Source organism: Paenibacillus sp. ov031 (assembly GCF_900143165.1).
Classification (GTDB): Bacteria; Bacillota; Bacilli; order Paenibacillales; family Paenibacillaceae; genus Paenibacillus; species Paenibacillus marchantiae.
Genome location: NZ_FRDO01000004.1, coordinates 57,672 through 288,357, shown reverse-complemented (window position 1 = coordinate 288,357; position 230,686 = coordinate 57,672). Strand labels below are relative to the sequence as shown.

The 230,686-nt window shown below is 47.2% G+C and carries 204 protein-coding genes, 1 other RNA gene, 1 pseudogene and 1 other annotated feature (2 of these 207 only partly in view); of the genes and pseudogenes, 174 read left to right on the top strand and 32 right to left on the bottom strand.

Annotated elements, in window-relative coordinates:
• Positions 1-424: the 3' end of an ABC transporter substrate-binding protein gene (locus tag BUA17_RS18820; protein ID WP_072734586.1), read on the top strand. The gene continues 572 nt to the left of window position 1, outside the view; only the last 424 of its 996 coding nucleotides appear in the window; its start codon lies off the left edge, out of view; it ends in the stop codon at positions 422-424.
• A complete protein-coding gene (locus BUA17_RS18815; protein ID WP_072734585.1) occupies positions 421-2,469 on the top strand; it encodes an iron ABC transporter permease in 2,049 nt (682 codons plus the stop codon). Before BUA17_RS18820 ends, BUA17_RS18815 begins: the two co-directional genes overlap by 4 nt.
• A gap of 121 nt (positions 2,470-2,590) precedes the next feature.
• On the opposite strand, the gene BUA17_RS18810 is transcribed toward BUA17_RS18815, so the two are convergent.
• The gene (locus BUA17_RS18810) at positions 2,591-3,775 is read right to left on the bottom strand and encodes an aminotransferase class I/II-fold pyridoxal phosphate-dependent enzyme (RefSeq protein WP_072734584.1); all 1,185 of its coding nucleotides are present in this window, start codon (positions 3,773-3,775) and stop codon (positions 2,591-2,593) included.
• 181 nt (positions 3,776-3,956) lie between these two features.
• Between BUA17_RS18810 and BUA17_RS18805 the strand changes: the two genes are divergently transcribed.
• Positions 3,957-4,982 (top strand): leucine-rich repeat domain-containing protein, encoded by a 1,026-nt coding sequence (locus BUA17_RS18805; protein ID WP_072734583.1) that lies wholly within the window; start codon positions 3,957-3,959, stop codon positions 4,980-4,982.
• Positions 4,983-5,057: 75 nt separating this feature from the next.
• On the opposite strand, the gene BUA17_RS18800 is transcribed toward BUA17_RS18805, so the two are convergent.
• Positions 5,058-7,343, bottom strand: coding sequence for a helix-turn-helix domain-containing protein (locus BUA17_RS18800; protein ID WP_072734582.1), 2,286 nt, complete (start codon positions 7,341-7,343; stop codon positions 5,058-5,060).
• A gap of 264 nt (positions 7,344-7,607) precedes the next feature.
• On the opposite strand from BUA17_RS18800, the gene BUA17_RS18795 reads away from it, so the two are divergent.
• From BUA17_RS18795 to nagZ, 7 genes are read left to right on the top strand one after another with little or no spacing between them, the layout of a single operon-like run.
• A complete protein-coding gene (locus BUA17_RS18795) occupies positions 7,608-8,576 on the top strand; it encodes an ABC transporter permease (protein ID WP_083584768.1) in 969 nt (322 codons plus the stop codon).
• 13 nt (positions 8,577-8,589) lie between these two features.
• The gene (locus BUA17_RS18790) at positions 8,590-9,459 is read left to right on the top strand and encodes a carbohydrate ABC transporter permease (protein WP_072734581.1); all 870 of its coding nucleotides are present in this window, start codon (positions 8,590-8,592) and stop codon (positions 9,457-9,459) included.
• A gap of 47 nt (positions 9,460-9,506) precedes the next feature.
• Positions 9,507-11,060: an extracellular solute-binding protein gene (locus BUA17_RS18785; protein WP_072734580.1), complete on the top strand. Its 1,554-nt coding sequence runs from the start codon at positions 9,507-9,509 to the stop codon at positions 11,058-11,060.
• Between the two features lie 59 nt (positions 11,061-11,119).
• Positions 11,120-13,396, top strand: a complete 2,277-nt coding sequence (locus tag BUA17_RS18780; RefSeq protein ID WP_072734579.1) for an Ig-like domain-containing protein — start codon at positions 11,120-11,122, stop codon at positions 13,394-13,396.
• 39 nt (positions 13,397-13,435) lie between these two features.
• Positions 13,436-14,218 carry a glucosamine-6-phosphate deaminase gene (locus BUA17_RS18775; RefSeq protein ID WP_072734578.1) on the top strand — a complete coding sequence of 261 codons (783 nt, stop codon included), beginning with the start codon at positions 13,436-13,438 and terminating at the stop codon, positions 14,216-14,218.
• Complete coding sequence (locus BUA17_RS18770) at positions 14,215-15,378, top strand: N-acetylglucosamine-6-phosphate deacetylase (protein WP_244552184.1); 1,164 nt, start codon at positions 14,215-14,217, stop codon at positions 15,376-15,378. The genes BUA17_RS18775 and BUA17_RS18770 overlap by 4 nt, the downstream gene beginning before the upstream one ends.
• Positions 15,379-15,388: 10 nt before the next feature.
• Positions 15,389-18,823: a beta-N-acetylhexosaminidase gene (gene nagZ / locus BUA17_RS31735; RefSeq protein ID WP_244552183.1), complete on the top strand. Its 3,435-nt coding sequence runs from the start codon at positions 15,389-15,391 to the stop codon at positions 18,821-18,823.
• Between the two features lie 359 nt (positions 18,824-19,182).
• Here the strand turns inward: nagZ and BUA17_RS18750 are convergent, their stop codons facing one another.
• From BUA17_RS18750 to BUA17_RS18740, 3 genes are all read right to left on the bottom strand, one after another.
• Positions 19,183-20,040, bottom strand: coding sequence for a type II CAAX endopeptidase family protein (locus BUA17_RS18750; protein WP_083584767.1), 858 nt, complete (start codon positions 20,038-20,040; stop codon positions 19,183-19,185).
• 294 nt (positions 20,041-20,334) lie between these two features.
• A complete protein-coding gene (locus BUA17_RS18745; RefSeq protein WP_072734577.1) occupies positions 20,335-21,054 on the bottom strand; it encodes an SDR family NAD(P)-dependent oxidoreductase in 720 nt (239 codons plus the stop codon).
• 44 nt (positions 21,055-21,098) lie between these two features.
• The gene (locus tag BUA17_RS18740) at positions 21,099-21,461 is read right to left on the bottom strand and encodes a winged helix-turn-helix transcriptional regulator (protein WP_063565429.1); all 363 of its coding nucleotides are present in this window, start codon (positions 21,459-21,461) and stop codon (positions 21,099-21,101) included.
• A gap of 199 nt (positions 21,462-21,660) precedes the next feature.
• Here BUA17_RS18740 and BUA17_RS18735 point away from each other — a divergent pair, with 199 nt between their 5' ends.
• Positions 21,661-22,197: an NAD(P)H-dependent oxidoreductase gene (locus tag BUA17_RS18735; RefSeq protein WP_072734576.1), complete on the top strand. Its 537-nt coding sequence runs from the start codon at positions 21,661-21,663 to the stop codon at positions 22,195-22,197.
• An 18-nt stretch (positions 22,198-22,215) separates the two neighbouring features.
• On the opposite strand, the gene BUA17_RS18730 is transcribed toward BUA17_RS18735, so the two are convergent.
• Positions 22,216-22,893 (bottom strand): ankyrin repeat domain-containing protein, encoded by a 678-nt coding sequence (locus BUA17_RS18730; RefSeq protein ID WP_280174365.1) that lies wholly within the window; start codon positions 22,891-22,893, stop codon positions 22,216-22,218.
• A 498-nt stretch (positions 22,894-23,391) separates the two neighbouring features.
• Between BUA17_RS18730 and BUA17_RS31730 the strand changes: the two genes are divergently transcribed.
• The 4 genes from BUA17_RS31730 to BUA17_RS18715 all read left to right on the top strand — a co-directional run bounded on the left by BUA17_RS31730 (position 23,392) and on the right by BUA17_RS18715 (position 27,126).
• A complete protein-coding gene (locus BUA17_RS31730; RefSeq protein ID WP_244552181.1) occupies positions 23,392-24,453 on the top strand; it encodes a helix-turn-helix domain-containing protein in 1,062 nt (353 codons plus the stop codon).
• A gap of 18 nt (positions 24,454-24,471) precedes the next feature.
• On the top strand, positions 24,472-25,179 hold the full coding sequence (locus BUA17_RS31725) for an ABC transporter substrate-binding protein (RefSeq protein WP_348537083.1): 708 nt from the start codon (positions 24,472-24,474) through the stop codon (positions 25,177-25,179).
• Positions 25,180-25,247: 68 nt separating this feature from the next.
• On the top strand, positions 25,248-26,309 hold the full coding sequence (locus BUA17_RS18720; RefSeq protein ID WP_280174363.1) for an NAD(P)/FAD-dependent oxidoreductase: 1,062 nt from the start codon (positions 25,248-25,250) through the stop codon (positions 26,307-26,309).
• 229 nt (positions 26,310-26,538) lie between these two features.
• Positions 26,539-27,126: an imm11 family protein gene (locus BUA17_RS18715; protein WP_072734573.1), complete on the top strand. Its 588-nt coding sequence runs from the start codon at positions 26,539-26,541 to the stop codon at positions 27,124-27,126.
• Between the two features lie 60 nt (positions 27,127-27,186).
• On the opposite strand, the gene BUA17_RS18710 is transcribed toward BUA17_RS18715, so the two are convergent.
• Both BUA17_RS18710 and BUA17_RS18705 read right to left on the bottom strand, forming a co-directional pair.
• Positions 27,187-28,023 carry a sulfurtransferase gene (locus BUA17_RS18710; RefSeq protein WP_072734572.1) on the bottom strand — a complete coding sequence of 279 codons (837 nt, stop codon included), beginning with the start codon at positions 28,021-28,023 and terminating at the stop codon, positions 27,187-27,189.
• A 100-nt stretch (positions 28,024-28,123) separates the two neighbouring features.
• Positions 28,124-29,068 carry a DMT family transporter gene (locus BUA17_RS18705; RefSeq protein ID WP_072734571.1) on the bottom strand — a complete coding sequence of 315 codons (945 nt, stop codon included), beginning with the start codon at positions 29,066-29,068 and terminating at the stop codon, positions 28,124-28,126.
• A gap of 229 nt (positions 29,069-29,297) precedes the next feature.
• Between BUA17_RS18705 and BUA17_RS18700 the strand changes: the two genes are divergently transcribed.
• The 3 genes from BUA17_RS18700 (at position 29,298) to BUA17_RS18690 (ending at position 31,925) form a co-directional block, all read left to right on the top strand.
• Positions 29,298-30,200, top strand: a complete 903-nt coding sequence (locus tag BUA17_RS18700) for a polysaccharide deacetylase family protein (RefSeq protein ID WP_240321431.1) — start codon at positions 29,298-29,300, stop codon at positions 30,198-30,200.
• A 41-nt stretch (positions 30,201-30,241) separates the two neighbouring features.
• On the top strand, positions 30,242-30,895 hold the full coding sequence (locus BUA17_RS18695) for a YkyA family protein (RefSeq protein ID WP_063565438.1): 654 nt from the start codon (positions 30,242-30,244) through the stop codon (positions 30,893-30,895).
• A gap of 142 nt (positions 30,896-31,037) precedes the next feature.
• Complete coding sequence (locus tag BUA17_RS18690; RefSeq protein WP_072734570.1) at positions 31,038-31,925, top strand: hypothetical protein; 888 nt, start codon at positions 31,038-31,040, stop codon at positions 31,923-31,925.
• 138 nt (positions 31,926-32,063) lie between these two features.
• Here BUA17_RS18690 and BUA17_RS18685 read toward each other — a convergent pair whose 3' ends face one another.
• Together BUA17_RS18685 and BUA17_RS18680 are read right to left on the bottom strand one after the other, a co-directional pair.
• On the bottom strand, positions 32,064-33,236 hold the full coding sequence (locus tag BUA17_RS18685; protein WP_072734569.1) for a mannitol-1-phosphate 5-dehydrogenase: 1,173 nt from the start codon (positions 33,234-33,236) through the stop codon (positions 32,064-32,066).
• A 47-nt stretch (positions 33,237-33,283) separates the two neighbouring features.
• Positions 33,284-33,952 (bottom strand): HAD family hydrolase, encoded by a 669-nt coding sequence (locus BUA17_RS18680; protein ID WP_072734568.1) that lies wholly within the window; start codon positions 33,950-33,952, stop codon positions 33,284-33,286.
• A gap of 406 nt (positions 33,953-34,358) precedes the next feature.
• On the opposite strand from BUA17_RS18680, the gene BUA17_RS18670 reads away from it, so the two are divergent.
• From BUA17_RS18670 to sigK, 5 genes are all read left to right on the top strand, one after another.
• The gene (locus BUA17_RS18670) at positions 34,359-35,282 is read left to right on the top strand and encodes an ADP-ribosylglycohydrolase family protein (RefSeq protein ID WP_072734566.1); all 924 of its coding nucleotides are present in this window, start codon (positions 34,359-34,361) and stop codon (positions 35,280-35,282) included.
• A 25-nt stretch (positions 35,283-35,307) separates the two neighbouring features.
• Positions 35,308-36,558, top strand: a complete 1,251-nt coding sequence (locus BUA17_RS18665; RefSeq protein ID WP_072734565.1) for an MFS transporter — start codon at positions 35,308-35,310, stop codon at positions 36,556-36,558.
• Between the two features lie 153 nt (positions 36,559-36,711).
• Positions 36,712-37,785, top strand: a complete 1,074-nt coding sequence (locus BUA17_RS18660) for a DUF3298 and DUF4163 domain-containing protein (protein ID WP_072734564.1) — start codon at positions 36,712-36,714, stop codon at positions 37,783-37,785.
• A gap of 411 nt (positions 37,786-38,196) precedes the next feature.
• Complete coding sequence (locus BUA17_RS18650; RefSeq protein ID WP_063565447.1) at positions 38,197-38,376, top strand: hypothetical protein; 180 nt, start codon at positions 38,197-38,199, stop codon at positions 38,374-38,376.
• Positions 38,377-38,505: 129 nt separating this feature from the next.
• The gene (gene sigK / locus BUA17_RS18645) at positions 38,506-39,207 is read left to right on the top strand and encodes an RNA polymerase sporulation sigma factor SigK (RefSeq protein WP_064636235.1); all 702 of its coding nucleotides are present in this window, start codon (positions 38,506-38,508) and stop codon (positions 39,205-39,207) included.
• Between the two features lie 170 nt (positions 39,208-39,377).
• Here sigK and BUA17_RS18640 read toward each other — a convergent pair whose 3' ends face one another.
• A complete protein-coding gene (locus tag BUA17_RS18640; protein ID WP_072734562.1) occupies positions 39,378-40,211 on the bottom strand; it encodes an alpha/beta hydrolase in 834 nt (277 codons plus the stop codon).
• Between the two features lie 51 nt (positions 40,212-40,262).
• Positions 40,263-40,709, bottom strand: a complete 447-nt coding sequence (locus BUA17_RS18635; protein WP_244552179.1) for a MarR family winged helix-turn-helix transcriptional regulator — start codon at positions 40,707-40,709, stop codon at positions 40,263-40,265.
• A gap of 248 nt (positions 40,710-40,957) precedes the next feature.
• On the opposite strand from BUA17_RS18635, the gene BUA17_RS18630 reads away from it, so the two are divergent.
• Positions 40,958-42,034, top strand: coding sequence for a FecCD family ABC transporter permease (locus BUA17_RS18630; RefSeq protein WP_211754053.1), 1,077 nt, complete (start codon positions 40,958-40,960; stop codon positions 42,032-42,034).
• Positions 42,035-42,036: 2 nt separating this feature from the next.
• Positions 42,037-42,804: an ABC transporter ATP-binding protein gene (locus BUA17_RS18625; protein ID WP_072734560.1), complete on the top strand. Its 768-nt coding sequence runs from the start codon at positions 42,037-42,039 to the stop codon at positions 42,802-42,804.
• Between the two features lie 226 nt (positions 42,805-43,030).
• On the opposite strand, the gene BUA17_RS18620 is transcribed toward BUA17_RS18625, so the two are convergent.
• A complete protein-coding gene (locus BUA17_RS18620) occupies positions 43,031-43,633 on the bottom strand; it encodes a TetR/AcrR family transcriptional regulator (protein ID WP_139295692.1) in 603 nt (200 codons plus the stop codon).
• A 230-nt stretch (positions 43,634-43,863) separates the two neighbouring features.
• Between BUA17_RS18620 and ssuD the strand changes: the two genes are divergently transcribed.
• Positions 43,864-45,024, top strand: a complete 1,161-nt coding sequence (gene ssuD / locus BUA17_RS18615) for an FMNH2-dependent alkanesulfonate monooxygenase (RefSeq protein ID WP_072734559.1) — start codon at positions 43,864-43,866, stop codon at positions 45,022-45,024.
• Between the two features lie 124 nt (positions 45,025-45,148).
• Here the strand turns inward: ssuD and BUA17_RS18610 are convergent, their stop codons facing one another.
• On the bottom strand, positions 45,149-45,715 hold the full coding sequence (locus BUA17_RS18610) for a DUF421 domain-containing protein (RefSeq protein ID WP_072734558.1): 567 nt from the start codon (positions 45,713-45,715) through the stop codon (positions 45,149-45,151).
• Between the two features lie 214 nt (positions 45,716-45,929).
• Here BUA17_RS18610 and BUA17_RS18605 point away from each other — a divergent pair, with 214 nt between their 5' ends.
• The 12 genes from BUA17_RS18605 to BUA17_RS18550 all read left to right on the top strand — a co-directional run bounded on the left by BUA17_RS18605 (position 45,930) and on the right by BUA17_RS18550 (position 58,433).
• On the top strand, positions 45,930-46,433 hold the full coding sequence (locus BUA17_RS18605; RefSeq protein ID WP_072734557.1) for a HEAT repeat domain-containing protein: 504 nt from the start codon (positions 45,930-45,932) through the stop codon (positions 46,431-46,433).
• Positions 46,434-46,514: 81 nt separating this feature from the next.
• Positions 46,515-47,177 carry a ribonuclease H gene (locus BUA17_RS18600; RefSeq protein WP_063567948.1) on the top strand — a complete coding sequence of 221 codons (663 nt, stop codon included), beginning with the start codon at positions 46,515-46,517 and terminating at the stop codon, positions 47,175-47,177.
• Between the two features lie 195 nt (positions 47,178-47,372).
• Positions 47,373-48,242, top strand: a complete 870-nt coding sequence (locus BUA17_RS18595; RefSeq protein WP_063567947.1) for an alpha/beta fold hydrolase — start codon at positions 47,373-47,375, stop codon at positions 48,240-48,242.
• A 155-nt stretch (positions 48,243-48,397) separates the two neighbouring features.
• A complete protein-coding gene (locus tag BUA17_RS18590) occupies positions 48,398-49,387 on the top strand; it encodes a serine/threonine protein kinase (RefSeq protein ID WP_072734556.1) in 990 nt (329 codons plus the stop codon).
• A 252-nt stretch (positions 49,388-49,639) separates the two neighbouring features.
• Complete coding sequence (locus BUA17_RS18585) at positions 49,640-50,953, top strand: ABC transporter substrate-binding protein (RefSeq protein WP_240321577.1); 1,314 nt, start codon at positions 49,640-49,642, stop codon at positions 50,951-50,953.
• Between the two features lie 68 nt (positions 50,954-51,021).
• Positions 51,022-51,903, top strand: coding sequence for a carbohydrate ABC transporter permease (locus tag BUA17_RS18580; protein WP_063567945.1), 882 nt, complete (start codon positions 51,022-51,024; stop codon positions 51,901-51,903).
• A gap of 26 nt (positions 51,904-51,929) precedes the next feature.
• Positions 51,930-52,748 carry a carbohydrate ABC transporter permease gene (locus BUA17_RS18575; protein ID WP_083584785.1) on the top strand — a complete coding sequence of 273 codons (819 nt, stop codon included), beginning with the start codon at positions 51,930-51,932 and terminating at the stop codon, positions 52,746-52,748.
• A 27-nt stretch (positions 52,749-52,775) separates the two neighbouring features.
• Positions 52,776-54,341 carry a DUF4127 family protein gene (locus tag BUA17_RS18570; RefSeq protein WP_072734554.1) on the top strand — a complete coding sequence of 522 codons (1,566 nt, stop codon included), beginning with the start codon at positions 52,776-52,778 and terminating at the stop codon, positions 54,339-54,341.
• Between the two features lie 5 nt (positions 54,342-54,346).
• Positions 54,347-55,054 (top strand): N-acetylmannosamine-6-phosphate 2-epimerase, encoded by a 708-nt coding sequence (locus BUA17_RS18565; protein ID WP_257020610.1) that lies wholly within the window; start codon positions 54,347-54,349, stop codon positions 55,052-55,054.
• Positions 55,041-55,868 carry a MurR/RpiR family transcriptional regulator gene (locus BUA17_RS18560; protein ID WP_072734553.1) on the top strand — a complete coding sequence of 276 codons (828 nt, stop codon included), beginning with the start codon at positions 55,041-55,043 and terminating at the stop codon, positions 55,866-55,868. Before BUA17_RS18565 ends, BUA17_RS18560 begins: the two co-directional genes overlap by 14 nt.
• Positions 55,869-55,896: 28 nt before the next feature.
• Positions 55,897-56,844 (top strand): ROK family protein, encoded by a 948-nt coding sequence (locus BUA17_RS18555; RefSeq protein ID WP_072734552.1) that lies wholly within the window; start codon positions 55,897-55,899, stop codon positions 56,842-56,844.
• A 2-nt stretch (positions 56,845-56,846) separates the two neighbouring features.
• Positions 56,847-58,433 carry an FAD-dependent oxidoreductase gene (locus tag BUA17_RS18550; protein ID WP_072734782.1) on the top strand — a complete coding sequence of 529 codons (1,587 nt, stop codon included), beginning with the start codon at positions 56,847-56,849 and terminating at the stop codon, positions 58,431-58,433.
• Positions 58,434-58,615: 182 nt separating this feature from the next.
• Here BUA17_RS18550 and BUA17_RS18545 read toward each other — a convergent pair whose 3' ends face one another.
• On the bottom strand, positions 58,616-60,682 hold the full coding sequence (locus BUA17_RS18545) for a VWA domain-containing protein (protein ID WP_072734551.1): 2,067 nt from the start codon (positions 60,680-60,682) through the stop codon (positions 58,616-58,618).
• Positions 60,683-61,260: 578 nt separating this feature from the next.
• Between BUA17_RS18545 and BUA17_RS18540 the strand changes: the two genes are divergently transcribed.
• The 26 genes and pseudogenes from BUA17_RS18540 (at position 61,261) to BUA17_RS18420 (ending at position 87,895) form a co-directional block, all read left to right on the top strand.
• Positions 61,261-63,429, top strand: a complete 2,169-nt coding sequence (locus BUA17_RS18540; RefSeq protein WP_064636265.1) for a hypothetical protein — start codon at positions 61,261-61,263, stop codon at positions 63,427-63,429.
• 182 nt (positions 63,430-63,611) lie between these two features.
• Positions 63,612-64,037: a hypothetical protein gene (locus BUA17_RS18535; protein ID WP_053781361.1), complete on the top strand. Its 426-nt coding sequence runs from the start codon at positions 63,612-63,614 to the stop codon at positions 64,035-64,037.
• A gap of 126 nt (positions 64,038-64,163) precedes the next feature.
• On the top strand, positions 64,164-64,625 hold the full coding sequence (locus tag BUA17_RS18530; RefSeq protein ID WP_063567939.1) for a J domain-containing protein: 462 nt from the start codon (positions 64,164-64,166) through the stop codon (positions 64,623-64,625).
• Positions 64,626-64,667: 42 nt separating this feature from the next.
• Positions 64,668-65,219 carry an FHA domain-containing protein gene (locus BUA17_RS18525; RefSeq protein ID WP_072734550.1) on the top strand — a complete coding sequence of 184 codons (552 nt, stop codon included), beginning with the start codon at positions 64,668-64,670 and terminating at the stop codon, positions 65,217-65,219.
• A 42-nt stretch (positions 65,220-65,261) separates the two neighbouring features.
• The gene (locus tag BUA17_RS18520) at positions 65,262-65,795 is read left to right on the top strand and encodes an FHA domain-containing protein (protein ID WP_072734549.1); all 534 of its coding nucleotides are present in this window, start codon (positions 65,262-65,264) and stop codon (positions 65,793-65,795) included.
• Positions 65,780-66,661: a PP2C family protein-serine/threonine phosphatase gene (locus tag BUA17_RS18515; protein ID WP_244552178.1), complete on the top strand. Its 882-nt coding sequence runs from the start codon at positions 65,780-65,782 to the stop codon at positions 66,659-66,661. Before BUA17_RS18520 ends, BUA17_RS18515 begins: the two co-directional genes overlap by 16 nt.
• A gap of 40 nt (positions 66,662-66,701) precedes the next feature.
• Entirely contained in the window at positions 66,702-68,546 is a 1,845-nt protein-coding gene (locus tag BUA17_RS18510; RefSeq protein ID WP_072734548.1) for a SpoIIE family protein phosphatase, read from the top strand.
• Complete coding sequence (locus BUA17_RS18505; protein ID WP_072734547.1) at positions 68,546-69,838, top strand: normocyte-binding protein; 1,293 nt, start codon at positions 68,546-68,548, stop codon at positions 69,836-69,838. The genes BUA17_RS18510 and BUA17_RS18505 overlap by 1 nt, the downstream gene beginning before the upstream one ends.
• Positions 69,839-69,845: 7 nt before the next feature.
• A complete protein-coding gene (locus BUA17_RS18500; RefSeq protein ID WP_063567935.1) occupies positions 69,846-70,535 on the top strand; it encodes a hypothetical protein in 690 nt (229 codons plus the stop codon).
• 32 nt (positions 70,536-70,567) lie between these two features.
• Complete coding sequence (locus tag BUA17_RS18495) at positions 70,568-73,219, top strand: molecular chaperone (RefSeq protein WP_072734546.1); 2,652 nt, start codon at positions 70,568-70,570, stop codon at positions 73,217-73,219.
• Between the two features lie 31 nt (positions 73,220-73,250).
• Positions 73,251-74,024, top strand: a complete 774-nt coding sequence (locus BUA17_RS18490; protein WP_072734545.1) for a DNA and RNA helicase — start codon at positions 73,251-73,253, stop codon at positions 74,022-74,024.
• Between the two features lie 30 nt (positions 74,025-74,054).
• Positions 74,055-74,687 carry a hypothetical protein gene (locus BUA17_RS18485; RefSeq protein WP_072734544.1) on the top strand — a complete coding sequence of 211 codons (633 nt, stop codon included), beginning with the start codon at positions 74,055-74,057 and terminating at the stop codon, positions 74,685-74,687.
• Complete coding sequence (locus BUA17_RS18480) at positions 74,684-76,108, top strand: contractile injection system protein, VgrG/Pvc8 family (RefSeq protein WP_072734543.1); 1,425 nt, start codon at positions 74,684-74,686, stop codon at positions 76,106-76,108. The genes BUA17_RS18485 and BUA17_RS18480 overlap by 4 nt, the downstream gene beginning before the upstream one ends.
• Positions 76,109-76,199: 91 nt before the next feature.
• Positions 76,200-77,471, top strand: a complete 1,272-nt coding sequence (locus BUA17_RS18475; protein ID WP_170867884.1) for a pentapeptide repeat-containing protein — start codon at positions 76,200-76,202, stop codon at positions 77,469-77,471.
• Complete coding sequence (locus BUA17_RS18470; RefSeq protein ID WP_072734541.1) at positions 77,468-78,010, top strand: hypothetical protein; 543 nt, start codon at positions 77,468-77,470, stop codon at positions 78,008-78,010. Before BUA17_RS18475 ends, BUA17_RS18470 begins: the two co-directional genes overlap by 4 nt.
• A 66-nt stretch (positions 78,011-78,076) precedes the next feature.
• On the top strand, positions 78,077-78,553 hold the full coding sequence (locus BUA17_RS18465; protein WP_064636287.1) for a DUF4280 domain-containing protein: 477 nt from the start codon (positions 78,077-78,079) through the stop codon (positions 78,551-78,553).
• A gap of 70 nt (positions 78,554-78,623) precedes the next feature.
• Positions 78,624-81,467: a contractile injection system protein, VgrG/Pvc8 family gene (locus tag BUA17_RS18460; RefSeq protein WP_072734540.1), complete on the top strand. Its 2,844-nt coding sequence runs from the start codon at positions 78,624-78,626 to the stop codon at positions 81,465-81,467.
• Positions 81,468-81,486: 19 nt separating this feature from the next.
• On the top strand, positions 81,487-81,903 hold the full coding sequence (locus BUA17_RS18455; protein WP_072734539.1) for a hypothetical protein: 417 nt from the start codon (positions 81,487-81,489) through the stop codon (positions 81,901-81,903).
• Between the two features lie 11 nt (positions 81,904-81,914).
• Positions 81,915-82,337, top strand: coding sequence for a hypothetical protein (locus BUA17_RS18450; RefSeq protein WP_063567250.1), 423 nt, complete (start codon positions 81,915-81,917; stop codon positions 82,335-82,337).
• A 590-nt stretch (positions 82,338-82,927) separates the two neighbouring features.
• Positions 82,928-83,585: pseudogene (locus tag BUA17_RS18445) on the top strand (hypothetical protein).
• A gap of 170 nt (positions 83,586-83,755) precedes the next feature.
• Complete coding sequence (locus tag BUA17_RS31265; protein ID WP_211754052.1) at positions 83,756-83,923, top strand: hypothetical protein; 168 nt, start codon at positions 83,756-83,758, stop codon at positions 83,921-83,923.
• A 42-nt stretch (positions 83,924-83,965) separates the two neighbouring features.
• Positions 83,966-84,436 carry an SMI1/KNR4 family protein gene (locus BUA17_RS18440; protein ID WP_072734538.1) on the top strand — a complete coding sequence of 157 codons (471 nt, stop codon included), beginning with the start codon at positions 83,966-83,968 and terminating at the stop codon, positions 84,434-84,436.
• A gap of 726 nt (positions 84,437-85,162) precedes the next feature.
• Positions 85,163-85,744, top strand: a complete 582-nt coding sequence (locus BUA17_RS18435) for a hypothetical protein (protein ID WP_072734537.1) — start codon at positions 85,163-85,165, stop codon at positions 85,742-85,744.
• A 42-nt stretch (positions 85,745-85,786) separates the two neighbouring features.
• Positions 85,787-86,689 (top strand): nucleotidyl transferase AbiEii/AbiGii toxin family protein, encoded by a 903-nt coding sequence (locus tag BUA17_RS18430; RefSeq protein WP_244552177.1) that lies wholly within the window; start codon positions 85,787-85,789, stop codon positions 86,687-86,689.
• 141 nt (positions 86,690-86,830) lie between these two features.
• Positions 86,831-87,274, top strand: a complete 444-nt coding sequence (gene imm48, locus BUA17_RS18425) for an Imm48 family immunity protein (RefSeq protein WP_072734535.1) — start codon at positions 86,831-86,833, stop codon at positions 87,272-87,274.
• A gap of 84 nt (positions 87,275-87,358) precedes the next feature.
• Positions 87,359-87,895: an RNA 2'-phosphotransferase gene (locus tag BUA17_RS18420; protein ID WP_072734534.1), complete on the top strand. Its 537-nt coding sequence runs from the start codon at positions 87,359-87,361 to the stop codon at positions 87,893-87,895.
• Positions 87,896-88,093: 198 nt separating this feature from the next.
• Here the strand turns inward: BUA17_RS18420 and BUA17_RS18415 are convergent, their stop codons facing one another.
• The 5 genes from BUA17_RS18415 to BUA17_RS18395 form a co-directional block, all read right to left on the bottom strand.
• Complete coding sequence (locus BUA17_RS18415; RefSeq protein ID WP_072734533.1) at positions 88,094-88,951, bottom strand: SDR family oxidoreductase; 858 nt, start codon at positions 88,949-88,951, stop codon at positions 88,094-88,096.
• 137 nt (positions 88,952-89,088) lie between these two features.
• Positions 89,089-89,514 carry an Rrf2 family transcriptional regulator gene (locus BUA17_RS18410; RefSeq protein WP_063567255.1) on the bottom strand — a complete coding sequence of 142 codons (426 nt, stop codon included), beginning with the start codon at positions 89,512-89,514 and terminating at the stop codon, positions 89,089-89,091.
• 101 nt (positions 89,515-89,615) lie between these two features.
• Positions 89,616-90,440 (bottom strand): carbohydrate ABC transporter permease, encoded by an 825-nt coding sequence (locus BUA17_RS18405; protein ID WP_072734532.1) that lies wholly within the window; start codon positions 90,438-90,440, stop codon positions 89,616-89,618.
• The gene (locus tag BUA17_RS18400; protein WP_072734531.1) at positions 90,441-91,313 is read right to left on the bottom strand and encodes a carbohydrate ABC transporter permease; all 873 of its coding nucleotides are present in this window, start codon (positions 91,311-91,313) and stop codon (positions 90,441-90,443) included. It lies immediately after the preceding gene.
• Between the two features lie 114 nt (positions 91,314-91,427).
• The gene (locus BUA17_RS18395; protein ID WP_072734530.1) at positions 91,428-92,729 is read right to left on the bottom strand and encodes an ABC transporter substrate-binding protein; all 1,302 of its coding nucleotides are present in this window, start codon (positions 92,727-92,729) and stop codon (positions 91,428-91,430) included.
• A gap of 176 nt (positions 92,730-92,905) precedes the next feature.
• Here BUA17_RS18395 and BUA17_RS18390 point away from each other — a divergent pair, with 176 nt between their 5' ends.
• Positions 92,906-94,786: a cache domain-containing sensor histidine kinase gene (locus tag BUA17_RS18390; RefSeq protein ID WP_072734529.1), complete on the top strand. Its 1,881-nt coding sequence runs from the start codon at positions 92,906-92,908 to the stop codon at positions 94,784-94,786.
• A 5-nt stretch (positions 94,787-94,791) separates the two neighbouring features.
• Positions 94,792-95,550 carry a response regulator transcription factor gene (locus BUA17_RS18385; protein WP_072734528.1) on the top strand — a complete coding sequence of 253 codons (759 nt, stop codon included), beginning with the start codon at positions 94,792-94,794 and terminating at the stop codon, positions 95,548-95,550.
• 52 nt (positions 95,551-95,602) lie between these two features.
• Here BUA17_RS18385 and BUA17_RS18380 read toward each other — a convergent pair whose 3' ends face one another.
• On the bottom strand, positions 95,603-96,232 hold the full coding sequence (locus BUA17_RS18380; protein WP_063567261.1) for a YfbR-like 5'-deoxynucleotidase: 630 nt from the start codon (positions 96,230-96,232) through the stop codon (positions 95,603-95,605).
• Positions 96,233-96,483: 251 nt separating this feature from the next.
• Between BUA17_RS18380 and BUA17_RS18375 the strand changes: the two genes are divergently transcribed.
• A complete protein-coding gene (locus BUA17_RS18375; RefSeq protein WP_072734527.1) occupies positions 96,484-97,191 on the top strand; it encodes a metal-dependent hydrolase in 708 nt (235 codons plus the stop codon).
• 151 nt (positions 97,192-97,342) lie between these two features.
• Here the strand turns inward: BUA17_RS18375 and BUA17_RS18370 are convergent, their stop codons facing one another.
• Positions 97,343-98,416 (bottom strand): M42 family metallopeptidase, encoded by a 1,074-nt coding sequence (locus BUA17_RS18370; RefSeq protein WP_063567263.1) that lies wholly within the window; start codon positions 98,414-98,416, stop codon positions 97,343-97,345.
• 616 nt (positions 98,417-99,032) lie between these two features.
• Here BUA17_RS18370 and spoVAC point away from each other — a divergent pair.
• The 17 genes from spoVAC to leuS all read left to right on the top strand — a co-directional run bounded on the left by spoVAC (position 99,033) and on the right by leuS (position 116,120).
• The gene (gene spoVAC, locus BUA17_RS18365; protein WP_063567264.1) at positions 99,033-99,536 is read left to right on the top strand and encodes a stage V sporulation protein AC; all 504 of its coding nucleotides are present in this window, start codon (positions 99,033-99,035) and stop codon (positions 99,534-99,536) included.
• Positions 99,533-100,549 carry a stage V sporulation protein AD gene (gene spoVAD / locus BUA17_RS18360; protein ID WP_063567265.1) on the top strand — a complete coding sequence of 339 codons (1,017 nt, stop codon included), beginning with the start codon at positions 99,533-99,535 and terminating at the stop codon, positions 100,547-100,549. The genes spoVAC and spoVAD overlap by 4 nt, the downstream gene beginning before the upstream one ends.
• A 3-nt stretch (positions 100,550-100,552) precedes the next feature.
• Positions 100,553-100,903, top strand: a complete 351-nt coding sequence (gene spoVAE / locus BUA17_RS18355; RefSeq protein WP_053781314.1) for a stage V sporulation protein AE — start codon at positions 100,553-100,555, stop codon at positions 100,901-100,903.
• Between the two features lie 207 nt (positions 100,904-101,110).
• Entirely contained in the window at positions 101,111-102,067 is a 957-nt protein-coding gene (locus BUA17_RS18350) for an AAA family ATPase (RefSeq protein WP_063567266.1), read from the top strand.
• Between the two features lie 3 nt (positions 102,068-102,070).
• Positions 102,071-103,318 carry a DUF58 domain-containing protein gene (locus BUA17_RS18345; RefSeq protein ID WP_090809897.1) on the top strand — a complete coding sequence of 416 codons (1,248 nt, stop codon included), beginning with the start codon at positions 102,071-102,073 and terminating at the stop codon, positions 103,316-103,318.
• Positions 103,315-105,528 carry a transglutaminase TgpA family protein gene (locus BUA17_RS18340; protein ID WP_072734526.1) on the top strand — a complete coding sequence of 738 codons (2,214 nt, stop codon included), beginning with the start codon at positions 103,315-103,317 and terminating at the stop codon, positions 105,526-105,528. Before BUA17_RS18345 ends, BUA17_RS18340 begins: the two co-directional genes overlap by 4 nt.
• Positions 105,529-105,637: 109 nt before the next feature.
• Positions 105,638-106,165, top strand: a complete 528-nt coding sequence (locus BUA17_RS18335) for a YqeG family HAD IIIA-type phosphatase (RefSeq protein WP_064636329.1) — start codon at positions 105,638-105,640, stop codon at positions 106,163-106,165.
• Complete coding sequence (gene yqeH / locus BUA17_RS18330) at positions 106,162-107,289, top strand: ribosome biogenesis GTPase YqeH (RefSeq protein WP_024628522.1); 1,128 nt, start codon at positions 106,162-106,164, stop codon at positions 107,287-107,289. Before BUA17_RS18335 ends, yqeH begins: the two co-directional genes overlap by 4 nt.
• A 41-nt stretch (positions 107,290-107,330) precedes the next feature.
• The gene (aroE, locus tag BUA17_RS18325; protein WP_072734525.1) at positions 107,331-108,194 is read left to right on the top strand and encodes a shikimate dehydrogenase; all 864 of its coding nucleotides are present in this window, start codon (positions 107,331-107,333) and stop codon (positions 108,192-108,194) included.
• A 278-nt stretch (positions 108,195-108,472) separates the two neighbouring features.
• Positions 108,473-108,766, top strand: a complete 294-nt coding sequence (gene yhbY / locus BUA17_RS18320) for a ribosome assembly RNA-binding protein YhbY (protein ID WP_063567269.1) — start codon at positions 108,473-108,475, stop codon at positions 108,764-108,766.
• A gap of 15 nt (positions 108,767-108,781) precedes the next feature.
• Complete coding sequence (locus BUA17_RS18315) at positions 108,782-109,372, top strand: nicotinate-nucleotide adenylyltransferase (protein WP_072734524.1); 591 nt, start codon at positions 108,782-108,784, stop codon at positions 109,370-109,372.
• Positions 109,356-109,922 carry a bis(5'-nucleosyl)-tetraphosphatase (symmetrical) YqeK gene (yqeK, locus tag BUA17_RS18310; RefSeq protein ID WP_072734523.1) on the top strand — a complete coding sequence of 189 codons (567 nt, stop codon included), beginning with the start codon at positions 109,356-109,358 and terminating at the stop codon, positions 109,920-109,922. Before BUA17_RS18315 ends, yqeK begins: the two co-directional genes overlap by 17 nt.
• Before the next feature lie 22 nt (positions 109,923-109,944).
• Positions 109,945-110,292: a ribosome silencing factor gene (gene rsfS, locus BUA17_RS18305; protein ID WP_072734522.1), complete on the top strand. Its 348-nt coding sequence runs from the start codon at positions 109,945-109,947 to the stop codon at positions 110,290-110,292.
• Positions 110,289-111,194: a CvfB family protein gene (locus tag BUA17_RS18300; RefSeq protein ID WP_072734521.1), complete on the top strand. Its 906-nt coding sequence runs from the start codon at positions 110,289-110,291 to the stop codon at positions 111,192-111,194. Before rsfS ends, BUA17_RS18300 begins: the two co-directional genes overlap by 4 nt.
• Before the next feature lie 139 nt (positions 111,195-111,333).
• On the top strand, positions 111,334-112,104 hold the full coding sequence (locus BUA17_RS18295) for a class I SAM-dependent DNA methyltransferase (protein ID WP_063567273.1): 771 nt from the start codon (positions 111,334-111,336) through the stop codon (positions 112,102-112,104).
• A 178-nt stretch (positions 112,105-112,282) separates the two neighbouring features.
• Positions 112,283-113,239: a phosphotransferase family protein gene (locus BUA17_RS18290; RefSeq protein ID WP_072734520.1), complete on the top strand. Its 957-nt coding sequence runs from the start codon at positions 112,283-112,285 to the stop codon at positions 113,237-113,239.
• A 98-nt stretch (positions 113,240-113,337) separates the two neighbouring features.
• Positions 113,338-113,604 (top strand) — a binding site (T-box leader).
• Between the two features lie 71 nt (positions 113,605-113,675).
• A complete protein-coding gene (gene leuS / locus BUA17_RS18285; RefSeq protein ID WP_063567275.1) occupies positions 113,676-116,120 on the top strand; it encodes a leucine--tRNA ligase in 2,445 nt (814 codons plus the stop codon).
• Here the strand turns inward: leuS and comER are convergent.
• Positions 116,101-116,946 (bottom strand): late competence protein ComER, encoded by an 846-nt coding sequence (gene comER, locus BUA17_RS18280; protein ID WP_063567276.1) that lies wholly within the window; start codon positions 116,944-116,946, stop codon positions 116,101-116,103. The two genes, leuS and comER, sit on opposite strands and share 20 nt — an antisense overlap.
• Before the next feature lie 187 nt (positions 116,947-117,133).
• Here comER and BUA17_RS18275 point away from each other — a divergent pair, with 187 nt between their 5' ends.
• The 3 genes from BUA17_RS18275 to BUA17_RS18265 all read left to right on the top strand — a co-directional run bounded on the left by BUA17_RS18275 (position 117,134) and on the right by BUA17_RS18265 (position 121,304).
• Positions 117,134-117,721: a ComEA family DNA-binding protein gene (locus BUA17_RS18275; protein ID WP_072734519.1), complete on the top strand. Its 588-nt coding sequence runs from the start codon at positions 117,134-117,136 to the stop codon at positions 117,719-117,721.
• 95 nt (positions 117,722-117,816) lie between these two features.
• Positions 117,817-118,338, top strand: a complete 522-nt coding sequence (locus BUA17_RS18270; protein ID WP_063567278.1) for a deoxycytidylate deaminase — start codon at positions 117,817-117,819, stop codon at positions 118,336-118,338.
• A gap of 104 nt (positions 118,339-118,442) precedes the next feature.
• Positions 118,443-121,304, top strand: coding sequence for a ComEC/Rec2 family competence protein (locus tag BUA17_RS18265; RefSeq protein ID WP_072734518.1), 2,862 nt, complete (start codon positions 118,443-118,445; stop codon positions 121,302-121,304).
• Between the two features lie 620 nt (positions 121,305-121,924).
• Here the strand turns inward: BUA17_RS18265 and BUA17_RS18255 are convergent.
• Entirely contained in the window at positions 121,925-122,227 is a 303-nt protein-coding gene (locus BUA17_RS18255; RefSeq protein ID WP_053781298.1) for a hypothetical protein, read from the bottom strand.
• A gap of 349 nt (positions 122,228-122,576) precedes the next feature.
• Here BUA17_RS18255 and BUA17_RS18250 point away from each other — a divergent pair, with 349 nt between their 5' ends.
• From BUA17_RS18250 to holA, 3 genes are all read left to right on the top strand, one after another.
• A complete protein-coding gene (locus BUA17_RS18250; protein ID WP_024628507.1) occupies positions 122,577-123,125 on the top strand; it encodes an RNA polymerase sigma factor in 549 nt (182 codons plus the stop codon).
• Entirely contained in the window at positions 123,122-124,381 is a 1,260-nt protein-coding gene (locus tag BUA17_RS18245) for a zf-HC2 domain-containing protein (protein ID WP_072734516.1), read from the top strand. The genes BUA17_RS18250 and BUA17_RS18245 overlap by 4 nt, the downstream gene beginning before the upstream one ends.
• Positions 124,382-124,638: 257 nt before the next feature.
• A complete protein-coding gene (gene holA, locus BUA17_RS18240; protein WP_072734515.1) occupies positions 124,639-125,655 on the top strand; it encodes a DNA polymerase III subunit delta in 1,017 nt (338 codons plus the stop codon).
• 166 nt (positions 125,656-125,821) lie between these two features.
• Here holA and rpsT read toward each other — a convergent pair whose 3' ends face one another.
• Positions 125,822-126,094: a 30S ribosomal protein S20 gene (gene rpsT / locus BUA17_RS18235; RefSeq protein ID WP_024628504.1), complete on the bottom strand. Its 273-nt coding sequence runs from the start codon at positions 126,092-126,094 to the stop codon at positions 125,822-125,824.
• Positions 126,095-126,269: 175 nt separating this feature from the next.
• Here rpsT and gpr point away from each other — a divergent pair, with 175 nt between their 5' ends.
• The 18 genes from gpr to BUA17_RS18145 all read left to right on the top strand — a co-directional run bounded on the left by gpr (position 126,270) and on the right by BUA17_RS18145 (position 144,309).
• A complete protein-coding gene (gene gpr, locus BUA17_RS18230; protein WP_063567283.1) occupies positions 126,270-127,271 on the top strand; it encodes a GPR endopeptidase in 1,002 nt (333 codons plus the stop codon).
• A 160-nt stretch (positions 127,272-127,431) separates the two neighbouring features.
• On the top strand, positions 127,432-128,727 hold the full coding sequence (locus BUA17_RS18225) for a stage II sporulation protein P (protein WP_063567284.1): 1,296 nt from the start codon (positions 127,432-127,434) through the stop codon (positions 128,725-128,727).
• Positions 128,728-128,781: 54 nt separating this feature from the next.
• On the top strand, positions 128,782-129,141 hold the full coding sequence (locus BUA17_RS18220) for a hypothetical protein (protein ID WP_063567285.1): 360 nt from the start codon (positions 128,782-128,784) through the stop codon (positions 129,139-129,141).
• Between the two features lie 146 nt (positions 129,142-129,287).
• Positions 129,288-131,102 (top strand): translation elongation factor 4, encoded by a 1,815-nt coding sequence (lepA, locus tag BUA17_RS18215; protein WP_063567286.1) that lies wholly within the window; start codon positions 129,288-129,290, stop codon positions 131,100-131,102.
• 319 nt (positions 131,103-131,421) lie between these two features.
• Positions 131,422-132,606: a radical SAM family heme chaperone HemW gene (gene hemW / locus BUA17_RS18210; RefSeq protein ID WP_024628499.1), complete on the top strand. Its 1,185-nt coding sequence runs from the start codon at positions 131,422-131,424 to the stop codon at positions 132,604-132,606.
• A gap of 117 nt (positions 132,607-132,723) precedes the next feature.
• Positions 132,724-133,194: an N-acetyltransferase gene (locus BUA17_RS18205; protein WP_072734514.1), complete on the top strand. Its 471-nt coding sequence runs from the start codon at positions 132,724-132,726 to the stop codon at positions 133,192-133,194.
• A gap of 253 nt (positions 133,195-133,447) precedes the next feature.
• Positions 133,448-134,479: a heat-inducible transcriptional repressor HrcA gene (gene hrcA, locus BUA17_RS18200; RefSeq protein ID WP_062328691.1), complete on the top strand. Its 1,032-nt coding sequence runs from the start codon at positions 133,448-133,450 to the stop codon at positions 134,477-134,479.
• Between the two features lie 39 nt (positions 134,480-134,518).
• The gene (gene grpE / locus BUA17_RS18195) at positions 134,519-135,094 is read left to right on the top strand and encodes a nucleotide exchange factor GrpE (protein WP_063567288.1); all 576 of its coding nucleotides are present in this window, start codon (positions 134,519-134,521) and stop codon (positions 135,092-135,094) included.
• 157 nt (positions 135,095-135,251) lie between these two features.
• Entirely contained in the window at positions 135,252-137,096 is a 1,845-nt protein-coding gene (gene dnaK / locus BUA17_RS18190) for a molecular chaperone DnaK (protein WP_063567289.1), read from the top strand.
• Positions 137,097-137,225: 129 nt separating this feature from the next.
• Entirely contained in the window at positions 137,226-138,347 is a 1,122-nt protein-coding gene (dnaJ, locus tag BUA17_RS18185; protein WP_072734513.1) for a molecular chaperone DnaJ, read from the top strand.
• A gap of 151 nt (positions 138,348-138,498) precedes the next feature.
• Entirely contained in the window at positions 138,499-138,867 is a 369-nt protein-coding gene (locus tag BUA17_RS18180) for a hypothetical protein (protein ID WP_063567301.1), read from the top strand.
• Between the two features lie 270 nt (positions 138,868-139,137).
• Positions 139,138-139,317: a YfhD family protein gene (locus tag BUA17_RS18175; protein WP_024628492.1), complete on the top strand. Its 180-nt coding sequence runs from the start codon at positions 139,138-139,140 to the stop codon at positions 139,315-139,317.
• Positions 139,310-139,702, top strand: a complete 393-nt coding sequence (locus BUA17_RS18170) for a hypothetical protein (RefSeq protein WP_072734512.1) — start codon at positions 139,310-139,312, stop codon at positions 139,700-139,702. The genes BUA17_RS18175 and BUA17_RS18170 overlap by 8 nt, the downstream gene beginning before the upstream one ends.
• A gap of 161 nt (positions 139,703-139,863) precedes the next feature.
• Positions 139,864-140,829: a 50S ribosomal protein L11 methyltransferase gene (gene prmA, locus BUA17_RS18165; RefSeq protein WP_072734511.1), complete on the top strand. Its 966-nt coding sequence runs from the start codon at positions 139,864-139,866 to the stop codon at positions 140,827-140,829.
• 3 nt (positions 140,830-140,832) lie between these two features.
• Positions 140,833-141,510 carry a site-2 protease family protein gene (locus tag BUA17_RS18160; protein ID WP_063567293.1) on the top strand — a complete coding sequence of 226 codons (678 nt, stop codon included), beginning with the start codon at positions 140,833-140,835 and terminating at the stop codon, positions 141,508-141,510.
• Between the two features lie 138 nt (positions 141,511-141,648).
• On the top strand, positions 141,649-142,413 hold the full coding sequence (locus BUA17_RS18155) for a 16S rRNA (uracil(1498)-N(3))-methyltransferase (protein WP_063567294.1): 765 nt from the start codon (positions 141,649-141,651) through the stop codon (positions 142,411-142,413).
• Between the two features lie 2 nt (positions 142,414-142,415).
• The gene (gene mtaB, locus BUA17_RS18150) at positions 142,416-143,762 is read left to right on the top strand and encodes a tRNA (N(6)-L-threonylcarbamoyladenosine(37)-C(2))-methylthiotransferase MtaB (protein ID WP_072734510.1); all 1,347 of its coding nucleotides are present in this window, start codon (positions 142,416-142,418) and stop codon (positions 143,760-143,762) included.
• Positions 143,763-143,874: 112 nt separating this feature from the next.
• Positions 143,875-144,309: an NUDIX hydrolase gene (locus BUA17_RS18145; protein WP_064636374.1), complete on the top strand. Its 435-nt coding sequence runs from the start codon at positions 143,875-143,877 to the stop codon at positions 144,307-144,309.
• Positions 144,310-144,362: 53 nt separating this feature from the next.
• On the opposite strand, the gene BUA17_RS18140 is transcribed toward BUA17_RS18145, so the two are convergent.
• Positions 144,363-145,364, bottom strand: a complete 1,002-nt coding sequence (locus tag BUA17_RS18140; protein ID WP_072734509.1) for a Na/Pi cotransporter family protein — start codon at positions 145,362-145,364, stop codon at positions 144,363-144,365.
• Between the two features lie 361 nt (positions 145,365-145,725).
• On the opposite strand from BUA17_RS18140, the gene BUA17_RS18135 reads away from it, so the two are divergent.
• The 30 genes from BUA17_RS18135 to rnpB all read left to right on the top strand — a co-directional run bounded on the left by BUA17_RS18135 (position 145,726) and on the right by rnpB (position 183,510).
• Complete coding sequence (locus BUA17_RS18135; RefSeq protein ID WP_072734508.1) at positions 145,726-147,102, top strand: class I SAM-dependent rRNA methyltransferase; 1,377 nt, start codon at positions 145,726-145,728, stop codon at positions 147,100-147,102.
• Positions 147,103-147,296: 194 nt separating this feature from the next.
• The gene (gene addB, locus BUA17_RS18130; protein WP_072734507.1) at positions 147,297-150,800 is read left to right on the top strand and encodes a helicase-exonuclease AddAB subunit AddB; all 3,504 of its coding nucleotides are present in this window, start codon (positions 147,297-147,299) and stop codon (positions 150,798-150,800) included.
• Positions 150,797-155,122 carry a helicase-exonuclease AddAB subunit AddA gene (addA, locus tag BUA17_RS18125; RefSeq protein ID WP_072734506.1) on the top strand — a complete coding sequence of 1,442 codons (4,326 nt, stop codon included), beginning with the start codon at positions 150,797-150,799 and terminating at the stop codon, positions 155,120-155,122. The genes addB and addA overlap by 4 nt, the downstream gene beginning before the upstream one ends.
• 71 nt (positions 155,123-155,193) lie before the next feature.
• Positions 155,194-156,378: an exonuclease SbcCD subunit D gene (locus tag BUA17_RS18120; protein ID WP_072734505.1), complete on the top strand. Its 1,185-nt coding sequence runs from the start codon at positions 155,194-155,196 to the stop codon at positions 156,376-156,378.
• Positions 156,375-159,794 (top strand): SbcC/MukB-like Walker B domain-containing protein, encoded by a 3,420-nt coding sequence (locus BUA17_RS18115; RefSeq protein WP_072734504.1) that lies wholly within the window; start codon positions 156,375-156,377, stop codon positions 159,792-159,794. Before BUA17_RS18120 ends, BUA17_RS18115 begins: the two co-directional genes overlap by 4 nt.
• 462 nt (positions 159,795-160,256) lie before the next feature.
• The gene (locus BUA17_RS18110) at positions 160,257-160,556 is read left to right on the top strand and encodes a hypothetical protein (RefSeq protein ID WP_231952728.1); all 300 of its coding nucleotides are present in this window, start codon (positions 160,257-160,259) and stop codon (positions 160,554-160,556) included.
• Between the two features lie 203 nt (positions 160,557-160,759).
• Complete coding sequence (locus BUA17_RS18105; protein ID WP_024628477.1) at positions 160,760-161,119, top strand: histidine triad nucleotide-binding protein; 360 nt, start codon at positions 160,760-160,762, stop codon at positions 161,117-161,119.
• A gap of 189 nt (positions 161,120-161,308) precedes the next feature.
• Positions 161,309-161,482 carry a 30S ribosomal protein S21 gene (rpsU, locus tag BUA17_RS18100; RefSeq protein WP_005547957.1) on the top strand — a complete coding sequence of 58 codons (174 nt, stop codon included), beginning with the start codon at positions 161,309-161,311 and terminating at the stop codon, positions 161,480-161,482.
• A 15-nt stretch (positions 161,483-161,497) separates the two neighbouring features.
• Positions 161,498-161,941, top strand: coding sequence for a GatB/YqeY domain-containing protein (locus BUA17_RS18095; RefSeq protein ID WP_053781272.1), 444 nt, complete (start codon positions 161,498-161,500; stop codon positions 161,939-161,941).
• A 336-nt stretch (positions 161,942-162,277) separates the two neighbouring features.
• Positions 162,278-163,600, top strand: a complete 1,323-nt coding sequence (locus BUA17_RS18090) for an NfeD family protein (protein WP_090810045.1) — start codon at positions 162,278-162,280, stop codon at positions 163,598-163,600.
• A 162-nt stretch (positions 163,601-163,762) separates the two neighbouring features.
• Positions 163,763-164,773, top strand: coding sequence for a flotillin-like protein FloA (gene floA, locus BUA17_RS18085; protein WP_162493573.1), 1,011 nt, complete (start codon positions 163,763-163,765; stop codon positions 164,771-164,773).
• Between the two features lie 13 nt (positions 164,774-164,786).
• Entirely contained in the window at positions 164,787-165,404 is a 618-nt protein-coding gene (locus BUA17_RS18080) for a hypothetical protein (RefSeq protein ID WP_064636387.1), read from the top strand.
• Positions 165,405-165,576: 172 nt separating this feature from the next.
• Positions 165,577-165,870 carry a sporulation protein YqfC gene (yqfC, locus tag BUA17_RS18075; protein WP_024628472.1) on the top strand — a complete coding sequence of 98 codons (294 nt, stop codon included), beginning with the start codon at positions 165,577-165,579 and terminating at the stop codon, positions 165,868-165,870.
• A complete protein-coding gene (gene yqfD / locus BUA17_RS18070; RefSeq protein WP_072734503.1) occupies positions 165,867-167,060 on the top strand; it encodes a sporulation protein YqfD in 1,194 nt (397 codons plus the stop codon). Before yqfC ends, yqfD begins: the two co-directional genes overlap by 4 nt.
• 6 nt (positions 167,061-167,066) lie before the next feature.
• On the top strand, positions 167,067-168,038 hold the full coding sequence (locus tag BUA17_RS18065; RefSeq protein ID WP_063567030.1) for a PhoH family protein: 972 nt from the start codon (positions 167,067-167,069) through the stop codon (positions 168,036-168,038).
• Positions 168,039-168,053: 15 nt separating this feature from the next.
• Positions 168,054-170,303 carry an HD family phosphohydrolase gene (locus tag BUA17_RS18060; protein ID WP_064636393.1) on the top strand — a complete coding sequence of 750 codons (2,250 nt, stop codon included), beginning with the start codon at positions 168,054-168,056 and terminating at the stop codon, positions 170,301-170,303.
• 33 nt (positions 170,304-170,336) lie between these two features.
• The gene (gene ybeY, locus BUA17_RS18055; RefSeq protein ID WP_063567028.1) at positions 170,337-170,834 is read left to right on the top strand and encodes an rRNA maturation RNase YbeY; all 498 of its coding nucleotides are present in this window, start codon (positions 170,337-170,339) and stop codon (positions 170,832-170,834) included.
• Positions 170,834-171,205: a diacylglycerol kinase family protein gene (locus BUA17_RS18050; RefSeq protein WP_063567027.1), complete on the top strand. Its 372-nt coding sequence runs from the start codon at positions 170,834-170,836 to the stop codon at positions 171,203-171,205. Before ybeY ends, BUA17_RS18050 begins: the two co-directional genes overlap by 1 nt.
• Positions 171,206-171,493: 288 nt before the next feature.
• A complete protein-coding gene (locus tag BUA17_RS18045) occupies positions 171,494-171,907 on the top strand; it encodes a cytidine deaminase (RefSeq protein WP_063567026.1) in 414 nt (137 codons plus the stop codon).
• Positions 171,908-171,948: 41 nt separating this feature from the next.
• Positions 171,949-172,848 carry a GTPase Era gene (era, locus tag BUA17_RS18040; protein WP_063567025.1) on the top strand — a complete coding sequence of 300 codons (900 nt, stop codon included), beginning with the start codon at positions 171,949-171,951 and terminating at the stop codon, positions 172,846-172,848.
• A gap of 99 nt (positions 172,849-172,947) precedes the next feature.
• Positions 172,948-173,088, top strand: coding sequence for a YqzL family protein (locus BUA17_RS18035; protein ID WP_072734502.1), 141 nt, complete (start codon positions 172,948-172,950; stop codon positions 173,086-173,088).
• Between the two features lie 33 nt (positions 173,089-173,121).
• On the top strand, positions 173,122-173,874 hold the full coding sequence (gene recO / locus BUA17_RS18030; protein ID WP_063567024.1) for a DNA repair protein RecO: 753 nt from the start codon (positions 173,122-173,124) through the stop codon (positions 173,872-173,874).
• A 408-nt stretch (positions 173,875-174,282) separates the two neighbouring features.
• Complete coding sequence (glyQ, locus tag BUA17_RS18025; protein ID WP_063567023.1) at positions 174,283-175,170, top strand: glycine--tRNA ligase subunit alpha; 888 nt, start codon at positions 174,283-174,285, stop codon at positions 175,168-175,170.
• Positions 175,163-177,238 (top strand): glycine--tRNA ligase subunit beta, encoded by a 2,076-nt coding sequence (gene glyS / locus BUA17_RS18020; protein WP_072734501.1) that lies wholly within the window; start codon positions 175,163-175,165, stop codon positions 177,236-177,238. Before glyQ ends, glyS begins: the two co-directional genes overlap by 8 nt.
• Before the next feature lie 207 nt (positions 177,239-177,445).
• Complete coding sequence (locus BUA17_RS18015; protein ID WP_063567021.1) at positions 177,446-177,934, top strand: YaiI/YqxD family protein; 489 nt, start codon at positions 177,446-177,448, stop codon at positions 177,932-177,934.
• A gap of 47 nt (positions 177,935-177,981) precedes the next feature.
• Positions 177,982-179,802, top strand: a complete 1,821-nt coding sequence (dnaG, locus tag BUA17_RS18010; RefSeq protein WP_063567020.1) for a DNA primase — start codon at positions 177,982-177,984, stop codon at positions 179,800-179,802.
• A gap of 43 nt (positions 179,803-179,845) precedes the next feature.
• Positions 179,846-180,985 (top strand): RNA polymerase sigma factor RpoD, encoded by a 1,140-nt coding sequence (rpoD, locus tag BUA17_RS18005; protein WP_053781258.1) that lies wholly within the window; start codon positions 179,846-179,848, stop codon positions 180,983-180,985.
• Between the two features lie 184 nt (positions 180,986-181,169).
• Positions 181,170-181,928: a tRNA (adenine(22)-N(1))-methyltransferase gene (locus BUA17_RS18000; RefSeq protein ID WP_063567019.1), complete on the top strand. Its 759-nt coding sequence runs from the start codon at positions 181,170-181,172 to the stop codon at positions 181,926-181,928.
• Positions 181,904-183,019 (top strand): Nif3-like dinuclear metal center hexameric protein, encoded by a 1,116-nt coding sequence (locus BUA17_RS17995; protein ID WP_072734500.1) that lies wholly within the window; start codon positions 181,904-181,906, stop codon positions 183,017-183,019. Before BUA17_RS18000 ends, BUA17_RS17995 begins: the two co-directional genes overlap by 25 nt.
• An 81-nt stretch (positions 183,020-183,100) precedes the next feature.
• An RNA gene (gene rnpB / locus BUA17_RS17990) (RNase P RNA component class A) lies at positions 183,101-183,510 on the top strand.
• A 237-nt stretch (positions 183,511-183,747) separates the two neighbouring features.
• Here rnpB and BUA17_RS17985 read toward each other — a convergent pair.
• A complete protein-coding gene (locus BUA17_RS17985; protein WP_072734499.1) occupies positions 183,748-184,977 on the bottom strand; it encodes an aminotransferase-like domain-containing protein in 1,230 nt (409 codons plus the stop codon).
• A gap of 109 nt (positions 184,978-185,086) precedes the next feature.
• Between BUA17_RS17985 and BUA17_RS17980 the strand changes: the two genes are divergently transcribed.
• Positions 185,087-186,607 carry a MocR-like pyridoxine biosynthesis transcription factor PdxR gene (locus BUA17_RS17980; protein ID WP_072734498.1) on the top strand — a complete coding sequence of 507 codons (1,521 nt, stop codon included), beginning with the start codon at positions 185,087-185,089 and terminating at the stop codon, positions 186,605-186,607.
• Positions 186,608-186,691: 84 nt separating this feature from the next.
• Entirely contained in the window at positions 186,692-186,949 is a 258-nt protein-coding gene (locus tag BUA17_RS17975) for a hypothetical protein (protein ID WP_064636406.1), read from the top strand.
• A 96-nt stretch (positions 186,950-187,045) separates the two neighbouring features.
• On the opposite strand, the gene BUA17_RS17970 is transcribed toward BUA17_RS17975, so the two are convergent.
• A complete protein-coding gene (locus tag BUA17_RS17970) occupies positions 187,046-188,923 on the bottom strand; it encodes a S8 family peptidase (RefSeq protein WP_072734497.1) in 1,878 nt (625 codons plus the stop codon).
• 288 nt (positions 188,924-189,211) lie between these two features.
• Here BUA17_RS17970 and BUA17_RS17965 point away from each other — a divergent pair, with 288 nt between their 5' ends.
• The 6 genes from BUA17_RS17965 (at position 189,212) to thiI (ending at position 194,136) form a co-directional block, all read left to right on the top strand.
• A complete protein-coding gene (locus tag BUA17_RS17965) occupies positions 189,212-189,718 on the top strand; it encodes a YpuI family protein (protein WP_063567014.1) in 507 nt (168 codons plus the stop codon).
• 167 nt (positions 189,719-189,885) lie between these two features.
• Positions 189,886-190,104: a DUF1540 domain-containing protein gene (locus tag BUA17_RS17960; RefSeq protein ID WP_064636410.1), complete on the top strand. Its 219-nt coding sequence runs from the start codon at positions 189,886-189,888 to the stop codon at positions 190,102-190,104.
• 64 nt (positions 190,105-190,168) lie between these two features.
• Positions 190,169-190,558 (top strand): hypothetical protein, encoded by a 390-nt coding sequence (locus tag BUA17_RS17955; RefSeq protein ID WP_063567041.1) that lies wholly within the window; start codon positions 190,169-190,171, stop codon positions 190,556-190,558.
• 242 nt (positions 190,559-190,800) lie between these two features.
• Positions 190,801-191,562: a lytic transglycosylase domain-containing protein gene (locus tag BUA17_RS17950; RefSeq protein ID WP_063567013.1), complete on the top strand. Its 762-nt coding sequence runs from the start codon at positions 190,801-190,803 to the stop codon at positions 191,560-191,562.
• Positions 191,563-191,736: 174 nt separating this feature from the next.
• A complete protein-coding gene (locus BUA17_RS17945; RefSeq protein WP_072734496.1) occupies positions 191,737-192,885 on the top strand; it encodes a cysteine desulfurase family protein in 1,149 nt (382 codons plus the stop codon).
• 6 nt (positions 192,886-192,891) lie between these two features.
• Positions 192,892-194,136, top strand: a complete 1,245-nt coding sequence (gene thiI, locus BUA17_RS17940) for a tRNA uracil 4-sulfurtransferase ThiI (protein WP_063567011.1) — start codon at positions 192,892-192,894, stop codon at positions 194,134-194,136.
• Positions 194,137-194,266: 130 nt separating this feature from the next.
• On the opposite strand, the gene BUA17_RS17935 is transcribed toward thiI, so the two are convergent.
• The gene (locus tag BUA17_RS17935) at positions 194,267-194,968 is read right to left on the bottom strand and encodes a TerC family protein (RefSeq protein WP_063567010.1); all 702 of its coding nucleotides are present in this window, start codon (positions 194,966-194,968) and stop codon (positions 194,267-194,269) included.
• 105 nt (positions 194,969-195,073) lie between these two features.
• Here BUA17_RS17935 and BUA17_RS17930 point away from each other — a divergent pair, with 105 nt between their 5' ends.
• From BUA17_RS17930 to BUA17_RS17905, 6 genes are all read left to right on the top strand, one after another.
• Positions 195,074-195,733 carry a TerC family protein gene (locus tag BUA17_RS17930; RefSeq protein ID WP_072734495.1) on the top strand — a complete coding sequence of 220 codons (660 nt, stop codon included), beginning with the start codon at positions 195,074-195,076 and terminating at the stop codon, positions 195,731-195,733.
• A 289-nt stretch (positions 195,734-196,022) separates the two neighbouring features.
• The gene (locus BUA17_RS17925) at positions 196,023-196,517 is read left to right on the top strand and encodes a hypothetical protein (RefSeq protein WP_063567008.1); all 495 of its coding nucleotides are present in this window, start codon (positions 196,023-196,025) and stop codon (positions 196,515-196,517) included.
• Positions 196,518-196,694: 177 nt separating this feature from the next.
• Complete coding sequence (gene typA / locus BUA17_RS17920) at positions 196,695-198,536, top strand: translational GTPase TypA (protein ID WP_063567007.1); 1,842 nt, start codon at positions 196,695-196,697, stop codon at positions 198,534-198,536.
• A gap of 311 nt (positions 198,537-198,847) precedes the next feature.
• Positions 198,848-199,144 carry a YlaH-like family protein gene (locus BUA17_RS17915; RefSeq protein ID WP_053781242.1) on the top strand — a complete coding sequence of 99 codons (297 nt, stop codon included), beginning with the start codon at positions 198,848-198,850 and terminating at the stop codon, positions 199,142-199,144.
• A gap of 90 nt (positions 199,145-199,234) precedes the next feature.
• Positions 199,235-200,296: an LCP family protein gene (locus BUA17_RS17910; RefSeq protein WP_072734494.1), complete on the top strand. Its 1,062-nt coding sequence runs from the start codon at positions 199,235-199,237 to the stop codon at positions 200,294-200,296.
• A 99-nt stretch (positions 200,297-200,395) separates the two neighbouring features.
• The gene (locus tag BUA17_RS17905; RefSeq protein ID WP_063567005.1) at positions 200,396-200,848 is read left to right on the top strand and encodes a pyridoxamine 5'-phosphate oxidase family protein; all 453 of its coding nucleotides are present in this window, start codon (positions 200,396-200,398) and stop codon (positions 200,846-200,848) included.
• Positions 200,849-200,855: 7 nt separating this feature from the next.
• Here the strand turns inward: BUA17_RS17905 and BUA17_RS17900 are convergent, their stop codons facing one another.
• Positions 200,856-201,551 (bottom strand): YhcN/YlaJ family sporulation lipoprotein, encoded by a 696-nt coding sequence (locus BUA17_RS17900; RefSeq protein WP_064636421.1) that lies wholly within the window; start codon positions 201,549-201,551, stop codon positions 200,856-200,858.
• A gap of 153 nt (positions 201,552-201,704) precedes the next feature.
• Between BUA17_RS17900 and BUA17_RS17895 the strand changes: the two genes are divergently transcribed.
• A complete protein-coding gene (locus tag BUA17_RS17895; RefSeq protein WP_024628438.1) occupies positions 201,705-203,039 on the top strand; it encodes a PhoH family protein in 1,335 nt (444 codons plus the stop codon).
• A gap of 222 nt (positions 203,040-203,261) precedes the next feature.
• A complete protein-coding gene (locus tag BUA17_RS17890) occupies positions 203,262-204,542 on the top strand; it encodes an extracellular solute-binding protein (protein ID WP_072734493.1) in 1,281 nt (426 codons plus the stop codon).
• Here BUA17_RS17890 and BUA17_RS17885 read toward each other — a convergent pair.
• Both BUA17_RS17885 and BUA17_RS17880 read right to left on the bottom strand, forming a co-directional pair.
• A complete protein-coding gene (locus BUA17_RS17885; protein WP_072734492.1) occupies positions 204,534-205,613 on the bottom strand; it encodes a coiled-coil domain-containing protein in 1,080 nt (359 codons plus the stop codon). The genes BUA17_RS17890 and BUA17_RS17885 overlap by 9 nt on opposite strands.
• Positions 205,614-205,794: 181 nt before the next feature.
• Positions 205,795-206,031: a DUF2626 domain-containing protein gene (locus BUA17_RS17880; RefSeq protein ID WP_053781237.1), complete on the bottom strand. Its 237-nt coding sequence runs from the start codon at positions 206,029-206,031 to the stop codon at positions 205,795-205,797.
• A gap of 315 nt (positions 206,032-206,346) precedes the next feature.
• Between BUA17_RS17880 and BUA17_RS17875 the strand changes: the two genes are divergently transcribed.
• From BUA17_RS17875 to murG, 20 genes are all read left to right on the top strand, one after another.
• Positions 206,347-206,997, top strand: coding sequence for an RsfA family transcriptional regulator (locus BUA17_RS17875; protein WP_063567002.1), 651 nt, complete (start codon positions 206,347-206,349; stop codon positions 206,995-206,997).
• A 144-nt stretch (positions 206,998-207,141) separates the two neighbouring features.
• On the top strand, positions 207,142-208,104 hold the full coding sequence (locus tag BUA17_RS17870; protein ID WP_072734491.1) for a ketopantoate reductase family protein: 963 nt from the start codon (positions 207,142-207,144) through the stop codon (positions 208,102-208,104).
• Positions 208,104-208,478: a DUF3397 domain-containing protein gene (locus BUA17_RS17865; RefSeq protein WP_072734490.1), complete on the top strand. Its 375-nt coding sequence runs from the start codon at positions 208,104-208,106 to the stop codon at positions 208,476-208,478. Before BUA17_RS17870 ends, BUA17_RS17865 begins: the two co-directional genes overlap by 1 nt.
• 151 nt (positions 208,479-208,629) lie before the next feature.
• Positions 208,630-210,327, top strand: a complete 1,698-nt coding sequence (locus BUA17_RS17860; RefSeq protein ID WP_063566999.1) for a peptide ABC transporter substrate-binding protein — start codon at positions 208,630-208,632, stop codon at positions 210,325-210,327.
• A 189-nt stretch (positions 210,328-210,516) separates the two neighbouring features.
• A complete protein-coding gene (locus tag BUA17_RS17855) occupies positions 210,517-211,449 on the top strand; it encodes an ABC transporter permease (protein WP_063566998.1) in 933 nt (310 codons plus the stop codon).
• Positions 211,450-211,451: 2 nt separating this feature from the next.
• Positions 211,452-212,378 (top strand): ABC transporter permease, encoded by a 927-nt coding sequence (locus tag BUA17_RS17850; RefSeq protein WP_079696194.1) that lies wholly within the window; start codon positions 211,452-211,454, stop codon positions 212,376-212,378.
• 17 nt (positions 212,379-212,395) lie between these two features.
• A complete protein-coding gene (locus tag BUA17_RS17845) occupies positions 212,396-214,159 on the top strand; it encodes an ABC transporter ATP-binding protein (protein ID WP_063566996.1) in 1,764 nt (587 codons plus the stop codon).
• Between the two features lie 155 nt (positions 214,160-214,314).
• Positions 214,315-215,946, top strand: coding sequence for a bacillithiol biosynthesis cysteine-adding enzyme BshC (bshC, locus tag BUA17_RS17840; protein ID WP_072734489.1), 1,632 nt, complete (start codon positions 214,315-214,317; stop codon positions 215,944-215,946).
• Between the two features lie 45 nt (positions 215,947-215,991).
• Complete coding sequence (locus BUA17_RS17835; RefSeq protein WP_072734488.1) at positions 215,992-217,257, top strand: adenosylhomocysteinase; 1,266 nt, start codon at positions 215,992-215,994, stop codon at positions 217,255-217,257.
• A gap of 275 nt (positions 217,258-217,532) precedes the next feature.
• Positions 217,533-217,970 (top strand): division/cell wall cluster transcriptional repressor MraZ, encoded by a 438-nt coding sequence (gene mraZ, locus BUA17_RS17830; protein WP_017687291.1) that lies wholly within the window; start codon positions 217,533-217,535, stop codon positions 217,968-217,970.
• Between the two features lie 18 nt (positions 217,971-217,988).
• Positions 217,989-218,939, top strand: a complete 951-nt coding sequence (rsmH, locus tag BUA17_RS17825; RefSeq protein WP_072734487.1) for a 16S rRNA (cytosine(1402)-N(4))-methyltransferase RsmH — start codon at positions 217,989-217,991, stop codon at positions 218,937-218,939.
• A 27-nt stretch (positions 218,940-218,966) separates the two neighbouring features.
• Positions 218,967-219,395: a hypothetical protein gene (locus tag BUA17_RS17820; protein WP_072734486.1), complete on the top strand. Its 429-nt coding sequence runs from the start codon at positions 218,967-218,969 to the stop codon at positions 219,393-219,395.
• Positions 219,396-219,445: 50 nt separating this feature from the next.
• Positions 219,446-221,776, top strand: a complete 2,331-nt coding sequence (locus BUA17_RS17815; protein WP_072734485.1) for a penicillin-binding transpeptidase domain-containing protein — start codon at positions 219,446-219,448, stop codon at positions 221,774-221,776.
• A gap of 93 nt (positions 221,777-221,869) precedes the next feature.
• A complete protein-coding gene (locus BUA17_RS17810) occupies positions 221,870-223,834 on the top strand; it encodes a stage V sporulation protein D (protein WP_053781224.1) in 1,965 nt (654 codons plus the stop codon).
• A 130-nt stretch (positions 223,835-223,964) separates the two neighbouring features.
• Positions 223,965-225,452, top strand: a complete 1,488-nt coding sequence (locus tag BUA17_RS17805; protein ID WP_072734484.1) for a UDP-N-acetylmuramoyl-L-alanyl-D-glutamate--2,6-diaminopimelate ligase — start codon at positions 223,965-223,967, stop codon at positions 225,450-225,452.
• Positions 225,452-226,864 carry a UDP-N-acetylmuramoyl-tripeptide--D-alanyl-D-alanine ligase gene (gene murF, locus BUA17_RS17800; RefSeq protein WP_072734780.1) on the top strand — a complete coding sequence of 471 codons (1,413 nt, stop codon included), beginning with the start codon at positions 225,452-225,454 and terminating at the stop codon, positions 226,862-226,864. Before BUA17_RS17805 ends, murF begins: the two co-directional genes overlap by 1 nt.
• Before the next feature lie 12 nt (positions 226,865-226,876).
• A complete protein-coding gene (gene mraY, locus BUA17_RS17795; protein WP_064636441.1) occupies positions 226,877-227,845 on the top strand; it encodes a phospho-N-acetylmuramoyl-pentapeptide-transferase in 969 nt (322 codons plus the stop codon).
• A gap of 3 nt (positions 227,846-227,848) precedes the next feature.
• The gene (murD, locus tag BUA17_RS17790) at positions 227,849-229,270 is read left to right on the top strand and encodes a UDP-N-acetylmuramoyl-L-alanine--D-glutamate ligase (RefSeq protein ID WP_072734483.1); all 1,422 of its coding nucleotides are present in this window, start codon (positions 227,849-227,851) and stop codon (positions 229,268-229,270) included.
• Positions 229,271-229,317: 47 nt separating this feature from the next.
• Positions 229,318-230,415 carry a stage V sporulation protein E gene (spoVE, locus tag BUA17_RS17785; RefSeq protein WP_063566986.1) on the top strand — a complete coding sequence of 366 codons (1,098 nt, stop codon included), beginning with the start codon at positions 229,318-229,320 and terminating at the stop codon, positions 230,413-230,415.
• 7 nt (positions 230,416-230,422) lie between these two features.
• A protein-coding gene (murG, locus tag BUA17_RS17780) for an undecaprenyldiphospho-muramoylpentapeptide beta-N-acetylglucosaminyltransferase (RefSeq protein ID WP_063566985.1) crosses the window boundary here: on the top strand, positions 230,423-230,686 show its start. It continues 846 nt past the right edge of the window; only the first 264 of its 1,110 coding nucleotides appear in the window; its start codon is at positions 230,423-230,425; its stop codon lies beyond the right edge, outside the window.

The following is a 230,686-nucleotide window of genomic DNA, read 5'->3' as shown; positions in this document are numbered from 1 at the left end:
TACAGAAGCCAAAGATAAACTTGCTGCTGCCGACAAATCGGAATTCCATTATGTACTGACACAAGCATTTACGTATCAAAATGCAGCAAGTCTTCGCATGTTTACCGATAACGCTGTCGTAATTGGCACGTTGGCGAAGGTTGGACTGGTTAACGACTGGCAGCCGGACAAGATTGAAGGATATGGCTTCTCAACGGTGGGTATTGAATCCTTGCCTGCTGTTCAGGACAGCAACTTCATCTACATCACACAACCGGATGATGACGTTTTTGGCACAGCAATGAAAGACAATTCAGTATGGAAAGGTCTAAATTTTGTCAAAGATAAACGCACTTATCAACTGGATAGCACAACATGGACGTTTGGTGGACCTATCTCGTCCAAAGCTCTGGTTGACGGGGTTGTTGGAGCGATTACCCAATGAGTTCGGTCCAACATTCCCGACCAGTGTTTAACTGGCGTACATTAAGCATTTATGGGGGCGGTCTAACCGCTCTCATCGTGCTTTTTTTTGTAAGCCTGTGTTATGGAGAAGCTTCAATTCCACTCCATACGGTTGTAGATTCACTTATGGGCAGGCAGGACACACTGGAACATAATATGATCTGGGATCTGCGCATGCCGCGAACAGTAATCGGTATACTCGCTGGAGGGGCGCTTGCTGTTGCTGGTTCGTTGTTACAGACCATTACACGCAATCCGCTCGCGGCATCGGACACACTCGGCATCAATGCGGGGGCCTATTTTGTCGTGGTGTTGGGAACGATTTTTTTCCCAGGCTTGATGCAGCAATCGCCTTTCCTTTTCGCCGTACTCGGTGGATTACTGGCAGCTGCCGCAGCCTACTTCATGGGCGGGGGGAGAACGTCAAGTCCGGTGCGACTTGCGCTCTCTGGCATGATTGTATCGATGGTACTTGGTTCTTTTACAAGCGCGCTGCATATTTTCTTCTCTCAGGAGACTCAGGCATTATTTCTATGGGGATCAGGAACGCTTGTTCAGAATGACTGGAGCGGTGTAATTTACGCATGGCCTTGGGTCATTGGAATTACGATCGTTGCCCTGGTTTTATCCCGGCAGTGGGATATGTTGGAACTGGATGAATCAACTGCTTCCTCACTCGGGCAAAAAGTAGGCATGGCCCGTGCCACGGGGTTAATTATTGCTGTGTTGCTGGCTGCGGTCATTGTCAGTGTAATTGGGCCAATTGGCTTTGTGGGTTTGGTGGCACCTCATCTGGTTCGATTGAGTGGAATTCGTTCAAATCGATTGTTATTGCCTGGTGTTTTCTTGTGGGGCGCAGCACTGCTGGTCGGTGCAGACGTACTTGCCAAGATGGTTCATAACTCCAGTCTGGAGTTGCCGACAGGGGCCGTGATGGCAATCATTGGTGCACCATGGCTGATCTGGCTTGTACTTACACGTATGAAGGCAGCAAATGGATCAGGCATGTCTACCTCAATGAGCACAGGAGCACGTTCGCGTCGCTGGGCTTTCGGCCCTATTGCTATTATCTTTACGGTACTAACGTTAGCATTGGTTCTCCTTAGTACGATGTTTGGCGGGATGCGCATTCCAATGGCCGATCTTCTGCCAAGCCTGTTTCAATCGGATGGGCTATACTCGGCCATTGTTCAGCTTCGCATTCCGCGTACTCTTGTCGCCGCAGGTGCAGGTGCTGCACTGGCGGTCAGTGGTGTGCTTATTCAGATGGCCGTTCGCAACCCGCTGGCTGACGCGTCCATCGTGGGCGTTTCGTCAGGCGCAGGCTTGGGTGCGATGATGGTCATCATCCTATGGCCTGGTCTTCCGGTGTTCTTGCTGCCTATAGCGGCGATTGTTGGTGCAGGGATCGCTGCAGCAGTCGTATTCTCCTTGTCCTGGAAAAAAGGTCTCAATCCTTCTGCCGTTGTATTGTTGGGTATCGCCATGTCTGCAATTGCAGGCGCAGGTATTCAGGTTCTGATTGTTCGCGGCGCTGTATATGGCAGTAGCGGTTTTATCTGGCTGACAGGCAGTACTTATGCACGTACGTGGGATCAAGTGAAGATCATTGGGGTGTTCCTGTTGATTTTGATCCCGCTTGCGTGGTGGCTGGCGCGAAGATTCGAACTGTTGGTATTCGACGATAATAGTGCTTCCGGTCTTGGCTTGAGTGTTCGTCGGACGCGTCTGCTGGCTATGACCGTTGGTGTTTTGCTTGCCGCAGGTGCAGTCGCCTGTGTGGGAACGGTTGGATTCATCGGGCTAATCGCTCCACATATGGTCCGTCTATTGACGGGAAACAAATTAAGACGGTCGATGTTTCTGTCGGCTTTGGTCGGTGCAGTGATGCTGGTACTGGCGGATACGATCGGAAGGACTGTTATGGCACCAACCGAGATTCCATCCGGGTTGTTGATTGCAATTATTGGAACGCCATATTTCCTCTATTTAATGTATCGCTCCAACTGGCGCAAATCGGCCTAAACATTCGATCCTAAAAAAAAATCCCCTCTGGTTTTCAGTGTTGAGTTCATGTAGACATGTTCTCTTTTCTCACTGCTTACCTAGAGGGGATATTTGCTTATAATAGCTTTTTTCATTCGTGTTATAAATTAGTTGTTTTTTCTCTTAGCATTCCACTGTTATCTACCGATAGGATCGCTTGCTGCAACGTCTCTTTATCCTGAACCAAAGCGAATCTCACATATCCTTCTCCCGAAGGTCCGAAGGCACTCCCAGGCGTTACGATTACACCCGCTTGTGTAACCAGATCCATGGCAAACTGCTCTGAGGTATCGTAATGGTCTGGAATCCGACTCCAGATGAACATGCTGGCTTCGGGTTTGGCGATAGGCCAACCGAGGTTGCTGAATCCTTCACAAAGAATATTTCTGCGCTCCTCGTAGATATCTCTGACCCGCTCAACTTCACTCTGATCCCCTGTGATTGCAGCAATGGCTGCCTTCTGAATCGGAAGAAACATGCCGTAATCCATGTTGGATTTCAGCTTTTTAAGCACAGATACCACATCCGGGTTCCCCACACAAAAGCCGATCCGTGCCCCAGCCAATCCATAGGTTTTGGATAACGAGTTGAATTCAATGCCGACATCCATCGCCCCGGGATAAGCGAGGAAACTACCGCACGTTTTCCCATCGAACACTAGCTCGCTGTATGCATTGTCATGAAGAACGATAATGTCATATTTCTTGGCAAAATCAATTAGATCCAGATAGAACTGATCGGGTGCCATTGCTGTCGTCGGATTGTTGGGATAGGATACAAGCATGAATTTTGCTTTGCGCGCAACAGCTTCAGGAATGTCCTGAAGCTGAATAACATATCCATGTTCTTCTTTTTGGGGCATATAATACAGCTCGGCTCCTGCAAGTAGAGGTCCATCAGCAAAGACCGGATAACAAGGATCGGGTACAAGAACCAGATCTCCTTCATCAACGATCGCCAAAGAGATGTGGGCGAGACCTTCCTGTGATCCAAGCAAGGAGCAAATTTGGGTTTTCGGATTCAGTTCAACATGGTAACGGCGCTTGTACCATTCACTGACTGCTTGCAGCAATTCGCTCTGATCATTTACAGCATATGTATAGTTTGAAGCATCTGCTGCTGCCTCGCATAAAGCCGTCATGATATGTTGGGCCGGGGGAATATTGGGTGTGCCTACACTTAGATCGATGACAGGTTCTCCATTCTCCAGTCGTTGCCTCTTGATTTCCAGCAAACGTGTGAATATCCCCTCACTGAAATGTTCCATACGTTTAGCAAACTTCATGATGATTATCCTCCATCCTGATCTCCCCTTGGGGAATAACACTTGGAGGTATTATAGCAGAGTTTTCAGGTGATAAGTAACCACGGAATGTGTATTCGACTTCTCAATGTACTCTTCTTGATTTACAATTAAAGGAAAGCTAGACATGGATAAGTATCAGAGAATTGGAGGGTGACCAGTAATGAACGAACCGTGGGCCGCTTCGATGAGTGGAGTTCCCTGGAACGAGGATAAAATGGACAAGGCTATCGTACAACTGCGGAACAGGGCTACGATTAGCTTTGTTGTCGGGCTGGACGAGATGCATGATCTGCGAACACTGGATGAACATGTGTTTGCCAAACGACCCGATTTGATTTTAAATGTGTCCAATACAGATGTGAAGGGGCGGTATTCAGAAGAGTTTCTGGAGGCACTTGCTGGTTTAAAACATGTCACCGCTTTGCAGCTGGATCTCAAGCAAACACAAGATTTGAGTATATTGAGTGCGCTGCAAAAGATGGAGTTTCTGAACATTCGCTCACCCAAAAAGCAAAACCTAAACTTCATCCGGAATTACAAATACTTGAATTACCTCGCACTTAGCGGGAAATTTCCCGATATCTCGCCGATTGAGGACTGCATTCGGTTGAGCACCCTCGTCCTAAACTGTGACATTGATCAGCTTGATTTTGTTGTAGACTTACCATTTATCGAGTATTTGGCTCTCGATCACTGTACATTGGCTGGTTCACTCGAAGTTCTGGCTGAATCGAATATCCGTATGCTGAGATTATCGTCCGTAAAGAATCTAACCGAGATCGATGCAGTAGGAGCATTACATCATCTGGTCTTTCTGCACCTTTCGCTACCCAAAATCGAGCGGTTGTGCGACTTCTCTCATTTGAAGAATCTGCGTCAGCTTGAACTGGATTTCATGAAGTCTCTGCAAGAGATTGAGAACCTGTGGACTGCGGATCAATTGGAGGTGCTGGAACTGAAAGAGATACATAAGGGGATCAAGGCTGAGTCATTTGAACGTTTGACCGAAATGCAAAGTTTGCGACAGGTGGATTTTCGTTTTATTGATCACAGTAAGGGTCGTATTGCTATTATGCGCCAACAAATGATTGAAGCGGGGAAAGGGCACCTGCTCTATGAACAAATTCCTGAAGGACATCGAATTCCTTCGATGGCTCTTGTGCACCTGTCCAAAATTCTAATGTAGACCATACACAAATGCCCGCCTCCGAAGCGGGCATTTGTGTATTTACAACTTCAGTCCTTGCCCGCTCACGTCTAGCTAGCCATGGCTAGAGGAGATGAATGGCTCATCACCCGCATGACGCTTGCGGTATTCTCCGGGGGTCAGCCCGTATCGACGCTTGAACATGCGGATGAACGAATTCACATTTTGATAGCCGACCTGTGTCGCAATGTCCTGAATTCGCAGATCTACATTCACAAGCAGTTCTTTGGCCCGCTCAACCCGCAGATTGTTCAGATATTCGCTGAAGTTGATGTTAGTCTTTTCCTTGAAAATACTGGAGAGGTACCCCGATGTTAAATTCAACTTGTCGGCGACGATATTCAAATTAATGTCTTCCCCATAATGATGATCCAGGTAGTCCAGCACAAAGGTGATAACCGGATCACGCGTTTCCAGCTGGCTGCGTACTGCCGCAAGTACCGGTTGAGCCAACGCCTGAAGCCATTCCCTGTATTGCTGCATGGAATGGAAACCAGCAAATGCCTCTCCCGGAGGAGAAGAGCGAAGCTCGGATTCGATGTTCGTCAAATTCAGCTTCATCACCGTCTTGCTGATCTGTTCGACTGCACCGATGGCAAAGGTGCGGAAGTCTTCTGCGGCCGCATCCTTGTGCTGCAGTTGCTCCAGCTGGCGATCCAGCCAAGCGAATACGGCCTCTTCATTGCCGGATTGCAGCAGGTTGTGCAGTTCCTCCCCATAAGTGACCTTCACATGGAAGGCATTTGACGAAGAAGCACGCGGCTCCACAATAACTTGTGTCTCCCCATTCAGCCTGCGCTCTTTTAACAGCATGGACAGATTGCTGTACGCATCGGTAAACGGAATTTCTCCGGAATACACCGGACTTACCGCAATGGTCAGATAAAGGGTTTCCTCGACAGCCAGCAACTCCTTCAGTGTATCGAGCGCTTGAAGAATACCACTCTGTGGACCTGGATCGAACAGCAGCAAGAGCAGTTGGTCCTGCTCGGGCTGAATGGCCACGCTATTGGTTTTGCTACTGGTAAACAGGCTCTGAATCAGCTTCCATAATAACAGGGTATGTTGCCCGAATTCATCCGGCTGGAATTTGAAGCCTACCTTGAACAGAATGGAGACATAAGGCTGCTCGGATTGCTGGGCATCCTCAAGCTCCGCCAGATAGGAGCTGAGCGGTATATTTTTTACTTTATGGATATAAGCGTACTGGCGTACGAGAGAGTTCTTCTGCGCAAGGTCGCTTTGAATATAACGGTTATTCTCCAGAATAGAGCTCAGGCGGTCGCCGATCATGGCGAATTCTTTTACACTGCTCCATTTGTCTGGTCCGCTGTCCGGATTTCGGTCCAGAGCGGCAATAAGACGTTGGAGTGGCTGGTTTAATCTTATACTGAAAAACAGGGAGGAGAGCACGCTAATTAGTACAGCAGCGCCAAGCAGAAAAGCCAGCAGCAGCTGCATGCCGCGCATTTCCGCGGCGATTACCGCGGCCTGAGTGACCCGGACATAAGTAAACCCGGTTTGTTTACCTTTTTCATAGAAGTAATACTGATCCCCAATACGTTCATGTTTGCTTCCGTCTGCAGGTAGCTGCGGATTCTGCAGTTCCCCCTCCTTCGTAGTAAAAAGCAGGCGTCCCTCGTTGTCCAGAATGTAGAACGGATTATTAGCGGCATCGTCATATGTGTCCTGCATACGTTGTGGATCCAGCATAACAATGCCGTACACATCTTCGTAAGGAATGGCTTTCATCATGACCGGCATCAGTTGACCGAGGGAGCGGGACGAGTGAAGGGTATTTTCCGTAAAAGCTGCGGCAGGCATTACTTTCAGGAACTGGTTGTTCATCGTTTGCGTTTTCCAGTAATCCGGAGGATATTCTTTACTATAATAATATTTACCGAACATATCGCTGGCACTGCTAAGACCTTCCTTCTCCAGTACATAGTCTTCTTGCTTGAAATAGAGAATGAAATTGTCGATATGCAGAAAAGGATTGGCGTACAGCGTGGAGAGGTCCGACTTCACCTCTGCGGGAATATCGTAACGGCGGTTCTCCTTAATATGGCTCAAAATGCCCAGGTTGGCTGTCCAGGTATCCGATTGAGTGAGGGCCAGAATCATGTTCTGGGTCAGTCGGAAATGATTCTCATACCCTTCAACGGTCTGCGCAAGGCCTAGTTCATTTTGTCTGACCATCTCCTGATAGACCTTGTTGCTTAAGTACAGATGGGAGAACAGATTAAATGAAGCCAAAATCAGGATGACACTGAGGAAGCTCAGCATTAGCTTGACAAACAGTCCATTCAGCGCAAATTTGCTTGTAAGCAGTCCCTTCATTATGACATTCCCCCTTGAGTACAGCCCTGGATCGAGTGGCTAATCCTATCATAGCGGCATAAAGCTGACACAAACAATATACACTTTTACTGAATTATACGCGGATATCTGGAAAAAAGGAGTAAAGGCGAAAAGTTATATAACATGTAGATAGCGCTTTCTAAAGGTTTATAGCTATAATTCGAATACGAACCCAGGAATTCCAGGTTAAGTTAGCTAACATACAAGTCGAATTAACTCATCTGAGCAAGAGGGGGCATGCCGATGGCTGATGCTAGCGTAATGCAAAGCAAACCGCAAAAAGAAGCGCACCGGCCGCCTCGGCGGAAGTCGCGTTTGATCAGAACCTGGAACAGGAACAAGGCGCTATGGCTGCTATTCCTGCCATGCCTCCTGTATTATTTGATCTTCCGCTATGCGCCGATGTTTGGTCTGGTCATCACGTTCAAGGATTACAATCTGTTTAAAGGAATTTGGGCCAGTGATTGGGTGGGATTCAAATATTACCGGATGTTTCTGGAGAATCCTGATTTTTGGCCGCTGATGAAGAATACGTTTCTGCTGGGACTGTATAAGCTGGTGTTCGGCTTTCCAGCCCCAATCTTGCTGGCCATTCTGCTGAATGAGGTGCGAAGGGCAGCATTCAAGCGTTTTGTACAGACGGTCAGCTATCTGCCGCATTTCATCTCGAATGTAATCGTGGCGAGTATGGTGATTATGTTCCTTTCCCCAACCGGAGGGCTCATTAACAATTTGCTGGCAGGTATCGGCATTGGACCGATCAATTTCATGAATGAGCCCGGGCTGTTCAGGGGCATCTACGTCCTGTCGGAAATCTGGCAACATATCGGCTGGGAGACCATTATTTATCTGGCCGCGCTAACGGGCATCGATCCGCAGTTGTATGAAGCCGCAGATATGGACGGGGCAAGCCGATTGCGCAAAATCTGGCATGTCACACTACCCGGTATATCTCCCGCGATCGTCATTACACTGATTCTAAATATCGGCAAAGTGCTGGAAATCGGATTCGAGAAAGTCTTCCTGATGCAGAATCCGGCGATCTACGATACAGCGGATATTATCAGCACGTATGTTTACAGGGTGGGCATGGTACAGGGGAATTTCAGCTATGGTGCGTCCATTGATTTGTTCATGGGTGTCATCAGTCTGATTTTCATCTATACGGCCAACTGGCTCAGCCGCCGATTAAGTGAGACCAGTCTATGGTAGAAAGAGGTGTGGCGTGAACTCACTCCGATTTTCCTGGTTTAACGTTGTGGCATCGCTGATCCTGCTGTTCGTTGTGGTGGTTACACTCTATCCGTTCCTTCATATGCTGGCGGTTTCCCTCAGCAGCAACGTAAACGTCATCCAAAACAATATTTCCTTCTGGCCCAAGGGCTTTAATCTGAGCATGTACAAATTGGTGCTGGGCGATCCGCAAATCTGGACGGCTTACCGAAATACGATCATTTACACCGTGCTTGGCACACTGATCTCACTGGTGGTCACCTCCACCGGAGCCTACGCTTTGTCCAGAAAAGACATGGCACTGCGTAATAGTTTCACGGTCTTGATTGTAATTACGATGTTCTTCAGCGGCGGGATGATTCCGACCTTCCTGGTGGTCCGTTCTCTGAATCTGGTGGATACCGTATGGGGCATGGTTCTCCCGGGTGCAGTTAGCACCTGGAACCTCATTCTGATGCGCACGTTCTTCTCAGGCATCCCCAAAGAGCTGGAGGAATCGGGACGGATGGACGGTTTGAACGATATTGGAATCTTCATCCGTATTATTGTACCGCTGTCCAAGGCATCCTTTGCCACGATTGCCCTGTTCTATGCCGTGGGTATGTGGAACAACTTTATCTTTCCGCTGCTCTATCTACGGTCTCCCGATTTGTTTCCGCTCCAAGTGCTGCTGCGTAATCTCGTACTGGCCGGCAGCGCAAGCTCAGGCGACGTAACATCCATTGGGGGAGATAATCTGGTGGTGGAGGAATCGCTCAAGTATGCGACCATTATGGTCTCAACCTTGCCGATTCTGGTCATCTATCCGTTCGTACAGAAGTATTTCGTCAAAGGAGCCATGGTTGGGGCGGTCAAAGGTTAAGTGAGGCAAGAAATGCACCGCGAATTCAGATTAAGGGAGAGAAGCTTATGGGCAAATGGAAATCGGTAATACTTCCCCTGTTGATTGCAGTAACGATGGTGGCAGGGTGCAGCGGAGGCAATGGTGCCGACCCGCAAACAGATACTAAGGGGAACAGCACCGGAAATAACTCCACCGGGGCGGGAAAGACCTTTACGGCCCTGCTGGACAACAATGCCACTTTTCCTTATTCCAAGAGCTGGCCCATTTGGAGCTGGTTGAAGGAAAAGACGGGCGTCACGCTGGAAGTGCAGACACCTTCCGGCAAGCTGGATGAGAGCCTGAACCTGGCGATTGCCTCCAAAACGCTGCCTGATCTGATGTATATGCCCAATCGCAAGGATTCGAACAAGTTTGGTCAGCAGGGCGCACTGGTGGATCTGATGCAGTATATGGACAGTATGCCGAATCTGAAGGCATGGATGAAGCAATATCCCGAGGAAGCGAAGGCTGCCCTGTCCGCCGACGGTAAAATGTATATGTTCCCCAATCAGGGTTTCGGCGAGACGAATCGTATGATCTGGATGTACCGCAAGGATGTTTTTGACAAGGAAGGCATTCAGGCTCCAACAACTTATGAAGAGTTGCATGCAGCGCTGAAGACGTTGAAGGAGAAATACCCGGACAGTTATCCGCTCTCGATCCGCTACGGTCAGATCCCGGATGAGATGAATGCCAATATGACGGTGAACTACGGAACGGGTGAGGGTGCTTATTATGATTTTGACCAGAAGCAATGGCGTTATGGACCGACTGAAGACAACTACAAGGCTATGGTAGGGATGTGGAAAAGCTTTTATGATGAAGGGTTGGTCCCGCCCGATTTCTTATCATTGCAAACCAAACAGTGGCAGGATATGGTCTCGACTGGAAAATCATTTGTGACCATTGATTATATCAGCCGGATTGATTTCTTTAACAATGCCATGCAGCAGGAGAATCCGGAGTTCAACATGCAGTTTCTGGCCCCTCCAGCAGGCATTTCAGGGGGCACACAGCTGAATCCATATTTTCATTATATGGAAGGCGGATTGACGGTGGCCTCGACCTCCAAGAACATTGATGATGTGATGAAGTACATGGACTTTTTCTATTCTGAGGAAGGACGTACGCTGAGCAGCTGGGGTGTAGAGGGAGAGACCTTTATAAAGGAAGGCGATACGATCAAGTTCAAGCCGGAGTATAACGATGTCATTGAAATGCGCAAGCAGACAGGGCTTCAGACCAGCGGGACCTATACCTGGATTGATTTCAACGCGCACTTGTCGCTGTTCTCGGACGATCTGAAGCATGCCTATGAAGAAGCGGTCAAATATGATCCTCCCGCAATGCAGCCAAGACCTGCTTTTACAGAAGTGGAAAATGAGGTCATATCCATTACCGGTCAAGCGATCAAGAAGCACCGTGACGAGAGTTTTGCCAAATTTGTTACGGGTTCCCGGAGTCTGGCGGATTGGGAGAAGTATGTAGAGGAAATCAACAATCTTGGGGTAGATAAGCTGCTGAACACCTATAAGGAAGCGTATGACCGTGTTCAGAATGTTCAGCTGAGCGCGAAATGAGCGAATGTACGGCACAGGAATCCTAGACCATTACAGAATGGCAAAAGGAGGCTTCGCTTATGAAAAAGCAGCATCTGCGTGTGTACTCCGGATTCAAACTGGGATTGTTTCTGTTGATCTGTATGGTGACGATTGGAATAGCTGTCCCTGGCAAGGCAGAAGCGGCGGGTTCAATTTCACTGGACGCGCCTGCGGGCGGATATGTATCGGATGGAGGGCTGGTGGAAATTGGGGGCAGTTATACCGACCTGTATGACATTCGACTGTTTGTGGACGGAACGGCTCAATTCGAAGTGGTATTAAATGATCCGGATGGGGATGACAGCGGCACATGGTCTTATATGCTGGATACCTCAGCCTATAACGGGACTGTGGAACTGGTGGTTCGTGGACTGGATATGTCCACCCGTTACGGGGTATGGGGAGCGCCTGCCATCCTTACCGTTAATAACCCGGCAGGTGCTGTTCCTGTAGTAACCATCACGGGACCATCTGAGGGCGTTTCTCTTAGCGGCCAGGTGGAGATCTCTGTCGAGACCAGCTCTCCACTTCCGATCATGCTGGTAGAGGTTCGGGTGAACCGCGGGCCATGGGAGGAAGCTGTTCAGCAAGGCCCTGCATATGTATACACCTGGGACACGGCGGGTCTTGGCGATCGCACGGTCAGTCTGGAGGCCAGAGCGGCCAGTGCACCGGAGCGTTACGGTTATAGCCCGACGGTGTATGCTCAGGTTGGAACCGGGACGCATGAGTCTGCCGTTCCTCTTCCTGTACAGGAGCGGGCCATGTGGATCTGGGAACCGGAGAGTTATAAGCTGCTGCTGAACCCTGGATCGCGCCAGGTGCTGGAGTCATTCATCACCGATACGCAGACATTTGGCCAAACACCAGTCCAGACGCTTTATCTTGCAGTAGGCGGTTATGCCGGATACGATGCACTGGAAGCCCAGGAAGTGGAGTTGCGCTCTTTCGTGAGTTGGGCGCACAGCAAAAATTTGCAGGTGCATGCGTTAATTGCAGGCGGCACTACACCGGCCTATATGGGCGCTTACGAGAAATATCACCATCATGCTGTGCAGGAAATGGAGCAGGTGATCAATTACAACCTTGCAGCGGGGGATACGGAGAAGTTTGACGGCATCAATGTGGATATTGAGCCTTATATCTCTCCCGACTTTAAAGACCCAAGTCATTTCCTGCAGAAGGAATACCTGGATGGCCTGCAAAAGATGATTGATCGCCGGGATACCGCAGGTATTCGGCTTCCGTTCGGCCCTGCTGTGCCCAAGTGGTATGACACATCGGATCAAGCAGCGAATATTTCATGGAATGGATCCAGCAAATGGCTATCTGAGCATGTTCAAGATATCTCCGACTATATCTCCATTATGGATTACCGGGATACGGCGGATGGCTCCGCTGGCATTATTGCCGGGGCTGCTGGAGAGCTGGCTTACGCGGATCAGATCGGCAAGCCGAATTCCGTGGTGATTGGTGTGGAAACGCTGGATATCGCCAATAGCGGAGACCCGGAGACCATTACCTTCTGGGAGGAGGGGCGTATCCACATGGAAGCCGAGCTAAATAAGGTATATGCAGCTTACGGGCAGAGCAGCGCCTTTGGCGGTATTGCCGTCCATCACTATGATTCCTACCGGGCACTTCCTTCTTACTGGGGGCCGGGCGGTGTAGTTTGGACATCACCGGATGACCAGGAAGCTCCTTCTGCCCTTTCAGGGGTTCCTTCCATTGAGGTCACTGATTATCAGACTATACATCTGAATTATGGAATGGCTTCGGATAACATGGAAGTGGAACGCTATGTGATATACCGAAGTACCGTGCAGGGGTTCACGCCTGTCGCTGCGGATATTGTTGGACTCGCCCGCGCCCTGAATTACCAGGACAAGGGACTGCTGCCGGATACGACATACTACTATCGTATTGCGGCCCGTGATTTGCGTGGCAATATCGGGCCTCTCACCGATGAAGTGTCGGCGACCACTGGTAGCACCCCATTGAAGCCACTGATTGTAACGGACATGAATCTGGTTTATGGGGGATCGGGGGTATCCGTCACCATGAAGGTCAGAGATTATGATACAGGCGCAATAATTTCGGGGGCGAAAGTCGAGGGGAGATTTACTTATTCGGCGGGGCGTTACACCAGCGGGACAACAGGAATGGATGGGAGCGTGACGCTTGTCTCGGAAGCGGTGGGAACCGGCAGACAGGTTGGTTTTGAACCACGGAGAATCCGTTACAACGGCTATTACTACGCAGTAGGTCATGATTCGCCGCATACAACGCTGCTGATGTTGAATGCCATCAATTGAACAAGCAGACGAGAAATGGCTTGATGGAGGAGGAAGCACATGAATGTGAATGACTTGGTGGAACCGCTCAAGACTCATATCGTTGAACATATGTCTGTGCAGGTTTATGCTGATCGGAATCAGATGGGGGCAGCGGCTGCGGCTGCGGTTGGGGCCAGATTAAGACAGCTGCTTCAGGATTCGGAGCGTCAGGTGCGCATGGTGTTCGCTGCTGCTCCTTCGCAAAACGAATTGTATGAAGGTCTGGTACGGGAGCAAGGTATCGATTGGTCAAGGGTCTGTGCCTTTCATATGGATGAATATATGGGGCTGGCGGACACAGCTCCCCAGCGCTTCGGACGATATTTAACGGATCGGCTGTTCAATCGGGTGCAACCTGGGCGGGTGGAGCTGTTGGATGGGCTACAAGATGTGGAGCAGGAGTGTCAGAGATATGGAGACCTGCTGCGTGCGGCTCCTATTGATATCGTCTGCCTCGGGATCGGAGAAAATGGGCATATCGCCTTCAATGATCCGCCTGTTGCCGATTTTAAAGACTCGAGGATCGTCAAAGCGGTAAAACTGGACGAAGCTTGTCGCCGTCAGCAGGTGAATGATGGCTGCTTTGCCCATCTGGATGATGTGCCTGCGGAGGCGTTGACCCTGACTGTGCCAACGTTGATGGCTGGAAGGGAGCTGTTCGCAATTGTACCGGGAGCATCCAAGCGGCGTGCACTTGCGGTAGCTTTACATGATTCGATCAGCACGGCATGTCCTGCCACTATCCTGCGTACACATCCCGGAATCACGATGTTCACAGACCGGGAAGCCTACGGCCTGTGAGCGTGTCAATGATCGGGAAGCACTACAGAACAGGGCTGCCCATTGAGGTGGGGATCAGAGAGGGACGTATCACTGCTATTACTGAACTTGAAGTGTCGCCTCCCGTAGATTGCCTGCCCTGGCTTGCGCCCGGACTGGTGGATTTACAGGTGAACGGCGGATGGGGGCTGGATCTGAACACAGCTCCGCTATGTCCAGATACGGTAGTGCAGCTGACCCGGAAGCTGAAAAGTCAAGGTGTTACAAGCTTTTGCCCGACGTTGATTACGAACAGTTCCGTAAGGTTGGCTGAGGCGGCTTCCATCATTGCAAAAGCCGTTCGGCTGAACCGGGATGCGGCCGAGGGAATTGTGGGCATTCATCTGGAAGGTCCATTCCTCTCGCCGGAGGATGGCCCACGCGGCGCCCACCCAAAGCAGCATATTGTTCCCCCTGATTGGGAGGCGCTCAGCCGTTGGCAGGATGCCGCCGATGGATTAATTCGCATTATTACCCTTTCACCCGAGTGGCCTGGTTCAGCTTCATTTATTGCCCGGTGCTGCGAATCCGGCATTCTTGTCTCGATTGGACATACGGCAGCAACGCCAGAGCAGATCAGGGAAGCGGTCTCCGCAGGAGCGGTGATGTCTACACATCTTGGTAATGGTGCACACCTGATGCTTCCGCGTCATCCGAACTACCTGTGGGAACAGCTGGCGGCCGATGAGCTGTATGGGTGCATGATAGCGGATGGTCATCATCTTCCGCTGTCCGTGCTAGCAGTAATTCTCCGGATGAAACGGAACCGCGCCATACTGGTCAGTGATGCCGTCTCACTGAGCGGTATGCCACCAGGTTCCTACCACCTGCATATTGGTGGTGATGTGGTATTGACGGCGGAAGGTCGGCTGCACCTCGCCGGCCAGCCTGAGCTGTTGGCTGGCTCGGCGATGATGCTGCCTAATCAGGTGGGATATCTTGTGGAAGCGGGGTTGTGCGGGCTTCCCGATGCCTGGGACTGTGCATCGGTGCATCCGGCCCGGCTGCTTGGGCTTGAACAGGCTGCCGGACTTGAGGTCGGAGCACCTGCGGATATCGTTAGCTTCAACATTGATGGTGGAAAGTTAAGTGTCTTGCAGTGCTGGAAGAATGGCCGGATCAGTCCACAGAGCCAAGAATAGGAGGAGAGCGATGCCAAGCTTGATACCACAACCGAAGCAAATTGCATCGAGCGAAGGAGAAGCCTTGCGACTGAATGGCGAGGAAAGATGGGGTCTTTTCATGGAACAGGATGATCCCAGATTGGAAATTCATTGTCGCCGGGCATTTCCGGGGATGGAATATACATGCTCCAGAATAGAAAAGGGTTATTTGTTAATAATCGAAAATCTCTCAGGGCAGGAAACGCAGCAGGTAGTCGATGAGGAACATGGAGCCCCTGCCATTCATGAAGTCCTGGGAACACAACAGAAGAGCCCGACCATCCCTAGTTTCAGTTCGTTTACTCAACAAGACAGAACGGATCTGACTGGGTTGGACGGACGTCCACAAGGGTATAAGCTGGAGGTGTCGGCCGGAAGGGCTGAAGTCTACGCACTGGATGCGGCGGGTCTATTTTATGGATTGCAGACATTGGTACAACTGAATGGACCCGATGGGGTTATCCCGGCGGTGTCCATAACCGACTGGCCGGATACACCTATGCGGGCAATGAACTTTGACCTGCGTCAGACGTTCTCCAAGCCGGAACTGTTGACGAAGTATTTGGCTGAATTCGCCCGTTATAAGACGAACGCGATTTTGATTGAATATGAGGATAAGTTCCCATTTCAGTTGCATCCCGAGTTCGCACATCCAAAACATGCGTTAAGTCGTTCACAGCTGGAAGAACTGAAGCGGAGCGCCCACGATCACTTTATAGAGATTATTCCGCTCCAGCAGAGCTTTGGACATCTGGAATATGTATTACGCCACGAAGGTTGGCGGCATCTTCGCGAGACAGAGCAGTCCACCGGGGAGATCTGCCCATCGCATCCAGAAACCTTTGGGTTGATAACCACTTTACTCGAAGAGATGATCGACGCCCACCCGGATTCGCGTTATATTCACCTCGGGTGTGACGAGGTCTACAGCTTATGCGAGTGCGAACGCTGCAAAATCGAGTTTGGGGGTGTGCGGGAACGAGCTTTTATCGCCTTTGTGAACCGTCTGATTGCATTTACGGCAGAACGGGGAAAACAGCCGATTTTCTGGCATGACATGCTGGATAAATGCCCGCCAGAGGAACTGTCTAAGCTGGATCAGCGAAGTGTCGCCATGATCTGGATCTACAACGGGCGCAATATCGAAGCGGAAGTTACTTCGCATGCCAATAAATTCAGGGCGCTCGGCATTGAAGTTATGGGAGCGCCAGCAGTCCGCAGCTTTGATTGGGCTGAACATCAGAATTATCCGGTACTGCTGAACCGGACAGATAACTTGCTTCAGTGGGCAGAGACGGCCGACAAACTGAATCTTGACTGTGTAGTTGCTACCAACTGGACGGGGCCTTTCAGCCTCGGTGTTCCATATGGTATTTTTGAAACTACCTGGTATCCCATGCTACTGCACGCGGATTTGGCCTGGAACCGCAAAGCGAATACCGCCACCTACATCGACCGGTTTCTGGAACAGTTTCATGGCATTGATCCTGTTACCGGACACAACCTTCTCGGCAATTACAGGGTGGAGGATTATTATGATGTGATCTGGAAGCTGATGGACGAAGTGCGCGAGCACAAGGAAGAAGCGGAACTGATTGCGATCATGCATGATTTTGAGGTGGCGACAGATCGTTCACGGGCAATCCATAAGTATGCTTACCGCTGGGAGCTGTATCCCGGAGACGATGCGGAGTGGCGCTCACTCCATAACAATTATACGAGAAACCGCCGTGGACGTGAGGGGGTCGTCCCTCGGATGAAGGCTGCGCTGGAGCGTTACCAGCCTTATGATATGGCGGAGCACTTTGTGAAATCAAGGTTCTATCTGCATGATTATCTGGAGCGCACGCTCTATCAAGAACTGGGTCTGAACGCAATCCATACACAAACTGATCTGACGGCATTGAGTCTGGAAGACAAAATAGCCCTGATGTGCGTAGTAGGCACACCATCGACTGGGGCCGAGCCGGAGTTTCGCGTCAGAATGGCACAGCACCGATTCGGGGGAATCGGCATCTTTCCCCATAATATTGAGAGCGAGCAGCAGACACATGCGTTGCTAGCAGAAGTGAAGAACATAGCCGAAGGTAACGGCAGCCCTATGCCTTATTATGTTTCGGTAGATGAAGAGGGTGGAACCCTATCCAAGTTTAAGTCCTTTTTTCCCTATATCCCTGGCAACAGGGCAGCCGGGTTAAGTGAAGATCCGGAAGCCGCGCGTTTGCTCGGTAAAATCATCGGCAGTGAGCTGCACTCCCTTGGTATTCCCATGAACTGGGCACCAGTGCTGGATGTGAACACGAATATAGATAATCCGGTTGTGGGTGTTCGCTCCTTCGGAGAGGACCCGCAGATGGTGGCCCAATTCGGCCGCACCTATATTCAAGGGATGCATGAAGCAGGTGTAGCCGTGACGGCAAAGCATTTTCCCGGCCACGGGCAAGTGAGCGGAGACTCGCATATTGTCCTACCCGAGTGTGAGCTGACGATTGAACAGTTGATGGAGGGTCCGTTGCTTCCCTTTGTTGAAGCAATTCGAGCCGGTGTGGATTCAATCATGATGGGTCATCTGGTGTTTCCTAACATTGCCGAATCGGGCGGACTTCCGGCCTCACTCAGTCCTTTTTTTGCCACGGAACTGCTGCGGAAGCAGTTGGGCTTTACGGGGGTGATCTGCACGGATGATATCGAAATGGGGGCAATTCGCAAAAATTTCAGCCCGGAAGAGGTAGGGGTTCTGGCCGTTCAGGCGGGGAACGATATTATTCTGATGTGCCATACGCCGGAGTTTCAGAGCCAGGTCATCGCGGGTATTCTGTCAGCTGTACGGGATGGGAGAATCAATGAGGAGGAAATCGACGAGTCGGTTCTTCGTATTCGGCAGCTGTATGACCAATTCAAGCAGTACCAGGCGGCTGCACAGCCGATTCCTAGAGAGCAGTGGGAAGAGGCGGCACTGAAGCTGGCTCGTATGACCGTGAAAGTTAGCCGGGACCCGCACGGCCTGGTGCCACTCAAGGATTCGCTGAAATATTTGCTTATATTGCCGCTGCAGGAGCAGCTGACCCAGGCCGATAATAGTGGTTCTGCGGAGATCAGGTTAACCTCCCTATTGAGGGATGAAGGCTTGGCTGTGCAAACGTGCTACTGCGCAATGAAGCCGGATACCGAGCAGATAAAGTCCCTGGTTCTACAAGCTGCTGATGTGGATGTCGTTATCCAGGGCACCCTTAATGCCCATCTATTCACAGGCCAGCTGGATCTGGCTGAGGCTTTGGCTGCGGTTAAGCCACTGCTAAATCTGGTACTGCGCAATCCCTATGATGACACCGCACTGCCACAGACAGCCGCATGCATTCTGCTGTGTTCCACCTCCGATTACTCCCTGCGGGCACTGGTGGAGTGCATGACAGCATCAAAGTGACTTTTCAATGATGAGCTGTTCAATAGGGTAATGAAACATATCCAAAAGCACAAAAACTCAAAATGTTAAAAGCACAAAAGCTTGCATGTATTTGCCAGCCTTTATTCTTACAAGCGACCTAGTCTGAAAGCCAGGATCCATGACGGAAAATTGAAAAGCCCGCTACTTTGCGGGCTTTTGTCAATTTTAAGACTTTGATGTTCTTCCCTAGACAACACGTTCACTTAGCTCCGAATTCCGTCACTCGCTTCTTGTGCAAAGACGTTATTAGGATAATGGGCCATAACCCGTTGGCTAACTAGACTACAACAACGTCGTCTTCTCAAAAAGTTTTATATATCCTCACCTATAGCAATAGTTTATAGCTGCCTTATGACAAGAGGCTTTCTCGACATCAACCATGCTGCAATCAGCAAGGCGAGAGCCACTAATATTCCGGATTCTCCAGTCCATAGCAGAACGTTCTTGCCACTGGAAGATATATCAAAGGCATCCTGAATCACGGCATTCCAACATGCATGGAGGAGAATCGCAGGCCATATGCTGCCCGTTGTTAAGCGCAAGCGGCTGATCAGATAACTGAAAGAGGTCACTGAAATCATAAACAGGATAACCGATAAGGCAGGATATGGACCGGAATAATAATTTGCAAAAAGCATTACGGGAAGGTGCCATACCCCCCAAATAATTCCGCTCGTCAGCACGGGTCTAGGTACACGGGCGTTAATAAGTCGAGTGAGCATATAGCCCCTCCAGCCGAGCTCCTCTCCTGAACTGCTGATTATACCGATTGCTGTACCTGCAAACATTTGAAAAAGTATCGTTCCTGCAAGGACAACACCAGATGGGCCTTCAATGAATGAGTCCGGTGTAACATACTGAACCAGCCCCGTAATCCATGCGATTCCATAAGCAAATAAACCAATGACGACTGGAAAGAGCAAGATGAAGGGCAACGATTTCAGTGTTTGCTTCCCACCAATCCGCAAGGAAATATCCGAGATGCCTTCACGCAGCACTATACGGGCGAAAATGGAGGACAATCCGGGTGTCCACATGAGGAGCAGACCGAAAATCGGTGCTTTCATGATCAGTACATAACTAAGGATGGAGAGAGGAATGAGCATGGCAAAGAAAACGAGTAGTCCTCGCCTGGCTTTTTGGACCTTTTCCTTCTCTGAACTCGTGCTGGGCATGGTGCTGAAATTTGTTCTCATTGTGATAGCTCCTTTTATCAAAATATGTATATCGCTTTGCAGTATAGCAGTGGATATATCCTAATCAGAACAAACTCAAGCCCAGTCTTTATCCAAGACCCTAGCCCAGTAAGGGCAGGACTAAAGTATAGTGAGGTTTTTTAAAATTGAAATGATTTAAGCCATCTGTTAGTCCATTTAATAAAATGTTAACTTCCTTTGCGGCAGCACAAAGAGCACGTTTCCAACGCGCTCTTTATGTTTATTCTTCTCTGGTTGTCATGGAAATTCTTTTTAATCCCGTTGAAATTTTAATTAAGCGTTCAAATCCGTAATTGCCGGAATGTTAATTTCTTTTACACAGGCTGCATTGGACAGGCTGACGATGCATTTTACGATAGAAACCATATCCTGAAGAGGGATGCGTGTACCATTATATTCGGAAAGAGCGCGGTCAATGCCATCTTTATATGGAACTTCGGCTGCGAGTTCCCCCGGGTTGATACACGTAACCGCGATCCGGTCTTTTCTTGTATGTTCTCTCAAGGCTTCTGTAACCCCACGAATGGCAAATTTGGAGGCCACAAAAGATACCTGAGTGCTGTTCGCATTGCTCAGACCCGCAGTCGAGCCAATAAGAATGACTTTGCCTGCTGTTGATTTCCTGAGGTGGGGTAATAAGGCCTGAATGCACACAATAGTGGATGTTACATTCACATGAATCAGATTACTGATGTCGGCGGGGGTGTCCTTATCGAACGTATAGTGGTCCTCGAACCCCTCTTTTTCCCAAATGCCCACATTGTAAATGAGAACATCCAAAGTCTCGTTCTGAAGCGCATCGCAGATCTGTTTGGATGCATGGAGATCAGACAGATCTGCCTGTATCCATATGCGTTCTACGCCATCGTCCAGCTTCAAGTTGTCAGGTTTCGTGCGAGACACGACCCAGACTTTATCGCCTTGCTCGGGCACACCCCTGACAAATGCATCTCCTAATCCTTTGCTAGCACCAAATACAAGATAGTTTTTCAATTCTAGTCACCTTCTTTTCAAAGTGTCGTTCTATGGTTACCAGCTCAAAGAGCAGGCTCTTTATTTTCCAATAGTATAATTTCTTCTCCTTGTTGTTGCCTTAATGCTATATTTTCCCGCCCCCATGTGCACATCACATCCACAATCTTGTTGGCGGTAACTCCATACTCTGTAAGGCTGTATTCGACTTTGGGCGGCATCTGTTGGTAAACATGTCTTCTGACAAGGCCGTCCTTCTCAAGCTCACGTAATTGCTGGATCAGGACCTTTTGCGAGATACCGTCTATACTGCGCTGTAATTCGCCTGTCCTTTTCACGCCAGACATTAATAAACATATGATTAGCGCTTTCCATTTGCCGCCAATAATTTCGAGTGTCGCTTCGATTCCCAGGTTATATTGCTTCATGACATATCACCTCGTTCATGTTACATCTTGTTGATGTGCTATAACTATTTATTTTCTCACAATATGGCTGATGAAGTCCATACACACTTTGAAGTAACCATCTTACTTTCGGGTGTGTATTTTCTTTTTTTCAGGCTTATATGATAATGGCCATATTCGAAAAAGAAGTCTGAAACTGAACCGAGAAAGGAATGTAAATATGAGAACACTCGTCATTCTGGCGCATCCTAATATAGAGGTTTCAAGAGTAAATCAACGCTGGAAAGAGGAACTGATGCAACACTCGAGCGAGATTACAATCCATGAGATTTATAAAGCATATCCTGATTGGAACATCGATGTGTCCAGAGAACAGAAGTTACTCGAAGCATATGATCATATTATTTTGCAGTTTCCGTTATATTGGTACAGCTATCCGCCTTTGCTAAAAAAGTGGCTAGATGATGTTTTTACTTATGGATGGGCGTATGGATCAACAGGTAACAAACTGCATGGGAAAAAGATGGGTTTGGCCATATCCATTGGCGATAAGAAGGAAAATTACACGAGGGAGGGTTCAGTATCTTTTACCTTAGATGAGGTAGTCACGCCTTTCAAAGCCAGCATAAATCATGTTGGCGCCGTAGCTTTACCGTATTTTGCAGTCTTCGGTGCCTCATTCCAAGCAACCGATGAAGAAATTAACCAAAGTGCACAAGATTATATCCGATATATCTATGAGCAAGGTAGACCTTAACTGCTGTAACCCCAAATATCAATCCAGTTCGCTTGCAGATTTAGCGCCTTGACGGTCAAGCCACTGAATTAGTTCATGAGAAAAACTACGTTTTGCTGTGTCCAGTGGTGTTAACCCATCCCAGGTGGATATCCAGTTCAGTTCGGCACCTTGTTCAAGGAGATATTGTGCTGATTGTCGTTGTCCTCCGTGGCAAGCGCACCAGAAGGCGATGGTAACCTTGTCGGGAGGAAAAGAGCTGCTTGCTCCCCAAGGATAGCGCTCAGGAAGCTTGTCCCCTTTAAAATGGGCCTTTATTGCGTCGATCTGTCCAAGCGCAGCCGCATGCCAAAGTGCAATAATCGCTCCCCGTTCAACCAATCGACGTGCTGCACGCCACTGAGCGAATGCTACTGCGTCGTCTAGTGGCGTGCCACCGGCGATCACTGCACCGGACGCTTCGATATCGGCGCCAACATCAAGAAGCGCGTCAAGCACGTTAATGTCATCTGAGCTCGCAGCCCAATGAAGTGGTGTCTCGTTGTTCGAACCCATGAAGCGACTGTTCACTTCTGCACCGAACTCAACTAATAACTTTACGGTATCCGATCCATGTGGGAAGTGACCTGGCCAGTCTGTCACCACATGCAACAGCGTTCGAGATATGCTAGAACTGTCACCTTCGTTGCTAGGATCTCTTTCAATAATTCTTGTCATGGCCAACCCTGAATTTTCTGCGAGTAGTCTCCTTAGCGATGGAATATCCCCAGTGTGAATCGCTTGGACAACGCTCACTGCAAGTCGCTCATCTTCGTAAATAAATTCCATACTCAACTCCCCTTCCGAATAAATACTCAGATTAAACCAAAACGATTCATTTTAGCTATTTGTAAATTTCCGCTGTACTTTACATATTCGTGGAATGATTATAATGTCCTGGGGAGAGGTGTACCTACCCAACTACATCAAGGTTTATTTTTCGACCTCATACTACGATCGTTGAGAGTTATAGTTATAATAATAATAATAATATACTTACTGCATTTGAGGAGCTGAAAAGCCATCTTACATTTAAATGAACATCTTTTACTATGGAACAAGGCATCTATTAAAATAATGGATATTCGCCATATCACGATGCAAATGAAGGAGGACCTTCACGCCTACCGGTTCCCTGCTAGCTGCTTCTTATACACGGTGCGTGGCAATGCAGTTATGCAGCTGGATGGAAATGATCATCAAGTCACACGATTCCATATTTTGCATGGTGGAAAGGGCTGTTGCCTGAATATTTTGCCTGTTGAAGAAGTCCTTGATTATTATATGATTTATTACAAAGCCAGCATCCCACTTCCTGAACGTCAAGACATTCTGGACATGATGGAACACCGTAATCCCTTCCGGCTTCAATATGGCTTTGCACCAGATCATCCTGTTTCCTTGTCGGACAAAGTACAATACATGATGACAGCATGGGAAGAGCAAGGACCATTGGAACAGTTCCATGTAAAGTCATTATTTTATCAATTTGTATACGAGTTGCTATGGCAAATCCACAATCGACGCGTACCTACAATAAAGCCAGACCTGATTGCACAAATGAAATACTATATGCAGGAACACTATGCTGAACCCATTACAATGGACCTGTTAGCAGAGCTCATGGACACCAGTCCAAGACATTTATCAAGACTATTCAAACGCCAGACAGGTCATAGTCCAATTGATTTTGTCATTCAAATCCGTATGAACAAAGCGAAGGAACTGCTGCTTGCTACAAATGCTACTTTACAAGAAATTGCCAAGGCTGTTGGTTATCCGGATGGATATTATCTAGCTAAAATGTTCAAAAAATATATGGGTATTGCACCCATTCGTTATCGAAAGCAGCATGCAAGTCCTAATGTACCATCCACAGTGGCACGATTAGGTATTGTAGAGGATGAGACTTCCTTATATATTGATAATGATTATCATAATCAGCATATATTTGAGGAGGAATTATTGATGTACAGAAGTAGAAAGACACCCTTAGCTATCACATTATTACTTTGTTTAACCCTATTGCTCAGCGCGTGTTCAACTGGTGGGACAGGGAGTCCTTCAGCAAATGAAGGCACCGGAAAGTCAACGAACCAGGTAGAGGCCAACAGCTCCAATCCTACAGCTACAACATCTCAAACGAAGACCGTAACCACCATAAAAGGGGATATTGAAGTGCCGGTTAATCCACAACGAGTAGTTGTCCTGTATTTAATGGGTGATTTACTTGCATAAGGTGTAAATCCTGTTGGGATCTCTTCTGTAGAAGAAGGAGCAGCTTTTGCGAGCGAACTGGATGGTGTTACCTCCTTGGGTGCATTCAAACCAGACCCGGAAGCAGTAACTGCGCTTAATCCCGATCTCATTATCGTTACCAATGAAGAAATATATGAGGGGCTCAAAAAAATTGCCCCTACAGTATACATTCCTTATGATCTGGCAGTAGAAGAACGTATGAAATTGCTTGGTGAATTTCTAGGTAAAGAGGGACAAGCTCAGGAAATGCTGGATAACTTTCGCAAAAAGGTTGAGCAAAGTAAGGAAAAACTTAAACAAGCAGGTATTTTGGATAAAACCGCGACTATTATGGAAAGCAACAAAGGTTCTATGGCTGTAATGACAGGCTTGGGTTATGGACGGGGTTCGCAGATTATTTATCAATATTTAGGGATGAAAGCACCTGAAGTCTTGCAACGCGAAATTGAAAACGCAAGGAACGATGCGACTAGCAAGGACGTTTCTTATGAAGTATTACATGAATTTGTAGGTGATTATATATTCCGTTCTAGCTTTGAAGGAATGATAGATCTTTCGAACAATACCATTTGGAACAACCTCCCAGCAGTCAAAGAAGGACGTCTGATTGATATGAGCTTTGGTTTATTTTTCTACAATGATATATATTCGCTAGACAAACAGCTTGACTTTATTGTGGATAGCTTGCTTAAAACCGTGGATTAATTGGAGAATCATCTTTCTGTTGGATAAGGTGAATAGAGCCTGAACTCATTAACGCCTGTTACAATAGGGTGAAAAAGGAGGAGTCATTATTGAATAAACAAAAAATTGTGATTATTGGCGCAGGGATTGTGGGGGCATCCATGGCCTATCATCTGGCCAAACGAAATCAAGATGTAACCGTTATTGAACGACATCCTGCAGCGGCGCGTGAAGTCACGGAAAAATCGTTTGCCTGGATACATACTACTCATAGGGTGGCTCCCGATTACTGGCATTTGTACGATGCATCTTTGGAAGAATATCATACGCTTCAGCAAGAGTTACCCGAACTGAAAATTCATTGGCATGGAGCGCTAACTTGGGACACTCCACCCCTAAGGGAGCAACCCCACTTTCAAAAATTAAACCGGGAGCAGCTTGAGGCATTGGAGCCGAATCTGCTGGAATATCCGGACGAAGCGATGTATGTCAGCGAAGAAGGTGCGGTAGACCCCATAGAGATAACGGAGCTGTTGTTGAACAAAGCGAGGGAGTACGGAGCAAAGGTTCAGTTCGATACCAACGTTACACAGCTTCAGCAAGAAGGTTCCCGCTTGGTCGGCGTGCATACGTCCAACGGTTTTCTGGAGTCGGATGTCGTAGTATTGGCCGCAGGTGCAGGCGTTCCCGAACTTTGCAACCCGTTAGGTTGTCCTGTGCCGGTTACGTCGTCGCCTTCCATTCTGATTCGGATGAAATCGACGAATAAATTGATACATACATTAATCTCAAATGCTCAATTTGAAGCGCGTCAACTGACAGAATATACGCTGCTGGCTGCGGAAGATTATATCGACGAGTCGGAGGAAAACGGACCAGAGGCGGTTGGTAAGCGAGCGTTCGACACGTTGCGTCGTAGTCTGAAAGATGGGAATCAACTGGAACTGGAAAGCATAAAGGTCGGGTTGAGACCTATGCCTGAAGACGGCTATCCGATTGTGGGTTTCCAGGATCACGTAAAGGGACTTTATCTAACCGTGATGCATTCTGCAATTACGTTGGCACCGTTGATTGCACGTCTGGCTGCAAGTGAAATCATCGATCGGGAATCAAGAAGTGAATTAGACCCTTGTCGACTCTCCCGATTTTAGGACTATACGAAAAATAAAAGAGTACATCGCCACATGACAGATGTACTCTATATTACATACTATATATTTGCTTAATTCTGCTATTCCTCCTCCGTCGCCACAGGATCCCCCTCATAACTAATCCGTTCGCTCCAGCTCTCGGAATACAACTCCATGTTCGTAAACCCTGCCATTTAACCTCTTTGTAGTTGATTGAAAAGCACTTCATTCGGAAAGGAGATATCATTCTATGAACTATTATTTTCTGGAATCTCAATATCCACGTCGAGGGTTTTTTAGTGGCGGAACGACCTTCACTCCCGAATTAGATATGAACTATTTGGCGATAGAGAATCCGCTGCCAGAGGGGACAACGGCAGATGTTGAGTTACTGTCTACGGTGCGCAACCTGAATGTAGATTATTTTGAGACGATCACAGGAACGAGACACGTATCAGATCGTTTTAAAACGCTGTTGGAGGAAACTAAAACAAATACACAGTTTATTCCGACAACGGTGTGTTACCACGACGGTCGTTCGGTTGAAAAAACCTATTGGACTGCACATCAGCTTGAGCGTTTGGATGTTTTCGATTATGAACGTTCGGAATATGGACGCAAAACGGTCATTGCTGCATCTGTACAACAGCCTCCACGTAAGATCGTCAAAGTTGTATCTCGAATCTGCCTTCATGAAGAGCGAATTGGCGAGCATGAATTTTTTATGCTGGATTATATAAATATCTTCAAACCCATTATTTCAAAAGATTTTTACGAGGTATGCCGAAAACATAAACTGAATCTGAACGTTACAGAAGTCGAAAATGTAAGCATCTAAAATTCTACATGGATATAATGAAGCACAAAAGAGCCCACGTTTGACGTGGGCTCTTAGTCCTTATTCTTCCCCAGTCGCCACCGGATTCCCTTCATAACTAATCCAGTCACTCCAGCTTCCAGAATACAACTTCACATTTGAGTATCCCGCTTCTTCCAGCGCAATCACATTCGGGCAAGCAGAGACACCGGAACCACAATACACGATAATTGCACCATCCTTGTCCAGCTTGCTGAAACGCTCCTCTAACACCCCAGTATCTGTCCAACGTCCATCCCAATCCAACACATCTTTCCAGAAATAATTCACCGCACCCGGAATATGTCCGGCCTTGGCATCAATGGGTTCCTCTAGACCCGCATAGCGGCGAGCATCACGGGAGTCGATTAGTACAGCTGAGCCATCAGCAGAGGCTTGTTGTACATCATCTACACTTGCCAACAGTCCTGGCTGCACATTCACCTTAAACGAAGCCGGGATCTGAACCGGCACATCCGTAGTCACTGGAAACTTGGCATTCTGCCAGGCAGAGAAGCCTTCGTCCATGATATACACCTGTTCATGTCCCAGATAACGAAGTAACCACCACAGCCGCGATGCGTTCATGCCGCCTTGGTCATCGTAGGCAATAATGCGTGCATTCGAGCCGATGCCAGCTTTGGAGAGACGACTTGCCAGTTCAGTCGGATCTGGAAGCGGGTGACGCCCTCCGTGCGTAGATACAGGAGCGGACAGATCCTTTTCCAAATCGAGATAAACGGCACCTGGAATATGTCCAGCCTCGTAAGCTTGTCTTCCGGCATCCGGTTGACCGAGCAGGAATCGGCAATCAGCAATGACGACATCTGGTTCATACATTCTGGCGAGCAGCCAGCGCATGGATACAATATTTTTCATGAAAACACACCGCCTTATATGTAGTGGGATGGATTCAACCGGAATCTGCGTGATGCAGGTCCCAGTTGTTTATTTAAAAATATCTGAATACAAATGCAAGTTACACCGCTGTAGGTTCGATTGGTCCTTTTCCAGATACAGGAGCATCTGAGGGGATGTGCTGTGGTTTGGTTTTGCCATATCGAATGAAGATCCATACCCCGAAAATAATGACAACCCCGGCAGACAACTGAAGCCCGTTGAGGGATTCACCGAGTAGCATCCAGGCCAGTAGAGAGGAAAATACAGGTTCCCCCAGTACCCCCATCGATACCGTCGTAGCATTCATATATTGAAGCAGCCAGTTGAAGAGATAATGTCCAAAGATCGTTGGCACGATTGCGAGCAACAGGAAAATTCCCCACTCAGAAGCTGCATAACCACCAAACGGGTGACCATTAACCAGATTATATACCGCAAGCGTACAGGCAGCTACGAAAAATACCCAGAAGTTATAGGAGAATGCACTCAGTCCGGCACGTAAAAACTGTCCTAGCAGCATGTGTACCGCCACAGCGATCGTTCCGAGTAAAGAAAGAATATCCCCTCGCAGCGCTGTGCCTGCCAACTGGAAATCTCCAGCTCCAATAGCGATCGATCCAAGCAGGGCAACGCCCATACCGATGATCATCATACGGTTGATTTTGGCTTTGAACAGCCAGACGGAACCCGCAAGAATTAATATAGGCTCCAAAGCGAGAATGACCGTTGAACTAGCTACACTCGTGAGCCTAAGCGATCCCATCCAGAGCAGGAAGTGTAGCGCCAGCATCACGCCGGATGCGAGAAGTAAAGCCCACTGTCTGAAGTTTAAACGCATCATCTCATGCCGGTATTTCCAGACAAAAGGCAGCATTAGCAGATTGGTTAGGAACAATCGGTACATCGCAATGACGGCGACGTCCGCTGTGGACCAGCGTACAAAGATGGAAGAAAACGAAATGGCAATAATGCCGACAAAGAATAGCAGATAGATCGACCTGCCGGCACGGTTCAAGCTAGTCATGGATGTAGCTCCTTCTTGAAGTCAAATGGCGTAAATCAATTTATTATACAGGAGAATGCATCTGCAGGAAAAGTATAAGAGAAGAAATAGATAAGTAGATTGTAACCGGGCTTGTAACTATTCTGTCATTCTCCAGGGCCATTTTTCTATTAATCTTCTATATAGAGACATGAAACGATATAATGTACCAATAATCGGGAAAAAATGAAAGTAAGGAAGTGGCCTGGAAGTGAGAGTTCAACAACAGAGAGCGGGAGAAAGTGGCGGCATTCCGCATAGAACAAGCCGAACCAAGACGCATGGAAGAAGAAAAATCCGGTATGGGAGACTGAGTGCTGCGCTGGCGCTTCTGGCACTGCTCATTATCGGTTTAACATATGCATTCATTGGCATGACGCACTGGATCAAGGATTATGTAGCACCTCCGCCAGTAGCTGCGATTGAACAGCCAACCAAGCTTGGCATGATTGACATGACACCGGAGTCCAAAGAGGAGCCTGCGCGGTTCCAGGGTCAGGTGCGCAAGCTGGCATACATAACGTTTGATGATGGACCAAGTGTATATACCGACCAACTGCTGGATATTTTGAAGCAGCATGAGGCAAAGGCAACCTTTTTCATGATTGGACGTCAGTTGAATCAACACAAGGAAGCAGTGGAGCGGCTTGTCAAAGAGGGCAGTTATCCTGGGCTTCACAGCATGACACATAACTATAACAAATTGTATAAGAGCGGAAGCTCCTCTAACTTTGTGAAGGAGTTCAAGAAGGAGCAGAAGATGGTCAAGGATCTGATCGGTTTTACGCCGCATCTGATTCGTGCTCCGTATGGCAGTAGCCCACAGATCGGAGAAGACTTCAGGGGCGACATTGCTGCGGCCGGATTCAAACTGTGGGATTGGACCACCGACTCCCTCGACTGGAATCTTCCAGGTCAGCCGGACAAAATCGTGGAGCGGGTTAGCAGCAGTGTGCATCGGGATAAGGAAGTGATTCTGATGCATGAGCGCGAGCAAACGGTACAGGCACTGCCACGCATTTTGAAGCTGCTTGAAGATCGGGGTTATGAGTTTGAGGTCTACGATCCGAATGCTCATTGGGTATCCAATTTTAGCGCAGACACCCGCTTGTAAGAATAACAACATAGCAGTTGCAAGAGAGGAGGCACCCCGAGGTGCTTAGAAGAAAAAAGATAGCTCTGGCCGGGGTCAGCATATTGCTGGCTCTGCTTGTCAGTGCTTGCGGAAAGCCGCAGGAACCTGCGGCAAATCAAGTTAATCAACTAATTCTTACCGATCAGGAGATGAACCAGAGCCTGAAGGAACTTGTTCATCATGAACGGGAAGACATGGAATTATACGGATCGATACTGAGTAAAGGAAAGAACAAAAACAGTAATCTGGAGGCCTTGCTCGATCAGGCAGACGGACATATTGCCGAGCGAAGAACACTGCTGGAACAAGCTGAAGCGGTGATGAGCCGGACTAAAGAACAGATGGAAGAGCTGCGAACTTCGTTGGATCAATTATCCTTTGAAAAGGAAGAGAACCTGGCTCAAGCCCACACGGTATTGGATCAGTATGAGCAAAGAGCTGCGTCATTTGAAGCGTTTGTTGCCTCCTACAGGCAGAGCCTTGATGCGGACGAGCAGTTATATGGATTGATGAGAGGCAGTGTGGAGCCCAATCTGGTCAAAATCAAACGTGCGATTCGGGAACGGAACAGCCAATATGCCAAAGTTGCCGAGTTAAGACAGCAGTTTAACAAGCAGACAAAAGCTTTTAACGGAGCCAACGCGAAACTTGTGCAAATGGAGCAAGCTGGCTGACTATTCATGGTGTCAAAGGAGCATTGAACACTTTCGATGATTGAGCGACGGGTCAGCCGTGTAAGTAATACTAAGCTGTCAAGTTAACAAGTCAGGCAACATGGACAAACATCATTGCGTATAAGCTAACGGAGGTGTTCATATGCGAAATACTATGAATATTAGTGCATCATTACTTGTTTTGGTTATGGGATTCTCGCTTGTGGCCTGCGGCAATAGTAGCCCTACTGCTCAGCCACCCGCGAATAATACAGAAGAACAGACACCGGCACCAGGGAAGCAGCCTGAGGAAAGTGCTGTGATTGAAGCGGAAGGCATTTTGACCGGATGGGCAGATCCGCACACGGTTGAAATTCGTGTGAAAGAGGAACCGATGTCTTTCCAGGTGGGTGAAGATCTGCAGAAATCTTTGGATGACATTGACGATGAAGATTCCGTTCAATTCAAATATGTAGAGAAAGCCATTCAAGGCGATACAACGATTAAACAGCTGGTGCTTACGGAAATCGCCAAGGTCGAGTCCAATGATGGTAACGGTACGAATGCAGGTGGTAATGTTACATCTAATCGTGCCAAAACATCCGAGCTGGAAGTGACCGTGGAAGGCATGACCGAAAAGCGCCCGGTTACACTGGCTCAAGGCAAAGGGTATTCATTATATGTGTTTGAACCAATGGTTTACGATGCGGATGATCATGAATTGACCATGAAGATTGATCCGGATTACGAGGTAGAGATTGACAAGCTGCCTTCGGATTATAACCTGAAGGAACTGAAAGTGGATGCGAAGAAAGAGCTGTCAGAAACCGGAGCGGTCAAGCAATTAAGTGAGGAAAAGCTTAGCAACGGCCCGATGAAAGAGGCAAAATTGTTCATGATGTCTCAAAACAATAAGAAAACAGAGTATTTCATCGTAAAAGAGCTGGATGGCAATGGCTTCGCTTTCCATATCCATGCACCGGTTGGCGAACCTTCAGAGGGCTTCCTGCCTATGGTTTATGCCTCCATCAATTCCATCATGAACGAGTAAGCGTGCTTCGATATTAAATAGGTATGTCGTGAATTTGAAAAAGCCGGAAGGAACGATGCGATAAGCATAGGTTCCTCCCGGCTTTTTGTTCGTATGTCTATTCAGTTTGCGGGATCAAACCCATTGACCTATTGTTAATCAGGTTAAGATGGTTGATTCCTGTCGCCCTTTGAGCTCTTCATAACGGGCAACGGCATGCTGATGAACGGGATGTTCGTCGGGAATTCCCATGCGCTCACGAATGAAGGCAGAGACGCCATCTTCGCGAATCAGGTGTTGGAGCTTTATGGCTTCCTCGTCATGTTCATGATTGAACAGCATCGCGGCTGCCATAGCGGAAGTTAAATGAGGAATTTCAATTCCGAATTCGCTGGCCTGCATCGCTGGGCGAACAAGCCGGTCGTAAGGCGATAACTTGCGAAGGGGCGAACGTCCGACCCGTGTTACCTGATCCGTCAGGTTCGGATTGGCAAAACGTTCGAGAATCGTATCGATATATTTGCTGTGTTTCTGTGGATTAAAACCGTGCTTGGCGATGAGCATGGCTCCGGTTTCTTCCATCACTTTGCGTACCTTGGCACGAAGAGGTGCATGACTCATAGCTTGCCGGATCGTCTTAAATCCTTCAAGATATCCGAAGTATGCGGCAACGCAGTGACCGGTATTTACCGTAAACATTTTGCGCTCAATATAAGGTTCAAGAGAGTCCACGTAGTGCACACCTTCAATTTCCTTAAATCCTTCCAGCAGTGCAGGGCGATGAACCACCCATTCATAGAAAGGCTCAACGGTAACTTGCAGCGGGTCTTTATGATCCTGAGCGGGGACGATGCGGTCAACCGCTGCATTGGGGAATGAGACATAACGTTCTGCTTTTTCACGGGTTTCTACATCCAGAAACGGATATACCCGTTTTTTCAGCCGAGTGCTGCCTCCGATGGCATTTTCGCAAGCGATAATGTGAAGTGGTGCAGAATTATTATTTTTCATACGCAGATAGATGCCTTTGGCGATCGGTTCAGCGATATCTTCCAGCGCCGATACACCGACGGCTGTTGTGATCAGATCTGCTGAAGCAATCACTTCAGCAACGCGATCCTGTTCGCCGACACTAATGGCGGTTACGTTATTCACAATCGTTGTATCCTGATCCGCATTTGCGAGGGTAATGGGATATTCCTGCCTCTTTTGAAGCATGGCGATTTTCTTCGGGTTACGTGCGACAAAGCAGACTTCATAATCGGAAGCGGACAACATATGACCGATAAATCCGCGGCCAATATTGCCCGCACCAAAATGTACAGCTTTCATGTGTGAACTCCCCCTTTAAAGTTTGAAATGCGAAATTCGTTCAGTCTTTAGACCGTAGTGACGAGTGGTTTCGAAATCAAATCGTTAAATTCGAGGTCGGTCAGGCATGACAGCCGTTGGTGAGGCATATCGAAATCAAGTGTCCCGGTAATGGTATTCGAGATGACAACGCAGTGAATACCAGCCGCAGCAGCTGCACGCGCGCCGTTAGGTGAATCCTCAATCGCTACGGCTTCGTCTGCAGTTACTCCAAGGGCTTCAAGTGCTTGATTGTACAATGCAGGATCAGGCTTCACATGGGCAACATCATCTGCGGTGCGAATGACTTCAAAGTAATCCTTCAGCTTGAGCTGCTCCAGATGCTGTTCAACCCACTCTCGTTTGGAGCTTGAAGCGACAGCAAGTTTCAATCCAGCTTTGCGTGCAGCATCAAGGTAGTTCTGGATACCGGGTCTTACCTGTTCTTTGTTCATTAATGCTGCATGATGCAGCTGAACAGATTCCCTGAACGCTTCCCGATCGATCGGAAGATTCAAATCTGTGATGAGGTACTCATAAGGATTAAATGTTTTCAGACTGGTACCGATGCATTGCGAGTACATCTCCAGGGTTAAGTTTACGCCGTGTTCCTTGTAGGCATCACGAAAAGCAACATACCATGCTGTCTCCGTATCAATAATCGTTCCATCGAAATCAAAAATCAGTGCCTTAATCATAAATTTGTTCCTCCTGTTTCAGAATTAGTTTTGGGATAAAGCTAAATGAATTTCTCTGCAAATACACACCGTAATCTTTTAACTTGCGGTACATTAGTTGACGTGAAAGCAAAGTTATAAATATTAATTTGGGAAAAAACAGGTGTATAAGCTAATAAAACCGTAACATAGGACAAACGGAAGGGTCAAGCGCGTTATGATTGTTTACATGGAAAATTTGCACATGGATGAGATGTTTTCAGAAAATGATAAAAGTGGAAAAGCGTTATACCCTTTGCGTGTAAGCGGTGTACTGAAAAACCTGTATTTTCAGTGTGAACCTATTAAAATTCTTTACGCCATATCAAGCCATGTGGGAGAATGGAAGAAGTTATTTGAGAGTTAAATCGCGGAGGAGGGATCAACGATGCTGCATAAGGATCGTTTCCAAGGTTGTTTCATTGGGCTTGCCGCGGGAGATGCACTGGGAACCACAGTGGAATTCAGCAGTCCCGGCACATTTGAGCCTGTTACCGATATTGTGGGCGGCGGGGTATTCGATCTGGCGCCTGGACAGTGGACGGATGATACGTCGATGGCCCTGTGTCTGGCAGAAAGCTTGGTGAGAAAAGAGAACTTTGATCCCGGGGACCAGATGCGCAGATATACGAATTGGTATCAGGTGGGTTATATGAGCAGTACGGGAACCTGCTTTGATATTGGCGGGGCTACTCGGGGTGCCCTTGAACGGTTTGCAGCAACCGGTGAAGCGTATAGTGGTTCAACCAACCCGATGACTGCGGGGAATGGTTCAATCATGCGGCTCGCACCTGTAGCCATGGCATATGCCAACCAGCCGGATCAAGCAGTGAGGTATGCTGGGTTGAGTTCCAGAACGACACATGCCGCCCTTGAAAGTGTGGAAGCATGTGAAGTACTGGCGGCAATATTGGTTGCAGGACTGCGCGGAGCGGACAAGGATGTCATGTTACGGCCTGATACCTGCCGTCAGTGGAGGGAAGAGAAATCTTTTTCACCAGCGATTGAAGAAATTGTCCAAGGATCATACCGGGATAAAGCACCGCCTGATATTCAGGGAAGCGGCTATGTTGTTCGTTCACTTGAAGCAGCGTTATGGGCATTCCATCGATCATCGACCTTCGAAGAGGGTGCGCTGCTCGCAGTGAATTTGGGTGATGATGCGGACACCACGGGAGCGGTATATGGGCAAATCGCCGGAGCGTATTATGGATTAAGCGGCATTCCGGCACACTGGCGAGAGAAGCTGGCCATGCAGGATACGCTGGGCGAATTGTCAGAGGCATTGTGGTCAAAGGCGGAAGCTAGATAGAAGAGACAGGAGAAGAGAACATCATATGCGTAAGACAGATTCATCTCAAACGGAATCGCAAGTTACGAAATCTGTTAAACGAGGGGCGTTTCCTTTATCCCTTTTATGTCTGACGGTAGGGGCTTTTGCCATTGGCATGACAGAGTTTATTATTATGGGCCTTCTGCCCAATGTAGCGACGGATTTGAATGTGAGTATCCCCCAAGCAGGGCAGTTAATTACGGGCTACGCGCTTGGTGTGGCGGTGGGTGCGCCTATACTAACCGTGTTCACGCACAAGATTCCCCAGAAAAAACTGCTCGTACTGCTGATGTGTATTTTTATCATCGGTAATGCATTGTCTGTTATTGCACCAACTTACGGGTTGCTCATCTCGGCACGTATTCTAACGGCATTTGCCCACGGTACGTTTCTGGGTGTAGGCTCGCTGATGGCAACACGATTGGTTGCACCGGAGAGAAGGGCAGGGGCAGTATCCGTAGTCCTGGCTGGATTAACGATTGCCAACATTATCGGTGTGCCGTTTGGTACCTTCATTGGGCAGCAGCTAGGATGGCGGTCATCGTTTGGAGCTATTACCATTCTGGGCATCATCTCATTGATTGGTATCATTCGTTTCATTCCGGTGATTCAGCAGGGACCGCCAGCAAACCTTGGCCAGCAATTCCGGAATCTGGTTCGCCCCCAAGTGTTATTAATATTGCTGATTGGTGCGCTGGGCTGTGGAAGTCTGTTCGCTGTATTCACCTATATAACACCAATGCTTGTCGATATTAGTGGTTTTGCTGAGCAGAGCGTGACCTGGATTCTGGTGCTGTTCGGTGTCGGCGTTACATTGGGTAATATGCTTGGTGGTCGTCTGGCAGACTGGAAGCTGATGCCTTCCTTGATGGTTAACTTCGGTATATTGGCAGTTCTGTTGGCGGCCTTAACGTTGACGCTGGATAATCCGTATCTCGCGGTAATCACCATCTTCTGCTGGGGCATTGCGGCTTTTGGAATTATGCCAGGCCTACAAATTCGAATTATGAATATGACTCGCGAAGCACCGCTGCTGGCGACAACGTCGAGTCACTCAGCCTTTAATCTGGGCAACGCAGGTGGTGCCTATTTGGGCGGGTTTGCAATTACGCATACGGGGCTCATCTCGGTACCGTTATATGCAGCAGTTATTGCAGCACTTGGACTTGTGGGATTATTCGTTAGCGTGACAATGGAACGCAAAACGAGGTTACCGGAAATCGCCGATGCTGTAGAGCCGGCACCAGTGAATTAAATATAGACAGGTAGATGTAGCCTTCACTCCGCATTAACGTGTGGGATGGAGGCTTTTCTATGGAAGGATTACAGTTTCAACTAGAAAAAGACAAACCAGCCAAGTTACAGTATTATTGGTATATCATAATAATTAGAAAGGAAGGATTTCAATTTGAACAAAACATTTGCTATGTTAATAAGCTTCTTATTAGTGTTTCTATTTATAATCCCAATAAGTGATGCGAATGCAGCCGGGTCGAGCACAGTAACGACAAAAATTTACTCGTATAAAGGGCAAAAGTATGTTCAAGTTATTGGCGGCGAACAAAAGGTTAGGGATAAAATAAATAAAACACTCAAAATCCATGCCGTAAATGCCGCTATACAGAATACATATCTAAAAAAACAGCAAGATTACTTTTACTGGAATACCACTGCACAGACTAAATACAATCAAAACAACCTACTATCTATTGTATATACAGATTATAATTTCAGAGGCGGCGCGCACGGGTATGAAGAAGTAACGACTTATAATTATGATCTAACAACAGGAAAACGCCTCTACTTGAACCAGGTGGTTCAAACCAATAAACAAGCTGTTAATCTAGCTGAGGGTATTGAATCAGACCTAAAGAGTAATGAGAATGTTTTCCCGGAAAGTTTTTATAACTTTCCCTTGTCGAATACATCTAGCTTTTACTACCAAAACACAGGAATTGTCTTGGTATTTAATCCATACGAAGTTGGCCCTTATGCGGCCGGATTTATAGAGGTAAAAGTTCCTTTCTCCAAAATTCAGTCTGAACTGAGCAGACCATTTTTTGATTTGAATAAAAACTCCATTCAAGAGTTGAAGAGTGGGAGAATACCGGGGTTTGAAAATATAAGTTTTGGACAAACGAAAGCAGAAGTATCGAAAGCGCTGAAAAGTTCAGATCGTGAACCCTATTATGAACCGGAAATGGGAGGACTTTTCTGGATATTTGAAGGGGTAGAGTATGCTTCCTTTAATTTTGGGGAGGGAGACACAGACCGTCTTGACCATATTTATTTGAGTTGGAAAACTCTCCCTATGAAAACCTTCAGTGACATTGAGAAGATATTGGGAAAAGGTCAAAAGGGTGTGAACCCTGATATTCAAGAAGAATATTTACTCTCCTATCGTTTTGGAGACACCCGGGTCCATTTCGCCTCCAATTCAACCGAGGGAATCATTCATGGCATAACAATCTCACATTACTAGAAAAAGATGCTGATTTTGTACTCTCCAAGTGTCGGGGCGGAAACATTGTACCATAGAAAGTCGCTAATCTAGCGGCTTTTTTACTTTCGTTGTAAGAGCTGCTATTTATTATTTCCAGTTTCCACTCGAACCTGAAAGGATCGTTACTGTGAGAAAAATAATTAATTATATTCTGATCTTGCTGATCATTTGGGTAGCGCTATTGTATCCTATTCGTTCTGCGTGGTTTGAAGGTGTAAATCAGATTTCTGAAGATCTTCATGGTATTTATTTACTGTTCTTGTTCTTTGGCTATCTTATTTGTTCATCTGGGGTGGGGCTTATGCTTTACAAGATGTGTTTTAAACGAAAGGAATAGTAATTACAGTAGGTAGGTTAGATCATTTAATTCTCCAAGAAGAAGGTGACAACATGTACTACTACAAAGGTGCGTTCAGAGAAACGGACAATTTTATCTATTTCAAAAGCGATGTTCAATTAGCCGAGAATGATGTCGTGATATTTGGTGAGAAGAAGTATTTTATCGATAGTGTCGAGAAAGAATTCCTCATCCTTCAAAAGGTGGGCTCGATTGTTTCAGTGAGTGTATAAATCTTCGCGAATAACCTCCCTTTTTCAAGTGTACGTGCACTTCTGGGCCCCTGCCTACATACAATAAATCGACCCTGTTCCCACATGTGCTCAGGCCAGATCGTTGTAAAACTGCAGGAGGTGTCATCTGTGCCCGGATTGTTTACCGCAATTGCCCTGTTCATCAAAGAGTTAACGTTACTCGTCTCGTATGTCAAAAATAATGCATTTCCCCAGCCACTGGCTGAGGATGATGAAGCCAAACATTTACGCCTTATGGCTGAAGGCAACGCACATTCGCGTAATTTGCTTATCGAACACAATCTGCGCCTAGTCGCGCATATCGTCAAGAAATTTGACAATACTGGCGAAGACCAGGAAGACCTGATTTCGATTGGAACGATTGGTTTGATTAAGGCGATCGAAAGTTTTCAACAAGGCAAAGGGACCAAACTCGCTACGTTTGCTGCCCGTTGTATCGAAAACGAAATACTTATGCATCTTCGCTCTCTGAAGAAAACACGCAAAGACGTATCTCTACATGATCCAATCGGAACGGACAAAGAGGGCAATGAAATTACATTAATCGATATTCTCGGAACAGAAGCCGACGACGTTGTAGATAAGGTGCAACTCAAGATTGAAAAAAGTAAGATTTACCGCAATCTCGACATCTTGGATGATCGGGAGAAGGAAGTTGTTATCGGCCGATTCGGCTTGGAGGCAGGCGGGGAAGAGCGCACCCAACGCGAGATTGCCAAGGAACTTGGCATCTCACGCTCCTATGTATCACGGATTGAGAAGAGGGCGCTAATGAAACTGTATCACGAGTTTTATAAGGCGAAGCAGTGAGATTACAAGCTACAAGGTAATACTGATAACAAAAGCGTTTAGAGGAAGCGACTTGTCTGCGGATGAGTTGCTTTTTTGTTTTAGTTGCTGCGGAAATCAAAGAGTACGAGTACTGCTTACCACTGGAGACGTGGCAGGGATTCTACACGTAATATTCAGTTGCATTGAGTTTAATTCTTCCGATTTAACCATTTCAGGATGATCTCCACAACTTCCAAATATCGCTGGCCGACGAGCAATCCGGTATGGGTTGTATCCCACAGCCCTGCATATTCAGCGCCAAGCTGTTCTGCAGTCAATTGACCTCTTCGCTCCTCATCATCGGATTCTACGGCTTTGATGACCAGACTCGGACATGTAATTAAATTGCCGTTGATGGATACACCGCCGCTTGACCCAAATGCCGCCGAGAACGTGAGAAATGCCTTCGATGACTCCATCTGCAGATATTTACGCTGAAATGCAATGTCCTCCGCAGTTTCATCGATACTGCTATGTTCTTCACGGGCCGGGGGAGGGAGGACAATGTCAGGTGTAATTCGATCATTCTCAGGATAGGGAATCAATTGATGAACTTCTTGGCTTAGACTGGAATCAATCACGACCAATCCAGCTAACGCAATCGTCTCGGCAATCTTCTGACTGAGTATTCCGCCCATGCTGAAGCCGATGAGAACAGGAGGTGCTGTGCACTCTGCCAGAACTTCGCGGATATCCTCCAAATAATCCTCAAACGTAATTTTCGTCATGTCCATTACCCGGCTTTTGTAATGACTTCTGAGGTTCATAACGTAGCAGTTCCAGCCTTGTTCAACGAAGTGGGGGATATATTTGCTCCACATCCAGCTGCCTGTATATGCGCCATGAACAAACAAGAGAGGTGGCTTTGTTACTGAATTTACAGAGTGGGGAGCCGTATCACCTTCATATATTTCAAGGTACAAATCATGTTTTCCTATCGTTTTGACTTCATGTTTAGGTAGCAATTGAGTTAAATCGATCATTAGGACAACCTCCAAAATTAGTTTTATATCAAACTATCACTCCAAAAAAAATTAGAAGTTGCCGTGAATTTTCATCAAAATTCGAAGCAGTTCCTTTTTCTCCGCTTCAGTAACATCCGCATAAAACGCGTCCAGCATGCGACGTGAAATATGTTCAAAGGCTGGTTTAAGTTGTTCTCCTTTTGCAGTCAATGTCACATGGACAATCCGTGAATCTGTTACATCACGTTCTTTGGCGACATAACCGTTGCGCACCAATTTGTCTACAAGCGCTGTTACCGTGGACTTATCCTTGCCGATTTTTTTGGCGATTTCAGCCATGGTCATTCGGGAGTTGTTGTACAGGGCATAAATGATATCCCCATGGGACGTGGCCAGATCCTGAATTCCCTGCTCAGCCATCTCGGATAAAATGAAGCGGTTGACCTTCTCTTTAATTTTGGATATGAGTGATATAGCGTCTGTCGTTTTCATATTTGTAATATAGTTTGTTATCAAACTAATGTCAACCTCGGATTTCAATATTGGTGTAAAGAAGATAAAAAAAGAGCAGCTAGAATAATCACCTGCTCTTTTGGTTGTATTCGAATGTCCCTTTTTTTGTATATTTATAATTGACAAAGATAATCATTCTCAATTATAATCCGAGAAAATGCTTTGTAAACAGCTAAATTTTTATTATTCAAATTCAAGTGGAATTGATGGGGGAAGAGATGGCACAGACGGCTCAAATTCAGAAGCAGCGTATGGGAAAAAGGGAGTCACTGATTTACAGCAAATCCGGTTTTGCAGTATTGATTGCCGCTTTAATCATCGTAATGGTTATTTCCGTTGGAATTGCAGTATCCATTGGACAGGTGAGCATTCCGCTCGCCGAGTCTTATCGTATTCTGTTGTACAAATTAACCGGATTTCAATTCGGCTCTACGCCGATTGAGGCGGGGTCTTTTACGGATATCATCTGGCAGATTCGCTTTCCGCGTGTACTGATGGCCATGTTTATCGGTGCCGGGTTAGCCTTGTGTGGTGCAGTTATGCAGGCTGCCGTGCAGAATCCACTTGCAGACCCGTATATACTGGGCATCTCCTCAGGAGCTTCACTCGGGGCTACGTTTGCCATTCTGATCGGATTCGGCGCGATTGGCTGGCTTGGTCAGACCGGGGTGGCCTTCTGGGCATTTGCCGGAGCGATGGGTGCGTCCTTGCTGGTCCTCGCTCTCGCAGGTATTCGGGGGAAAATGACATCGGTCAAGCTGGTGCTTGCCGGGATGGTCATTAATGCACTGTGCAGTGCCTTTTCGAACTTTATCATTTATTTTGCCAACAATGCCGAAGGCATCAAGACCGTAACATTCTGGACCATGGGCAGTCTTGCCTCATCAGGATGGAACAAGCTTCCGCTGATTAGCATCGTTGTGCTCGTAGCCATTCTGTTCTTCCTGTTGCAATCCCGGGTCCTTAATACGATGCTGCTGGGTGATGAAGCCGCGGTTACGCTCGGGATTAATCTCAGTGTATATCGCAGGTTGTATATGTTATTAACGGCTCTCGTCACTGGCGTAATGGTGGCAAGCTGCGGCATGATCGGTTTTGTCGGATTGATTATTCCGCATATTGTGAGAGGGCTGGTTGGATCTGACCATCGTAAAGTCATGCCAGTATCCGTACTATTCGGTGCCATCTTCCTGATCTGCACGGATGTTATTGCACGATCACTGATTTCCAGCGTTGAATTGCCGATCGGGATCATTACAGCGATGATTGGTGCGCCGATGTTTATGTATATGTTAGTCAAAAAAGGCTACGGTTTTGGAGGAAAATAAACATGAAACTGAATGTAGAAAATGTATCCATATCGGTGCTGAACACGGATATTATCCGGGACATTTCTTTACAGGTAAATGGCAAGCAATTCGTAGGCCTGATTGGCCCGAACGGTTGTGGCAAATCAACGCTGCTCAAGAGCATCTATAAAGTGATCAAACCACAGCAAGGCAAAGTATTTCTCGATGATACGGACATTTTGAAATCCAGTCCCAAGGTCGTGTCCCGGCATATGGGCGTTGTGGGTCAGTTTAACGAATTGAGCTTTGATTTTACTGTGCGTGAAATGGTCATGATGGGTCGCACTCCTCACAAGAAGCTGCTGGAGACGGATAATGAACGGGATTATGAAATCGTGGAACAGGCGCTGGAAAAGGTACATCTGACCGGACATGCGGACCGCAATTACGTGTCCCTGTCCGGCGGGGAGAAGCAGCGTGTGGTCCTCGCCCGAGTGCTGGCGCAGCAGCCCGAATTTCTGATATTGGACGAGCCTACCAATCATCTGGATATCAAATATCAGCTTCAGATCCTCAACATTGTGCGGAGTTTGGATATCGGCATATTGGCTGCACTTCATGATCTCGAACTCGCCGCGGAGTATTGCGATTACCTCTATGTCGTGAAGCAGGGACAGATTGTGGTTCATGGCAAACCCGCCGATATCCTGACTCGTGAAATGATTGGTGAAGTATTCGACGTGGAATGTGAAATATACGAAAATCCAGTGACAGGTGGCCTGGGCATTGCCTACTTGAGTACGCGATGAGACAAGGAACCGTCTTAGCTGAATCTCACATAAGCTCTCTCTTTATCTCTTCCGCTACAACTTGGGTTGCACAGTCAATTACGGAATAAGTAGTAAAAGAAGAACTGTCTTTAAGCGGAATATATGCTTAAATGACAGTTCTTTTTGTTCTAGAGTCAAGTGTCACATGTCACGTTTATTCAGATGCTATGTATCACTTTTTTTTGGAGAGGATGGGCCACTCACTCTAAACCGATGCTCCCATCGCTTTATATGTTCCTAACAGGGCAATGCGGGTTAATTGAAGAGCCATATGATGAGGTGAGTTTACCTTACTGTCAGCAAGCCATTTGTGAATAATTCCAATGGTGGAAAAGCTGATATGATCCAGCAAAATATCGAGAGGCACTTCTTTTTGCTCCATACCTAATTGGGATATCCGATCCAAAAACATCTCTCTAATCACTTCATTCAACCGGTTGTTGAAATTCCCGGCAGGATTAATGAGTACCATCACCCGATAGAATTCATCATGCTCCAATATATGCTCGAACAATGCTGCAAAAATGGGATCTGGCTCGTTAAATGAAGGTAGACTCCCAAGGTGGGAATTCCGTTCCGCCAGTAACTGTTCAAGCAGTTGAAATTTCTCATTCACCATGCTATCCAATAAATCATCCTTGTCTAGAAAGTGGGCGTAAAAGGTAGAGCGATTGATATTCGCTTGTTCCGCGATGTCTACGACACTAATTTCGGTAAAGGCTTTCTGTGGCAAAATTTTCAGGAGAGCTTTGGAAATCATCACACGGGTCCGTAAAATTCTTCGATCCACTCCACGGGATTCATTCACTTCTCATCACCTCGAAAACAACGGATTGATCAACTTTGTTGAGCCTTCAAATGGTTTGGGAATGTAGAATAACAAGACATTTCGCAACACATCGGTCAAATGCGTTGTTTAACCGTCAGATTCTGCCTAATTGATCGTTGATATCCAACGGATAATAGCTATCATAATAAATAAAACATACCAAATCAATCGGAAAAATAAAATATAAAGATAGGAATGAGGTCATACCTATGGAACTGTTTTGGTTTATTCCCACACACGGGGATGGCAGGTATCTTGGAACAAAAGAAGGAGCCCGGGCGGTCAGTTATCATTACTGCAAGCAGGTGGCACAAGCCGCGGATGAACTTGGATATGCCGGTGTTTTGTTACCTACGGGGAAGTCGTGTGAAGATGCGTGGATTGTGGCTTCATCGCTGATTTCTTCCACGGAAAGGCTTAAGTTTCTTGTCGCTGCGCGTCCAGGTCTGATGATGCCAACCACAGCTGCACGCATGGCCGCAACCCTGGATCGTTTCTCCAAAGGAAGGCTGCTGATCAATGTGGTGGCTGGTGGAGATCCAATTGAGCTTGAAGGAGAAGGGCTGTTCCTGGACCACGATGAGCGCTATGCGTTAGCCGATGAATTTCTGACCATTTGGCGCAAGGAATTGGAGGGAGAGGCGGTTGACTATGAAGGCAAATATCTGAAGGTTAAGGGTGGCTCCGTCCTGTATCCGACCATCCAAAAGCCACATCCCCCACTCTATTTTGGAGGTTCCTCGGATGCCGCAATGGAAGTGGCAGCGGACCATGTCGATGTGTATTTAACGTGGGGTGAGCCTCCGGGTCAGGTACAAGCCAAAATTCATCAAATGCGGGAGCTGGCTGCGAAAAAAGGAAGAAGCATTCGTTTTGGCATACGCATGCATGTTATTGTGCGTCCGACCGCAGATGAAGCATGGAAGGCCGCAAATGAACTGATCTCCCACCTGGATGAGGAGACGATAGCCGCTGCCCAGAAGATCTATGCTCGCATGGATTCCGTAGGACAACAGAGAATGGCCAAGCTGCATAATGGTGATCGTTCCAACCTAGAGATTAGCCCAAATCTGTGGGCGGGCATCGGCTTGGTTAGAGGTGGTGCCGGAACCGCACTTGTCGGTGATCCCGATCAGGTCGCAGCCAGAATCAGAGAGTATGAAGAACTGGGGATCGAGACCTTCATTTTATCCGGTTATCCGCATCTGGAAGAATGTTATCGTACCGCGGAGCTGTTATTTCCAAAGCTTCAGTACTCGCAACATGGAGAAAGTGGCGATCATTCCTTTATTGGACCATTTGGAGAAATCATTGCCAATAACAACATTCCGGACCACATGGTCAAAACGGAAGTTACCTCCAAATCCTAATTTCATAACGGATTGCAGATTAAGGCAAAAAAAGACACCTGAAGGCATTCGGGTGTCTTTTTTACATGCTGTAGAAAGGGGCCACCTGCGGCCAGCCATCTCTATATCTGTTCAACTATTTCATTTACTGTATCTTGGAGTCAATTGGACGCGAGTGTCCATCCTGGATGACCTCTTGGAAAAGTTCTTTGGATTCCGTGGGCCACGTACCTTGCTTCAGGAGTGCTTCCAAATCGCCTATGGTTACTGGACGTGCGTGCCGTTTGAGCACGTAACCGAGTTGACCGTTTGGTTCCATCGTGGCCGTTTCCAGATCGGCAATACTTGTAATCCCTTTTTCCCGCAACTGCATCTCCAATTGATCCACGGAGAAGCGCATGCGTTTCAAATTCGGCAGATTCAACTTCCCATCTTCCACAACAACCTTCGATTTTCCGCTCATCAGTTTTTCAAACCAATTATACTTCAATTGTAATTGTTCAACGATCAGAAGCATTAGGATAAATACCGTCGCTGACCCGATCGCTTTGCCTAACTCATGGTTCGCAATGGGCTGCACGATCGTTGTACCAATCGAGATAATAATGACCGTTGTGGCTACACTCATCTGCGAGATGGATTTACGTCCAGCAATCCGCAGCAGAATCATGCCAATCAGTACAAGCAAGATGGATTTCCATATCCAGTCCATTGGTTGTATTCCTTTCTGTACCAAATCATGTGTCGTATTTCTTAGCCTGTTCCTGATCTGGTTGAAATATACAATTGTTTAGGACAAGAGATGTAGATAAGGAAAATAGTCCCGGCATGATAAGGACCATTATACTACATCCTAAAATAAGGAAATGACCGATATTATTATGGAGAGCTTTCTTCTAACTAAATGAGGAGTGATACAACGTACAATGTATACAAACATGATACAAAAGCATCTTTCCCAAGGAGATATGGAAGGCGTTGTTAAACAAATATCATATATTGGTGAAAAAAAGGATATAACTCAATTCGCTTTCTTGATTGAACTCCTGAAATCTACGGACAACGCCATACTACGCAACACAATTGCTATCGCTTTATCTGACATTGGAGATGATCGAGCAGTCGAACCGTTAATTGAAGTCATCACAGACTCCAAGACATCAGGAAGCAGAGGCACATTGCTATACGCTCTTGAAAACCTGAATTACATAGTACATATTGAGAACATTATTCCATTTATCGGTGATTCCAGTCTGGAAGTGAGCGCGCAGTCATTCATGTTGCTGGAGCAAATGATGGATAAGTTATCGGATTTACAAAACCTTAGGTGTCAAACAATTATTGAAATGCAAATCTCACATAACCAAAGCAAGCTTCTGGAAGTAGCATTAGAGATGTTGAAGAAATGGAGGTATCATGTGCAGGAATAAGATAAACACGCTTCTTTCAATCTCACCTCCCTATCGTTTACAATAAGGAATTGAATGCAGCAAACGAAGGAGCGGGTCATATTGGCAAAGCAGAAATACTATGTCGTCTGGGCAGGAAAGCAGCCTGGCGTATACAGCACATGGGCGGAATGCAAAGCACAAACGGATCATTTTACCGGAGCAAAATATAAATCGTATGAATCGAAAGCTGCTGCCGAAGAGGCATATCGTGCAGGATGGAAAGGAAACTGGGGTACGGGTGCCAGTGGTTCAGGCGCTTCTTCGAAGACGAAGTCTGGCAGTAGCGGAAGAAGTGCGGGCATGGAGACCTCTGCAGAAATTGACTATGACAGCATCTCGGTTGATGTTGGTACGCGTGGGAATCCAGGGCCGGTGGAATATAAAGGCGTAGATACCCGCACGGGTGAGATTATTTTCTCCGTTGGGCCAATCTCCAAAGGTACAAACAACCTTGGGGAATTTCTGGCCATCGTACATGCCTTGGCGTATCTCAAAAAAGAGGGCAGTAGTAAGACGGTTTATACGGACTCCGTCAATGCGATGAAATGGTTGAAGCAAAAAGCGGTGTCCACCACGCTCGCAAGGGATGCTTCCACCGAAGAGATCTGGCTGATGATTGACCGTGCTGAGCAGTGGCTCCGAACGAATACGTATAGCAATAAAGTGCTAAAATGGCAGACCAAGCAGTGGGGCGAAATCAAGGCAGATTACGGCCGAAAATAGCCCTAATTCTCTACAATTTCTGTATTATTAATTTTCTATGAGAAACGATGTTTACAATTTCCAGTTTCCATTCTATAATCAGTTCATTATGATAAGTTACACATATGAAGGAGCCTGTCATCAGCGGGCTCTTTTATATTTATGGACCTTAAAATCCATAAAATCTTGAAAGAGTATACTTTGCAGGAGGCAGACATGAGTTCCATTTATAGAAGTGAAGAAGGCAAGAGCAGCATACTTGAGGAATACGAAGCGTATGTTGAGCAATTGGGCGAAGGTTTTACACGAGAGTACGTCGAGACACGTTTTGGACAAACGCATGTTTTATTAACAGGTCCAGAAGACGGTAAGCCGCTATTTATTCTCCAGGGCGGAAATTGTGTGAATCCGATGACGTTGTCATGGTTCTCTTCTCTTTTCAAAGATTACCGGATTATCGCGCCGGATACGATCGGTCATCCAGGCTACAGTGAAGAAACACGAATTTCGGCAAGGTTTGATAGTTTGGCTTTGTGGATTTCTGATTTGCTGGATCACTACAAGATCGAAAAAAGTGCGTTTATCGGTCCTTCCTTTGGAGGCGGAATTATCCTAAGACTGGCAACTTACATTCCGGACCGAATTGCATGTTCTGTTCTGGTAGCACCCGCTGGACTGGCCGTGGGATCCAAAATTAAGATGGCTCAGGATATCGTGTTGCCACTTGTAACGTACAAAATGACTTCTTCTCCAACTTCTTTGCAAAAGATCGCGGATATCATGTCATGCAGTTGTATGAAAGAAATAGATAAAAATATAATCGGGAAAATCTTCAAATACGTCAGTCTGGAGCAGGATATGCCCAAGCTTACGGAGCAGGAGGAATTGGTGAATTATGCATCGCCAACACTTCTATTGGTGGGAGAGAAGGATGTCTTTTTCCCAGCAGATAAGGTCATTGAAAGAGCTCAGAAGATTATTCCGAATGTCAAAGCAATCAAATACGACACAGGTCATTTCCCGTCTCAAGACGTGTTGATCCAGATGAACCAAGAAATTCAGCAATTTTTACAGAAGAATTATTAAATTTAGAAATTTTTAAATATTTCCGCATGGTTGTGATTCAAATTGCATCATTTGGTTTATATACATGGTTGGCGATGAAACGCCTGTCTGGTTGGACCAAATGATGCAACATGCGGCAAGTCTTCCGATCGACAAGGTTGAAAAGAGGGTCTGTTATGAAAAAGGACAATTGTAAAATGGCATTGCAACGCAATGTAATTTTAAATGATACATATCAGGTAAGACATCTCATGGCTAGCAGTGAGCTGGCTATTGTATATGCAGGAAGAGATCGGAATACAGGTGCAAAGGTAGCGATCAAGGAGTTTTTCCCCCAGAGGCTGGCAGCACGTCAGGCTGACAAACGGGGAGTGTTCTGTTCTTCACGGGGGTTCAGTGGTCAGTATCAGGAACTTCTTGCTGCATTTTTGGTAGAAGGAGAGCTGTTATCCACGCTGAATCATCCTCATATTGTGTCGTATGTGGATCATTTCGAAGAAAATGACACAGGGTATCTTGTTATGGAATATTGCACAGGGATAACCTTAACCGAATATCTGATTGAGCGAAATCATGCGCTGGACGCGGTATTTATTACGGAGACATTACTTCCGCTGGTAGATACACTGGACTATATTCATAAGCAGGGAATTCTTCATCGTGATGTGAAGCCATCCAATATTATGGTGATGGAAGACGGCACGCCCAAACTACTGGACTTCGGTTCGGCGGCTCGCTGGCCTGTACAATCCGGGGAAAAACAGGCGATCTTTACATCGGCCGGGTATTCGCCGCTTGAGTTCTACTCCGAGAAATCCAGTCAGGGACCGATGTCAGACATATATAGCCTGGCAGCGTTGCTTCATTATTGGACATGCGGGCAGCCCCCTATGGATGTGAAACAGCGATTGTTCCGCGATGAATTGCCATCTGTGCGTTCTCATAATGAGTATGTGAACCGGTGGCTCGCACGCGTTATTCACTGGGGATTATCGGTTCGTTCCGAGCAACGTTGTGCGTCCCTCGCTTGGGTTAAGAGATCACTTCAAGTACAGGCTTGGATGTGGAAAATACGCAAACCTGGCACGGTAGAATGGGTTTTGGCTGAAAATGAACATACCCAAGTCTACGAAGCAGAGCCGAAGAAACAGCATGAGACGGCTTGATTGCAGCCTTGTCTTATACATATAGTCGTAACAAACAAGCCAGTTTGGTCCTTTCACGGATCGAACTGGCTTGTTTTTGTGTTTTTTTAGCCTAAAAGAAAAATTATTTCTTTTTTTAATTTATTTCTGGAAGAATACTTCATTCTAACTCCAGGGTCTGCATATACTCCATTGGAAAGATGGAGTAATTAGCCAGGAAATCTGACGTAAGCGCCGGCTCCCGTCTTACACCAAACTGAGGGGGAATGTTGTGTGACCACCAACAGAAAGGGCTTCACAGTTTCTTTGCTGCTAGTCGTTATGATGTCTATGCTGCTTGCCGCCTGCGGAGGAAATGACAATACGGCTGGTACGCCGAGTCCGGGAAGCACTGGGGAGACGGGTACGGAAGCTGGAAAGCCGGTGACACTGGAGTTTTGGACGATTGCTTTACAGCCAACGTTCAACGATTACTTCAATGAATTGATTGCCAAGTATGAGAGCAGTCATCCTGGCGTGAAGGTCGAGTGGAAGGACTATCCTTATGATGCCATTTCGCAGCGTTTATTGACCAGCACGGCCAGTGGCAAAAGTCCTGATGTTGTGAATCTCAATACCGAATTCGCCAGTCAATTGGGAAGTAAGGGAGCGCTGCTGAATCTGAGCGAATACCTGACAGATGAGGAAGCGAAGAGTTACTTTGAAGGCATTTATAATTCTACTGTTTTGGATGGCAAAGCTTACGCGCTTCCTTGGTACACAGGTACCGAAGTGCTGTTCATGAATACCAAGCTGGTGAAGGAGGCAGGCCTTGATCCGGCAAATCCGCCGCAGACCCGAGAGGAACTTGTGGAGTGGGCCCGTCAGGTCCATGAAAAGACCGGAGTGGCCGGTTATGCGCAGCAGCTTATTTCCAAGCTATTTCCAATCGACGGCATTCCGATTTTAAATGAGGACAAAACGGCCGCCGCTTTCAATACGCCGGAAGCAGAGGCGATGATCGCTCAAATGCGTGATCTGATGGCCGAAGGCGTGGTGCTGAAGGAGGATGCGGAATTCAGCAAGCAGATCCAGTATTTTTCCGGGGAGCAGGTCGCTTTTCAATTGTCGGGTCCAACCTTTATTAACTTTATCAAGAAATCTGCACCGGATGTTTACAAAAATACGATTGCAGTAACGCTCCCAACGGGCAAAGCGAACCTGCGGCTCTCCAATTCCATGGATCTCGTCGTGCCACAGAAATCCAAAAACCCTGAGCAAGCGGTGGAATTTGCCGCCTTTATTACCAATGCAGAGAACCAGACTGCCTTCTCCAAGGTAGCCAACACGCTGCCGTCGAGCAAAGCCTCCATTGAAGATCCGTTCTTTACGCAATCCGACGGATCGCTGGAAGCCGAAGCCAAGGTAGCCTCCTCTCAAAGTCTAGATAAAGCAACTGATTACATGGTCGGCGTACCGAATGCAGGAGATATCAACTCCGCATTGGCACGGGGCTTGCAGGAAATTTTGATGAACGGAGCAGATATTAAAGAAACCTTGAACGCAGTGGAGAAGGAAGTTAACCAAATTCTTAACCAGGATTCCTGAACTTGTGCGATACAGTCTGATGAGGGGGAGTACTCCCCCTCGATCCTAGAAGAGAGGGAGGCGTAGCCGTGTACAAGGCGATTCGATCCGAATCTTTTGCTGCATGGGCGTTTATGGCACCGGGATTGTTGTTTCTGGCGGTTTTCACCTTTTGGCCGATTATTTACGGGATACCCCTCTCATTAACCGATTATTCTGTCATTACGGAGACACATTTCGTTGGTCTGGATAACTTTACCCGGGCCTTTCAAGATCACAATTTCCTGATTTCGCTGTGGAATTCGTTGGTGTATGTGCTGGTTGTACCGGTGATTCAAATCATCTCGATCCTCATGGCCATTCTGGTTAACAGCCGGATTCCGGGCGTCAAAATGTTCAGGGCTGCCTACTACATACCGGTTGTAACTTCCATGGTCGCAGTGGCGCTGATCTGGAGCTGGCTGTTGGGCAATAACGGGGTGGTCAATTACCTCCTGCTGAAGGTTGGCATTCTTAGTGAGCAGGTCTCCTGGCTTTCCACGAGCAGTACGGCGCTGTATGTGCTGATGTTCATCACCATGTGGAAGGGTCTCGGCTATTACATGATGCTCTATCTGGCTGGGCTTCAAAGTATTCCGGCAGATCTGTACGAAGCCGCCAGAGTGGATGGAGCTGGACCGCTGAGACTGATTATTCATGTGACGCTTCCGTTGCTGCGGCCGCATATTCTCTTTTGCACCGTAATTTCGGTGATGGGTGCCGTTCGTGTATTCGATGAGGTCTATATTCTCACCAAGGGCGGGCCGGGTACGTCCACGCTGACCTCGAGCGTATATATTTTTCAAAAAGGGCTGGAGCAATTCAATTTCGGGTATGCCTCGGCGCTTGGCCTGATCGTCAGTGTGATGGTAGCAGCGCTCAGTGTGTTGGTGTTCCGGCTGAACCGGAGAGGCGGGGTGAATACCTATTGATTCGGCGTACGTTTTCGTCTAAAAAAATGAAAAAAGCCCTTCGTCATTTGATCATTTATGTACTGTTGATTTTGCTTGCCGTGTTTATGATGGGTCCTTTTCTGTGGCTGCTCAGCGTATCGCTGATGCCTGGTCGTAATGTGTTCGCGAATCCACCAGCAATTCTCCCTACCTTCATCGCTTTCGATAACTACGTGCAGGTGTGGGAGTTCATGGATTTTCCACGCTACATCATAAATACGGTGGTGATTACGCTCCTTGGGGTAGTGTTTAACATCTTTTTGTCCTGCCTAACGGCGTATCCACTCGCGACCTTTCGGTTCAGGGGACGTAATCTGGTGTTCACGCTGCTGATTTCGACCATGATTATCCCGTCGGCAACGGCGATGATTGTGCATTATTTAACCATTCAGGCCTTTCACTTAGGCAATACGTTTCTTGGTGTTGTGCTTCCGGCCGCGGTGTCGGTATTTAACATCTTTCTGATGCGACAAACGTTCCTGGGCATACCGACGGATATTCGGGATTCTGGCAAAATGGATGGAGCCTCCGAGTTCCGTATCTTCGTGCAGCTTGTCATGCCATTGGTGAAACCAGGGGTTGCCGTCATTGGCTTGCTTGAAGTTATGGCATTCTGGAACAATTTCCTGTGGCCGATTGTGGTGCTGGATGATCCGCAGAAATATCCACTGGCTGCGGCCCTGACGTATCTGAACGGTCAGTTCTCGTATAACTTCGGCTGGATTGCCGCCGGCACCATGATCTCGGTGCTGCCGATTATCATCGTGTTCCTTTTCACCCAAAAATACTATATGGAAGGCATCGCCGGAGCGATTAAAGGATAAAAAAATACAGAAAGGGTGAACGTAATCATGCCGAAGCAGTATAAGCTAACCTTTGTTCCGTTAGATGAACGGCCTTGCAATTATGAGTTTCCTTATTTGTTGGCACAGGGAACGGAATTCAAAGTTGAGCGTCCGCCACTTGAAATCATGGGCCTGAAAAAGCGTCCGGGCGATGTGGAACAGTTATGGACCTGGTTTGAGGAGAGCTGTGCAGGGGCAGATGGAGCAATCGTTGCCTTAGATACGTTGCTCTATGGCGGGATTATTCCTTCCCGTCTGCATCAGTTGAAGCCGGATGAACTAACGGCCCGTCTGGAGCGCCTTCGGGGGATCAAGCAGCAGTACCCGCAGCTAACCCTGTATGCGTTCCAACTAATTATGCGCTGCCCGCAATATTCCCTGTCCGATGAAGAGCCGGATTATTACGCCGACTGGGGAAGAGAGATTTTTCGCAAAGGTTTCATCAGCCATCGGATGGAGCTGGGGATTGCGACGGATGAGGAGATCCGCGAGCTGGCCGATATCGATAACCGTCTACCAATGGAAGTGCTGGAAGATTACCTGGGACGCAGGGCCGTAAATATTGAAGCTAACAAGCAAGTGCTGGCTCTGGTCCAGGAAGGAATTATCGACTTCATGATTGTGCCGCAGGATGATTCGGCGCCTTATGGACATACAGCCAAGGATCAGGAGAAAGTGCGAGCCCGGATTACCGCCCTTGATCTGGAACTTAAAGTCTACATGTATCCTGGTGCGGACGAAGTTGGTTGCGTACTGCTCTCCAGAATGATGAATAAGGCTCGCGGCCGGATGCCGCTGGTGTACCCACGATTATCATCTGTTCAGGGGGCGTTTGTTACCCCGCTATTCGAGGATCGATTTTTCTATGAGACGCTCAAATATCAGATTTTGGCTGCAGGTGGGTTGATTGCATCCAGTGCGACTGAAGCAGATCTGGTGCTGTTGATTAGCACACCCGGAGAGACGATGGCGGAAGCGGTGTCGCAGCAGCATTCTTTTTACAGCTACGATGTATACCGAAACCTGATGGAACTGGTGGAATATGGACACTTTCTGCTCAGGAGCAAGAACAAGCCGGTGGCTGTAGCGGATGTGGGATATGCCAATGGTGGGGATCAGAAGCTGGTCAAGATGCTGCGGCAAAAAGACATGTTATTTGATCTGGCTGGATATGCCGCCTGGAATACCAGTTCCAACTCACTTGGCACCGTTATTTCGCAGGCGTTGATCTATCTGCTCTATGGTCGTACACCGTCGCATCTTGATTTCCTCGCCCTCCGCTATGCTGAGGATGTCTGCTATTGTTCAGTCGTTCGGGGAGAACTTAGCAATGGCCCGGTGCAGGAGATGGGCTATGGCAAGTACTTGCTGGATGGGTCTCGTGGCCTTGTTGCCGCCCGAGTAGAGGAAAGGTTGCGTCAAGAGCTTGCTGTGCGGATCGATACTGCAGCAGGGAGTATCCAGATTACCGATTGTTATATGCCATGGAACCGGATGTTCGAAGTGGGCCTGTCTGTACGATTCGTACCATCCAACCCGGGTAAGGAAAGCAGAATATTAGAGAGAGGGTGAGAACCCTGACAAAGGTAGTGTTGGAGAAACTGCATTTGGGACTGATTGTTTCCTGCCAGGCGCTGGCTGACGAACCGCTGCATGGCGCAGAGATGATGGCTCGTATGGCGGCGGCTGCGGAGGAAGGAGGGGCCGCGGGTATTCGGGCGAATGGTGCAGCAGATGTACGTGCGATCAAGCAGACCGTATCTTTGCCGGTTATTGGCATCGTAAAGCGCAACTACCCGGATTCTGCTGTATATATCACCCCAACCCTCAGAGAAATTGACGAGTTGCTGGAGGCCGGAGCGGATATCATTGCATTTGATGCGACCCGCCAGAGCAGGCCGGAAAATCATACATTGGAGCAAATCACCGCCTATCTGAACGCAAATGGGGTGGTTTCCATGGCAGACATCTCCATTCTGGAGGAAGCTTTATACGCTGAGTCACTTGGAGTCAGCTGTGTTTCGACTACCCTATCGGGTTATACACCGTATTCCCGGCAGCAGGAAGGGCCAAATTTGGAGCTGCTAGGGATGTGCGCACAGCGGTTGAAGATTCCGGTCATTGCCGAAGGGCGGATTAGTATACCCTCTCAGGTAGAGGAGGCGCTTGATCTGGGGGCATACGCTGTTGTGGTGGGCTCCGCAATAACTCGGCCACAGCTAATTACCCGACAGTTCGCAGCAGTGACCAAAAAAGCGAGGATGAAGAGTAATGGAGATGAATGACCGAATTAATACGTATTATCCTTCCATGACCAGGTCGGAGCAGAAGGTGGCCAGGTGCGTACGGGACAATCCGGATAATATAATCTATTTGTCTGTGACTGAGCTGGCTGATTTTGCTGGTACCGGAGAGACCACGGTGATGAGATTCTGCCGTAAAATCGGGTTTAAAGGCTATCAGGATTTCAAGCTGATGCTGGCCCAAGGGCTGCCGAAACGGCAGAACCAGCCAGACGGCGAGCAGGGAGAGGACGATTACGCCGACCATTTATATACCGCGATGGTGGGTGTGCTGCAATCCAGCTTGGGTATGCTGGATCGCAGCCAGTTGGAGCAGGCAGTAAAGTGTCTGGACAGCGCACGACATGTGCAATTCTTCGGCGTGGGCTCGTCAGGCATTACCGCTATGGATGCCAAGAACCGTTTTCTGCGCATCGGCCGACGTGCGGAAGCGAATTCCGACAGCCATATTCAGTCCATGATGGCGGTAACGATGGGAGAAGGTGACGTGGCTTTTGGCATCAGCGTGTCCGGCAGTACGCTGGATACCAACGATATGCTGATGAAGGCCAAACAAAACGGGGCTAAGGTGATTGCCATGACGAACTATGCCAAATCCCCCATTGCTTCTATTGCGGATATCTTGCTCTTGACCGCGGGGAAGGAGTCTCCCCTTGAAGGCGGTTCTGTAGGAGCTAAAATCTCTCAGCTGTTTATTATCGACTTGCTCTGCCAGGGACTGGAGCGCGAGCATGGCGATGAGACTAAAAAGATGAAGGAATTAACGGCCAGGGCGGTTATCGACCGTATATATTGAAGGGTTTGTGTGAATAGGGGGAAAGCAAATGCCGCAGGTCATTGGCGTGGATGTAGGTGGCACAGGCATTAAAGGGCTTGTAGTCAATGAAGCCGGAGTCGTTCTGGTGGAGGCTACATGTGCAACCGAGGCCCGGTTGGGCCGGAAGGCCATACTTGGCCAGCTGCGCGGGTTAGTAAGTGAACTGTTGTCTAGCTGTGAAGAAGTGAAGGCACTGGGTATTGCCTCGGCAGGAAGGGTGAATGTGGAAACGGGTGCAGTGATCCACGCAACGAATAATTTACCTGGCTGGCAGGGAATGCCACTGACACAGTGGGCAACTGCGGAATTTGGCCTGCCTTCAACTGCCGATAACGACGCCAATGCTGCACTGCTCGGCGAGGCGTGGCTTGGTACCGGCCGCGGTAAGCAGAACCTGGTTATGCTGACACTCGGAACTGGGGTCGGTGGGGCCAATATGGCATTTGGCAGGATGTTACGGGGAGTAGACTGGCGCGGTGGGGACTGGGGGCACTGTGTGCTGGTGCCTGATGGTCGGCCTTGTAATTGTGGCAAACGCGGCTGCGTGGAGCAATACATTTCCGGTAGTGCACTGATGCGGCTGGCGCGGGAACAGAAGGGCAACACGTATACTCACGGCCGAGAGATTATGACCGCTGCAAGCCAGGGAGAAGCAATAGCGTTGTACATTCTAGAGCGATACATATCTGTTTTGGCCGTGGTTATTGCGAATATATCTGCCTCGATAGATCCGGAATTGATTATTCTTGGTGGCGGTGTGACCCATGATCAGGCTATATGGTGGCCGATGCTTACCGCTAAGTTATCCAGTGTCGGGTTGGCAGACAGGGTTGCAGTGGCTGAACTCGGTAACTGGGCAGGCTGTTTCGGGGCGGCGCAGCTGGCCTTGGAACGCCTACGTAAGGACGGCGTTGGCTGGTCTGAAGGCAGTGACAGGGAGGAGACAAAGCATTGAGTATTGAACAGGAGAAACACAGTGATATCGTCATTATTGGCGGTGGCCTTGGCGGGACTGCGGCTGCGCTGGCTGCAGCCAAGGCAGGGCAACGGGTACTTTTGACGGAAGAGACGGACTGGCTTGGCGGTCAATTGACCTCACAGGCAGTACCGCCAGATGAACACCGCTGGATTGAACAATCTGGCAGTACAGCATCGTATCGTGAGTTCCGCAGCCGAGTCAGAGATTACTACAGACGGAACTACCCGCTTACGGATGTCGCCAAGAGCGATCCTGTTCTTAACCCCGGCAATGGCTGGGTGAGCCGCTTGGCGCATGAACCGAAGGTCGCGCTTGCCGTTTTGCACGAGATGCTTGCGCCTTACGTGAACACCGGTCGAATCGAGGTGCTCTATCATACTGTGCCAGTTCAGGTAGATACAGCAGGTGACCGGGTGACTGGCGTGACTGTGCGTGAAGAGCGATATGGGGGATTAATTAAGCTCCAGGGTGCCTATTATCTCGATGCTACAGAATGCGGTGATCTGCTTCCCCTTGCGGGAGTAGAGTATGTAAGTGGAGCGGAATCTCGGCGGGATACGGGTGAGCCACATGCCCTGGATGAAGCGAATCCGCTAGACATGCAGTCGATTACCCATGTGGCGGCAGTGGATTATGTGCCGGGAGGAGACTTCACGATCCCTCGTCCGAGGGATTATGATTACTGGCGTCAGTATGTTCCCTCGTTCTCACTGTATCCTATCCTGAGCTGGTACGCTTCGGATGCCAATGATACCTCCAAGCTGAAAGAGTTCACGATGTTCCCGAATGATCAGGGCATAACCTCCCTGTGGAATTATCGGCGGATCGTTGACCCGGCTATATGGACAGAGTCACTGAATGATGGTGAAGTCACGCTGCTCAACTGGGCACTGAACGATTATTACGCCGGGCCAATCATTGGCGTATCGCCGGAGAAACGAGAGCGGCATCTGGAAGGGGCGAGGCAACTAACTCTTTCCTTAGTATACTGGCTTCAGACAGCAGCTCCCCGCCTGGACGGCGGAAAGGGTTATCCGGGCGTAAGGCTGCGTGGAGATGTGCTCGGTACGGAAGACGGTCTCGCGAAAGTACCGTATATTCGGGAATCACGGCGAATCCGAGGCGTATATACCATTACCGAGCAGGATGTGAGCAAGGAGTTGCGCGGAGCAGAGGGAGCCAAACGTTACGAGGATAGTGTGGGTGTCGGCAGTTATCATCTGGATCTCCATCCGACAACCGTGAGCCAGCGGACTTTTTATATACCGAACCATCCCTATGAGATTCCGCTGGGTGCACTCATCCCGGTGCGAGTCAAGAACTTGCTCCCAGCTTGCAAAAATATCTCCATGACCCAGATTGCGAACGGTTGTTACCGTCTGCATCCCACCGAATGGAATATTGGCGAGGCTGCCGGCACCCTTGCCGCTTATGCCATTGCACAGCAAGTAGAGCCCTCAGAAGTGAGGGCTTCGACGGAGCATCTTCATGCCTATCAGGCACAGCTGATTCGCCAGGGTGTTCAGCTTCATTGGACAGAAGCGGAGCTGGCAGGGGAGTGTTAGATAGACTTTTAAGAGAACGTTGCTATCTTCAGAACACATAAGCACTAGAGATACCAAAGGGATAAAACAATGATTCCTGTTCTGAACAGGAATCATTTTCTATAAGTCGATTAATTCTCTTTGTGCATCTGTTTTTACAATAGTGTCATTGCAGATGATCGTTCTCATCAACACTGCGATGATTATCCCATGGCCTGCTGTGGGTCTTTCTTTTGTCCTACATAGATATTAGTACTTGGTTTGATGGCTTTGTATCGAATTTCAATCTCCGTGACTCCATCTTCAAACGTAATATACAACTTTTCATTATACTCCAAAGCTTCTGTATGTCTGGGTTTCACTGGTGTTCGTCCCCGAACGACTGTGCAGTTCGTATCATGCCGTACCAATAACGTTTCCTTTTTACCAGCCTCCAGCCAGATTCGTCCTGACTCCGGTACCTTAACCCTAATGTCCATACGATCAAATAGTTCACTGAGACTTACTTTTCGTCGCTCCAATGAAGTCAGTGGCCAATTCGTCACGGGAATATCTTCTCCGTTTGCAGTGGCCAAGAAATATCCTTCCAGCCTTCCGCGGAATACAGGTTTTGGTTTCAGCACAAACCAATACAGGGCGAAGATACCCCCGGCTGCGAGGAGACCGAGTCCCGTATATAGAAGTATCTTTTCACGTAAAGAATGAATTTTCAACTGGATGTCTGCGGTTACACTCGCGCCTTCAGAATCCGTGGCGGTCACCGTAATGGATGAACTACCGGTGTGGAGCGAAGACCAACGCAGTATATTACCTTCAATGACAGCGTCTCCGAGTTTGCGCTCACTCCCACCTTCTGCGAGGGCATACGTTAATGGATCATTATTGGCATCCTTAAAATAGTTGCTTAGGTCAACTTCTGTATTGCTATCGTCTTTGGATAACACCATGGACTCCCCGGTTGCTACGGGGGCCTGATTCGTAATATCTACTTCAACCGGAGTGATCTCCCGATAAAAGTCAGGACCATCAATCCGAAGACCCCATGTGTATAGATCCGATTTTGGAAAAGTGTATTTTCCCGTAAATCCGCTGCCTGTATTAGTCAAAGGGATGCGCTCTGTTTTTCCATCAGACGGGGTGACAATGAGTTCTGCTTCAAGTCCCTTGTAAACATTCAAATCCTGAATGGGTTTAGGGTCCACAGCCTGATCGTAGAGAGAGGCTTCAAATGTGATGTTTTTCCCCTTTACTGGCTGTTCCGTTGCCATATGTGCAACCGCAGACACGTTGTAGTTTCCAAGTAGGTTGATCTTCACCAAATCTCCGCTGCGCCCCTTGAATTTCAGCTTGAATTGTCCTTTGACCGGACGAATGATCTTCATTAGAGCATATTTATCAGATCGGATGAAGCTGACATTGCTGGACTGATAATACAGCTGAGCTTCAGAGACAGCATGATCAGAGAGCATGATAATGTTGGCATCCGCCATGCTTGAATTGGGGATGTCCACAGTTACCTCCTGCATTGCCCCTGTTGCTGTTACTGCTGCCACAGATACAAGAACAGATTGAATCTGATCTGCAAAAATCCGGTTGAAAATTTCAGGCAAGTCGTCTGCACTTCCCGTGATAAAGGAAGATCCACCCGTTTCCTGAGCAATTCGCTCCAGTTCAGCGGGGTTAACCGAACCATCCCGGTTTAGTCCGACGGTATAGATTGGATAATTAGCTTTTTGAGCCATCTCAATCACCTTGTCTACATCTTTGGATGAATCAGCTGGTGTTCTGCTCGACGAGCCACGCAAATCCGTTTCCCCATCAGAGAGCAAAATCATAAATGGCTTTCGTTTGTCCGTCTGGGACTGTTCAAGCAAGCTCGCACCTCGGCGCAAGCCAAGTCCAAGATCTGTATACCCTGAGCGTTTTAAGCCATCAACACGACTACGAAGGTTATTTCGTGCCCCAGAGGATGATATATCCATTAGAGGTACGGATGAAGTGATTTGATCATTATAAGCTACGAATCCCAATCGGGTCTTAGGTCCACTACTCATATCCATAAACATATGTATAACTTCTTCGGCGATGCGATCTTTGTCGGTCTCATTCATAGAGTAGCTAACATCCAGGACAAACATGGCATCGAGTCCTTCATACGCGTGGGTCTTGACAGATGATTCTGCGTAGATGCTGCCAATGTTCCCTGCTGGAATTAAAATGCTAATCATCAATAGAGAGAGCAGTATTTTTTTGCATTTAATTAATATCATGTGAGGCTTCGAATCCCCTTTCTGGTTTGAAAAACTTCGGTTCACTTGTTGGGAATATTAAATTTTTTTGAAAAACTTTTGCTTAATCACGATATCACGCCGTTATGCGTAGTTTTCATTAATTGAGAATAATGCAACACCGCATACTTTCAGTATTTTTACTCTTGATTAGGGGGAAAACCCCACTAGTCTTAAATCATTGAACATCATCCAAATTATAGGATATTCTATATCATCGGCATGATCCGTAAGGAAGTGAAGCGAATTCCAAAAATTAGTTCTATAGGTATATCGAAGGTTATAAAATGAGCTTTTAGACCTATGGTGGGGATTATTGACAAAACATATCGCTGATGATTAAGATGAATTCCATAAATCTCCAAAGCAAACGGCATAATCTGGTACATAAGTTCCAGTCGTATGTTGACAGCTCGTTCTATTGGTCTTGTGTTTGCTGGGAATAGTGATTCTCCTGGATCATGACCGAAGGCTGATAGAGACGTGCGGAGTGTCAAAAATTGATGGAGGGGGGGAAGCATTCGCCCGAATGGATCATCATCTTGGCGGATGTTGCCTGAATGGACATTATTAATCAAACGAACCGAACGATGCTTTTTGAAGAAATCAATCCCGAGAAGTTGGACTTGATCACCATTGTTGGTGATGTTAAGGGCATCGACAGTCTGAGTGACGATAAGATCAAGGAGATTAACGAACATTTGCTTGTTCGCAGCTTCGATGAGTTCCTGGACAAGTTCTCACCTAGCGTGTACTCCTTTTTCAATGCGGTAAACCAGAAAGTCATGTATACGCTTAAAAAACCGGAAGGTATCCCGGACGAGGCTATCTCGGAGATCAAGATCGACCATAGTAACGACTTTCTGAGAATGCTGTTCACCCTGATTGATACCAAGCGCAGTCAAGGTATTACGAACGTTGATTTCAAGTTTGAAAATTTGCTCGATATGATTTCACCGAAAAAAGTTATGGATGACATTCGTCAGGTCCGGAAGGAAATCCATTACATGTATGGTCAGCATGAGAAGCTGGATGACGGCGATCCGAAGAAGCTGGATATCGGGGATAAGCTGAACGTCATGTTTGAAGATGCAAGCCGGAACTACAACAATGTCATGGCCATGCTTCCACTCGCCATTGAAGATATTAAGACCCGTTTGTTGCTGGGCCGTGCACAAGAAGAAACTTCATCAGAAGCGATTCAGGTAGGGCAACTTACGATTGGTGAGAGCGGAGAATTGAAAATTATCGAAGCTCCGAAGAGTGATAACAACGAACTGATGCTTCTTGATGAAGCGACAAGCACTGATTTGACGCAAGTATTTGCCGAAGATTACGATTCACTTTCCGAGACACCTTCGCCGTATGTACAGGATCTGGTGGTCCGCACATTCTGCCCGCTTCCTGCGGTACAGTCTGAAGTGGATACTGCTGTTGAAGTGCAGAATTACAATACATACCTGGAGTTTTACAAAAACGCCAAGGATGATTTTGTGAAAACGGTAAAACCGTTGGTCGAGAAAATATTGGGTGTCAAAATGTTCTTTGACCAATATGCGATTAAGAACAAAGGCATGCTTCCTTCCATGCTGATCTCCAATGCCAAACTGGATATGCTCGTCAAGAGCAGTAATATTCCGCGGCTTGAGACATATCTCAACACTGTCAACGCGAAGAATGATTTTACCGATACGATCTGGTTCGGTATCGTTCCTTCCGTAGAACTGGAAAATACAGGCCAAGTCAAAGTCAGCCGTGCCCGTTTCCGTGGTAACGAGAAAGTAGTTAAACAAGACGGAAACAGCATGGAATCTCTGGCAATGCTTCTGCAAGTTGTTAAGGATTACAAGGTGCAGGTGTTCTTCAGCTTTGAATCCGGGGAAGAAACCACCTTCAGCAGCATGGCTACCGCAGGTATTGATAAGTATATCGATAAATGTTCAGTGTTGACCCGGAAGGAATACAGCGAGTTTGCCATTCCGAGTGCTCCAAACTTCACAATTATTCCCAAGGAGAAATCGGGAGTTGTTATCGACAGTCGCATGCTTCAGACGGAGAATGGTGTGGAACTTTCCAAGGAGAAGGAAGACATTCTGAAACTGTGGATTGAAGGCGTGTATGTTGGAGCGTCCTATGTATCTGCAGGGATTGTTGCTGCGTATCAGTGTCCGGAATACCTGAAAGGGGCTTTCAAGAACGTCAACCGTGATTATCCAGGTGTGCGTTTTGACATTGAGGCAGGGGACAACAGCTTGCGTGTTGTAACAACGATGACCAAAGAAATTTCCGGATTTACAAATACCATCAAGGATTTGATTAACCGAAAAAACTTTGGATTTATTTTCTCATCGGAAAATGCCCAAATCCAGGATAGCGACATCAAACGGATTACGGTCTATAAAGCGAGAAGCATGGCGATGTCCGAAGATGGTTTTGATTCCTTGTACAAAACACTTGTGAGTACTTACATTGAGCGCTTGCTCCGTTTCCAAACCGGTGATTTCAAGCATGAAAATATCGTCAAATTCTTCAGCAACAATCCGAGCAGTCAGAAGAGCCGGTGGCTGGGAACTCGAGGGTCGATCAATTCGATCATTCAGGAAGGCGACGATATGAGCTTTATCATCGATGAAAAGAGCAACATGTGCCATATTGACCTGGTATTTAACGGCAACGTGAAGAACCTGGAGGTCATGATTACCAAAGGCACCAGTGCGATGAAAGTGTAAGAATACCATTGGAACAAGTCTGATTATTAAATATGATTCATCAAACAACGTATTATAGACATTTATTTTGGTGTTAGAGGCAGACTTCATCGTCTTGCCTTTATACATATATTCCGGTACCTCTCCCGAGATGGGGAGTATACCGGGCACATTTTTTCCTAATCTTAAGGAGGTTTTTATTAATGGGTTTTGTATTGAAAGTAGAAGGCGCAGAAACAATCGAATTGGGAATGGATAATATCCGTACAGTTGTGTATGACACGGATACACCAGATGATTCCAACGCTAGATCCACAGATGTAGGCGCAACACTTCGCATCAGCGGCAAAATTATCACTGCAACCGACGGTGACAATGCAGATGACACGATGAAACTTGCTTTGTGGTCCCTCGTGCCTGCTGAAAAAGCGGATTGCTACCGCAAAGTAACCCTGGAAGTGGTTGCAGCAGATCAAGTGGTACGCAAAATTTACTTGCCTAACGCATTTGTTGTGGATTACACAGAGCGCTTCGGTGATACCGAAGGCGTAGGTGAATTCAGCCTGTTCATCAAACAGAAAAAAGACAAAACTGAATTCACTAAAATTGAGGGCGGCTTCCCTGTATAAAAGGGAACAACTGTTGTCTTGGGCCAGTTCGTTCTGGTCCGGAACAACGCTGTCATGTTAAGGGGCCCTGGTGCCCCTTAATCTTTATTTACGCCCGAATACGGCAGGGAGGCAGGAAAGAATACCATGAAAGATTATTATGCCGTGCTTGGTGTAGAACGTGAAGCTTCTCCGGAGCAGATCAAGAAGGCTTATCGTCAATTGGCGAAGAAATTTCACCCGGATGTCAATGGGGGAGGTGCACAGGCGGAAGCGCGTTTCAAGCAAGTACATGAGGCATACAGTACACTCGGAAATTCCGAGCTTAGAGCAGCATATGATCAGCAGCTTCGCACTGGACGTAATAGAGGTCAAGCGAAGGGTTCAGCATCCGATACAGCCAGATCCAGTAAAGGCAATGCGAAGTCCGGGAGTGCAAATGCCGAGAAGGTGTGGTCGGATCCATCGCGGATGCAGGAACAGTTCGAACAATTTTTTGGCTATCACCCCAAAGGCAAGGAAAGTCCAAACGGTGGCAAAGCCGGTCCCAATAAAGGAATGGATATGTCCGCCATGTTTGACCGATATTTCGGAATTCGAAAAAAGTAGACCGGTAGCTCGTTATGGATCAAGCCGGTTCAGGCGGAGGTTATGGAAGTGAAACGAGGAAGGTCGGTATTGACGATGGGGCTTGACGCTTGCGTCGCCATGATTTCGTTAGCCGTGCTGTATTACATATTTATCATCAACCGGGATATGAGTGCCCAATGGGTAACTGGAATTATCGTGGTCCTCTCTGGAGGAGCATACCTGTATTTTAAATACATGCCAGCCACCAAGGCGGAAAAGAAGAAATTGTCTTCGCGTGTCGTGAAGCTCGTCCTCCTGGACGACGACGGCACAAGTGTGAAGGAATGGTATATTCAGGGCGAAACGAGTGTTTTGATCGGGAAAAGTTCGAAGAACAGCGAGGCTGACATTGATCTGTCCGATACACCCTATGCGTCTCTCATTAGCTCGCAGCATGCCGTATTGAACAAAGCCTCGGGTCAATGGTTTATCGAGGATATCGACTCGGCCAGTGGGGTAGGTGTACGTAAAGGAAATCAAAGCAGAGCATCCAAATTGGAAATCGAAGAACCCAGCCTGATTGAGGCAGGGGACTTAATTTATATTGCCAATACCCGCATTTTGGTGAAATAACGTTGGCGTACATCATACAAGCTTACGGGGGAATGAAACGAAATGAGTCTGACTAGATGTGGAAACGGACATATGTTCAGCACGAGACGGCACGGCAATACGTGTCCATATTGCAATCTGGCCGTTGAATCGCCAGCTACCAGTAATGGTGAGGCAGCGGGTGCAGTCCCACGCGCACCTCGTACGGCAGAGGATGACAGAACGATGCCATACCTGGGCGAAACGACAGGAATTGAACCGGTAACGGGATGGATGGTGTGCATCGAGGGTCCGCAGATGGGCCAGGATTATCGAATAATGGCTGAAAAGAACTTTATTGGACGTTCGGAAGAGATGCATGTTCGCATCCTCGGGGATAACACGATTTCTCGGCGTAATCATGCGGTGATTGTGTACGATCCCAAAAAGCGGAATTTCTATTTGCTGCCCGGCGATGCTTCTGGCCTCGCATATCACAATAATGAAGCAGTCTATTCTCCGGTGGAACTGGCTGCCTACGATGTTATTCAATTGGGACGCAGCAAATTCATTTTCATTCCATTGTGCGGTGTGCACTTTGAATGGGAGCAACAGTGAACACCTTCATGATTTTGTGGAACGACAAGGAGCTAACGCCCTACTGGGTACTTGCGGGTGGCTGTTTGTTGATTTGGTTGCTGTTATTCGCACGAAGCCGGATTCCGGTAAGGCAGCGTGACGATAGACCGGTTGGAGTTCAAATTGGCAATGGACAGACCATTGGTGCTCGCAATGAACAGGACGATTATTTTGCCTGTGCCGTGCAGCCGCATGGTGTACTTGCTGTACTCGCAGATGGAATCAGTGGATTGTCCGGTGGAAAAGTGGCGAGTACGACAGCCGTGGAAACATTTATCCGGGAGTTTGAAGAGTTGGAGCGGTTTCCTGATCCGGAAGAGTTCTGGGATACTTCTTCCCATGCGGCAAATCAGGCCATCCTTCGGAATTTGCTGGGCGTTCCCGGAGGGACAACATTGGTGTCTGCCATGATCAAGGGCAGGGATTTGTATTGGGGTGCGGTAGGAGACAGCATCTTGGCCGTGTTTCGCAAAGGAGAGCTGCTTGCCATCAATCACAAGCATACACTGGAAAGCCAACTTGAAGAACAGTATATGTCTGGCGAGATCTCGGAGCAGGAGGCACTTGACAATCCGCAGCGCAAAAGGCTGGTCAACTATTTGGGGTACGACCATTTTAAACAAATGGAAATCGCGGACGAGCCGTTTGCACTGCAGCCGGCGGACAAGATTGTGTTATGCAGTGACGGGGTATACAACTCCCTCACGGAGATGGAACTGGAGACCATTCTGGCGCAAGATATTCCGCCATTTGATGCAGCCCAGGCCATCATTGATTTAATTGAAGAAAAACAGCTCGTGCATCAGGATAACGCCACGATTATCATTTTGGAGCAAGGATGGTAACAGATCGGGCAACGCACAGGGACGGGAAATGGGGAGACGGATGAGGAAGGAGAACAGTGAATTCAAGACGGCTTTTGTCTCAGAGGCGGGGTCTTTCCTGAAAAATCGGGATTTCTACGGCTGCGTTGAACTGGAAGACTGGGCTTGTTATGTCATTGCAGATGGTCTGGACACCGATACGGAAGTGAATAGTGCACAGATCACAGTACAGACCATTCTGGAATCCTTTTTGGAAAAGCCAACCATGTCCAAACGCAGACTGACGGAATATATCAAGATCGCACATGAATGGTTGCAGTATGAAAGCCGCCGAGTCAGGCTCAAAGCGGGATTCGTTATTGTTGTAACAGATTATACACGCATGGTGTGGGCATCGGCCGGACATAGCCGCTTGTATCATTTCCGGGGAAATAGGCTTGCACTAAAAAGCAAGGATCATAGTGTAGCTGCCCAACTGGCAGCGGAAGGCCAGATTGCAGAGGATCGTGTGGATCAGCATGATGAACGCGGCAATCTGAATGAATACGCGGGCAAACCTGGCATGATCAAACCGTATGTATCCGATAAGGTCAAGCTTGCCGATGGTGATGTGCTTGTTCTATGCACCCCTGGATTATGGGAAGGTGTGCAGGATGCCGAGATGATTGATGCGGTGGAAGGTGCCAATGACCCGCAGGCGCTGGCCGATACGTTGGAAGAAGTGATGCTCAGCAAGCAACGTTCACGAATCGAGAATTATAGTGCGGCAGCCATCTATGTGAACAAGATTTTTCATGAAGAACCCAAGAACCGTAAGAAGTGGATTAAACGGATTGCCATCATGTTGATTATGCTCCTGATTTTTGGCGGAGCCGGCATATTCTACGCGGTGAAAAGCGCAGCCAAAAAAGCCGAGCTGGTCGTAGATATGCTGCAATACGAACAGAACGCTGACCAGTACGTGAAGGAACAGGAGTACGCCAAGGCCGTCTCAGATTACAGTCTTGCTCGCAACAATTCGATCAAAATAAAGGACCCTGTGCACAAAAAGTTGCTGACTTCGAAGATGGCTGCTGCTCAGACATTGGTTGACGGCGAGGCTCATCTGAAAGAAGGGGATATTCCCAAGGCAACCGCCAGTTACACCAAAGCACTGGAATTGTCTGATTCCTACAATATGTTCAACCGTGAAGTCATTCAGGAACGTTTGGAACAGATGACCACCTTTCAGCAAGTACAAGACTGGATCACCGAGGGGGATCTGAAACTCCAGAACGGAGACTACAGTGGAGCGATCATTTTGTATAAAAGGGCCAGAACAGCGGCTACGGAAACAGCATATAAGGAAGCGCTGAAGGAAGTTGCCACCAAACTGGAGACGGCCGAAACGAAACGAGCGGATATCAAGCGCCAATCCAGACAACTTCAGGCCGATACGCTGGAACAGAAGGGTGACCGCTTCAATGAAGCCGGAGATTATAGTGGCGCCATGGATGCCTATGCTTCGGCACAGGAAATTTATCAGGAGATCGATATGTTGGAACGGGTGCTGGCTATGGAGCGGAAAATAAATAAGCTGGATGAGAAACTGAATCCACCTGTACCGGCGGTTGATCTTACTCAGGATGCGGCAGGGTTAGGAACAACAGATACGTCTGGTTTGAACTCGGATTGGACCGGGAATGCGGGAGGAATGAGTGTAGGCAATTCAGTGGGAAGCACTTCTTCCACGGGTAATTCCTCTTCGGCTGGAAGTGGGGCTGCGGATGCTTCCGGCTCCGGGTCTTCTTCAGGGAAAACGACAAGCAATGCTAGCATTAATTCCGCCTCAAAGGCTAAAGGAAGCACCGACACCACCGAGGCTGAAGCGAATGAACAGGAAGCAACGGAAGGAGGAGATTCGTGATGAAAGATATTATTCGTGACCGTCTAAACAAGATGGAGGATCTGGAACAACGTCGCATACTCAAAGACCTCATGACAGGTATTTTTCTTAATCTGGTGGAGTATCAGGAGACGCTAAACAAACAGATCGAGCAACGTGTGTTTGACGAGGTGGTACCGCTGGAGGAACGCCACGATGTATATGTCACATTATGTCCGCGGGAAGATTTGGACCCCATTCATGAATTTCTGTATCCGATTCTTCCGGAGGATGTTGCACCGCAGACTGTTTATTTGAGCGAGGCTTCAGATGCGCTGGCACGTAAGGAAGAGATGAATTTATTCACGTTCTACATGGAATGTGGGCAACAGGAGCTCCAATCCCTGCTGAAAAGTAATCGGACATTCCGCGGGGAGATTGTAACGAGTGAAGGCAGACATGCCATAACGGTTCGGTTGAAATCAAGTACAGGGTATATCTCCAAAATTGAAGAACTGTACCGGGTCTTTCGTAAAAACAGCCTACCATGGAAATCGATTAATGCACCCTATGTGTTCAAATTCGTTGATTGTGTTCTAGTGGGTTCGGACGATGGAGATGCATGGGACAAACAGCATGTGGTCAAAGAACTTTCAATCCATTTGGAGGAGTTTGAGTCATATAAAAGAACGAACATGATTCCCCTTTGGAATATTCAGCAGCTTGATATGAAAACAGGTGGATTCCCTGTCCCGGCTTCGGACCGCATCAATTATGAACATGTGTTACCGCTCCGCAAAACAGGGACTGAGCACGGGTATCTGGTGGATGGAGATGAATCGCATATTCGATATATCAAAAGATCGGAAGAAGATATCACCATCGTATCTCCACTGGAGAAATCCGATTCATGGACGGTACTGAAAATAGCCGGTCCCGTCGCAACCCGCATTGGGAGGATGGACTTTCCGCTGTTTTCCAACAACAAACGGGAAGGGTTTGCCGGTAAATATGCGCGTCAGGAAGGACGCTCTGTGCGATCCAAAGGGGAGATTGCCCGCATGGTTCATGCTTTCCAGGCAGCGGAGGGATTGGAACTGGAAGATGTGAAAGTGGTGGCACCTGGGCCTACCTTGGGCATCACGTACCCGCTTAATGGATTTGTTAGCGATCATGTCCGTGTTGAGGCAGATAAACATCGAATGATTTTAAGGTTCAGCAAACACGGAATTCAGCCAGGGCAGGCTATTTTTCTGGATGATTTGCTGAGCTTTCTGGTATCCGAGATCCAGTTGGCTTTCCCTGAATATCGCTGCGAAGGGGAATGGATGTGAGCTCAACATGAATTATATATGGGATCTGATTATTCGCGCCAAGCGTAATGGAACTGATCTGAGAGACGTAACTTTTGTTCCTGCACGTGTATATTCGCCATATATGGAATTAAGTCATACGAACCTGAATGCTTCAGACGTGGAACGTACGATTGAAGTCAATCCGTATTATCGTTTTTTTGATATTTTCAGGGATTTGTTCGATATCAATAACGAAGAGCAGGTGGAATTGCGGGAGACGCTCTTTGATTTGGTCATTCATTTTCTGGCGGATATGGATTTGATGCAGGGGATGAATAAAAGGGAGTATTACATTCGCTTCATTTTGAATGATATGCATTCTGGTGTATACGGGAAACGGATACGGCGGCGACTGGAGTTGTTCGGACGAGAGGAACAGGAAGTGATCGCCTGCAATATGCTCCGTCTGTACGATACGGGGGAGGCCGTTCATCTGCTGAGGGATACCCTTGTCCGGATGTTCCCGCGTTCAACCCTTTATGCCAATTGTGAGGAGAAGGATGAATTGCTTTTGTATATTGGTCAGGTAGAACGTACAGAAGCGAAGGAGAAGCTGGAACTGATTCTTGAGCTCTTTCTGCCGGTACGTTTTGACACGGAAATATACTGGGGGCATCATTTTGGTATTCTGGATGTGGACTATACGATGATACAGGACGGGATTGCCCTATATTAAGCAGCACCAGCAGTTGTAAGGAGGAAGTATAGATGAACGGCTATTCATACCGATTGTATCCTGACGCCACGAGCAGGGAACGTTCCAGAGGAACCATGCGTTATACGCGCGAAGAATTGATGGACATGACCACATTCCAATTACGGAATATTTGTTACAAGGAGCGACTGGTTGAGGGATTGGGGCCCCGCACGGAGCGTGAAGAACTGATTCGGATTATTCTGAAATTTTTGGGAGCGGACGATGTATTGTGGATCGATCAGTCTTTGGAAGGCGGATTCGAGCGCATACAAAAGGCCATTTCTCGTCATATGACGGCTCCTATGAGCAGTGATGGAGGTATTAGTGTGCCCGCGCGGCTGATTCTATACGAAGGATTGAAAGTGGACAAGCTGGATCAGTACGTAGTCACGGCACCGGGTGGTTTAACCGAATCCAACGTACTTTTGGTCAATGAGAGTATGGAGCTGTGTGGCATCTTTAATCTGGTTAAGGACGAGTCCATATCCGGAACCTTTTATTTGACTGCAGGAAGTGGATCGACCTGGAAACGATCGGGAAACAGACAGTACAGTCTTCTCTTTTTCCGTAAACGCGATTCGGAATATCTATATCAGACCTATTACTCTAGCAGGCCTCTTCCTCCGGTTCATATTCAATATACTCAAATTCCACTGGCCGATCTGGACATCCGGGAACTCGAACCGACAGACGCTGTACTTGCAATTGACTTTGGCACCTCCAACACGACGGCAGGCGCCTATTTGCATAATGGTTATATTCAGGCACCTAGCAGCCAGGATTTACTGAATGGGCGGGTTCGTATGGATGCCATTAACTATGTGGCTTTTCCCGATCCTACATACAAAGACACGGACTGGATCGAGGTTCTGCCTACGGCCATCGGTGTCGCGGAGTGCTCAGATCCAGCGAACATTCGTTACGAGTTCGGCTATGAAGCGTTGCGAAGCATGCGTCGGGGAGGGTACAGCAGCCGGGCGAGTGTCTTCCGCAGCATGAAGCGCTGGGTGAACAATTACAACAAAATGGAAGAGATCGTCGATGTTCATGGCAATGCGGCCATGGTGTCTCGTATGGATCTGCTGCGTGCGTACATGAATTACATCATCCGAACGGCAGAGCATCAGTTCAAGTGCAAGTTTCGCCATGTGCATTTTACCAGTCCCGTGAAGATGAAAACACAGTTTTTGCAGATGTTCGGAGAGATGCTTCCGGATTATCGGATTGAGCAGACGTATGCGCTGGATGAGGGAATGGCTGTGCTCTATAACACCCTTGCTGACGGGATGGAACGCGGTGCTTTCATGGAAGGGCAGACATATCATGCGCTCGTGATTGATTGTGGCGGTGGAACGACGGATTTATCTTCCTGTGCCTTTACGATCGAGGATGGACACATGGCGTACAAGCTCGATATCCATACGACCTACGAAAATGGGGATACGAACTTCGGAGGTCACAACATTACCTATCGTATTATGCAATTCATGAAAATTGTATTCGCCGAATACTATAGCGGACGCCGTCAGGTGACGGATATTGATAGCCTGATTGAGGCACCTGGTGCGGATGTGTTCCGTCAGGTGGACGAAGAGGGAGTGAAGTCCGTTTATCAGAAGCTGGAGCAACGCTATGAGGAGGCAGAACACATCATCCCGACTGCGTTTGCGCGTCGAGAGAACCGTTCACGGGATGAGTATTTGCGGGTAAGAGGCAACTTCTACTTCCTGTGGGAAATCGCAGAAGAGATGAAGCAACAATTTTTCCGCAAAACCGGCATCTTGCGTAACCGATTCCACTCGGAGATGGAGGGCGACGGGGACAGTGATCTGCAGATCACCACCATGGAGCGTTGGTTCCTCTCGGTAGAACGGAATGGGGAGTTAAAGGATGAATATGAGTTCCCCGATGTGGTGTTCAATATCAAGGAAATTACCCAGCTGATTAAGGCTGATATCTATGAGGTGGTTCGCAAGTTTTTGGATGATTTCTATCGGCAAGGGCGGATGAACCAGTACTCGATTATCAAGTTGACAGGTCAGTCCTGTCGCATTGATGTATTTCGGGAAGCATTGAAAGAGTTCGTTCCAGGCAGAAGCATTGAGTTTCGGCAAAAACCTGCGGAAGGGCGTGTGCCTGATCTTAAACTTGCCTGCCTTCGAGGGGCGATTCGTTATCTGAGTGCCCGCAAAACGGGAAGCGTTCAAGCCGACATCACGCATGATGCCGCTGTAATTCCGTATACCGTAAGTGCCTACACGCATAATGGACGTGAAAAAATGCTGATCAGCAGTCTGGATCGGAGTGATGGCATTCCGGGCAGCATTTCCCGTCCATTCGAGACGGCAGAAGTGGAGTTATACCTTAGCGGAAGTGATGGCCAGCTGAGACAGAAGTTCGTATATGCCAACCGTCCGGATTTCTATAAAGAGGTGCTTTATGAAGATATTCGGGATCGATACGGAGATAAAATTCCGCAGGATGATACGGATTCCATCGTGAATGGAGAGACGAAGTTTTTTGTCTTTCCGGATGATCGTCATTGGGGCTTCCATGTGTTGCCTGTAGCTCGCAGAAATGAACGGCTGTATCTGGGATCGCAGAAGCTGCTTCCGTTTGAAACAGACTTGTCTGAACTGGACTTCTTTGACGGAATGAAGTGAGGACCACGAGCAGAAAGGGGGAACAACGCTCATGTTCACATATTCGTATCCGCATTTTAACAAGGGAAGAATTCTGAAAACATCCATGTTGGAGGGACTACGCGATTTCCCCAGAGACTACATCGAACTGTACTATCGCGGTTATGCAGATGGCATTCTTGCAGGTGTAGAGGTAGAAGTGTTCCCGGACAAGCTGGTTGTTGCTCCTGGGATGGTGCTGCATAAAGGAAGGCTTTATATGCTGACAGAACCTATGGAACTGGCATACCAAGCTACGGGCCGGGTCAATGTGATGAAGCTTCGGTTTACCGCGGAGGAGACCGTGAGTGACATGACGATAAGCCAGTCGGAACTGCTCTTGGATGAAGAGACAGCGTGCACATCGAGAGAGTTGGAGCTGGCTCGATTCAAGCTGAAGGAAGGGGCCCGGCTGCGGCGGGACTACCAGACCTTTGCCGATTTGGCAACGGAGTTCAACACGCTGCATGTCATTCATGTCCCTTATGCAGCCGAGGGTGCAAGCACCTTATCCCCTGTTGTCATGAAGGATTATGCCGAGAGATTGCTTCGAACGGGTACCTCTGATCCCCAGGATCTGGTCTTTGCCATGATGTGTCTTAATGAAGGAACGGTTGCGCGCAGCGTCATTTTGCATCACATTGCCAGTCGATTGGGGCTGGAGTACAGAGAATACGATAATGCGCAAATTCATCGATATCTGGATCGTATACTGGCGAATGCAGGTCGGGGAACGGGACGTTCGGGTATGCCGGTGGGCGGACCACATCGTATGATTGTGGATTGAAATTTTCAAGAGAATGGGAGGATGTAAACGATGAAGCATTGGGATGAAAAAATTGTTGCAATGATGAACGGCATGACAACGGATGCCCCTGATGATGGATATGGACAAATTCCGGAAGAACCAGACCTGGACTTAACGGCTGCTTTTTTACAAATTGGTGGTGAGCCCTATTCATTTCAAGAAACGGAGCTGCTTGAAGGAAAGGCCCGGATGATGCTGCCACGGACCTTCAAGCCTATGTCTGAGCACATGATGAATCTAAAGTATCCTTCACAGCACAGACCCGGTACGATTTACACGAATGCAGAAGGCACGATTAATATCGCCGTGAATCACACGGTTAACCCACTGCCAGGGGAGGATCTGCCCTTGTTTAAACAGAGCATGATTCAGATTTTGCGGCGAACGCAGAAGCTTACCAAGTGGTACGGGGACGGTGATCGCACCGTGGGAGAACGTGCTGCGGCAACTTGCGAATTTTTGACTCCTGTCGTGAATGCGAATCTGTATCATCTCATGCTGTTCACTTCGTTGGATGTACGGGCACTGATCTTTACCTTCAACTGCACAGATCTGGAACTGGACGATTGGAAACGTGTGGCTTCCGCGATGATGAACTCCATCCGTTTTGAGGTCGATGAGGAAAGGGGCGATGTAATGTGAGTATTGAAGCCTTGTCATACAAAAATGTGAGAGTAAGCCCGTTCGAACTGGTCAGTCTGCATGAACTGGTTATTACCAAACAAATGAATGATCACGCATGTGTGAAGTTCACGGGAATTGTGGATGAAGAAAAAAAGGATACATACGTGCGTTTAAGCGGTTCGGATACGCTCGTCGAGATCAGTCAGATCGATGAGGAAGGCAGTACATCTGTACTGTTCAGCGGTTTGATTCTAAATGTTGGGGTGATGGTGACCGGTGGCGTCTATATGCTCGAAGTGGAGGGCATCTCTCATACCCATGAACTGGATATCCGTAAGAAAAGCCGTTCGTTCCAAAATCATGGCATGACGTATCCACAGTTGTTAGACCAAGTTGCGGCTGACTATCCCAACATCGATATCATGGATGCTGCAACAGATGGGGCAGCCATTGGAAAGTTCACCCTTCAATATGAGGAGACGGACTGGCAGTTTCTGAAGCGTATTGCATCCCGTCTTCGAACGGGTTTGATGCCTGCATCCGTATTTGATACTCCCAAATTCTATTTCGGTGTGTTTGATACGTCATCCAAGGGGAAGCTGGAGGATTTCAATTACAGAGTCCGCAAACGGATGGATAAGTTCCGTTACACCTCGCAGAACACCAAGGTTGAGGTTGGCGAAGAGGATTACGTGTATTACGAAGTGGAGACAAATCGCGTACTGGATCTGGGGAATGCCATCGAATTCAAGGGCAAGCTTCTGTATGTATATGAGGCATTCACCGAAATGAAAAATGGTCTGCTCAAGCATCGTTATACACTAAGTACACATCGGGGACTCCGGCAAAATACATTCCATAACGATAAAATTATCGGAGTTTCGCTGCAAGGTGTCGTCATTGGCATCGACAAGGATCGATTGAAAGTGCATCTGCACATTGATCCAGCGCAAAACGAGGGTGAGGCGCATGCTTTTCCCTATCAGTCCGTGTATACGGCGGAAGGAAACAGTGGTTGGTACGTGATGCCCGAAAAAGGGGATCATGTGCGGGTTTATTTTCCCGGCAACAAGGAAGAAGAAGGGGTAGCTACGAGCTCGGTACGCCAGAACTCGGATGAAGGCGAGAGCAACAAGCTGAGTAACCCGGATCATAAATACTTCCGTACCGCCGCTGGTAAGGAATTGAAGATGACACCCGAAGAGGTGATTGTTACGGGCAAAGACGGGGAGATTTTTATTCGGCTGAGTGAAGGCGGAGGTATCGAAATTATTAGCAGTCAGCAGATCACGATTTCCGCCAAGGAAGATATCATGATGAATGCCGAGAAAAGTATTGTGTTGTCTGCGAAAGAAGAAATCAGTCTGACCTGCAAAGAGAGCAACATCAAAATGGACGGTACAACCTCATTGGTAGGTACAGAACTGAAAACCAATTAAAAGCGAGTAAAGTTCTACTGCAAATTAACTTTTAATTAGTTCTTATAACAATGTATTGGTGATCTTTAAAAAGGAGAAAGGAGGAATGCTTGTGACTACTGCGCTTGTGCAATTCAAGCAAGAGATCGTAATCCCACTACGCAACCAAGTGATGCTCCGCTTCGAGCAGATGTATCAGCAGAATCGCGAACGTTTGAAAGAAGAGTTTCTCCGTCATTTTGCCAAGAAATGTCAAATAGTTCTAAATGCGCAGAAGATCGGTGAACATGGAGCGGTGGGACATGTTACATATTCAATGCTTCGAACACGACTAATGGACGGCCAGGCCCTGTATTTGACCGAAATGGCTGACGAAACGTGGTTATTTGATCCCTCTCCCATTGAAGGAGAATATGATGCTTCCTGGGCATTTGGTTATCTGGATGTGATGCTGGCTAGTTGGGAAGAAGAATTGCATCGGCCTGGTTCGCTCTATGCAGGCTCCATTTCACGACCAGATCTGGAACATATACTCTTGAAGGAAGCTGAACACGGACACGCCTATGTGACGAATCTGATTCATCTGGCAATGCCGGAAGCTGTGCAATGTGAATCGTTTATCCATCTGGAGAAGTGCCCGTCCTTTGAAGTTCGGGTAGGTGAATATCTGGATGTGAGCGAATCCGTGTACAAAACGAATAGTGATCCAGGCGATGAATCAGAGATGCGAAAATGGCTTGCTGAAAGAATCGAGGGAGCCTACGGATATGCGGCTTTGGAACATCTGGATCTGGCTGGAGGAGATTATAGCGGGATGGATTTCCGTTACTCAGCTTTTCGCAATGTGGCGTTTGGAGGGAGTCAATTCGAAGCCAGCAATCTGTTGAATACCGTCTGGGAGCAATGTGACTTGACGGATACCCGATGGAATAGAAGTCAGATGTATGGTGCTCGTTTCCGAAAATGCAGGATGGTAGGTGCCATATTTCATGGCATAGAGGCGAGGCAGGGGTTGGCTGATCCTGAGATCTGGGAGATCCCGGGATTTCATCCGATATCCTTTGCAGGGACGGATCTGAGAGAGGCAGACTTTGTACTGGCGGATCTTCAAGGAGCGGATTTTACGGGAGCGTTGCTAGAAGGCACTGTGTTTGGCGTATGCAACTTGGCTGATGCGGATTTCCGTGGAACGGATGTGTCCAGGGTCGATTTTACAGGTTCGCGTTTGGAGGGGGCGCAGATGGATACCGGAGCTTCCTGTCCCATCCAGGGTCGTCCCGCAGCCCGGAAACGAGAGGGCCTGGAGCATATCGATGGGACGATCGAGGACCAGTTAGCCTACTTTATGGAGCGGAACTTACAGCAGAAGGGGCGGATGGCATGAGAAACGATTGGTTCCGGATCATGCAGGATATGCGTGTAACAGGGGCTCTTGAACCGATTGGTGTCAAAGGAATTATTCAGCCCGAGTGGATGAGAGGCGATCACTTGAATGAACTGGAACAAGCAAATTTGCAGTTTACGATTCGCCCTAATCGAAATCCTGTTCCTGTGGATCTGATCGAGCGGCCGTATCCGTTATGGTCTGATGAGCTTAAACGTTTGCTGAGTACATTCGCTCCACGCCTGATGTTCAGGTTGGCTGGGCTGATGGATATGGAGAGACAGCAGTTACACCCTTACTGGTTCATGGTGCCGCCACAGCTGGCAGCACTATCCATGAACAGTACATTTGACAGCAGTGGCAAGTTGAACGTACTTCAGGTCGATGGCGAACGATTGAGCAGCACAAACTGGCCGATTATTCAGTTGACGGACGAACGATTGAAGGAAACCGTGATCTTGGTGAACTTGGCATTGGCTGAAGCAATTTTACGCCGGGACTATACCGGACTGCGCCTGCAACGCGTGGATCAGGTTTAGAGGCAGAACCGTTAACGGAACTATTAAAAATAATCTGGGCGAAAGGCCAAAGAGGAGGAAAAAACAATGGCTGAAGCTATTGGTGCTACAAGACCTGATGTTGTGGATGAAGGTGCCGGGGGCCCAACGTATGTTGTGGCAGGAGCGATATTAAGCTGTTCTTGCGGTACGCAGTTAAATCGATTGAAAATCCCTTACAGCCACGGCGTTCATTTGAAGGAAAAAGCACAACTGAATGTGGCCGATGCAACACCCATGATCCACATCATGCCTTTTGGAAATTGCACAAGTCAGTTGAATCCTGTCGTGCAGACCGGCGAATTCGACATTGAGGGCGTTCAGAAAGCACCCTGTATTCCGTCCGTGTCTACACCGTGGATGGATGGCAAAACCGATGTGCTCATCGAAAATGAACCTGCCTTATTAAGCACCTGTATGAACATGTGCCTCTATGGAGGCTACATCCAGATTGAAGATGATGGTCAAGAGCTTGGCGGATCTTCCATAGGCGGCACAACCGGGTTCGGCGGTAACATCAGGTAACGTACATCTTAGAATATAGCTGAGTCCTTTTTTCCGTGTGCTGACATTGCTAGAGGAAAGAAGTGAGACAATGAGTGTAGTGGAAGCGGCTGTGAGTATGGGGAATATCCGATGTACATCTCCATACACGCTGCAGCATATACAAGATTTGCGTATCGAGCGCAAAGCAGGGGATCATGCCCGCCTGTATCTACAAGGCATCATCCCGGAAGAACATCAAGATCGGGATCTGAACATCCTGGCTCAGGATGAAACGGTGTCCCTGGTGGAGATTGGGGATCAGGGGCAGGAAGTACGCAAACTGTTCCAGGGACTCGTGCAGGATGTCAGCATCCGCCGAGTTCAGGGGATATACATATTGGAACTGGAGGCCGTATCCTATTCCTATTTGCTGGACATTGAATCTCGTATCCGTTCATTTCAGAACAAGGATCAAGACTGCGAAGATGTCATTCGGCAGGTACTGAAAGCTTACCCGAAATCGGATGTCATTGATTATGTGAGTGGGAGTTCGAAGCTTGGGGCCTTGACCCTCCAATATCGGGAGACAGATTGGCAATTTCTACGCCGATTAGCATCCCGGTTCGGTGCAGCGATCATTCCCGAAATCTCGGCTGATTCTCCCAAACTGTATATTGGTGTACCGGAAGGGCGATATACCGAATTGCCAGAACAAGCGTATACGCTAAGACGGGATATGAGAGCTTTAAAAGAAGCCTGGTCCGTGGGAGCCGTTAGCGTAACCGAGAAAGACTTCACGAGTTACGTGCTGGATACCCATCGCTGGCTGGCGCTCGGAGATACCGTTCTCTTCCACGAAGAAGAACTGAAGGTCGCCGCTTGTGATAGTCGAACGGTAGGCGGCATGCTTCGGCATACCGTCACGCTTAGTCCGGAAAGTGGCATTCGGCAAAATGAAATTCGGAACGATGACATTGCAGGGGCCGCGCTGGAAGGGAAGATTATCGGGGTTACCAAAGATACGGTGAAAGTGCATCTGGATGTGGACGCGGATCAATCCGAATCGGAAGCAAGCTGGATGCCGTATTCTGCGGTATATGCCGGAGATGGCGGCGGGTTTTACAGTATGCCGGAAGCGGGCTCCGCGGTTCAGGTGTATTTCTCCAGTGGGCAAGAGAGTGATGCATTTGCGATGGGCTCTGTCCGCCGCGGCAGTCAGCCTTCCCCAAAGACCGCTGATCCAGCTACCAAGAGCTGGGGAACCAACTATGGCAAAGAAATGAAAATGACCGACTCGGAAATGTCCCTGATCGCCACAGAAGGAAGTCTGTTCATTACGCTGGACGGCGGCGGGGTCACGATTCAGAGCAATAGCGGAATTGTAGCATCTGGCGGGCAGGAGATCACACTCGCGAGCGAGAAAAAGATAGGGATCGAGGCCCAAGAGACGATCTTCCTTCAGTGCGGAGACAGCAGTATGATTCTGGACGGCATGACGGATCTGAAGGGCAGCGAAGTGCTACTGGACGGATTGATCAAAATGCCCGTAACCGTGGAGGATCTGGAGCCGGTACCAGAAGCACCGTTTGTGTCCGAGGTGCAGATGGAAGAGGAACCGGAAGAGGAGAAAAAAGGCTTCTGGGGTAAAGTGCTGGATGTGACTCAGACCGTGCTGGACGTCGCCGGTATGATTCCGGTCATTGGTGAAGTCGCCGATTTGGCGAACGCGGGCATCTATGCCGCTCGAGGAGATTATACGAACGCGGCATTATCCGCCGCAGCTGCAATTCCGTTTGTGGGCTGGGCGGCGACTGGAGCCAAGTTCGTGGTGAAGGGCTCGAAGTTGCTGTCCAAAGCAGGCAAAGTTATTGACAATGTGATGGGTGTAGCCAACAAGGTCATGGACAAGGCCGGGCAGGTAGCGAAGGCCATGGGAGACCTGGCAAAGAAAGCCGGGGATACCATCTCTGGTGCGCTAGGCAAGGTCATGACCAAGGCGAAGGGGCTTATGAGCAACTTTAGTCCAGCGGATCTGGCGAATAAGCTAAAGAGCAAGCTGAACGATCTGATGATGAAGTCGCCGAAACTGGCGAACGGACTCAAGACGGCGGGCGGCATGGCGACCGGATTCATGCAGAACCTGCTGATCAGTGAGACGATGAATTATGGCTTAGAACAACTAAGTCAATATGTGGATTCGGATACAATTACCAAGGCTATGATTCTTCTGAGTATGTTGAATAGTAAGTATAAGAAGAATCAGAATCAGGGGATCACATCAAACAATAAAAACTCTGGGGATAAGGACAAGAGCAAGAAAGACAAGGATACGGGCAACAAGGATAAGGATGTACCCAAGGATAAGACGAAAGAAAAAGACAAAACGAAGGATGATCCAAACAAACCTAAGCCGAAAGATCAGGAAGCGGATAAATCCAAAGGGAAAACTGGAGACGATTCAAAGGATTCGTCAACATCAGATACCAAGAAGGAACAGAATGTTCCTGAGGGTTATTATCAAGATACAAGCGGAAGATGGCACCGTCCTGGCGGGGGCTATGCAAGTAACAAAGAAGTTGGTTTACCTGAACCAAGTGGCCTCACAAAACGCTTAGAATATATGGGGGATACACCTGGAAAAAGCTCTAGAACTGGTAAAGAAGTAATAGAGCGAATGAAGAAAGAAGATCCACCAAAAATTCGAACAACACGTGATGGAGATATGGAATTTATGGCTAGTGATGAAAAATGGTATCCTATAGATCAAGCAGATATGGCTCATCTAACTGACGCTGTCTCATGGTGGAACAGTAAGGGGAAATATTATGGTGCAAAGTCCCCGGAAGTTAGGGAATGGATGCTTGACTCCGATAATTATGTGTTAGATCATTATAGTTTGAACCGATCTGCAGGTGCGAAGTTAAATGAAACCTATTTGCCACCAGATAAATAATCATTTGGAGGGACTGAAATTGGAACTAGATGATCAAGTGTATGAGCAAATTTTAAAATTGTGTGAAGAGGGAAACACTCTAACTGAAAAAGGACAAATTATTAAAGCTATCGAGAGCTATACAGCCGCTCTGGAACTAGTTCCGTTACCGAAGAACAACTGGGAAACAAGTACATGGATTTATACAGCGTTAGGCGACACTTATTTTCATACGAATAGCTATGAAATGGCAAAGAATAATTTTTATAATGCATTAAACTGTCCAGATGGGATTTCAAATCCATTTATTTTACTGAGACTTGGAGAGAGTTTGTTCGAGTGTGGGGAAATTAATAAAGCTAAGGACTACCTGTTAAGAACTTACATGTTAGAAGGATATAAAGTTTTTTTTAGTGAAGATGATAAGTATTTTGAATTGATTAAAGATATGATTTGAGGAGGATAAATATGGCTGATTTGCAATCACCTATCAAAGAAAACTTTGAAATTCTTGTGAAAAAAAGTGATGAACTATTTAATAATGGTAATCATGAGGAATCTATTTTGTTGTTAGAAGAGGCTTGGAATTTAATACCCGACCCAAAGGGTATATATTGTGAAGAAAGCTATCATTTGGTGAAAGATATCGTTGCTACTTCTTTAATTTTAAATGATCTTAAAAAAGCAAAGGTGTGGGCGGATAAAATATTTTTAACTGGATTTGATCGCATAGATTCGGGTGATAAGGAATTTATTTCTGGAAAAGTTGCTTTCGAACTAGGTGATTTAGAAACAGCGAAAGAATTTTTCATCATCGCCAATAGGAAATCAGAAGGTAGATGTTTTGGAAGTCCAAAGAATACTAAATATCTCAAATTTTTTAAAAGTTAAAGATTCGATTGCGGTAATAGCTATGGAATTTTGTGTAAATTCATGAAAAACACTATTAACAACTCCGCAACACGGAATATTCACTCGTGTTGTGGTTTCTTTATATCCGCCGATATACGCGGAACAATATAAATATACAGGCGGGGCTTTTGAAAATGCCTCCACCCACTGCCGAGTAAGTCGCCTATTCATTCAAAAACACATATAACCCATGCTATACCTGTATAAAGATTTCTTCATTATGTTTGTACTCACATCAAAATGCTTTAATTTTAATAACCTAAATAACGCTACTTCGTTACATTGGACAAGTTGATTATTTTCTGATACCACCAAAATTTACTAAAAGCCTCTGCCTAATTTCGTCTAGCAGTTCCAATATGGTTTCATATGCGATATCGAGACACAGTTGTTTCGAATGATATGCCTCATAAAATCTATTAGCATATGATTTATATGGATGGATTTGTAATAGATATAAGTTTTAAGTATCCTCCGTCAGAAAACTGTAAAAAGTTATTGGGAGTTTTTAAGACCAAATTAAAAGCATTGAAAATTGAATTTAAACTATCCTAACTGAGGAGTAGATTATGCAATCAGGTGAAGTATTTAATACTGTATGTGAATTGATTTCTCAAAAGTATATAGACAAAGGATAGAAATATTCTAAGTCAAATCATTGCATGACCAAAAAAGATGGAAAACTTACGTATAAAGTATTTTTTTATTCAAATTGGAATAATGTAACTGATAAAAGTGTTGGGCTATATGGTGAAAGTGCAATTTTCTTAAATAAATCAAAAAATAAAATTTTTCACATAAGTACTCGTAAATGCAATGTTCCGAGTGATCAACTTTACTGGAATATTGCAGTTCGAGAAAACTGGAATCAAGCAATGGAGGAGTTTACTACTTGGTTAGATGAGGTTTTTATGCCAATTGTACACGAATGTACAAATAATCTGGATGTCTTTATTAAGAAGGTTGTCTCCGATGGTTTTTATTCTTTAGGTGGCTACATGGTAGATATTCATTTTATTTTATTGTATGGCTCACGCGAATTAGCAGAAAAGGCAACAAAAAGATTGTACGAAAGTTTAGAAGATACTGTTAAGAATGAATACAAAAAAAAACTATGAAAGTATGATAAAGGGAAATGAAGCAGTGAGTGCATATGGTAAAAACATGATGAGAAATTATTCAAATTTTAGAACCATCATAGAAAATAAAATAGTAGTGACCTTATAGTACTGATGGTTTGTCTTATATTATACAGAATTAAAAGGCTTATTCGAACTCGAACGAGGGGGGAGAAAGAGCCTTTTTTGTATGCTTAAAATCAAGGGGAAAACGTCATGACTTTGATTATATGCATTAGCTAAAGTAATAATTGGAATCATCTTTTGGATCTGGAGGACGTGTCCTATTCCTATTTGCTGGACAATGAACCTCGTATCCGTACATTTCAGAACAAGGATGTCATTGATTATGTGAGTGGAAGTTCGAAGCTTGGGGCCTTGACCCTCCAATATCGGGAGACGGATTGGCAATTTCACCGCCGATTAAAGAGTTCAAAAATATTATAATTACTAGAGTACAAAGAAAAAATAGGGATGGAGTTTTGATTTATGAATAATGGAAACGAATATTTGGGAGAAAATAACATAGATTCATTTTTAATGTTTTTAAAGGGAAACTACAGTAGCAATTTTAAGGCTTGTGATGCAATTGATATGATGCAAATAAAACAAATCGCAGAGGGTAGAAAATTACCTGAAGCGTATTTGAAATTTATGGAGTGCGCTGGTAGGGGCTATATTATGTTCAAGGGGTCAGACTATACTATAAAAGACATAGAAATATATAGAGAATTAAAGGAGGGAGCAATAGAAGTATTAGAGGAATGTAACTTTAAAAATAGAATAGGTGACGAACAATTTGTTTTTATGGGACATCAAGGATACATGTACTGGTTTTTTGATCTAAACGATGGTAGTAACCCTCCAGTCTATTTTTTTGAAGAAAGCTATGATGAGTCAGTTACTCAAGGTGAGTTTATAAAATTGAGTGATAGTTTTTCAGAGTTTTTGATAAAATAATATAATGATGAACTTCAATGTTATTAAAGGTCAAGAACTATCTGAGAATGAAAACAAATTTCGAATCTGTTATTAACTTTGTGTAAACAGTCCCCAAAAACATAATGGTGGGGGATACCCAGTGCCTGCAGGATGATGACAGTATTATTTATGGTGAATTAAATTCGGTATTCAAGTCATAAATGTAGATACCCCAGACATGAGACAGTACTATGATTTTCTTGGAATAAGTAATGGTGCGCGTTGTGGTGGGATTGATTTTTGGTCATATGAAGAACTGAACAAGAACCAATATCGTCTAACAAGCTGGATGGATGATGTGGGTGACTGACTTGAAGTTGGACAAGTATTGTATGAGCCGTTAGTGATTAATAGAAACTCCGGTTTGCTATTCGTTCTGAAAGAAGAAGATGGAATACAAGTAGAAGAAAACATGGGGAGTGGAATAATTTTTTATTCAACTATGTATTTGGAAACGGGTACAGAATTTTATATTTTAACAAATTAGTTTTTGTCTCCAAAAATTCTATATTACGGAGTGCCAACACTTGAATAAAGAATATACGAAGTTCTATGTTGTGATGACTTAATATAATTAAGATTTTGAAAATAGCTGAACAATATAAAACAGGAAACCGATGAATAATTTAGAAGGTTATTCAGAGACTTCGATGACAAATAAACGATTACATATCGCAACATAGAGAAACGACAGGGAGTGAGTAAATGGAATTTGAGTTTCATATCACAGTGAATGATTTAACGTTTGAAGAGAAAGAAAGCTTTATTGAACTGTGTCAGGTGGAGCAAGTTAAACCGATTATGATCGTGCTGGATCAGGGTGAATACATCCATCAGCCGATGATTACAGGCTTAATACATAGTACTTATTTTGATGAAGTGAACAGCATCATTAAACAGATGGTCACAAGGTTCCAAGGTAACGACTTTACAGTTGTACGAACAAAGGTAGAGGTTCCAGCGAAGGAAGAGAAGTATTTTCATCAGCGAATAGTTGCGCATTCTACCCCGTATTTTGAATGGCATGGCAAAGTACAGGTGGATGATGTAGAAAGATTAAAGGAGCTATGTGAAGGCGATGGCGGACATATCTCACGGAACTCGCTGAATGCGAATGGGAAAATTAGATTTGTTACGGTCAGAGAATACAATAGTTCTGAAAAATTCTACAGCAGAGTAGAGAAGATACATAATATCTTACAGCAGAACAAAATCGAACTGTTAAAACAGCAATATGAACTGTGCATCTATGACAGTCGGGAAGAACTGGATCGTGGATGGATCTAACCGAATGTTGAGTACGATAAGATGAATAGAGGAGGAGAACAGGTGTCTGGAAAAAATGTAAAATTACATAGCTTGAATGAGGATGAGAGATTCATTGTTGTATTAGAAGCTCTATTGAAGCGTGCCTCTCTGGTGAATAGTCCATTTATATTAAAAGGAAGCTTATTGACAAGACAGTATTTGGAGAATCCCAATGTTCGTTATGTGGACGACATCGACTTTCTGTATACAGGTCGAATTGAGACTGAGGACCAGGCCAATGAAATATTTACAGACTGGATGATCCGGGTAACGGAGATGGACCTGAATGACGGTATCGTATTCCGAAGCTTTAGTGAGAATGCCTTCTGGCGCAGAATTGACTACGCGATGGCGGATGATTTTCCAACGGTGAACACGGAGCTTGCCTTTTATATTGATAGTGAACCAAGGAGCGAAAATGAGTATGAAGATGAGGATGAGCTGCATCTTGATATATCCTTTAACCTCGAATTGAATGAGAAGTCTATCGCTCTATCGTACCAACCTATGGTTGGAGAAGCTTTTGTCGTTCCTCACACCGTGCCACTCTCCATTCAAATCGCTTGGAAGCTGCATCAAACGATAGTGAGGCCCCGCTTCAAAGATCTGTATGATTTGCAGCATCTGTTGTCTAACCCGTCATACGATCAGCAGGCGCTCAAGGAGACAATGCAGACCCTGGTCAATGAGTGCAGTATGGACCCGGCTATTACAAGAGAAGATATGAAAAAGGTGCTAGTTGACGATCTGCATGATGTGTATTCGAGGTTAAACTACGATTACGATCTGCAATATTATGCAGGAAGTCGCAGTCCTGAAGTGTACTTTATGGAGTTTGTTTCGGAGCTCCGCAAAACGATGAATCACGCAGGAATTAATAGTTACGCGTATGATCATTTACCAAGTTGTACTACGCACAAATAGAGCTTCTCATTTACAAGTAAGCTGAATCATTGTTTGTCTAACCGTAGATGAATTTGAAAGGAACACCCTATCTCCGATACAATGTTCTCTTAGAGTCTGAGAGAATGGATTCAATACGGCTCAGAAATGGAGAAATACAATATGACTGATTTTATCAACGCTGACGATATTAACGATGTGATTTTGGCTGCGGCGGCTTCAGAGTTGGAGCAGATGGTGGACAAAATATGTGAACTGATCGGTACGCCTTTGGAACAGACAACAGAGCTGGAGCGTCAGGTGATTGCTGCTTTTGGATTTGGTGCGGTATATGGCATCACTCATCGGGATCAGCTGACGGAGCCACAGGCTCATGCACTGAGCATCCGTATGCTGATTAAACCTTTTAACTATAGTGAGCAGCAGGCTGTAGATTTTGCCGATGATCTGATCCGGGTGGCTTCCGATCGGGAAGTTCATCCGGTGATGAACACGATTATTCATCGTGGTATCGATGGACACCGCCAGTTTAATCAGGAAGATGATGAGGGACTCGCCCGCAACATTCAGGAGATTTTGGCGGCAGTACAACCGGAGAGAACCTGAAGAAGCAGAGCGTTCACCCTTTCATGTAGTGGTACAGACAGTATTTGTCTAATGAATTGTTAACTTAATTGGGAGATGATCGCAATGGATCTGATGAAGTTAAGTAAAGAGCTCTCATACGCCTTGCGTCACGCCCCATGGGAGTATGAGCTGGAGCTGGACGAAGAGGGCTGGGTGGAGATTCCGCAATTGCTGGTGGCTTTACATGAAAGTCCACAGTGGAAAGACGTCACGGAAGCGGATCTGGAGCAGATGATTCAAGCTTCTGAGAAAAAGAGACATGAGATTCATTCTGGCCGCATCCGGGCATTATATGGTCATTCGACTCCGCAAAAGATATCCAAAACACCTGCCGACCCACCGGAGATACTCTATCATGGCACGCCACTGCGGTCGGTTGCTTCCATTATGGAGCAAGGTTTGCAGCCTCGTCAGAGGCAGTATGTTCATCTATCTGCAGATATGGATACCGCCAATCAGGTGGGACGAAGACGTGATGACCAGCCAATAATACTGAAAATTAACGCGGCTCAAGCGGCCAAAGAAGGTATTTTCTTCTATCATGGAAACGAAAATATTTGGCTGGCCGATCACATTCCGGCACGATATATCGAGCAATGATCGATGTAACGGTTATGGAGACTACCGATATCTAAATCGAGAATTCAAGTCGCAATCGGACCGGTTCAATGTACAGTTATCCGATTAACTGCTATATCGTTTTAAAGATTGTTTTATAACACCAAAAGGGACACATCCAACATTCGTTGGTGTGTCCCTTTTTGATTTCCATTCTCTTCTCTTCTCTTCTATTTAAAATTACTTGCCCAAAATCGCTTTAACACCCTCACTCAATGGTTGAGCCGGACGGCCAAGCAATTTTTCCAATGTATCACTCTCTACAGCCAGTGCACCTTCACGGATAGCACTTTGCATATCAACGAGCATGGAGACTACAAAGTCAGGCAGGCCTGCACCTTTCATGATGTCAGCGTAAGCAGCATCGTCTACGTTTTGCACATTGATGTCCTGTCCAAGCACTTCCCCAACAATAGCGGCGAGCTCAGCTTGAGTAAGAAGTTTACCAGACAACTCATATACTGAATTCTCATGTCCCTCACCTGTCAGTACTGCAGCAGCAGCATGCGCATAATCACTGCGAGTAGCCCAGCCCACTTGGCTGGCGTTAGTTGCATGCACCCAAGGTGCGCCCTGTGAAGCTGCTTGAACGCTGCCTGCTTCATTTTCGAGGTACCAGTTGTTGCGCAGGAAGGAATAAGGAATGCCGGATTCGCGGATAGCCTGTTCTGTGGCACGATGTACTTCAGCCAGTGAAAGGGTGTTTTTCTCCGCATTCACAACGCTGGTATAAGCGATGAATCCAACACCTGCCTTTTTGGCGGCGTCTACAGCAGATTGATGTTGGCGAATACGCGTTTCATTGTCCCCGTCTGTGGAGATCAGCAGCAGCCGATCTACGCCTGCAAATGCTTTTTCCAGCGTTTCCGGTTGATCGAAATCACCTTGACGAACGTCCACACCTTGAGCGCGCAATGCTTCCGCTTTCTCCGGGTTGCGTACACTTACAGCCAAATCCCCAGCAGATACCGTTTTTAACAAAGCCTCTACGACCAGTGAACCCAAATGACCTGTTGCGCCAGTAACTAAAATTTTCATTGTATTTTCCTCCTATAAGGTATGTTTTGTGTCGACACAAAAGTGGAATGTCAACGACATGAATAGATGTAATCGTATGTGTTATAACAGGTGTGATTACAACGAAAGGTTTAAAAAAAGCTCGTAATGAGCTTTTTTTATTCAGAGACGTGAACCTGATCCATCATCTGTTGTATCGTTACACGTTTCAAACGCTGTTCCATAGCTAGCTGAGCCTCAATAAGTTCGGCGCGCAAGGTTTGTTCGATCATGCTGCCAACCGGACAATTTGGGTTTGGATGTTTGTGGAAGTTAAACAACTCGCCATCCTCCACAACCTCAAGCGCACGATAGATATCCAAAAGGGTAATATCGGCGGGGTCCTTCAACAAAGAAGCACCGCCGACACCGGGTCTGACCTCAATTAGGCCGGCCTGTTTCAGCTTGGACATAATGCGCCGAATAATGACGGGATTGGTATTCACGCTTTTGGCGATAAAATCTCCCGTACACTCATTGGGCACAACAGCGACCAGGGACAGCGTATGAACCGCAATGGAAAAGCGACTGCTGATTTGTTTCATGCATGATCACCACCGTTGTAACTATAATAGTTACAAATAAACGTGATGTCAATGATGAATTTCAAAGTAGCCGTGTATTGAATTATCATTTTGGATATATCTCAACCTTTAACCGCCCCGGAAGTCAGACCACCCACAATATATTTTTGCCCAATGAGGAACACAATCAACACTGGCAGGGAAGTAAGCACAATATCAGCACTAACCAGATTCCACTGGGCACTGAATTGTCCGAAGAAGTTATAGACAGCGAGCGTCATTGGCCACATCTCGACGGTATTGAGCATGTACAGTGGGGCGGTAAACTCATTCCAGACACTCAGGAAATTAAGAACAAATACCGTAACCAGGACAGAGGTTAACAAAGGCACAATAATTCTGAGAAACAGCTTGATCCCGTTGCATCCGTCCATGATCGCTGCTTCATCCAGTTCTTTCGGAATATTGGATACAAACGCATATGTGATGAATAGCGAGATCGGAATACCCATCGCGGTATAGAGCAGAATCATGCCCACATGCGAATTAATCATGCCCAGCGACTTCATGACCTCCATTAGTGGAATGTAGTTCAATGGCAGCGTAATGCCCAGAATAAGAAAGAAATATAGGAACTTGCTTAACTTCGAATAATTACGCGATAAGGTGAAGGCTGAGAACGCCACAACAAACACCAGCAGAAGGGAAGAAGCCGTTGAATGCAGCAAACTGTTGAAAAAGGAACCACCCAAGTGTCCCTGCTCATAGACGATTTTATAATTTTCAAAGATGAACTTCTCGGGCAGGGTCAGTTTGAGCACTTTGGCTTCGGCATCGGACTTGAATGAATTCAGCACAATGACGACAAAAGGAATCAGGACCACCAGGCTAAGAAGCCAAGCGAGTACATTTAATCCGATGGAAACCAGCCGTTTTTTCACACGCATCTAGTATTCCACCTTTCGGTTCATCAAGCGGATGATAAAGAAGGAGATGATCGCCATAATGACAAACAGAATCGTGGATAATGCACTGCCGAGCCCCCAATAGCCTTTAGCAAAAGAGGAATATACGGCTGTGTTAATTACATCCGTCGCGTTGCCCGGTCCGCCATTGGTCAGTACATATACCGCATCAAATACCCGCAGCCCATACGTAATATTGAGCACCGTAGCGATGGTGATCGTGGGCATCAGCATCGGAATCGTGATTCGAAACAGCTTCTGCCAGAAGCCGGCACCGTCAATCGATGCCGCTTCATAATAATCCCGAGGAATGGCGAGTAGTCCAGCAATGAACAGCACCATAATGTACCCCATGCCTTTCCACGTATCCACCGCCATAATAGATGGCATTGCCCAGGTCAGGGAGCCCAGCCAGTTCTGGGCCAGAACGTCCAGACCCAGCGAACGCAGTGTCACGTTAACGAAGCCGTTGTTGGGATCGAGCAGGCTTTTGAAGACCAGGCCGACAATCAGGAACGAAAGTACTTGGGGTGAAAATATGATCATCCGGTGCAGATTGGCGGCCTTCACACCGCTGACCAGCAATAGAGCTAGGAATAGGCCCAGAACCGTCTTGGCGATCGAAGTAATCAGAGTGAAAAGGACTGTATTCTTAATGAAAAGTAAATACGTTGGATCACCCGCCAGAATGGTTCGGAAATGCTCCAGACCAATAAAGTTTTTCTCCGAACTGTAACTGTTCCAATCGGTGAAGGAATAATAGATGCCCAGCAGGGCGGGAGCGACGATGAACAGCAGATACAGCACAATCGCTCCAGATGAGAAATACCAAGGATATATCTTATTTACATTCATAAACTGTTACACCTGTCCTTCCTGCCAAAATGCATGAGTGCATGGTGCCTCACCTCGCTGCATTATAATGGTGGTTAGCCACATGCCTCATGTGTTTACCCAGAATACGCGCTGTTATTGCCACGCCTCATCCTTCAGCACTTTGGCTTGCTCAGCCCGGCGTTTATCAATATTTTGCAGAATCTGATCAGGGGTCATGGCTCCGGCGAACATGCCGGAGAGATCCTTGCCGATATCCATCCATTGCGGATCAATGTACTTCACAGCGGCCTGCATGACCGTACCTTTCTCATGATTTTTCTCATAATCGATATAGTCCTGTGTCAGCTTCGGTTCAATTTCAGGCCAGCAGATGGTCAGATTGCCTTCACCACCATCGAATACACGCTGCAGATGATCATGCTCCGTAATCCACCGGAAAAACTTCAGTACCTCTTCCGGGTGCTTGCTGTTTTTGTTGCCAAACATCGCAGCCGAACCGCCCGGATTCACACCAATCGTCTGATTATCGCCCCATGGCATCACGAAAAATCCCATATTGTCCTTCATGTCTGGATACGCCTCAGACACTTCCTTTTCGGTGCCCGGAACTCGAAGTAGCATCGCTGCCTTCTCCTGACCAAAGGCTTCAATGCCAGCCTCGACCGTGTTGGACAGAAAATCCTTGCCGAAGTAACCCAGATCCGCAAATTCCTTTAACTGTTCAATGACCGTCTTGAGCTGCGTCAAATCCGCGACCTTCATCTCATTGTTGTTCAGCTTCTCGTACGTTCCCGGCGCAGCTTGCTCATAGTTTGGACCGGTTTCGAACAGAGGCAGCACCTGATACCATCCGCTGGCAGGAGCCTGATAGAACGGAATGATGTCCTTATCCTTGATTTTCTGGCTGATCGCCTTGAACTCGGCGTAGGACGTTGGCGGCTGGATGCCGAGCTCTTCAAAGATGCGTTTGTTATAGTACACATACCATATTTTTGATGGTGCAAAAGAAACCCCGTACACCTTCTCTTTATAGCTAACCGTTGGTAAAATCTCTTCGGACATGCGTCCTGTAAATTCCTCATTGGTCAGATCAATTGCATTTTCCTCAGGTCTTACGTTGGCAGGCATGCTAAGTGGATCCACATCGACATTAAAAATATCAGGAGCTTCGCCGGAGGCGAGCTTCACCTTAATCAGGTCACGCCACTGGGCATCAGGGACCACCTGAAAGTCAATTTTCACACCCGTTTCCTGCTCATATTCTTTAGCCATCGTTTGCATGATACCCGTACGTGGAATGCCGCTCTGACTTGTTCCGAACGTTAGTGTTACCTTCCCTGAACCTTCGGAACTTTCACCGGAGTTGCACCCGGCAAGAAGCAGGCTGGACAGCAACAGCGCACCTACGAGGGATAATAGAAATCGTTTTCTCATCAATGAACCTCCCATGGAATAAAGAATAATAGCTCTTGCCGAAACGCTTCATGTAAGCGTATTCTTATGTGAATAACTTTACGCGGAACGAAGAATGCGCTCAATAGACAAAAGCGTTCTGTTGGGTGGACATTTTCGAGTAAGTTGCAAGACATCATCCGATAACGAGGTGTGAGATGGTTAAGTACCGATTCAGAACGCTTCAGCAAAGCCTGTTTGCCTACTACTCTGCAGTCTTTATTGTATTTTCATTGATTGTGGCCAGTCTCTTGTATGTTTTTCTTGCCAATGACATTCGTAGTCGAAGTGCCGAACAGCAGAAACAGTTGGGGAATTCGATGGTAGGCAATCTGGATCAGGAAATCGTCAAAATGAATAATTTCTCCATGAACATCGTATATTCCAATCTGGTCAAGGAGCACTTCAGTCACTATTTATCTCCAGCGGAGGACAATGAACAGACGCTGACAAGTGACCCGGCGTTTTACAAGGATACAACAACGCTGATTGATGTCATTCTGGCGATCATTAGCAGCTCCAACACAGCGAAACAAGCTAATATCTATGATGTGAACGGTAAAATGCTGGGGGCCGGTGCGTTCAATGGACAGCTGTCCGTAGATCTGACCCAAAGACCATGGTACGAGGAAACGTGGGCGCGCAATGGCTGGCGTGTCATAAGTTTACTGGATGGTGGGGCATTACCGATGCCAACAGGGCAGGGGGAGTCAGGCAAACCATATCTTTCCCTTACCCGGGTGTATAAGGATGGAAATTATGTCTCGCAAGGAGTAGTGGAAATTTTGCAGGATGCAGGAACCGTGTTCCAGCATTTAAACGATGTGCAAGCGGGGAACGAAAATCTGAGCGTCTATGTATTGAATGAACGTAATGAGCTTTTATATCCTTTTTTGTCCAATGAACATCCGTTAAATGCAATCCATTCCGACGTTGTTAACTTGATTCGAAACGATCAATATCCACCAGGAACGATGCAAGAAGTCGTAGATCCCAATGGAAATTCGAAGCAAATGATGACCTACACGACCTCGCTGGAGACCGGATGGACGGTTATTGTGATGCAATCCAAACAATCCCTGTTTGCGAATTTGAATCGCATGGCTCTTCTGTTCATGGGGGCAACTTTAGCTACCTTGATGCTTATTCTGCTCCTCTCATACCTGATCTCCAAACGTGTTACCTTACCGCTCCATCGTTTGCAGCGCATTATTCAGAAAACTGGCGTCCACGATCTGACCACGGGTCAGGACTCTGGTCAGTTGTTCAAGTTGGAAGTTCCAGGTTCCATCCGTGAGATGGATGAGTTGAATGATACCTTTATCCAATTGAATCAACAGCTTGTGCAGTCTTTTCAGGACATGCTGGCAATCAAATCTCAGGAAACGGATGCCAGATTGCTGGCGTTGCAGTCCCAGATGAACCCTCACTTTCTGTATAACAACATTACGAACATCAGCATCATGGCGGAAGAGGGCATGAATGAACAGATCGTTGCGTTCTGTGGTCATATCGCATCCATGCTGCGTTACATCTCGGCTCCGAACAAAAGCGGTGTTCCATTGGAAAAAGAAATCGACTACTGTGAGCGGTATTTGGAATGTATGAAAATTCGGTTCGAAGATGATCTGCTTTATGAATTCCATGTTCCTGACTTGATGAAAAATCTTCAGGTCCCCATGCTGCTAATTCAGCCTTTGCTGGAAAATGTCATGAAATATGGACTGCGTGATACACCACCATGGAAGTTGCATATCATTGGAGAGCTGGACACTTTGCAGGAGACTTGGCTAATGACCGTCGAAGATAACGGACCTGGCATGGAACCTGAGGCGCTCGCGCTCATCCAACAGTACATACAACAATCACAGGAGTGGGAGCGTATGCCTGAACTTGAGATCAACGGGATGGGATTGAAAAACATCTGGATCAGACTCAAATTATGGTATGGCTCCGCGGCACATATGCATATTACGAATAAACCTTCTGGCGGCGTCAGCATTACGATTGGCGGTTCCATTCGAAAGGAGCACAGTTAAAACTCATGGTGATGACATATAGAACTATTATTGTGGAAGATGAGGCGTTGATTCGCCGCAACGTATCCCGGAAATTCAGCGAGCTGGGCACACGGTTTGAGGTTATAGGTGAGGCTAGGAATGGACAGGAAGCATTGGAACTGATTGAACATACGGTGCCTGATCTGGTCGTTACCGATATTCAGATGCCCGTCATGAATGGTCTGGAACTGGCGAAACATCTGTATTTTGCCTATCCGCATGTCAAGATCGTGATCCTGAGCGGCCATCATGAGTTTGAGTTTGCACGTCAGGCGATCAGTTACAAAGTGGAGGATTATTTGCTCAAACCCCTCACAGAAGAACAGCTTCGATCGCTGCTGGATGCGATGGAATTAAAGCTTGGCAGTGCAGAGGATTCGCTGGCACATGTTAGTGCAATGCTGGATGAACAGGTGAAGCCGGAGGATATCGCAGAGGCAGTCAAGTTGTATCTGAAACAGAACTATATGCATGAAATTACGTTGCAGGACATGGCAGGACAGATGCATTTTAGTGTAGATTACCTGGGGAAGTGTTTCAAAAAGGTGACGGGTGAAACCCCGCTCAAATACATGACAGGGCTTCGAATCAACGAAGCAAAACGCATGCTCGCGGCCTTTGAAGATATGGATATCAAGACAGTAGGTAAAGCGGTGGGATATAGTGATTCCCATTATTTTAGCCGTATCTTTAAAAACAAGACAGGACTGTATCCCAGCGAGTATCGCCAAAGGTTACAATAACGAAAAAAAGCCCTGTCCATGGCTCTTGAAGAACCACGATGACTGGAGCTGATTATTGTAACAAAGCATCTTCCGTGATTTGGCGGATATCAAATGGGGAGCGGTTACCTTCCTCAATGATGTCGGGGAGAATATGTTCGAGGAAATAGTGTACACAGTGGAGGTCAATATTTTTGATTTTGATCAGGGCATATCGGTACATCACGATAAATTCCTTTTCTGTATTGCCACGCTGCAGTTCAGCAAACGCTTCGTATACCTGATCCATTTTGTCTGCCACTTCCAGAATAAGTCCTTCGACAGAATTGTCTTTGCCTTCACGCAGCTGTCTGCGGAAAATCGGCTGGAACTCTTCAGGAATATTTTCGTTAATAAAATGCTCAACCATGCCTTCTTCTACTTGCTGCAGCATCGAACGAAGCTCCAGTGAATAATGTTTAACTGGCGTTTTGATATCACCGATGAAGATTTCGCCATAATCATGACTGCTGGTGATCTCGTAAAGCTTCTTCCAATCGATGGCGACCCCATGCTGTTCCTCAATATCGGCGAGTGTTTTGGCATATTGCACGACTTTCCAGGAGTGGGCGGATACGCTGTGTTCCTCGAACTTGAATTTTCCCGGCGTACGAATAATGCGTTCGAGATCGTTGAGTGATCTAAAGTACGTATGAATTCCCATATAAGTAATCATCCTTTGTTGGTTGGGTATGAACCGACTATACACCAGTGATGTTAACACAGGATTAACGCCGTATGAGGTAAATGTAAAATCAGTTCAACTGTTAGTCTGCCCATAGATCCGATGGTAATTACATGGTGTAGAGTGAGTAAATTAAGAAATGCGAACTATTGTTCTTATATTGTTTTCGTTGTAAAATCTGGAGTGGACGGTTTATGTTCCCTATTTCTTCGAAAGGAAGTTTTTGCACCATGATGGGAAGATCCCACCTGATTATCGGGACCACTGTATCCCTCTCTGTTCTGCAATTGGCAGGTATGTCTGTGACTGCACCGGCGGTTACCGTGGCTCTGATTGGTTCGCTGCTGCCAGACATTGATGAGCCCAATTCGCTATTGGTATCCAAGGCATTGCCGAACAGCCTCATCCGGCTATTACAGACAATCCTGCTGCCTGTCGCCGTATTTGTGTACTTCTATGTACAGGCAAAGCCATGGAATCTGCTGCTCGCCATTCTGATTGGGATGGTATCTTTCTTACCGTCCCGTTCACTGCGCAAAGTGCTGATGTTTGCGATCGGACTGGGACTTGTATTTTATGGGCATGCCTTCGCACCATGGAATCTGATCGCGGGCAGTCTGTTAATGCTGTGTACCACCTTAACCCACAGGGGATTGACACACACATTATATGGAACCGCCGTATGGACTGGGTTGCTCTACAGTACAACTCATTTGCAGGGGCCTGAGATCTGGGTAGCTGGAGGCACAGCCTATGTCATGCATCTATTGGCAGATTCGTTGACGAATCGCGGCATTCGTCCATTGCCACCACTCAAGTGGCGTATAAGAATCAATCTCATGAGTACGGGCACGAAACATGGTGCCGTTGTGGAAAATGTGTGCATTGTGCTGGCTCTTATTTTGGCCTGGATTGCATTCTCCCCTTTATTTCTGTAAACCAAATCATGCCAGCTTCTGCTTATGCAGAGGCTGGCATTTTGCAATTCATCACTACATCTTAATTTCCCCTTCATCTTTAGGACGGATTTCGTGTTCTAAACATCAAAAAAAGATGCCCTGAAAATCAGGGCATCTTCTATAGAAAAAGTTACGCGTTTCCGATAATCGTGTTCAGTGTTGTCTGATCCAGACCCTTCACCAGTTTCACGAGCAACTCTTTTGCCGCATCATAGTCATCCGTATGAATGATGGAAGAAGAAGTATGAATGTAACGGGCGCAGATGCCAATTACCGTTGAAGGCACACCGATACCGCTCAAATGAACCGCTCCGGCATCCGTACCGCCAGGAGAGATGAAATATTGCATTTTGATCTGATTTGTTGATGCTGTGTCCTGAACATATTCAACAATACCGCGATGGGTGAACATGCCCGGGTCGAAGATACGTAGTAAAGCGCCTTGTCCAATATGTCCGAATGATTGTTTGTCTCCTGTCATATCATTCGCGGCACTGCAGTCCAGTGCAAAGAAAATATCCGGTTCAATCAGATTGGCAGCCGTGCGTGCACCACGAAGTCCCAATTCTTCTTGGACTGTTGCACCGCAATAAAGGGTGTTTGGCAATTTTTCTTTATGCAATGCTTCAACTAGCTCAAGTGCAAGTCCTACGCCGTAACGGTTATCCCATGCTTTTGCCATAATTTTCTTCGGATTAGCCATCGGAGTGAACTCACAGATCGGCACGATCTGCATGCCCGGGTGAATGCCCCAAGACTCTGCTTCTGCACGGTTATCCGCACCAATATCCAAGTACATATGGTTAAGATCAACCGGTTTATTACGCTGGGATTCATCGAGTAGATGAGTAGGTGTTGAACCAACAACCCCTGTAATCCGGCGATCCGGAGTGATGAGTTCCAGACGTTGAGACAGCACAGCCTGACTCCACCATCCACCGAGTGGGCGGAATTTGATCATGCCTGTTTCCGTAATGCCTGTGGTCATGAAACCAACTTCGTCGAAGTGACCTGCAACCATGACTTTGGGTCCGGACTCCTCTCCCCGCAATACGCCAAAAAGGCTGCCCAAGCGATCCTGGACAAATTCATCCGTATAAGGAGACATTTGTTCTTTCATCCATCCGCGAAGCTCGCGTTCAAATCCGGAAACGGAAGGGAATTCCGTTAACGTGCGAAACATTTCCAACGTTTTTTGATTCATGTGTCGACAACTCCTCTGCTTGTATGTAGATCAGGTCTCAGCAGAACGGCTGCCGGACTGTTGTCCTTCGGAAGAGAAGAACGTTTTATTTAACCACTGGTCACACTACAGTATGAACCTTGCGCAAGTAATTGTCCATGGTTATGTCACGTATCTCAGGCATGAATGGTTACTCGTTTAATGTTTCATCGGGCCATAAAATCCGCACCAAGCACAGTCGCCAAGCAGCTGCATTGAATATGCATATAGTAAGGAACCGTTTTGCTTAACCAGTATTCCATAAGGTATTTAATGACCCACTAATTTCACTTGCCTCACAACAGGAAGGAGCTGGGACAATAGATGACGCCACCCGATGAAGGCAATGAAACCATCCTTTGTATCGTCCTTTTTATTTTGCTCGTGATCATTCTGCTTTATTTATAAATTTCACAGACCTCTGATCCGGCGCTGAGCGACTCATCTCATTCGGCAGCTTAATCGTGCTGGAAACATATGCTGTCTTTCGCCGGATACATAACTTTCCCAACCTTAACAAACAATGAATACAGGATTACACACAGTACATGCAGTCACATCTGTTGACTTATTTTCATTTCAAGGGAGGTTCTGTATCTTGCCAGCTCAAACTAAGGGTAGTAGTAAAAAATCATCATCATCCCTGTCCATCAGTGAACAGGAATATAAAAAAGTCGCCAAAAAACATGAGCCTGCCCGTCCAATCTGGACGAACTGTATTAAGGCATTCTTCGTCGGCGGATTCATCTGCGTCATTGGACAGGCTATCCAGGAAGCGTTTATGGCCGGGTTTGACATGACATCGAAAGAAGCTGCCAGTCCAACCGTTGCGGTCATGATCCTCATTTCAGTCATCCTGACTTGCCTCGGTGTCTACGATAAAATGGCACAATGGGCGGGTGCTGGAACGGCTGTCCCTGTCACCGGGTTTGCCAACTCCATGTGTTCGGCAGCACTGGAGCATCGCGCCGAGGGACTGGTGCTTGGGGTTGGTGCCAACATGTTCAAGCTGGCAGGCTCAGTTATCGTGTTTGGTGTCGTTGCTGCCTTCATCGTGGGGATTGTATATGCCATCCTCGGCTTCGGAGGTGGACATCTATGAAACGCCTGGGCCAACAAACCTGGCAATTTGAGAACCGTCCACGGATTATCGGCAGATCGGCAGTCGTAGGACCGGATGAAGGCAAAGGGCCTCTAACATCAGATTTTGATTATGTATATGACAATTTGGAAATTGGGGAGAAAACCTGGGAAAAGGCAGAACGCAAGCTTCTTGAACAGGCTTCCCAAATGGCATTAATCAATGCGAATATCACAAAAGAAGAGCTTCAGTTCTTTGTTGGTGGAGATCTGATGAATCAGATTATAAGTAGTTCCTTTTCTGCCCGCAAGTTGGGTGTACCCTATCTGGGGGTATTTGGTGCCTGTTCAACGTCGATGGAAACGTTGGCTCTCGCCTCACTCATTGTGGACTCGGGTGCAGGGGATTATGTACTCGCGGGTACGGTGAGTCACAACTGTACGGTGGAAAAGCAATTTCGTTATCCAACGGAATATGGTTCCCAGAAGCCGCCATATGCGCAGTATACGGTCACCGGTTCTGGCTGTGGTGTGGTTTCTCGTACCGGCGAAGGTCCTGTAGTTACCAAAGCGACTATTGGTCGAATTATGGATATGGGCATCAAAGATCCGTTTAACATGGGATCTGCGATGGCGCCTGCGGCAGCGGATACTATCGTTTCCCATTTTCGGGATACAGGGTTGGAACCCGGTTATTATGATCTCATTGTGACAGGCGATCTGGCATCCGTGGGACTTCCCATTACCAAAGAATTGCTGCAAAAAGAGGGTATTCCCATGGAACAGACGGTTTTCAATGACTGCGGACTGATGATTTATGATCGGGAGAAGCAACCTTACGTTGTCGCTGGAGGCAGTGGCTGTGGATGTTCTGCAACAGTGACTTACGGTCACATTTTGAACCGGATGCAAAAGGGTGAACTCAATAAGGTATTAGTGGTCGCTACCGGTGCATTGTTGTCTCCACTTTCATACCAGCAGGGCGAGAGCATTCCTTGTATTGCGCATGCCGTAGCCATAGAAAAGGAGGGATAAAGGATGCAGTTTTTATGGGCATTTATTGTTGGCGGGTTGATATGTGTCGTGGGACAACTTCTGATGGATGGTGTCAAACTGACTCCTGCACATACGATGAGTACACTTGTTGTGGCTGGTGCGGTTGCGGATGCGTTTGGGCTGTATGATCCACTCGTCAAATTTGCAGGGGCAGGCGCTTCCATCCCCATTACCAGTTTTGGTAACTCCCTCGTGCACGGGGCATTGACGGAACTGGAGAAAGAGGGATGGATCGGTGTCATTACGGGGATATTCGATTTGACCGCGGCGGGTATTTCCTCAGCGATTATCTTTTCTTTTCTCGCGGCATTGGTGGTTCGGCCGAAAGGGTAACAGAGCATGGCAGAGCTAGCCATTATATATGGAATCAGCAGAGGCTTCGGATAACTTCTATCCGAGCCTCTTTTTGTCGTAATCATGCGATAACTGCGGTGAATCTGACGGCTGGAAACAAATTATGAGTTCCTTCGAGTGTACTCGCGCCCTTGGATCATGTACAATAAAAGGAAATCTGTATGCTTTTTTAGGAGGTTAGACCACATGCCTGTGCGCAAAGAGTCGATCCAAATCATATCAGCAGTTCGTTCTAATCTGGAATCATGCATAATGGGGAAATCCTTTGAAATTCAACTTTTGCTCACAGCTTTGCTTGCAGGCGGACACGTTCTGATTGAAGACGTACCAGGAACAGGCAAGACGCAGTTGGTTAAAGCGTTATCGAAATCCATGCGCGGAGAGTACCGCCGCATTCAATGTAATCCTGATATTTTACCAAGTGACATCACGGGGGTATCCGTGTTCCATCCACGTGACGAGCGCTTTTACTTCCGTCCGGGTCCGGTCATGACGAACATTTTGCTGGCAGACGAGATTAACCGGGCAACTACGAAAACGCAGTCCGCTTTGCTGGAAGTCATGGAAGAGCGCAGTGTGACGGTAGATGGTGATACGTATGATCTGCCTCATCCATTTATGCTCTGTGCAACCCAGAATCCAATCGATTTTGAAGGAACGTACACATTGCCGGAAGCGCAATTGGACCGGTTTATGTTGAAAATAAGTCTGGGTTATCCCGACAAGGATATCGAGAAAACGTTGCTGAAGCAGCATCAGTCGGGTCAGCCTGTTGATCGGCTTGAATCCGTAACCCATATGGATCAGATATCAGCCATTCAACAGGAAATCAAGGAAGTATTCATCGGTGATCCGGTCATGGATTATCTGCTTGATGTGGTTCGCAAAACTCGCTCCCACCCATCCGTACTTCTGGGCGCCAGCCCGCGGGCAGCCATTTCATTTATGATGGCCGTGAAGGCTTTTGCCTTTTTGCAGGAACGTGACTACGTGCTTCCGGATGACGTGAAAACGATGGCACCTTATGTCATCTCCCATCGGATCGTGCTGCGTCCCGAATCGAGACTGGACAGCATGAGCTCCGAGGCTGTATTAAAATCCGTACTTCAACAGGTTCGAGTGCCCGTCTCCATGGGGCAATAATTGATGAAGCCGCTTTTGAGTACAGTCAGAAGGGGAATACGCCACCCCCGCGTATGGAGCATCGCGGCGGTGTGGATGTGCTGTTTGGCTTATGTTTTGTTCCAGGGCGGGAAGACCTCCCTGATGCTGCTGTCGATGGTGACTCTGATTTGTATTTACCTTGCGATTGCTGGTTTTAGCGGTGTACGTCGTACTCATGGCGTGCGCAAGCTCTCTTCTGGTCAGGATCATGAAGAGCTGCTGCATGCCGGTGACCAGGTACAGGTGCAGTTAAGTCTGAACATCCCGGGATTTCTGCCACTTCCTTATGTGGTTGTGCGCGAAATGCTGCATCGGCATAACGGCGAATCCTGGTCTTTCAAAGAAAGCCTCATTCCGAGCATGCGAGGGTATGGTGAATTGTCTTTTCAAACCCCGCCGCTGGAGCGGGGAAAGTATGTCTTTTCCGAAACGGAATGTGCCAGCGAGGACATCTTTGGTCTGATCGAGCATCGGGGAACGTTCAAAGCCAAAGGGGAATTCCGGGTGTTGCCGCGCACGGTATTTATCCCGTACTGGCAGCTATATGATCGCAAATCACGGTTATCCGGTCCACAGACGGCCTTGACCCGCTCGCGCAGGGAAACGACCCAGATTAACGGCGTGCGTGACTACGTTTATGGCGACCGACTTTCCCGCATTCACTGGAATGCAACGGCAAAGACGGGAACGTGGAAGTCCAAGGAATTTGAACATGAGTCGGTTCCGAAAACGATTCTGGTGCTGGATGCGCTGTCAGGCAGCTATGAACATGGTGAGGCCTTTGAACTGGCTGTGTCCACGGCTGCCTCGCTGCTGGAGTATGGAACAAGAGAACGAATGGGTATGGGGCTGCTGACACTGTCGGAGAAGACATCATTTTTTGCTCCCAGTGAAAGTCCGATGGAGCGGCAGAAGATGATTCATCATCTGGTAGATATCCAATATAACGGCCAAGAGAATCGGCTGCTGCCCGGTGTTGAGAAGATGTCACGTCAGTTTCCTCAAGGCGCGTATTTTGTAGTGATTTCTCCCCAGAAGGATGAAAAAGTTCTCGAACTGCTCCGATGGGCCGACACACGAGGGATGACCCCTTGTCATATTCTGATTGAACCCACTGATTCCCGCCGGAGTTCCGAGTGGAATGCGATGCTGCGTGGAAGAGGTACAAGATCCTTTACCGTTTCCCATTTGCAGGAGCTTCCAACGGTTATGGGGGGAGGTAGTGTATGAGTACTAAAGGCAAAGAGCTGACAGTGGGGAGAAGGTCCTGGTATCATGCGGCTTCGTTACTCTGGATTTTCCTGATTGGCATGCAGTGGATATCATTCACACAGGAATCCTGGTATACCGAGACCACTTCATTGGTGCTGTGGACGCTCGCAGCGGTCAGTATTCTGGAAGTGATTCTGCCTTTCAAAATAATGATACGAACTATAATCAAGGCGGTTGTCCTTGTATATATTTTGCATAAGACATTAATCGATTACACCGTTTATATTCCTTACGGCACGTTAATGGAGCGTACAGAGCAATTTGTGCTGCACCTGGCACCTTACATCTGGTTCTCCCTGTGCGCGTGGGTGATGCTTGAAGCTGCCCTGCGCCTGGTGACTACAACGCGCCGAATTCTCGTTTTTCTGGGCATTAACATTATCTCGATGGGAATTCTCGACTCCTTTACCCAGTTTCCACTCTGGATTGAAATCGCCTGGGTTATGTTTGCAGGAATGGGATGGCTGGTATGTCAGCACTTCCGTAATTTCCAACTGCAATATCCACAAGGGTGGAAGCGAATTATCCGAAATCCCTACAAAATTCTGGCCAACATTGCCATCATATTCTCTTTGATTATCGTAGCCAGTGTGAATATGCCGGAAGTTCCTCCTACCTTGACGGATCCTTATACCGCGTGGCGTAACTACACCGGAAGTTCGGGGAGTCAGACAGGCAACGGCACACTGGACATTCCGACAGCTACCGAGTCAGGGTACAGCAGGGAAGACAACCAGCTTGGCGGAGGGTTTAACTTCGACTATACACCTGTCATGTCTGTCACTACCAATGAGCGCAGTTACTGGCGTGGTGAGACGCGGGCAGAGTATACGGGAACAGGCTGGGATGATCGCGGACGAGGTGCGACAGAGGATGTTGAGGCGGGACAAGCACTGGAGAATGATGAACCCGGAAATGTAACCACCAAGCAAGTCACTCAGAAAGTGACGATGTTGAATGATAACGTGTATCCGATCCTCTTTGGAGCCTATTCCATCTCGAAAGTCACATCTGTCAATGGTGAGGCAAATTCAGACCGGATGTTATGGAATCCAGAGCAGGCAGAACTTCATGTCGTAACAGACCGTCAGCAACCGCAATATCCAAAGACGTATACGATTGTATCGGAAGCGCCAGTTATTGTGGAAGATGAACTTCGTACCAAATCTTTTGATGATCTGTATACGAGCAATCCGGCAGATGATATGTACCTGCAGCTGCCATCCAGATTCCCAGATCGGGTGACGGACCTGGCGACTGAAATTACAGCATCGGCAAATACGCCGTATGAAAAAGTGGCATTACTGCAAAACTATTTACAACAAAATTTTGATTACACAAACAATCCGGATTTATCCCGAAAAGTAAGTAGTGACTTTGTTGAAGGATTTTTATTTGACATTCGTGAAGGGTATTGTGATTATTTCTCGACTGCACTGGTTATGATGGCGCGCTCCGAAGGGATTCCCGCTCGTTGGGTGAAAGGGTACGCACCTGGACAGCTGTCGCTGAATTCAGACATGCAGGCCCCGCGCCAACCTGGAGCTGAGATCGAGACAACTTACACTGTAACGAATGCAGACGCGCATTCTTGGGCTGAAGTTTATTTTGGCGAGTATGGATGGATTCCGGTTGAAGCGACGCCGGGCTTTGACATGCCGTTGCTCACGGAACAACCGGATGTACAGCCGGTAGATGAGCCTGAAGAACAACCTGAAGAGGAACCGGTAAAAGAGGAAGAGCAGACTCCTGCGCCTGAGCAGGCTTCATCCAGCATCCCGACTTTTGTAATCTGGGTTGCGGGAGCCATCATCGTATTGTGGGTGGCTTATATGTTCTGGCGAAATCGCCTCTCGCTTCGATTCTTCGTGCTTCGTCTCCGGACAGGTGGACCGCTAACCCCTGAACAAAAGGTAGTGGCAGAGACCGAACGCTGGATACGTTATGCGAAGCGCAAAGGATTGACCCGAAGCGGGGACGAGACACTTCGTGAATCGGTAACCCGCTGGAGCCAGCTGAAACCAGCTGCAGCAGCGACATTGCATGAACTTCTAGCGAAGTTTGAACAGACTCGTTATAGTCCAGCTTCTGTAACTGCAGACGATTGGAAGGCCGTCTATCAAACTGCTTCGAGGCTGCGTAAGGAACTTAAAGCGGAACGGGCGTAATGTCGCCCGTCCCGTTTTTCCTTTTTTCCTATACCGTGAGGCGCTGTATGCATTTTCAGGAAAGACGGATTTGTGATATAGTGTGTCGTATGAAACTGAGGTGACTTCTTTGTTTGAAATGTTAATGCCCAAGCTGCGTGTAGACACGGTTTTTGACATTAATCTGGAAGAGCTATACGCTCAAGGCTACCGTGGAATTATAACTGATCTGGACAATACACTCGTTGGGGCGAAAGCTCCTGATGCCACGCCCGAACTGATTGAGTGGTTCGCACGTGTCAAAGAGGCTGGTTTCCAGCTCATGATTGTGTCCAATAACAATTTGAATCGTGTATCCCTGTTTGCGACGCCACTGGATATCCAGTTTGTGCATAGTGCACGCAAACCATCGAATGTTCCGTTTCGTAGAGCAATGAAGATGATGGAGTTAACTCCTGAAAAAACGATTGTGGTAGGCGATCAGATGCTTACAGATGTCTATGGAGGGAATCGACTGGGACTCTATACGGTTCTGGTATTGCCGATCTCCATTGGAGATGAAGGCTTCATGACCCGCTTCAATCGGCGCGTGGAACGGATTGCTCTAACGAGTTTGCGCAAGAAAGGCTTATGGCTTGAGGAGGAAAAGAAGAAATGACAGAACCGCATAACGGCAATATTGCCGTAAGGTGCAGCGGATGCGGAGTGCATCTGCAAACGGAAAACCCGGAATTACCAGGATTCATCCCCGAAAAAGCGTTGGATCGTGAACCCGTCATTTGCCAGCGTTGTTTCCGTATTAAAAATTACAATGAGTCATCATCCGTTACAGTGGATCAGGACGAGTTCTTGGCCCTGCTCAGCAAAATCGGGGATAAGGATGCACTTGTCATCCATATCGTTGATCTGTTTGACTTTGATGGCAGTATCATCTCTGGTTTGCAGCGTTTTGTAGGCAACAATCCGGTATTGCTTGCCGTGAACAAAACGGACTTGCTTCCAAAAGTAACCAACTGGAACAAGGTTCGCAACTGGGTGCAAAAACAGGCCAAAGAACAAGGTTTGCGTACGGTAGATGTCGTTCTGTGCAGTGCGAAGCAAAATCAGGGCTTCGACCGACTGCTTGAGCTTGTCGGGACGTATCGCGGAGATCGTGACGTATATGTGGTTGGTGGTACTAATGTGGGCAAATCCACACTGATTAACCGTCTGATTCGTGATTACAGTGATCTCGAGCAGGAACTCACGACATCCCGTTATCCGGGGACGACGCTCGATATGGTTAATATTCCACTGGACGATGGAAAAGCTATTATTGATACACCGGGAATTGTATACCCTTGGCGTTTCAGTGAGATTGTGTCCCGTAAAGATCTGGCTGCCATTATGCCAGAAAAACCGCTTAAACCGGCTGTTTATCAGTTGAATTCTGGTCAGACGCTGTTCTTCGGCGGCATGGCTCGTTTTGACTTTGTAGAGGGAGATCGTCAGTCCTTCACTTGTTTTATCAGCACTGCACTTGATATTCACCGGACGAAGCTGGAACGTGCAGACGACTTGTATCGTGACCATCTGGGTGAGTTACTGTCTCCACCAACGCGTGAAGATGCAGCGGATATGCCTGAATGGACCAGACATGAATTCCGTATCAAACGTGGTAGTCAGTCGGATGTATTCATTTCCGGACTGGGCTGGATTAAGGTTAACGGTGAGAATGGGGCGCTTGTAGCTGTTCATGCTCCAAAAGGTATTCGTGTACTGATCCGCCCATCCTTGATCTAATGTAATTACAGCAGCATTTTCACCAGATCGGAGGCGGAAGTATGTCGGAACAGAAAAAAACAAATCCTTCACTCCCTGTCCTGCTTGGCGTTATGGGTGATCCCATTGCACATTCCAAATCGCCTGCTATGCATAATGCGGCTCTGCAGGCTGCAGGAGTGAATGGAATGTATATGCCGCTGCATGTTCGTCCCGAGCAGCTGGAATCCGCCATTCGAGGCATTGTGGCGCTGGGGTACCGCGGTGTGAATGTAACCATTCCGCACAAAGAACAGGTGATGCAGTATCTTGATGTCATTGATGAAAGTGCACGCCTGATTGGCGCGGTGAACACCATTGTCAATGAAGAAGGCAAGCTGACAGGGTATAATACGGATGGCATCGGTTATGTGCGTTCCTTGAAGGAAGAAGCTGTTCCGGAACTCGCAGGTAAACGTATCGCTGTTCTGGGGGCTGGCGGAGCAGCAAGAGGTGTGATATACGCTCTTGCTTTGGAGAAGCCTGAACGGATTAGTATTCTTAACCGTACAGCCGACAGAGCCGTTGCCCTTGCTTCCGATCTGCGCGCTCATGGACTGGGTGACATCACAGGTAGTGGAATGGAAGAGGCTGCTGCGGTACTGGCTTCGGCTGATATCGTGATTAACACGACAGCAGCAGGTATGCATCCGCATGTAGATGACGTACCTGTTGACCCTGCACTCATTCGAGCAGGTGCAGCAGTAAGCGACCTTATCTACAATCCGCTGGAAACACGCCTGCTTCGCGAGTCAAGGCAGCGTGGATGTACTGTGCATGGTGGTCTTGGTATGTTTATATACCAAGGTGCGGTAGCATTCGAGCACTGGCTCGGCATCCCGGCGCCCGTGGAGACGATGCGGCGCGCAGTGTTAGACAGTTTTTAATATTGTAAAATGAAAACAAGATTACACGATGACTAAGAGTGCAGAACCAATCTGAAGAAACGAAGTTCTCGCCTTTATCACCGGATTTCCCCCTTTATAAATGAAATGAAGAAATCTGGGGATAACAGCGATCGTAAGATGGTACTGCAATCGTAGTCACACTGTGTAAACTTTGTTAGTTCGTTTTATGAATGTAAAAATATAATTGAACGGTCAGGCCTAGGGCAGACATTGTGCTGTTGCTAAGGCTTGCTCACCATAAGGAGTATGGAGTATTCATGTTAAACGGTAAACAAAAGCGGTTTTTGCGTTCACAAGCACATCATCTGACCCCTGTATTTCAAATTGGCAAAGGGGGAACAAATGAGCATCTGTTCCGTCATATCGAAGATGCAATCGAGAAGCGTGAATTGATGAAAGTGCAAGTGCTGAACAACAATGACGAGGACAGAAAAGAGATGGCCGAAGAAGTTGCCCGTGAAACGGGTAGTGAGCTTGTACAAGTCATCGGTAACACAATCATCCTGTACAAAGAATCGCGCGATAACAAACAAATCGAACTACCTAGATAAGGGAGTGTGACGCGGGTGAAGATCGGTATCATGGGTGGTACGTTTGATCCGATCCACATGGGACACCTCCTGGCAGCTGAAGCGGCAAGGGATTCGCATGCACTGGATGAGATCTGGTTCATGCCTTCCCATGTTCCACCTCACAAACGCGGCGCCGGAGCTTCGGGACAGCAACGTCTCGATATGACGGAAGCGGCTGTGAAAGGTGTGCAGCAATATGAGGTGCTGGGTATCGAGATGGAACTTGGCGGTGTGTCCTATACCATTGATACCATGAAGGAGCTTTGGCGCCGCTATCCGCAGCATGAATTTTACTTCATTGTTGGAGCGGATATGGTGAACTATCTTCCCAAATGGGAGCAGATCGAAGAGCTCGCCGAACGTTTAACCTTCATCGGTGTGGGAAGACCGGGATTCCAGTTACATCTGGATGACCTGCCGGACGCGTTGCAGGATCGGGTATTGTTGGCTGAGATGCCCCTAGTGGACATATCATCGACAGCCGTACGCAGACGTCTTGCCAAAGGTCATTCGGTACGTTTCATGATTCCTGATGAGGTGCACCAATACATTGTAAGGAGCGGTTTATATGGAACTAAGCCGTGACGAACTGATCCGCGCAGTTTCCGGTCAAATGCCAGAGAAGCGTTGGAAGCATACGCTGGGTGTCATGGAGTCGGCAGTGTTATTGGCTGAAAAATATGGTGCTGATCCTGTAAAAGCGGATTTGGCAGCAATCTTGCATGATGTGGCCAAGTATTGGCCCGTATCCGAGATGGAAGCGGTCATCCGTGATAATGGTTTGAACGAAGAACTTTTGCAGCATGACAAGCAGCTCTGGCATTCCGAAGTGGGTGCTTTTGTTGCCAAACGTGACTACGGCATTGATGATGAAGAAATTATTAATGCTATTCGCTGGCATACCTCAGGTCGAGTGGGCATGAGCCTGCTGGATAAAGTGGTATGTCTTGCGGATTATATTGAACCGGGAAGAGACTTCCCGGGAGTAAATCATATTCGCGAACAGGCTGAGCTCAGTCTGGAAGAAGGTCTAATTGCCGGTTTTGACTCAACGATCAGCTTGTTGATCTCGCAGCGCCGTGTCATTTACCCTTTGACCATGTTGTCGCGGAATGACTTGATTGCACATTTATAGATTAGATTATGGAGGTTGGTTCATGACAGTATCATCGAAAGAACTTATGAATATGGCGGTTGCGGCCGCTGACGATAAAAAAGCATCCAACATTGTAGCACTGGATCTGATTGGTATCTCGCTGGTAGCGGACTATTTTGTTATCTGTCACGGGAATTCCGATACTCAGGTACAGGCGATTGCAACAGAGATTCGTAAACAGGCGCATGCTGCCGGCGTGAATATCAAAGGCATCGAAGGTATGGATTCGGCACGTTGGGTATTGATGGATATGGGTGATGTGGTTGTTCATATCTTCCACCGTGACGAGCGTGAGTATTACAACATTGAACGACTGTGGTCTGATGCCAAAGTGGTGGAAACGGTATGAGTTTGATCGCAGGAACAGTCGTCAACTTGCCGGTTTCACGTGAAGTGTCTCCGTTTGGCTACTTTTTGACGACAGGATCGGAAGATGTACTGCTTCACTATACGGAGCTTACACGGGACGTTAAAATTGGAGAAACGCTGGAGGTCTTTCTGTTCTTTGATACGGAAGATCGCCTGGCGGCAACCATGAAAAAACCATATCTCACCCTTGGCGAAATGGCACGTCTGGTTGTGGCTGACAACCATCCACGCCTCGGCTGTTTCCTCGAGATGGGGCTTGGGCGGCAATTGCTGCTCCCGATTCGAGAATTGCCTGAGTTGGAAGAATTACGTCCTCATGTAGGCGATGAAGTTTTTGTCCTTATGGAGCATGACAAGCAAGGGCGTTTGCGGGCGAAATTGGCTGGGGAACGTGAGCTTTCACCATTGTCTTTCCATGCGCCAACCTCTTGGGTCAACGAATGGGTTGAAGCAACGGTGTACAAGCCACTTCAGATGGGTACTTTTGTACTTGTTGACGGTGGTGTCCTGGGCTTTGGCGCTATTGGCATGATTCATTCCTCGGAACGAAATCGCATGCTACGTCTAGGTGAGAAGGTGAAATGCCGGGTAACCATGGTACGTGAAGATGGACGTGTCAATCTGGCGATGTCTCCTCTCAAAGAGGTTGGTCGCAATGAAGATGCAGACAAACTGCTTGCTTTCATGAAAGAGCGCCCTACGGGCGGCATGCCGTATTCGGATGCAACCCCGCCGGACATCATCAAGCAGCGTTTTGGTATCAGTAAATCCGCTTTCAAGCGGGCCTTGGGCAAACTGATGAAGGATGGTCTGGTAACTCAAAAGGAAAACTGGACTTATCTGACAGAGTCTGTACCTCAGGATCAGAACGAGGACAAGTAGACAAACGGGTAGAATGGATCAAGCATACGCTTGAATCCACAAGTAAAGGCAGGGCAAGGCTGGGTGAACTCCGGACGCCCCTGCTTTTTCTTTTGTTCAAAAGAGATTCGAAAATGAAATTGAAAGTGCGGTGCCTGACATGTCTTACCGGAAATTTGCCTATGTGTACGATGAATTAATGGAGGATATGCCTTATCCGGACTGGATAAGGTTTGCGAGAACGGCTTGGGAACGGCATGGCATGCCGAAAAGTGTGGCTGAACTGGGCTGTGGAACCGGCTCAATTACGATCCCACTGGTGAACTCCGGCTTTGAAGTTACAGGTATTGACCTGTCAGCGGACATGCTGTCTGTTGCACGCAGTAAAATGGAGGCCACGCCTCAAGGCCACCGCTTATATCGGGAAGGCAGTGTCCGCTGGGTGCAGCAGGATATGCGGGACTGGAGAGTGCCGGAGCCTGTGGACTCGGTGATATCGTTCTGTGATTGCGTGAATTATCTGCTTGAAAAAGAGGATATCGTCCGTACCTTTCAGCGTACTTACGAGATGCTAAAGCCGGAGGGCACATTCCTGTTCGATGTACATCATCCGAATACCCTTATTCGATACGAAGAGGAGCAACCATTTGTGTTGGACGAACGCTCCGTATCGTATATTTGGACCTGTGATATGGATCATGAACGGTGTGAGATTGAGCATCATCTAAGTATCTTTTCGCGTGTGGCTGAGAGCGGCAAGGATATGTACCAACGGTTTGAAGAGGTTCATGTTCAGCGTGCGTATGATCCGGACTGGATGAAGCTGGAGCTCACGAAGGCTGGCTTCAGAGATGTACGTGTATATGCTGATTTTGAGTGGAAAGAGGCGGGAGAAGGCGCACAGCGTCTATTCTATGTAGCCGTGAAATAGGATTAAGATAAAGAACTGTCCTTATGATGTATAAGGGCAGTTCTTTGTTTATAAGAATGTTTTTTTATATGTAATAAAAGTTATTGCCAGTGGGGTTAAAGGAAGCCATAATAGTTGGATGGAAAACGTTTTCTAATTAGTAGAATCCTGAAAAATTAAATTCTGGGTGGGATGCAGAATGGAAAGTACATACAAAACAAGGCTTACTTCCGAACAATTAGACAGAATTGTGCAGCAGCACTTTAACACAGGTGTCCAAGAATACAAAGAGATGATTGACGGGTGGGCAAACCACGCTTACTTTATTACCAAGAAAGACGGACAGAAGGTTGTACTCAAAATAGCTCCTTCTAATGGCATTAAGCTGATGCGCTGCGAACAGCATGTCATGGTTGCTGAGGTTGAAGCACTACGACTCGCGGCAGAACTTCAGGATGTACCCGTTCCTCGGGTATTGGCCTATGATCCATCGCTCACCCTGGTTCCGGCAGAATATTTTATTATGGAGTACATGCCAGGAACGCCGTATAACAAAGTCAAAGATCAGTACAGTGCAGAAGAGCAGGAATCCATAGAGCAGCAGCTGGGTGCATACAATCGTCGGATCAATGAAATTAAAGGAGAGAAGTTTGGTTACTTTTCTTCAAAGAAATCGCATTATACAACGTGGAAAGAAGCTTTCATGAGCCTAATGGATGATATGCTTGCAGATAGCAAAGCAGCGGGTGTGGAATTTTCGATTCGTTATGAGGAACTGGAGCGTTTGATTCAAGAGAAATCGGATGTGCTGGATGATGTCAAAGAGCCTGTGCTTGTACATTGGGATTTGTGGGATGGGAATGTATTTGTAGAGGCGGGGAAAATCACCGCCATTATCGATTTCGAACGTTCCCTTTGGGCAGATCCTTTAATGGAGCACTATTTCAGTCATTTTAATAATACACCGGGATTCCTCAAAGGATATGGTAGAGCAGTTACAACAGACAGTGAACGAAAAAGAAGAAGTTTATATGATCTGTATTTTGATCTGGCGCTGAGAATCGAGTGTCCGTATCGTCAATACGAGAACAAGGAACACATTCAGTGGTCGATTGATAATCTAGAAGAAGGAATCAAGCGATTTCAGTCGTCTTAATGTGTATACTGATGCATAGCATTGCTTATACTCAACAGACAGTGTAATATTGACTTTAATGCTTCTTTTTTATATAATGTTTCCGATCATATCGTATACATATTTCGATGATAAGGATCAGTAGTGAATCCTGTACATGACAGAGAGCCGGCGCTTGGTGCAAGTCGGTTGACAGTATTTCACGAACTCGCCTTGGAGAAATGCGGTGATTACACCATCTTGCAACCGACTGATTAACACTCGGGTTCAGGAATGGAAATCCGCATCGGTTAACCGCCGTTACAGGTCCAAAGGGAGTGGATGACGAAGCACGATCGTCCGCTAACTAGGGTGGTACCACGGGAATTCAACCTCTCGTCCCTAGCGCTGCAAACGCTACGGGATGCTGAGGTTTTTTTGTTGCAATAAAAGCGAATAACCAGAGGAGGAACAATAGATGAGTGAGAATCAACAGCCGAAACACGGCTATAAGCCACAAGACATGGAGAAAAGTTGGCAGCAATACTGGGATGACAATAAAACGTTTAAAACGGGTGAAGATCCCGCTAAACCGAAGTTTTATGCCTTAGATATGTTTCCGTATCCATCCGGCTCAGGCCTGCACGTAGGTCACCCGGAAGGATATACGGCAACGGATATCGTATCCCGTTTCAAACGTATGCGCGGTTTCAATGTATTGCATCCAATGGGTTGGGACGCTTTCGGCCTGCCTGCTGAGCAGCATGCATTGGATACTGGTGAGCATCCACGGGATATTACATTCCGCAATATTGACAATTTCCGTCGTCAGATCAAATCACTGGGTTTCTCATATGACTGGGATCGGGAGATCAGCACAACAGACCCTGACTATTACAAATGGACGCAATGGATCTTCATCCAGTTGTACAATAAAGGCCTGGCTTATGTAGATGAAGTGCCTGTGAACTGGTGCGAAGCTTTGGGAACGGTACTGGCGAACGAAGAAGTTATCGACGGTAAGAGTGAGCGTGGTGGACATCCGGTCGTTCGTAAACCGATGCGCCAATGGGTATTGAGAATTACGGAATATGCAGAGCGTTTGCTGGAAGACTTGGAAGAGCTGGACTGGTCGGAAAGTATCAAGGATATGCAGCGCAACTGGATCGGCAAATCGACCGGGGCGGAAGTTACTTTTGCCATTGAGGGTCATGAAGAAGTTATTAAAGTGTTTACGACACGTGCAGATACTTTGTTTGGTGCAAGCTATGCTGTATTGGCACCAGAGCATGAGCTGGTTGAAGTCATTACAACGGCTGAACAGCGTGAAGCAATCAAGGCATATCAGGAACAGGCTGCTCGCAAGAGTGATCTGGAACGTACTGATTTGGCTAAAGACAAAACGGGTGTGTTCACAGGAACTTATGCAATCAATCCGGTAAACGGAGCGAAGGTGCCAATCTGGATCGCCGATTATGTTCTGGCTGGATACGGCACAGGGGCGATCATGGCCGTTCCGGGACATGACGCTCGTGACTGGGAGTTTGCAAAACAGTTTGGTCTGGACATCATCGAGGTTGTACAGGGTGGCGACGTGACACAAGAAGCGTATTCCGGAGACGGACCGCATGTGAACTCCGATTTCCTGAACGGATTGAACAACGAAGAAGCGATTGCGAAGATGATTGCCTGGTTGGAAGAGAATGGTAAGGGGCAAGGCAAGGTAACCTATCGTCTGCGCGATTGGCTGTTCAGCCGTCAGCGTTACTGGGGTGAACCAATCCCGATTCTGCATCTGGAAGACGGAACGATGAAGACGGTGCCGGAAGATCAACTGCCTTTGCTGCTGCCGGATATTGACCAGATCAAACCCTCGGGCACTGGAGAGTCACCACTGGCGAATGTTACGGAATGGGTTAACACCGTAGATCCGGAAACGGGAATGAAAGCACGTCGCGAGACGAACACAATGCCACAATGGGCCGGTAGCTGCTGGTATTACCTGCGCTTTATTGATCCACACAATGACAAGGAACTGATCTCTCAGGAGAAACAGCAGCAATGGCTGCCAGTTGATCTGTATATCGGGGGAGCAGAGCACGCGGTGCTTCACTTGCTGTACGCTCGTTTCTGGCATAAAGTGCTGTATGATCTGGGTGTGGTGCATACCAAAGAGCCGTTCCACAAACTGGTCAACCAAGGTATGATCCTGGGAACCAACAATGAGAAGATGAGTAAATCCCGTGGTAATGTTATTAACCCGGATGAGATCGTCAATGAATTCGGTGCAGATACATTGCGTCTGTATGAAATGTTCATGGGGCCTCTGGAGGCGACAAAACCATGGAACGCTAACGGGGTTGAGGGCATGCACCGCTTCCTGTCACGTGTATGGCGTCTGTTCATCAATGAAGATACAGGTGCAATTAATGACAAGATCACAGCAGATGGTGGAACCGATGAGTTCAAGCGGACTGCACACAAGACAATCAAAAAGGTTACAGAGGATATGGAACATCTGCGTTTCAACACAGCGATCAGCCAGTTGATGATCTTCATCAACGATGCGTACAAAGCAGATACGCTGCCGCGTGAAGCAATGGAGAACTTTGTACAGCTGTTGTCACCGCTGGCACCGCATATGGCAGAGGAGCTGTGGAGCCGTCTCGGTCATGAAGGTGGAATCTCTTACGTAGCTTGGCCTGAGTATGATGAGTCCATGACGGTGGACGCCGAAGTGGAGATTGTTGTTCAAGTGAATGGCAAAATTGTAACCCGTGCTACGATCGCGAAGGATCTGGACGCACAGGGCATGCAGGACTTTACAATGGAACTGGCACCTGTGAAACAGGCACTGGAAGGCAAGACCATTCGCAAGGTCATTGCCGTTCCAGGCAAACTCGTTAATATTGTTGCCGGTTAATCTCACCGGCTTTGAATAGTTCATCCAGCTTCAACAAATCTTCATCATATTTGTCATGAGTCGTCTGGATCAGGCTGTCAAAAACCCCATTCAGACTGACCTTTAGCAGGGCAAGTGCCTGTGCGGTGATGCCGCCAGGTACAGCCACGCGAGCCTGAAGTTCTTGCGGGGTGTATCCTCCTTCGGTGAGCAGCTTGCCTGTTCCCAGGAGCATCTCGCCGGCAAGGGCGCAGGCGTCGGCTCGTTTGATGCCTGTAAGCTTGACGGCACTCTCAATCCATTGCTCCAGAAAGAACGATATGAATGCAGGTCCGCAGCTGGAGAAGTCGGATGTGATCCGGGTACAGGCTTCATCCACTTGATAGGGTCTGCCGATATGACTGAGCAGCCCTTCCAGCACCGCGCGGTCTTCGGTAGTCATTCGCTCACCGTGTATACACAGGGACGCTCCGCTGCCGACCTGGTGCGTAACGCTGGGGATAACTTTGGAGACTTTGCAAGGAAGTGAAGATTCCAGATGGCGCAGCTGCACGGGACTGGTGATCGAGACGATTATATGATTGGGATTCACGACAGGCAGGATGTCGTCAATGACATGTTTGAATTCAAGTGGCTTCACGCACAAAAAGATGATATTGCTGCGGATGACGGTTTCCCGGTTGCTCTGTGATTCATGCAGACCGGGGTAACGGAGGGATAGCTGCCGTACTTTGGAAGGGGTTCTATTGCTGGCGGCGATCTGCCGTGGCTCAAGTGCACCGGATTGAATCAAGGCATAGATCAGCAGGCTGCCCATGCTGCCGGTTCCGATAAATCCAACCTTCATTGTTCAGGCCTCCTTTCATGCTTTACGGTAATGGCGCAGTTCTTTCCCTCTAGTGTATGCGTCAGGACCTGCTTCACATGACATGAAAATAGTACAGCTTGGTTTACCAGGCAAATCCAACGGTTCGGAAGCACCGCCCGTGTTCAGAATAGATTTATTTTGAATCCAGGGAGAGGTGTGGAAGAAAATGAGATGGAACAAGGGGATGACCATTGCTGCGGCGGTGGTCGGATGTATTCTGATATTATGGTCGGGCAAAAGTGAACAGCCGCCTTTGGGCTGGGAACCTATGCAGCTCGCCACCGAGAAGCCGACGATAGAGCAGGAAACCCCTGCTGTACAGTCGGCTACTTTGGTTCAGGAACAAACGAAGGCTTCCGATGCAGAACAGAGATCGTCAACAACAGAGGCCCCAGTAGAGACTAATCTGGTTGATGCCGCAGCAGGGAAAGTGTCTGATCAGACAGTTGCAGTTAAGCAAACGGATACTCCTACTGATGGGACACAAACGAAATCCGAGGCAGCGGTTGTTTCACCAGACAATAACCAAGCTTTGGTTAGTAATGAAGCTGTCGACAATGGCAAAATTGATGTCAATACAGCTCCGGCAGCGAAGCTTATGGACCTTCCTGGAATTGGGGAGAAAAAGGCGCAAGCCATTATTGATTATCGTAATTCCCATGGTCCGTTTACCAAAGTCAGCGATCTGACCAAAGTGAAAGGAATCGGAATGAAGATGCTGGAGAAAATGGCTCCGTATGTTCAGATCAGGTAATCACGCAATATTAAATATTAGGATATAAGTTGAATTGGAAATGACATAAGAACGAAGGATGGGTTCAACTTGTATCCGATGGGAGGGAAACGGTTATGAGCACGGCAGACGTACGCAAAGACTGGGATACGTATTTCATGGACATCGCATATATGGTCTCTACCCGTTCCCGCTGTTCACGCCGTCATGTTGGGGCTGTACTTGTGCAGGGGAAGAAACTGCTTGGAACAGCCTATAATGGTGCGCCCATGGGGGTTCCGGACTGCTCTGAAGCAGGATGCATGATCTCAGAAGAATATGAGCTGGTGGTAACCGACGGTCAGGAGGAAATGGTTAAAAAGCAACGCTGTATTCGTACTATTCATGCGGAGCAGAATTTGCTTTTGTTCACCGATCGAATTGACCGCGAAGGCTCTTCTGTATATGTCACTGATGAACCTTGTTGGACTTGCTCTAATATGCTCGCGAATAGCGGTATTACAGAAATCGTGTTTCATCGCCCGTATCCCAAGGACACAGGCAAGGTAACAAATATGATGAAGCAAAAAGGTATTACGTTTCGTAAGCTGGAAAATTACCAGCCTCCGCGGGAGACGATGATGACAGTAAGTGACTAGAACCAATATAATATTCAAATTTGCGGGGAAGAACCTCCGGTTGCTGTATCAGCTGCCGGGGGTTTTTCTGCGTTCATACGGGTGACACAAAGGAGGGGTAGAAAATGAAAGGTAGACCTTTACTCGTATTTACCGTCTGCTGGTTATGCGGTAGTGGGATGGCATGTGTATTATCGGGTTGGTCCTTGATCGTGGGAATGATCGGAGCATTCGTTTGTCTGCCACTTTTACTACGATGGATTGATATACGCGGTTGGTCCATCTTGTTACTGATTGGAGCACTCGTTGGCGGTGCTGTGCACTGGGAATGGAATGATGCGCGGAATCGGAGTAGTCTGCCCGATATCACACATACGACAGCCGAGGATTTGGACGGTTATGCAGCTACACTCGAAGGAACCCTTATGTCGGATGTACGCATAGATGGGGATCGGGCTGATTTTGAAATGCAGGTCACGTCGATGCTTCCACTATCCGATGCATCCTCGGCGCCAGCGTCGGAAGCGCGAACTGCGCCTAACGTGAGAGAACGTCTAATGGTCCAAGTTCGCCTGGCTGAGGAAGAAGAACAGCAAGTAGCAGCAGGGTGGAAGCGAGGAGATACGATCACGTTGACGGGTGCGCTTGCGCTTCCCAGCGAAGCCAGAAATTTTGGTGGGTTTGACTATCGAAATTACTTAAGGACTCTTCATATCCATTGGTTGTTTAAAGTGAAGGGTGCCAGCTCGGTAACCACCGTTCCGCCGGAAGGGCTGGGGGAACTCAATATCCTCCGGTGGAATGACATCGTCAGGCATAAACTTGGCGCAGCGGTAGAACAGATATTTCCCGAACCTCATGCGGGGTATATGAAAGGCCTGATTATCGGGATGGCTAATGATATCGATCCGGATACATATGGACAATTTTCACAGCTTGGTTTAACTCATATATTGGCGATCTCCGGAACACATGTCGCGGTGTATGTGGCATCGTTGCTTCTCCTTTTATCATGGCTTAGGTTAACCCGAGAAACCTCGCTCACCATTGTGTTGCTGCTAATACCTGCATATGTACTGTTGTCTGGCGGTTCGCCATCAGTCATTCGTGCGGGTATCATGTCGATGATTGGTTTGTATATGGCGCGGCGCGGGCTTGCGAGGGATGGATTGCAGATGATCAGTGCAGCAGCGTTGTTGATGATGTGGTGGAACCCGTATTTTTTACTGAGCGTGAGCTTTCAGCTATCTTTTCTTGTAACGGCTGGACTGATGATTTACATGCCACTGATTAATCGGATATTTAGCAGTTGGCCCAAGGGCCTTGCAGCAACAGCTTCTGTGACGGTAACAGCACAGCTCATTTCTTTTCCGGTCACGATTCTGTATTTCAACCAGTTTTCACTGCTTTCATTTGTCGCAAACTTCCTGCTTGTATCTTTGATCAGTGCCATTGTACTTCCTCTTGGAACGGTTGCCCTGATTTTATCGTTCATTTGGATACCTCTGGCTAAACCATTGGCGTGGATTGCTATTATGTTGAACAAATTGACCTTTGTAAGTGTGGAGTGGATGAACAGTTTGCCTGGATTTGTGCTGATCTGGGCTACCCCATCGCTACTGTGGATAACAGCATATTATGCCGTTCTCTATGCGCTTCTGCGGGTCCTTCATCGTGGTCGAGGTGACCAGCCTGTAGTTCAGGGCACAGAAGAGGATACGGCTCCGCTGGATCGCCGATTTGTTGGGGGAACGCCTAAAGCGGCTCTAGGATTGTCTGGGTTGTCTAATGTATCATCACAAGGATTAAACAAAGGTGGACGTGAGGCTAGCCCGGGTTCGATGACAACATTAAGTGCAAGTATTGCCTGGCCGGAATATACCAGTGCATTTGCTGCGCGTGGGGCGGGTTTTTACTCTGGTGAACGGATGAACGTCTTCCACAAATGGATGTGTGCGCTGCTGGCTCTCAGCTTTGTGGTGGGATTATGGTGGGCATACCAGACACCGCAGCCTGCGGGGACAGGAGTGGTGCAGTTTTTGGATATCGGACAAGGGGACAGTACACTTATTACAACACCTGAAGGCAAACATATTTTGGTCGATGGTGGAGGTACGGTCCAGTTCGGGAAGTCTGAACAATCCTGGAAGACACGGCGTGATCCATACGAAGTAGGGGCCAAGGTGGTCGTTCCTTTATTGAAAAAGCGGGGCATTCATCGGCTGGACGCCGTAATTGTAACCCATGCCGATCAGGATCATGCTGGTGGATTACAGGCCGTGCTCGAACAGATTCCAGTGGAACGATTCATGTTCAATGGGACAACCAGCGGTACAGCCAATTTCGAGAAATTGCTGGATACCGTTATAGACAAGCAGATTCCGTTATATGCCATTCGCCAAGGGATGTCCTACGCTCCGGATGGGGAGACCAGACTACATTTTATATATCCGGATCTGGAGAAAGCGATGGATACAGAAGAAAGATTGCCCTTCTCGGAACATCAGAATCATGATTCGGTTGTCTTTATGCTGGAAATGGCAGGCGCCTCATTATTGTTCACAGGAGACATGGATGCTGCAGCGGAGCAGGATCTGCTGTATATGATTCAAGATGGATCGCTCTCAGCCTCGTTTGGACAGTACGATGCGGATGCTACGTTAGTAGATGTTACTATTCAGGAGATGTTTACACGTCATTTGGGGGAGAATCATGAGGTTCCTGTTACCATAGACGTATTAAAAGTTGCACACCACGGTAGCAAAACATCGTCAACGGAAGCTTGGTTACAGTACTGGAATGCATCTGCATCCGTGATATCTGCTGGGGCCAACAATACATATGGACATCCCAATCCTGGGGTGCTTGAACGTCTTGTAGATTCGGGTACAGAGATCTATCGAACAGATCAAATGGGGGAGATTCAGATGAAGATCAGAGATGGGAAGATTGATGTGCGCTACAAGTTGACAATGGATGATTCATGAATTTCTGTGGGAGTTGGCTAAAATGGATTACTCTCTTGCTTTTGAAATACCAACTATTAAGCTAATTATAGTCGCACTGAATAAGTTAATCGTGTGATCGATTTGATCCCAAGTTTTATGGCGTATCATCATATTATATACACTAAATAATAGACTACAGAGTAGAAAAAATCCCAGGAAGTACTTTAAAAAGATTTTCAAATTCATTTAATCTGCCTCATATCTGCATAGAAATTTTGTTGCGCCGTTGTGAGTTCTAGTTCGTCTTTGCGACTTGAATTACTATTAAATAGTGTCCAGTTTTCCGTTAGTTGTCTGATTTCGCTCCTCTACGTGCCTATATTTTCTATTTTAAGTTATAAAATGGGATTGATTATGCTGTTTATGTGAAATTAATGTAAAATTTCGTGAAAGATACGTAATACTTCTGTGTTCATCATGTTCGCTCAATAAAGATAAAATCTATACAGTCCCAATCTACAACTGGTTGTCATTTATTAATTTTCTGTATGAAGTACATCATTTGCTCGAAGAATGAAAACAAAAGCCCGCTTTCCGGTATACTCCTCGGGGAGAATGCAGGAAAGCGGGCTAATTTTGAAATGACTTATAACAACGAATTATTCAACGCCATCTTTGAAGTGTTTACTCCAATGTTTGTCGCCTTTGTGCAACAGATCTTCTACGGTTTTCTCAAGCGTCAGCAACAGCTGTGCTCGTACATCAAGCACGGTTTCTCTGTACAAGCGTTCTTCCGATCCGACGATTTTATCGCCGTATAATGCCTGTGCAGCGGTGTATTTCCGATGTTCCTCAACCAGGGTATCAATAGACTGCAAAGCATGTTCCACAAAATGGGATATGCTTTGATATTCTTTGGGCATTTGTTCTTTTAACGCTTGAATTTTTGCAAGAGCTGGCATGCTCATCACCTCGTGTTATGAATGTAAATTTACAATACACTGTTTTCATGAAAATTACATTAAAACGAGCTTAAATTTGTACAAAATTTGAACTTTTTTATTTTCAATGCTATAAGTGTTGTTAGCTATAATGTATGCCATTGTAATAAAATTGAGTCGTGTAAGTACTGGAATGACTTTTGAGCTGGCTTGATGACTCGTTATGCAATTTCTGTTATTCTAAGAGAAGATTTCAGCGGCCCCAATACATAAGCCGTTATTTTGTTATGGCAATAAAAAAAATACTTAACTTTGCAACAATTTTATTGATGGTCACGTCTGTAAGGTTGCAGGGAGAGGGGGATCCTTTGTGGTAGAGCCGGAACTCATCAGAGCCGCTCAATCGGGCGATCGCGACGCTCTAATTACCCTATTGCGGGACATTGAACAGCATGTTTATCGGACCGCATATTACATTCTAAATAATGAACAAGACGCTTTGGATGCTGCTCAGGAAGCGTTGATCCGAATTTACACCAAGATTAATTCATATGAGGAAAAGGCCCAGTTTAAGACATGGGTTCAGCGCATCGTCACGAATATCTGTATTGATAAATTCAGAAGAACCAAGCCCTCCGTCTCCATTGACGAGCATGATATGGTTTTTCAGGACAATCAGGATGTGGAATTCGAAGTGATGTCCACGTATGTGGCAAAGGATATTCAGGATGCCATTAACAAGCTGCCTGAGCATCATCGTACCGTTATTGTTCTAAGATATTTGCAGGACTTATCCTATAACGAAATTGCGGATTGCCTCGATCTTCCGTTGAATACGGTTAAATCTTATTTATTTAGAGCCAGACAGCAATTACAGAATCTACTACAGGAGTATCAGAAAGGTGGTGTGACAGGATGAAATGCGAAGAGGTGGTGGAATGGATGCACCGGTATCTGGATCATGATCTGGGCGAGGCGGAAACTGCGCAGATGCTACAGCATGTGGCCCAATGCGCGGAGTGCGCCGAAAATTTTAGTTTGCTCAGAGCTCTCTCCAGAGAACTGGAAGATTTGCCGCAGGTAACCCCGAGATTCAGTCTGGTTGATGCCATTATGCCGCAACTGGATGCAATCGACGAAGCGAAAAGGGAACAAAGCAGTACAATACAGGAAATGAGTCCTGTCCCTGCTGCATTTGAGAATTTACAGCGTTCTAGTGAGCGGAAACCGAAGCAAAAATGGTTGAATTCTATGGCGGGCCGGATGTCCATGGGCGCAGCAGCAGCCGCTGTTGTACTGGGCGTTGCCATTTTTGGATATCAGCCAGAGAAGATCGAAAATGCAGAAATGATAATGAGCACGGGCAGCACCCAAGAAGGTGGGAATGAGGATCAAAATCCACTGAGCAGAGAGATCGATAATGAAGATTCTTCCACCTCACTACAGAGCGATAACAGTGTGTGGGTCGATAGTTCGGAAAGTCAGCCATCCGCTGAAGATAAACAAGCTCAAGAGGTTGGTCCTGAAGAAAATGGTTCAGAAAAGGTGCAGGAACCAGAATTGAAGGAAGAGCAACCTTCTAAACAGCCGGATACTGGGTCAGAATTGAACAAGAGTGATGCAACGAAAAACGCCCCTTCCAGTTCCAATCCTGCTGATAGTACCAAGAGTGCAGATCAGCAAAAAAGTCAGGATTCAGGAGCTGCTACCGGACCTTCGGCAGGTTCTACTGAGAGTGGAGCAACGGAGCCTGAAAATGGGGATGCACAATCATTCACTACTTCTCAGGATATGCCTGATGTTAAGGTAGAAGAGCCGACGGAGGGCGTGACGAGTCCTGATTCCGAGACAGGCATGGATGCAGCGGGAGGAAATAAGGGATTGGCTGCCACGGATTCAGGTGCACTTGCCACGAAGACTCCAAAAGAATGGAAGTCACCCGATGGCTCCTATCTGGTCATGCTGCTCGGCGATCAGATCAGCATTTACTCTAAACCTGCCGCTGACCCGGATGTGCTTAATCTGGTCGAGCAACGTAGTGTGGAGGGTACACTAAAATCTGCGAGCTGGTCCAAGGATAGCACCGTATTCAATTACGAGACAGATCAAGATGGGACAACAGTGAAGAAATCGTTTAATGTGTCCACTGGTTCAAGCGGGACCTCTGGTAAATAGGCTGTAAATTATACGTTTGGCCTTAAGACTTGCCGAACATTTCTGTTGTATCAAGAATATATTGAAAGTAACAACAACGTCCTATCTCAGTTGGCATAACTGACGTCGTATGACCGCGCACCAGCTTTTTCTAGAATTGTTGGTGTCAGCGTTTATATAGATGTAGGACAGGGGGCCTTCATCCGTAACCGGATGTAAGGCCCCTTTGTTGTCTGTCACGATTTCTGGTAGGATAAGAGGGATAAGGGGGCACCGTGATGGATGTAAAGAGTGCGACAAAGGCAATACGTAATGGAGAAACGGCTCCGGTATATGTGCTGTACGGAACGGAGAAGTACCAGATACAGCAATTTACGGATATGTTAAAACAACAGGTAATTGAAGAAGAGCACCGAGAATTTGCGATCATTCCATATGATCTCTCTGAGACACCTGTGGAGGTGGTCATTGAAGAAGCGGAGACGATTCCTTTTCTTGTTCCACGTAAACTCATTATCGTTCGCGATGCTAATTTGTTTACAGCAGGCAAGGATTCCAAAATTGATCACCAGATTGATCGGCTGCTTACATATATGGACAATCCGGCAGATTATAGTATTATTGTGTTTCTGGCCCAAGGGGATAAGCTGGATGAGCGTAAAAAACTAGTTAAGGCAGCCAAGAAACAAGCCGTTGTCCTTGCGTTCGCTCCACTAAGTGGTGAAGAGCTGCTGGGTTGGATTGTAAAGCTGGCGAAGCAACGGGATGTATCTTTTGAGACTGGAGCAGCTGACACGCTTGTGAGTTATGCAGGAACAGGCTTGCAGACGTTATCTGCGGAAGTGGACAAGTTGTGTTTGTTCGCTGGTAACGGAGGCACGATTAAACGCGCAGATATCGAATCTTTGGTGGCGCGAAGTACCGAGCAGAATGTGTTCGCGTTGGTGGAGGAGCTTGCTAACTTGAGGCTGGAGAAAGCGTTGGGTCTTTTTTATGAGTTGCTGAAGCAGCGTGAAGAACCAATCAAAATTGCTGCCTTGATTGCCCGTCAATTTCGAATTATGATTCAGGTAAAGGAGTTAGGGCAGCAGAGTTACTCCCAACAGCAGATTGCCAGTCAGCTTGGTCTGCATCCGTATGCTGTCAAAATTGCTGGTGAACAGGCTCGCAAGTTTCAGGCAGAACGTTTGAGGCTAATTCTGAGTCATCTCAGTGAACTGGATTATCAGATGAAGACCGGGGCAGTGGATAAAGTGTTCGGACTAGAGCTTTTCTTGTTAAGGCTCGGTGCTTAAACTTAGATATAACTGTAACACAAAGCGGCCTCTATTCCGTTGATGGTGAGATCATCGGAATAGAGGCCGCCCCGTTTGAATGAGTTCTTATAGAATCAGATACTAAAAAATCCTGAAAGCTCGTGCTGTTCAGGATTTTTCCATTAGATCGTATAAGTAACGCTTCTTACGCTTGTGCGGAAAGAGCGTTCAGTTTTTTCGCCAAGCGAGACTTTTTGCGGGCTGCAGCATTTTTATGAACCAGACCTTTAGTTACAGCCTTGTCCAGCTTTTTGGAAGCAGCTTGAATCGCAGCTTTTGCAGTATCAACTTCGTTACTTACCAGAGCAGCATCAGCAGCTTTAACAGCTGTACGGAGTGCAGATTTCTGGGAAGCGTTGAGTGCGCGGCGCTTGTCGCTCGTTTTTACGCGTTTAACAGCGGATTTGATGTTTGGCATTACATTCACCTCCTGTAAGGCATTTGCATGAATACAAACGTTTCACAACTTAAAATATTCTAGCACGCTGGCATGCAAATTGCAACAGATTTTCCTATGATGTTCGATGGTGCTGCATAAAGCACACCATTTTCCCACACAATATGCTCAAATGCGGTAAGGGAGGCAGGGACAGATGACACTGGATTTGCAAAATTATGCAGTTCGTACCGACTTGGCAATTGACTCCAAGGAGATGGCTCAGGGGGGGCAGAAACAGACGATTCCCGGGCTACGGGAGGATGTGGATGAGAAAGACGGTATCAAAATCACACGTATTGATGTGCTTGATGATGCAGCAGCTACAGCAATTGGGCGTGTAAAGGGGCACTATGTCACTTTGGAGGTTCCATCGCTTCGTAACGGGGATACCGATCTTCAGGAGCGGGTGGCGGCAGAATTCACGCGAGAGATGGAAGATTTTTTGGCCAAAGCGGGAATTAACAAGACTTCCAAGGTGCTGATTGTGGGTTTGGGCAACCTGAACGTCACGCCTGATTCACTTGGTCCGCTGGTAGTGGAGAATCTGATGGTTACCCGTCAGTATTTTGAGCTGGTTCCGGATCAGGTTGCACCCGGTTATCGAGAAGTCAGTGCTATTGCGCCAGGTGTGCTGGGGACAACGGGTATAGAATCCAGTGACATCGTACAAGCGATCGTGGATCGAACGAAACCAGATGCAATCATTGCGATTGATGCGCTGGCTTCACGCTCCCTCGAACGTGTTAATACAACGATTCAAGTGGCAGACATCGGCATTCATCCTGGCTCAGGAATTGGGAACAAGCGACGTGGACTGACACGTGAAATATTGGGTGTTCCCTGCATTGCCATCGGTGTACCTACCGTATGTTATGCGTCGACCATCGTGAATAACGTCATTGAAATGATGCGTACTCATTTTCGGCAGGAGACCGACCAAACGAAACAGATTATGGGCATGCTGGACGATATTGGCGAAAATGACCGTCTCAGTTTGGTAAAAGAGGTACTGGAGCCACTAGGCCATGATCTGATCGTTACCCCCAAAGAAATCGACGAATTTGTCGAAGATATTGCCAATATTATTGCAACAGGTCTAAATGCAGCGCTCCATGATGCGGTAAATGCTGAGAATGTAGCTGCCTACACCCATTAATTAACATTTGAAATTTAAATGCTTGAGACTCCTGTGAAGAAGGTCCGAATCTATCGGACTTTCTTTTTTTGTGCAATCTTCTTTTTCCTGTTCTATCAAATCTGGCAGGCTCATAGAGTTGAAGTATAAGCGTTGTCCAGCAGGGAAGGAGACAGAAGCAATGAACAAAATATTGGCCTGGAATATTGGTAAATGGAAAAAGAGATGTTTGCACGTGCTGGCCATGGGCCGTACGTTGTTGTTGCTTATGATCATATCTGCTTTGTTTTTTGTTGTACTCGGTCTAGGGGGCATGGCAGAGAAGCGTTTGAATAGCTCACCCGTTTCTTCTATGAAAGGGTTTGCGGGAGCCGTATCAAGCAGCTTTTTTGTGGACATGCTCGGCATGGAAATGCCGCATCTAACTCAGAAGGAACAAGCCTCTGCATTTTCTGGTGAGAATCTGACTTCGTTTGTGTTCCAACTGCTGACGAATGTGAATCCGCAAGACCCCAAAAGCCTGATCGCTAGAGAAATGCCTGGCATGGGTTCCAATCAACCCGTACTGCTGCGACCGGGCTCGGGAAATGAAAAAGCTGAAGCTCCAGAAGATTATCAGCCGGGTCCTGGACTCATTGATACGGCATCGGCAGGCGGAGGGAAATCAGGTGGCGAGCAGCATATCCCACCAGGTCAGGATAACCCCGATCCATCTGATCCGCAGGATCCGGGTGATGGTGAAGTAAAGGGTGATCCCCCACCGAAGAGTGGCGGTAAAGATGAACCGAGCAAACCAACGACAGGAAAAAAAGCGATTCTTGTCTACCATTCCCATCCACGTGAAGGATACAATCCTCTCTTGGGCACAAAGAGTGACAATCCTTCTTCTGGTAAATCGACGGGCAATGTTTTTCAAGTGGGAACCTACTTATCCGATAGTTTGGAGAAACTGGGGATTGGGGTGGAACATGCACAGGAAGATTATCCGACCAAGGTCAAGGATTATAACTGGAATTATTCCTATAAATACTCTCGTCAGACGGTGAAAACTGCACTCGCTCAAAATGACGATCTTACGTATCTCATCGATATCCACCGTGACTCACAACGTCATAACAAAACAACGACGACTATTAATAATCTGGGTTATGCCAAAGTATATTTTATTATAGGACATGAGAATCCAAACTGGCAGCAGAATGAGGCCTTTGCGGCCAAAATTCATAAGAAGCTGGAAGCGAAATATCCAGGGGTATCTCGGGGCGTATGGGGCAAGGACGGCGGCGGGGCCAACAATGGTGAATACAACCAGACGCTTTCTCCCAACAGCATATTGATTGAGATTGGCGGCATCGACAATACAGCTGCTGAACTGGAGCGAACATCCAAAGTACTCGCCGACATGATTGCAGAGGTGTACTGGAATGATCAGAAGGTGGACAAAGCGAGTGCGGAAAAGACATCACAAGGTGGCTAGTATTCCTGATATGGAAGAATAGAAGAATTGAAGATATAACAGGAGGCGAGGAATGTGTCCAGATTCGGCAAAAGATTGTTTTCCATCTGTTTATTAATGTTGCTGGGTGTGCTGTTTGGAATGCAGCTGGCAGGCAGCAACTTTAATAGGGGCGATGATTCGACTGGCAACCCTGCAGTGGTGAAAACTGAGCCGGCTGCACCGGCTGCCGAGTCTGTTCCGATCGCGGCGGTACAACAGGAGGTCAAAGAACCCCCAGCCGTACCTGTTCTGTCACCGAGTCAAGTGCTTGGCGCAGAGCAGAGCAAAGCACCGGTCGACGTGCTGGCTGACAAAACGGCAGGTCTTCTTCAAAATCTGTCCCATAACGGAATGAAGTGGGTAGTATCCTTATTTAGCGGAGTCGCTGAATAAAAGGTTATGAAATATAGGCAAAATATACCCTTGGGAGTTCGCAATTGTGACGATAATTATAAAGTTGGGGCAACGCGGGATTGATGCACCCTGCATCAACTGTTATAATGATGTGATTGACACTAGGCTGTTTCTGGGGGTAAGGAATGACTGACATTCGGGCAAGACAACGTAAAATTCGTAACTTTTCAATTATTGCACATATAGATCACGGCAAATCAACACTTGCGGACCGGATCTTGGAGCACACAGGTGCGCTCACGTCACGTGAAATGCAGGAACAGGTTCTCGATAAAATGGACCTTGAACGCGAACGTGGAATAACGATCAAGCTACAAGCAGTAGCCTTGACTTACAAAGCGGATGACGGTGAAGAGTATTTATTGAATCTGATTGATACACCAGGACACGTAGACTTCACGTATGAAGTATCACGCAGTCTTGCTGCATGTGAAGGTGCTCTGCTGGTTGTGGATGCGGCTCAGGGAATTGAAGCCCAAACACTTGCCAACGTGTATCTGGCGTTGGATAACAATCTTGAAATTTTACCGGTTATCAACAAAATTGACCTTCCGAGCGCTGATCCTGAACGGGTGAAGCAGGAAGTGGAAGATGTTATTGGTTTGGACACAAGTAATGCGGTTTTGGCTTCGGCCAAATCAGGAATCGGAATCAAAGAAATTTTGGAGCAAGTGGTGAAAAGTGTTCCGGCACCAACTGGTGATCCTGAACAGCCTTTGAAAGCGCTGATTTTTGACTCGCACTACGACCCGTACAAAGGTGTAATCGTATATGTGCGTGTTGTTGACGGCAAAATCAAATCCGGTTCCAAAATCAAAATGATGGCAACAGGTAAATCATTTGAAGTCATTGAAGTTGGAGCGTTCAAACCTCGTATGACCATCGTGGACGAGCTGAACGTCGGGGATGTTGGATTTATTGTTGCCGGTATTCGGCATGTAGGCGATACACAAGTCGGGGATACGGTAACGGATGCCAAAAATCCAACACCGGAACCTTTGCCGGGTTATCGTAAAATTAACCCAATGGTATATTGTGGTCTCTATCCGATTGAAACATCGGACTATGTTGATCTGCGTGAAGCGTTGGAGAAATTGCAGTTGAACGATGCGTCTCTGAGCTTTGAACCGGAAACATCCAGTGCACTCGGTTTTGGATTCCGTTGCGGATTCCTTGGACTGCTTCACATGGACGTTATCCAGGAGCGGATCGAGCGGGAGTTTAATATTCCGTTGATCACAACGGCACCAAGTGTAATCTATCACGTCACCTTAACGAATGGTGAAGTGATGAAAATCGACAACCCATCCAACTATCCTGAGGTGGGACGGATTGATTACGTCGAGGAACCATATGTCAAGGCAGACATTATCGTACCGAATGATTATGTAGGTACCATTATGGAGCTGTGTCAGAATAAACGTGGTGAATATGTGAATATGGAATATCTGGACACAACACGGGTTACCATTACCTATGAGATTCCGTTGTCCGAGATTGTATATGACTTCTTCGACCAGTTGAAATCCGGTACCAAAGGATATGCATCCCTGGATTATGAGCTGTCCGGTTACCGTCAGTCCAATCTGGCGAAAATGGATATTGTACTCAATGGCGAACAGGTAGATGCTCTGTCCTTCATCGTTCACCGTGATCGTGCCTATAACCGCGGACGCATTGTCTGTGAGAAACTGCGCGAGCTGATTCCACGGCAAATGTTCGAGGTGCCAATTCAGGCATCTGTAGGTACCAAAGTTGTAGCTCGTGAAACGGTAAAAGCAATGCGTAAAAACGTACTTGCGAAGTGTTATGGCGGTGACATCTCGCGGAAACGGAAACTGCTTGAGAAGCAGAAGGAAGGTAAGAAGCGGATGAAGCAGGTTGGTAACGTAGAGGTGCCGCAAGAAGCATTCATGGCGGTGCTGAAAATTGATGATTAAGAACGCAATCTCTGAGTACATCAAATTTTGTGTATCGGAGAATGCGTTTAAAAAGACGTTTGCTTGCAAACGTCACGTGAACCCTTTCGGTACATCAATAATTTGTGTATGAAAGGATAAACGATATTTTGTCTCGGGTACAGCACAATGTGTGTATTTAAATTAGATTAATAATTCATTTTTGGGTAGGAGTGTGTGTATCAAAATTGAATTGCAAGACGTTTGCTTGCAAACGTAGGTACAACACAGAATAACCAATAAACCAAGCTGAAAGGGAAGCCGGATGGCTTTCCTTTTTTCAAATAGAGGGGGACTTGCCATGACATTGGCAGCACACAGCCGGAAAACAGGTGCACCCCAAGCGGTGTATCTTCACATTCCCTTTTGCACAAATAAATGTTTCTACTGCGATTTTAACTCTTATGTATTGAAGGACCAGCCTGTTATGCAGTACCTTGAAGCGCTGGAACGGGAGATGGAACATACGGTTAAAGCGAATCCGCCGGGAGAAATCAAAACCATATTTGTGGGCGGCGGTACGCCTACTGCACTGAAACCGGATGAAATGGCCGTATTCCTGAAGTCCGTTAAGACCTATTTCCCCAATTGGGCAGATGATATTGAGTTTTCGATGGAAGCTAATCCGGGCACGACCGATGCGGAGAAACTCGCCGTTATGAAAGAAGGCGGAGTGAACCGCGTCAGCTTTGGGGTACAGGCTTTTCAAAATGATCTGCTGACAGGTATTGGCCGGATTCATAATACAGATGATGTATACCGCAGTTTGGAAAATGCCCGAGCAGCTGGATTGCATAACTTGTCCATTGACCTCATGTTTGGTTTGCCAAACCAAACTGTCGAGATGCTGAACGAGAGTATTGATAAAGCGCTGGAACTGGATTTGCCGCATTACTCCATATACAGCCTGAAGGTGGAAGAGAATACTCTTTTCCATACGTTGTATCAGAAGAACCAGCTACCGCTTCCTCATGAAGACGACGAGTTGCAAATGTATCTTCTATTAATGAAGCGTATGAAAGAAGCAGGTTACGGACAATACGAGATCAGTAACTTTGCCAAACCCGGCTTCGAGAGCCGTCACAATATCACTTACTGGCGTAATGAGGACTATTACGGTCTGGGTGCAGGTGCACATGGATATGTAGGCCGCGAACGCCATATGAATATAAAAGGTATAAACCCGTATGTTGAAGCTTCCAAAGGAGGTCTGCCGCGTCTCGATCATTTTGAGATCAGCCGCGCCGAGGCAATGGAAGATTATCTGATGGTTGGATTGAGAATGCTGGAAGGTGCTTCATCCTCACGGTTTAGCGATCAGTTCGGGGAGCCTATGGAGGAAGTGTTTGCGAAGCCTTTGGGCAAAATGCTGAATGCAGGACTGCTGGAGAAGACGCCAGACGGCTTCCGGCTTAGTGAACAGGGCATCCTGTTCGGAAATGACGTTTTTGCCGAGTTTATCGGGTCTATATCGCTGAATTCGTAGCTTGAAATTCTATACGCTCTGTTGTATATTTATTCATATTGATTTTACAGAGCGTGTAATTTATACAACTACAAAGTCAGCTTTCCTCTGGAAGGCTTCTTATAGGAGGAGAGCTGGATGTCGGCCATATGCAGAAAAGCCGTACCGGAAGATATTGAACCATTATTTGAAATGATTAAGGGCTATGCAGAGCGTGGGATCATGCTTCCGCGTTCACGGGAAGTACTGCAACGGCAGCTGGAGCACTTTGTTGTAGCGGAAGTGAATGGTCAGGTTGTAGGCTGTGGATCTCTCTGCCGTCTAGGAAATGATCTGGTGGAAGTCAGATCGCTCGGCATCTCCGAAGGTCACAAAGGCATGGGCATTGGCTCACTGCTGCTGGATCGGCTGGTAGAGGAAGCGGAGAAACAGCAAATTCCCAAGGTCATGGCATTGACATATGAGGTGTCCTTTTTTCTCAAAAACGGTTTTGCCGTTGTGAACAAGGAAATTTTCCCGGAAAAAGTATGGACCGACTGTGTTCATTGCAGCAAGCAGGATTGCTGTGATGAGATTGCTGTATTGAAAGAGTTGAATATTTCAGCCTGATAAATGAATGAACCGTATGGATTGAGCCGAGTATACTCTATCTCACCTGCGGTTCTTTTTAATTCATGAGATGTACAGTAAAGTTGTTATGTCTTGGAGACATTGGTCTATACTATAAATAGATGAGCGTACTCATCAAACTGACTTGACAATGCTCACGTCATTTTGGTATTTTTGTATTACCGCTTAGCACTCATCTAACCGGAGTGCTAACGACATGGGACAGTACAGTCAGAAGGAGGGAATACTCACCATGTTAACAGAGCGTCAACGAATGATTCTGAACGCTATAGTGGATGACTATATCCGTTCAGCTGAGCCCGTAGGGTCCCGGAGCATTTCCAAAAGGGGAGATGTTGGATACAGTCCGGCGACGATCCGTAATGAAATGGCGGACCTTGAAGATATGGGCTTTCTGGAACAGCCGCATACATCGGCTGGTCGCATACCTTCGCACAAAGGCTATCGATATTATGTCGATCATTTGGTTCCCTGGAATCAGGTGGAGCCGCAAGAGCTGGACGACCTGAAATCATTTTTCGCAGAAAAGCTGAACGTGATGGAACAAGTTATTCAGCATGCCTCAGTCATTTTGTCACATATGACGAATTATACTTCGATCCTGCTTGGACCGGAAGTTTTCCACACGTCACTTCGTCATTTTCAACTGCTTCCGCTTAATGAAAGCGAGGCTGTAGCCATCATCGTAACGAACACGGGTCAGGTAGAGAACAAGACAGTTCAGATTCCACCTGAAATTTCGGTAGCGGAGATGGAGAATGTAGTTCGTTTATTAAACAGCAAGCTGGTCGGCGTGCCGATTTACAAATTAAAGTCTCGTCTCTACACCGAACTTGGGCAAGAGATGGAACGGCATATTACACGTTATGAGGAAGTCATGCAGGTGCTGAACAGTGCCTTTGACAACGAGCATGATAATCGTCTGTTCCTTAGTGGTGCCACCAATATGTTGACCCAGCCAGAGTTTAAAGATATTGAAAAGGTAAAAGATATTCTTGACCTGCTGGATGAGACGCCAACACTCATGAAATTGATGATGCCCGTGCAGGGTGGATCTGGTATTCAGGTGCGAATAGGCACCGAGAATGATCATGAAGCCTTCGCCAATTGCAGCCTGATAACGGCATCCTATTCATTGGATGGAGAGGCTTTGGGCTCCATCGGAATTTTGGGACCTACGCGAATGGATTACGCACGTGTCATTCATATTTTAAATACATTATCCCGTGATTTGACGGCCATGCTAACGCATCGCTTCAAATAAGGGAATGAACCATTTCATTCTTATAAGGAGGTGAACATCTTGAAAGAGGAGCAATCATTCGCAGCAGAAGAACAGGAACAGCAAGCAACTACAGCAGCGGAGCAGGAGCCTGTCAACGAAGCCGGAGCTGCAGAAGCGCAGGCGGAAGAGATGACAGATCAGGAGCAAGATGAGATCGCACGTTTGAAGGCGGAAGCTGAGGAACATCAACAGCGTTTTGTCCGTGCGCAAGCTGATTTTGATAACTTCCGTCGTCGTACACAAAAAGAAAAAGAAGAACTGGCGAAATACGCTTCGATGAAGCTGGTCACCGAACTGGTGCCGGTCATTGATAACTTCGAGCGTGCCATGGCTACTGTACCGGAAGGTGCTGAAGTCGAGTCCTTCTCCAAAGGTATCCAAATGATCTTCCGTCAGCTGGAAACTGTGCTGAACAATGAAGGTCTGACGTCAATGGATACGGTAGGACAACCGTTTAATCCCGAATTCCACCAGGCGATTATGTCCGTGGAGAGCGACGAGTATGAAGAAGGTACCGTTGTCGAGGAAGTCCAAAAAGGCTATATGCTGAAGGATAAAGTACTTCGTCCGGCTATGGTTAAAGTTAGCTCATAATTTCTATTAAAGAATGAAATGAGTTCACTCTTGATTGTACGATGCCACCGAAGTTTAATATAAAGGTTAGTACACACATAGAGCACGATTAGGAATAACAAATACAAATAAGGATCAATCTGATCCATTTTAAATTGTCGAGGGAGGAAATTTTCCGATGAGCAAAGTAATCGGTATTGACTTAGGAACAACAAACTCATGTGTAGCGGTTATGGAAGGCGGCGAGGCTGTCGTTATTCCAAATCCGGAAGGCGCACGTACAACCCCATCCGTAGTGGGTTTCAAAAAAGATGGAGAACGCGTTGTCGGTGAAACGGCTAAACGTCAAGCGATCACGAATCCGGATCGTACGATCATCTCGATCAAACGTCATATGGGTACATCCCACAAAGAAACAATCGATAGCAAAGACTACTCACCACAAGAGATCTCTGCAATCATCCTGCAAAAACTGAAATCCGATGCTGAAGCTTATCTGGGTCAAACGGTAACTCAAGCGGTTATCACAGTACCAGCTTACTTCAATGACAGCCAGCGTCAAGCAACAAAGGATGCAGGGAAAATCGCAGGTCTGGAAGTTCTGCGTATCGTCAACGAGCCAACAGCAGCAGCTTTGGCATACGGTATGGAGAAATCCGAAGACCAAACGATTCTCGTATATGACTTGGGTGGCGGTACATTCGACGTATCCATCCTTGAACTGGGTGACGGCTTCTTCGAAGTTAAAGCAACTAGTGGTGATAACCAACTGGGTGGCGATGACTTTGACCAAGTGATCATTGATTATCTCGTAAGTGAGTTCAAAAAAGATCAAGGCATTGACTTGAGTAAAGATAAAGCAGCGGTTCAACGTTTGAAAGATGCAGCGGAAAAAGCGAAAAAAGAACTTTCCGGCGTATTGACTACAACTATTTCCCTGCCGTTCATTACTGTGGCTGATGGCGTTCCTCAACATTTGGAGTTGAACCTTAGCCGCGCTAAATTCGAAGAAATCTCTGCTGGTCTGGTTGAGCGTACGCTTGAACCAACTCGTCGTGCACTGAGCGATGCTGGAATGACAGCTAACGATATCGACAAAATCGTCTTGGTTGGTGGTTCCACACGTATTCCTGCAGTACAGGAAGCAATCAAAAAACTTACAGGTAAAGACCCTCACAAAGGTGTTAACCCGGATGAAGTTGTAGCTTTGGGTGCTGCTGTACAAGCGGGCGTACTGACAGGTGACGTGAAAGACGTTGTATTGCTTGACGTAACTCCATTGTCCCTGGGTATTGAAACTGCGGGTGGCGTATTCACTAAAATGATCGAGCGCAACACAACGATCCCTACAAGCAAATCCCAAGTGTTCTCCACTTATGCAGACAACCAACCAAGCGTTGAGATTCATGTTCTGCAAGGGGAGCGTGAGATGGCAGCGGGTAACAAATCCCTCGGTCGCTTCATGCTGGGAGATATTCCTCCAGCTCCACGTGGCGTTCCACAAATCGAAGTTAGCTTCGATATTGATGCCAACGGTATTGTTAACGTATCTGCAACAGACAAAGGTACTAACAAAACTCAAAAAATCACCATCACTTCTTCTAGCGGTCTGAGTGATGCTGAAGTTGAACAAATGATGAAAGATGCTGAGTTGCATGCTGAAGAAGACAAAAAACGCAAAGAACTCGTTGAAGCGAAAAACAGCGCAGATCAACTGATCTACTCTGTTGACAAAACGATCAAAGATCTTGGCGAAAAAGCAGACGCTGGTGAAGTTGAAAAAGCGAATGCTGCAAAAGAAAAACTGCAAGGCGTTCTGGCTTCCGACAATCTGGAAGACATCAAAGCCGCTACAGAAGAATTGACAGAGATCGTTCAACAACTGTCCGTAAAACTGTATGAGCAAGCACAAGCTCAAGAGCAAGCAGCTCAAGGTGCTGAAGAGCAACAAGGTTCTGCAAAACGTGACAACGTCGTAGACGCTGATTACGAAGTTGTGGATGAAGATAAAAAACAAAACTAATTCACGATTTCTAGTGAATTAATCATCGGTGACGTTCGGATCGAAGGGAAAGTCATAGCCGGGGCTCCCGTGCTTTGGCTTTCCTTTTGTCACGATGTGCGATATGGTGAATGATATGGGGGTGGAAGAGTGGCTGAAAAACGTGATTATTATGAGGTACTCGGCGTCGGCAAAAATGCCAGCGACGAGGAAATCAAAAAGGCATACCGCAAGCTTGCCCGTCAGTATCACCCTGACGTAAACAAGGCTGCTGACGCGGAAGCCAAGTTTAAGGAAGTTAAAGAAGCTTATGATGTGGTCAGTGACGGCCAGAAGCGGGCGCAGTATGATCAATACGGTCATATTGATCCAAATCAGGGCGGATTCGGCGGCGGTGGCGATTTTGGCGGCGGCGGCTTTGGCGACATCTTCGATATGTTCTTTGGCGGTGGCGGTGGACGACGTGATCCAAATGCTCCGCAACGGGGGAACGATCTGCAATACACCATGACGATTGAGTTCAAGGAAGCGGTATTTGGTAAGGAAACTGACATTAACATTCCTCGTACCGAAGGCTGTGATACTTGTCATGGCTCAGGTGCGAAACCGGGAACCAAACCAGAAACCTGTTCCGTCTGCCAAGGTAGTGGTCAACAGGAAGTGGTTCAAAATACACCGTTTGGCCGTATGGTCAACCGTCGTGCTTGTTCGAACTGTAATGGTTCGGGACAAATTATCAAGGAAAAATGTACTACGTGCAGCGGCAGCGGTAAAGTACGTAAACAACGCAAAATTCATGTTCGCATTCCAGCGGGTGTAGATGATGGCGCTCAATTGCGTATGACTGGTGAAGGTGAAGGTGGTCTGCGCGGAGGACCAGCAGGAGATCTGTATATTGTCATCCGTGTGAAATCACATGATTTCTTCGAGCGTGAAGGCGATGATATCTATTGCGAAATTCCGCTTACCTTCGCTCAGGCAGCATTGGGAGATGAGATTGAAATTCCAACGCTGTCCGAGAAAGTGAAGCTGAAAGTACCTGCCGGTACACAGACAGGAACGTATTTCCGTCTCAAAGGCAAAGGCGTACCACGCCTGCGCGGTATGGGGCAAGGGGATCAGCATGTGAAAGTCGTTGTAGTTACGCCTAGCAAGCTGAATGACGAGCAGAAAGATCTGCTTCGCCAAATTGCTGCGCTGGATGGAGAACAAACTCATGAGCATGAGCAATCCTTCTTTGACCGGGTGAAACGGGCCTTCCGTGGAGACTGAGTCTTAATCATTAATTTAAAAAAGGACACCACAGCGGTTTTTCCGCAGGGTGTCCTTTTTTGCATAATATGGACACGCTTGCGGAAAGATACCAGACATGAGCATTCAGTGGTTTACTGATGTGCCGAAACTAGGGAAGCAGGTGAACCGGATGACCGAAAAAAATATTTTGGCTTATTTCCATAGCCCGGAGCAAGCGGAAGGGGCAGCCAAAAAACTGGAGGCATTACGAGTGGAAGACCTGTCTATCAATCGATTCAGTCGTTACGCGGGTGTCGGGCCAAGTGGAGCATCCTATACGCCGGGTGTTTCCGGCAGTTTTTCTTCCTGGGTACCAGGTGCTCTAGGCACAAATGCCAGCGCGGGAATCATGGCTGCAGCAGATCCTTCTGCAAGCGGTATGAGCGATGGCGGACAAGAGGGACCGACAGGCAGAGATGTATTACTGACCGTCGTTGTTGACGAGGCAGTACATCACCGCGCCCTATCCATTATCGAACAAGCCGGCGGTATGATTTAGTTTCACCAAATCTATATAAGATGGACAGAGCATTACACTTTAACGGAGATTGTAGAACCAATCTGAAGAAGCGAAGCGTTCGCCTGAAAGCTTTCGTAAGAAAGCTACTTCGGAAGCATACGCTATCACCGGATTTCTCCCTTTAAGAAGGGAGATGAAGAAATCTGGGGATAACAGCGATCGGAGGATGGTACTACAGTCGGAGTGGTACAGTGTAACAAGTATTAGTTCATTTTATATAGATACCTATTTTGAAGGAGGAGCATAACGATGGCAGAACATGAACGTCCAGGCAAGATTTTAACGAAAACGGAAAAGATGAAGCGAATGCAGTCCGCCAAAAATGAGGATGTGGAATTCAGTGCCGAAGCTGCGGATCATGAAGATATAGAGGCTTTGCGCCGCAGTGAAGCGGCCGATCGTCGTCAGGGTCGGGAGATTCATGACTGAAGATCGCTCTGCAGTGATTATCGAAGCGGTGTTTACGAGCTGGTCCGAGGCTGAATCTGCACGCAGAGCTCTGGAATTGCTGCACCCAAACCAGTTGAGTATCGAGAGTCTGAATGACTCATCGTCTTCAGTGGATCTGGAAGCGCCTGAGAGCACAGATAATTCGACTATGGCTGTGATTGGGGGATTCAGTGGTGAGCTGAATGTACTTTCCCTCATTAGCGATGAGACCGAGGTGTTGTCGGGTGGACAAGTGTATGACGATCCGGATGCTGGCTCTGAAGGCAGGTCCAAGCAAGAAATCTTGCTGACCGTATCCGTATCCAGTGACTCTCTCCCGCAAGCTGCAGAGATGATTACGCAGAACGGTGGACGCTTTTGCTAACAAGTTAATCGAGTTTAGTCATAATTAAAACAGGGTATTCGAGCAGTCAGGCTGCGGGTATCCTGTTTTTGTTGTTTCTTTACTGCCGCGGTTTTGTACTCCTGCTCGCTTGTGTAGTACAATAGTTGGGATGTTTGAAAAATGAGGAGGAAAAACGAAGTATGTTATGGCATGAACTAACAATACATACCACAGAAGAAGCTGTGGAGATGATTTCGAATTTTTTACATGAAGCGGGTGCTGGAGGGGTCTCGATTGAAGAGTCCGGTACTTTAAATAAAAAACGGGATACGACGTATGGCGAATTGTACGAGTCTCCTTTGAATGATATTCCTGAAGGCTTTGCGGTCATTAAAGGATACTTCTCCGAAGGTACGGACATGGACGCATTGCAATCTGAAGTGAGTCCACGCATTGCGCAGCTTTCCGAATTCGATATCCAAACGGGTGAGGTTCGTTTTGAGACTCGAACAGTGGATGAAAATGACTGGGCGAACGCCTGGAAACAATATTTCAAGCCAGTACGTGTCTCGGAACGTCTAACCATTAAACCGACATGGGAAGAGTATACGCCGGAAAGCCCAAATGAGAAAATTATTGAGCTTGATCCAGGCATGGCGTTTGGTACGGGAACACATCCAACCACTTCGCTTTGTCTACGTACACTGGAATCGGTCATTCAGGGTGGCGAGGAAGTCATCGACGTAGGTACAGGCTCTGGCATCTTGGCCATTGGAGCTGTTCATCTCGGTGCAAAACATGTGTTGGCGCTTGACCTCGATCCGGTTGCGGTAGCAAGTGCCAAAGAAAATGTAGAACTGAATGGGCTGGCACAACAAATTACGGTGAAAGAGAGTGATTTGCTGTCTGTTCTGGGCAGTCAGGACCCTGCGCTGGGCGTGAAGCTTCCGGTGAAAGTTATTGTTGCCAATATTTTGGCCGAAATTATTATGCTATTTGTGGATGATGTCTATCATGCGCTTGAGTCTGGCGGTGTTTATATTACTTCAGGCATTTGGAAAAATAAAGAGCAGCTTGTCCATGATGCGCTCGTTGCTTCCGGCTTCGAAATAAGTTCGGTTCATCGCGATGAGGACTGGATCGCGTTTGTGGCCAGAAAGAGGTAACCGATGGATTTAAACTCGTTTTTTCGTTATCCACTGGATCAACTTCCGTTTTTCCTGTTGACGATCCTGATTGCTTTTACGGTCCATGAATTCTCTCATGCCTATTTTGCCAACAAATTCGGTGATCCAACAGCCAAGCTGCTAGGCCGGGTTACCCTCAATCCGGTCGTACACTTTGACTTGTTTGGGGTGCTATTGCTCGTTATTGCTGGCTTCGGTTGGGCACGACCCGTTCCAGTTAATCGGGCGAACTTTGACAAACCAAGATTGATGGGTGTTATCGTCTCTGCAGCAGGGCCACTAAGCAATCTGCTACTTGCGATTATTGGTACAATTATTTACGCTTCATTGGTTGGTTCAGGAGCGCTGGGGAGTATAGAAAATGAGCGATTGCTCACAGCGATATCCATGTTTTTCTCTATTTTTAACCTGACGAACTTTTTCTTGTTTCTGTTTAACCTTATACCGTTGCCACCCCTGGATGGTTATCGGATTCTTGAAGACGTATTGCCACCATCTATCAGTCGCAAGCTGCAAGGAGTGGAGCAATGGTCGATTTTTATCTTCCTGCTGATTTTGGTTATACCTCCGCTGCAAAATGTGACGATTCAACCGTTGTATGAGTTTGCACAAACGATGTATGTGGATCTGGCAAAACTAATCATTGAATTATATCGATAAGCAACACGTACCTCTAGGGCTGAAATACTGGTCAGATAGACATAAAAGTTGTATGATCATCTGTGGCGATTGGATTCACGCCTGCCATCAGGCGGGGTGAATTCCAGTCATAACAGGACAGAATGGGTGGATAGACGAATGCAGCGTTATTTTGTATCTGCAGAACAGTTTAATGAACATTCCGTAGTCATCACGGGTGATGATGCGCGCCATATCGGCAAAGTGATGCGTGGTAAACCTGGAGATAAACTGATTGTCAGTGACGGAAACTCCAAAGAAGCTTTGGTGGAGATTGAAAGCATCGAAGCCCAGCAAGTAACAGCGAATATTGTGGAACCTCTCGAAATGGACCATGAAGCACGGATACGTGTAACCGTGGCTCAGAGCTTGCCAAAAGGCGATAAGATGGAGACGGTCATCCAAAGATGTACAGAGATCGGAGCAGTTTCATTTGTTCCTTTCCTGTCTGAGCGTACGATTGTGCAATATGATGCCAAGAAAGAAGGCAAACGGTTGGAGCGGTGGCGGAAAATCGCCAAGGAAGCCGCTGAACAAAGCCATCGGAACCGCATTCCATCCGTCGAGCAGCCACTTTCCTGGAAAGGGCTGCTATCTTCTTTTGAGGGCTACAGTCTGGTATGTTATTGTTATGAAAAGGAAAACGGCAAGCAATTAAGAGACGCATTGAAGCCGTTTGTGGAGCAGCTTGCACCTGGTGCGAGTGCTGAAGTGTTGATCGTTGTTGGACCTGAGGGTGGATTCTCGGAGAGGGAAACGATTGAAGCCGATCAGGCGGGTGCTGTATCCGTTGGACTGGGCAAACGCATCTTGCGGGCCGAGACAGCTGGAATGGCGGCGCTAACTTGCGTCTTATATGAATCCGGAGAAATGGGGGGAATGTAATTATGCCATCCGTGGCGTTTTACACCTTAGGCTGCAAAGTTAATTTTTATGATACAGAGGCGATTTGGCAATTGTTCAAAAACGAAGGATACGATCAGGTAGACTTTGACGAACAGACAGCGGATGTATACTTGATTAATACTTGTACAGTAACCAATACCGGCGACAAAAAGAGCCGCCAGATTATCCGTCGTGCCATTCGGCGCAACCCGGATGCGATTGTAGCCGTTACAGGCTGTTATGCGCAAACTTCTCCGGCAGAGATTTTGGACATCCCTGGTGTGGATCTTGTTATCGGTACACAGGATCGGGACAAAATTTTGCCATATGTCAATGAAATTCAGGAATCACGTCAGCCCGTCAATGCTGTGCGCAACATCATGAAAACGCGGGTATTTGAAGAGATGGACGTACCGGATTTTGCCGATCGTACCCGTGCATTTCTGAAAATTCAGGATGGCTGCAATAACTTCTGTACGTTCTGCATTATTCCGTGGTCACGTGGACTTTCCCGTAGCCGGGAAGCAAATAGCATCATCCAACAGGCTCATCAACTGGTGCACGCCGGGTACAAGGAAATTGTCCTGACAGGCATTCATACTGGTGGATACGGGGATGACATGGAGAATTACGATCTGACGGATCTCCTATGGGACTTGGACAAAGTTGAAGGCCTGGAGCGTATTCGGATCAGTTCGATCGAAGCCAGTCAGATTGATGATCGGATGCTGGATGTGATCAAACGTTCAGACAAACTCGTACGCCACTTCCACATTCCGCTGCAAGCGGGCGATGATACCGTACTGAAACGTATGCGCCGTAAATATACGACCGAAGAGTTTTACAATAAAATGCTTCGCATTCGGGAAGCGATGCCGGATGTAGCGATCACAACTGACGTTATTGTTGGGTTCCCGGGTGAGACGGATGAGATGTTCCGTAATGGCTACGAGTTGATGAAAAAAATTGGTTTTTCCGAAATGCACGTATTCCCATATTCCAAGCGTACCGGAACACCGGCAGCACGTATGGAAGATCAGGTGGATGAAGAAGTCAAAAATGCACGCGTGCATGAACTGATTGATCTATCCGAGCAAATGCAACTGGCATACGCCAAGCAGTTTGTGGGACAAGTACTGGATGTCATTCCTGAAGGTGAAGCCAAGGGCCATGAAGGCAGTGGTAAACTGCACGGTTACAGTGACAACTACATTCAGCTGGCCTTTGATGGTTCGATGGATATGGTCGGCAAGGTATGCCGTGTCAAAGTGACCGAAGCGGGTGTGAATGAAAGCCAGGCTACGCTGGTTCGTGTGTTGGAAGAAAATCTCAAGTCCGCAGCGATGTAATCGAGGCGTCAGAAACAAGGATTTCATTTCCTTGGGGAGCGTACCCGTGGAGATGAGGTCCTTCTTTTTCCAAAAAAAAGATGAAGACAATTCCGTAATGGGGGAGAGCAACATGAACAGAAAAGAAATTTCGGCAGGCGGAGTGGTCTACCGCACGGGAGAAGACGGAAAGCTTCAAATTCAACTGATTGTAGATCGCTACGGCAAAACGACTCTCGCCAAGGGCAAAATGGAAGATGGAGAAACGGTGGAACAGACCGCACTGCGTGAGATTCTGGAAGAGACAGGCATGGTCGGCCGAATAGTAGAACCCGTCGATATCATTTCCTATACGTATCAGCATGCAGAGTTTGGTCCGGTGGACAAGGAAGTTCATTATTATCTCGTTGAAGCGGAAAGCGGCGACCTGCAGCCTCAGATTGAAGAAATCAAAGGTGTGGATTGGTACGCTCCGGAAGAAGCTTGGTCTAGACAGCAGCATAGTGGATACGATAATAACGATGACATTTTACGAGTGGCGCTGAACAAATTAGGCATTAACGTATAGCTGTTTTCTATTGAATGACGTAACGCTACTGTTTGTTGAGAGAGTTTTGAACATCAGGCCACGGGTGACTTCGCCACTGGGGTGGAGACCGGTGGTTTTTTGTGCCAAATTGGCAAGTAACAGAACGGCAAGGCAAGCAGTGAACTGGTGACGTTAAAAAGGGTCTGGGCATGCGCAATCTGTGCCCCGTTATCCGCTGATAGCCAGGCCGAGGCTGCATGCAGCTGGCCGATCAGCGGCATAAATAGCAGCGCCCCCGCAATGTTTAATACGACATGGGAGGCTGCGACAAATTTGCCTGCGGATGCTCCTCCAGCGGCTGCAATCACGGCGGTGATACAGGTCCCTACGTTTGACCCAATCACAATGGCGATGCCGATCTCCACAGGCAGTACTCCTGTGGCTGCAAGCGTAATCGCCATGCTGATTACGGCTGCGCTGCTATGAATGAGCGCCGTCAGACAGGCGCCTGCCAGAAAGCCCCACCACAAGCTGTCGGCTGAGCGATCCAGAAACCACTGGAATACGCCCATACTACGCAGGGGCACGGCAATGGATTGCATCACTTGAATGCCTGTCATGACGAGGGCAAATCCGGCAGACGCGAGAAAGCTGTATTGCATGGTAGACAGCGTCCGACGCGTGCGTTCAGGAGCGAACTGATTTCGTTCACCAAGCACAACAAAGACGGCCCAGCCTGTCAGTGACAAGGCAAGCAGAGGCAGGGAAACCCGTCCGATCTGCAGTCCGACCAGCTCGGTGGTCAGGCACGTTCCGATGTTGGTTCCAAGAATAATGCCAAGTGTGCGTCCGTAGGTAATTAATCTGGCGTTCGCCAGTCCAATAGTGAGTACGGTGACGGCGGTACTGCTTTGCAGCAGGGCAGTAGCGCCTGCGCTAAAAGCCATGCCTTTCCAGGGAGCAGAGGTAGCTCGGCCCAGCCATCCAGCCAGCATGGGCCCGGCCATCCGCTGTAAGGCTGTTTCCATCAGCTTCATCCCACCAAAAAAGATAAGAAGCCCATATAACAGGGGCAGCACAACATCTCTGAACATGAGTTAACATCATTCCTTCCGTGCATATCCTTATTCTCATCCTATGAGTAAATAAGGACAACCATGACAGGCTAACGGAATTCTGGAGTCAACAGCATTTGAAAGACCTATAAGTTTCCTTAACGGTCACCCAAATTACCACCACAATTCAAAAGATACGGAGACTCTGCAAACGTAGCGAAAGGGATGGAATTGGAACTGTAGAAGCTAAGCGTGCGCCTTTATCCCCGGATTTTCCCTTTCGAGAAGGGAATCAGAAAAATCTGGGGATAACAGCGATCGAAGTCCAATCCATCACCGCAGCGGTCACCTTTGCACCAAGCCTATCTTTTCAACTAACTATGAAAGAAGTGGATCTATCTTGCCATCAGTTACACTGGAACGCAGCCGCAAAAAGCGGCTTGAACATGCACATCCATGGATATATAACAATGAAATCGCCTCTGTTGAAGGAAAACCCGAGCCGGGAGATCTGGTCAACGTATTGAATCATCAAGGTCGCTATCTTGCGACGGGATACTATAATCCTGCATCTCAAATCACAGTTAGAGTCGTGGCCTATCAACCTTTGGAGTTTGAACAGATGGATACCGCGTTTTTTGCAGCGCGTTTCCGCGATTGCTTGCGCCACCGGGAGCGTTTTATCCAGGATGGAGAGGCATACCGTCTCGTTTATGGGGAAGCTGATTTCCTGCCAGGACTGATTGTTGACCGTTTTGGCAGCATCCTTGTAGTTCAATTGCTCACATTGGGTATGGACCGTTGCCGCGAAGCAATTGTACAAGCTCTAATTGAAGTAATGCAGCCGGAAGGCATCTATGAACGCAGTGATGTATCCATTCGTGAACTGGAAGGTTTGGAGCAGACGAAGGGACCATTGTACGGGGAGTGCCCGCGTCATGTCACGGTAACGGAGAATGGATTGCTCATTAAGGTGGATATCGTAGATGGCCAGAAGACAGGGTACTTCTTTGACCAGCGAGAGAATCGTGCAGCCATCGAACCACTTATGAAGGGTTGGGGTTACAAGAGTGGCATTACGCTCCAACAGATCGAGCAGGATGGTACGCAGCAGTTGCTTCCTGTGAATAAAAGTGGCAAGGTTGTGACGTTCCCTTATTGGGATGGGGCTACTGTGCTGGAATGTTTCTCCCACACAGGCAGCTTCACATTGAACGCCTGCAAATATGGAGCCAAAAAAGTAACATGTCTTGATATCTCAGAGCATGCGATTGAAAGTGCACGTACCAACGTAGAGCTGAACGGTTTCACTGACCGGGTTGAATTTGTCGTTGCGGATGCATTCCAATACTTGCGTGAGCAGGTGAAAGGCCTCGATGAGCGTAACGTACGTGCACGTGCTGGCGAACAGAAAGTGGATACGTCCAAGGCGCTTGCAGCCAGTGGTAAAACATTTGATGTGGTCATCCTCGATCCGCCAGCCTTTGCCAAAACGAAATCAGCAGTCAAAGGCGCATGCCGTGGATATAAGGATATCAATCTGCAAGGAATGAAGCTGGTGAATGAGGGCGGGTATCTGGTAACGGCAAGCTGTTCATATCACATGCGTCCGGATCTCTTCCTGGAAACCATTGCGGATGCAGCCGAAGATGCAGGCAAAGTACTGCGTCTGATCGACTGGAAAGCAGCCGGTAAGGATCACCCGCAAATTCTGGGCGTAGACGAAGGTCATTACCTGAAATTTGCCATCTTCGAAGTGCGCAGCAAAAAGAATTAATCGAGCGATTTCCATTTAAGTCGAACATACATTTACGCAAAGAGTCCACAGTTTTCATAAGCTGCGGGCTTTTTGCTATGCTCGTGCATATGATCTCTGGAATTGCCGGATAGTGGCAAACGTATGTTCCGAACCAAGTCAGATATGTTATACTGGGAATTAAAATCTGTTCGTGATGGTTTGGAGGATTAAACATGTCCGTACGCTTTGTTATTGGCCGGGCAGGCAGCGGCAAGAGTACGCTGATTACCCGGGAAATCACATCCCTGCTACAAAAGGAACCGCAAGGTAAACCACTGATTCTGCTGGTCCCGGAACAGAGTTCGTTTCGAACCGAACAGTCACTGGTTTCTTCAGGTGCTATAAAAGGTACCATGCGTGCTGAAGTGCTTGGTTTTCGCCGATTGGCCTATCGGGTAATGCAGGAGGCAGGTGGTTCTGCACGTATTCCCATTGGAGCTGAAGGTAAAAAAATGCTGCTCTACAAAGTGCTCCAGCGTCGTAAGGAAGAATTGAAGCTGTTTGCAGCATCAGGCAGTCAGCTGGGATTTATCGGAGACTTGAATGATCTATACAGTGAGTTTAAACGTTATGAACTTGACCCCACTTCACTGGAAGAAGGACTTTCCGCATGGAATACTTCCTCTTCTGCACCGATTCTGGGAGACAAGCTGCATGACTTGCTTCTTATATACCGTGATTATGAACAGGAATTAACCCAACTATATATCGATGATGAAGACACGTTGACTGAACTAACAGAGCGGTTGCCGGAGAGCACGCTGCTGCAAGATGCACAGATCTGGATCGATGGATTTCAGGGATTTACCCCGCAGGAAATGAGTGTCATTGGAAGATTGATGCTGCAAGCTTCTTCCGTCACAATTGCATTGACGTTGGATCGTGCTTACGACCACGGCGCACTTCCAGGAGAACTGGAGCTGTTCCATCCCACAGCGAGTGCATATGCACGTCTCAAAGGCATGGCTGAGGATCTGGGTGTTCTTAATGAGACAACCGTGCTTCAACTGGAAGTTTTGCCAAGATATGAAGGCAGTCCTGGACTGGCGCATTTGGAGGCTGGCTTTGATCGTAGAGTCCGCTGGAAGAGTGAGGGGCGTGATGCGGGTGTCCGACTTTACGCCGCTGAGAACCGCCGGGCTGAGATGGAAGGAGCACTTCGTGAGATGCGTCGTCTGGCGCAAGATGAAGGTGCGCGTTATCGAGATATGGCAGTGCTCGTTCGTCAGTTGGATACATATGCCGACATTGCTGAGCCTCTATTCAGGGATTATGGCGTGCCTGTCTTTCTGGATCGGAGAAGAAATGAACTACATCATCCATTATCGGAATTTATTCGTTCAGCACTCGATATCGTTCGCCGTCGCTGGCGTTATGAGGATGTATTTCGCTGTGTGAAAACGGATCTGCTGCTCCCACGTGGCGGTTCCATTACACGTGAAGATATGGACCAGCTCGAAAATTATATATTAGCTTGCGGAATTCACGGATACCGCTGGACAGATGGCAAGCCATGGAAGTATGTACCCAGCCTGTCCCTGGAAGACAACGATCAGGATGTCCGCAGCCGGGGCCGGGAACAAATGCTGTCCTTAATGGAAAAATGCCGTACGGTGATTGTTGATCCACTGGGTGCTTTTGAGAAACGAATGAGCAAGGCAAAGACAGCTAAAGACCAATGTGCGGCGCTTTACAGATTACTGGAAGATGCCGAGATTCCTTGGAAGCTGGATCAGATGTCTGCAGAAGCCAAGGCTCAGGGTGATCCGGAACGTTCGAGAGAGCATCGTCAAATGTGGGGTGCCGTCCTTGATCTATTAGATCAGATGGTTGATATGATGGGGGCCGAACGGCTGGATATCGATTTATTTGCCGGGCTAATGGAGACCGGATTAACCGAACTGAAGCTGGGACTTGTTCCTCCAGCGCTTGATCAAGTGTTGATTGGATCGATGGATCGTACACGTCTTCAGGGTATCAAGTACGTATTTATTCTGGGTGCAGTAGAGGGTGAACTGCCTGCTGTCCCTCAAGATGATGGTGTATTAACTGAGCAGGAACGGCTGCTGTTGACGGAGAGAGGTTTGGGGCTTGGGCCAGGAGCAACAAGACAAATGTTGGATGAACGCTTTCTGATATATACAGCCCTGACAGCGGCGAGCAATCAGTTATGGCTGAGTTATCCCGTTGCAGATGATGAAGGGAAAACATTGCTACCCTCAGAAATTGTACGACATGTACGGAAGATGTTCGGTCTGCATGAGCAGCCATTACTTGCCCAGCCGCCGGTTACAAATGCTGAAGAGGTGCACTGGTCTTATGTTATTCATCCTGGTCAGAGCCTCTCTTATCTCATCGGACAGTTGCGCAGATGGCGCCGTGGAGAAGATATTTTTGAAATGTGGTGGGCGATCTATAACTGGCATGTCTCTCGGGAGACAAGCAGACCTCAGCTGAAACAATTGCTTGGATCGGTCTTTTATCGCAATCGGGCGTTACCTCTGCGTACGGCTACCAGCCGTAGATTATATGGTACAGAGGTAAGGACCAGTGTCTCCAGAATGGAGCGTTTTGTGGCGTGTGCGTTCTCCCATTTTGCATCCCATGGGCTGCGACTGAAAGAGCGCCAGTTGTACCGCTTGCAAGCCCCTGATATAGGACAATTGTTCCATGCTGCCTTGAGTCAGCTTGCCATGCGTTTGCGTGAGCAGAATCGCAGTTGGGGCAGTCTGTCTCCGGATGAATGTCGGAAGGAAGCGGAGCACACCGTGGAGCAGATTGCACCACAGTTGCAGGGAGAGATTTTGCTTAGCACGAAACGGTATGGTTATATCTTCCGCAAGCTGAAGGATATCGTTAGCCGGGCGTCGGTTATTCTGGGTGAACAGTCCAGACGAGGAAGCTTTGAACCGATTGGGTTGGAGCTTGATTTTGGGCCAGGTAAACCCCTGCCACCGCTTCGTTTTGAATTGGAAAATGGCTGTGTGATGGAGATTGTGGGGCGGATCGACCGCGTGGATGTGGCCGAAGGAGAGAACGGCCTGCTGCTGCGGGTTATTGATTACAAATCGAGCCAGACCGACCTCAAACTCCATGAAGTGTATTATGGCCTGTCATTACAGATGCTCACGTACTTGGAGGTGCTGCTTAGTGCTGCCGAGGAGTGGCTTGGAGAATCGGCGATGCCTGGAGGAACACTCTATTTCCATGTGCATAATCCGTTGCTTCAATCCGCGAACGGCATGACTTCTGAGCAGGCAGGACAAGAACTGCTGAAACGGTTCAAAATGAAAGGCTTGCTGCTCGCGGATCGGGATGCGATCGCTCAAATGGACAATACCCTGGACAAAGGCTACTCAGCTATTATTCCAGTTGCGCTTAAGGCGGATGGCAGCTTTTATAGTAGCGCTGCTGTAGCTACGCCGGAGCAATGGGATACATTGCTTGCTTCAGTTCGCAGCAATATACGTGAGATTGGCACCCGGATTACGGACGGGGATGTCGCGATTGAACCTTACCGTATCCAGCAGGAGGTTGCATGCACCTTCTGTCCGTACAAGCCAGTCTGTCAATTTGATGAAAATATCGAAGGTAATGAATATAATCTGTTGTCCAAACCGGGCAAACAGCAAATCTGGGACATGCTGTCTCATGGCAAAGGAGGGGAAACATCATGACGAATATGCCAAAACCGGAGGGAAGCTTCTGGAGTGATGACCAATGGAGTGCCATCTCACAGAGTGGAGAAGACATTCTGGTTGCTGCTGCAGCGGGTTCCGGGAAGACGGCTGTATTGGTTGAACGGATTATTCGCAAGATTGCAGACCCTTCCCGTGGATTCAGCGTAGATCGTTTGCTGGTTGCGACATTTACGAAAGCTGCTGCTGCTGAGATGAAGCAGCGGATTCGGGAAGCACTGGAACGTGCACTTGAAGAGCAACCTGCCGAAGAACATCTGCGCAAACAACTGTCATTGCTCGGGCGAGCATCGATTACGACACTGCATTCATTCTGTATGGAAGTCATTCGTCGTTATTATCAGCAAATACCGCTAAACCCGGCTTTCCGGATTCTGAATGAAAATGAAGCCGAAATTATGCGGCAGGAATTGTTGGAGCAGTTGTTTGAGGAAAAGTATGGGGAAGAAGACGAAGGCAGTACATTCCGCGAATTGGTGGATTGGTTCAGTGGGGAACGAAACGATGATGCCATGCATCGACTTGTGCAGCGTTTGTATGATTTCTCACGCAGTCATTCTTGGCCGGATCATTGGCTTGCAGAGATGGCATCTGCTTTTCAGGTGGAAAGTGTCGAGGCACTTGGACATTCAGCATGGGTTCAGAGTATTTTGCGTGATGCAGCTCTTGCCCTAAGTGGTGCTGCTGGTCTGCTGCGTCAAGGGATCAGCATATCGATGCAGCCGGAAGGTCCGAAACCTTATGCAGATACATTGAAAGAAGATTTAGCAATGGTCGAAGAGCTTCTGTCAGCTGTTGAGGTCATGCCATGGGAAAGATTGCCTGAAGTGTTTCAGCCAGCAGCTTTTGGCAAGCTGAAGCCTTGCAAAAAGGACCAGACAGACCCGGGGTTACAAGAACAGGTCAAGGAACTTCGTGAGGCTGCGAAAAAAGCCGTGACGGACCTGAAAGGGTCATTGTTTGGAAGAAGTGCGTTTTCTTTCTGGCAGGAGCTGGAGCAGGCGGCACCACTAATGCAGGAGCTATCCAAGCTCGTCAGTGCATTTGGAGAGCGATACCGACAGGCCAAGCAGGAGCGCGGTCAGGTCGATTTTAGTGACCTGGAGCATTACTGTCTTCATATTTTGCGCCATGAAGATTCAACCCCTGAGCTGTCCATGCCTTCGGATGCAGCAATGGAATACCGGGCACGTTTCGATGAAGTTCTGCTGGATGAATATCAGGATACCAATACAGTGCAGGAAGATATCGTCCGACTGATTTCCAGAGAAAATCCAGGAAACCGATTCATGGTTGGTGATGTAAAACAGAGTATTTACCGTTTTCGTCTGGCTGAACCCGGTCTGTTCCTGAACAAGTACCGTCAATACGCAGCGAATTCGGATATGGATATGGAAATGGACGGAGAGAGAGAATCACTGCATGCAGGAAGACGTATTGATCTTGCACGTAACTTCCGTAGTCGTGCAGAAGTAGTCCATTCGGTCAACATGTTATTCAAGCAGCTCATGAATGAAGGGGTAGCCGAGATTGCCTATGATGAACGAGCTCAGCTCGCTTATGGGGCTACTTTCCCGGCAGAGACGCTTGGAGATGAGGCATACACACCTGAACTCATATTGATCGATCGTCAAGGCGGAGGACCTGATCTGACGGAAAGCACGGATGAGAATGGGGATGCGTTACCTTCTGCTGAGCTGGAGAGTGCCGAGCTTGAAACCGCTCAGCTGGAGGCTCGGGCCATGGCTCGCCGTATTCGTGAAATGGTCGGAGATACGGATAAACCAGCCCTCAACGTTTATGATAAAGCCCTCAAATCCATGCGACCTGCGCGTTATGGAGACATTGTTATTTTGCTGCGTTCTGCCCTGATGTGGGCTCCACTTATGATTGAGGAATTCAGACAGCAGGGTATTCCTGCCGGAGGGGAGCAAAGCAAAGGGTATTTTCAGGCGACGGAAGTGGAAGTGATGTTGTCCTTGCTGCAGATTGTGGATAATCCAAGGCAGGATATACCGCTTGCTTCCGTGCTTCGTTCGCCGATTGTCGGACTAGATGAAGAGGAACTGGCTCAGATTCGCCTTGGGGACAAGCGACAGTCTTTCTATGATGCTGTTATATCAGCTACAGGAGCATTCTCAAGTTCGTTGAATGTTTTCGGGCAGCATGGTGAGAAAGCTTCGAATCCGGATTCATCTGCAATCCAGCTGCAATGGCCCGAAGTCTGGTCAGAAATGGAACAGGGGCAGCGGGAGTCGGCAGTATCCGCCGAAGCAGACGTTATCGAACGTATATATGAAACCTCTGTACATGCAGGTAAAGATGAGATTATGGATGCTGGTATAGATGCAAGTATGGGTGGACGTATAAGCGACGATGCGGATAGGGACAACGGTACTAGCACAGAGTTGCAACAAAAGTTAATTCGCTTTATGCGTCAGTTGGAACATTGGCGACTTGAAGCCAGACAAGGCAGCTTGAGTGAACTCATTTGGCGCATGTACCGGGAAACGGGTTATCTGGACTGGGTTGGCGGCCTACCGGGAGGCATGCAGCGTCAAAGTAATTTGAAGGCTCTGTATGATCGCGCGCGGCAATATGAGGAGGCAACGGCCAATCGCGGATTGTTTCGCTTCCTGACCTATGTATCCAGACTACGTGAGAACGGGGGAGATCTTGGCACCGTAGCAAGCGGTTCTGGTGAGCAGGACAATGCGGTACGCATCATGACGATTCACCGGAGTAAGGGCTTGGAATTCCCTATTGTTTTTGTCGGGGGTATATCCAAGATGTTCAATCAGCAGGATCTGAACTCGCCGTTTCTGATGCATAAGGAGCTGGGGTTTGGCCCGAGGTTTGTAGATCGTGAGAATCGGGTTGCCTATCCAACCTTGGCGAATCTGGCGATTCGTCGTCGTGCCCAGTTTGAGCTGCTTGCCGAAGAGATGCGGGTGCTATATGTGGCTCTAACCCGTCCAAAAGAGAAAATGATTTTGGTCGGTACGGTAAAAGATGTTGTTAAAAAGGCAGTGGGCTGGTCTCAGATTAAGGACAGTCCGGAACGGGTATTGCCTGACTATCTGCTTGCAGCCGGACGGAGTTATCTGGACTGGATCGGTCCATCCCTGATGAGACATCCAGACGCAGCTTTGCTGCGTGAACTTGCGGGAGGCACTGATTCATATGCTGCCTGTCTTGTGGATGATGAATCACGCTGGGGCATTTCCGTCATTTTTGCTGATCAAGTATCCCGGGAAATATTTGTGGATCAGACGCTTGGTGAAGAAGAGGGCATGACAGAAGTGCGGAAACATCGAATTGCTGCCCTAAAAGCCGTTCAGCCTGTGGAGCTGTTTCCTTCCTCCACTGAAGAAGAGATGGTCGAGGATACTCAAGATGCAACACTACGAGACATCAGTGAGGAAGATGTATTTACAATAGGTGAGCAAGAGGGTGTACAGCTGCTTCGTGAAGTTGATAAACGGCTTTCATGGGCGTATCCTCATCAAGCAGCAACGCAAGTAGCTGCCAGTACATCGGTTACCGAACTAAAAACATTGCTAGCCATGCAAGACCATCAGTCTTTACAGATGATGGAGGAAGTTGAAGAACAATCTGAGGCTTCTGTGGATTATGAGGGCCGTGAAGTGAAGGATGGAGGCTCGTCCTTTAAATTGCATCTACGTCGTCCCAAATTCATGGAGGAGAAACAATTGACTGGAGCCGAGCGGGGAACGGTGTATCATACGTTGATGCAGCATCTTCCTGTAGATGGTTCACCCGTTGATTCGCAAATCGTTGAGCAGACACTTTTGCGGTTAGTTGAGCTCCAGATTTTGCTCCCCCACCAGGCAGAGGTTATTGAGTCTGATCAACTGGCCGAATTCTTCAATACAGAACCTGGGACAGAATTGTTGCGTGCGGAGTGGGTGAAACGGGAGATTCCATTTATTTATGGACTTCCGGCACATCATTCTCCTGCCGAATGGCTTCATAGTTTGTCACCAGATGCAGGGATGCAAACGTTGGAAGAAGACGGTAAGATGCAGGCATCACTAGAAAATGAGACGGTGCTAGTACAGGGGATTATTGACTGCCTGTATGAGGTGGATGGCGAGCTTGTTTTGCTAGATTACAAGACAGACCGGGTGTTGGAGCATCGCGGTGGACTGGACAAACTGACGGAAAACTATCGCTTTCAGCTGGAGCTGTATGGCCGGGCTATTGAAGATATTCTGGGTCGGAAAGTCGACCGGAAGTGGCTGTACTTTTTTGATGGCGGACATGCTGTGAAACTATAAAGTGAAATTTTAAAACGGCCAGATGGAATTTGTATCATCGGATTTTGCATGAGAGAGGGGTTGAACGGACGATGCGTATTTTGCACACAGGGGACTGGCATCTGGGAAAAACGCTGGAGGGACGGAGCCGGCTGCGAGAGCAGGAGGATTTTGTGGATGAGCTTGTTAGACTCGCGGATGAGCAGCAGGCAGATGCCATATTGATGGCTGGAGACGTGTATGATTCTGTAAATCCGCCTGCATCGGCGGAACAGCTTTTTTATGAGGCTGCGGCGCGTCTGACAGAACAAGGAAGACCACTTGTGGTAATTGCCGGGAACCATGATCAGCCGGAGCGAGTGGCTTCGGTAACCCCGCTTGTGAACAGACAGGGAATTACACTTGTAGGTATGCCTTCTTCAGAAGCAGTCACTATCCATGCGAAGAGAACTGGAGAGACTGCGCAGATTGCTGCATTGCCATACCCCTCGGAAGCGCGACTGAATGAACTGCTGACAACGGATGGGGATGAGAATGTGCTTCGCCAGGCATACAGTCGCCGGGTTGGCATGTTAATGCAGCGTCTGGCTGCTTCTTTTCGTCCGGATACGGTGAATTTGGCAATGAGTCATATTTATGTCCTGGGCGGAGTGGAAAGTGATTCGGAACGTCCCATTCAGATAGGGGGCGCCTATACGGTTGACCCTTCTGCATTGTCGACAGGTGCGCAATATACAGCACTAGGGCATCTCCATCGTGCGCAGGCAGTTAAAGGAGAAGGTGTGATTCGTTATAGTGGCTCTCCACTGGCCTACAGTTTCTCCGAAGCGGGGCAGAGTAAGTCCGTCACCATGGTTGATGTGGCACCAGGGGGCGCCGCAAACGTGGAAGAAGTGCTGTTGACCTCCGGACGTCCCCTTGTACGCTGGAAGGCACGTGGCGGTCTGGCTGAGGTTTATCGGTGGCTGGATGAAGGGCGTGATCCTCAGGCTTTTATTGATATGGAAGTATGGCTGGATGACGCCATGTCTCTGAAAGAAATTCAGCAGCTCCGTAAGTCGCATGACGGGATCATCCATATCCGTCCGGTGTATCCCGAGATGGCAGCCGCAGGGCTTTTGGAGCAACGATCCGAGCTTCCGGTACATGAGCTTTTCCGCAAATTTTATCAGCGTCAGACAGGTGGGGCATTACCTGAAGACAGTCTGGTTCAACTGTTCCTGGAACTCGTAGATGAGGACGAGCCGGGCGTGCGTGAGGAGGTCGAGGGGAATTGAAGCCGATTTTATTGAAAGTCGCAGGTCTGCAAAGTTATCGGGAGACTCAGGAGATTGATTTTACTGTATTGACGGAAACGGGACTGTTCGGTATTTTTGGTCCTACAGGCAGTGGGAAATCGTCTTTGCTCGACGCGATTACGCTGGCCATGTACGGAAAAGTGGAACGTGCGGTTAATGGTACCCAGGGAATCATGAACCACGCTGAGGATTCGTTGTCCGTTGCTTTTACATTTGAACTTGTATCGGCGGAAGGCACAAGAAGATTTCGGGTGGAACGACGCTTCAAACGAAACAATGAGGTATCGGTAAGCAACACAATAAGCAAATTCATTGAGACCGTCAACGGAGAGGAACAGGTGCTGGCTGATAAACTGGCAGACGTGAACCGATGCGTTGAAGATGTCATTGGGTTGAAAATGGATGATTTTACGCGGGCCGTTGTGCTTCCACAAGGGAAATTTGCTGAGTTTCTGTCACTGAAAGGCAGTGAACGACGCCAGATGCTGCAACGTTTATTCCATCTGGAGAAGTATGGAGATCAGCTTGCCATCAAGCTCAGCCGTCGGGTGAAGGACAATGATATGATTCATCAATCATTGGCCGCGGAGCAGCAGGGGCTTGGGAATGCCAGCAAAGAGACGTTGGAAGAAACGGAGCTTCTTCTTCAAGCTGCTGTGAAACAGTCTGAATTGTCACGCAAAACGCTTGATGAAGCGATGAAGGAAGCCGAGCAACTCGGTAAAGTCCGTGAGTTAAGCCATGAACGCCAGGCTCGTATGGAGGAACACGAAAAGCTGAAAGCACGTGCACCACAGATCGAAGCTGGGGAACAACGGCTGAAACTGGCCGGGGCGGCAGACGCGATACTGCCTTCATTGCAGACGATGCGTGACGCAGCAGCACAGCAGAAGTTACGTGAGGATGCAGCCGGGATTGCTCACCAGCAAGCGGTGGAACATGAACGGCTGTCTGTACTGGAAGCCGAGAAGGCCGAAACGGCCCGTGTACAGATGGCTGAGGAAGAACCCAAGCTGCTGCTTCGATTGGAACAGCTTGAACAGGCCAAGGAGTTGCAACGGGAACGGGATGGGCTACGAGAGGATAGTACCCGTCTTAAGCAGTTTTTGGACAAAGGACAGGCTGAACAGAGCGTCATCGGACAGCAGCTGGAGAAGGAAAAAGAACTACAGCAGCGCGGCCGCAAACGGCGGGAAGAATTACAGGAAAGTCTGAAGCCGAATGAAGTGAAGTCCGAAGAACGCAGACAGCTGCAGGCTGCACTGGAATTGAAGCATCGTTTGGATACTGCGGCGGAGCAATTGCGCCAGAACAAGGCTGAGATGGAAGCCAATAAGCAGTCGGCTGAACAGGGGGCAGATCGGCTGAAGCTGGCTGCCCAGGAAGAGACCCGTCTGAGTGAACAGCGTCAGCATCTGATCGAACAGGCGGCAGTGGGCCTTGAGGCCTTGCTTGCCTGTGAGCAGGACATTGGCCGCGAACAGAGCCTGCTGGCCAGGGCGGAGGAGCAGCTGCGCGGAACCATGCGTGAGCAGGAGCTGCACAGGCTCTCCTCCGCCTTGCGCGCCGAGCTGCGCGACGGCGAGCCATGCCCGGTGTGCGGCTCCGCACACCACCCGCTCCCGGCTGCGCCGCCGGGAGAAGGTCCGCCCGCAGGCGATGCGGACCTGGAACTGCTGCGCAGCCTGCACGCGGAGCTGCAGGAGCTGCGCTTTGGGCTGCGCCAGCAGCTGCACGAACGTCGCAGCCTGCTGACGCAGCTTGGCGCTGCGGCCGGCGAAGCCCCGGCCGCAGCCGAGGCCGCGCCTGCGGCTGCGAAGCCAGAGCCCGCCGGTTCGCCCGTACACGGACGCTCCCCGGCGGACTGGGCGGAGCGTGCCGCCGCACTGCGCGAAGCCGCGCGGGCGCTGGCCGCAGCCGCAGCGCCGCTGCAAGCGGAAGCCGCCGCGTTGCAGCAGGCGGCTGTGGGCGCGCAGCAGCGCCGCATGGAAGCGGCTGCTGCGCAGGAGGCCGGCCAAGCCGGACTCGCCCAGGCGGAGCGCCGGTTGGCCGAGAGTGAGGCCGCCGCAGCCGCATTGCACGGCCGCTGGGCCGCGGAACTGCCCGGCATCGTTCAAGAGCAGGCCATGGCCCTTCACCAGGCGATGCAGGAGCGAGACGCGCGCGCAGAAGACATCAAGGAACGGCTGAACAAGAGCGTGACGTTCCTTGAAGAAAAGGAACAGTTGGTACAGTCCCTTCAGCAGAAGCTGGTTGAATTGGACAAACAGCTGATTCAATGGCAAACGGAATGGCAAGGCAACAGCAAACAGCTTGCCGAGAAGGAAGAACGTCTGCGTCAATGGGTTGGCGAGCAACGGGTCGAGGATTTGATTGCTGCGGCCCAGACTCGTCTGGATGGACTACGGAAAATTGCTGCCGATTCAGCACAGCGTTTCAAGGAAGCGGATGTGTTGAAACAGGAATCGGCCAAGAAGGATGTCATGGCTCAACAAGCAGCAGCCTCAGCAGCAGAGCATTTGCAGCAGGCACAGGAACGCTGGAAGCAATTGATGGAACAATCGCCATTTGATTCGGAGAATGCTGTTGTGGAGGCAGCCCTCCCTTCCCAAGAAGCGGAGCGTCTTGCCGCGGAAATTCAGCAGCATCGGGAGCGTGATCGTGAACTTATTTCTCAATTGCGTGAGCTGGAACAAAAATTGGGCGGAGTCGTTGTATCCGAGGAACAATGGTTGGCATGCTCAGAGCGACTGAAACTGTCTCGTGCAGAGGATGAAGCAGCTCTTAGAGCCAAGGCGCGTGCAGAGCGGGATCTGGAAGATGTGCAGCAGCGACACGTTCGCTGGACCGAGTTGGAGAACAAACGGGTAGAAGTGAGCAGACAAGGTGAGATGCTTAGCAAACTGCAAGCAGCCTTCAGAGGTAATGCATTTGTCGAGTATATTGCAGAAGAACAACTGATGCAGGTAAGTCAGGCTGCTTCACAGCGTCTGCGCTTCCTGACCAAACAACGTTATTCACTTGAGGTGGATTCAGGCGGGGGCTTTGTCATCTGTGACGATGCAAACGGTGGAGTTAAACGTCCGGTGTCCACCTTGTCTGGTGGAGAGACGTTCCTGACCTCATTGTCACTGGCCCTGGCTCTGTCTGCCCAGATTCAGCTGCGCGGTCAGTATCCGCTGCAATTCTTCTTCCTGGATGAAGGGTTTGGCACATTGGACCCTGAACTGCTGGATACCGTCATTACATCGTTAGAAAAATTGCATGATGACCGTCTTGCCGTCGGTATTATCAGCCACGTTCCGGAGCTGCGAGCACGCTTGCCACGCAAACTTGTAGTTATTCCAGCGGGCGAGGCCGGAGCTGGCTCTCGCGTAGTATTGGAAACATTATAGGAACTTGAACACAGAACACATACGAATGAATGACCCCAATTGGGATGCCCTCAGGAACCGGCCGTACAAGGTTGTTCCTGAGGGGGAAATCTCCTGATTGATTGAGTTTTGTTGGTTTGAATCTCATTTATATACTCGTTGTAACAGTTGAGTGAGATAGCTCACAGATACAGGTTCATCCTGTTGTTATACTACAGTTAAGCCGACAAACTTATGTTAAGCACCCCGGCGGACGTCTGATCAGGAATAATCCTGGTTAGACGTCCGCGACAGCAGACTTCCGCATGGAAACTGCAACGGGGTGCTTCTTTTTTTAATAGGCCCTTATCTTGAAACTCTTGTCATTCACAGTGTCATTTCGCCCAGATCTGAATACGATGAAAGGGTGATGAAGAGCAGAACAGATTCGGGAGGCGATCGAACGTGGAAAAGGTAGAAGCGAAGAAACTGTGTAAGGAACACATGCATCGCTATGTATGTATACAGATGCATGACGGTGCCCATTATGATGGCATTGTGGAAAATGTGGATGATGACATGATTTATTTGGCTGTTCCCGTGGGGCATGAAGCTGTGGTTAATCATGCAAACGCAAACTGGGGACCCAATATGATGCCAGTTACTTATCCCGCTCATGCACGGGGATTCTTCCCGGGCTATGGCTACCCATACCCTTATTATGGTTACGGTCGCAGACGGTTTAACAGGCTGGTCCTTCCGTTGGTCGGCCTGACTGCATTATCTTTGTTACCTTATTATTAATAGGGCCTTGAAAGCATTATCTTTTACCAATGAAAACTGAACCTTTCACATCTTCGGTGTATTCTTTGCACTTCACTGAGATGTGAGAGGTTCTTTTGTTGCTGTTATTATTGAATTGAAACAGGTTAAATTGGACGTGAGTTTTCAGTTCCGGTATGATAGTAGGGTATACATAATTTTTAATTCGAAGGAGGGTATGAACAATGGATTGCTTATTTTGCAAAATTGTAGAGGGCAGCATTCCCTCCAATAAGGTACTGGAGAATGACCATGTCATCGTCTTTCATGACATCCAGCCCGCTGCACCGACCCATGTACTCGTTATTCCCAAGAAACATATTGCTTCCATGAATGAAGTAACGGCGGAAGACTTGCCGTTGATCGGTGAGATTCATTTGGCTGCGCAGGAAGCGGCCAAGCGTCTCGGCGTGGAAGAAACAGGTTACCGACTGATTAATAACTGCGGCAAGGATGGAGAACAAACCGTTCATCATCTGCACTATCATTTGCTTGGTGGGACCCGACTTGGCGTGTTGACAAGTTTGTCAGACTCACACAAATAAACGATCCAAGTTACTTTAAATCAGGACTGATTCATATATGCATAAAAGGCATGAATATGGAGCTGAAGTTCACATAAAATAAATGATCATTACGTTAAGGTTGACACCTTTATTACCTTTCGCCTATAATGAAAGGTGATGAACCGTGTTATTGCTCTTGGACGGTCTGGTCGGAGGGAGGGAAAACTGGTGTCTGAAACTAAAGTTCGCAAAAACGAGACTATTGATGCTGCACTTCGTCGCTTTAAACGTTCCATCGCAAAAGATGGCGTATTGGCTGAGGTGAAGAAACGTAAGCATTATGAGAAGCCAAGCGTAAAGCGCAAGAAAAAGTCCGAGGCTGCTCGTAAGAGAAAGTTTTAGGAGGATTTTAACTACATGAATCTTAGCGAACGATTGAACGAAGATATGAAGCAAGCGATGAAGAGCAAGGACAAGTTCAAGCTCTCCAACATTCGGTTGATTCGTTCGACGATCAAGAATCTTGAAATAGATTTGAAAAGAGATTTGGATGATAACGAAGTGCTTGATATTCTGAGTCGTGAAATCAAACAGCGCAAAGATGCCCTCCAAGAATTTGACAAAGCGGGCCGTGAAGACCTCGCGGCAAATGCAAAAGCGGAAATTGAATTACTCAGTCAGTACCTTCCCGCACAGCTTACCGAAGAAGAAATTAAAGTTATTGTACAGCAGACCATCCAGGAAACCGGTGCTTCTTCGAAAGCCGAGATGGGGAAAGTCATGTCTGCCCTTATGCCGAAAGTCAAAGGCAAAGCGGATGGCAAACTGGTAAATCAAGCAGTTCAACAATTTCTGCAATAAAGCAAATCAATAAACACCTCCTGACTTGTCAGGGGGTGTTTTTTCCATTTTACATCATTGATACGGTACTCATTTTCCAGAAGAAATTTGAAACGTAATTAGTAATCGTTCATTTGTTCATGGAAATTCACAAATATTGCTTTTAAATGGATAATATATATGATTATGGATTTAAAATGTTGCAATTGCTTCCGGTTTCAAATATAATTTTAAGATTTTGAAACGAAATGTTGCATTGTACGTAATAAATACCATAAGCTGGACAGTATAACATTAATGGAAAAGGGGGGACTATTTGTGAAGGGAAAGCGCCGGAAGAAGCTTACGGGGCCATTGATGCTCATGATGCTACTGACGCTGCTGCTTCCTGTCTGGATTGGATCACCGTCAGCGCATGCAGCTGAGAAAAGTGGCGCCGTATATATCATTCCGGTGGATAAACCAATCGAGCAGGGACTTGGCAAGTTTATGGAACGCGGGTTCAAAGAAGCAGAAGAGATGAATGCTGGCCTGATCGTTCTGGATATCAATACGCCGGGAGGGCGTGTCGACACGGCAGAAGAACTGGGTACATTAATTAAGGAAAGCCCAGTTGAAACCGTTGCATTTGTCCGTGGAGATGCTGCCTCGGCCGGAAGTTTTCTGGCTTTGAATGCAGATAAGATCGTAATGTCGCCAGGGAGTATGATTGGTGCGGCAGCGATGGTAGACAGCACGGGTAAACATGTTGATGATCCGAAGCTGGTTGCATTCTGGAAGAGCAAGATGCAGGGAGCGGCTGAGAAAAGTGGCCGTGACGGCAAAATTGCAGCCGGAATGACGGATGTTAACATGGTCGTGGAGATGCCTGAGATTAATAAAACTAAGCAAAAAGGTGAAATTATTGCTCTCTCGGCCGAAGAAGCGCTGAAAGTGGGCTATGCGGACCATATCAGCAACACACCGGAAGAAGCTGCAGCTTGGCTTGGTTACAGTCAGGATGATGTGTTCACTGTTCAGAGAACAGCTGCAGAGAACATATCCACATTTCTCACCAATCCTGTCGTCATGACGGTATTGCTATTCCTCGGAATAGCCGGTGTGATCATTGAGTTGATTGTACCTGGGTTCGGAGTGCCTGGTATTGTTGGTATCGTGTGCTTTGTGCTTTATTTCTCAGGGAACTACATTGCCGGTTTTGCCGGAGCGGAGACATGGGTGTTATTCACTGTCGGACTCATCATGATGATCCTCGAGATGTTTATCCCGAGCTTCGGTATTCTGGGGATTTTGGGATCGATTGCGCTTGTCGCTGGTGTCGTGCGAGCCGCCTATGATACAAGTGATGCATTTATATCGTTAGGTATTGCTTTTGGAGCCGCGCTGGTAGTCATTGCAATTGTTGTTATTCTGTTTAAGGATCGAGGCATATGGAATCGATTCATATTAAGTGACAGGCTGTCTGCTGATCAAGGATACTCTTCGGCGACAGAACGCAAAGAGTTGATCGGTTTGCAGGGCATCAGTTTGACTCCACTTCGTCCCTCGGGAACAGCGATACTTAACGGAGAGCGTGTCGATGTGGTGTCGGATGGAGATTTCATTCCGATTGATACACCAATTATTGTGATCAAAGCGGAAGGTACCCGGATTGTGGTTCAACAAGCATTACCGGTGTAACCCGCTCTGTTGCCGGAGTTGATTAAAGCTTCGGCAATGTACATAACCATTCTACGGAGGCTGCTAGTCGAGTGGTGTAAATCAATGCACAGCAGCAAAGTTCCACACTGTTTTTATCATGTTTCTTACAAAAATTAAATTGCAAATGGAGGAATTTTGACTATGGAACCAACCTTGATTACGGTTTTGCTTATTGCGGTAGTTGCGATTATCGTATTGAGCGTATTCTTCAGCTTTTTCCCGGTTATGCTCTGGATCTCAGCCCTTGCATCGGGCGTACGCGTGGGGATTATCACGCTGGTAGCGATGAGACTAAGACGTGTAACACCTAGCAGGATCGTAAATCCACTGATTAAAGCAACCAAAGCTGGACTTCAATTGACAATGAATCAACTGGAGAGTCACTTCCTAGCCGGTGGTAACGTAGACCGAGTGGTCAACGCCCTGATTGCTGCACAACGTGCGAACATTCCACTCGAATTTGAACGTGCTGCTGCGATCGACCTTGCGGGTCGTGACGTATTGCAAGCCGTACAGATGAGTGTAAACCCACGTGTTATTGAAACGCCGATTGTTTCTGCGGTAGCCAAAGATGGTATCGAAGTTAAAGTAAGAGCGCGGGTTACGGTTCGTGCCAATATTGACCGCCTCGTCGGTGGTGCGGGTGAAGAGACGATTATTGCCCGTGTCGGTGAAGGTATCGTAAGTACAAACGGTTCCTCGAATTCCCATAAAGACGTCCTGGAAAATCCGGATCTGATCTCCCGTACCGTATTGTCCAAAGGTCTGGATGCAGGTACCGCTTTTGAAATCCTGTCTATTGATATCGCGGACGTGGATGTAGGTAAAAACATTGGTGCCTTCCTGCAAACGGAGCAGGCAGAGGCTGACAAACGTATTGCACAGGCAAAAGCGGAAGAGCGCCGCGCAATGGCCGTAGCCCAAGAACAAGAGATGAAAGCGCGCGTAGTGGAAATGAGAGCGCGTGTAGTTGAATCCGAATCCCAAGTACCTCTTGCTATGGCTGAAGCACTCCGTAGCGGTAAAATTGGTGTAATGGACTACATGAACCTGAAAAACATTGAAGCAGATACTCAAATGCGCAACACATTAGGAAAACCTGGTGAAAATACAAACTCCAACGATCACGGTGATTCCAAAAACGGAAGATAGGCGGTGAGTGCATATGGGCCTATTTGAATGGATTTTTAACAATCTGTATATTGTAGCAGTCATCGCTTTTGCACTCTTTTCCTTCCTTGGAAAAGCAGCCAAATCGGCTGATCCGAACAAAAAGCGTGCAAATAACGGGATGCCTACGTTTGGAGGGAGTGGTGATTCGGACCGGAATGATCGCTCGCGGGGAAATACCGCACCGCAGCAGTCATCGGCTCCTTCAGATCCCCGCTATGATGAGCAGTATGACGAACGATACGACGAGCGGTATGATGACGATCAGTACGATGATCGATATGATCAAACCTATTCGCAGCCAGCAACGACATCTGCCCGTCCTGTGAATGACGACTTTGGAGGGCAGAGTTCTCTGGGTGGAATGGAAAACTCCCTCGAAGAACAAATGAAAGTGATGGAGCAACGACAACGTGAAATTCGGGAGCGACTCGATCGTATCTCTACTGCAAATACACCGGTTGTGTCTGACTCCAGTTGGGATGAAGTTTCATCCAGCGAGTCCGGACCGTCCCAGCTCCGCCGGGAAGACATTCGTACTGGTGTGTTGTGGGCAGAGGTTCTCGGTTCTCCGCGCTCTAAACAACCCTTTGGAACACGGGGAAAACTATAACTTAATATTATATTAATAAGTGAAAAGCCGTCTCTGGTGAGCATAAATCCAGACGACGGCTTTTTTCTGTCTCGGTCTCTTTTTATTTTCACATCTAACACGTTCCGTAGTTTTCATAATTTTATGAATCTGCGCATAAGTTGAACTGTAGAGGAAGGGGGAAGACCTTCGAATGACCCGGATCAGCCGCAAGCTGCGCAGATGGACCAGTGAAGTTCTGGATCTGCCGCAGGACGTGCTTTACGATATGCCACGGTTAACCCTGATTGGCACAAAGCAGTTGTATATAGAGAATCATCGTGGTGTCATTCATTTTACACCGGATCGCATCGTTCTGGCTCTCTCACAGGGTCAGCTGGAGATCAAAGGAACTGAACTGATGATTCGCAATATTTTGCCGGATGAAGTGGCTGTTGAAGGAACAATTCTGGATATTCATATGAATGGAGCGGAGGGGAACGGATGAAGCAGCCCAGTCTGTACAAACTGCGCGGAGCAGTCCGAATCACGGTCACTGGGGGGGATATTGAAGCATTAATCAATACGGTGGCAGAGCAGGGACTGGAAGTATGGGACCTGCGTGCCTATGATGGACGCAAGGCAGAAATGAATATTCTGCTACCGCATTTTTTCAGGCTGCGTCCTTTGCTGAAACGGACAGGCTGCCGGGTAAAGGTGACACACCGGAGTGGATTTCCTTTTTTTGCAGCCCGTTTGTTAAGAAGGAAGTTCTTTCTGGGCGGCATGCTATTTTTTGTAGCAGCTCTGTTTGCGTTATCATCAATGGTTTGGAATGTAGAAGTGAAAGGCAATGTGACGATTCCCACGGATGAAGTGCTCGCGGCAGCAAAGAAAGAAGGCATCTACCCCTTCCAGTGGGGATTTCGGCTGCAAAGCCAGGACAAGCTCTCCAGACAGCTCGCGCTGGCTCTGCCAGATGTAACCTGGATTGGGGTGAGCAAAGAAGGGACAACCATCACCATCCAGGTTGTGGAGTCAGCACAGCCCAAGCGTGAACCACTGCTGAACCCGAGACATCTAGTCAGTAAAACAGACGCTGTAATCACTCAAATTTACGCGGAGCAGGGTCGCCCTGTCGTGCAGAAGGACATGCGTGTCAAGAAGGGGCAGGTACTGATATCCGGTATTTTGGGAGATGAAGAGAATACAAAGACCATTGTAGCCAAAGGGGAAGTGCGCGGACTGGTGTGGCGTGAATATCAAGTCGAAGTCCCTCTTGTGCAGAAACATAATACGATGACTGGAGATAGCAAGGAACGTTTTTACATTGTGCTGGGAAAATGGGCGATACAACTCTGGGGATACGGGAATACGCCTTTTACCACATTTGATACCGAAAGTGATCATAAACCGCTGACCTGGAGATCCTTCACACTTCCCATGGGATGGCTGACTGAGAAAGATTTGGAAACTCGGGAACAAGAGGAGCAGCATACGATTGAATGGGCTAGAACGAAAGGATTGGAAGGAGCAAGAAACGATATTATCGCCAAAAACGGCAAAGGAACGAAAATTTTAAGCGAAAAAATTTTGCATGAGAAGAAAGAGAATGGTAAAGTTTATATGAAAGTATTATTTGAAGTGGAAGAAAGCATTGCGGAAGAACTTCCGTTAGTCCATAGTCAAGGAGAATGAGGCTATTTGTCAGAGCAAACACGCAGCATACGAATCTCCCTCCAAAGTGCGGGAGAGGGTCAATCTCTTTTTGGACCCCAAGATATTTTTCTGAAACTGATTGAATCCGAGATTCCCGCCCAGATCGCATCCCGTGAAGCGGAGATTGTGATCCATGGCAACATCCAGAATGTGGAATCGCTTGAACAATTATTTGATGTGTTGTTGCAATTGGTACGTAACGGATATGTGTTAACCGAAAGGGACGTTAAGTATGCTATTGAGCTTGCAAAGGAACTGCGTGCAGACCAGCTTCTGGATCTGTTCAAAGGCGAGATTACAACGACGTACCGTGGTAAGCCGATCCGTGTTAAAACGATTGGACAGAAACACTATGTAACTACAATAAAAAAACGTGATGTTGTATTTGGTATCGGTCCAGCCGGTACAGGTAAAACGTATCTTGCTGTTGTCCTGGCTGTGGCAGCAATTAAGGAAGGAAGCGTCAAGCGGATCGTGCTCACAAGACCTGCAGTTGAAGCGGGAGAGAGTCTTGGTTTCTTGCCTGGTGATCTTCAGGAAAAAGTTGATCCTTATTTACGGCCGCTGTACGATGCTTTGTACGATGTTATGGGACAAGAGCAGACTGCGAAGGCACTGGAGCGCGGTTTGATCGAAATTGCACCTCTTGCCTATATGCGGGGACGTACACTGGATGATTCGTTTATTATCCTGGATGAAGCTCAGAATACGACACCGGAGCAGATGAAAATGTTTCTGACTCGTCTCGGTTTTGGTTCCAAAATGGTTATTACCGGTGACGTGACACAAATTGATTTACCGCGCGGCAAAAAGTCAGGGCTTGTGGAAGCCAATGCAATACTGGGCCAAGTGGAAGAGATTGGATTTGTCTATTTTGCCGAGCAAGATGTTGTACGGCACTCCCTCGTCCAGAAAATCATCGTCGCCTATAACCACGCCGCAGAAAATCAAGAATAGAAAGGGATTGTCTCGATGACCTCGAAGGAACTGTCAAAAGGCAAATCTTTTCAAAATAGAGCTACAGGATGGAAGTATAGCGTGTGGGCACGCTATCTTCTGTTTTTGTTTCTGGTGATCCTCTTCTACGTGAGTCTTGCTTCCAAGCTACTCCCAGAGCGGTATGATATTCAGGAAGGCACACGAAGTGAAGTGAATATTGCTGCGCCCATGCAGATCCCGAATACCAAGGCTACACTGAAAGCACAAGAAGAAGCCGCTGAACGTGTACAGCCGATGTTTCAGATCGTGCAGATGCGGAACGAAAATCTGATGACGACTCTGCTTGATCGTATTGATCGACTGAATCAGGATGATCAGATTTCTAGTCAGGACAAGATTGACATCTATCGTGATGAAATACCGCAGCGTCAGAAAGATTTTGTTTCCAATTTCATCAACAACAACCGGAAAGCGGGTACATACTCCGAAACTCTGTTGGAAGAGATCAGAAATGTGGTACAGGAGCAAAGCTACCGCATCCCGGAAGAGACATATATCAAAATTTCACGTCTGACTTCGGATGATATCCAGGAGATGAAGGCCGTTGCTCGGGATATCGTCTCCAGATTAATGACCGACCAGATTAGTGAGGCTACAACAGCTCGTGCCAAAGTGGCCGAGATGGTGAGTGTGAGCTCTCTAAGCAAGCGTACGCAGCGTGAAGTTGTACAGGAGCTTGCTCGTCTTGTGGTAACGTCTAACCGCTTCTACGATGAAGAGGGTACAAAAGAAGCTAAAGTACAGGCTCGTGAGAACACTCAAACGGTCTTTATCAAGCAAGGAGATACGCTTGTTGCCAAGGGTGAGATGATTACCCCGGAGATGTACACCCTTCTGGGCGAGAACGATTTGCTGAAAAACGAAGTGAACTATTGGCCTCAGCTTGGACTGCTTATGCTGTCTTGTCTGTTGTCGGCAGCGATTCTCATGTATATTCAGCAATTCAGCGGAACGCATTTCAAATATAATAATGCTCAGCTGCTGATGCTTGTTCTCATATTTATTATTACGATTGTGGTTATGCATGTTACAGCGATACTCCAGACCAGTGAGAATTCATACGTAGGCTTTCTTGCTCCTGTTGCCGTAGGCGCAATGTTAATTGCATTGCTGCTGGATACATCGCTTGCCTTTGTCTGCTCGATTATTATCGGCATGCTGTCGAGCATTATTTTGAATACACATCAGGGTCAGATTTTTGACTTTGAACTTGGATTCTTCGCGGTGTTGGTATCGTTTGTTGCGATCTTCGCCACCCATCGAGCAAGTCAGCGGTCTACGATCCTGAAAGGCGCCATTATGGTCTGTCTGTTCGGATCGATGGCAGTCTTCACGCTGGCGTTGATTGACTCAAGTGACTGGAACCGTACGACAACGCTCTATGGCATTGGATTTGCGTTTGCCGGAGGCGTACTGACCGCCATATTGGTTATTGGGCTAATGCCATTTTTCGAAACCTCATTTGGCATCTTGTCTGCGCTGAAGCTGGTGGAACTGTCTAATCCCAATCACCCGCTACTACGCAAACTCTTAACAGAGACACCGGGCACGTATCACCACAGTGTGATGGTAGGAAACCTGTCAGAAGCCGCCGCAGAGGCGATCGGTGCCAATGGGTTGTTATGTCGGGTGGGCTCGTATTACCATGATATTGGCAAGACCAAGCGACCGATTTATTTCATTGAAAATCAAAACAATATGGAAAATCCGCATGATTCGATTGATCCAAAGCTGAGCAAGTCCATTATCGTGGCTCACGCACGCGATGGTGTGGAAATGCAGAAGGACTACAAGCTGCCGAGGCCTATTCGGGACATTGCTGAGCAGCATCATGGAACAACCTTCCTGCATTACTTCTATCACAAAGCACTGCGTCAGGCTGAGGAAGCAGGAGTGGAACCTGATTTTACGGAAGATGATTTCCGTTATCCGGGTCCCAAGGCTCAGTCCAAAGAGTCGGCGATTGTTGGTATTGCTGACAGCGTGGAAGCTGCGGTCCGTTCCTTGCGGAAGCCTACTGTAGAGCAAGTGGAGTCCATGATCGAAAAGATTATTAAAGGTCGACTGGACGATCATCAGTTTAACGACTGTGATCTGACAATGCGGGAGCTGGATATCGTCGCCAAGACCCTTAAGGAAACCGTCATGGGTATATTCCACTCCAGGATTGAATATCCGGAAGAAATGAAGAAACCGAAGCCAACCTCGCCTGAAGCGGGTTGATTCGCTAATATGAGAAGACAGGAGTATGAAAGAATGAGTCTTAACCTAGCATGGAATAATGAACAACAGGATAAAGAAATCACCGAACCGATGATCGCAATGCTGGAGCAGCTGCTGAACCTTGCAGGGGAAGCAGAGGGTGTTGCGGACGGGGAAGTGGCCCTGACTTTCGTAGATGATGAGCAGATTCATGAGCTGAACCGTGACTATCGCGGCATTGATCGTCCAACAGATGTATTGTCTTTTGCAATGAATGAGACTGTGGATGAGGAACTGGATATCATCTACGAACTGGACGAAGATGAAGAAATGGAAGAAATGCCGGATGTTCTGGGGGATATTATTATTTCTGTTCCACGGACCATCCTGCAGAGTGAAGAATATGGGCATTCATTTGAACGTGAGCTCGGGTTCCTGTTTGTTCATGGCTTCTTGCACTTGCTTGGATATGATCATCAAGATGAAGCCAGCGAAGCCGAAATGATGGGCAAACAGGAAGCGGTACTCGCCCAAGCCGGGTTGACACGATAATGAAAAGGCGCTCCTGGGGGATGGTATTCCGCAATGCTGCGGAAGGAATCGTATACGGGCTGCGGACTCAGCGGAATGTAAGAGTTCATACAGGAGTCGCCATTTTGATGTGTGCAGCCGGCTTTTTTTTCGGGATTTCCAGAACGGACTGGATGTTTGTACTGACAGCCGTTTTTCTGGTTCTTGTGACGGAGCTGATGAATACAGCAGTGGAAGCTGCTGTAGATCTGGCGCATCCGCATATACATCCGCTGGCAAAAGCGGCGAAGGACACCGCGGCCGGTGCAGTTTTGCTGGCTGCGGTGTTCGCCGTCATCATCGGGAGTATCGTTTTCATTAAACCGGTGATGAGCTGGCTGGGTTTGCTGTGATTTTGTTTTTGTTTTGATTTTAATATTACACACAAATTATAAAGTTGGACTCATTTTTAAGTTGAACTTCTGGTTTGCACAATAACGGAGAGGTCAGAAATAACCTGTAGAAGCGAAGCGTTCGCCTTTATCACCGGATTTTCACTTTGGAAAAGGGAATCAATAAAATCCGGGGATAACAGCGATCGTAAGGTTGTTCTGACAGCGGAGAGGCCAGTGCAAATATTTTTAAGTTGAACTTAACTCATTGAGTGCAACTTTATATACACCCTAAGGGAGAGATTAATTATGGATAATGATTTGTTGATGCAAGAAGCAATTAAGGCACGTACGAAAGCGTATACGCCTTATTCTCATTTTGGTGTAGGTGCAGCTTTGCTTGACAGTGAGGGACATGTGCATCATGGTTGTAATATTGAGAATGCTGCTTATACGCCAGGCAACTGTGCTGAGCGTACAGCCATGTTCAGTGCGATTGCAGGAGGTAAGCAACCACGTAGTTTCAAAGCCATTGCCATTGTAGGAGATACAGACGGCCCGATTGCTCCATGCGGCGTATGTCGTCAAGTGATGTATGAACTGTGTGAACCGGATATGAAAGTTATTCTGGGTAACATGAAAGGTGATCTGCAGGAGACTACAGTTGCCGAACTATTGCCATGGGCTTTTGGACCATCTGATCTGAACTCTGCTAAAAAGTAAAAACCAATACATTCCAGGCCTAGGCGCCTGAGGAGGAACATATGAAAAAACAAGCATTCAAATCCGGCTTTGTAGCCATTATTGGACGTCCCAATGTAGGTAAATCCACTCTGATGAACCAAGTCATTGGACAGAAAATTGCGATTATGTCGGACAAGCCACAAACGACTCGTAATAAGATTCATGGTGTATACACATCCGAACATCAGCAAATCGTTTTCCTTGACACGCCGGGTATTCACAAACGTCAATCCAAGCTGGGCGATTACATGAACCAGACCGCTTTGAACACGCTCGGAGAAGTCGAAGCTGCTCTGTTCCTGATCGATGCTTCTGAAGGCATGGGCGGTGGTGACCGTTATATTGCAGAACAATTGAAAAATGTACGGACGCCTGTCATTCTTGTCATGAACAAAATTGATAAAATTGAGCCGGAAGCATTGCTTCCGCTGATTGAGGAATATCGCAAGCTGCATGATTTCGCTGAAATCGTACCTGTTTCTGCCATGCTCGGCAGCAACGTAAGTACCTTGCTTGAGCAGCTCGGCAAGTATTTGCCGGAAGGTCCGCAGTACTATCCAGATGACCAGGTTACAGACCATCCGGAGCAGTTCGTTTGTGCTGAGTTGATTCGGGAGAAAATTTTGCAAATGACGCGTGAAGAAGTGCCTCACTCCATTGCGGTCACGATTGAGGATATGAAAGTACAGGACAACGGCGTCGTTTATATTTCTGCCGTCATTTTTGTGGAGCGTGATTCGCAAAAAGGGATCATTATCGGTAAACAGGGTGCCTTGCTTAAAGAAGTGGGGAAACGTGCCCGCCATGATATTCAAAACCTGTTAGGTTCCAAAATCTTCATGGATCTGTGGGTTAAAGTGAAAAAAGACTGGAGAAATCAGGATCGAGTTCTGCGTGACCTTGGCTTTGGCCGCGACTAATCAATTGTATCCAGTAATTGCAACACATAGTTTACCTTGCAAGACTCCATCCTATCTGGTAGAAGCAGACGTCATTTCCGAAGAGAGGATGAAATTCCGATGCGAGATTTTTCGTGGAAGGTTTTTGCGATGACGGGGGATGTGGAATCCTATCTGTTGTATGCCGAGGCATGTAGCTCAGTGGGACAGGAGTCGGAACCTGCAAGGGAAGTGATTGAAGATGAAGAAGCCGAAAGTTAATTGGCTAATTCGGGAATGGTTAGGTGACGAGGCATGCTATACAGGGTGGAAGGGATTGTCATCCGCAGCATGGACTACGGCGAGGGAAACAAAATCATTACGCTTTGCACCGAAAGCGGCGGGAAAGTAGGGGTACTCGTCCGCGGTGCCAAAAAGCCCAAAAGCCGACATGCTGCACTGGTGCAGCCATTTACGTACGGTCAATATGTATATTTTCGTAACACCGGTCTGGGAACACTAAACGCAGGTGAGATCATCGAATCTTATCATGAGCTGCGTGAAGATCTGATTAAGGCCTCCTATGCATCTTATGCTTGTGAACTGTTGGATCGTGTGTTGCAGGATGAAGAGACAGGTACGTTCTGGTTCAAACAGTTGAAAGCCTGTCTTCAGGCGTTGAAGGAAGAGAAAGATCCGGTCGTCATCACAAGCCTGTATGAAATGAAAATATTACAGGCAGCCGGGTACGGACCTCAGCTTGATGATTGCATTTCTTGTGGTCACGAGCGTCCGGATGAGCAATTATTTGTTAGTCCAAGGCTTGGAGGCGTTCTATGCCGTGCTTGCAAACACTTTGATCCTCCGGCGATGTCCGTGAGTCCGAAGGCGTTGAAACTCTTGCGTCTGTTTGCACAGCTGGATCTGCAAAGGCTTGGTAATATATCGGTTAGCGAAGGCACCCGGGATGAGATCAAAAAGATCATGCGGGCCTTTATGGATCATCAACTTGGCTTGAATCTAAAATCCCGTTCTTTTCTTGATCAAATGGAAAAGTACGGGATTTGAGTCGTCTTGATGTGAAATAAGTAATATATCTTGACTTCGTACTTATTTTTATATATTATGAACTATAATTTCTCTTTTGGAGACATGCATTGAACGAGAAAGTAGGAGACTTGATTTATACATTCAGGAGCAGAAGAGGTCGGTTGACCTTACTAATCTTGTGTGAGCGAGCCGGGGATGGTGGGAGCCGGGTTGAATCGGTCTGTGAAACGGCACTCGGGAGCATGAATGACACGGAAAAGTGGGCTTGAATGAACAGGATCTCTGTTTATATCTAAGCCAAGTAGGGTGGAACCGCGGGAATAGCTCTCGTCCCTATGTCTGTATAACAGGCGTAGGACGAGGGCTTTTTATTGTCTGTACCGTTCTAGGCTTGTTCATCACAAACCATCGAAAAGGAGCATGATTATGAATTTTCAGCAGATGATTCTCACGCTGCAACAATTCTGGGCCGCGCACAACTGTATTATTGTTCAACCATATGATACGGAAAAAGGGGCAGGTACGATGAACCCGATGACCTTTTTGCGTTCGCTTGGACCCGAGCCTTGGAAAGTAGCTTATGTAGAGCCGTCCCGCCGTCCTTCGGATGGTCGTTATGGAGAAAATCCAAACCGTCTCTATCAGCATCATCAATTCCAGGTTATTATCAAGCCTTCGCCAGACAATATTCAGGAGATTTACCTGGAAAGTCTGAAACAGTTGGGTATTGATCCGCTCAAACATGATATTCGGTTTGTTGAAGACAACTGGGAGAACCCTTCCCTCGGCTGTGCTGGTCTTGGCTGGGAAGTCTGGCTGGACGGTATGGAAATCACCCAATTTACGTATTTCCAACAAGTCGGTGGAATCGAGACGAATCCGGTAGCAGTTGAAATTACGTATGGTATGGAGCGTCTTGCTTCATACATTCAGGAAAAAGAAAATGTGTTTGAGTTGGAATGGGTAGACGGAATTACATATGGTGATGTGTTCCGTCAGCCTGAATTCGAACACTCCAAATATACGTTTGAAGTATCTGATGTCAAAATGTTGTTTACGCTCTTCAACATGCATGAAGAGGAAGCGAACAAGGCTATGGCACAGAATCTGGTTTTCCCGGCATATGACTATGTGTTGAAATGTTCCCATACGTTCAACCTGTTGGATGCGCGCGGAGCAATCAGTGTAACGGAGCGTACTGGGTACATTACCCGTGTCCGTAATCTGGCTCGTCAAGTGGCTGCAACATATGTGGAAGAGCGTGAGAAGCTCGGCTTCCCGCTGATCAAGAAAGGGGGAGCTGAGCATGTCTAAGGATCTGTTATTTGAAATTGGTCTGGAAGAAGTGCCTGCACGCTTCATGCGAGCAGCAATTGAACAGCTGCAGGATCGTGTCGTGAAATGGCTGGATGCATCCCGCATTTCTTACGGTGAAGTGAATGCCTATGCCACACCGCGCCGATTGGCTGTTTTGATCAAAGATGTTGCCGAGAAACAGGAAGACGTGGAGGAAGAAGTTAAAGGACCTTCCCGTAAAATAGCACTCGACGACAGTGGTAACTGGAGTAAAGCTGCACTCGGATTTGCCCGTAGTCAGGGAGTTGAACCGGATCAGTTTACATTCAAGGAACTGAGCGGCGTGGAATATATCTACGCGACCAAGAGCAGTAAAGGCGTTGAAACCTCATCTGTAATTGGTCAGGGTTTGCTGGCTATACTGCATGCCATGACGTTCCCGAAATTCATGCGTTGGGCTTCGTATGATTTCAAATTTGTGCGTCCGATTCGCTGGATTGTTGCTCTGCTGGGCAGCGATGTTATTGAATTGGAAGTTGCAGGCGTAAAGTCTGGCAATGTAACACGTGGACATCGTTTCCTCGGAAAAGAGGCGATCATTTCGGATCCCGCTTCGTATGTGGAAGTGCTTCGTTCCGAGCATGTCATTGCGGATATCAAAGAACGTGAGCACATGATTGTATCCCAGATCCAGGCACTGGCTGCCGAGAAGAAATGGGATATTGCGATCAAGGAAGATTTGCTGGAAGAGGTCCTGTTCCTGGTTGAGACACCAACAGTGCTGTTCGGAACATTCGAATCTTCATTTTTGAATATTCCACAAGAGGTACTGATTACTTCGATGCGTGAGCATCAACGTTATTTCCCGGTGCTTGATAATGATGGACAATTGCTGCCATACTTCGTTACGGTTCGCAACGGCGGTAGCGATTCACTGGATGTCATTGCAAAAGGAAACGAAAAGGTACTTCGTGCACGTCTGTCTGATGCCAAGTTCTTCTACGAGGAAGACCAGAAGCTGGAGATTAAGGATGCATTGTCGAAACTGGAAAGTATCGTCTTCCAGGAAGAGCTGGGAACGGTTGGAGATAAAGTTCGCCGTATTCGCAAAATTGCGGATGGTCTGGCTAGCAAGCTGCAAGTACCAGCCGATGTAGCCGAAGCGGTGAATCGTTCTGCGGATATCTGCAAATTCGACCTTGTTACACTTATGGTGGGAGAATTCCCTGAACTGCAAGGTGTGATGGGTGAGGATTATGCCCGTAAAGCTGGTGAAAAAGAAGAAGTGGCCAAAGCGGTATTTGAGCACTATCAGCCACGATTCGCTGGAGATCAATCTCCTGCTTCGCTCGTTGGTGCTATTGTGAGTGCTGCGGATAAAATGGATACAATTGTAGGATGTTTCTCGATCAATATCATTCCTACAGGATCTCAAGATCCTTACGCGCTGCGCCGTCAGGCAGCAGGGATCGTACAAATTTTGCTGGATCACAATCTTCCGCTGACATTGTCCGATGTATTCGGCGTTGCACTTCAAGTGCATGCTCAGATGAACCTGTTGAAACGTGCGGATGAAGAGGTTCGTAAAGATTTGCAGGACTTCTTCGGTCTTCGTGTGAAAAAACTGTTGTCGGAAACGGTCCGTTATGATGTTGTGGACGCAGTGATTTCTTCCGGATTTGATGATATCAGCGCGGTAGTTCCAAAAGGTGAGGCACTCATGGCAGCTGTCCAAACGGGAGATGCCTTCAAAACAACCGTCGAATCCTTCAACCGTGTCGGTAATCTGGCTGCCAAAGCATCCAATGCTTCGGTACATGCAGAACTCTTCACAGAAGAAGGAGAGCGCCAGCTGCATGCAGCATGGAGCAAAACCAATGAGGAATATCGTCAGGTATTGTCTCAGCATGCTGCTGCTGAAGCGCTCGCGATTGCATCAGCTTGGAAGGAAGCTATCACCGTATTCTTCGATTCGGTTATGGTTATGGCTGAAGACGAGGCTGTGCGTGCGAATCGTCTGGCATTGCTTGCAGCCATTGACCGTGATCTGAAAGCTTTTGCTGATTTCTCCAAATTGGTCTGGTAGTCGGGTCCTTTTCTGCTCTGAGTGGACAGATCTGCGGCAAAGCATAAATTCAGTATTAAAGAAGGATATATGAGGGTATAAATATACGGAACGGATTGTGAAAAATTTATATTTACAGCCGTTCCGTATTTTAGCCTTTGATTTCCATAGACCGGTCAGAAGGATTTTGACTGGCTGGGGTCGTATATTACAATATGCAGCTATTTTATGAAACCGGGTGGTCTGGCTTTGAGTGAGTTGAATGTACGCCACATTGTTGTGGATGGTGATGCTTGCCCGGTCAAGGCTGAGATCGCAGAAACAGCTCTCCAATTCAAAGTTCCTGTATTGATGGTTTCTTCATTTGATCATTTTCTTCAGGGCGGAGAAGGAGTGCGCACCGTTCAGGTAGATCGAAGTGATCAGAGTGCAGACCTTTACATTGCCAATCACATCAAGCCATACGATGTGGTCATTACACAGGATTATGGACTGGCGGCGCTCGCACTTGGCAAACGTTGTTATGTTTTATCATTTCGTGGTCGTGAATTTAATGATCGTGACATTGATTTCATGCTGGATTCCCGTCATACTGCCGCCAAAGCACGAAAAAGAGGGCATTATGGAAAAGGCCCAAAGCCTTTCACAGAGCAGGATCGGGAAATTTTTCAACATAAACTGACAAAACTTTTGAAAGATTTGCAGGAGAATGTGTAAGTTTATCGAATAATATTTACGTGTTAAAGAGATGAAGGTGGACCAAGATGAGTACCGGACAAGGCGGTATACCCGAAAGCATTATTGAATCGGTGTTACAGCAGCATGATATCGTCGATACGGTGAGCCGATTTGTACATCTGACCAAACAGGGGAAATATATGAAAGGCCTCTGTCCTTTTCATTCTGAGAAGACGCCTTCGTTTACAGTTACGCCTGAGAAACAAATTTTCTATTGCTACGGTTGCGGCACGGGTGGAAATGCCATCAAATTCAGGATGGAAATCGAAGGGTTATCCTTTCCCGAGGCCGTCAAGACGATGGCAGAAGAAAGCCACATTTCAATGGGGGACTGGCAGGGGCGTGAATCGGCTCATGTTAATCCAGAAACCGAACGTTTATTGGAAGCATATGAGCTTACCGCGAAGCTGTATCATTTCTTATTGAAAAATACAGAGCACGGTAAAGTGGCTATGGAATATTTACGCTCACGTGGGTTTAGCGACAAACTCATTGACCAATTCCAGATTGGCTATGCGCCTAATCGCTGGGATACCTTGGTACAATTTCTGGAAAAGCGCGAATTTCCGCTTGAAGAGATGGAAAAGGGTGGTTTACTGTCACAGCGAAACGAAGGTCAGGGTTATGTGGACCGTTTCCGAGACAGGGTGATGTTTCCGATTAACGGCAGGAGCGGAAAGCCGATTGCATTTGCAGGTCGCATTTTGGGAGACGGGCAACCGAAGTACCTAAATTCACCGGAAACCCGGTTATTTAACAAAAGCCGTGTTCTCTACAATCTGCATCATGCCAAAAATGCAATTCGCAAACAAAGGCAGGCCATATTGTTCGAAGGGTATGGGGATGTTATCTCCGCCTGGGATCAGGATATCCAGAATGGTGTAGCGGCAATGGGTACCGCGCTCACTGAGAATCAGGCATTGATGCTTAAAGGCATGTGTGATGAAGTCATTGTATGTTATGACGGTGATCGAGCTGGACAGGCTGCGGCGCTCAAAAACTTCCCTATACTCGAGGAAGCTGGGTTACAGGTCAAAATTGCTCTGATTCCGGATGGACTCGACCCGGATGATTTTATCCGAAAGCATGGTGGCGAGCGGTTCCGAAACCAAATTGTGGATGGCGCCGTAACGACTACAAAATTTAAGCTTATAAACCTTAAAAAAAACCATATACTGCTAGAAGGCGGCGGACAAATCGCTTATTCCAAGGAAGCGGTGAAACTTATTGCTCCATTGTCTTCTCCTACAGAACGGGAAGTATATCTTCGGGAACTGGCTGCGGAAGTGGACGTATCTTATGAAACACTGAAGCAGGAGTGTAATGAAGAACGGGAGGCCATGAAAAATAACCTCCAGTATGGGGATAATAACCCGAAAAGGTGGAATAATGGTAGGCAACAAAATAGGCAGGTGCCTACACCCAATCTGTTGCCGGCTTATCACGCTGCTGAACGCAAACTGCTTGCCTGGATGCTTCAGGATGATGAGGCTGCCCAGTACGTGAATGAGCATCTTGGTGAAGCTTTTAACTTGGATGATCATGCAGCTATTGCTGCTTATCTATATGCCTATTATGCGCAAGGCAAACCGTCGGATACAAGCCGTTTTATGTCTTCACTTCATGACGACCGACTGGAAAAGACGGTCAGTTCAATCTCAATGATGGATGGTCCAGGTGAATGGAGTATTCAAGCACTTGACGATTGCATCAGGGAAGTGCTGAAGTATCCGCGTAAGAAAGAGTACGATCTGAAAAAAGAAGAAATGATTGCTGCAGAGCGGGCAGGTGATTCTGTACGCGCGGCACAAATTGTACTTGAAATGATTGCCCTAGAGAGACAGTGAACATCTGAATGTTGGATGTTTCTAGGGAGGAGGGAGTCGAGTTATGGCGAATGATCAGCATACTGAACTAGAAACAGAATTGACGCTGGATCAGGTTAAAGATCAATTGATTGAATCAGGTAAGAAAAGAGCTTCGTTGAACTACAAGGAAATTATAGAAAAACTCTCCCCGTTTGAGCAAGACGCAGAGCAGATGGATGAGTTCTATGAACAACTGAGTGACCTGGGTATTGATGTCGTGAACGAAAATGATGAAGAGGTAACCCTTCGCCCTAGTGAAGATTCCGAGAACAACACCAGAGAGGGAGACGATGAATTCCACTTTGATGATGATCTGAGCCTTCCACCAGGAATCAAAATCAACGACCCTGTTCGGATGTATCTCAAAGAAATCGGTCGTGTACCTTTGTTGTCTGCGGATGACGAAGTGCAGTTGGCCAAACGGATTGAAAACGGGGATGAAGAAGCGAAACGTCGTTTGGCTGAAGCTAACCTTCGTCTCGTGGTAAGTATCGCCAAGCGTTATGTTGGACGTGGCATGTTGTTCCTGGATCTGATTCAGGAAGGTAACATGGGTCTGATCAAAGCGGTTGAGAAATTCGACCACAAAAAGGGTTATAAATTCAGTACGTATGCGACATGGTGGATTCGCCAAGCGATCACCCGTGCGATTGCGGACCAAGCACGTACGATTCGTATTCCTGTGCACATGGTGGAGACGATTAATAAGCTGATCCGGGTATCCCGTCAGCTGTTGCAGGAACTTGGGCGTGAACCGACACCGGAAGAAATCGCTGCCGAGATGGATCTGAGTGTGGAAAAAGTTCGTGAGATTACGAAGATTGCTCAGGAACCGGTTTCCCTGGAAACACCGATTGGTGAGGAAGATGATTCCCATCTGGGTGATTTCATCGAGGATCAGGAAGCATTGGCTCCGGCGGATGCTGCTGCTTATGAGTTGCTAAAAGAACAGCTCGAAGATGTCCTGGATACATTGACTGAGCGTGAAGAGAACGTGCTTCGTCTGCGTTTTGGTCTGGACGATGGACGTACAAGAACGCTGGAAGAAGTGGGCAAGGTATTTGGTGTTACGCGTGAGCGTATTCGTCAAATTGAAGCCAAAGCTCTTCGCAAATTGCGTCACCCTAGCCGCAGTAAACGGCTTAAAGATTTCCTCGAATAACATCACTATGGGAGACTTTCCGCAAGACGCTTTAGCGGCGGCGGGGTCTCCTTTATTTTTAAATTGAACATCTAAATTTCTTGGTTTTGGTAATTCATCCTTGAAATGTTTTATTGGATTTCATTTTATCGCTTTTCGTTGTTCAATGCAAATCAATAAATTAAATGAATGGTGTAGGTGCTTCATGAAACTTTCGAATCGATTACAGCGGATACATGATCAAATTCCCGAAGGCAGCCGCTTGGCTGACATTGGCTCAGACCACGCTTTGCTTCCAGTTGCGGCAGTACGCAGCGGGAAAGCAGCAGGTGCAGTAGCCGGAGAAGTCAACCCAGGCCCTTATGAAGCTGCACGCAAGCAAGTCAGCGATGCAGGCCTGAAGGAACGAATTACAGTACGTCGTGGAGATGGCTTGGATGTCATCTCTGCAGGAGAAGTGGACGTTATCACCATTGCCGGTATGGGAGGAGCACTCATTGCCTCCATTCTGGACCGTGGCCTCTCCAAACTGGATGAGGTCAAGCTTCTTATTTTGCAGCCTAATGTTGGTGAGGATATTCTCAGACGTTGGTTGTTGGAGCATCACTGGGTGGTCGTTGCAGAACAGCTGCTTGAGGAAGATGGCAAAGTGTACGAGATTATTACAGCAATGCCGCAAGAACTCAGTCCGATCGCCAATGAGGAAGTGTATCGCTCACGTCCGCTTGAAGGCGGAGTGGAATTGACATCAGATTTGCTGCTGCGCATGGGGCCTTATTTAACAGACCGTCCAACGGATGTGTTTTTTGCCAAATGGGAGAGCGAAATCGTCAAGCTGCAAAGTGTCGCGCAGTCCATCTCCAAATCTGATCAGGAGTCTTCTCGGGACAAGGCGGCTGAGGTGGAGCGTCTTATTGTGAACTTGAAGGAGGTACTCTCATGTTTGCCAAAGGTCAAACTGTAATTCAATTGATGGAGCAGCTTGCTCCCAAACATCTGGCTGTGCCGGACGATCGGATTGGTCTTCAGCTTGGCAGTTTGCAAAAGGAAATTACGCACGTTCTTATCGCACTTGATGTTACGAACGAAGTTGTAGACGAGGCCATTCGGATTGGAGCCAATCTGATTATTGCGCACCATGCCATCATTTTCCGTCCGGTCAAGTCATTGAATACCGATACACCCATGGGGAAACTGTATGAGAAGCTAATCAAGCATGATATTGCGGTGTACATTAGTCATACCAATCTGGATGTGGCTGAAGGCGGCATGAATGACTGGATGGCCGAGGCCATTGGTATTGAGAGCAAGGAATCACTTGAGGATGTACATACAGATCATTTGTTCAAACTGGCTGTATTTGTACCTCGCACCCATCATGAGCAGGTACTCCAGGCGGTTCTCGAAGCGGGTGCTGGCAGTATTGGGCAGTACAACAAGTGCAGCTTCAATACGGAGGGCACAGGTACTTTTGTACCGGGAGAGGGGACACAACCTTTCATCGGTACAGAGGGGCAGATGGAGCGTGTAGAGGAAATGCGGATTGAGACCATTGTACCGCAGAGTCTGCGCAGCAAGGTTGTACAAGCAATGCTTAAGGCGCATCCGTATGAGGAAGTGGCCTATGACCTGTATGCAATGGATTTAAAAGGCCGTACGCTGGGTCTGGGGCGCTTGGGACCACTCAAACAACCAAAGACACTCGGTGAGCTTGTGGAGGTCGTTAAGGCCCAACTGGATGTGCCGTACGTTAGGGTAGTAGGCGATCTCAATCGGCAGATCAAAAAAGCAGCAGTGCTTGGAGGCTCGGGTAGCCGTTATACTCTTCCTGCACGGTTTAAAGGTGCCGATGTCATTGTAACTGGAGACATTGATTATCATACGGCTCACGATGCGCTGATGGCGGGTATGTGTATCATCGACGCCGGGCATAATGCCGAGAAAATCATGAAACCGAAAACTGCGGATTGGCTGCGCTCACGTTTGGAAGACAAACGTTATGACACGCAAGTGACTGCATCGGAGGTAAATACGGAAGTATTCCAATTTATCTAAAAGCACTCGGGTTCAATGCTTCCTGTAAGATTAAGCTTGTTTGTAAACTAAAATGCCTGTATACTATGTAATGTTGTTCGGAAAGCTTGACAGACAATCGCTGGTGGCCTTCGTTGCCACGAGAGGAAAGTCCGGGCTCCACAGGGCAGGATGCTGGATAACGTCCAGTCAGCGCGAGTTGAAGGATAGTGCCACAGAAATGGACCGCCGATGGCCGGATTTTCCGGCACAGGCAAGGATGGAACCGAGGTGTAAGAGACCCCGAGGAACGCTGGTGACTTCGTTCCTGGTAAACCCCATCTGGAGCAAGACCTAATGGGACACAGTCGACTCTTCGGAGAAGGCAGCCTTAGCCCGAGGTGTGTCTAGGTTGGTCGCTTGAGCTGTGCAGCAATGTATGGCCTAGATAGATGATTGTCGCTTGTGGTGGGAGGGTAGTTCCCGTCTGAACCACGAAGAGCACAGAACCCGGCTTACGGTAAGCTTTCCTAACTACAACACAAACTGTAACAAGTGCAGTCCACTATCAGTCACGGGCAAACAGAACGATTGTACCTGATGTGCCTGACTGATCAGAAGGATGCGATTAAACTTCAAAAGAATTCCTGCACTTGCAGGTCATATAAATAAGGCGTCAGACTTCGAGCTTTCTCGGGTCTGACGCCTTATTTTTGTGTTATTCGTTGGAATGAGAAATTGTTCCTAATGATACAGTGGATGACAGTTCGTTACAGTGTAACTACACTGTCTGACTGTAATGATGCATGCCAGCGTTGAATGGCACGATCCATACGCTCTACAGCCTCGGGAAGCAGATCTGGATCCGTATGAGTAAAGTTGATCCGCATACGGTTCAGCTCCGGTGTACCCGCATAGAATGAATCCCCTGGTACAATACATACTTTTTCCTGAATTCCATAGGTAAACAGATTGCTGGCCAGCATGCCCTCAGGCAATTGCAGCCACAGGAACATTCCGCCTTGCGGTGAGTTCCAAGAGATACCTTCCCACGATTTTGCAGCCATGAGAGTGGTCATTTTTCTCATCCGTTGTTCATAATCCTGTGAAATATTGCGAATATGGCCGTCCAGATCGAAAGATTCCAGTAGTGCATGAAGTGCTCTTTGGTCGATGCTGCTGGAATGCAAATCTGCCCCCTGTTTGGCGCGGGCAGCTATTTGGATAACATCCGGAGCAGCCAGTATCCAGCCAGTGCGGAGGCCAGGAGCAACTGTTTTGGAGAATGTGCTGGTGTAGATGACATTGGATGGACCCTCATAGGATTCCGCATCCAGTTTCGCCAGTGCAGGGGCATCTAGTTGTTCCGGTTTAAAGCGGATTTCACCATAAGGATCGTCTTCCAGGATCAGTACCCCATATTTCCGGCACAGGTCTACGGCTTGCTGACGTCTGGCGCGACTCCATACTTTACCTGACGGGTTGGAGAACGTAGGGTTAATGTAAACGAGCTTTGGACGATGCAATTGCAGCTGTTCCTCCAGTGATTCAGGCAACATTCCGTCATCATCACAGGCAACACCGTGCGCCTCAGCCTGATAGGAATGAATGACTTGAAGGGCAGCCAGATAGGTTGGTGATTCAACTAGCACGCTGTCGCCTGGATCGAGCAAGATTCGGCACACCAGGTCAATGGATTGCTGGGAACCTGTAGTCAGAAGCATATGATCAGGTGAAGCGGGAATGCCCTTGGATTCAAGACGTTCTGCAATTTTGGCACGTAGTGGTCGGAATCCTTCCGTCTCTGCATATTGAAGAGCCGCTGAACCACCCATGAATACCTTTTCGTATGCGTCACGGATGGCTTCAAGCGGGAATGATGACTGGGCAGGTAAACCGCCGGCTAGAGAAATCATTCCAGGCGCCTGTGCAGCCTGTAACATGTCGCGAACGACAGAGGACGGGGTATTTTGTGCCATTTTGGACCAAGGGATATTCATATTATTCTCATCTCCTGTTATTCACTGTTATACTGATATTATAAACTATAATAGACGGACTGCAGTATAACAGTAAAATGCTGATCATAACAGTTGGGAGAGTGCATGTGTGCATATTGAATTGAAACGGGGAAGCAGCACCAAATTGTATGTTCAGATTGCCCTTACACTTGCTGACCGAATAAGGTCTGGACTAATCGAGCCTGGAACCCGTCTGCCGTCTGTTCGTAAAATGACCACAGATCTGGGCGTCAGCCTGGTCACTGTGTCCAAAGCCTATGCCGAGCTTGAAGCCATACAGCTAATTACGTGTTCCCAGGGGAAGGGTTGTTATGTACGGGGGGCGCATGAGCTGGAGATAACGGAGGATATGGAGAGGACTCACCGCACTCATGCAAAAAATGAATCCAGCACACCTTGGAACTGGCAGATGGCCCTTGTGGATTATTTGCCCCGAGCTCAGCTCTGGAGACATTTTGATGCATCTCCACAAGTTAGATATGAGCTGCATATGTCGGCAATTCAGCCTGAATTGTTGCCAACCCGAGAGATTATCGATAGTGCGTACCGGCTTTCCTCGGATCATCCAGAGCGCATGGCTGCCTATGGGTCTTTTCAGGGAGATCGCGAACTGCGTCAGACGTTTTCCGGGCATTTTGCGGAAAGAGGTTTGCGGGTAATGCCCGAACGGATGCTGATTACGAGCGGTACCCAGCAGGGAATCGATCTTGTCGCGCGTACGTTTGTTGGTCCTGGTGACGTCGTATACATGGAAGCACCAAGCTATACCGGAGCAATAGATGTGTTTACAAGCAGAGGAGCAAAGATTATTACGGTGCCAATGGATGACGAAGGTATGCGTATAGATCTGTTAACCCGGTTATGTGATACATACCCGCCCAAGTTGATATATACCATTCCTACGTTTCACAATCCTACAGGCATTACGATGAGTGCCAAACGGCGTGCGCAACTGCTTAATCTTGCTCAAAGTTATCATTGTCTCATCCTGGAGGATGATCCGTTCGCCGATCTGTATTTCCGTGATCCTCCCCCTGCTTCCATTAAATCCATGGATGGGACGGGGCATGTGATATATATCAAAAGCTTTAGCAAAGTACTGTCTCCAGGCTGCCGTGTGGCGTGTGCGGTTGCAGACGGAAGTGTGCTCACCCGACTTGTTGCAGCCAAATCCACTGCGGATCTCGGGAGTCCGCTGCTTACACAAAAGGCCTTGCAATCGTTCATACAGCATCAATACAGTGCGTATACAGCGCGATTGAGGGATGAGTTATATTCCCGGCTTCTTGCCGCATCAACGGTACTGGAGGAACATGGTTCTCCCGGGATGTACTGGACTTTGCCTGATGGTGGACTAAACTTGTGGCTGCAATTGCCTGATGGTTTGGATATGCGTGAACTGCACCGCCAGTCACTTGCCGCAGGTGTTTCCTTTTTACCTGGCTCTGCCTGTTATGTAGGGGAAACGGATACGGCGAGTCTGCGGATCTGCTTCACGGTTACGAATCAGGAGCTGTTATGTGAAGGTCTACGGGTATTATGCAGGGTTATTAAGAACATTACCCCTCAACAGGGTGGGGCTAAAGCGGACAGGCTCCCGCTTATTTAATTTTTGGAACACGGACATACATCCAATCCACATTGGACCCAGTGCAATACGTTATAGTATCACTTGAAAGGGAGTTGGTTTGAAATGAACCATTTCTGTCCACCGCTTTGTCCGATTGTTTGTGACCCAATCCAGGTTGTTGAAGATTATTACATCCCACAAATCGTACCCGTAATTCACCCGATCGAAGTCATCAAAAAACATCACTGTGTGCCGATCCATCATCACATGTATCCTGTCGTGGTCAAAGAAGAAGATCCTTGTTATGTTTCAAGCCACAACGGTAAGAAAAAATCCGTGAAAAAATCAAGCAAATCCCGCACAACTTCTCGCAAGCGCTAGTCGCAGCGGGTGCCCCGGGGAAATAGGTAAACATACCAAAGAGCAGCATACGCCCCGGGGCGCAGCTGCTTTTGTTTTTTTATATCCAGTGTACGGTTATTGTTTGATGTACTTTTTCATTGTATTATCCATTTGCTGTCTCACATGTTGTGGCCAGAACTGGAGTGGGGCACTGTTACCAGAGGCCGCCTCCAATGCTTTAAACACATCGATTTGACCATAACCGAAATACTTGTCATGACCTGGGTCTCCGAGATCTATGACGCTTTGACGCATGAGATCCATGACTTCTGTGTTGGTCAGATCAGGATTGAGTGAGCGAATCAAGCCTGCAAGTGCCGCTACATGGGGGCTTGCCATCGACGTTCCGGACAAGGCTGCATATTGGTTGTTCGGATACGTACTTGCAATGCTGGAGCCTGGAGCCGTCACATCGACGTAATCCCCGTAGTTGGAATAGGAAGCTTTGTTCATGTCCGCATCCGTAGCGGATACCGCAAATACTTCTGGATAAGCGGCAGGGTATCCCGGACGCTCCGTATTATCGTTACCGGTCGCTGCAATTAATACGATATCGCGATCAAAAGCGTATTTGATAGCATCATGAAGAAATTGGGCATCTGCGTAGTTACCCAGACTCATGTTAATGACCTTGGCTCCATGATCAGCGGCCCAAATGATGCCTTCTGCTACAGCATAGGTTGTGCCTGACCCCGAATTGTCGAGCACTTTAACAGGTAGTACCTTGTTATACCAGCTCATGCCTGCTACACCTTCGTTGTTATTCACAACAGCGCCGATGATGCCTGCTACATGTGTACCATGTCCTACGTCATCAAGTGGTTTGCTCGCTGGATCGACAACGTTATAACCTTTCAGCAGCTTGCCCTTCAAATCAGGATGAGTCAGATCGACGCCGGTGTCTACCACGGCAACGATAACATCCTTGTTGCCCTTCGTAATATTCCAGCCACGGTTAGTCTCAATGGCTGGCAGGTTCCATTGGTAGTCGGAGAACAAAATATCATTGGGCACGGTTACATCTTTTTGTTCAGGTACGGTTTCATTGGTTAAATACATGTAGTGGGGTTCCATATACAGCGGATTCCATTTACGTTCGAAATAAGCATGTAATTGTTGATAATTCATATTTTCCGACCGAAAAACATACGTGTATCCCAGCTTGCGTGCCGATTGCGTCCGCAGGTCAGATTTAATGATGCGCATATCCCGTTCACCTGGATCCTGACGGAAACGGATGACGATTTCATTTTCGTAAAAATGGCTGGCATTGGCATTATCATGTCCTGTTTTTACAGTGATTTCTTTAAGGGTGTCGGGGTGCACAGACTCGATTTTGAATTTACCTTCACGCGGATAAGGGATCATGCGCAAATTTTTGCGCTGATGCTGTTCCACGGCATTCAGTACATTTTGGCTAAACAGAGCGATGACGGCACGTTCTCCATCCTTGGAAGGTTGCGCCATAACAAAAAACTTTTCCTTGCCGAGAGGAAAGGAAGAAGATTCGAAGCTTTGACGTTTGCTCACAGCTTTTTTGGCTAGGGCGAGAGAATGTTCCAGCTTTTGCTGTTCCATCTTGCTTCCTTTTGCTGCTGTTTTGTCAAAGTGCCGGCTGCGAGATCCCTTGGTATTCATTACATCAATAGACCGTATATGATCATGTGTTTGTTGTAGCTCTTTAACGTATTGGCTTATTTGCACATCGTTCATTTTGGAGGTCTTCTCAAGCATGATGTTAAGATGTTGTTTGGCATCCGCACGGGTCAGCAGATCGGTTGATTTTACATCCTGAACTTTAAGACGTTGTTTGCTCGCATGCTCCTCGTGTGGAGAATCGGGCATGGCACTTGGAGCAGGAACAGGGCGATTGGACGTCGGAAGCAAAAGCGTCAAGGCAAGTGCGCCCGCACCCGCGGCAATGGCCCAGTTAACCCATTTCGGTCTGGACATAGGGGATGGAACCTCCTCGTTTATTTTGACAATCATCTTACAGTGCTCTGATTTCATCGTTGTCACTGGATATATCTATCGTTAGGAAAAGCGGTTATTTTTATGCAGGTGAACATCAGGTGAGCTGTGTGTAATGGGCATGTTCAGGGACAGAAAGGGAAAGCCTGATTAAGGGATACCGCTCGTCATCTTTTTATGGTAGGATAGTACCTGAGAATTCAAGGTCAGGGGAGAATCTCCCGTTGGCCGATCTATATGTAAGGACTTATTTAAGGGGGAGCTACCTTTATGTCAGCAGCCAATGTACAGAAAACATGTGAGTCAACTAGGGAAAAGTTAAAACCGGCTATCGATCGGATCGAAAAATTTTTGAATGAAAATGCCTTGCCTGAACTGGATCAGAATCAGACGGAGGAGTCATCAGCCTTCTACAAAGGATTTCTTTCGGATCTCCGTCATTTGCTCGTTTTTTCTGAAGTTTCTTACGAAAAACTTGGCGTTGTGCTGCGTCGTGCCAATTTTGATGTCGATTTTGCCGAAAAGGCTCTCTATAACACATACCATCAAAGCATAAACAGCTTTTTTTATCCTAAAAATGAATGTTACTCCGAAGATGGAAGATATGCTTACACTGGTCAGGATGCGATCCGATTCCGTGATAAGCCAATTCGTGCAGTACGGGATGTTATTCTTGAAATATCAAAAACGTACGAAGAGTTGCGTGATGATCTGGCCTTTTATGAAAGTGACTACCTCACGCAGCGTCGGATGCAAAATCAACGCAATCACGCGTAAATACATTTTTTAACTTATATGCGAATTGGACAAAACCGCCCTTGTGGCGGTTTTTTTGCGTGTTCTTTCAACTGGCATCGCGGATAAAGGAGCATGTCATCATCTGGCATTTCGTTGGAGAATAGCCGATTTACGGTGCGGAGACAATAGATGTCGAGGTGATAAAAATGAGCCAAGAGAAGCCGATCGTCAAATGCAGTGTTGCTAACTGTCACTTTTGGGGAGAAAACAATTTCTGCCAGGCTGATGCCATCATGATTGACATTGACCAACATGCCACCCGTCGCTTACATGAGGAATTTGCCGGAGAGACCTTTGATTCTGATCATCATGATCATGCCCGTACTTCATCTGCAACTTGCTGTCACACATTCAAACCGAAATGAGCAGTCATTCCCATTTGTATGGAGGTGCTTTGCATTGAATAATGACCGTAGAGATGATCACCCGTTGCAACGTCCAAAAACGACTCCGTTAGATGAAAAGCAGCGTCAGCGTGTAGACTATCCAAGACGTAGCCACAGGGAAGAGTATGGTGCAGAGGTAGCGCCCCCAACAGGTTCTATTCGAACAGAACCTACGGAAAGAACCGATCATACCCCTGTGAAGCGTGAAGATGACGACGGTGTCATGAAATCTACTGGCCGAATCTCCGGATATATGGGTCTGGCCTTTGGTATCGCATCCTTATTTATGTGGTCCATTGTCCTTGGTCCAGCTGCAGCGGTACTTGGTTACTATGCTTACGTCAATGGCCGGAAAACGGCGGGTGCGTGGTCTATTGGACTTGGCGCAGTGGCAACACTTAGCTATTTCTTCATGATTCCATTCGCCCGTTAATAAAGCAAAAACATGATCTGATTATCAGTACAAAAAATGATAACCGAACTGGATATGAGTTGGTTATTTGCAGCCTTCTGCTTCCACCTTACTTAAGGGGTGATTGCAGAAGGTTTTTTCGCATATACGCAATGAAGTTGTAAAATCGGTCTATTTTTTTGAAAACAATGGAACCTGCCTGTAAAATAATGTAGAATAAAGTCATAATCTACGTTTACATTATACGGGAGTGAATATAACTCATGCAGATTGATCCGCGCGCGTCGCGGCAGTTGCTGGAACTGCAATTGTCCAATAGTCTCAACGAAACAAATGCATCGGATGGAAACTCCGCTTCAACAGTGGATTTTGCCAGTATGATGGACGGGCTGCTCGGTACGAATTCAAATACTTTGAACAATACTGGTACCGTAGGCGAAGACGTGAATTCTGCTGCGATCTCCAAACGATCCAGTGACGGTCTGTTGTGGCTGCAACTGGGCAGCATGTATAACCCGGATGCAAGTTCTGTTTCTTCCTCGAACAGTAATGTGGTTTCTTTATCTTCCCTGTTAAATACTGGAGCAGTCGATTCGGGTGCATCTGTACCTACAGATTTTGAATCTTTGATTGCCTCAGCGAGCGCCAAATATGGGGTGCCTGAATCTTTGATCAAGGCGGTTATTGATACAGAATCCGGTTTCAATCCGAATGTAGTGTCTTCCGCAGGTGCCAAGGGACTAATGCAGTTGATGGATGGGACGGCAGCAGGGTTGGGAGTAAGCAACGCTTACGATCCCGCTCAAAATATAGATGGTGGAACCAAATACCTTTCTCTCCAGCTCCAGCGTTTTGGTGGCGAGGTGAAGATGGCACTTGCTGCTTATAATGCCGGACCGGGACGGGTTTCGAGTCTGGGTGTATCGAGTGACGCTGAACTGATGAGTGTACTTAACCGCCTCCCTTCGGAAACACAGGCTTATATCTCCAAAGTGGAGAAAGCACAGTCGAAATATTCGGTATAAATGGTATAGACCAAAGAAATGGCAACACAACAGTACGCCCAGGAAGAGATCAAACGCGGGAACAGCAGTCTTAAATGTGCTTAGTTCCTGTTTGGTCTTTTTGTGTTGAGCGGGGATCGTGTTACAATGCTCACTGTAGATTCCACAAAGAAGAGACAAGGAGGGGAACCTCATTTGAAATATTTTGATTATGCAGCAACGACGCCTCCTCATCCGGATGTCGTTCGTACAATGGCCGAGATTATGGAGGCGCAATATGGGAATCCGTCATCGATTCATGGATATGGTGAGCGAGCCCATCAATTGTTGCGCCGAGCGCGATCTGGTTGTGCCGCCGCAATTGATGTGAAACCGGAAGAAATCGTATTTACCTCAGGCGCAACTGAGAGCAACAATCTTGCCATTAAAGGGGCGGCATTACAGTATCAGTCTCGGGGCAAACACATTATTACAACTGCAACGGAACATGCTTCAGTTTACGAGAGTTTTGTGCAGCTACAGCAGTGGGGATGGGAGGTCACTTGGCTTCCCGTGGATTCCGATGGTCTGGTTAGCGCCCAGCAGGTAGTGGATGCCATAAGATCGGATACGGTGCTTGTGAGTCTGATGCATGTGAACAATGAAACAGGAGCGATACATCCAATTGCTGAAATCGGTGTACGACTGAAAAAGGAAGCACCAAAGGTGCTTTTTCATGTAGATGGTGTGCAGGGTTTTGGCAAGATGGAAGCTAAACCTGCGGCATGGGGCGCGGATCTTTACAGCTTGTCTGCTCACAAGATTCGTGGTCCCAAAGGAGCTGGTCTTCTCTACGTACGAAGTGGAGTCGAGCTAACGCCTTTACTGTCAGGGGGTTCCCAAGAGCAGGGACTAAGAGCGGGTACTGAAAATGTACCTTTGCTTGTGGGTATGGCGAAGGCGATGCGTCTCGCTGCGGAACGTCAGGCTGACTTTGCACAGCGTACAACGATTTTGCGAGATCGTATCATGGAGGTCATAGATACTATTCCCGGACTTGTGTTAAATAGTCGTAAGGAGGGTGCGCCGCACATTGTTCATTTTTCCTATCCTGGAATGAAGGCAGAAGTGGCGCTGCATACCCTTGAACAACTTGGAGTAACTGTTTCTACACAATCTGCCTGCTCTTCGCGATCGGCTGAACCCAGCAGGGTATTGCTTGCCATGGGCAGGGATAATGCTTGTGCTGCTGGTGGATTGCGTATTAGTCTTGGAGATGAACATACAGAAGAAGATGTGGCACTGCTGGAGCAGGCTTTACATCAGATGGTGGCGAAGCTGCGCCCGTTGGAAAGGCGGATGTGATTTTAGATGAAATATGATATGCTGCTTCTCCGTTTCGGAGAGTTTATGTTAAAAGGAAAAAACCGTGCCCGGTTCGAAAAAACAATCATCACCCAGGTACGTTCCCTGCTCAAACCTTATCCAGGTGCAAGTCTGCGTAAGGAGTTTGGACGGTTGTATGTTGATCTGGGTGGCGAATCTCATACAGAGCTGATCACTGTGCTGAAACGAGTATTCGGCGTTATGTCGATCAGTCCGGTTAAAGTGACCCCATCGGAGACTGACCAAATCGTGGAGACAGCCGTTGCTTTTATGGATGAAAGAGAGTCTGAATTCAAAGACGGTACCACGTTTAAAGTTAATGCACGGCGTGTTTGGAAAGAGTTTCCCAATTCTTCGCATGAAATGAACCATCTGGTAGGTTCTCCTATTCTTCGGAAATTCCAGCAGTTAAGCGTCGACGTGCGTCAACCTGACATTGAACTGCGCGTGGAAATTCGGGATCAGGGCACGTATATCTTCAGTGAGGTGATTCCGGCCGTAGGCGGGTTCCCCCTTGGCACAAATGGAAAAGCGATGCTGTTATTATCGGGTGGCATAGACAGCCCTGTAGCGGCATGGTCTTCGATGCGTAGAGGCCTGGAAGTGGAATGTGTACACTTTTACAGTTATCCGTTCACAAGCCAGCGTGCCAAAGAAAAGGTCATTGATTTGGCGCGTGCACTTGCTGATCATGCAGGCACAATTAAGCTGCATCTGGTCCCTTTTACGGAAATTCAAACTGCATTTACCCAACTGGGACAGGATAACTTGATCATCACACTGATGCGCCGCTCCATGTTACGTATTGCAACCAAGCTGGCTGAACGTGAGCGTGCGCTTGCACTGATTACCGGAGATAGTCTGGGTCAGGTAGCGAGCCAGACCCTGCCAAGCATGAATGTCATTGGACGTGCGACGGATCTGCCGTTGCTGCGACCACTTGTCATGATGGACAAACAGGAAATTATAACTTTATCCAAACAGATCGGGACGTATGATATATCGATTCTGCCATATGAAGACTGTTGTACTCTTTTTGTACCGAAATCCCCATCCACCAATCCGAATCTTCGCATTGTGGACAAGATTGAAGCAACCATGAGTCAACTGCCGGAATGGGTGGAGCAGGCGGTGGAGCAGACAGAAACAATTACGCTTCATGCAGGCGAGAACTTTATGGTAACCAATCAGCAGAATGAAGTTAATGACATGAAAGAAGAGTGGTTCTGAGGAACCGTATTCTGGATTGAATAACATAATAAGGACTATGTTATCTTCTTGAAGAAAAAGGACTGCCGATGTATTATCGGTCAGTCCTTTTTTTATGGTTGTGTTTGATGGGAATCCCATTTAATAAAGCTTAGGAATAGGAGTGCTGCCGTTCTCCACCTGGTTTATTGCTGCTTGCACGTTTGCGATATCCTGCAAATACAACACCAGCAGTAACGAGAACGATAAATAAGATTCTCAGTGCCGGATGCTCAGTGAAGAAAGGTACAAGACGCTGCTCCTCTGTGATCATGTTTGAAGCCGTATACCCAAGCACGATAGCTCCAAGATAAATGATCCAAGGGAAATGGTTAATTAATTTGATAAACAACGTACTGCCCCACACGATAATAGGTACACTGATCAGCAGTCCGAGTATAACAAGCACCAAGTGCTGCTGTGCTGCACCAGCAACGGCGATGACGTTATCCAGTCCCATGGCAGCGTCTGCGATGACAATCGTTCGCACGGCTACCCAGAGAGAACTGCCAGCCTTGATATCGGAATGCTCTTCCCCTTGATCTGCTAATAGCTTGTACGCAATCCAGATCAGGAGTAATCCCCCAACAAGGAGTAGCCATGGCACTTTAAGCAACCAGAGCACAATCACGGTGGCTACAATGCGAATCAAAAGTGCGCCGCCTGTTCCGTAAAGAATCGCCCTTTTTTGCACAGAAGGGTGCAAATTTCGAGCTGCGAGACCAATCACGATGGCATTATCGCCAGCCAAAATTAGATCAATAAATACAACGTTCAACAACGCTAGCCAAAAAGCGGGGCTAAACAGCTCCATACGATGTCACTCCTTCTATATATCCAAACCTGAGAAAGCTTGTTCAACGTTTAAGAATAGCATGGACAACTTTGACATACAAGTTAGAGTGGGGGGATGAGAAGCATGGATACGCTATGGCTGCTAACCGAAATATTAATGATCAATCTGGTTCTAAGTGGAGATAATGCGGTTGTTATTGCCCTTGCAAGCAAGGATTTACCCGCGAGACAGCGCAAGCAGGCGGTATGGTGGGGGGCTTTCGGTGCGGTTGTTTTGCGCTGCTTGTTAACCTTTGCAGCTGTGCTGCTGTTGGGTATTCCTTTTATTCAGGCGGCTGGTGGTCTGCTGTTGCTCTGGATTGCTGTCAAGCTGCTGCTTCAGAATGAAGATGAAGTACATATTCGTAAGGCGTCCACGACCTGGAAAGCGATCCAAACGATTTTGATTGCTGACTTTGTCATGAGTCTGGATAACGTTCTCGCGATTGCTGCGCTGGCGGATGGGGACTTGGCGCTCACGGTCATCGGAATTGCCATAAGTATTCCGATTGTGGTGTGGGGCAGCGGATTAATTGTCGGTTTGTTGAAGCGGTTTCCGATTCTGGTATTTGCCGGTTCAGGTATTCTTTCCTTCACAGCAGGTGAGATGGTGATGAATGATCCGAAGCTGGGACAGTGGCTCGGTGGCTTGGCTGCTGAGGCGCATACACTGCTGCCTGTAGCTATGGCTTGTCTTGTAATCGCGATTGGAGGAGCGCACAAGTTTGTTCGTCGAAACGTGTAAGTCGATTTGAGCAAATGGAAATGTGAATTTTCTGGCGAACTGCCCTTTTAAGGGCAGTTTTTTGCTGTATTTATTTGTTCAGAAGAAATGGGTGAACTTGAATAAGTCATAGACCGATCATTTTAGGGTAATACAGGATAATGGAGAGAGGCGAAGTACGACATAAAGTGTAGTTTTTTGCATACACATCGGCTACACTAGAAGAAGGCTGGGAACAGTCAGTCATCATGGTGTGCTTATAGTTTATCTTACGGGGTACATAGCCAAATGTTATAAGAGGTGATTGTAGATGAGGATGAGAAATGAAAAAGCAATCGGAATATTTATTTTTGTTGCAGGTTTAATAATTTTACTCGGTAAACTAGGTGTGTTTGGCTTTATTGGACGGCACTTCTGGCCTTTGCTCATCTTGTTGCCTGGTATTGCTCTTCATGCATTATATTATGCAAGGCTCACGCCATCATGGTCACTCGTTCCAGCAGGAACATTAACCGTCTATGGTCTGTTGTTCGGAATCACGAATACATGGGGCAGCGGATTGATGAGCAACCTGTGGCCTGCTTTTTTGCTTGGAATTGCCGTTGGTTTGCTTGAATATGCACTGGCTGATCATCGAAGACCCGCAATGGTACTTCCGGTGGCATTGGGCGTGGGCATCCTTTCAATTATTTTATTCGGATTTACACTGCTTCACACCGGTATTATCTATGTGCTGGCGGTAATTTTGATTGTAGGCGGGATGTGGTTGCTGTTTGGCCGAGGACGCCAAGGGAGAGGCTGGTAACATTCCCAGTGGTCTTTCAAGCGAAATATCTTGATTTTTACCTATGATCAACTATAATATAAGGGATATAGGCATGCGTCGGGATATCACCGACGCTTATTTTGGGTGAGTAACCTGCGAATTTGCGGGAAGTTTAGTAGATAAGAATTGAAATTGGAAAGGATATGGATACAAACCATGCATTCAAGAGAACACATTCGCAATATTGCGATTATTGCCCACGTCGACCACGGGAAAACAACGCTCGTCGACAAGTTGCTCCAGCAATCCGGTACTTTCCGTGATCACGAAACGGTACAGGAGCGCGCAATGGACTCCAACGATTTGGAGCGTGAACGCGGTATTACGATTCTGGCCAAAAACACAGCTATTACCTATAAAGATTACCTGATCAATATTGTGGATACACCAGGACACGCCGACTTTGGTGGTGAAGTGGAACGTATCATGAAAATGGTTGACGGCGTTTTGCTCGTTGTTGATGCTTACGAAGGATGTATGCCGCAAACGAAATTCGTACTTCGTAAAGCTTTGGAGCACAACCTGACACCAATCGTTGTTGTAAACAAAATTGACCGTCCAGCGGCTCGTCCGACTGAGGTTATTGATGAAGTACTGGACCTGTTCATTGAACTGGGTGCCAACGATCAACAACTTGAATTCCCTGTTGTATATGCTTCCGCATTGAACGGAACATCCAGCATGGATAATGATCCTGCAAAACAGGATGACAACATGATGGCGATTTACAATACCATCGTTAGTCATATCCCACACCCTACCGAAAATGTTGAAGAACCACTTCAATTCCTCGTTACTTTGATGGACTACAATGAATACCTTGGCCGTATTGCCATTGGTCGTGTTAACCGCGGTGTGATCCGTCAAGGACAATCGGTAACGGTTATTATGCGTGATGGTAAGAGCAAAACTGCACGTATCGAGAAACTGTTCGGTTTCCAGGGTCTCAAACGTATTGAGACGGAAGAAGCAGGAGCAGGTGACATCGTTGCGATTGCAGGAATCAAGGACATCAACATTGGTGAAACCATCGCTGATCCGAACAACCCAGAAGCACTTCCAGTTTTGAAAATTGATGAGCCTACACTGCAAATGACGTTCCTCGTGAACAACAGTCCATTCGCAGGTCGTGAAGGTAAATGGGTAACTTCCCGTAAACTTCGTGAGCGTTTGTTCAAAGAATTGGAAACTGACGTATCCCTTCGTGTTGACGAAACGGATAGCCCGGATGCATTTGTCGTTTCTGGACGTGGTGAGCTTCACTTAGGTATCCTGATTGAAAATATGCGTCGTGAAGGATATGAGCTTCAAGTATCCAAACCAGAAGTTATCGTTAAAGAAGTTGACGGTAAGAAAATGGAACCTCTAGAGCGCTTGTTGATTGATATCCCTGAAGAAAGCATGGGTTCCGTAATGGAGAGCCTGGGCGCACGTAAAGCAGAGATGGTTAACATGGTCAACACAGGTAGTGGTCAAGTTCGTCTGGAGTTCCTGATTCCAGCACGTGGTTTGATCGGATATAGCACCAACTTCCTGACATTGACTCGTGGTTACGGTGTAATGAACCATGCATTTGACAGCTACGCTCCAGTAGTATCCGGTCAAGTAGGTGGACGTCACCAAGGCGTGCTGATCTCAACTGAAACTGGTACATCTACGTTCTATGGCATGATGGGCGTTGAGGATCGCGGTACGCTCTTCTTGGAGCCGGGTACTGAAATCTACGAAGGTATGATTGTTGGTGAACATACACGTGACAATGATATCGTTGTTAACATCTGCAAAGAAAAACAACTGACTAACGTTCGTTCTTCTGGTAAAGATGATACGGTTAAAATTAAAACTCCGATTATCTTCTCGTTGGAACAGGCGCTTGAATATCTGAATGAAGATGAATATTGTGAGATTACACCAAAATCTATTCGTCTCCGTAAGAAGATCCTGAACAAATCCGAGCGTGAGCGTGCAGAAAAACAACGCAAAATGGCTACAAAATAACACCTAACTACAACTAAAATAAATGATATAAGTTAACGTTTGATGGAACACATATACACCATCGACGTCGATTACAACCCGCTGAAGTAGTGGAGGATTCGGAATCGATTCTGTAGGAGCGAAGCGTTCGCCTTTATCCCCGGATTTTACCATTGAGAAATGGATCAAAAAAATATGGGGATAACAGCGACCGAAAGAACGATCCGAATCCGAAACGGTCACATGCAGAGTTTTGTAATTTATGTTGTTGGAAGGGTTCCATCAACCAGTTAACTTATATCTAGCATGAACACGAAAGGAGCTGGCTGTGCATGCAAGCATGGTTCGCATCAAACCCGATCGTAGCCTACATCGTCATCTTTGTATTGATTACTTACGTATATAACAAGGTGTTTCGGGTACGTCAGAAATTGCCACTTGGTAAGGAAATCGTTCTCTATATATTGATGGCGATGGGCACATTCATGCTTCTTGTGTTTCAAATCGACAAGTTGCCAATTATTCAATGTTTGCTGGTGGCTGTTGGTTTGATGCTGTTAGTGAGAGTTCGGTATTTTATTGAAGGTCGTCAAAAGAAAAAAGCGGAAGCTGCCGCTCGAAACTCATAAATTCTGTATAGTATAGACCATCCGTTTTCCTTAGGGAAAGCGGTTGTCTTATATATAGGCCAAAACAGATGTGATAAAGGTGTTGAAGATATGAACTCGAATTCGAACGGACTGCCTCCACGGAGACAGGCACCGACTCAATCCGGCGCTTCTGGATCGAAGAACGGCAAAGGTAAGCAACCAAAGAAGAAGAAAAAGATGCGAACCTTTGGCAGACTGATTTTAAGTTTATTGGTTATTGCAATTGTGGTAGGCTGCGGATATCTCTATTGGGTATACAATCAGGTAGCTGATACGGGCATTGACAAGCCAGTACCGGCTGGAATGTCAGCGAAAACCAAACCCATTACGATGTTGCTGCTAGGTACGGATAACCGTCCCGAAACAGGTACGTATCTATCGGATGTGGTTATGGTAGCTTCTCTGAATCCGGAGACCAAGACGGCAACCATTGTATCTTTACCTCGGGATACCCGTATTCAGTTGGATGGATATAAGGCGAATAAATTAAATTCCTATTATCCTAAATTTAAAGCCCAAGAAAAAACCTCTGGCAAAAATGCAGAGGATCAAATGAAAGAAATGATGGGCAAATATCTGAATGTGGATATCAATTATACGACAGTACTGAATTTTCAAGCATTCCGGGATGCGGTTAATGCTGTAGGTGGCGTGGATGTAACAGTGGATAAAAACATGTGTTACAAAGATACGGCCGATGGCACGGATATTAACCTGGTGGCTGGTGCACAGCATTTGGATGGCAAAGAAGCACTTGATTTTGTTCGTTACCGTAAATCGAACTGTAAGCCGAAGACAGATGAATCCAACGATTTTGACCGAAATAAACGTCAGAATCAAGTGTTGAATTCTATGTTGGATCAGTTGAAATCACTGGGAGGCGTAACGAAGATTGGTAAAGTGATAGGCGCTGTTGACGACAACATGACAACTGACGTGGAATCGGAGCAAATGAAGAACTTCATTTCAACCTATTGGAATATTTCCAAATCGGATGTGCACTACACACCTGTAACCGGAGAGTGGAGAAGTCCATATGTATATATCAACGAAACTGAATTGGCTAATGCTAAACAGGCGTTGCAGGATACACTTTCAGGTAAAGTAACAGCATCTCCGACAGCTGAGTAACATTGATTCTTTTGGGATTGGAAGCAAGTTTGATGGTATGCTATAATAACATCAACAACGAATCAAGAATTGCATAAAGAAGATTAGGGGGCTGGTTGGATGTCCGAAGCCGTCACACAATTGACTGAATCTCTTTTACAGCAATTCAAGAACGAAACCTTTGTGCTCTTGAGCACCGTGGACATTGAATCTGGAGGTCCGACATCAACAGCAATCTCCTGGATTTATGCGGAGAATGCTTCTACCCTTCGTGTGGCGATTGATCATCGTTCACGTCTCGTGAACAATATGATCGAGAATCCGGCTATTACGGTCACCATTTTTGGAGAAGAGATGGTGTATGCGGTAAACGGACGTGCTTCCGTACGACAAAATCCGTTACAGGATGTTCCGTTTAATATGTGCTGTTTCGACATTTCCATTGAAGCGGTAAGGAATGCCCTTTTTTATGGAGCCCAGCTATCTTCTGTGCCTCAATTTGTCAAAATATATGATCAGCGTGCTGCTGAGAAATTAGATGAGCAGGTTTTTACTGCAATGAAAAAAGCCTAGTGAGAGATCACTGGGCTTTTTGTTGTCTTTTGTCAGAAGAATGCAGCTGCTGCATTTGTTGTTCACGTTCAACATGTTCATCCGGATTTTGACGGACTTTGACATCTTTGGGTAGTTGGGGAATGATCCGGCCCACCATGTCTGCGAGTTCTGAAGCGAAACCGGATATTGGATGACCTTGACGAATATGTTCACCGATTTCCTTAATACGCTCGGTGACATCAGCATCTGCGGTAACAATTGAATCCACACCTTCCGGATCTTTGCGGAGGGCTTCGGCTACTGAGTATTTAATTGTACCTACTCGTGCACGTTCCAGTTCACCGTCAACATCAATGCCAACTACGGCTGTATTTCCAAGAATGACACAGTTGGCATCTTTGACACCTTCCACTTGCTTGGCAAGTGTTTTGAGGTGGGTGACCCTTTTTTCATTTGGCATCCGATCGGCCTTGGTGTTGTCCATGACGTTTTTTTCATGAACCTCACCTGTATTTTCGGTCAGATGGTCCACAGCTGAAGGGTGCAACCGATCTTCCTGAGTATTGAGCATGTGAGATCCTTTCCTTTGGTCTTGCTGAGTTGTAACATTTCCTCCGTAACCTTTGGCATGCTGACCTTGTTGCTGCGAGGCATTACGTGTAGAACTGTTGCAGCCTGTAAGTATAAAGATCAGAAGCAGCGTGCAAACCCAATATTTCATAAATGTTCATCCTTTCCTGGAGTTTTTCAGAATGGTTGACAATTATTTTGTCCTAGTCGAATACATTTATGTATGGGAGCATGATTGTCCATGTCGCTGCTGAAAGATCAAACTTATCCATGCCTTTAACGACGCCGCTTTGGAGGGGATTGAATGAAAAAGATTTTTGTATTGGATACGAACGTGCTTCTGCATGACCCCAATGCCATATTTGCCTTTGAGGAACATGAGGTAATCATTCCCGCGGTTGTACTGGAGGAGATCGACTCCAAAAAAAGAAATGCCGATGAAATTGGGCGTAATGCCCGTAATGTATCGAGACTTCTTGATGGGTTGCGTGAATTGGGACATTTGCACAGTGGCGTCCCTTTAGCTAATGGAGGCAATCTGAAAGTGGAACTGAATCATCGTAGTTTTGTGAAAGTACAGGAAATGTTTGGAGAAGTGTCCAACGATAATCGGATTTTGGCCGTCGCCCTGAATTATCAGATTGAGGAAAATGAGAAAGAGGTCGTTGAACGACAGGTGGTTCTGGTCAGCAAGGATGTGCTTGTTCGTATCAAAGCGGATGTACTCGGTCTTTTCACACAGGATTACTTATCAGATCGCACGGCAGGTCTCAGTGAATTATATCCAGGCTACACTGCCCTCAAGGTTCATCCTTCGGTCATTGATGAGTTTTACACATATCGCTTTCTACCGATCAAACCATTACAGTTGTCTTATTCGCTTTACCCGAATGAATTTGTAATTCTCAAGGATGAGATGGGAACCAATAAATCGGCTTTGCTCAAAGTAAATACAGAAGGAACGAAGTTGGAACCACTGTTCCTGAGTAATGATAATGTATGGGGCATCAGTGCACGTAACGCGCAACAGCGTATGGCCCTAGAACTGCTCCTGAATGATGATATTCCACTTGTCACGATTACAGGAAAGGCGGGTACAGGGAAAACCTTGTTGGCGCTTGCTGCAGGTTTGCTTAAAGTGGAGGATGATCATAAGTACAAAAAATTATTGATCGCTCGTCCAGTTGTTCCGATGGGGAAAGATATCGGTTATCTCCCTGGTGAGAAAGAAGAAAAACTAAGACCATGGATGCAGCCGATTTATGATAACTTGGAATTTTTGTTTGATACCAAAAAAGCAGGCGACATTGATAAAATTTTGATGGGTCTTGGCAGTATTCAGGTTGAGGCACTCACTTATATTCGTGGTAGGTCTATACCAGGACAGTTTATCATTATCGATGAAGCGCAGAACCTGTCTCGACATGAAGTGAAGACCATTGTATCGAGGGTGGGCGAAGGCAGTAAAATTATTTTGATGGGTGACCCTGAGCAAATAGACCATCCTTATCTGGATTCAGCAAGTAATGGTCTGACGTATATTGTGGAGCGATTCAAGCAAGAGGGAATCAGCGGACATATTATGCTGGAAAAAGGAGAACGTTCCAAGTTGGCTCAGCTTGCAGCAGATTTATTGTAAGGTAACGGAAAGTTATTTCCCGGAAAATGTTTCTATTAAACCGGCTCTTCGAGCCGGTTTTTTTGCTGAAAAAATAAAAATCAGTTATTGCACAGAACTCGATATGCTCGAAGTATGCAAAATATCGGAAAACTGTTTTTTGGCAGGATAGGACAAGAGCACTACTTATTTGTTACAATGAGTGTTGCAGGAAAAAATTAGGGGAGCAAGGAGGGGAAGTTAATGAAGCGTGGACACCAGGTTGTTTTGTTCGCAGTGCTGCTGCTTTCGTTAACGATTCTGTCTCCCAGCTTTGATTTTAGAGGTTCACAGCTTAATCAGGAACGAGATCAGGAAAAAGATGCATTTCCCAACACGTCATCTCGTAGCGAAGACCAACATGCCCCACTAGAGATTGTAGTCTCAATGTCTGAGACCGACTTTAAATCATTTAAAAAGATGGCTAATGAAGTAGCAACTTCTCAACATGTGGAAATCAGTCTTCGGAATTTGGAGCCGGATACATATAAGCGAGTGCTTGATAATAAATTTTCGGTAGGAGAGAGCGGAGATATCATTCTTCTGGATAGCGCGGAAGTTCAATATCATGCCAAAAAAGGACATCTGTATCCGTTGAATGGTACAACACTGTCCAAGTCTTTGGGAGAAACTGTGGTAGGCTTACGAGAAATGACAGAGTGGAATGGTTACCAATGGGGGATGCCGTTTGATTTTGACGCTTATGTACTTGCAGCTCGCTCTCCATTCCTGGACGAAGCCGGTTTGGCAGGTTTACCCAAAAATAAGGAACAGTGGAACAAACTTGTACAACAAGCAACCCAGGATGAAACGGATTTAATAAGCATAAATTTAAATGACCCTCACGCGGTAAGTGCGTGGTTGAATCAGTTTGATCCAGGCATGGCTCCCGACAAAATTAAGAAAGCGCAAACTTCTTCGCAAACGGAGGCGTACCAACAGATCATACAGTTGATAGATCAGATCCAGTCGCATATTAACGTCGAATCAATGAATCCGACGATCTCTTCTTCGGGTGAGCAGACGGGAGTTCCTATGGTAGTAACGTTGCTGTCTCGTTTGTTGAGTGGAGATCAAGGCGTGGCAGGCGAACAGGAATCATCGGAGAAGATAGCTCTCAGTGCGTTAGAACCGCTGAGATCAAGAAGTCTTGTTATCGCAGCTGGATCACTTGAGGCGGAAGAGGCCAGCCGCTGGATTGAAGGGATGACATCCTCTGCCGTGCAATCGGAGTGGTACCAACAGGCTAACTATTTACCAGCAAAGCAACAGGAACTAGATCTTGAGTCACAGAAACTAATAACGAAGTATAATACGACGGATGTAAAATCCTGGTTTCCAGCTGACTCTTCGCAGGCTGTTATGACGGAAAGTCCTATACTAACTTCTGCCTTTCAAAAGAAGATCCAACAACTTCTCGCGGGAGAGATCACGGCTAATCAGTACGTCAAAAGCATTATTGCCTTGCAAAGCTCGTCAAAATGAAATGGCGAGCTTGACTTCAAGTATGCCTTCGCTTGTGGATACCTCTGTGGCTTTGACAAACGACAGAATTTTCTGTGGGTAAAATCCGAGATCGAATTCTCGTTCCAGCATACGACGTGTGGTATCGGGCAGTTCTAACTGATTAAACACAAGTTTATCTACATGAAATCGAATTGAATTCTGAGGTTCATTCTCAACCGTATAATGGCCTTCAATGCTTAATTGCAACTGATCACGCTGCCCAGAAGCAGTGATTCGATCTTTGTCGAACTGAAAGGCGAAGTCTTCAAAGATCGGATTCTGTGATCGTAGAAACGTATTTAACTCATCTTGTCCAATTCGAATGGTGTACGATGTTCCGGTAGTGGAGATTCCTCCGTTTTGTTCCTGGATAAACTGTGGCAGGTTCTGCATAGCTGATGCCAATGCTTTAAAATATCGCTTGACCTCGTATATGCCGATGTTCTCCCAATAGATAGTCAACTCATCCATCAATTTCTGCATGGCTGCAGCATCCCCGCTGGCAGCTACTTTTCCGTCCACTTCTTTCTGCAAAGCTAGTACTCGTTCACGTTGATTTTGAAGATTGTTTTTGAGTTCAGACAGTTCTGCAGAGGTCTGATTAATCTGGGCGGACGTTTGCTGCATGGTGCGATATCGATCCTGATACTTGTCCAGTACAGCCTGATCCCTGCCAATAATAATCTGATAGTAATCGTATAGAATGAACAGGTCCTTAAAGGATCTTGCCCCCAGTACCGTCATCAAGAGACTATCACGCTCCCCGGTATAGTAGGATCTTACAACTGCACCCGCTCGGTCTTGCTGAGTATGTATCTGGTCTTCCTGTTCCTGAAGTTGCATGGATAACGTCTGACGCTGTTCGTCTAGCTGTTTTTGTTTGGCTGCAATACGTTCGATTTCATGATCGATTTCGACGATGGATAGGCTTTGTTGCAGTATTTCGCGTGTTTCCTCAGAGGAAGGTTCTCCATAGGCATAAGTCCAAGGTATCTGGATCAAAAATATAATACATACGATGAAGCCAGGAATGCCGTATCGACGTTTCACCTATCATTCTCCTTTCCATATCTACATATGATGCGAACAGGCTTATCTCTTCCAGACAATATATGAAATAGATACGTGAAATATCCGTAGTGGTTACATAACACAAAGAATAGTCATTTAATCTGAAAACGACAAAAAAGCAATCCGACATTAGCCGGATCGCTTTGATGCTGCTGGCGGATTAGAGCGGCAAATCCATTTGGAATACGGTCCAGTAGCTGAACCCTGTGAATGTCACGATCATATAACCCCAGAAGAGCAATATGTACGTACGTTCGGTAAATTTCAAATATCCCAAAATGACAAAAAACGCAGTCTGCAGGAAAAAAAGCAAAGCCATTTCGACCAGGTCTCCCGCAAAAGCCATCAGGCCAATCGCTAGCGTGAAGAACCCGAGTACCCGAAACATGCGCGCCACGGTAAGTCCTCCTCTCCTATGTACGATCATAGATTGTCTACACAACATTATACCGGGAAAGGAAAAAGGTGTAAACAAAATTGGATATGAAAGCGAATTCTTTTTTTGGCCTAAAAGAGTTAAAGTATGGTTTGTTTTGCATATGTAACGTATGAGTACTCATAAATGTGGAAATACATTTTAGTATGAAATCAATTCTATGAACTCTATGAGAGGCATAAGAATGAATGAAGCAGCTTTTATACCTAATTCACATACCGGGAAATCGGTTATGGGGACGGTTATTTTAGGATGTTGTTAGGAGGGTATTATAGCATGACTGCAGTGAGACAGGATGCTTGGAGTACAGAGGACGATTTGATTTTGGCTGAGGTTACTTTGCGTCATATTCGGGAAGGAAGTACACAACTAGCTGCTTTTGAAGAGGTTGGCGAAAAAATAGGCAGAACTTCTGCCGCTTGCGGTTTTCGCTGGAACAGCTGTGTACGTAAGAAGTATGAGTCTGCTATTAGCAATGCTAAGGCTCAACGACAAAAACGGAGTTATCTCCGGAAACAACCGGCTTTGCTTGGACCACAAGTAGCAGCTTTGTCCACCCTGGATACAGAAGAAAATCTATACAAGGCGGATGGTATTTCGGAAGATTCTCTATCCATTGATGCAGTTATACGATTCTTGCGGCAATGGAAGGGAACTGTGCAGGAAAACGGTCGTCAGCTCAAGATGCTTGAGAAAGAGCTTCGTGAAAAAGAGGATGAACTTCATGAACTGCGTTGCGAGAATGATCGTCTGTCTAAGGAAGTGAATGAAGTACAGACTGATTATCGTGTTGTAAACGACGATTATAAAGCACTGATTCAGATTATGGATCGTGCTCGCAGACTCGCATTTCTGACAGAAGAAGAAGAGGAACTCAAAACGAGATTCAAAATGGATGCCAACGGGAATCTGGAACGAATTGAATAAAAGCAAATTGTATCTGATGATCAGCATTAGATTAGGACCCGTCACACCTCCGTTACATAACGGCGGGTATGATGGGTTTTTTGTTTGCTGTTTTTGTTCTATTATAGATAAAAGCAACTATTGGAGCAGAGGTAGGGATGCAGCATGATCATTGACGTTGTAGGATCAGGGTCACTGGGTCTTTTGTATGGAGGTAAGCTTCAGGACGCAGGCAACGAGGTTCGGTTTTGGACCAGAACGGCTGAACAGGCAAATAAACTGAGTATAGAAGGATTTAAGGTCATCGAACGGGAGAAAACCATCCAGATTACACCTGATCATATCCAGGTCAAACCGATTACGGAGTTAACCCGAGTGTGGCAACACTCACCTGGAGATTGGCTACTATTAATGGTGAAACAGACAGCGATACATGATGTTATACGTGAAATTGGTTCATTGAAGACGCAAGTGCTCAACATCGCATGTTTCCAAAATGGGGTTGGGCATCTGGATCATGTGCAATCCAATATGCCGCATTCCAATATATACAGCGTCATAACTACAGAAGGGGCGAAACGTCAGCAAGATGGAGTCATCCGTGCAGGTATAGGAGAGACCTGGTTGGGCAAAAGTGCAGATGTACGTATCTCACCTCTAACGCCAATGAATCAAAATGACCCCATTCGTTTACAGGGACTTTTGCAGCAGGCAGGATTTGGCTGTACAGTGTCGAATGAAATCGATAAGCTGATTTATAGGAAGTTGTTAATCAATGCTGTCATTAACCCTCTTACCGCGATATGGCGTATTCCTAACGGTGAGTTAATTACAAAGGAAGAGCGAATCGTGTTTATGCGTCAGCTGTACGATGAGGCATTGGCGGTATACAGAGCAAGCGGAATACTTCTTGATGTTGATGTGTGGGAACAAATCCTCTCCGTCTGTCGTTCTACAGCCTCAAATACATCTTCCATGCTGTCGGATGTTCTGCATGGACAACAAACGGAGGTGCAATCCATTAACGGGCAAATCGTAAGCATGGCGTGTCGGTGTGGCCTGTCCGCTCCGATGCATGAAGTACTGCTTCATCTGATTGAAGGTATGCAACCGGAAGGAGTGAGTTAATGGGATTTTTTATTGTGCTGAGCATACTGCCGTTCTTTCCATTTTTTCTTGTGTATTGGATCATGTATGGATGGAAAAAAGATAAGCGTGTGGCGCTGCGCTTGGCAATGGATGTAACAACCTTATTCCTTATATTCTCTGTATCGGCGTTATTCAACTTAACATTTGATTCGAATTTTGGATTTTATTTAACACTAATACTCATACTAATAGCGCTTGGATTCATCGGAGGTGCACAAAATCGGCTCAAAGGTAAGGTCGATAGGGGTAGAATGTTCCGGGCCGTTTGGCGCATGGCTTTTGTCATAATGAGTTTTGGGTATGTTTTGTTTACTATATTTGGATTATTTAGATACTTCATGAAACAGATGTAAGGATACATAACGCAAAAGGGCTAAAAAATGTGTCGATTTTGTCGAAAACTGAAAAAAACATTACTTTCTGAAAAAGTAATGTAGATTTTTTTGACCGGTGGTTGTATAATCTATAAACATATACCACATCAATTTAGGGGGAAAGTGTTAGATGAAAAGGAAAAGTCTATTAGTCCTTTTGACGCTGATTTTGGCGTTCGGTACCGTACTTGCAGCGTGCGGATCGAAAAACGAAGGCACAGGTAACACCGATACTGGTTCTGCAACCGAAGGAAATGGTCTTGCTAAAGATCAAGTCCTGAAAATTAACCTGTCAGCTGAACCTCCTACGTTAGACCCGGCTCAAGCAAAAGACAGCCAAACCAACACTGTACTGAAATTCTTGTATGAAGGTCTTGTGCGTATCGACCCTGATGGCAAAGAAGCTCCAGGTGTTGCTAAAGACTGGACAATTTCCGAAGATGGTCTGAAATATGTTTTCAACCTGAACCCGGATGCTAAATGGAGCAACGGTGATGCAATCACTGCCGAAGACTTTGTACGTTCTTGGGAACGCGCTTTGAAACCGGAAACAGCTTCTCCATATGCTTACCAATTGTATTACATCAAAGGTGCTGAGGGTTACAACCTGAGCAAAGACGAAACATATAAAGGTACTAAAATCACAGACTTCTCTCAAGTAGGTGTTAAAGCTACTGATGAGCACACACTGGAAGTAACGTTGGAAAACCCAACACCTTACTTCTTGGGTCTGACAGCATTCTACACGTACTACCCAGTACACAAGTCTGCTGACACGAATGACAAATTCTTCACAGACTACAAAAACATGATCGTTAACGGACCATTCACAATGGATCAATACGCTAAAGGTCAAAAAATCGTCGTGAAGAAAAACGAAAGCTACCATGCAGCTTCTGACATCAAATTGTCTGAAATTAACATGTCCCTGACAAACAGCAGTGCTTCCGAACTGCAAGCTTATAAGTCTGGACAATTGGACTACACAGGCGCACCTAACGGTGAAATTCCTTCCGACCAAATTCCTTCTGTAAAAGCGGAATTGCCGGACGAGTTTAAAGCTACTGGTATTGCAAGTACTTACTACTACCAGTTCAACGTTAATGAAGCTCCATTTAACAACGTTAAAATCCGTAAGGCTTTTGCAATGTCAATCGAGCGTCAATTGATCGTTGACAAAGTAACACAAGGTGGACAAATTCCAGCTTTCGGCTTTGTACCTCCAGGTATCCGCGGTGAAAACGGCGAATTCCGTGATGAGCACAAAGATGACTACTTCACTGAGAACGTAGAAGAAGCTAAGAAATTGCTTGCTGAAGGTATGAAAGAAGAAGGCTACACAACATTGCCAGCAGTAACTTTGATCTACAATACTAGTGACGGTCACGCGAAAATCGCGCTTGCTGTTGCTGATATGTGGAAGAAAAACCTTGGTGTTGACGTGAAAACGGAAAACCAAGAGTGGGGCGTATTCCTTGAGAACCGTCAAAACCAAAACTTCCAAATCGCTCGTGCGGGCTGGTCTGCTGACTACAACGATCCGTACAACTTCTTGGAAATGTGGACTACTGGAAACACAAACAATGATTCCAAATTCAGCAACGAACAGTATGATAAAGATGTTAAAGAGACTGTAAAATCTGCAGATCCAGCTACTCGTATGGCTGCTTTTGCTGACGCTGAGAAAATCCTGATTCAAGATGAAATGGGCGTATTGCCGATCTATTACTACACTAACGTATCTTTGACTAAGCCTTACCTGAAAGGCATACAACTTGATTTCAGTGGAGCTATTGACTTCACTCGTGCATATCTGGAAGAGAAATAAGTTGTTCTGAAGTCTATATGATTACTTCGGGATATATATGTGGAATTCCATATATATCCCGATTTTTTTGTATGTGCACCGATTTTCCTTATAATTCTTGAAATTTCCGATAAATGGATTGGACATTATTCTTGTCTAATTCTACAATCGATTTGTATACAAAATATTGTTTGTGGAGGTGTGCAAGGGTTGGTTAAGTACGTGCTGAAAAAACTGCTATTTATGCTGCTATCGCTTTTCATACTCGCATCAGCAACCTTCTTCCTGATGAAGGCCATTCCGGGTGACCCTTTTACATCCGAGAAAAAAGTATCTCCTGAAATCCGGGCACTTTTGGAAGTGAAGTATGGTTTGGACAAACCGATGTATGAACAATACCTGAAGTATATGGGTGGAATCATCAAAGGTGATTTCGGGGTTTCTATGAAATACCTGAATCAAGATGTAACGGGTATGATCACTCAAACGTTTACAGCATCGCTGAAGCTAGGAATCTTTGCGATTATTATCTCAATTGTTGTGGGTGTCTTGTTGGGGCTTATTGCCGCAGTGTACCATCGCAAGTTGATTGATGATATTACGATGATTCTGGCTGTTATCGGGATTGCTGTACCGAGTTTCTTGCTCGCATCCCTGGTGCAATATGTTTTTGCATTCAAACTCGGCTGGTTTAATGTTATGGGCTTCGATGGCCCGCTCGACTATGTGCTTCCGGTTGCCGCATTGTCAGCATCTCCAATTGCCTTTATCGCACGTTTGACGCGTTCAAGCATGTTGGAAGTGTTGCATGCAGACTACATCAAGACAGCCAAAGCCAAAGGTTTGAAATGGCCTGCTATCATGTTTAAACACGTTTTACGGAACGGTATTCTGCCAGTCGTTACTTACGTTGGTCCGATGACAGCAAATATTATCACAGGTTCCGTTGTTATTGAGCAAATCTTTAATATTGGTGGAATTGGTAAAGTATTTGTAGAGAGTATTACGAATCGTGATTACACGATGATCATGGGGATTACAATCTTCTATGGTATTCTCTTGATGCTTGCACGTTTCCTGACAGATATCGCTTACGTGTTGATTGATCCTAGAATTAAGCTAGAAAGCCGGAAGGGGGCATAACGTTGTCTGGCAAGAATAACAACAATAATGAAACGGCGAACACAGGCCTGGATAGTCAGGCAGCGTTGAAATCGCAAGAGAGTGTATCGCTATTCAAAGACGCTATGTACAGACTTGCAACCAACAAGGCCGCTATGATTAGTTTGGCTGTTCTAGTCCTTGTTGTCATTTTCTCTATGATTGGTCCAACTTCGTTGTTCTCAAGCTATAATTATTATTCCAATGATTTGTTGAATGCCAATGCTGCACCGAGTGCTGAACACTGGTTCGGAACAGATGAACTGGGTCGTGATGTATGGGTAAGAACCTGGGTAGGTGCACGTGTGTCTCTTACTGTAGGTTTGGCTGCTGCTTTGATTGACCTTGTCATCGGGGTAATTTATGGAGCCATTATGGGCTTCTACGGTGGACGTGTTGACGGCATCATGAACAAGTTCTCCGAGATCTTGTACTCCCTGCCATACATGCTCGTTGTTATCCTGTTGCTGGTTGTATTGGAGCCAAGTCTGACAACGATTATCATTGCACTTACCATTACAGGATGGATCAGTATGTCCTGGATTGTGCGTGGTGAGATTATGCAACTCAAAAACAGAGACTTTATCCTTGCTGCTCGTTCCATGGGCGCAAGCACTGGACGTCAACTCTTCCGTCATTTGTTGCCAAATGCTGTCGGACCAATTCTCGTTACATTGACATTGTCCATCCCAAATGCCATCTTCGCAGAAGCATTTTTGAGCTTCCTCGGATTGGGTGTATCTGCACCTAAATCCTCTCTTGGATCTATGATCAATGATGCACTTACAGGCTGGACGCTGTATCCTTGGCGGATGTGGTTCCCTGCAGGTTTGATGGTTATGACAATGCTCGCATTTAACTTGCTTGGTGACGGCTTGCGCGACGCGCTTGATCCGAAATTACGTAAATAGAAATAGGAGGTGGGATTATGGAGCCGATTTTAACAGTCAAAGACCTGAGTGTGTCATTTACGACGCGTTCTGGTGAGTTTGATGCCGTTAAAAATGTGAGTTTTGAACTTGGCAAAGGAGAGACGCTGGGGATCGTAGGTGAATCCGGTAGTGGTAAGAGTGTTACTGCCCAAACCATCATGAAATTGATTCCCTCCCCGCCTTCGAAGGTCAAAAGCGGAGAAATTACTTTTCACGGGCAGGACCTGCTGAATAAGACAGATAAACAGATGGAAGCCATCCGTGGTAAAGATATCGGCATGATCTTCCAGGATCCAATGACTTCTTTGAATCCTACCATTAAAATTGGTAAGCAAATTACCGAGGTACTGCGCAAGCATCAGAATATGTCCAAAAAAGAAGCTGAAAAAAGCGCATTGGAAATGCTCGAACTTGTAGGCATCAAAAATGCGGAATCGCGTATGAACCATTATCCACACCAATTTTCCGGTGGTATGCGCCAGCGTGCTATGATTGCGATTGCCTTGGCATGTCGTCCATCCCTTCTGATTGCGGATGAGCCAACAACTGCACTCGACGTAACGATTCAAGCACAAATCTTGGATGTTATGAAAGACATGCAGCAAAAGCTTGGAACTTCGATCATGCTTATCACGCATGACCTTGGAGTAGTGGCAGGAATGTGTGATCGTGTTGTCGTTATGAAGGAAGGCGAAGTTGTTGAAACAGGAACAACTGCTGAAATCTTCAGTAATCCTCAACATCCATACACGATTAAATTGCTGAATGCTCTCCCTCGTCTGGACGAGCCTAAAAAAGAAAAGCCTACTCCAGTTGGTATTATCAAAGGTGCCAACAAGCCGCTGGTTCAAGTGAAGAACCTGAAACAATACTTCAACTTGGGCAAAGGCAACATTCTAAAAGCGGTTAATGATGTTAGCTTTGATATTTTTGAAGGCGAAACACTTGGAGTTGTAGGGGAGTCGGGCTGTGGTAAGTCCACAACTGGCCGTACAATTCTGCGCCTTTATGAGCCAACAGGCGGAAATGTTAACTTTAATGGAACGGACATCTACAAGCTGTCTCCGCGCAAGATGAAAGAAATGCGTAAAGATATGCAGATGATTTTCCAGGATCCTTATGCATCTTTGAACCCACGTTTCAACGTTATGGATATCATCGGTGAATCTCTTGATATTCATGGTCTGGCGTCAAGTCGGGCAGAGCGGAAGAGACGCGTTGAAGAATTGCTTGATCTTGTAGGTCTGAATCCTAGCCATGCACTCCGTTATCCACATGAATTCTCAGGTGGTCAAAGACAACGGATCGGGATTGCCCGTGCATTGGCTGTAGACCCTAAATTCATCATCTGTGATGAGCCATTGTCTGCATTGGACGTGTCCATTCAGGCTCAGGTCGTTAATTTGCTTGAAGAACTTCAGCAACGCCTCGGCTTGACATACCTGTTTATTGCACATGACTTGTCCATGGTTAAACATATCAGTGACCGTGTAGCTGTAATGTACATGGGTAAAGTGGTGGAGTTGGCAGAAAGTGAAGAACTTTATGCTAATCCAATTCACCCTTATACCAAAACATTGCTGTCCGCGATTCCTGTACCTGATCCGGAAGTAGAAGCGAGCAAACGTCGCATTTTGCTGCCGGAAGAACAAGCACTTAAGAATGGATCTGGTGGTCCTGCAAATGATCCATACAACCTGCAGAACGCTCAATTGATTGAGATATCCAAAGGTCACTGGGTTGCAGAACCTTACGTATAAAAAGTACAATTTTCATTTGGACTTATCCATGAATATCAAACCGCCGACTTTGTTCGGCGGTTTTTTATTTTTTGATGCACTTTCTTTTGACGAAGAGGGCTCTCATTCGGTACAATCAAGAAAGGCTCTTTGAAGCAGAATAGGAGGCAGACCTCATGAAAGGTATTACCGAGGCACTCCGCAGCGGAACGCGACTTGCAGAAGACTATGTCTGTTCAAGGGATGCTGCGCGTGGCCTTTACCAATATGACATTCGCTGGGAATCGGGGCTTCATACGCGTGCCGAGTGGCTAGACCAATCGGAGAACACACGTATTCCTCGTCAACATCTGGCAGAGTATCTACGTATATATAATAAACGGGTGAACGATCATGGTGCAGTCCATGAATCCATCACACGTCTCGCGGAACAAGAAGCGTTGGTTGTTACGGGAGGACAGCAAAGCGGCCTGCTTACTGGTCCGTTGTTTGTAATTTATAAAGCAGCAAGTGTAGTTGCAGCTGCGCGGGAAGCGGAGAACAGGCTACAACGGCCGGTCGTTCCCGTTTTTTGGATTGCAGGCGAAGACCATGACTGGGATGAAGTGAACCACACATACTTGCCTGACGCCAACGGTGACATGACGAAGATCAAGTTACAAGGGCGGTTTGCAGGCAGGGATTCTGTGAGTTATGTCCATGTGGAAACAGAACAATGGATGACCGTGCTGAAGCAGGTGGAGCATCTGTTACCGGATACGGTGCACAAACCTGGTTTGATGAAGCTGGTTACGGAAATTCATCAGTCGAGTTCGAATCTGAGTGATGCGTTTGCTCGGTTAATCTCAGCATTGTTTGGCAGCAGTGGACTTATTCTGATGGATGCTGCAGATCCAGACTTGCGCAGGCTTGAGCAGCCTGTATTTGAGCGTTTGATTCGTGAAAATGGGACATTACGCCAAGCATATGCACAAGGTGCCTCCGCACTGGAACAAGCCGGATATGCCATGCCAGCTGAAGTTGCGGAAGATGGGGCCAATCTGTTTTACATACATGAAGGGGCACGGTTGCTTCTGATGTTGAAAGACGGCTTGTACAGCGACCGTAAAGGTCTGGTTTCATTTACAGAAGATCGACTGCTTCAGGAACTGGCTGAACATCCCGAGCGGTTTAGCAACAATGTATTGACCCGGCCATTGATGCAAGATTCCATTTTACCTGTAGCGGCTGTTATCTTAGGTCAAGGTGAGATCGCGTACTGGGGATTGACACGTGAAGCGTTTGGACGCTTTGGGCTGCAGATGCCTATCTTGCTTCCACGTCTGTCCTTTACCATTTTGGAAGATGTTCATCACAAGCATATGAAGCAGTACGGTCTTTCTTTCCAGGACGTTCAATATCATATGGAAGATAAGAAGGAACAATGGCTGGCACAGCAGGAGACCTTCCAGGTCGATGAACAATTCGAGCGCGTTCAGCAAGCATTTGCCGATCTATATCGTCCATTACTTGATCAGATCACAGAGATCCATCCTGGTCTGGACCGAATTGGAGATACCAATGTAGGTAAGATCAGCGAACAGATGCAATATCTGCAACAGCAGACCCACAAAGCCATCAAAGATAAACACAATGTGAGTCTAAGACACTGGAACGGGATGCAAAACTCACTCTTTCCCATGAACAAACCACAGGAACGAGTACATAACGTACTCTTTTACCTGAACCGTTATGGAACCGAGTGGATCGGACAACTGATTGAAAGTCAGAACGAATTCCGTGGACAACACCAAGTGATCACATTGTAGTGACCTTTTATAATAGAAGGAATAGATAATCGAGGAGGATGAGGAATGACTACCCCTGCATTGCAAAACAGTATCGTTAAGGATATGGGACTCGCTTCGGAAGGTCATCTGAAAATTGATTGGGTAGAAGCACATATGCCGGTGTTAAACCGCATTCGTCACCAATTTGAACAGGATCTTCCGTTTAAAGGTTTGAAAGTAGCCATTTGCCTTCACCTTGAGGCCAAAACAGCTTACCTGGCGAAAGTCATTCAAGCTGGTGGTGCAGAAGTGACGATTACACACAGCAACCCATTGTCAACACAGGACGATGTTTGTGCTGCTCTGGTGGAAGACGGCGTTACGGTGTATGCCAAACATAATCCGGACCCTGTTGAGTTCAAAGAACTGCAACTTCGTGCACTTGAAGTGAAACCTGATCTGATCATTGATGACGGTGGAGACTTTGCCACTATCATTGCATCTGAACGACCTGACCTAGCTGCCACCATTCGTGGTGGAGCAGAGGAAACGACAACGGGCATCATTCGTTTGAAAGCTTTGGCGAAAGAAGGACAATTGCGTTTCCCAATGGTTGCAGTCAATGACGCTTATTGCAAATACTTGTTTGATAACCGTTACGGTACAGGTCAGTCTGCATTCGATGGTATCATCCGTACAACTAATCTGGTCGTTGCAGGAAAGAACGTAGTTGTAGTGGGTTATGGATGGTGTGGTAAAGGTGTAGCGATGCGTGCCAAAGGGCTCGGAGCAAATGTCATCGTAACTGAAATTGATCCTATTAAAGCCGTAGAAGCACATATGGACGGATTCCGTGTCATGACGATGGTAGAAGCTGCAAAATTGGGTGATTTCTTCATCGCTGTTACCGGCAATAAAGATGTGATTACTGGAGAGCATTACGATGTGATGAAGGATGGAGCAATCCTGAGTAATGCGGGTCACTTTGACGTGGAAGTAAACAAACCTGAACTTGCTAAACGTTCCGATTCGATTCGTACCGTACGCCGCAACATTGAAGAATATCGCTTCAAAGATGGCCGTAAGATGTATTTGCTGGCCGAAGGACGCCTCGTAAACCTGGGTGCAGCCGATGGACACCCTGCCGAGATTATGGATACAACGTTTGCATTGCAAGCGCTGGGTCTGCGTTATGTGAGCGAGAACTATGCGGAACTGGGTAAAACCGTTGTTAATGTACCTTATGACATTGACCAACAGGTTGCCAGTTACAAACTAGAAAGCTTGAATATTGCCATCGACTCTTTGTCCGCCGAGCAGGAAAAATATCTGGACAGCTGGAAATTCTAAGAGGCATCCATTAATTACAAGCTGATTAAGTGCTTCAAAGGGTTTAAAATGGTTTATTAATGATATGGCTCATATGCGGGTGTACGTGCGATTGCCCGTAAACGGGAAACGTCTTTGATCCTGAGTGACAGGATCAAAGACGTTTTTTTGCGGTTGGAAATTGAAAAAAAGTAAAGCCCGTAAGAAGGGTTTTGATTTTTTTGTGCGAATCTATTATGCTTAGGTGGTGGAAAGTGGGGCAAAGTGGGAGAAACGGGTGAGGAGTGAGTGGGCCAATGTTTATGGGGGAGTTCCAACATAGCATTGATGACAAGGGTCGGGTTATTATTCCGGCTAAATTCCGCGAATCTCTGGGACCGTCTTTCGTTGTCACACGGGGTTTGGACCAGTGTCTTTTCGTGTACCCCATGGAGGAGTGGGGGGTCATGGAACAGAAGCTCAAAGCACTGCCGTTGATGAAATCCGATGCACGTGCGTTTACCCGGTTTTTTTTCTCGGGTGCCACCGAATGTGAATTGGACAAACAGGGCAGGGTAAATTTGCCGGGCAATCTTAGAGAGTATGCCAAGCTGGACAAGGATTGCGTTGTTCTTGGCGTGTCGAACCGGGTGGAGATTTGGAGCAAAGGCATATGGGAGAGTTATTTCAATCAATCCGAAGAAGCATTCAACGACATTGCCGAAAAGCTGGTCGATTTTAATTTTGATTTATAAAGTCAGGAGGGGTGCAGGTTGTTTCACCACATAACCGTACTCAAAGAAGAGGCAACAAAGGGATTAAACATCAAGCAGGACGGTATATACGTGGACTGCACTTTAGGCGGTGGCGGACATAGCTCCGTGATTGCATCCAAGCTCGGTCCAGGGGGACGTCTGATCGCACTGGATCAGGATGATTGGGCTTTGGATAACGCGCGTGAAAAATTGGCTCCATATGGAGAGCGGATTACATTGGTGAAAACCAATTTCCGTGATCTCGAACAGGTACTGAAAGAACTGGATGTACCGATGAAAGATGGCGTGCCACAGGTAGATGGCATTTTGTACGATTTGGGGGTATCATCGCCGCAATTCGACGAAGGAGAACGTGGATTTAGCTACAATCACGATGCTCCGTTGGATATGCGTATGGATCAGGACGCATCCCTTACCGCCAAAGAGATTGTTAACGAATGGCCGGAAGAGGAGATTGCCCGCATTTTGTATCGCTATGGTGAAGAGAAATTCTCTAGACGAATTGCGCGTGTCATTATTGAAAAGAGGAAGCAATCCACTATTGAGACTACTGGCGAACTGGTGGAATTGATCAAAGAAGGGATTCCGGCGGCGGCTCGTCGTACCGGAGGACATCCTGCAAAACGCAGCTTCCAGGCATTGCGAATTGCGGTTAATGATGAGCTGGGCGCGTTCGAAGAAGCGTTACATCAGGCCGTTCGGTGCTTGGCACCAGGCGGACGTGTATCTGTTATTACTTTTCACTCACTTGAGGACCGAATTTGCAAACAGATTCTTAGCAGTTATCTGGAGAAATGTACATGCCCTCCCGATTTTCCGTTGTGTGTTTGCGGCGGTAAGGGTACCATGCGTTTAGTGAACAGAAAGCCGCTGATTCCAACGGAAACGGAACTGGCCGAAAACTCCCGTGCTCGTTCAGCGAAGCTGCGCGTAGCCGAGAAACTGTAAATCAAGAGCGGAGGAGAGAGTCGGAGTATGGCATATACACGTGGTAATCTGGCAGTGAAAGAAAAAGCGTCCCAAGAACGTGTGACCCAGCAGCGGTACAAGGAAACCACCAAAGTGGTAACCCGTCGTACCGGTCTTCCGGCACGCGAGAAATTTTTGTATTTGATTACTCTGGTCGCAGTCATTGTTGTGGGTGGTGTAATGATGTCGCGTTACGCTCACATCTATGATCTGAATAAGCAGGCACAGACGACGTTGTCTGACGTGAGAAAAGCAGAGAAAACTATTGCAGATCTGCAAGTGGAAAAAGAAAAACTGAACAATCTGGTCATCGAGAATGCTCGCAAACTTGGTTACGTTGAGGCTTCCGGCAAGGATGTCATTTTTGTACCTCGCTCAACAAGTACAACGAACTCGACAGGTACTGAATCGTCCTCGGATACAGCAAATAAGTAGAACATTTTGTATCAATCCATACAAAATGCTGAAGCAAAAGAGGTGTACCGATGGTAAAAAGAATAAAGATGCGCACGTTGCTTATAGGGGGATGTATTACCCTCTTTTTTCTTGTATTGATAACCCGCATATTTTTTATTCAGGTTGTTAATGGCGGTATTTGGCAGGAGCGAGCGGCTGGTTTGGTCGAACGCGAACAAACCATCAAGGCCAGTCGCGGGACAATCACAGACCGCAATGGTAACATTCTGGCCACGGATGCACCTGCTTACACGGTGTCTGTAAACCCAGAGATGATTAACAAGCTGGGGATTGAAGATGTGGTTATTGAAAAATTATCTAGTTTATTGGGTAAAAGCGAGAGTGAAATGCGTGCACTTGTAACAGCCAAAAAAGATGATGGTTCGTTCTTTCAACAACGTGAAGTGCGCAGTGAAGGGTATAAAATTAGCCCTGAACTCGCTGCCAAGGTAGACGAATTTCGCGAAAAACTGCAGGATGACTACAAGGCTAAAAACGCGATTGTCTTGACGCAGGAGTCGAAGCGATTTTATCCAGAAGAAACGCTCGCCTCTCATCTACTGGGATACATGAGCCGTGATGGCAAGGCTGTTAACGGACTTGAGGTCTCGTATGATGAACAGCTTACAGGTACAGATGGTTATCTGAACTATCAGAAGGATGCCAAAGGTATTAAGCTTCCTGACTCCCAGGATAATTATCTTCCTCCGCAAAACGGGAACAATCTGAAGCTAACGATTGATGATACAATTCAGTACTACATCGAAGATGCAATGAAAGAAGCGGTAGCCCAGTACAATCCACTGAGCATGACTGTCATTGCAGCAGATCCTAATACGATGGAGATTCTTGGTATGGCGAATTGGCCTAATTTCAATCCTAACACCTATTGGGAAACGCCGGATCAAAAAGACTTTATAAACCATGCGACACAATCCATCTATGAACCAGGGTCTACTTTTAAAATTGTTACTCTGGCGGGTGCGGTTGAAGAGAAGCTGTTTGATCCTAATGCCACGTTTGAATCGAAACCGACCTATATTGGCGGATATACTATCAGTGATAACGGTCATTCTTACGGCCGAATCTCTTACCTTGAAGGTGTAAAACGCTCCAGTAACATTGCTTTTGTTAATCTTGGTTACAACATGCTGGGCGGTGAACGTTTGCGTCATTACATAGACCAATTCGGTTTTGGCAAAAAGACGGGCATTGATCTGCCGAGCGAGGCAGCTTCACCAATCAAGCCGCTGGTCTTCAAATCGGAAATTGCCACAGCAGCCTACGGTCACGGTCTTGTACAGGTAACGCCAATCCAGCAGGTAGCAGCCATTTCGGCCATTGCCAACGGCGGCAAACTTATGGAACCGCATCTGGTTAAGGAAATTATTAATCCGAATGACGGTACATCAGAAGTAATCAAGCCGAAGGTTGTTCGTCAGGTCATTTCCAAGGAGTCTTCCAAACTGGTGAGCGGGTATCTGGAACAGGTTGTAGCTGACCAAACGATTGGTACAGGGCGCAATGCTTATATCGAAGGATACCGTGTGGCTGGTAAAACGGGTACGGCAAGAAAAGTTGTGAATGGGACATACAGTAAATCCAAAGACGTCGTTTCGTTTATCGGATTTGCACCTGTAAATAATCCCAAAATCGCGATGTTAATTGTGATTGACCAGCCTGATGGTTCCAATATTGGCGGAGGTACTGCAGCTGCTCCGGTATTCAAGAAGATTGTGAGCCAGACTCTTCAATACATGGGAGTTCCCAAAGATACAGTAAAGACCACTGACAAAAAGTCAAAAACAACGCCGGTCGTTCAATCTAAAGCTCCTGATCTGTCAGGCAAGACAGCCAAACAGGCTAGAAGCCAACTTTTGAACGCAGGAATTGCCTATGAGACGCTTGGTCAGGGTGAAAATGTCATTCGCCAGTATCCTGTGGCGGGTGCAGCCATGAATCCTGGCCAACGAATCTACCTTTTGACCGAAGAGAGCAGCAAAATGAAGATCCCTGATCTGACTGGCGAATCTCTACGAGATGCACTTGAAGTGCTCTCCCTCATGAAAGTGGGCGTAACCGTTAAAGGTGAAGGATATGTGGTGAAGCAAACGGAGCAGGTGGCAGGCGAACAGAGAACGGTTGAGCTTGTGCTGCAGACGGCCAAAGCGGCAGTTACCGGTATAGCAGATGAAGCTCCCGAGTCTTCTGATCCAGCATTAGGGGAAGAGACTAACAATCAGGGAGCAGCTGATGGAACGGGGAACACCGAAGAAACGGGTAAAACGGATACTACAAATTCACCTTCAAATGAGACAAAATCGTCTGGTAACACTTCGGACGGGGCTTCGCTTCCATAGAGATCACAGACAGCTTGTTCTAACCCCCGGTTGTCCTGAATATTCATGAATGGAACACAATCATGATTTTGGGACGAGTGGGGGGATCTTTTCGTGAAGGGGTCAAGCGTAAATCTGCGGCGCAGGTTGTTATGGAGTTTAGTGATTTTAGTTCTGTTATTCTCAGCCTTGGTGATCAGGCTTGCTTATGTACAGTTAGGGAAAGGACCGGAACTATCTGCGAAAGCGGAAGAGTCTTGGCGGCGGAATATTCCTTATTCAGCCAAACGGGGAGAGATCCTGGATCGAAATGGAACCTCTCTCGCCTACAATATAACCACACCAACCATTATGGCGATTCCTGCCCAGGTCAAGGAAGCGGAGACAACAGCAAGAGCACTGGCTCCTTTGCTGGGGATGACCGAAGAGAAAGTGCTGGCAACCATCAAGAAAAGAGAACTAATTGTACGACTACAACCCGGTGGCCGCAAAATTACGATGGAGAAAGCTCAGCACATCCGTGATTTGAAGCTTCCGGGTATCGTTGTTGCTGAGGATAATAAACGCTTTTATCCTTATGATGATCTGGCGGCTCATATTCTTGGTTTTACGGGTATTGATAATCAGGGCTTAACGGGTGTGGAGAAAAAGTATGATGATAAACTGAACGGTTTGAATGGCAGTGTGTCCTACTTGTCCGATGCGGCCGGAAGGCTAATGCCGGGCTCATCTGAGAAGTATGTGGAACCGAAGGATGGTCTGAACCTCAAGCTGACTATTGATAAATCGATTCAGTCCATCATGGAACGCGAGCTGGATCAGGCTATGGTCAAGTTCCAGGCCAACTCGGCGCTTGCCATTGCAATGAACCCTAAGACGGGTGAAATCCTTGGCATGGCCAGTAGACCCGGATACGAACCAGCCGATTATCAGCAATATCCGGCCGATGTATACAACCGGAATTTACCGATCTGGATGACGTACGAACCGGGTTCAACGTTTAAAATTATTACGCTCGCAGCAGCACTTGAAGAGAAAAAAGTAAATCTGACGCAGGATCAGTTCTATGATCCCGGATTTGTTGAAGTTGGAGGCGCTCGCCTGCGTTGCTGGAAAAAGGGCGGCCATGGAAGTCAGACCTTCCTCCAAGTCGTGGAGAACTCCTGCAACCCTGGATTTGTTGCACTGGGTCAGAGGCTGGGCAAAGAATCATTATTCTCCTATATTAAAGACTTCGGTTTTGGCACCAAAACAGGCATAGATCTGAGTGGTGAGGCCAGCGGGATTCTGTTCAAACTGTCACGGGTCGGTCCTGTGGAGCTTGCGACCACTGCTTTTGGTCAAGGGGTATCCGTTACGCCGATTCAGCAAGTAGCGGCTGTGTCAGCAGCTATTAATGGTGGTAAACTATACAAGCCATATGTTACAAAGGCTTGGGTTCATCCCGAAACGGGTGAAGTGATGGAAGAGGCCAAGCCGGAACTGGTTCGTCAAGTCATCTCGGAAGATACGTCCAAGCAAGTACGTGAAGCACTTGAGAGTGTCGTCGCCAAGGGTACGGGACGTCCGGCGTTTATTGATGGATACCGGGTTGGCGGAAAAACGGGTACGGCCCAGAAGGTAATCAATGGACGTTACTCCTCTACCGAGCATATTGTATCCTTTATCGGTTTTGCTCCAGCGGATGATCCGCAGATTGTTGTGTATACTGCGGTGGATAATCCGAAAGGGATTCAGTTCGGCGGCGTGGTTGCCGCACCGATCGTACAGAACATTCTGGAGGATGCGCTGCATTATATGAATGTTCCGGTTCGAAAGGATCAGGTAGCCAAAGAATACAAGTATGGAGAAACCAAAATCGTGACGGTTCCCGATCTGACAGGAGCTACGGTCGAAGACCTGTATGAGGATCTGAATATGAACTTTATGCTGGCCAAATCCGGCAGTGGGAAATATGTCATTAACCAGGCTCCGAAACCAGGAGCACGGGTTGATCAGGGTTCTACTATACGAATCTATATGGGTGATGTTCTGAATGATATTCATGATCATACCAAGGAGGAAGGACAAGAGCCCTGATGGGGCTCTTGATCCCCACCGCAACAAAATGCACTGAGTTGCGTTTCATTAATTGGCTGTGTTTACGATATTAATGATTACAGAGAACTGTTGAAATTGAAGTAAACTTGGAAAAAGTGAGGTTATTCATGTGCTTTTAAAACAACTTTCATCAATGCTAACAACCGCCCGTGTCATTGGCGAACCAAATACAGAATGTCAAAACCTACAGACAGATTCTCGCCAGGTACAACCGGGAGATCTGTTTATCTGTCTTCCAGGACATACGGTTGACGGACATAACTATGCTGAGAAGGCTGTAAACGCTGGGGCTGTCGCTCTGGTTGTGGAACGAGAGCTGGATCTGCCTGTTCCGCAGTTGCTGGTAAAAGACAGCCGTTTCGCCATGGCTGTACTGGCAGATTCCTTTTTTGACTCGCCAAGCCGCAAGATGAATATGATTGGTGTAACGGGAACCAACGGAAAAACAACGACTACCTATTTAATTGAAAAAATCATGAGTGACTTTGGTCAAAAAACAGGATTAATCGGGACCATTCAAATGCGCTATGACGGGCGCACATACCCGATGTCAGGTACTACACCGGAAGCACTTGATCTACAGCGCAGTCTGAATGATATGGTTCAAGCAGGCACGGACTGTTGTGTTATGGAAGTTTCATCCCACGCTTTGGAGCAAGGTCGGGTGAAGGGGACGGAATTCCGCACGGCTGTATTTACCAATTTGACGCAGGATCATCTGGATTACCATCATTCCATGGAAGAATATCGTGGAGCGAAAGGACTGTTCTTTGCACGGTTGGGTAACGGATATACCGAGGATGCTTCCAAGCGCAAATTTGCAGTAATCAACGCAGATGATCCCGCTGCAGCTTACTTTATATCTGTAACGGCAGCTGAAGTCATTACATACGGCATGGAGGAAAATGCGGATGTACACGCATCCCAGATTTCAATTACCTCGCAGGGGACTTCTTTCCATGTAGACACATTCAGAGGCAGCACTGATATTCGTTTACGGATGGTAGGCAAATTCAATGTGTATAACGCAATGGCTGCCATCGCTGCTGCTCTGGTTGAAGACATTCCGCTGGAGGAGATCAAACGTAGTTTGGAAACGGTACCCGGCGTAGATGGACGTGTTGAGGCTGTTGACGAAGGACAGTCTTTTGCAGTCATTGTTGACTATGCTCATACCCCAGATGGCCTGGAGAACGTATTGCGGACGGTGAAGGAATTTGCTGAAGGCCGTGTGATCTGCGTATTTGGATGTGGTGGTGACCGAGATCGCACGAAGCGGCCTCTAATGGGCAAAATTGCTGCGAAGTATAGCGATATCGTATTTGTTACTTCCGACAATCCGCGGACAGAAGATCCCGATCTGATTCTCAAGGATATTGAACAGGGCTTGATTGAAGATGCCATTCAACCTGACCGTTATACGATGATTGTGGATCGGCGCCAGGCGATTCATGAAGCTATTGAAATGGCAAGCCCTGCCGATGTAGTATTGATTGCGGGCAAGGGGCATGAGACCTATCAAATCATCGGCACAACCAAGACGGACTTTGATGATCGGATCATAGCGAAAGAAGCGATAAGGGGCAAATCCAATTGATAAAAAGAACATTGGCACAATTGGCCGAGATGTGTGGAGGAACACTAACTGACATTGCTGCTTATGGTGATGTTGGTGTTGAAGGTGTATTTACAGATTCGCGTAAGCCCGTTCAAGGCAGTCTCTTTATCCCGCTTGTTGGCGAAAGGTTTGACGGACATGAATTTGTGCAAACCTGTGTAGAGAAGGGCGCTGCCGGAACTTTATGGCAAAAGGATCATGGAGCTGCACCTCAAGGTGCTGTGATTATTGTGGAGGATACCCTGGTTGCATTGCAGGAGCTTGCGTCCTCCTATTTAAAAGAAAACAAGGCCTCCGTTGTAGGTATTACAGGCAGCAATGGTAAAACAACAACAAAGGACATTGTGGATGCCATTCTGTCTACCACGTTCAAAGTGCATAAGACCCAAGGCAATTTCAATAATCATATTGGTTTGCCGCTTACCGTACTTAGCATGGAACCAGACACTGAGATCGTAATTCTGGAGATGGGCATGAGCGGCCGAGGAGAGATTGAAGAATTATCTTTAATTGCCCAGCCGGATGTCGCAATCATCACGAATATTGGTGAATCCCATCTACTTCAACTGGGATCTCGATTGGAGATTGCTCGGGCAAAAGTTGAAATTGCTGCTGGCATGAAACCAGGTGGATTGCTGATATACAACGGCGACGAACCGTTGATTGAGCAGGTTCTGGCGGAGCCAGCGACTAAGCTGCCTGAAGGACTTCAACGGTATACATTTGGCTTGCAGACGGATAACGATGATTATCCTACTGGAATTATGAATGCACAGAGTGGGGTTGCGTTTACAACCAAGCAGTTTGGAGAGGATGCTCTTACACTGCCATTATTGGGGACACATAATGTGGTCAACTGTCTTGCTGCATTAGCGGTTGCCCGTCATTTTGGAGTGGCTGCTGAACAGATTGTAGCAGGACTGTCACGTCTGAAATTAACCGGCATGCGCATCGAGATTATTAACGGGGTCAGTGGTTTGACCATGCTCAATGATGCTTACAACGCTAGTCCAACCTCCATGAAAGCCGCTGTGGATGTGCTGGAGGGCCTTAAGGGGTATCGGATCAAAGTTGCCGTGCTCGGTGATATGCTAGAACTGGGGCCTCAGGAGCATGAGCTCCATCGGGGAATCGGTGAATATATTACACCCGACAAAATGAATATGGTGCTGGCTTATGGCCCTTTATCTGCGAGTATCGCAGAAGGAGCAAGACAAAACATGCCAGCAGAAGCCGTACACACTTTTGAGAGCAAGGAAGAATTGACCCGATATCTACTGGAGAATCTCCAATCCAGAGATGTTGTCTTGTTTAAGGCCTCCCGAGGCATGAAGCTTGAGGATGTGGTCGAAGCGCTAAAAATAGCTCCATTACAGAATAGAGTAGACTAGAGGGGTGAACCCATGGATTTTCAGGTATTACTGTTAACAATCGGTGTTTCATTTATTTTGGCGGTGATTGCTGCACCGCTCTTGATTCCATTGCTGCGTCGAATGAAGTTCGGACAGCAGGTTCGGGAAGATGGGCCACAGAGCCATCTGAAAAAAAGCGGAACACCTACAATGGGCGGAGTAGTTATTTTACTCGCGTTCACATTGGCCTTTTTGAAATTTTCAGCGGTCAAAAATACGGACTTTTACGTCCTGCTGGTGGCTACACTCGGCTTCGGTCTGATTGGTTTCCTGGATGACTACATCAAGATTGTATTCAAACGTTCACTGGGGCTGACGGCTAGACAAAAGATGATTGGTCAGTTGTTTTTCAGTGCAGTGATGTGCTATTTGCTTATCCAAAATGGACACAGCACAGCCATATCGATTCCAGGTACATCAGTCTCCTTTGACTGGACGGGATGGTTCTACTATCCGTTTGTGGTATTCATGATGCTTGCCATCACGAATGCAGTTAACTTTACCGATGGTCTGGACGGCTTGCTGTCCGGCGTGAGCGCCATCGCATTTGGGGCATTTGCCATTGTGGCGATGCAGGCAACATCCATGCCAGCAGCGGTATGTGCGGCGGCGATGATTGGTGCGGTACTTGGATTCCTGGTATACAACGCACACCCGGCCAAAGTGTTTATGGGAGATACAGGCTCACTCGGAATTGGTGGTGCGATTGGTGCCGTCGCCATTGTGACGAAGACAGAACTTCTTTTTGTCATCATTGGCGGTATTTTCGTCATCGAAATCCTGTCCGTTATCATTCAAGTAGTATCTTTCAAAACTCGTGGCAAACGCGTATTCAAAATGAGCCCGATTCATCATCACTTTGAACTGAGTGGCTGGTCGGAATGGCGAGTTGTCATTACTTTTTGGGCGGTAGGTGCCGTTTTGGCCGCTCTCGGACTTTATCTCAACAAGGGGTTGTAAACAATGAATCATCCTGAATCATATCGTGGACAACAAGTGGTCGTGCTTGGACTGGCCAAAAGCGGCGTGCAGGTCGCCAAAGTACTGGATCGTGCCGGCGCAATCGTTACAGTTAATGATAAAAAAGAGAGAGAACAGTGTCCCGAAGCATCCGAATTGGAGGCTTTGGGAATTTCTGTTGTATGCGGGGGACATCCGGACGATCTGATTCATAGTGATGTGAAGCTTGTAGTCAAAAATCCGGGCATTCCTTATCAGGCACCTCCTGTGCAACAGGCACTTGCCTTAGGCATAGAAGTGGTGACTGAGGTGGAGGTAGCTTACCATCTATGCGCTGCGCCTATGATCGGGATCACGGGCTCTAACGGGAAAACAACCACAACAACGTGGGTAGGCAACATGTTGGAGCTTGCCGGTTTGAAACCAATCGTTGCCGGTAATATTGGAACGCCATTGTGTGAGGCGGCAGAGCAGGCTTCTGCGGATAACTGGATGGTGGTGGAGCTTAGCAGTTTCCAACTGAAAGGCACATCCGATTTCCGTCCACGCATTGCAAGTTTGCTAAACGTGGCGGAGACTCATTTGGATTACCATGGGGACATGGATGATTATGTGGCTTCCAAAGCCAAATTGTTCTCCAACCAGCAACCGGAGGATGTAGCTATCCTGAACTGGGATGACCCGGTATGTCGCGGACTGGTTCCTTATATTAAAGCAAGACTGCTCCCATTCTCGCTGACAGAGAAGCTTGAAGCAGGGGTATATGCCGATCCTCCATACGTGGATGGGGAAGAGGATGATGTGAAGCGCCAGGTAATCTATGCAGACGGTGAGGGCAACCATCATGTCATTATTGATGTGGAAGACATCGGAATACCAGGACGATTTAATGTGGGAAATGCCTTGGCAGCAGTAGCTATTGCTGTATCCGCTGGAGCCGATCCATCTGTGCTTGCTGCGCCTCTGGCTGACTTCAAGGGGGTTGAACACCGTCTTGAATATGTACTTGAACATAATGGAGCGGGCTATTACAACAATTCCAAAGCGACCAACTCCAAAGCAACCGTAATGGCGCTGAACTCCTTCAAGGAACCGGTCGTGCTCATTGCCGGAGGACTGGATCGTGGTTCAGACATGATGGAATTGCTGCCATTATTCCAGGAGCGCGTGAAAGCTGTGGTTGCTCTTGGAGAGACACGAGAGAAAATTGCCAAGGTCGCGGAACTGGCGGGATTAAAGCAAATTAAGGTCGTCGATAATGAGGAGGACGCTGCTCGGACGTTAACCGCTGCCGTGCAGGAAGCTTCACAGTTTGCAGCTCCAGGTGATGTGGTCTTGTTATCACCGGCGTGTGCAAGCTGGGACATGTTTCCTTCCTATGAAGAGCGGGGACGCATTTTTAAAGAGGCGGCGCATAACTTGTAAGTAGGGGGGTGGAAAGCCCCTACTTCCATGCAAGGGGTGGCCTCCTGATGAAACAGACGCGACCGGCGCCGGATTTCTGGCTCCTAATTTGTATTCTGGCATTGCTTGCCATCGGCATTATTATGGTATACAGTGCGGGCTCGGTGCTTGCTTTTCATGACTACGGTGATTCATTTTACTTTGTCAAAAGACAGCTGCTGTTCGCCGGACTTGGACTTGCTGCCATGTTTGTTACGGCAAATGTGGACTACCGGGTCTGGAGAAAGTATGCAAAGCCTATACTGATTGCCTGTTTTATAATGCTGATTGCGGTGCTGATTCCTGGCATCGGAGTGGTTCGGGGAGGGGCACGAAGCTGGTTGGGCATTGGCTCGTTCGGCATACAACCTTCAGAATTCATGAAACTGGGTATGATCCTGTTTCTCGCTCACTGGTTAAGCAAGGAACCTGGCAAAATCAAAACGTTCACGACGGGGCTTCTGCCACCGCTCGGCTTGATTGGTTTGGCCTTTGGTATTATTATGCTTCAGCCCGATTTGGGGACAGGCACCGTGATGATGGGTGCATCGATGCTGATTATTTTCACAGCAGGAGCACGGATGAAACATCTATCACTGCTTGCCCTCGGCGGTATAGCAGGGTTTGCCGGACTGATTGCGGCAGCTCCCTACAGATTGCAGCGAATAACGGCTTTTTTGGACCCGTGGTCTGATCCACTTGGTGCCGGATATCAGATTATTCAATCTTTATATGCGATCGGCCCTGGAGGACTTGCGGGCTTGGGGCTGGGTATGAGTCGACAAAAATACAGCTACGTACCCGAGCCACAAACGGATTTTATTTTTTCCATTTTGGCAGAAGAGCTAGGCTTCATTGGTGGAATGATTGTATTATTGCTGTTTCTGGTCCTGGTGTGGAGAGGGATGCGCGTAGCGATGACGGTACCGGATGCTTTTGGCAGCCTTCTGGGTGTAGGCATTGTGGGTATGGTGGCTGTGCAGGTCATTATCAACATTGGTGTCGTGATCGGGCTTATGCCGGTTACGGGGATTACGCTCCCGCTCATCAGCTATGGCGGTTCATCTCTGACCTTGATGTTGACAGCGCTAGGCATATTATTGAACTTATCCCGTTATGCGAGGTGAATGTACGATGCGAGTCGTTCTAAGCGGCGGCGGTACCGGTGGGCATATCTATCCGGCCGTTGCTATAGCAAGGCAATGTGAGGCGGAGAATCCCGACTCGACATTTTTATATATCGGTGGTACCCGTGGACTGGAAAGTAAACTGGTGCCACAAGAGAATATTCCGTTTCAATCGATTGACATTACAGGTTTTCGCCGGAAATTGTCCTTTGACAACGTGAAGACTGTGATGAGATTTCTGCAAGGTGTTCGCAAAGCCAAGAAAATGCTC

Excerpts from the sequence above, each read along its gene's own strand:
- BUA17_RS18815 (WP_072734585.1), top strand. The coding sequence starts at position 421 with ATGAGTTCGGTCCAACATTCCCGACCAGTGTTTAACTGGCGTACATTA.
- BUA17_RS18810 (WP_072734584.1), bottom strand. The coding sequence starts at position 3,775 with ATGAAGTTTGCTAAACGTATGGAACATTTCAGTGAGGGGATATTCACA.
- BUA17_RS18805 (WP_072734583.1), top strand. The coding sequence starts at position 3,957 with ATGAACGAACCGTGGGCCGCTTCGATGAGTGGAGTTCCCTGGAACGAG.
- BUA17_RS18800 (WP_072734582.1), bottom strand. The coding sequence starts at position 7,343 with ATGAAGGGACTGCTTACAAGCAAATTTGCGCTGAATGGACTGTTTGTC.
- BUA17_RS18795 (WP_083584768.1), top strand. The coding sequence starts at position 7,608 with ATGGCTGATGCTAGCGTAATGCAAAGCAAACCGCAAAAAGAAGCGCAC.
- BUA17_RS18785 (WP_072734580.1), top strand. The coding sequence starts at position 9,507 with ATGGGCAAATGGAAATCGGTAATACTTCCCCTGTTGATTGCAGTAACG.
- BUA17_RS18780 (WP_072734579.1), top strand. The coding sequence starts at position 11,120 with ATGAAAAAGCAGCATCTGCGTGTGTACTCCGGATTCAAACTGGGATTG.
- BUA17_RS18775 (WP_072734578.1), top strand. The coding sequence starts at position 13,436 with ATGAATGTGAATGACTTGGTGGAACCGCTCAAGACTCATATCGTTGAA.
- nagZ (WP_244552183.1), top strand. The coding sequence starts at position 15,389 with ATGCCAAGCTTGATACCACAACCGAAGCAAATTGCATCGAGCGAAGGA.
- BUA17_RS18750 (WP_083584767.1), bottom strand. The coding sequence starts at position 20,040 with ATGAGAACAAATTTCAGCACCATGCCCAGCACGAGTTCAGAGAAGGAA.
- BUA17_RS18740 (WP_063565429.1), bottom strand. The coding sequence starts at position 21,461 with ATGAAGCAATATAACCTGGGAATCGAAGCGACACTCGAAATTATTGGC.
- BUA17_RS18735 (WP_072734576.1), top strand. The coding sequence starts at position 21,661 with ATGAGAACACTCGTCATTCTGGCGCATCCTAATATAGAGGTTTCAAGA.
- BUA17_RS18730 (WP_280174365.1), bottom strand. The coding sequence starts at position 22,893 with ATGACAAGAATTATTGAAAGAGATCCTAGCAACGAAGGTGACAGTTCT.
- BUA17_RS31730 (WP_244552181.1), top strand. The coding sequence starts at position 23,392 with ATGCAGCTGGATGGAAATGATCATCAAGTCACACGATTCCATATTTTG.
- BUA17_RS18715 (WP_072734573.1), top strand. The coding sequence starts at position 26,539 with ATGAACTATTATTTTCTGGAATCTCAATATCCACGTCGAGGGTTTTTT.
- BUA17_RS18710 (WP_072734572.1), bottom strand. The coding sequence starts at position 28,023 with ATGAAAAATATTGTATCCATGCGCTGGCTGCTCGCCAGAATGTATGAA.
- BUA17_RS18705 (WP_072734571.1), bottom strand. The coding sequence starts at position 29,068 with ATGACTAGCTTGAACCGTGCCGGCAGGTCGATCTATCTGCTATTCTTT.
- BUA17_RS18690 (WP_072734570.1), top strand. The coding sequence starts at position 31,038 with ATGCGAAATACTATGAATATTAGTGCATCATTACTTGTTTTGGTTATG.
- BUA17_RS18685 (WP_072734569.1), bottom strand. The coding sequence starts at position 33,236 with ATGAAAGCTGTACATTTTGGTGCGGGCAATATTGGCCGCGGATTTATC.
- BUA17_RS18680 (WP_072734568.1), bottom strand. The coding sequence starts at position 33,952 with ATGATTAAGGCACTGATTTTTGATTTCGATGGAACGATTATTGATACG.
- BUA17_RS18670 (WP_072734566.1), top strand. The coding sequence starts at position 34,359 with ATGCTGCATAAGGATCGTTTCCAAGGTTGTTTCATTGGGCTTGCCGCG.
- BUA17_RS18665 (WP_072734565.1), top strand. The coding sequence starts at position 35,308 with ATGCGTAAGACAGATTCATCTCAAACGGAATCGCAAGTTACGAAATCT.
- BUA17_RS18650 (WP_063565447.1), top strand. The coding sequence starts at position 38,197 with ATGTACTACTACAAAGGTGCGTTCAGAGAAACGGACAATTTTATCTAT.
- BUA17_RS18640 (WP_072734562.1), bottom strand. The coding sequence starts at position 40,211 with ATGATCGATTTAACTCAATTGCTACCTAAACATGAAGTCAAAACGATA.
- BUA17_RS18630 (WP_211754053.1), top strand. The coding sequence starts at position 40,958 with ATGGGAAAAAGGGAGTCACTGATTTACAGCAAATCCGGTTTTGCAGTA.
- BUA17_RS18625 (WP_072734560.1), top strand. The coding sequence starts at position 42,037 with ATGAAACTGAATGTAGAAAATGTATCCATATCGGTGCTGAACACGGAT.
- ssuD (WP_072734559.1), top strand. The coding sequence starts at position 43,864 with ATGGAACTGTTTTGGTTTATTCCCACACACGGGGATGGCAGGTATCTT.
- BUA17_RS18610 (WP_072734558.1), bottom strand. The coding sequence starts at position 45,715 with ATGGACTGGATATGGAAATCCATCTTGCTTGTACTGATTGGCATGATT.
- BUA17_RS18605 (WP_072734557.1), top strand. The coding sequence starts at position 45,930 with ATGTATACAAACATGATACAAAAGCATCTTTCCCAAGGAGATATGGAA.
- BUA17_RS18595 (WP_063567947.1), top strand. The coding sequence starts at position 47,373 with ATGAGTTCCATTTATAGAAGTGAAGAAGGCAAGAGCAGCATACTTGAG.
- BUA17_RS18590 (WP_072734556.1), top strand. The coding sequence starts at position 48,398 with ATGAAAAAGGACAATTGTAAAATGGCATTGCAACGCAATGTAATTTTA.
- BUA17_RS18575 (WP_083584785.1), top strand. The coding sequence starts at position 51,930 with ATGAAAAAAGCCCTTCGTCATTTGATCATTTATGTACTGTTGATTTTG.
- BUA17_RS18570 (WP_072734554.1), top strand. The coding sequence starts at position 52,776 with ATGCCGAAGCAGTATAAGCTAACCTTTGTTCCGTTAGATGAACGGCCT.
- BUA17_RS18560 (WP_072734553.1), top strand. The coding sequence starts at position 55,041 with ATGGAGATGAATGACCGAATTAATACGTATTATCCTTCCATGACCAGG.
- BUA17_RS18555 (WP_072734552.1), top strand. The coding sequence starts at position 55,897 with ATGCCGCAGGTCATTGGCGTGGATGTAGGTGGCACAGGCATTAAAGGG.
- BUA17_RS18545 (WP_072734551.1), bottom strand. The coding sequence starts at position 60,682 with ATGATATTAATTAAATGCAAAAAAATACTGCTCTCTCTATTGATGATT.
- BUA17_RS18540 (WP_064636265.1), top strand. The coding sequence starts at position 61,261 with ATGGACATTATTAATCAAACGAACCGAACGATGCTTTTTGAAGAAATC.
- BUA17_RS18535 (WP_053781361.1), top strand. The coding sequence starts at position 63,612 with ATGGGTTTTGTATTGAAAGTAGAAGGCGCAGAAACAATCGAATTGGGA.
- BUA17_RS18530 (WP_063567939.1), top strand. The coding sequence starts at position 64,164 with ATGAAAGATTATTATGCCGTGCTTGGTGTAGAACGTGAAGCTTCTCCG.
- BUA17_RS18525 (WP_072734550.1), top strand. The coding sequence starts at position 64,668 with ATGGAAGTGAAACGAGGAAGGTCGGTATTGACGATGGGGCTTGACGCT.
- BUA17_RS18520 (WP_072734549.1), top strand. The coding sequence starts at position 65,262 with ATGAGTCTGACTAGATGTGGAAACGGACATATGTTCAGCACGAGACGG.
- BUA17_RS18515 (WP_244552178.1), top strand. The coding sequence starts at position 65,780 with ATGGGAGCAACAGTGAACACCTTCATGATTTTGTGGAACGACAAGGAG.
- BUA17_RS18510 (WP_072734548.1), top strand. The coding sequence starts at position 66,702 with ATGAGGAAGGAGAACAGTGAATTCAAGACGGCTTTTGTCTCAGAGGCG.
- BUA17_RS18505 (WP_072734547.1), top strand. The coding sequence starts at position 68,546 with ATGAAAGATATTATTCGTGACCGTCTAAACAAGATGGAGGATCTGGAA.
- BUA17_RS18500 (WP_063567935.1), top strand. The coding sequence starts at position 69,846 with ATGAATTATATATGGGATCTGATTATTCGCGCCAAGCGTAATGGAACT.
- BUA17_RS18495 (WP_072734546.1), top strand. The coding sequence starts at position 70,568 with ATGAACGGCTATTCATACCGATTGTATCCTGACGCCACGAGCAGGGAA.
- BUA17_RS18490 (WP_072734545.1), top strand. The coding sequence starts at position 73,251 with ATGTTCACATATTCGTATCCGCATTTTAACAAGGGAAGAATTCTGAAA.
- BUA17_RS18485 (WP_072734544.1), top strand. The coding sequence starts at position 74,055 with ATGAAGCATTGGGATGAAAAAATTGTTGCAATGATGAACGGCATGACA.
- BUA17_RS18470 (WP_072734541.1), top strand. The coding sequence starts at position 77,468 with ATGAGAAACGATTGGTTCCGGATCATGCAGGATATGCGTGTAACAGGG.
- BUA17_RS18465 (WP_064636287.1), top strand. The coding sequence starts at position 78,077 with ATGGCTGAAGCTATTGGTGCTACAAGACCTGATGTTGTGGATGAAGGT.
- BUA17_RS18460 (WP_072734540.1), top strand. The coding sequence starts at position 78,624 with ATGAGTGTAGTGGAAGCGGCTGTGAGTATGGGGAATATCCGATGTACA.
- BUA17_RS18450 (WP_063567250.1), top strand. The coding sequence starts at position 81,915 with ATGGCTGATTTGCAATCACCTATCAAAGAAAACTTTGAAATTCTTGTG.
- BUA17_RS18440 (WP_072734538.1), top strand. The coding sequence starts at position 83,966 with ATGAATAATGGAAACGAATATTTGGGAGAAAATAACATAGATTCATTT.
- BUA17_RS18435 (WP_072734537.1), top strand. The coding sequence starts at position 85,163 with ATGGAATTTGAGTTTCATATCACAGTGAATGATTTAACGTTTGAAGAG.
- imm48 (WP_072734535.1), top strand. The coding sequence starts at position 86,831 with ATGACTGATTTTATCAACGCTGACGATATTAACGATGTGATTTTGGCT.
- BUA17_RS18420 (WP_072734534.1), top strand. The coding sequence starts at position 87,359 with ATGGATCTGATGAAGTTAAGTAAAGAGCTCTCATACGCCTTGCGTCAC.
- BUA17_RS18415 (WP_072734533.1), bottom strand. The coding sequence starts at position 88,951 with ATGAAAATTTTAGTTACTGGCGCAACAGGTCATTTGGGTTCACTGGTC.
- BUA17_RS18410 (WP_063567255.1), bottom strand. The coding sequence starts at position 89,514 with ATGAAACAAATCAGCAGTCGCTTTTCCATTGCGGTTCATACGCTGTCC.
- BUA17_RS18405 (WP_072734532.1), bottom strand. The coding sequence starts at position 90,440 with ATGCGTGTGAAAAAACGGCTGGTTTCCATCGGATTAAATGTACTCGCT.
- BUA17_RS18400 (WP_072734531.1), bottom strand. The coding sequence starts at position 91,313 with ATGAATGTAAATAAGATATATCCTTGGTATTTCTCATCTGGAGCGATT.
- BUA17_RS18395 (WP_072734530.1), bottom strand. The coding sequence starts at position 92,729 with ATGAGAAAACGATTTCTATTATCCCTCGTAGGTGCGCTGTTGCTGTCC.
- BUA17_RS18390 (WP_072734529.1), top strand. The coding sequence starts at position 92,906 with ATGGTTAAGTACCGATTCAGAACGCTTCAGCAAAGCCTGTTTGCCTAC.
- BUA17_RS18385 (WP_072734528.1), top strand. The coding sequence starts at position 94,792 with ATGGTGATGACATATAGAACTATTATTGTGGAAGATGAGGCGTTGATT.
- BUA17_RS18380 (WP_063567261.1), bottom strand. The coding sequence starts at position 96,232 with ATGGGAATTCATACGTACTTTAGATCACTCAACGATCTCGAACGCATT.
- BUA17_RS18375 (WP_072734527.1), top strand. The coding sequence starts at position 96,484 with ATGATGGGAAGATCCCACCTGATTATCGGGACCACTGTATCCCTCTCT.
- BUA17_RS18370 (WP_063567263.1), bottom strand. The coding sequence starts at position 98,416 with ATGAATCAAAAAACGTTGGAAATGTTTCGCACGTTAACGGAATTCCCT.
- spoVAD (WP_063567265.1), top strand. The coding sequence starts at position 99,533 with ATGAAACGCCTGGGCCAACAAACCTGGCAATTTGAGAACCGTCCACGG.
- spoVAE (WP_053781314.1), top strand. The coding sequence starts at position 100,553 with ATGCAGTTTTTATGGGCATTTATTGTTGGCGGGTTGATATGTGTCGTG.
- BUA17_RS18350 (WP_063567266.1), top strand. The coding sequence starts at position 101,111 with ATGCCTGTGCGCAAAGAGTCGATCCAAATCATATCAGCAGTTCGTTCT.
- BUA17_RS18345 (WP_090809897.1), top strand. The coding sequence starts at position 102,071 with ATGAAGCCGCTTTTGAGTACAGTCAGAAGGGGAATACGCCACCCCCGC.
- BUA17_RS18340 (WP_072734526.1), top strand. The coding sequence starts at position 103,315 with ATGAGTACTAAAGGCAAAGAGCTGACAGTGGGGAGAAGGTCCTGGTAT.
- yqeH (WP_024628522.1), top strand. The coding sequence starts at position 106,162 with ATGACAGAACCGCATAACGGCAATATTGCCGTAAGGTGCAGCGGATGC.
- aroE (WP_072734525.1), top strand. The coding sequence starts at position 107,331 with ATGTCGGAACAGAAAAAAACAAATCCTTCACTCCCTGTCCTGCTTGGC.
- yhbY (WP_063567269.1), top strand. The coding sequence starts at position 108,473 with ATGTTAAACGGTAAACAAAAGCGGTTTTTGCGTTCACAAGCACATCAT.
- yqeK (WP_072734523.1), top strand. The coding sequence starts at position 109,356 with ATGGAACTAAGCCGTGACGAACTGATCCGCGCAGTTTCCGGTCAAATG.
- rsfS (WP_072734522.1), top strand. The coding sequence starts at position 109,945 with ATGACAGTATCATCGAAAGAACTTATGAATATGGCGGTTGCGGCCGCT.
- BUA17_RS18300 (WP_072734521.1), top strand. The coding sequence starts at position 110,289 with ATGAGTTTGATCGCAGGAACAGTCGTCAACTTGCCGGTTTCACGTGAA.
- BUA17_RS18295 (WP_063567273.1), top strand. The coding sequence starts at position 111,334 with ATGTCTTACCGGAAATTTGCCTATGTGTACGATGAATTAATGGAGGAT.
- BUA17_RS18290 (WP_072734520.1), top strand. The coding sequence starts at position 112,283 with ATGGAAAGTACATACAAAACAAGGCTTACTTCCGAACAATTAGACAGA.
- leuS (WP_063567275.1), top strand. The coding sequence starts at position 113,676 with ATGAGTGAGAATCAACAGCCGAAACACGGCTATAAGCCACAAGACATG.
- comER (WP_063567276.1), bottom strand. The coding sequence starts at position 116,946 with ATGAAGGTTGGATTTATCGGAACCGGCAGCATGGGCAGCCTGCTGATC.
- BUA17_RS18275 (WP_072734519.1), top strand. The coding sequence starts at position 117,134 with ATGAGATGGAACAAGGGGATGACCATTGCTGCGGCGGTGGTCGGATGT.
- BUA17_RS18270 (WP_063567278.1), top strand. The coding sequence starts at position 117,817 with ATGAGCACGGCAGACGTACGCAAAGACTGGGATACGTATTTCATGGAC.
- BUA17_RS18265 (WP_072734518.1), top strand. The coding sequence starts at position 118,443 with ATGAAAGGTAGACCTTTACTCGTATTTACCGTCTGCTGGTTATGCGGT.
- BUA17_RS18255 (WP_053781298.1), bottom strand. The coding sequence starts at position 122,227 with ATGCCAGCTCTTGCAAAAATTCAAGCGTTAAAAGAACAAATGCCCAAA.
- BUA17_RS18245 (WP_072734516.1), top strand. The coding sequence starts at position 123,122 with ATGAAATGCGAAGAGGTGGTGGAATGGATGCACCGGTATCTGGATCAT.
- holA (WP_072734515.1), top strand. The coding sequence starts at position 124,639 with ATGGATGTAAAGAGTGCGACAAAGGCAATACGTAATGGAGAAACGGCT.
- rpsT (WP_024628504.1), bottom strand. The coding sequence starts at position 126,094 with ATGCCAAACATCAAATCCGCTGTTAAACGCGTAAAAACGAGCGACAAG.
- gpr (WP_063567283.1), top strand. The coding sequence starts at position 126,270 with ATGACACTGGATTTGCAAAATTATGCAGTTCGTACCGACTTGGCAATT.
- BUA17_RS18225 (WP_063567284.1), top strand. The coding sequence starts at position 127,432 with ATGAACAAAATATTGGCCTGGAATATTGGTAAATGGAAAAAGAGATGT.
- lepA (WP_063567286.1), top strand. The coding sequence starts at position 129,288 with ATGACTGACATTCGGGCAAGACAACGTAAAATTCGTAACTTTTCAATT.
- hemW (WP_024628499.1), top strand. The coding sequence starts at position 131,422 with ATGACATTGGCAGCACACAGCCGGAAAACAGGTGCACCCCAAGCGGTG.
- BUA17_RS18205 (WP_072734514.1), top strand. The coding sequence starts at position 132,724 with ATGTCGGCCATATGCAGAAAAGCCGTACCGGAAGATATTGAACCATTA.
- hrcA (WP_062328691.1), top strand. The coding sequence starts at position 133,448 with ATGTTAACAGAGCGTCAACGAATGATTCTGAACGCTATAGTGGATGAC.
- dnaK (WP_063567289.1), top strand. The coding sequence starts at position 135,252 with ATGAGCAAAGTAATCGGTATTGACTTAGGAACAACAAACTCATGTGTA.
- BUA17_RS18180 (WP_063567301.1), top strand. The coding sequence starts at position 138,499 with ATGACCGAAAAAAATATTTTGGCTTATTTCCATAGCCCGGAGCAAGCG.
- BUA17_RS18175 (WP_024628492.1), top strand. The coding sequence starts at position 139,138 with ATGGCAGAACATGAACGTCCAGGCAAGATTTTAACGAAAACGGAAAAG.
- BUA17_RS18170 (WP_072734512.1), top strand. The coding sequence starts at position 139,310 with ATGACTGAAGATCGCTCTGCAGTGATTATCGAAGCGGTGTTTACGAGC.
- prmA (WP_072734511.1), top strand. The coding sequence starts at position 139,864 with ATGTTATGGCATGAACTAACAATACATACCACAGAAGAAGCTGTGGAG.
- BUA17_RS18160 (WP_063567293.1), top strand. The coding sequence starts at position 140,833 with ATGGATTTAAACTCGTTTTTTCGTTATCCACTGGATCAACTTCCGTTT.
- BUA17_RS18155 (WP_063567294.1), top strand. The coding sequence starts at position 141,649 with ATGCAGCGTTATTTTGTATCTGCAGAACAGTTTAATGAACATTCCGTA.
- mtaB (WP_072734510.1), top strand. The coding sequence starts at position 142,416 with ATGCCATCCGTGGCGTTTTACACCTTAGGCTGCAAAGTTAATTTTTAT.
- BUA17_RS18145 (WP_064636374.1), top strand. The coding sequence starts at position 143,875 with ATGAACAGAAAAGAAATTTCGGCAGGCGGAGTGGTCTACCGCACGGGA.
- BUA17_RS18140 (WP_072734509.1), bottom strand. The coding sequence starts at position 145,364 with ATGTTCAGAGATGTTGTGCTGCCCCTGTTATATGGGCTTCTTATCTTT.
- addB (WP_072734507.1), top strand. The coding sequence starts at position 147,297 with ATGTCCGTACGCTTTGTTATTGGCCGGGCAGGCAGCGGCAAGAGTACG.
- addA (WP_072734506.1), top strand. The coding sequence starts at position 150,797 with ATGACGAATATGCCAAAACCGGAGGGAAGCTTCTGGAGTGATGACCAA.
- BUA17_RS18120 (WP_072734505.1), top strand. The coding sequence starts at position 155,194 with ATGCGTATTTTGCACACAGGGGACTGGCATCTGGGAAAAACGCTGGAG.
- BUA17_RS18110 (WP_231952728.1), top strand. The coding sequence starts at position 160,257 with ATGCATCGCTATGTATGTATACAGATGCATGACGGTGCCCATTATGAT.
- BUA17_RS18105 (WP_024628477.1), top strand. The coding sequence starts at position 160,760 with ATGGATTGCTTATTTTGCAAAATTGTAGAGGGCAGCATTCCCTCCAAT.
- BUA17_RS18095 (WP_053781272.1), top strand. The coding sequence starts at position 161,498 with ATGAATCTTAGCGAACGATTGAACGAAGATATGAAGCAAGCGATGAAG.
- BUA17_RS18090 (WP_090810045.1), top strand. The coding sequence starts at position 162,278 with ATGCTCATGATGCTACTGACGCTGCTGCTTCCTGTCTGGATTGGATCA.
- floA (WP_162493573.1), top strand. The coding sequence starts at position 163,763 with ATGGAACCAACCTTGATTACGGTTTTGCTTATTGCGGTAGTTGCGATT.
- BUA17_RS18080 (WP_064636387.1), top strand. The coding sequence starts at position 164,787 with ATGGGCCTATTTGAATGGATTTTTAACAATCTGTATATTGTAGCAGTC.
- yqfC (WP_024628472.1), top strand. The coding sequence starts at position 165,577 with ATGACCCGGATCAGCCGCAAGCTGCGCAGATGGACCAGTGAAGTTCTG.
- yqfD (WP_072734503.1), top strand. The coding sequence starts at position 165,867 with ATGAAGCAGCCCAGTCTGTACAAACTGCGCGGAGCAGTCCGAATCACG.
- BUA17_RS18060 (WP_064636393.1), top strand. The coding sequence starts at position 168,054 with ATGACCTCGAAGGAACTGTCAAAAGGCAAATCTTTTCAAAATAGAGCT.
- ybeY (WP_063567028.1), top strand. The coding sequence starts at position 170,337 with ATGAGTCTTAACCTAGCATGGAATAATGAACAACAGGATAAAGAAATC.
- BUA17_RS18050 (WP_063567027.1), top strand. The coding sequence starts at position 170,834 with ATGAAAAGGCGCTCCTGGGGGATGGTATTCCGCAATGCTGCGGAAGGA.
- BUA17_RS18045 (WP_063567026.1), top strand. The coding sequence starts at position 171,494 with ATGGATAATGATTTGTTGATGCAAGAAGCAATTAAGGCACGTACGAAA.
- era (WP_063567025.1), top strand. The coding sequence starts at position 171,949 with ATGAAAAAACAAGCATTCAAATCCGGCTTTGTAGCCATTATTGGACGT.
- BUA17_RS18035 (WP_072734502.1), top strand. The coding sequence starts at position 172,948 with ATGCGAGATTTTTCGTGGAAGGTTTTTGCGATGACGGGGGATGTGGAA.
- recO (WP_063567024.1), top strand. The coding sequence starts at position 173,122 with ATGCTATACAGGGTGGAAGGGATTGTCATCCGCAGCATGGACTACGGC.
- glyQ (WP_063567023.1), top strand. The coding sequence starts at position 174,283 with ATGAATTTTCAGCAGATGATTCTCACGCTGCAACAATTCTGGGCCGCG.
- glyS (WP_072734501.1), top strand. The coding sequence starts at position 175,163 with ATGTCTAAGGATCTGTTATTTGAAATTGGTCTGGAAGAAGTGCCTGCA.
- BUA17_RS18015 (WP_063567021.1), top strand. The coding sequence starts at position 177,446 with ATGAAACCGGGTGGTCTGGCTTTGAGTGAGTTGAATGTACGCCACATT.
- dnaG (WP_063567020.1), top strand. The coding sequence starts at position 177,982 with ATGAGTACCGGACAAGGCGGTATACCCGAAAGCATTATTGAATCGGTG.
- rpoD (WP_053781258.1), top strand. The coding sequence starts at position 179,846 with ATGGCGAATGATCAGCATACTGAACTAGAAACAGAATTGACGCTGGAT.
- BUA17_RS18000 (WP_063567019.1), top strand. The coding sequence starts at position 181,170 with ATGAAACTTTCGAATCGATTACAGCGGATACATGATCAAATTCCCGAA.
- BUA17_RS17995 (WP_072734500.1), top strand. The coding sequence starts at position 181,904 with ATGTTTGCCAAAGGTCAAACTGTAATTCAATTGATGGAGCAGCTTGCT.
- BUA17_RS17985 (WP_072734499.1), bottom strand. The coding sequence starts at position 184,977 with ATGAATATCCCTTGGTCCAAAATGGCACAAAATACCCCGTCCTCTGTC.
- BUA17_RS17975 (WP_064636406.1), top strand. The coding sequence starts at position 186,692 with ATGAACCATTTCTGTCCACCGCTTTGTCCGATTGTTTGTGACCCAATC.
- BUA17_RS17970 (WP_072734497.1), bottom strand. The coding sequence starts at position 188,923 with ATGTCCAGACCGAAATGGGTTAACTGGGCCATTGCCGCGGGTGCGGGC.
- BUA17_RS17965 (WP_063567014.1), top strand. The coding sequence starts at position 189,212 with ATGTCAGCAGCCAATGTACAGAAAACATGTGAGTCAACTAGGGAAAAG.
- BUA17_RS17960 (WP_064636410.1), top strand. The coding sequence starts at position 189,886 with ATGAGCCAAGAGAAGCCGATCGTCAAATGCAGTGTTGCTAACTGTCAC.
- BUA17_RS17950 (WP_063567013.1), top strand. The coding sequence starts at position 190,801 with ATGCAGATTGATCCGCGCGCGTCGCGGCAGTTGCTGGAACTGCAATTG.
- thiI (WP_063567011.1), top strand. The coding sequence starts at position 192,892 with ATGAAATATGATATGCTGCTTCTCCGTTTCGGAGAGTTTATGTTAAAA.
- BUA17_RS17935 (WP_063567010.1), bottom strand. The coding sequence starts at position 194,968 with ATGGAGCTGTTTAGCCCCGCTTTTTGGCTAGCGTTGTTGAACGTTGTA.
- BUA17_RS17930 (WP_072734495.1), top strand. The coding sequence starts at position 195,074 with ATGGATACGCTATGGCTGCTAACCGAAATATTAATGATCAATCTGGTT.
- BUA17_RS17925 (WP_063567008.1), top strand. The coding sequence starts at position 196,023 with ATGAGGATGAGAAATGAAAAAGCAATCGGAATATTTATTTTTGTTGCA.
- typA (WP_063567007.1), top strand. The coding sequence starts at position 196,695 with ATGCATTCAAGAGAACACATTCGCAATATTGCGATTATTGCCCACGTC.
- BUA17_RS17915 (WP_053781242.1), top strand. The coding sequence starts at position 198,848 with ATGCAAGCATGGTTCGCATCAAACCCGATCGTAGCCTACATCGTCATC.
- BUA17_RS17910 (WP_072734494.1), top strand. The coding sequence starts at position 199,235 with ATGAACTCGAATTCGAACGGACTGCCTCCACGGAGACAGGCACCGACT.
- BUA17_RS17905 (WP_063567005.1), top strand. The coding sequence starts at position 200,396 with ATGTCCGAAGCCGTCACACAATTGACTGAATCTCTTTTACAGCAATTC.
- BUA17_RS17900 (WP_064636421.1), bottom strand. The coding sequence starts at position 201,551 with ATGAAATATTGGGTTTGCACGCTGCTTCTGATCTTTATACTTACAGGC.
- BUA17_RS17895 (WP_024628438.1), top strand. The coding sequence starts at position 201,705 with ATGAAAAAGATTTTTGTATTGGATACGAACGTGCTTCTGCATGACCCC.
- BUA17_RS17890 (WP_072734493.1), top strand. The coding sequence starts at position 203,262 with ATGAAGCGTGGACACCAGGTTGTTTTGTTCGCAGTGCTGCTGCTTTCG.
- BUA17_RS17875 (WP_063567002.1), top strand. The coding sequence starts at position 206,347 with ATGACTGCAGTGAGACAGGATGCTTGGAGTACAGAGGACGATTTGATT.
- BUA17_RS17870 (WP_072734491.1), top strand. The coding sequence starts at position 207,142 with ATGATCATTGACGTTGTAGGATCAGGGTCACTGGGTCTTTTGTATGGA.
- BUA17_RS17865 (WP_072734490.1), top strand. The coding sequence starts at position 208,104 with ATGGGATTTTTTATTGTGCTGAGCATACTGCCGTTCTTTCCATTTTTT.
- BUA17_RS17860 (WP_063566999.1), top strand. The coding sequence starts at position 208,630 with ATGAAAAGGAAAAGTCTATTAGTCCTTTTGACGCTGATTTTGGCGTTC.
- BUA17_RS17845 (WP_063566996.1), top strand. The coding sequence starts at position 212,396 with ATGGAGCCGATTTTAACAGTCAAAGACCTGAGTGTGTCATTTACGACG.
- bshC (WP_072734489.1), top strand. The coding sequence starts at position 214,315 with ATGAAAGGTATTACCGAGGCACTCCGCAGCGGAACGCGACTTGCAGAA.
- BUA17_RS17835 (WP_072734488.1), top strand. The coding sequence starts at position 215,992 with ATGACTACCCCTGCATTGCAAAACAGTATCGTTAAGGATATGGGACTC.
- mraZ (WP_017687291.1), top strand. The coding sequence starts at position 217,533 with ATGTTTATGGGGGAGTTCCAACATAGCATTGATGACAAGGGTCGGGTT.
- BUA17_RS17820 (WP_072734486.1), top strand. The coding sequence starts at position 218,967 with ATGGCATATACACGTGGTAATCTGGCAGTGAAAGAAAAAGCGTCCCAA.
- BUA17_RS17815 (WP_072734485.1), top strand. The coding sequence starts at position 219,446 with ATGGTAAAAAGAATAAAGATGCGCACGTTGCTTATAGGGGGATGTATT.
- mraY (WP_064636441.1), top strand. The coding sequence starts at position 226,877 with ATGGATTTTCAGGTATTACTGTTAACAATCGGTGTTTCATTTATTTTG.
- murD (WP_072734483.1), top strand. The coding sequence starts at position 227,849 with ATGAATCATCCTGAATCATATCGTGGACAACAAGTGGTCGTGCTTGGA.
- spoVE (WP_063566986.1), top strand. The coding sequence starts at position 229,318 with ATGAAACAGACGCGACCGGCGCCGGATTTCTGGCTCCTAATTTGTATT.